The organism is Micromonospora gifhornensis (genome assembly GCF_016863515.1).
Taxonomy (GTDB): Bacteria; Actinomycetota; Actinomycetes; order Mycobacteriales; family Micromonosporaceae; genus Micromonospora; species Micromonospora gifhornensis.
This window is the reverse complement of the sequence record NZ_BOPA01000019.1, coordinates 1-230,686: the sequence shown is the minus strand read 5'-3', so window position 1 is coordinate 230,686 and position 230,686 is coordinate 1. Positions and strand designations below refer to the sequence as shown.

Here is a 230,686-nt window from a genome sequence, read left to right as displayed (position 1 = left end):
TGGCCCATCTCGGTGTCCTGGTCGATGTCGCCGTCTACGGCGACGACAAGCAGATCCGCCGGCTGTCGTACGCCGAGGAACCGGCCGAGGAATTCTCGTACCAGGTTCGGGTCGCGGCCGTACCAGAGGCGGTTTGACCGACGGCCGCGGTGGGGTACCGCAGCCGCCGATGAAGGGAGCGCCGATGTCGGAGCCACATGTCACGCTCGAACCCCGTGACCCGGTGCAGGAGAAGCTGCGCGGGCCACTGGAGGAGCAGCTGACCTCGGCGCTTCAGGCAGCCGCCGTCCGGGTCCGCAGCGACTACGCCGGCGAGCCGGTCGAGCAGGTGTGCCAACGACTCCTGGACGAGACCCGGTCCGGCCTGCACCCCGACATCGCCGCCGGTTTCGAACCCGACATGGACGAGTTCTGCCGGGTCGCGGTCGCCATCGTCCGAGGCGAAGCCCCCTGAGAAAGCGCGCCCGGCCACTGCCCGGCGGACGCCGCGCTCGACGTAACCTGCCGGCTCGGCCACGGTACGGGCCGGCGCGGGACGTTCTCGCCCCTCGTCACCGTGGACCTACAGCCCGACCGACACCCGAGGGCCGGCGCGGGTGCGTTGGGCTGCCCAGGTCAGGATTCCTTGGCGAAGGTGACATCTGCCGTGGCAACAGTACCGGCGGTGCGACCCGGCGCGAACTGGTGCGCCCAGCACAGGTTGGTGTGCGCGATGACCTGTTCCGGCGGCGGTGCACCCGGGCCGCGCCCACCGTCCGGTGATGATGTTCTCGGGTCAGGACCGGTCCCGCACGTCCCGGCCCTGACCCCTGGTTCGGCGTGGCAGCGGGCCAGGCCTGGCGCCGACCTGGCGTATCGACCAACCCAGCACGGTGGCTGGCCCGCCCGCACTCAGCTCCACGGTGCCCCACACCGAACCTTGACGCCGCGACACACCCCGGCGAGTCGCGGCGCCGAAGGCGAGGCTAGGCGGCGCCACGACAATGCGTGCTCCCCAGCCCGGATGATTACCAGCAACGCGAAAAAGTGGCAGGTTGCTGTAACACCCGATCACCCATTGGCGCTGATCAAGATCGGACCCCGGACGCGCGGCCGGGCGTGCAGCTCGACCACGGTGAACCGGTCGGTCAGAAGTGCTGCAGCAGCTCGGGGAAGGCACTGAGGTGCAGCACGCCCTCGTCCGCCGGGTCCAGTTCGTCGTGCTCCAACACCCAGGTGTTGGCGTTCGGAATGAACACGGCACCCCACCCGGCGGCACGAGCCGGCAGGACGTCCGACCGCGGCGAATTGCCGATCATCCAGGCCCGAGCCGGGTCGACCGCATGTTCCCGGACCAACCAGCGGTAGGTCTCGACGTTCTTCTCCGCCACGATGTGCGCGGCTTGAAAATGGTGCAACAGTCCGCAGGCGTCCAACTTACGCTGCTGCTCCTCGGGTTCTCCCTTGGTGAGCAGCAGCAACTCGTGCCGGCCGGCCAACTCGTCCAGCGCGGCGGCCACCCCCGGCATCAACTCGACCTGGTGGTTCACCAGCGCCATGGCCAACTCGTCGATGTCGCGCCGTTCCGCCTCGGTGGCCGGTCGCTGTCGTAGCCGCTCCAGGCAGTCCCGCAGACTCCGCAGAAAAACCTTGCTGCCGTACCCGTGAGCGACCGTGTTGGCCCGCTCGATGTCGTCGAGTACGGCCCGGAGCTGCACCCGGTCCAGCGTCGGATGGTCCAGCCAGGCCAGAAAGTCATCGATGACCCGCTCGAAGACGACGTTGTTCTCCCACAGCGTGTCATCGGCGTCGAACACAAGGACCCGACCCGGCTCGATCCCCACCCCGTCAGCAATCACGCCGCGACTCTAGAAGGCCCACCCCGCTCCCCACGACCCGATAACCACCCCACGACCCAACCCCACCGCCCGACGAGGCGCCGATGTCCCAACCCCAGCCCCCAGCGATCTTGCACTTCCTGCCTCCACAAAGCCACCCAAACGGGGCATACGTGCGACCAAAAGTGCAAGATCGCGGGGCAGGGTGTGCGGGCAGGGGCGGTGCGGGGGTTGGGTGGGAGTTAGGGAGGGGGGAAGAGGTGGTGGGTCAGGAGGGTTTCGCGGTGGTCCTGGGCTTCGGGGCGGAGGCGGCCGCCCCGGGTGAGCATGACCATGCCGTGCAGGAGGCTCCAACCGAGTTCGGACAGGGTGTCCTCGTCGCGGCCGGCGGCCAGGGGGGCCAGGGCTGCGCGCAGTTCGCCGAAGGTCGCCGTGACCGTCTCGGGGGTCTGTTCCGCGCCGAGGGTCAGGTCGGGGGTGTGGGCGAACATGGCGTCGTACACCTCGGGGTTGGCGTACGCGAAATCCAGGTAGGCCGCCACCACTGCCGGCCAGCCGTGGGTCGGGGTGTCGGCGGTCGTACGTGCGGCGGCCAGCGCGGCGGCCAGGTCGGCGAAGCCGCGTACCGCGACCGCAGCTACCACCGCGTCGCGATCGGCGAAGCGTTCGTAGAGTTCGCCGAGATCGACAGCGGCGCGTTCCGCCAGTCGGCGGGCTGTCACCGCCGCCCAGCCCTCGGCTTCGGCCAACTGCCAGGCGGTGGTGACGATCGCGTCGCCACCGCGTTTCACGTCTCCGTGCTCAGCTCCGGACACCCCGCCGAGCCTAGTGGCGGCCCCCTCCCCACAACTCTTCGCGACGGATTGGCGACTCTCCGCGATGACAGGTGAGTGATCGACTCCGTTACGCCGTAGTGGCGGGGTTGATCCCGCCGGGACACCGCCACTACGGCGTAACGGAGTCGATCACCACCGGAGCAGCCCACCCCAGGCCAGAGCTGGCGCAGGACCAGGCAGGCCGCGCAGGCGCAGGCCCGGACGGAGGCAAGCCCGGACAGACACAGGCCAGGGCCGTCGCAGGCCCGGGCAGGCGCAGGCCCGGACAGACGCAAGCCCGGACAGACGCAAGCCCGGACAGACGCAAGCCCGGACAGACGCAAGCCCGGACAGGCGCAAGCCCGGACAGGCGCAAGCCCGGACAGGCGCAGGCCCGGACAGGCGCAAGCCCCGACGAAGGCGGGCCCGGGCGGGCGCAGGCGCCGGGGCGGCCCCGGGGCTATCGGCGGAGGGTGAGGATGAGGTCGGCGACCAGGGCGGTCCAGCCGGTCTGGTGCCAGGCGCCGAGGCCCGCGCCGTTGTCGCCGTGGAAATATTCGGGGAAGGCGATCAGGTCCCGCCAGTCCGGGTGGGTCTGGAACAGTTGCGCCGCGCCGTAGATCGGCCGGCGGCCCCAGCCGTCGCGGGTGAACAGGGCGATCAGCCGGGCGGAGAGGTCGTCGGCGATCTCGTCGAGGGTCCGCTTCACGCCGGATCGGGTCGGGTACTCGACCTGGAGGTCGTCGCCGAAGAACGCCGCGTGGTCGCGCAACGCGCTGATCAGCAGGAAGTTCGTCGGCATCCAGATCGGGCCGCGCCAGTTGGAGTTGCCGCCGAACAGGCCGCTCGTCGACTCGGCCGGCTCGTAGCCGACGGAGAACTCCTGGCCGCCGAGGGTGACCGTGAACGGCTTGTCCAGGTGGGCGCGGGAGAGGGTACGCAGGCCGTACTCGGAGAGGAACTCGTCGGTGTCCAGCATCCGGGCGAGCAGCCGGACGATCTGTTCCGGGCCGCACATGGACAGTAGTCGCTGCTGGCGGCCGTCCGGGCCGATGCGGCGGGCACCGATCACCGAGGCGTACTCGGGGCGGTTGGTGAGGAACCAGCGCAGCCGCGCGCCCAGCTCGGGCAGGCGGTGCAGGGTGCGCGCGGGTAGTCGGGTCACCGCGGCCAGTGGCAGCAGCCCGACGACCGAGCGCACCTTCAGCGGGACCTTCGTGCCGTCGGCCAGCCGCAGCACGTCGTAGAAGAACGCGTCCTCGTCGTCCCACAAGCCCTGGTCGTACGCGGCGGCGGCGATGTACGCGAAGTGTTCGAAGAACTTCGTCGCGGTGTCCACCCAGGTGCGGTCGTGTTCGGCAAGCACGATGGCGATGTCGAGCAGGTTGAGCGCGTACATCGCCATCCAGCCGGTGCCGTCGGACTGCTCCAGCACCCCGGCCACCGGCAGTGCTGCCGACCGGTCGAACGGGCCGACGTTGTCCAGCCCGAGGAAGCCGCCTTCGAAGACGTTGTTGCCACCGGTGTCCTTGCGGTTGACCCACCAGGTGAAGTTCATCAGCAGCTTGTGCATCATCCGGGCCAGGAAGTCGTGGTCCCGGCTGCCGTCGATCTCGAAGACCTTCAACGCCGCCCAGGCGTGCACCGGCGGGTTGACGTCACCGAAGGCCCACTCGTACGCCGGGATCTGGCCGTTGGGGTGCAGGTACCACTCGCGCAGCAGGAGCAGCAGTTGCTCCTTGGCGAAGCCGGGGTCGACCCGGGCGATCGTCACGCAGTGGAAGGCCAGGTCCCAGGCGGCGTACCAGGGATATTCCCACGGGTCCGGCATGGAGATGACGTCGAAGCTGGTCATGTGCCACCAGGCGCTGTTGCGCCCGTGCCGGCGTCCGGCCGGCGGTGTCGAACCCGGGTCGCCTTCCAACCAGCGTTTGACGTCGAAGTGGTAGAACTGCTTGCCCCACATCAGCCCGGCGATGGCCTGCCGGGCGATCGACGCCTCGTCGGCGCTGGCCTGCTCCGGGATGATCCCGGCGAAGAAGCGGTTCGCCTCGGCGCGGCGGGCCCAGATGACGGCGTCGAACCCGTCGCCCAGGTCGGCCGGCGGCGGGTCGCCGTCGCCGGGCGGTGGGGCGGTACGGGTCAGCCGCAGCCGGATCTGCCGTTGTGCGCCGGCCGGCACGTCCAGGACGTAGTGCAGCGCCCCCTTGGTGCCGGTCAGTTCCGGGTTCACCGTGTCGGCTCCGGTGACCACGTGGTCGTTGATGCCGTCCTTCGGGTACGGGGTGCGGCTGGGCAGCCCCCAGAGCCGTTCGGCGTTGCTGTCGTTGTCGCACAGCAGCGGCGTCGGCTCACCGTCGCCTTCGAGCACGATCTGCCCGAGCACCCAGTGGTCGCCGATCAGCCGACTGCCCTGCCCGACGAGCCGGGGCACCCGGTCGTCGGTGCCGGGCAGCCCCCAGCCCCAGGTGTTGCGGAACCACAGGTGCGGCAGTACGTGCAGCCGGTCGGCCTGCTCGCCCCGGTTGGCCACGGTCACCACGATGCACAGATCCGTCGGGCTGGCCTTGGCGTAGTCGACGGTCACCGCCCAGTACCGGTCGTCGTCGAAGATGCCGGTGTCGACCAGCTCGTACTCGGTGTCGTCGCGGCCGCGCAGCCCGTTGACCGCGACGAGTTCGTCGTACGGGAAGGCGGCCTGCGGGTAGTGGTAGCGCCAGCGCATCCACGAGTGGGTGGGCGTGGAGTCCTCGTACCACCAGTATTCCTTGACGTCCTCGCCGTGGTTGCCGCCGTCGCCGCCGAGGCCGAACATCCGTTCCTTGATGATCGGATCGCGTCCGTTCCACAGCGCGAGGGCGAAGCAGAACGTCTGCCGGTCGTCACACACGCCCGCCATGCCGTCCTCGGACCAGCGGTAGGCTCGGGACCGCGCGTGGTCGTGGGGGAAGTAGTCCCAGGCTGTGCCGTGCTCGCTGTAGTCCTCCCGTACCGTGCCCCACGCCCGCTCGGACAGATAGGGGCCCCATGCGCGCCAGTCCTGCTCGCCGGCGTCGGCCTGGGCGAGCCGGAGGCGTTCGGCGTCCGGGGCGGAGGGCGAACCGTCAGTGATCACCTTTACATCTTCGATGCCGCTGGGGTACTTCACCACAGCGACCATTGTCGTCGTGCCGTGTTACACATCGCCGCCGGTGGAGGAAAGTTGATCGAGATTCGCTTCGGTTCGCAGGTCTGCGGGGAGCTGACCAGCGCTGCCAGCCGGGAGTGGCTGGTGCCCGACGGTCTCGGCGGGTACGCCATGGGCACCGTCGCCGGGCTGCGTACCCGCCGGTATCACGGGCTGCTGGTGGTTCCCGGAGAAACCCCGGCTTCCCGCAAGGTGGGACTGGCCAGTCTCGATCCGGCGGTGCTGCTGCCCTCGGGCGCCCGGGTGCGCCTCGGCGCGCACGAGTGGGCCTCCGGCGACGTCGACCCGCGTGGGTTCGAGTTGCTGGAACGGTTCGACCTGACCGACGGGCTGCCCCGCTGGCGGTGGCGGGTCGGTGACGTGGTGATCGAACGGGAGCTGGCCATGCTGCCGGGTCGCTCCTGCGTGGCGGTGGTGCACCGGCTGATCAGCGGCGGGCCCGTCGAGTTGGAGTTGGCCGCCGCCTGCACCTGGCGCGACGCGCACGGCGAGCGTCGGGCCGACGGTCCGCCGCTGCGGATGGATCCGGTCGACGGTGGCGCGGTGATCGAGGGGGCGTACCGGCTGTCCGGGCCGGGCTGGACGCCGCAGGGCCACTGGTGGCGCGGCGCCTACCACCGGGAGGAGGCGGCGCGCGGCCTGCATCCGGAGGAGGACCTGTGGTACGCGGGTCAGTTCCGCGACACGCTGCGCCAGCCGGGTGACACGGTGTCGGTGCTGGCCTGGGCCCACGATCCCGCCCCGGCACCTCCGCCGGCCACCGAGGTGGTGGCGGCGGCACGGCGGCGTAATCGGGAGGTGGTGGCGTCGGCCAAGCCCGCCGACGACGTCGAGGCCACCCTGGCGTTGGCCGCCGACGCGTTCGTCGTACGCACCAACGACGCCGCGGTGGACGTGGTCGCCGGCTACCCGTGGTTCGGCGCCTGGTCGCGGGACACGATGATCTCCTACGAGGGCCTGTTCCTGTGCACCGGTCGCGCGGATCTCGGCCGGGAGCTGCTGCGCTCGTACGCGGCGACGCTGTCGGAGGGGATGCTCGCCAACACCGCCGACACCGGTCGGGTCGAGTACAACACCGTCGACGGAACCCTGTGGTTCCTGCACGCGGTCAGCCGGCACGTGACAGTCACCGGCGACACCGACCTCGGTGACGAGCTGCTGCCGGCGTTGCGCGGCGTCGTCGACGCCCACCTGGCCGGCACCCGGTACGGCATCGCCGTCGACCCGGCCGACGGGCTGCTCACCTCGGGTACCCCGGGGGCCGCGCTGACCTGGATGGACGCCCGGGTGTACGGGGTGCCGGTCACCCCGCGTCACGGCAAGCCGGTCGAGGTCAACGCACTCTGGATCAACGGGGTGGCCGGGGTCGCCGAGCTGGCCGAGTTGGCCGGGCAGGACGCCGACGGGCTGCACCGGCTGCACGAGCAGGCGGTCAAGGCGTTCCGTCAGCGCTTTCCCGCCCCGGCGGGTTGGCTGCACGACGTGCTCGACGCGCCTGCGCCCGCGTACCCGTTGGGTGGTGCGGCCTTTCACGACGACGACCTGTTGCGGCCGAACCAGCTGTTGGCCTGGTCGTTGCCGAACGCGCCGCTTGCGCCGGACCCGCGGGCGGTCGGCCTGGTCGGTGCCGCGCTGCTCACTCCGCTCGGCCTGCGCAGCCTCTCCCCCGAGTGCCCCGGTTACCTCGGCGGGCACCGGGGTGGGCCAGCCGAGCGGGACGGCGCCTACCACCAGGGCACCGTCTGGCCATGGCTGATCGGCCCGTACGCCGACGCTGCCCGCCGGGCCGGGCTGCCGGTCGGCGAGCTGTTCGTCGGTCTGGAGGCGCATCTGAGCGAGTACGGTCTCGGCTCGGTGAGCGAGACCGCCGACGGCTCGGCCCCGCACACCGCCACCGGCTGCCCCTTCCAGGCCTGGTCGGTGGCGGAAATGCTGCGGGCCCGCCGGTGACACGCACCGACGGGCCCTCGCGCTACTGAGCGCGGCGTTGGTGGGACGCCCCCCGGGCGCCCCACCAACCGATCAGTTCAGACCCGCTGCCTCAGCGGCCTTGCGGCCACCGACGATCGGCAGGGTGATCCGGGTGCTGTCGAAGTGCACCGTGATCTCGGCGCGGGTCTGCTTGGCCCGGCTGCTGTAGCCGGAGTACGAGCCGAGCAGGACCACACCGATCTGGTGGCCGGCCTCGAAGACGTAGTCCTCGGGCTGCAGCGGAATGTCGACGGCGTTCTTCTTGCCGGGCACCAGCAGGGTCGAGGTGTACAGCGACTTGAGGTTGAGGCCGTCGATGACGCCCTTGGTGACCAGCTCCTGCGGGTTGCTCGCCACGTTCTTGACGACCTGCCGGTAGCAGGCCTCCTCGTTGTACCCACCGAAGGTGGCCGACTCGCCCCAGCAGTCCTCGGTGGTCAGCGTCCGGATGCCGTCACCGGAGGTGCTGAACCGCTCCCGGGTGCCGTAGTCGACGAGCAGACCGGCGAAGTTGGTGTCCTCACCGTTGACCGAGGCCTTGATCTTCACGATCGGGGTGCCGGAGATGTGCAGCGGCGCCTTCAGCGGCTCGGACAGGAACACCAGCCGGTTGTCCTTGTTGGCCGCCGGGTCCGACGGGTGCCGGATCGCGTTGGCCTGGCTCATCGTCGGGGTGTCGGTGAAGGTCGCCGTCTGCTTCTTGCCGCCGGGGGTCGACTTCACCGACAGGTCACCGGGGGCACCGTCGGTGCCGGGCCGCAGCCAGATCTCGGTCGGCTTCGAGCCGGGGATCGGCCAGTCGGCGTGGGTCTCCCAGACGTCCGGCAGCCGCTCGAGGTCGACCATCGGCTCGTGCATGATGCCGTTCTTGATGCCGTGGAGCCAGAAGTCGAACCAGCGGTGCAGGGTGTTCACCCACTCCGTGCGACGGAAGTCGAACGGGTCGATGTGCCCGGTGCCGGTCAGCCACAGCTTGCGCTGGACCTTGTGCTTGGCCAGCTCGTACCACCACTTGCTGAAGTGGTCGGCCCGCACGTTGTCGTCGTTGATGCCGTGCACCAGCAGGACGCTGGCCTTCACCTTCTTGGCGTCCGGCAGGTAGTCCCGCTCCGCCCAGTAGGCGTTGTAGTCGCCGGTGACGTCGTCGCCGTCCTGGCCGAGCTGGGTGCGCACCGGGGCGCAGTAGGCCCGGCGGCTCGGGTTGGTGACGGTGTTGGACAGGCTGCCCGAGTAGTTGTTGGCCCGGGTCACCAGGCCGTTGCTGCGCGAGTAGTCGTACCAGCTGGCGATGGCCGAGATCGGCACGATGGTGGTCAGGCCCTTGACGCCGCTGGCGGCAGCCGCGTTGGCCAGGGTGCCGTCGTACGACTTGCCGATCATGCCGGTCTTGCCGTTGTGCCACTTGGCGACGACCTCGTTGCCGTCGGCGTCGACACCCTTACGGCGACCGTTGAGCCAGTCGATGGCAACCGGCGCGCTGACGTTGTCCGGGCGACCACCGCTGGTCGGGCAGCCGGTGGAGTTGTTGGTGCCGATCATGTCGAGCAGCACGACCGCGTAGCCACGCGGCACGAAGTAGTTGTCGTAGAACAGCGGCCACCGGTCGAGCAGGCCGTCGCCGTCCAGGTCGACCTTGCACTCGCTGTCGTTGCCCCGGCACTGGGTCGAGTAGTAGGGGCTGGCGTCCATGATCACCGGCACCCGCAGACCGGCGTCGCTGGCCTTCGGGCGGATGATGTCCATCGCCACGACGTCGAGCGCGCCGTCGGCGTCGCTGTCGACGTCGGAGGTGACGAAGATCCGTTCACGGATCGCGTCGGCGTAGCCGAAGGCCGGCTGGGTGACGCCGTCCGCGATGACCAGTCCCGCAGGAGCCTTCGGGGGCCGCGCCGTCGCGGGGGTCACGGGCAGCATGGCCGCGGCCACCGTGACGGCCACCGCCGTGCCCCACCATCGCCTCGTGGTTCGCATCGTGTTTCTCCTTCCAGGCACCGGGTGCTGACCGCCGCACGCCGGTCCTGACGCACGGACCACGAGCCCCTCGGTGCTGTGTCCGAATAGAACCTACGAACCGGGCCGTGGCAGGTCATCAGACAGTTGTGGGAGGTGCGGGCCGCTCACTTCTACAGCTGTCGCAGAGCTGGTCGCAATGTCGCATCCCACCCGTTCCTGACGATGTGATCAGGAGTACCGACCGGCTTTACAGCCCCGCAACCGGGATGTCTCCGCTGGTTATCTGGCTGCCAGCAGGATGGGTCGTGGTCCGGCCGCGCCAGCGACGCACCGCCCGCCGGGGGGGCGGAACGAGGCTGCGCGCAGACAACTCAAAGGGGGCGCGTATGTCAACGAACGCCGACGTGATCGACATCAACCCCGTACGCCCGCAGCGGGTGCTGATGTTGTCCTGGGAGTATCCGCCGGTCCTCGTCGGCGGCCTCGGTCGGCACGTGCACGCCCTGTCGGTGGCGTTGGCCGCCGCCGGCCACGAGGTCACCGTCGTCACCCGCCACGCCGACGGGGCACCGCTGTCCGAACGCCGCGACGGCGTACGCATCCTGCGGGCCGCCGAGGATCCGGTCACCTTCCCGCTGGCCACCGGATCGCTGCTGGCCTGGACGATGGCGTTCAACCACACGCTGACCCGGGCCGCGCTGCACGCCACCGACACGGCCGAGTTCGACGTCATCCACGCCCATGACTGGCTTGTCGCGCACACCGCCATCACGCTTGCCGAGCACCTGCACCTGCCGCTGGTGACCACGATGCACGCCACCGAGGCCGGCCGGCACCAGGGTTGGCTGCCCGAGGAGATGAACCGCACCATCCACGGCGTCGAGCACTGGCTCAGCAACGCCTCCACCCGCCTGATCGCCTGCTCCGGCTACATGCGCGACCAGGTCACCACCCTGTTCGAGGTGCCGGAGGAGAAGGTGGCGGTGGTGCCCAACGGCGTCGACGACCGCGCCTGGCGGGCCCGCCCCCGCGCGGTCGCCTCGGCCCGCGCCCGCTTCGCCGGCGACGGCCCGTTGATCGGGTACGCCGGCCGGCTGGTCTACGAGAAGGGCGTGCAGCACCTGGTGGACGCCGTGCCACAGCTGCGGGACCGGCATCCGGGGCTGCGGGTGTTGATCGCCGGGGACGGGCCGTACCGGGGTGAGTTGGAGGAGCGGACCCGGCAACTCGGGCTCGGCGGGACCGTACGCTTCGCCGGTTTTCTCGACAACACCCAGCTGCCGGCGGTCCTCGGCGCCACCGACGCGACGGTCGTACCGAGTCTCTACGAGCCGTTCGGGATGGTGGCCCTGGAGGCGGCGGCGGCCGGCGCCCCCCTGGCCGTGGCCCGTACCGGCGGGCTGGCCGAGATCGTCGAGCCCGGCGTCACCGGGGTGACCTTCCCGCACAGCGACCCACCGGCGCTGGCCGGCGCGGTCGGCCAGCTCATCGGCGACGAGGTGTTCGCCCGCCGGGTCGCCCGGCAGGCCCGCAGCATGGTCGGCCGGCGGTACGGCTGGGCCACCATCGCCGCCCGCACCGCCCACGCCTACGCCGTCGCCCGCCGCGAACACGCTCCGGCGCAGGCCCGTCGTCCCGCCGTCGGCCTGCCGGCCCCCCGCCGACCGATCACCATCCCGCACGGCAACCTGCTCGTCGGCACCGCCGCCTGCTGACACCGTGCCCACCGACGCCTGCTGACTCCGTGCCCGCCGGCACCTGCTGACTCCGTGCCCGCCGCCGCCAGCAGCGGCTGGTGAGGCGGGTGCGGGGCACCAGTAGGCTCGCCTCGTGGAGTGGGAACGGCACAACGACGATGACCGGCTGCGCGTCTCCGACCGGGAGCGCGAGGAGGTCGTGGAACTGCTCGGCAAGGCCACCACCGAGGGCCGGCTCACCCTTGACGAATACACCGAGCGGGTCGGTGCGGCCCACGCCGCACAGACCCGGGGTGAGCTGGCCCGGCTCACCACGGATCTGCCGGGAGCGCCCGGCCGCTCCCCCGCCCGGTCGGGCGGACAACTCGCGCCGGCGTCGGAGAAGCTGCTGGCGGTCTTCGGCAGCGACGTACGCAAGGGCGCCTGGCCGGTGCCGGAACACATCGAGGCACGGGCCGTCTTCGGCGACTGCCGGATCGAGTTGCACGAGGCCCAGTTGCCCCGGCAGGTGACCACCGTCGACGCGAACGTGATCTTCGGCAGCATCACCATCGTGGTACCGGAGGGCACCGAGGTCCGGCTCACCGGCTCCGCGGTCTTCGGCGACAAGAAGTCCAAGATGAGCGGCCCGGTCACCCCCGGCGGTCCGGTCGTCGAGGTGCGCTGCCGCGTCGTCTTCGGTGACGTGACCGTCCGCCCGCCCCGCAAGCGCTGGTGGTGATCTGACGGCCCCGCCGCCGTTTCGCCGAAACGGCGGGGTTCGACGCGGTGGGAACCCGCCGTTTCGGCGAAACGGAGTTGATCATCGCGTCAACCGGCTGCGCCGGCCGGCGCGACGGCATCGCGGGACAGGTACTGCGCGGCCCACTGTTCGAAGGAGGTGAGCGGGATGCCGAGGTCCCGGGCGAACTCCGGCCGGGCAGGCTGCCCGGCCACCTCCACGAAGCGGTGCGAAACCGCGCCGAAGGCCGGCATACCGGCCGCCAACGCCTCCTCGTCGGTCATCCTCGGCGCGGTCAGCGGCACGCCGAGGGCGCGCGACATGATGTCGGCGATCTCGGCCATCGTCCGGTAGTCGCTTGCCAACTCCAGCTCGACCTGGTGGAAGCGCGCCGGTGCCGCGACAGCCGCCGCGGCCGCCCGACCGATGTCGTCGACCGCGACCAGGGACAACCGGGTCTCGGGCCGCAGCACGGTCACCAGCCCACCCTCGACGCCGCGGGGAAGCAGATAGGCCATCGAGGGCAGGAAGTTCTCCATGAACCACCCCGGCTTGATCAGCGTCCAGTGCGTGAAGCCGGCCGTGCGTACCCGATCCTGGATAGCGGTCTTGGCGTCGTAGTAGGGCCGCAGGCCCTCCCACCGACCTTCACCCCAGCCGGGGGCCTCGACGTGCTGCCCGGCACCGGAGACCGACGTGTGCACGAACTGTGGCACACCTGCGGCACGTGCCGCCTCGATCAGGTTGACGGCCTGGGTCACCTCGCCGTCGAAGTCCAGCGACTCCCCCTTCATCTGGGGCATCTGGACCGAGAAGACCGCGCGGGCACCCGTCGCGGCCGCCGTCAGGGAGTCACGGTCGTTGAGGTCACCGGTCCGCAGATCCGCGCCGAGCGCGGCGACGTCGCGCGCCCGGTCGGTCTCCGGGTCACGGACCAGCGCCCGGACGGGTACGCCCGCTGTGCGCAACGCGCGGACGGTCGCACCGCCCTGTCGCCCGGTGGCGCCGACGACCAGAACGGGTGCGGGTTCGTTGGACATGAGGCCCCTCTCACTAAACGGCGTGGCCCGCCGTTTCTACTTCGGTAAGATACGGCGGGCCCCGCCACTTAGCAACCTCCGAGGTGAGAGACCATGACCGCTGCGCAGCGCGCCGACGCGCGGCGCAACTACGCCCGCCTGCTCGCCGTCGCGGTGCAGGAGGTTGCCGCACACGGCGCTGACGCGTCCCTGGAGCAGATCGCCCGCGTCGCCGGCGTGGGCTCCGGCACCGTACGGCGGCACTTCCCGAGCCGCCACGCACTGCTGGCGGCGGTCTTCCGCGAGCGCGTCGAGGCCCTCGCGACGCACGCCGCAGACCGGACCGACCGCGCCGACCCACGCGCCGCGCTGCTGGAATGGCTCAAGGCCGTCATCGCCTCTGCCACCACCATCAGCGGGTTGGCCGAGGCACTGAATCGCGACCGGGTGGCCGGCCCCGACGACACCCACGTCTACTGCGCCTGTGCACAACTCACCGCCGCAGGCGAGCCACTGGTACGGCGCGCCTCCGCCGACGGTGCCCTCGCCCCGGGCGTGACGATCGACGACCTGCTCACGCTGATCACCGGCATCGCACTGGCCACCACCCACCACCCCGACCCCGCCGCCGCAGCCGCCCGCCTGCTCGACCTGGCCATCACCGGCATCAGCCCGGCGCGATGACGTCGCGCCGGCACACCGTCCGCTGATCGGTTCCGACTGCGACCGTTTCCCGACACTGTCCGGTGCCTGATCACCTGCCACGCTGGCCGACCTGCCGTGCGGGCTCACCCGCGTTGACGGCAAGCTTGCGGAGGTCGAGGTCGACGGTGACGGGTAGATGGTCGCTGGCGGCGCGGGTGGTGGGGTTGTCGACGACCGTGAACGACTTGACCGCCCGGAGAACCGGCTGGGTGGCGTGGATGGTGTCGACGCGCCGGGCGATGCCCCGAACGCCGTAGGGGCAGGTGGGCCAGTGCCCGGTGGTGGCCTTCCACGGGCTGCGGGTGGCGGCGGCGACGTCGTGGAGACCGCCGGCTTCCCAGGCCTGCGCGGGTCGACGGTCGGCGCGGTGCCGTTGGCTGGGATGGGTCGGTTCGTGGCACTGGTGGACGAGGTCGGGCCACCAGGGTCGGCCGGTGTAGGGGTCGGGGTCGTAGTCGGCGCCGTTGGCGCGGGCAGCACCGATCGAGTTGAAGTCGGAGCCGATCAGGGCCAGTTCGTGCGGGCGGGTGAGGGCGGCGAGGACCGCTTCGGCCTGGTCGATGCGGCGGTGCCGGCCGTAGGCGGGGGCGTGGTAGGAGGCGAACGTGATCGGCTGGCCGTCGATCTGGAAGGCGAGCCGGACCATGGAGCCGTAGCCGATGCCGCGCCACCCGCCGTCGTAGTGGACGGCGGGGCTGTAGGTCCGGAAGGTGTGCGGTAGCGGCGTGAGGCCGGGCCGCCAGAGCAGCGCCGTGTGCACGGTGTGGTCGCCGACCGCGACGGCGTGGATCGCGCGGGCGCTCCCGTTGGTGGCGACGGTGCTGGTCAGGCCGGTGCGCTCAGCCAACTCGGCGGCGAGGCGGGCGGCGCTGGCGGGTGGGCTCCTGAGTTCCTGGACGGCGATGACATCCGGTTCGAGGCTGCGGATGGTGTCGATGACCCGCCGCTGCCGGTTGGCCTCCCGGAGGTTGTCGGCGGTCAGGGTCAGGTCGAGCAGGTTGTAGGTGACGAAACGCATTCGGGTGACCTCGCGGATGTCAGTGGTCGGTATGCCGTGGAGTGCAGCCGACGAGCAGGACGTTGCCGTCGGCGTCGGTCACAGGGAACGCCGGTGAGGCCGGGTGCGCGGGAACGGGCTCCGGCCCACGCTGGTGGGGGCGCCGCGCCACATCCGCCAGATGACGGGCCCGTCCGTGGGAAGCACGATGGTGGGGCCGGCGTGGTAGCCGAGGCGGAGGTAGAGCCGCCGGTTGCGCATGTTGCTGGCTTCCAGGTACGCCGGCAGGCCGAGCTGGTCGAGTCGACGGTGCTGGTCGGCGAGGAGCGCGGCACCGATGCCCTGGTTCTGCCGGGTCGGGTCGACGGCCAGGTAGGCGAGGTAGTGGTGCGGGTCGTCGGGGTGGAAGGCGTCGAACATCTCTTCCAGCAGCACGAACTTCGGGGCGTACGGGCCTGCGATGTGTTCCAACGTGGCCAGCCGGCTGCGGGTGTCGACCGGGGCGGGTTCGAGGCGGGGGTACCAGATCGCGACGGCCGTCTGGTCGCCTGTGGTGTAGACCTGCCCGTGCTCCAGCCCGTGATACACGGCGTCCTTGAAGTACCTGTAGTAGACGGTCCGCCGGTCGGCCGGGTCGGGAATGAGCCAGTCGGCGAGCGGGCCTTCGTGGAACGCCTCGGCGAGGACGCCGATCAGCGGCCCGGCGTCGGCGGCGGTGGCGGGGCGGACGAGCAGATCGTGATTGCTGACGGTCACGGCAGCTCCCTGGTCAGGCGGGTTGGCGGACGGTGTCGGGGGCGAGCCGGGGGCCGGTGTCACGGTCCGCGCCCAGGCCGACTGCGGCGTACACGTCGGGGTTTGTGGTGCGCAGGACCAGCGCCCATGCGATGCCGAGCAGCGCGACGGCGGCGTACGCGGCGGGGAACGTCCAGCGCAGCGGCGAGTCCGGCGCGACGCCGAGCAGCGTGGCGAACTCCCGCAGCGTCACGGTGAGGATCCCGCCCAGCGCGACAGTGGCCAGGCCCGGTGCGATAAGTGAGCGCCATGGTCCTTCGGTGTGCGTGCTGCGGGCGAAGAAGCCGATCACGGCGGCGGAGGTGACCGTCATCAGGATCAGCACCCCGAGCCCACCGGTGACGGTGACCCAGAAGAACAGGTGCACGATCGGATCGGCCCCGGCCACGGCGTAGCCGACCAGCACGGCGAAGGCGAGCCCACTCTGGACGAGGGAACCGACCTTCGGGGCACCGGTACGCCGGCTGGTGCGACCGAACACGGCGGGCAGCACCCGTTCCCGGCCGAGCGCGAACAGGTACCGGGCCACGGTGTGGTGGAAGCTGAGCAGCGCGGCGAACAGCGACGTGATGAACAGGACCCGGGCGACGGTGACGATGCTGTCGGCCAGGTACGGCGACACCAGATTGAAGATCAGGTCGGTGCCGTCGGCGCGGGCCGCCGCCACGATGCGGTCCGGGCCGGTGGCCACCGACATCGCCCAGGCGGAGAGCCCGTACAGCAGGCCGGTGACGGCGACCGCGATGTAGGTGGCGCGGGCGATGGTGCGCCGTGGGTCTTTCGTCTCCTCGCTGAACACGACGGTGCCCTCGAAACCGACGAACCCGGTGATCGCGGTGACCAGCGCCGCGCCGATGCCGGCGGCGAAGACGTGCGAGGGGGCGAGGGTGTCGAAGCTGACCGTCCCGTCGGCCGGGTGGGTGACCATGATGGCGTCGAAGGTCAGGGCGACGACGCATTCGGCGACCAGGACGACGGCGAGGACCCGGCCGTTGAGGTCGATCCGGGCGACGCCGAGCACCGCGACGACCGCCCACACCGCGAGGGCGCAGCTCCACCAGGTCAGGCCGACGCCGTACCGGTCGTTGAGGAACTGGGCGGTGACCGCACCGGCCCCACCGTAGAGCCCGATCTGCATGGCGTTGTAGGCGAGCAGCGCGACCATGGCAGCGCCGACGCCGGCCGGGCGACCGAGCCCCCGGGTGACGTAGGTGTAGAAGGCGCCCGCGTTGACGATCCGGCGGGACATCGCCACGTAGCCGACCGCGAACAACGCGAGCACGGCCGCCACCAGCAGATAGGACACCGGGATGCCGGTGACTCCGGTGACGGCGTACCCGGTGGTCGCGCCGCCTGCGACAACGGTGAGTGGTGCGGCGGCGGCGATCACGAAGAACACCACCGACGGGATACCGAGCCGTCCGCGCGCGAGGACGGCGGAGACGGTGTCGGGTTTCGAGTGGGACATGGGTTCTCTCTCGACGAGAAGGGATGAATGCAGGACGGTCAGGTGGTGCGGTGGCTCAGTACGGCGCTGCCGACGACGGCACCGAGGTCGGCGAGCAGGTCCCGCAGCGGTGGCGGGGCCTGTTCGACCTGCTGGCGCAGGAACGCACGCACGGCGACGGGTGTGCCGTCGAGCAGGATCGGATCGAGCTGGGTGTGCATCGCCAGACCGGCGAGGGCAACGTCGAAGGCGTTGAGGCGTTGGTGGTTGCGCAGCTGAAAGGACAGTCGGGCCCACGACCAGGCGGCCGTGTTCATGTCCGCCGGCACGTAGACGGTGCGCTGTCGCCACAGCCGACCGACCTGCTGCTGGCGGAGCAGCCCGAGCTGCCACATCCGGGTGGCCACCTGGTGGTAGGCGGCGGTGGCGAAGTACGCCAACCAGGTACGGGTCTCGGTGTGACGCGGCTCCGCGACCAGGCGGTCGAGGACGAGGTGTTGCAGCCAGTCCTTCGGCGGGACAGTGTTGATCACCCGCAGGCGGCGGCCCTCGAAGGTGACCCGGCCCTCGCCGTACAGCTCGGCCAGCAGCGCGGCGGCGAGACCGTACGCTGTCGCCGACTCGAACAGCCGCGACCGGCCGGTCTGGTCGTCGTGCGCCAGGTAGAAGAACTCGTCGGCGAGACGTACGGTGCTCGGCATCGCGGCACTGCCGACGGCGCGCACCGGCCGGGCCGGCGTCGGGTGCTCGCGCAGGTGTGGGGCATGGTCGTCGCCGTGGGGTGTGCTGTTCACCGCGGCTGGCCTTCCTCGGTCGAATCGTCGATGGGAAACCCGAGCTGCCGAAGGAGCTTTCGGCCGCCGGGATGGCGACCGAGTTCCTCGATCGCCCAGGTGTGCTGCCCGCACCCGTCGCCCTGACAGTGGAAGCAGGTGCGCCCGTCGCGGTGCTGGAGCACGGTGTTGCGCGCGGACTCGAAGCGATCCACATCCCGGTCGCTCTCGTCGGTGCCGGTCACCTCGCCGGCCTTTGGTCATGCAGCGCGGTGACCTTGACCCGCACCTCCATGCAGGGCGGATGCCGGTCGACGTGCGGGTAGTCGCACTCCGGCCGGTGACCGAGCACCCACACCCACTCGTCCGCCCGATTCGGCAGGTCACGAACGCATGCGACGGTCACGGCCACGGCGGTGCCGGGGATCAGGTCGCGGCCGTACGACCAGTCACCCGGATCGAGCCGCAGCAGCGTCCCCGCCGCGACCTCAGGCACCGCCCGCCCCATGCTCCACCTCCTGCCGTCCGCTCTGGTCGGATTGCCTGCCCTGGTCGCCGCCCCCGCCGTTTCGGGGTTGATCAAGAGGTTTTGGCCTTCGGGGGTGCCCCTCGGCAACCAAAACCTCTTGATCACTCGGGCGGGTGGAAGCCGAGACGCGGCGGGTGGGGTGGAGGCCGAACGGGGGGAACGGGTGGTCGGCGTTGGCCGGTACGAACCACTTGATGCGCACTGCCATCACCCTTCTGCGAGAGATGCGCGGCCGGGCCTTCCCTGACACCGACCGCGCACCCCGACTGGGGGTGCGATACCGCCCGAGCGGGGCACGATCGCGGGCTCCGCACCCGGCTCGTGGCACCTGTGGGCGACACGGCGGGGCGGATTAGTCCTCAACGGACAGCAGTTGGCCGTCTACAAGCGAGGATTCGCTGTCGCCGGGAATGCCCGACAACCTGCTGAGAGTCATCGTCTGGCTGCAATAGGGCAGAATGCAATGCAGCACGTCGATTGAAATCATGAAAGGGGTTGCACATTAGCGCAGTCACAGGACGTTAGCCCTGGTCAGGGCAGCAATGCGTAGAACGTGATCAAGTGGCCCATCGTTTGTATGCTGCTGTTTGGCAAAGTGGTGATAGGAGGCTCCGTGTCCGACACGGACGGATCGGCCCTGTTGAGGCGGAGGATCGGCCGCAAGATGGCAGCCCTCCGCAAAGAGACAGGGATGAGTCAGGAGAGGGCCGCCATCCTTCTCCAGCGCAGCCCCGCAACCATCCACCGGATCGAAGCCGGCGACCCCCGCATCAAGTTCCGCGACATCGAGATCAAGGCGATGTGCGAGCTGTACGAGGCCAGCGCCGAAGACCGCGCCGAACTACTCGCCCTCGGTGGCGAAACCCGCACCAAGGGCGCGAGCGCCTGGTGGCACGACTACACCAACACCCGCCTGCCGAGCTGGTTCGGTCTGTTCGTCAGGCTGGAAAGCAGTGCCGAGTGCATCCAGAAGTACGAGCCGGAGGCCGTGCCCGGACTCCTCCAGACCCGCGAATACGCCAGGGAGGTCACGGGCGTACCGCACGGCCTGATTGATGCCGAGGAGGTGGAGCGGCAAGTGGACTTCCGGATGGAGCGTCAACGCCTGCTGGCGAGTCCTCGACCGCCGCACCTTTCGGTCGTGCTGAGTGAAGCGGTCATCCGACGAGCCGTCGGTGGCCCGCAGGTCATGGCCGCCCAACTCCAGCACCTGCTCGATGTCACCCGTTCGCCCAGCGTGCGGCTGCGGATCCTTCCGTTCGAGGCCGGCGTGCACGGCGGGATGACGTCCGCGTTCACCATCCTGGAGTTCCCGCCCATGCCGGGCACCTCGGAGCCGCTCGAACCCCCGCTGGTCTACGTCGACAGCCTCACCGGTGCGCTCTACCTCGACAAGGCAACCGAGGTCGCGGCGTACAAACTCGCGTGGGACGACGTGACCTCACGAGCACTCGACGAGGAGTCGTCGAGGACGTTGATAACCGCAACAATGGAGGCATTTACCCGTGGCTGACACGACGACTGTCCGGTGGCGCAAGAGCAGCCGCAGCGGCAACCAGGGCGACTGCGTCGAAGTCGCCGACGCGCTGCCCGGTGGCGGCGTGGGCGTCCGCGACAGCAAGGACCCCAACGGCCCCGTACTGACCTTCTCCCCCACCTCCTGGACCACCTTCACCACCAGCCTGCGCACCCCCACCCTCTAGACCCGCAACCCCACCCGTGCGCTGGTGGTGGCCGCTGGGTCAGCGGCCACCACCAGCTCTTCATCTCCGATTCGTTTCAGCACGGAGCCTCGTCGGTTCAGCGCTGGCGGACACCGGTCGCAGTGACCGATCTGCGACATATGAGCATGTTCGACCGGTTATGGCGACTTACTCAACGTGACCGGCGTGGTGCAAACGGGCCTCGTGGCTCGCTTGGTGTGTGATGAATGATGATGTTCTTGTGGCGCACCGGCTGCTGGAGACCGTGCACCGCTTGTTCGGACGGCATGCGCGGGCTCATGCTGGGCGTCCAACACCTGTCGTCGAGTGAGCCTCGTAAGGAGCTTTGTGAGCACCCTCGGTAGTTTCATCTGGTCGATCGCCGACCAACTTCGGGGCCCCTACCGCCCCAACCAATACGGCAACGTGATCCTCCCGCTCACAATCCTGCGACGCCTCGACTGCATCCTTGAGCCCGACCGGGATCTGGTGCGCGCGCTGGCGGCGAAGTACGACAACCCCAACCGGCTCAAGATCGAAGTCAAGAAGGCGACCGGTAGGCCGTTCTACAACACCTCGAACTACTCCTTCGCCAACCTGCTGGCCGACGCCGACGGGCTGGCGGACAACCTGGCCGACTACATCGACCGCTTCTCACCCGATGTCGACGTGTTCCAGTACTTCGACTTCCAAAAGGAAATCCTTGCTCTGGAAAAGGCGGAGCTACTGCGCGAGGTAATCACGTCGTTCAAGGCCATCGACCTGCATCCGGACGTCGTCTCCAACGCCGACATGGGCGATGCGTTCGAGTACATCATCCGCAAATTCAACGAGGCCGCGAACGAGACCTCCGGCGACCACTACACCCCGCGAGACGCGATCCGGCTGCTGGTCGACCTCCTCTTCGCCGAGAAGGACGCCGAGCTGACCGAGCCTGGCATCGTCCGCTCGCTGTACGACCCCACCGCGGGCACCGGCGGCATGCTCGCCCTGGCCGAGGAGCACCTACTTGCGCAGAACCCCGATGCGAAGCTGAGCCTGTACGGCCAGGAGTACAACCCGCAGTCGTACGCGATCTGCAAGTCCGACCTGCTGGCCAAGGGCCACGACGCGACCAACATCGCCTTCGGCAACACGCTGACCGACGATGCGTTCAAGGGCCGCCAGTTCGACTTCTGCATGTCCAACCCGCCCTACGGCGTGGACTGGAAGCAGTACGCCAAGGCGGTGACGAAAGAGCGCGACGAAGCGGGCCCCTACGGCCGGTTCGCCCCCGGTCTCCCGGCGACCTCGGACGGGCAGATGCTCTTCCTGCTCCACCTGGTTCACAAGATGCGGGCGCCGGAGGACGGCGGCGGCCGGACCGGCATCGTGATGAACGGCTCGCCGCTCTTCAACGGCGGCGCCGAGTCCGGCCCCTCCAACATCCGCAAATGGCTGCTGGAGAACGACCTGGTCGATGCCATCGTCGCCCTGCCGACCAACATGTTCTTCAACACCGGCATCGCCACCTACATCTGGATCCTCGACAACAGCAAGCATCCCGACCGCAAGGGCCTGGTCCAGCTCATCGACGGCACCTCGTTCTGGACCAAAATGCGCAAGAACCTCGGCGCCAAGGGCCGTGAGATCAGCGACGCCGACCGCGCCAAGGTCGTGAAGTTGTATGCCGACTTCACCGACGCCGACCCCGACTACTCCAAAGTTCTGCGCAACGACGAGTTCGGCTACTGGACCATCACCGTCGAGCGTCCCCTCCTCGACGAATCCGGCCAGCCGGTGCTCGACCGCAAGGGCAAGCCCAAGCCGGACACGAAGAAGCGCGACACCGAGAACGTCCCTTTCACCTACGGCGGCTCGACCGCCGGCGCGGCCGGCAAGTTCGAGGTCATCCAGGCATACTTCGACGCCGAGGTGAAGCCGCACGTCCCCGACGCCTGGATCGACTGGACAAAGGCCAAAACCGGCTACGAGGTTCCCTTCACCCGCCACTTCTACAAGTACGTCCCACCCCGCCCGCTCGCCGAGATCGACGCCGACTTGGAGAAGCAGGTCGCCAAGATTCTCGACCTGCTGCGGGAGGTTGAAGGATGAAGTCGTACGTCGAGACGGCCGACTCTGGACTTGCTTGGCTCGGGCGTGTGCCGGCGCATTGGCAGCGCTCGCCACTCGGCTCCCATTTCGAGGAACGAAGCGAAACGGTTAGTGACGCTGACTTCCCGGCCCTCTCCGTGACGAAGGACGGTGTCGTTCCCCAACTGGACAACGTCGCCAAGACGATTAACAACGACAACCGCAAGCTCGTACTCGCCGGAGACTTCGCGATCAACTCGCGGTCCGATCGCAAGGGGTCATCCGGTTTGTCGGACCGCGATGGCAGTGTTTCGGTCGTCTATACCGTTCTGAAGCCGCGCCCCTCGATCGATGGGCGGTTCGCCCATCATCTGCTCCGCAGCGCTGCGTTCCAGGAGGAGTTCTACCGCTGGGGAAGCGGCATCGTCGCCGACCTCTGGTCGACGCGCTACTCAGCGATGAAGCGGATTCAACTCGCACTCCCGTCTCTCGATGAGCAGTGCGCCATCGCCGACTACCTCGACCGCGAGACCGCCCGCATCGACACGCTCATCGAGGAGCAGCAGCGCCTGATCGAGATGCTCCGCGAGCGGCGTGAGGCAACGATCCGCTCGGCCCTGCTGTGCGGTCTCGATGATGTAGAGACCACGCCGTCTGGGGTGGAGCTGCTCGGTGCCGTGCCAAAGCACTGGCGAATGGTTCCTACCCGGTATCTGTGCACAATCACAACAGGGTCCGAAGACTCCGGGAACGCCACCGATGACGGCGAATACCCGTTCTACGTACGTGGCCGTGAGGTTCTGCGGATCGACCGCTACTCGTTTGAGGGAGAAGCGGTCATGACGCCTGGCGACGGTCAGGGCGGCACCGGCAAAGTCTTTCACTACTTCAATGGGAAGTTCGAAGCGCACCAGCGGGTCTACGTTTTCACAGACTTCACGGACGTCACGGGCTGGTACTTCTACTACTTCCTGTCGACGTTCCTCCGTCCCGTCGCACTCGCGGGTAGCAACACGGTCACCATGGAGTCTCTACGGCGTCCGCTGCTCGCTGACTTCAAGATCGCGGTGCCGCCGATCGATGAACAGCAGCGGATCACGGCTTACCTTGATGATCAGACTGCGAAGATTGACACGCTCATAGCCGAAGCTGAGCGGTTCATCGAACTCGCCCGTGAGCGTCGTGCTGCGCTGATCACGGCGGCGGTGACGGGGCAGATCGACGTACGGGAGATGGCGTGATGGCCGATCATAACGAGGCCGTCTTCGAGTCCGAGATCTGCGCGTACCTGGAGTCCCACGGGTGGCTCTACTCGGCGAACGACACTGGCTACGACCGGGAGCGAGCGCTCTTCCCCGAGGACCTGTTCGCTTGGCTAAAGGAGACCCAGCAGGCGGCGTACGAGAAGGCGTTGAAGGCGGCGGGGTCGCAGGCGAAGTTCCTCGACGTGCTGACCACGGCGCTCGACAAGCCTCTCGAGCATGGTGGCGGGACGCTGAACATCCTGCGCAACGGGGTGCAGTACATCGGTGGTGGCCGGTTGAAGATGGCACAGTTCCGGCCCGACACCAGCTTGAACGCGACCACCAACGAGCAGTACGCGGCGATGCGGGTGCGGGTGATGCGGCAAGTGCACTTCTCCACCGCCGACCGACGCAGCATCGACCTGGTTTTCTTCGTCAACGGGATCCCGGTGGCCACCGTCGAGCTGAAGACCGACTTCACCCAGTCTCTCGACGAGGCGATCAACCAGTACCGCAAGAACCGGAACCCGCTGACCAACGGGCGGCCGGAGCCGCTGTTGTCGTTCGGGCATCGGGCGCTGGTGCACTTCGCGGTCTCCAACGACCTTGCCGCGATGACCACCAAGTTGGAGGGCGAGAAGACGCACTTCCTGCCGTTCAACATGGGTCACGAGAGCGGCGCGGGAAATCCGCCAGGCGAGGGCGGTCGGTCGGCGACGGCGTACCTGTGGGAGCGGGTCTGGGAGAAGGACGCCTGGCTCACCATCATCGGCCGGCTAATGATCGTGGAGACCAAGGAAGAGTGGGATGTCGCCACCGGGACGTCGGTGCGGCGGACGAGCATGCTGTTCCCACGGTTCCACCAGTGGGAGGCCGTGACGAACATCGTGGCCGCAGTGCGCGAGGAGGGGGTGGGGCATCGCTACCTGATCGAGCACTCGGCAGGGTCGGGGAAGACGAACACCATCGCCTGGACCGCGCACCGGCTGGCGCGGCTGCACGTGAACGACGAGAAGGTCTTCGACTCGGTGATCGTGGTCGTGGACCGCAACGTCCTCGACGGGCAACTCCAAGACGCGATCCGGCAGATCGACGGGCCCGGGAAGATCGTGACCACGATCAGCCCGGCGGACGTTCGCAAAGCGGGAGCGAAGTCGAAATCCGGGCTGCTGGCGACCGCGTTGAAGAACGGGGAGCTGATCATCGCGGTGACGGTGCAAACCTTCCCGTTCGCCCTCCACGAGATCCAGGCCGACACGTCCCTGAAGGGACGGCGGTTCGCGGTGATCGCCGATGAGGCGCACTCCTCGCAGTCCGGGAAGGTCTCCTCCAAGCTGCGGGCTGTGCTGACCGCGGAGGAGATCAAGGAGATCGAGGAGGGCGGGGAGGTCGACGTCGAGGCGGTCCTGGCTGCGGAGATGACCGAGCGGGCCGAGTCGGAGAACATCTCCTACTTCGCGTTCACCGCCACGCCGAAGAACAAGACCCTGGAGCTGTTCGGCCGCAAGGGCCCCGACGGGAAGCCGGTCGAGTTCCACCTCTACTCGATGCGGCAGGCGATCGAGGAGGGCTACATCCTCGACGTGCTCAGGGGCTATCAGTCCTACGACACCGCGATGAAGATCGCCGGCCGGGCCGAGAGCGCCGACGGCGAGCTGGTGGAGGAGGCCGCCGCGCGTAAGGGGCTGATGCGGTGGGTGAAGCTGCACCCGACCAACATCAGCCAGAAAGTAGAAATCATCGTCGAGCACTTCCATATCAACGTCGCCGACCTGCTAGAAGGCAGGGCAAAGGCAATGGTCGTGACCGACTCGCGCAAGGCCGCAGTGAAGTACAAGAAGGCGATCGACGCCTACATCGCCAAGCGGGCCGCCAAGGACCCCTCGTACAACTACCGCACCCTGGTCGCCTTCTCCAACTCGGTGACCATGGCTGAGAACGAGGAGTGGGCTTCGGACTGGGGGCCGCAGCCGAGCAAAGACGAGGAGTTCACCGAAGCCAAGCTCAACCCCGGCGCCGGCGCGGACCTCGCCGCCGCCTTCAAGGGCACGACATACAAGATCATGCTGGTCGCCAACAAGTACCAGACAGGGTTCGACCAGCCGTTGCTCTCGGCCATGTACGTCGACAAGAAGCTCTCTGGGGTCACCGCCGTGCAGACGCTGTCTCGGCTCAACCGCACCCACCGCACTGCGGGCGGGGAGCAGAAGCAAAAAACATTCGTCATCGACTTCGTGAACAAGCCTGAGGACATCCGGACCGCATTCGAGCCCTACTTCACCAACGCCACCCTGGAGACCGAGACCGACCCGTACATCGTCGTTCACCTCTCCAACAAGCTCGACCAGATCGGGATCTACACGCCAGAGCAGGTACGCGAGGTCGCAGCACTGTGGGTCACCCACAAAGGCAACAACGCGCTCTCGGCCGCGATCAGCCCGGCCAAGAACGACTTCGCCCGCCGCTACGCGGCAGCGATCGAGGCCGACGACAAGGTCACCCTCAACACCCTGGACCTGTTCCGCAAGGACATCTCCACCTACGTCCGGCTCTACGACTTCATGAGCCAGATCGTCAACTACGGTGGCACCTACATGGAGATGCTGTCGATCTTCCTACGGCTCCTGGAGAAGGTCATCGCAGACTCCTCCTGGTCTGCGGAGGTCGACCTCTCCGACGTGGTCCTGGTCGGCGTCAAGCACACCAAGGCGACCGCGGTCGACATCTCACTGACCGGTGACGGCCAACTCAAGGGCATCGCCGCCGCCGGCACCGGCACCCGGAAGGAGCCGAAGTACGTCGCGCTACAGGTCGTCATCGACAAGATGAACGACCTCTTCGGCGCCGAGTCGTTCTCCTCCTCTCAGGTCCGTGAGTTCGTCCAAGGACTGGTAGAGCGCCTGCTCGCTTACCCGGACCTGGTCAACCAGGCCAAGGTCAACTCGAAGAAGCAGTTCATGGAATCGCAGGACTTCCAAGCGGCGGTCACCGACGCGGTCGTCGACAACCAGGAAGCCCACAACACCATGGCCGACTACTTCTTCAGCGATGGCCCTGGCATCAACGCCGTGATCATGGCGCTTGCAGACGCCTTCTACGAGACAGCGATCAATCAGCAGACCGACGTGTGAGCAGCCCGGTCCCGAAATGGGACCGGGGACGGTGCCCTAGCCTAGGGAGGTTCCGAACTGGGAGATGTAGATTAGGTGGGCAACGCGGACTGGCTGTGCCCACAAGTCGCATCGCCGGATCGCTATAACTGCTCATGAGTAGCTGCGCCCGGCCACCGCGCCGGGTGAGGGTCGTAACGAGTCGTTGTATGCGCGTAAGCCGTCGGCAACGCGTGCTGCGCCCGGCCACTCTGCCTGGTGAGGATCGCAACAAACTCCGGCCGCGCGAACAACGCAGCCTCACCACTAATAGGCAGCGGGCTAAGGGTCCATAGCACCCGACGAGACGGGAGAACGCTGAGGCGTGGCAGAACACCGACGATGTCGGAAAGCCGGAGAAGGAACCGGAGTACCTGGTGGAGGCCGCACGTCATCGACTGCTACTCCCCGACTCCCGGCAAGGCCGTGCGTGGGGTCTGGACGGAGGTGTCGGGAAAGGTGACCAGCCAGCAGACCCAACGTGTGGTGCTGAACCTGCAGGACTGGCGCGGCGACCTCAAAGTCGGCGAGACTGAGAAGGTAGGCAGCGCGTGGCTATCGAATACCGAGTGACGCTGGCGGGCAACATCCCGTTGGAACAGGTGGCCGAACTCGTCGCCCCGGAGGGCGTCGAGGAGTCGACCCAGCCGGGCGATCCCCGACTGCTTGGCGCAGACCTTACGCACACGTCCGGGTACAGCCTCAGCATCTATGCGGGCAGCAACGGCTACTTCGATGCCGAAGACGACGACGGTTCCCAGTGGGAATGGGAACCCGACTCCTACGTCAACATCGTCTTCCACATGCCCAAGGACGACTCTCTGCGCGCCACAACACCGAACATGGTCGCGGCCGTGGCCCGCATACTCGCCGGCCGCCCCGAGGACGCCGCGCTCGTACTGAACGGCAATTGGCTGCTGCTCACCCGAGTCGCCGGGACCCTACGCAAACACCGGCCAGCCTGGTGGGACAACCACCTCAGCACGATCAACACGATCTGACTCCCCCAGCCCGCCAGTGGCATGCGGTGCCGGTCAGCCGGTAAAGGAACGGTCGAGGTGGTAGTGGTGCCACCAGTCCGGGCGGTAGGTGTGGACAACGCCGTCGGTTCGGGTCAAGAGAAGGTAGTTGCCGTCCTGCACCAGCGCCGCGTCCTCATCGCGGCCTGCGAGGACCCTCGTGACCGCCGCCATCATGTTGGGGATTCCCTTCTCGACGATGTCGTCGGCCCGCATGGAGAACGTCACGGAAACGTACGACGTGGGTGCCCATTCCCAGCGGGCCTCGCCGTCCGCTTCGGCCTCCCAATAGCCGTCCGTTCCGGCGCGGACGGTGATGGCGTAGCCGCGTTGCTCGTACAAACGGGCGGAGAAAAGGGCCGGGTTCGACGCTGGACGTGGGACTTCGCGAGGGTCGGCAGCGGTGAGGGCAGCTACCTCTGCAACGGGCGGGTCGCCGGCCAGGACCAGGCGGAACTCCACGGCCATCAGGACGCCCTCTCAGTCTCGCGGACGATCTGACGGATCGTACCGTCGCGGGTGACCACCGCCAGTTCCTTCAGCCCGCCGATCGGCCACTTGTCGAACTGCCGCCGCAAAGCCGCCACGTCACCCTCCCAATCCTTCAAGTTGAGCACCACCCGCTGCGTCTGCTCATCGTCGACCTTCTCCCGGACCTGACTCCACACGTTGCGCACCGACGTCCGGGCCTGCGGCGAGTAGCAGTCGAAGACGTGCCCCTCGATGAGATAGTCGGGGTCCTTGTCCGGGTTACCGCGGTCACCGGTACGGTCACGGGCGTCGCCGACCTGCTGTGCGGTGGGATTCTGATGCACCCGGTAACCCTTGCCGGCAACGGTGTCGGCGCACTCGTTCTCCAACTCCAGAGCACGGCGGGTGCTGTCGTCCGTTTTGGCCCCGACTCGGGTCCGCGGACCAGTCGGCGTGCCATTCTCGATCCCGGTGGCTTTCCTACATCGGCGCAGGGCTGGCCGGTAAGGGAGGACCAGCCCCGATCGGTTTCCCGACGACCCCAATCCCCGCGCCTGCCCGACCGCCGCCTCCGCAGCCTGCTGCACTGCGCCACAACGCTGCACTACAAGCATCAAGACCTGCTTGACGCCGTCCAGAGACTGCAAAAGCGGACCCGGTTGTCCACCCCGCAGCACCGTACCGACGAGTTGCCGGGCCTGATCGACATGGCCGATCGTCGCGGCGGTGGCCTCACGCCAATAGGTCGTCCATTGTCAGTGGCTGGTCTGCCAGACCTGCGGCCTTGAGAGACAAGATCGCGGCGTGCACGTCCGTGGCGTAGAGGACGACGGCGAGTTCGTTGCGTCAAAGGTCGGCCCGAGCAGCGCACTCTTCCGCCAGATCCGGATGCCACCGGCCAAGACCACGAACCCCATGATCAAACCGACCAGTCGGCCAGTCCAGCCAGCCGCCAGCCGATCTGCGGTTACAGGTCACACCTTTTCGAGCACCATCCGACGGTTCAGATCAGCGTCACCGACATACCAGTAGAGGATCACGCTTCCGTCGACCGTCTGCGACAGCAGCCGCGAACCGTAGGGCACTCCGTATTCACTTTGATCTAGCGAATTAAACGCAAGGGACACGGTGGTGAGTCTTCCGGCCGGGTCTTCGAGCGGCGCCTTGAGCTTCCATGCTCCCGCACCAGACATAGTCGGAGCCGTCGTTCGCGGCGGACCGAAGAACAAGACTGGGATCCCCCCTGCCCGAAAAGTCCCGTCAGCATCGAAGGTAAACTCGCCGCCGCCAGCGTCGCGCCACGTGCCTAGCACGATGTCGCTGGTGAGATTCGGGCGAGTGTCCTCGAAGACCCTACTGAGCACGTAGATCACCAATCCCAAAGCCAGGACCAAGGCGCAAACAATGCCAATGACGACCGCCTTCACTCCCCGTCGCCCTCGCATGCCATGAGCATCGGGAGACCACGTCGCCTCTTTCGGGACAGGCGCATTGGGGATACGCGAATTCCCTACCATTCACTCCTCCTGAACCGGTAGTTTTGGATCTTCTTCCCGCTCGTTATATATGTCGAGCGCTTCCAGCAGAACCCTCACGGCGCCGATTCGCGTGTGCCGCCGTCAGCCGTCGGCGTGTGGGGTTTCGCTGTTCGCGTGTTCGGCGAGGAACACTTTCGCCGAGCGCGCGTCCCTACGGGACTGGACGGTCACGACGGCGATCACCCCGACGAAGAGCACCGCGATGAGGACGAAGCCTGGCGCCCACTGGCGAAACACCTGCCCGACCTGAAGCAGCGTCAAGCCATAGAGTGGCACCAGGAATTTCGGTTGATCGATCAGATCCTCCGCGACGAGGGGCAGCAACGGTCGGTCCTCGTCCCGGCGTACGGCGGTGCCGCGTACCTGTCGGATCAGGTGCCGGCGATGCGACCAGTTCCGCGCCCGCCGTCGCGTGCGGGCATGGCGCTCGTAGTAGCCGTTGCGCACCAGCCACCAGAGACAGCCTCCCATCCACGCCAGCCCAGGCAAGCACAGCAGGAGCCCGACGGAACCCGCCCAGTCTGGGCCGTCACCACGCCAGAATCGTGAGTCGTTGATCAGAACATTGGACTCGGCGAGCACGACGACCGGTAACACCGCAACGACCGTCCCGGCGACCGTCAGTGCTACCACCAGCAGGAGAAAGCGGCCCCATCCCCGCCGCACCCACCGATCCACCTGCTCTAACGCCCAGCCGTCCTTCATCGCCACGCCCCGTTTGCTCTCGATGCCTGCCACGCTCGTCGATACCCCGACGCTCACTCGGTGGCAGATTGAGTGTGGCCATGTCTAGCAGACGGGATCTCGCTGCGGGCCCTGCTGTCCAGAGCGCGAGGATGGGCGGGTGACAGGACCAGACGAAGAGACGCAGGGCGAGGTTGGCTGGTTCTGCGTACGCTGCGTCTTTCGCTCGGGTGGCGACCCTGCGAGTCGGATGTACGAGGAGCGGCTGACATTGTGGCGTGCCGAGGGATTCGACGAGGCGATTGCCTTGGCGGAGGGCGAGGCGCTCGGGTATGCGGCGGAGCAGCCCGGCATGGAGTTTGTGGGACTTGCTCAGGCATACCGGCTGTTTGATGAGCCGGGGCATGCAGCTGAGGTTTTCTCGTTGGTTCGGGTCAGCGAACTGGATCCGCCGGCCTACCTGACGAGGTTCTTCGACACCGGCGAGGAGAAGCAGGGCCACATCGATTCCGGTGCCTGACCGGCCGGCGTGCAACCCTGAGCAGCCGGAATACCGCGCGGTCTCCTCGGGTAGCGCCTGAGCGGCAGGCCGCGTCCCATGGCCGACACAGTGCCCTGGCGAGCCGGCTCTGACTGCCATAATCCCTGGTGGTCGGCTCGGTCACCGAACCACGCTCCGACGTTGTCCTATCTGGACATTACAGTGATGCCCCTGCGGCGGTGCGGCGAACTACAGTGACGTAGTTTTGGCGCTCAAGATCCCTGGGGAGGGCAACCGAAATGATGGGACCGTCGCACGCGCTGTCCGGCGCGGCGGTATGGCTGAGCGGGTCCTGGGCGCTGCAGCAGTTCTACGACTACGAGCAGTCTCCGTTGGCTCTCGCCGTGGGCACCGCCGTCTGTGCCGGTGGGGCGTTGCTGCCCGACCTCGACCTGTCCGGCAAGGTGACCCGCAACAAGGGCGGCGCGACGGTGGCCCGTACCTTCGGTGTCTTCTCGCTGTTCATCGCCGAGGTGGTGGAGAAGGTCTCGCTGGGCGTCTACTACGCCACCAAGCTCAGCCGCGACCCGAAGCGCAACAACGGTCACCGGACGCTGACCCACACCATTCCGTTCACCGTGCTTGTCGGCTGGGGCACCACCACGCTGTGCGCGAGGTTCGGCAAGTGGGCGGTCATCGGCATCCTGTTCTTCATGATCGGTCTGGCGCTGCGCGGGTTGTTCGACAAGTGGGCCGAGCGGGCGGGCTGGCTCATCGTCACCCTGATCTCGGCCGGTGCGGCCGTGGTCACCGCCGCCAACCTGCCGGGTGATCGGGGGTACCCGCTGATCGGGCTGGCGGTCGGGGTGGGTTCCTTCGTGCACATCATCGGCGACATGATCACCAGAGCCGGGGTGCCGATCCTCTGGCCGATTCCGATCAAACGCCGGATGTGGACGCCGATCAGCCTGCCGGACAAGATCGCTCTGCGGGCCGGCGGGCGGACCGAGATGGCCATCGTCCGCCCCGCGCTGACCGTCATCTCGATTCTGGCCTCCGTCGGGCTGTTCGCGCCCTCCCTGCTGGACAAGTTCAACATCGACGGCTGAGCAGGCCCGGACGCCCACCCGCGCGCTGGTCAAGGCCCTCGCCGAGCGCAGCCTTTCATTCGTGGTTGCCTATTGACGGGGACGCGATCCGTCACATACGTTCGTCGAACCGCTTCGACTAACCGCTTCGACGGCGTACGCACGGCGGCCGGCTCACCACGGGGAGGTGCCGCGATGGCGACCATGCAGGACGTGGCGCGCCTGGCCCAGGTGTCGGTCAGCACGGTGTCGTACGTGCTGACCGGTGCCCGCCCGATCTCCCAGGCCACCCGGGACAAGGTGCTGGCCGCCATGGCGGAGTTGGATTATCAGCCCAATGCCATGGCACGCGGGCTGGCCAGCCGACGCAGTCGGATCGTGGGCCTGCTGCTGCCGATGGACGAGCGCGGCCTGGGGGCCACCGAAACTGCCTTCGTCACCGGTGCGGCGGCCGGTGCCAGCGCGGCCGGCTACCACCTGGTGCTCGCGCCCATCGGTGTCGGCGACCGCGACGAGTTGCGTCGGCTGGCCAGCCAGCGCATGTTCGACGGTGCGCTGCTGATGGAGGTGCAACTGCGCGATCCACGGGTGGACGTGCTGCGTGAGCTGGACGTGCCGCTGGTGCTGATCGGCCGCACCGCCGACACCACCGACCTGTCGTACGTGGACATCGACTTCGATCGGACGGTGGCGGAGGCGGTCGGTCACCTGGTGGATCTCGGCCATCGGCGAATCGTCTACGTCAACCACTCCGCCGGCACCATCGCCGAGGGCTACGGCCCGGCGTTGCGTACCCGCGACGCGTTCACCGCCGCGATGGCCGCGCACGGCCTGGAGCCGCTGATGATCCCCGCCGAGGACAGTGCCGCCGGCGGGCGTACCGCCCTGGCCACCGCGCTGCGGCAGGCACCCGATCTGACCGCGATCCTCGCGATGAACGAGAGCGCCGTCTTCGGGCTGCTCGGCGAGCTGCACCGTCGGGGACTGCGGGTGCCGGACGACGTGTCCGTGATCTCGATGGTGACCTCGCCGCAGGTCGCCGAGCTGGCCACCCCGGCGCTGACCGCGATGAACTCGCCCGGTACGGCGCTGGGGCGCATCGCCATCGAGACGCTGCTGCGGCACGTCGACGGCGGGCACCGCGAGATCCACCAGCAACTGCTGCCCTGCGCGCTCCAGGTCCGCGGATCCAGCGGCCCACCGCGTACGGCAGGCACGGCGTACCCGGGCGCCGGTGGCCGCCAGCGGCCAGGCCCGGGCAGCAGGGCAGCTCGCCGGAGCGCTGCCACCGCACGGCGGCCCTGACGAAGGAACGGGCTCGACACACATCAGGCAGGAGCCGACAAGTGAAGTTCACCGACGGGTACTGGCAACTGCGTCCCGGCGTCACGGTGCTGCGACCCGGCGCGGTGGAATCGGTGGAGCCCGACGAACGCTCGTTCACCGTCTTCGCGCCCATCGGCCGGATCACCGGTCGGGGCGACACCCTCAACCGGCCGGTGGTCACCGTACGCTTCTTCTCCCCCGCGCCCGGGGTGGTCGGGGTGACCGTCGGTCACCACAGCGGTGGGCTGCCCAAGCAGCCCCGCTTCGTTCTCGCCGAGGACACGGATCATCCGGTGCAGGTCGAGGTGACCGGGCTCAGCGCGCGGTTGACCACCGGTGAGTTGACCGTCCGGGTGGCGCTGACCGGGCCGTGGCAGGTCGACTTCCTGCGCGGCGACCGGCTGGTCACCTCCTCCACCGAGCGCAGCATCGGCGTGGTCACCGACGCCGACGGTCAGAAGTACGTGCACGACCGGCTGGCGCTCGGCGTCGGCGAGACCGTCTACGGGCTGGGCGAGCGCTTCGGGGCGTACGTCAAGAACGGTCAGACGGTGGAAATTTGGAACGCCGACGGGGGTACGGCCAGCGAGCAGGCGTACAAGAATGTGCCGTTCTATCTCAGCAGCGCCGGCTACGGGGTGTTCGTGGACCACCCGGAGCACGTGTCGTTCGAGGTGGGTTCCGAGGTGGTGTCGCAGACCCAGTTCAGTGTGCCGGGGCAGTCGTTGACCTACCACGTGATCGACGGGCCCAGCCCCAAGGAGGTGCTGCGCCGCTACACCGCGCTGACCGGTCGCCCGGCCCGGGTGCCCGCCTGGTCGTACGGGCTGTGGCTGTCCACCTCGTTCACCACGTCGTACGACGAGAAGACCGTCACCGAGTTCATCGACGGGATGGCCGAGCGGGACCTGCCGCTGTCGGTGTTCCACTTCGACTGCTTCTGGATGCGGCAGTTCCACTGGGTCGACTTCATCTGGGACCCGGCGACCTTCCCGGACCCGGAGGGGATGCTGCGGCGGCTGCACGAGCGTGGCCTGAAGGTGTGCGTCTGGATCAACCCGTACATCGCCCAGCGGTCGTACCTGTTCGAGGAGGGACGGCAGGCCGGCTACCTGGTCCGCAATCCGGACGGTTCGGTCTGGCAGTGGGACAAGTGGCAGGCCGGGATGGCGTTGGTCGACTTCACCAACCCCGACGCCGCCCGGTGGTACGCCGACAAGCTCAAGGTGCTGCTCGACATGGGTGTCGACTGCTTCAAGACCGACTTCGGCGAACGCATCCCGACCGACGTGCTCTGGCACGACGGCGCCGACCCGCAGCGGATGCACAACTACTACTCCTACCTGTACAACAAGACCGTCTTCGAGTTGCTTGAGTCCGAACGCGGGACGGGTGAGGCGGTGGTGTTCGCCCGCTCGGCGACCGCCGGTGGGCAGCAGTTCCCGGTGCACTGGGGTGGCGACTGCGAGTCCACATTCGTGGCGATGGCCGAGTCGCTGCGCGGTGGGCTGTCCCTGGCCGCCTCCGGCTTCGGGTACTGGAGCCACGACATCGGCGGCTTCGAGGGCACCCCCGATCCTGCGGTGTTCAAACGGTGGATCGCCTTCGGGCTGCTCTCCTCCCACTCGCGGCTGCACGGCTCCGGCTCGTACCGGGTGCCGTGGGCGTACGACGACGAGGCGGTCGAGGTGCTGCGCCGCTTCACCCGGCTCAAGCTGGGCCTGATGCCGTACCTGGCGGCGGCGGCCGACGAGGCGCACCGCGAGGGAATACCGGTGATGCGGCCGATGATCCTGGAGTTCCCGGACGACCCGACCAGCGCCTACCTGGACCGGCAGTACATGCTCGGCCCGGACCTGCTCGTCGCGCCGGTGATGAGCGCCGACGGGCAGGTCACCTACTACGTACCGGCGGGCACCTGGACGAACCTGATGACCGGCGCGCAGGTCACCGGCCCGGGCTGGGTGAACGAGAAACACGGCTTCGACACCGTGCCGGTGCTGGCCCGGCCCGGCGCGGTCATCCCGTTCGGCTCGGTCACCGACCGACCCGACTACCCGTGGGCCGACGACGTGCAGCTGCGGCTGTACGCCCCGGCGCAGGGGCAACGCACCCGAGTCCGGATCCCGTCGCCCGACGGTGGGCCGGGCACCGAGTTCGAGGTGCGCTACCAGGACGGGACGGCCACCGCCGAGGTGGTGGCCGGGGCGTCGTCCGGATATGGCTGCAAGGTAACGGAGGTGGCGACATGAGCGAAGTGGTTTTCCCCCCGGGCTTCGTCTGGGGTACGGCCACGGCGGCGTACCAGATCGAGGGAGCGGCGAAGGAGGGTGGCCGGGGACCGTCGATCTGGGACACCTACAGCCACACACCGGGACGCACCCTCAACGGGGACACCGGCGACGTGGCGGCCGACCACTACCACCGGTGGGCCGACGACCTCGACCAGTTGGCCGCGCTCGGCGTCGGGGCGTACCGGTTCTCGATCGCCTGGCCACGGGTGCAGCCCGGTGGCTCCGGCCCGGTCAACCAGGCCGGGGTGGACTTCTACTCCCGGCTGGTGGATCGGCTGTTGGAGCTGGGCATCCGGCCGGTGGCCACGCTGTACCACTGGGACCTGCCGCAGGAGTTGGAGGACGCCGGGGGTTGGCCGGCGCGGGACACCGCGTCACGCTTCGCGGACTACGCCACCGCGATCGTCGGGGCGCTGGGCGACCGGGTGCACACCTGGACCACGTTCAACGAGCCGTGGTGCTCGGCGTACCTCGGGTACGCCTCCGGGGTGCACGCGCCGGGGCGCACCGAGCCGGCCGGGGCGCTTGCCGCCGTACACCATCTGAACCTGGCGCACGGACTGGCCGGGCGGGTGATCCGGGAGCTGGCGCCCGCCGCGCAGCTGTCGGTGACGTTGAACCTGCACGTGATCCGGCCGGCTTCGGACTCGGCCGCCGACGCCGACGCGGTACGCCGCATCGACGCGCTGGCCAACCGGGCGTTCCTCGGCCCGATGCTGGACGGGGCGTACCCGGCCGACCTGCTGGCCGACACCGCCGGTGTCACCGACTGGTCGTTCGTCCGCGACGGCGACGAGCGCACCGCAGCGGTGCCGTTGGACGTGCTGGGCGTCAACTACTACTCGACCACCCTGGTCCGCGCCTGGGACGGGGTGTCGACCAAGTCGGACTCCGACGGGCACGGCCGTTCGGCACACTCGGCCTGGGTCGGCTCGGAGCAGGTCGAGTTCCTGCCGCAGCCCGGCCCGCACACCGCGATGGGCTGGAACATCGAGCCGGCCGGGTTGACCGAGCTGCTGCTGCGGCTGCACCGCGAGTACCCCGACCTGCCGCTGATGATCACCGAGAACGGTGCCGCCTTCCCCGACGAGGTCTCCCCCGACGGCGCCGTCCACGACGACCGCCGGGTCGACTACCTACGCCGCCACATCGCCGCCACCCACGACGCGATGACGGCGGGTGCCGACGTGCGCGGCTACTTCGTCTGGTCCCTACTGGACAACTTCGAGTGGGCGTACGGCTACGACCGCCGCTTCGGGATCATCCACGTCGACTACGACACCCAGCAACGCACCTGGAAAGACTCCGCCCACTGGTACCGCACCCTAACCACCACCAACACCCTCCCCTAGCTCGCAGCGCCCGCACCCGCCCCCCTGAGCCCCGTCGATCTTGCACTTCCTGTCCCCGCAAAGGTGTTATTTCGCCCATCTCGGCGACCAAAAGTGCAAGATCGACGGGGCTCAGGGGGGCGGGTGCGGGGTCGGGTTAGGCGGGGACGCGTTGTTCGGGGACGGAGAGGCCGTAGAGGGCCATGAGTTCGGGGGTGTCGACGCGGCTGCCGTCGGCGACGGAGTCGCAGGCGATGTCGACGATCTGGTCCTTGTGGGCCAGCAGGTAGGGGCGGGCACCGACGTCGGCGCTGGCCAGGGTGGCGATGCCGGCCCAGTGGCGGCGACCGAACAGCATGGGGTAGCCGCGCAGGCCGTTGTAGGTGGCGCAGACCAGCACGTCGGGGAAGGGCAGCGCGGTCACCCGGCGCACCGCGGCGGCGGTCAGTCCGGGCATGTCGACCGGCACCACCACGACTGCCTCGATCCGGTCGTCGTCGAGCCCGGCCAGGCCGGCGCGGATCGAGGAACCCACCCCGGTACCCCACGCGCGGTTGACCACCACCGTGGCGCGGTCCAGGTCAGCGGTCTCGCGCACCTGGTCGGCCGCGGCACCGAGAACGACCACGATGGGGCCGCATCCCGCCTCGGTCAGCGTGTCGATCATCTGGTCGACCAGGGGTTTGCCGTCCTGGTGCAGCAGGGCTTCCGGGCCGCCGATGCGGCGACCACCCCCCGCGGCGATGATCATTCCTGCGATCCGGTTCAGAGCCGGGCTCCCTCCCACGTGGGGCGGCCTGCCCCTGGCCGTCCCCTTCCTACGCACACCGATTGCAACGACTGGTGCCAAAGGAGGGTGGCGGGGCAAATTACATAAATTGGGTATCATTCGCCAATCACTCCTCCGGCGACGTGCTCCTAGCGCAACGTCGCGACGGCTGTTCGCAATCTTGGCGATTCGCTCCGCGGGTCGACGGGGCTGGGAGACAGTGCGGGACAAGGGTTACCGCCCGCCGCCCACCCGATACCTGGAGGTTGACGTGAGTGACGTGTCGCCGCCCGAGCCGGCCCGCAACGTCGTCCTGGTGCACGGCGCGTACGCCGACGGATCGTCCTGGTCCGACGTGATCCCCATCCTGCAGCGGGCCGGGCTGAACGCCACCGCGGTGCAGAACCCGCTTACCTCGTTGGCCGACGACGTGGCCGCCACCCGACGCGCGCTCGACCGCCAGGACGGTCCGACCGTGCTGGCCGGTCACTCCTGGGCCGGCACCGTCATCACCGAGGCCGGTGACCACCCGAACGTCAGCGCACTGGTCTACGTGGCCGCCCGGGCACCGGACGTCGGCGAGGACTACGCCGCGCTCGCCGCCAAGTATCCGACCCCACCGGCCAACGCGGGACTCGTCCACCATGACGGCTTCGCCCAACTCAGCGAAGAGGCATTCCTCGCCGACTTCGCCGGTGGGGTGGACGAGGCCCGCGCCCGGGCCCTCTACGCGGTGCAGGGGCCGATCGCCGGTGACCTGTTCAAAGCCCGTACGACCACCGCCGCCTGGCGGGACAAACCCTGCTACTACTCGATCTCCACCCTCGACCGCACCACCGCACCCGAACTCGAACGGTTCCTGGCGCAACGGATGCACGCCACCACCATCGAAGTCGAGTCGTCGCACCTGGCGATGGTCACCCACCCCGAGGCGATAGCGGATCTGATCCTGAAAGCCGCGCAGGGCACGAATCAGAACGGCGGCGGATAGCGGCGGTGCCAGCGGGTCCGAGCCGCTACCCGGATGACGTGCCGCAGCCGGCGCTTCACGCCGCCGGTCGCCCGGTTCGTCAGCCGGGAGAGGACGTCGTCGGGTTGGTGCTCCGCCCGCTCGTCGAGGGTCTGCGCGTGGCCGAGCAGGTCGACGATCGTCTCGATGGCGACGTCGAGCAGGTGGTCGTCGTCGACGGCGTCCGGGGTGCCGGCGGGCGTCAGCTTCGCCGGCCGCAGTTCGTCCAGGTCGCCGACGATCCGGCAGGGGTAGTCGCGCAGTTCCTTGATCTGCGCGTCGGCCAGGTCCAGCACCCAGTCGGCCCGGTCCAGGCCGATGCCGAAGCGCTGCTGGTCGGCCCGCTGTTTGAGCACCGCGTCGACGAGGTGGCGGTGCACCACCCGGCGGTAGGGGGTGCGCAGCGGGTAGCGGTCGCCCAGCTTCCGGTTGACCCGGCGCAGCAGTTCGATCTCGGCGGCGCCCAGTGACGGGTTCGCGGCGGGCGCGGTCAGCTCGCACCGTCCATCGTCGATGCCGACGATGCCGGCGAAGCGCTGCCACAGCACCTCGGGCGGGGCGCCCGGTGCCGGCACGGTCACCAGATGTCGTCGTTGTGCGGGCACCAGGTCACCCCAGCGGCGCAGCATCCGTACCGCTGTGTGGTTCTCCCAGAAGACCTCGCACCGGCCCTCTTCGACCGCCCGCAGGAACTCCTCGAACCGCCATCCGCTGCGGGCCCGCACGCTCTGCTGCCAGAACGACGGGAAGGTACGCCACAGGTCACGTCCCACCACGATGACGTGGATCTCGCCCGGGCCGAGGCTCGCCACCGCCCGGGCCGCCTGCTCGCCGGTGGCCGCGCCCAACCCCTCGTTGCTGATGATCACGTCGCCGGGCCACTGCCGGGCCTTGTCGGCCAGCCGGTCCCAGGTCCAGTACACCTCGGGGTCCCGCCACGGCGCGGCCCGCAGGTCGGCCATCGCCTGGTCCTGTGCCACCGCGCTGCCCGGCAGCAGGATGCCCGTCTGTGCCAACCGGTCGCGGTTGCTCCAGAGCACGTTCTGCACGTAGGTGCTGCCGGTCTTCGGCGCACCGATGTGCAGGTACACGCGTCTGGCCATGCCGCCCTCCTTCACCATGTCGATCGCGGTGGTCAGGTTGGCAGCCGGACATGAACAACACGCAAAGCGCTGGTGCGTCGGGTCGCTCAGGCCGCGTCGCCGTAGCACTCGACGATCGACAGATCGAGCGGGAACCGCACCGGGGTGTCACCGAACAGCAGCGCGGTGGCCCGCTGACCGGCCCGCTGCACCGCCTCGGCGACCCGTTCGGCCTGCTCGGCCGGGCAGTGCACGATCACCTCGTCGTGTTGGAAGAAGACCAGCTCGGCTTCGGTGCCGGCCAGTTCGCCGCGGAGCACCGCCAGCAGCGTCGAGGCCCACTCGGCGGCGGTGGCCTGGATGACGAAGTTGCGGGTGAACCGGCCCCGCGACCGCGCCGCCCGGGCCCGGGGCGACTGCGGGTCACCGGCCGCGTCCGGATCCACCACCGCCTCGTCGGTGGCGAAACCCGCCGAGCCCGGCGGGCAGGTACGCCCCAGCCAGGAGCGCACCAACCCGCCCGCCTCACCGGTACGCGCCGCCGCCTCGACGTAACCGAACGCCGTCGGATAGTTGCGCCGCAGTACCGCCAGCGCCGGCACCGCCTCCCCGCCGGTCTGCCCGTACATCGCGCCGAGCAGGGCCAGCTTGGCCCGACCCCGGTCGCCGCCGAACGCGTCCCGGGCCAGGGCCTGGTAGAGGTCACCTGTCGCGCCGGCGGCGGCCAGCCGGGCGTCACCGGAGACCGCAGCGAGCACCCGGGGCTCCAGTTGGCCCGCGTCGGCCACCACGAACCGCCAACCCGGGTCGGCCATCGCCGCCCGGCGGATCACCTTCGGGATCTGCAACGCGCCCCCGCCGCGGGTGGCCCACCGACCGGACACCACCCCGCCGGGCACGTACTCCGGCTGGAAGCGGCCGTCGCGGACCCAGGCGTCCCGCCAGGCCCGGCCGTGCGCCGTCCAGATCCGGTACAGCTCCTTGTATTCCAGGACCAGCGGCACCGCCGGGTGGTCGACCTCGCGCAGCACCCAGGACCGGGTGTTGGGCAGGTCGATGCCGGCGCGGGCGAACGCCCGCAGCAGTTCGGCCGGGGAATCGGCGTGCACCTGGCGTACGCCGAACGCCTCGGCGATCCGCGCGGTGAGGTCCGCCAGTCGGCGTGGCGGGCCACCCACCGGGGAGGGTTCCCCCAGCAGTTCGGCCAGTACGGCGTCGTGCACGTCGGCCCGCCAGGGCAGCCCGGCCGCCCCCATCTCGGCGGCGATCAGCGCCCCGGCCGACTCGGCGGCCACCAGCAGGCGGAACCGGCCGGGATGCCCGGTGGCCGCGATGCGGTCGAGTTGGTCGGCGTACACCCGGGTCAACGCGGTGATGCCGGGGCCCGGCGGCCCGGGCACGGCGTCGAAGAGTGCGGCCTGCCCGGCCCCGGGTGGGGCGGGGGCACGCGGCGGCGGATCGGGTGGCACCGGCGCGCCGGTCAGCCGGGCCCAGGCCGCCGCCAGGGAACGCGGTTCGCCCCAGCGGCCGGCGTGGCCGAGCAGCAGGGACTCGGTCAGCTCGACGTCGTGGCAGCGCTCGACCCGGACCCCGGCGCGCAGCAGCGTGGGGTAGAGGGTCGTGCCGGAGGCCCAGACCCAGCGGGGCCGGTCCTGGGCCTCCCGCGCGGCGACGGCGGCGGCGAGGTCGGTGACGGGCTCGGGCGGGCCGGCGCACTGCCCGTCGGCGTGCAGCGGGCACAGCACGCCCGCACCGCCCTCCCCCGCCACCACCGCGACCAGCACACCCCCATCCTGCCCGTACCCACCGACACGCCGCCGCGCCTCGGTCCGTCCGGGCGGGGCTACGGGATCACCAGACGCAGGGCTGCGTGTGGACCTTCACGTTCGTCACGATCCCGGGCCAGTACGTGTCCTGCCCGTTGCCGGGGGTGAGGCAGATGGTGAAGGGGCCCCACGGCGAGTCATGCTGCCAGCGGAAGGTGATGTCGACGTTGCGGGAGGTGTTGTTGTAGAACAGGTATCCCGGCATCTCGCCGGACCAGTCGGTGTTGGTCGTCAGGGCCGGCGTCATCCATTCGTTCCATTCGGGCCAGAGGCAGAACACGCCCTGCGGGCAGTTCCCGGCCGGCCACATTCCGGCTGAGGTCTGGGCGGTTGCCGCCGAGGCGGGAGAGGCGGGGGCCGCCGAGGCGGGAGGGGCGGCGGCCAGCACGCCTGCGACAGCCGCGGCGACAGCGAGGGACTTGAGCATGGTCTTCAGCACGGTTCACCTACTTGTCATTGATGGGTGTCGGATTCACCGGCAGTTGCGCGTGTGGAAGACGACCTTCGTCACGGTCATCGGGACGTACAGGTCCGCGTCGCCGGGGGTGGCGCAGAAGGTGCCGGCGTAGGTCGTCCCCGGCAGGTACCAGTCGATGTCGACGTTGCGGGAGGTGTAGTTGTAGAAGTTGAACACCGTGACGCTGCCGGACCAGTCGGTGGTGGTCACCAGGGAGGGCGTCGCGGTGGGGCCCTCCGGCGGGTGGTCCCAGTTGGCCCAGCCGCAGAACGTGCCCGGCAGGCAGTTTCCGGGCAGATATCTTCCCCACCCCGACTCGGCGGCTGCCGCCGAGGCGGGAGGGGCCGCGGCCAGCACGCCTGCGACCGCTGCGGCGGCAGCGATGGACTTAGCGATGGACTTCACGAGGCTTCACCTACTTTCCACGAGACAAACATCGACCGACATCGAACTTACTCGTTAAGATATTGACGAGTCAAGAACCTCATGTCGGTTCGCTCACCCACGGCGGAAGGGCGAAGACGGGGCTGCGAAACCGTTTCGACGCAATGGCGGGGTCCGCGCGAGCGGGATACCACCACTACGCCGATACGGAGTTGATCAAGCAGATGGCCGGAGCCCGGACCCGGCGTTCACCTGCGCGTACGGTGGCAGGTTCGGGTGGATCGGGTGGCCGTCGCGGACGGCGGTGGCGGTCTCCACGATGGCGGCCAGGGCCGCCCGGAACAGCAGGGAGCCGGTGCTGATCCGCCGCACACCCAACTCGGCCAGGGCGGCGACGGTGTGCCGGTCCGGCAGGAACAGGATGTTGACCGGTACCTCGACGGCGGCCACCACGGCCGCGATGTCGGCGGGCTCGGACAGGCCGGGAACGAACACCCCGTCCGCACCGGCGTCGGCGTAGCACCGTACCCGGCTGATTGCCTCGGCCAGATCGCCGGGACGCTGCCAGTGCGTGTCGGTGCGGGCGTTGACGAACAGCTCCGGCACCTCCCGCTTCACCGAGCGGATCAGTGTCGCGTGCTCCGCCGCCGGACGCAGAGCGTCCTCGACGTTCACCCCCACCGCGCCGGCCTCGGCCACCGCGACCGCCGCGGCGACCGATCCGGTCTCGATGTCGGCGGTCAGCTGCACCGGCAGCGCCGCCAGGCGGCGGATGAGCGCCAGGCTCTCGGCCTCGGTCGCGCCGACGCCGTCGGGCAGGCCGTTGGTGGCCGCGACGCCGAGACTTGTGGTGCCGAGCGCGGGAAACCCGGCCTCGACCAGAAGGCGGGCCGACGCCACGTCCCACACGTTCGGCAGGACCAGCGGGTCACCGGCGCGATGCAACGCCGCGAAGCTGTTCATCGGTGTGCTCCGGCCACCAGCGCGAGAGCATGGGCCCGGCCGGGGCAACGCCGCGGACCCGCGCCGAAGGCCAGGTCGCCGGCCAAGCGTACGCGGACCACCTCACCGGCGTGGATGGTCACGCCCGCCACGGTGGTGGTGACCAGCGCCTGCCGCCTGGTTGCCGGCACCGGCGGATCATCGCGCAGCACGTCGTCGACGCGCCGGTGCCGGGTCCGGTCGATCAGGGCGGCCGTGGCCTCGCACGCCTGCACGAGCACACCGATGCGGGCTGCGGTCGGTTCGTCGAAGCTGCCGCCGAAGATCGCGACCAGCCGGTTCACCGCGGCGTCCGCCCGCGGCTCGTCGCCGGTGCCCGGCTGGTAGGCCTGCGCCACGTCGCGGACCAACTCCACCACGGGTTCAGTGACATTCAGGTGACGGGCCAGGGCCGTCACCGGGTGGACCGCACCGGCGTGGCGCAGCGAGTCCGGCGAGATCCGGTCCAGAATCGCCGTCGACAACGCGCGCCGCCGTTCGTGCTCGGTGCCATGGCTGAATCGGCCGACGGTGGCCCGCAGCCAGGCGACCCCGGCGCAGGCGGGCGGAACCGGTGGCACCACGAATGCCGGGTTGGTCAGCACGGCGAGGGCCGGCTCGCGGCCGTGGATCTCCTTCATGCGGCGAAGGCTACGACCGGAACCCTTCGATGAGCACCGAACTGTCGTACCCGACAATGGGCCGGTGACCACCGCCGCTGACCTCGCCGGGCTGGCGGCGCTGCTGGCTGACGAGACGCGTGCGGGGATCTGCCTCGCGTTGCTCGACGGCCGGTCGTGGACCGCAGGCGAACTCGCTGCCCACACCGGTGTCGCGCCTTCCACCGCCACCGCACACCTGCATCGTCTCGTCGCCGGCGGTCTGCTCGTCGAACGGCGGCAGGGCCGACACCGGTACGTGCAACTCGCCGACGCGTCGGTGGCGCAACTGTTGGAAGACCTGGCGACGCGTACCGAGCCGGGCCCCGCCCGTACCGGCAGCCTGCGGGCGGTTACCGCCAGCGCGGCGCTGCGCCGGGGCCGTACCTGCTACGACCACCTCGCGGGCCGGCTCGGGGTGGCGGTGACCGACGCGATGAGCGGGCGAGGGCTGCTGGAGCGCGGCAGCGGCTTCGCCCTCACCCCGGCCGGCCTGGCCTGGCTGGCCGACCTGGTCGGCTGGGACCCGGCGCAGCCACGGCCGGGCCGCCGACCGCTGGCGCGTGGCTGCCTGGACTGGACGGAACGCCGTGAGCACCTCGGCGGACTGGCCGGCGCGAAGCTGTGCGAGACGTTTCTCGACAACCGGTGGGTGGTGCGGATCGGCTCCGGCCGCGCCGTACGGCTCACCACTGCGGGGCACGCCGCGCTCCGCGACCACCTGGGCATCACCGTTACTTGCTCACCCCCGCGGTGAGGCCGGACTGCACCTGACGCTGGAAGACGATGTAGACGATCAGCACCGGCAGCATCGCCATGGTGACCCCGGCGAACAGCCCTGACCAGTCGGACTTGTAGCCCTGGTTGACCGAGAGTTCGATCAGGCCCTGGGAGATGACCTGGTTCTTCGGTTCGCCGGCCACCGACTGCATCAGCAGGGTCGGCAGGTACCACTGGTTCCACTGGCCGAGGACGTTGAAGATGCCGATGCTGATCAGGCCGGGCTTGGCCATCGGCAGCATCACGCTGAAGAACAGCCGGCTGTGCGACGCACCGTCGACCAGGGCCGCCTCGGCGATCGCGTCGGGCAGGGTCCGGAAGAACGAGTGCATGAAGAAGACGGTGAACGCCAGCGACCAGGCCACGTAGACCAGGATCAGCATCAGGTGGCTGTTCGGGCCGAGGAAGGGCAGCGTCACGCCCATGTTGTAGACGCCCTTGAACAGCGGCACCGCGGCCAGGTAGACCGGCAGGGTCAGCCCGGACAGGAACATGTAGTAGATCAACCGGTTGCCGGGGAAGTCGTAGCGGGCCAGCACGTAGGCGGCCATCGAGCCGAGCAGCATGGTGAGGAAGACGCTGCCGGTCAGCACCAGGATCGTGTTCAGGAAGAAGTCGCCGATGTGGCCCTCGGTCCAGGCCCGGGTGAAGTTGCCCCACTGCAGCGTCTCGGGGAACAGCGACAGCGGCTTGCGGATGACCTCCGAGTCGGTCTTGAGCGCCGACATCACCACCCACAGCAGCGGGTAGACCACCATGATCGCCCAGACGGCCAGGAAGAGATGCGAGAAGCCGTTGAAGATCTTCGCCCCGGCGCGGCTGCCGCCGACGGCGGAGCGTGGGCCCGGCGTACGGTCCGGCGGTGGGGCCTGGTCGGGCCCGGCCGGGGTGTGGGTCACCGTGCTCATCGTCGGTGTCTCCTCAGTACTCGATGCGCTCACGACGGGTGATCCGCAGCTGCAACGCGGCCAGCAGGATCGTGAAGATCGCCAGGGCCACCGCGATCGCGCAGGCGTAGCCGAACTGGCCCTTCTGGAAGGCGTTGAAGTTGATCACCGACGCGAAGATCTCACTTGCGTGGTTCGGGCCGCCCTGACTCGGGGTCATGATGTAGACGAGCGCGAACATGTCAAGCGCGATGAAGCCCAGGTAGACCCAGGCCACCGAGACGGTGTCCCGCAGCAGCGGCAGGGTGATCCGGAAGAAGGTGTGGAAGCGGCCCGCACCGTCGAGGATGGCCGCCTCGTAGATGTCCTTCGGGATGGACTGCATGGCCGCCGAGAACAGCACCATGTAGAAGCCGGCGCCGCTCCAGACCGCGATGACCAGCAGCCACCACAACACCGCCGGTACGCCGAGGAACGGCTCCGGGTCGTACACGAAGGTGATCGGGTCGTCCGCGTCGACCAGGCCGATCTTCATCAGTACGCCGTTGATCAGGCCCTGGCCGTCCGCGCGGTAGATCTGTTGCCACATCACCGCGATGACGACCAGGGACAGCACCTGCGGGAAGAAGAAGATCACCTTGTACAGGCCGGAGCCGAAGACGCCCCGGATGCCGGCCTTGTCCTCGCGTCCGCCCACGTTGAGCAGGAACGCGAGGAACAGGGCCAGCGCGATGGTGAACAGCGGCACGGTGACCAGGAAGAAGACGTTGTGCCAGAACGCCTTCCTGATCAGCTCGTCGGAGAACAGCCGGAGGTAGTTGTCCAGCCCGACGAACTGTTGCCGGTCGGAGTAGCCTCCCCAGTCGGTCAGCGAGTACCCGGCCGCCTGCAGGAAGGGCCACACCACGTAGAAGAGGTACAGCCCGACCGGCAGCGCCAGAAAGCCCGTGACGAAACGCGCAACACCGTGCCGCATTCCCGCTCACTTCCTCGTTCGGTCAGATCCGGATGTCACGCGTCGCGGGTCTGCTTCTTGATCGACGAGTCCTTGGCGACCTTGTCGGCGGCGGCCTGCATCTTGTCGACGAACTGCGCGGCGGTGACCCGGCCGGCCATCAGCTCCTGGGAGAGGTTCTGGCTCTCCTTGTCCAGGTCGGCGTAGAAGTCCCAGAACTTGGTCGAGATCAGGTCCTTCGGCGCGTTCTTCATCAGCTCGTTGGCCGAGGCCAGGGTCGGGTCGTCCACGTTGTCGCCGGAGCCGGCGGTGGAGGCGAGCGACTTGGTCAGCTCGGCGAACTTCGCCGACCCGGCCTTGGAGAGCACCGCCCGCAGGAACTCCTTGGCCGCCGCCTTGTTCGGTGCCTTGCTCGGCACCACGATGTTCTCGCCGGCACCGGCGTAGACGTCGTTGGGGGCCTTGTCGGTGGCGCCCAGACCCCAGTAGTCGGAGATCTTCATCTCGAAGCCGGGCGGGATGGTCGCCGCCATCTCGTTCTTCAGCCAGGTGCCGACCTGGATGAAGGCGGCCTTGCCGTCCAGCCACGCCTGCTGCGACTGGGTGTGGTCGAGCCGGCCGGGCAGCAGCAGCTTGTCCTTGACCAGCTTCTCCCACTGCTCCAGCGCGGGCAGCACACCCTCGGCCCGCCAGGCGTTCTCCTTCAGGTTGTCGATGTCGACCACCGCCTGCTTGCCGGCCGACTTCCAGATGGTGGCCATCAGCGCCCAGCGCGGGTAGTAGCCGTGCACGGCGTCGTAGACGTACGGTGCCATGCCCTTGGCCTTGATCTTCGGGGCGAGGGCGAAGAACTCGTCGAAGGTCTTCGGCGGCGTCCAGCCCTCCTTGCTGAACAGGGCGGCGTTGTACCAGTTGCCCCAGACGGTGTAGGCGAGGTTCACCACGTAGAACTTGCCCTGGAAGGTGCCGTCGGCGACGGTGCCCGGCAGCAGCGTGTCGGCGACGGTCCCCGGGCTGTCCCAGGCCGGGGCGGCGAGCAGGTCGTCCAGCGGCTCGATGGCACCCTCGTTGATCAGGGTGCTGACGTCCATCATGTCGGCGCCCGAGTTCATCACCACGTCGCTGGGCGTGGTCGCCATCTTCGGCTGCTCTTCGGTCTTGATCTTCTGGGTGGAGCTCATGTTGACAGTGACGCTCGGGTGCTTGGCGTTGAAGATCGCCTTGTCTTCCTGCGCCCACTGGTCACCGAGACCGCCGTTGAAGATGACCACCTTCACGGCGCTGTTCTCCTGCACGCCGAACGGGTTGTCGTTGCTCTTCTCCCCGGCGTTGTTGTCGGTGCTCGGGCTCGGCGTGCTGCCGGCGCAGGCGCTGAGCAGACCCGCGGCGGGGGTTACCAGGAGACCCGCGGCCGCCGCGCGGCGCAGCAGGGTCCGGCGGTCGAGATCGGGGTTAACGGACATCGTTCGTCTCTCCTTGGGGTGTCGGGTCAGGCGGTGCGCCGGAGACGCCCGGCGTACCGCGACTCGAGGGCGAGGTTGTGCGCGTCCCCACCGGGGACGTTGGCGGAGAGGTAGATAGGGGGCACCTCTCCGACCTGGTGGAACCGTCGTACGACCTCCGCGGTCAGCAGCTGCGCCAGCAGCGCCGAGGTGACCGAGGAGACCGCACAGACCGCGCCGCCGCCCTCGAGCGGCAGCAGTGCGTCGCCGTACGGCGCGCCGTTGTCCAGCACGACGTCGGCGAGTTCGACGAGCCGCCGGCCGGACGGGTGGCGCGGAGCGACCCGACCGGTGTGCTCGACCGAGGTGACCGCGATCAAGGGGTGACCGCGTCCGGTGGCCAGCAGGGCCAGTTCGACAACCGACCCGTTGATGCCGGACTGGGACGCCACCACGAACACGTCCTGCGGCTGCGGTGCGGCAATCTCGTACAGCTGGTGGGCGACGGCCGGATCGCGTTCCAGCTTCGGGTCGGTGAGCACGTCGCGCGGGGCGTCGCCGTGCAGGACCAGGTCGTGCAGGCTGAGCCGGTTGGCGGGGACCAGCCCGCCGGCCCGGGCCACCAGTTCGGCGGCGAACGCCTCGGAGTGGCCGGCGCCGAAAGCCTGGAGCACCCCGCCGGCCCGCAGGCTCTCGGCGATCAGGTCGGCGGCCCGGCCGAGCGGTTCGGCACCGGCGTCGACGATGTGGTCGAGCACCGGCCGGACGGCGTCGGCGTACCCCTGGGCACTGATCATGCGGTGACTCCCCTCGCGGCCTTGTGCCCGTCGACGGCCTGGGCGGTACGCCGGAAGGCCGCGTGGGCGCGGTCGTGGGTGCGTTGGGCGACCGCGATGTAGAGCAGGTCCAGCACCACCAGTTGCGGGTGCCGGGCCGACAGCGCGTCCGGGCGGAAGGTGGTGGCCTGGCTCGCGGTGAGCAGCACGATGTCGGCCAGCTCGGCCAGCGGGGAGCGGCGGAACCCGGTAAGCGCGATGGTTGTCGCCCCTCGGCTGCCGCCCTCGGCGAGCATCTCGATGGCCTCCCGCGTCTGGCCGCTGTGCGAGATGCCCAACGCGACGTCGCCCGGCCGCAGCAGCGCGGCGGCGGCGAGCCCGGAGTGCACGTCGTTCCACGCCCACGCGGCCACCCCGATGCGGTGCAGGCTGAACTGCATCTCCTCGCCCACCAGAGCGCTGCCGCTGGCACCGAAGATGTTGACCCGGCTGGCCCCGGCGATGGCGACCGCGGCCCGTTCCACCTCGCCGAGGTCGAGCAGGGCGGCGGTGTCGTGCATGGCTCGGGTGTCGGCGACGATGATCTGCTCCAGCACCCGCTCCAGCGGGTCGCTCGGCTGGATCTCGCGTCCGATGTCGACGCTCCAGCCCGCCGAGCGGGCCCGGCCGGTCTCGGCGGCGATGCCCAGCCGCAGGTCGGCGTAGCCCTCGAAGCCCATCGCCCGGCAGAACCGGGTGACAGTGGCCGGTGAGGTGCCGCTGCGTTCGGCCAGCTCGACGATGGTGGCGCGGGCCGCCGCCTCCGGGTCGCTGAGCACGTGTTCGGCGACCCGGCGCAGCGCGCCGGTCAGCTCGTCGGCCCCGGCCCGTACCCGGGCCAGCACCCCGTCGGAGGCGACGCCGACCCCTCGCCGGTCGACCCCGTCGGCATCGGCCACCGCGGTGCCCGCGGAGCTGTCCGCCTCGTGATCAACCATGGGACGCCTTTCCGAAAAGACTGTTAACTGTTAGTGGTAAAAGTTCTTACTAAAGCCACCTCCATGTCAAGACCATGGGCGAAGTTTTCAAACTGTTACCTGGGACATTCCGGCCCCGACAGTTGCGCCCAGCGCCCCGGCCAACGACCGTGACCAGCCTGAACGCACATCGATCAAGGAGGTGGGACAGTGTCCGGCAGCGTCGTGGTCGGTCTCGATGTCGGCGGTACGTCCACCCGCGCGCTCGCGGTGACTCTCGACGGTGACCGCCTCGGCACCGGCCGAGCCGGCGGCGGCAACCCCACCACCCACGGTGCCGCCCACGCCGCCGAGCAACTCCTGATCGCACTACGACAGGCCCTCACCGACGTCGACCCGACCCGCGTCCGGGCCGGCGTGATCGGGCTGGCCGGAGCCGGCCGACTGCGCGCCGATCCTGCTGCCCGGGCCGCCGTCGACCACGCCTGGGCCGCCGCCGGGCTGCGCTGTCCGTACGCGGTGCACGGCGACGCCCTGATCGCGTACGCCTCGGGCACTGCCGACCCCGACGGCACCATCCTCATCGCCGGCACCGGTGCCGTCGCCGCCCAGGTACGCGACCTGCAGCTGGACCGCGTCGCCGACGGGCACGGCTGGCTGCTCGGCGACGACGGCTCCGGCTTCTGGCTCGGTCGACAGGCGGTACGCCGACTGCTCGCCGCCCTCGACACCGACACCGACCCCGGCGACCTCGGCCGACGCGTACTCACCGAACTGACCGGCTCGGCCGAGGTGGCCCCCCACCCCCGGACCACCGTGGACACCCTCATCCAGACCGTCACCCGCCGCCCGCCTGTGGAACTGGCCCGCCTCGCCCCACTCGTCCTCGCCGCCGCCGACCCCACGTTGATCGGCGACGCCACCGCCACCGCGCCGATCGGCGACGCCACCGCCACCGCGTTGATCGCCGAGGCCGCCGACCTGCTGGTCGCCACCGTCCGGCAGATCCGTCCCCCCGACGACAGGCGGGCCCTGGTGCTCGGAGGTGGTCTGCTGACCGGCGACAACCCGCTGGCCGCCTCGGTGCACGCCCAGGCCCGCCGACAGTGGCCGCACGCACCGATCACCACGGCCGGCGACGGGGCCGCCGCAGCCGCCTGGCTCGCCGCCCGCACCCTGCCCGAGGCGACCGCCCCGACCACCCGTCACAGCGACACAAGATCACGCTCGATGTGGGATCGAGTGGTATCGGAGACGATGGCAAACCACTCGATCCAGGATTGAGCGTGACCTTGTCGGATGATCATGGCGGCTCGCATACGCTCGGTGCATGCGCCGGTTGGCCCGACTCGCCGCGCGGACGCCGGCCGACCGCGAGCGCTACCTCGATCTGCTCCGCGCCCTGGCGATCGTGCTTGTCGTTTTCGGTCACTGGATGATCGCCACCATCTACTACGGCCCGCACGGGCGGCCCGACGGGCACTCGGCTCTGCCGGCGATGCCCTGGGCCTATCCGCTGACCTGGTTGGTCCAGGTCATGCCGGTGTTCTTCCTGGTCGGCGGGTACGCCAACGCCGCCTCCCTCGCATCGCAGCGGGCCCGGGGCGGGGACGCCACCGGATGGCTGCTCGGACGCAGCGCCCGGTTGCTACGCCCGACCACCGCACTGGTGCTGGTGCTCGCCGGCAGCGCCCTGATCGCCCGGCTGGTCGGTGCCGAGCCGGGTCAGGTGCGTACGGTGATCTGGTTCGCCACCGTCCCGCTGTGGTTCCTCGCCGCCTACCTCGCGGTGGTACCGCTGACCCCGGTGATGTACGCGCTGCACCGCCGCTTCGGGTTGGCGGTGCCGGCGGCCCTGGCGCTGCTGGTCGCACTGGGTGACCTGGGCCGCGCACTCGGCCCGACCGAACTGGCGCTACCCAACTACCTGCTCGGCTGGCTGGCCATCCACCAGATCGGCTTCGCCTGGTACGACGCCCGCCGGGGCAACTGCCATCCGGCAGGGGGCTTCGCCTGGGTCCGGACCCGTTGCCTGCCGATGTCGCGGCGGGCAGCGTTGCTGATGATCGCGGGCGGGCTGGCCGTCGCGGTGCTGCTCACCGGACCGGGACCGTACCCGGTGAGCATGATCAATGTGCCGGGTGAGCGGCTGGACAACGCCGCCCCGCCCAGCGTGGTGCTGCTCTCCGTGACCACCGCCCAGCTCGGGCTGATCCTGCTGCTGCGGGAACGGGCCGAACGGTGGCTGCACCGCAGTCGCCCGTGGCAGGCGGTGATCGGCGTCAACTCGGTCGTGCTCACCGTCTTCCTCTGGCACCTCAGTGCGGTGATCCTGCTGGTGGGCGCGTTGGACAAGCTCGGGGTGCTGCCCACTCCGGCGGCCGGTACGGGAGCCTGGTTCGCCTGGCGGCTGCCCTGGCTGCTGATGCTGAGCGCGGTGCTGGCCGTGCTTGTCACGATCTTCGGCCCGATCGAAGCCCGCACCGGCCGCTCCACAGCGACCCGGCACCACCCCACCGACCACCCGACCACCGACCGGCAGCCCGAGCCACGCGAGAGCGGAGCCGGACGGTCGCGCCGGTGGGCGGTGGCCCGTGGCGCGACCGTCGTGGCCGGTTACGCCGCCGTCGTGTACGCGATGGCGGCCAACAGTGTCGCCGCGAAGACCGCGCCGGACCCGTTCGGCCTGCCAGTGGCCGCGCTGGTGGCGTACCTGGTCGGGGCGGGTGCCCTGCGGCTGCTCAGGTCTGGGTGGGGAAGCCGAGGTTGACCCCGCCGTGGCGGGGATCGAGCCAGCGGCTGGTGACCACCTTGCCCCGGGTGAAGAAGGCGACGCCGTCCGGGCCGTGCGCGTGCAGGTCACCGAAGAGCGACGACTTCCAGCCGCCGAACGAGTAGTACGCCATCGGCACCGGGATCGGCACGTTGACGCCGACCATGCCGACCTCCACCTCGTGCTGGTAGCGCCGGGCGGCACCACCGTCGTTGGTGAAGATCGCCGTTCCGTTGCCGTACGGGCTGGCGTTGACAAGTGCCACCGCTTCGTCGTACGAGGCGACCCGCAGCACCGACAGCACCGGCCCGAAGATCTCGTCGGTGTAGATCGACATGTCGGGGGTGACGTGGTCGAACAGGGTGGGGCCGAGCCAGAAGCCGTCCGGGTCGCCGTCGGGCGTCACGTCGCGGCCGTCGACCACCGGCACCGCACCGGCGGCCACCCCTGCCTCCACATAGGACCGCACCCGGTCGGCGTGCGCGGCGGTGACCAACGGCCCCATGTCGCAGCCGCGCCGACCGTCGCCGGTACGCAGTCCGGCTATGCGCTGCGCGATGCGCGCCACCAACTCGTCGGCGACCGGCTCCACCGCCACCAGCGCGGAGATCGCCATGCACCGCTCCCCCGCCGAACCGAACCCGGCGTTGACCGCCGCGTCGGCGGCCAGGTCCAGGTCGGCGTCGGGCAGCACCACCATGTGGTTCTTCGCCCCGCCGAGCGCCTGCACCCGCTTACCGGCCATGGTGGCGCGCTGGTAGACGTACCGGGCGACCGGGGTGGAGCCGACGAACGACACCGCCTTGACCGCCGGGTGTTCCAGCAGCGTGTCGACCGCCTCCTTGTCGCCGTTGACCACGTTCAGCACCCCGTCGGGCAGGCCGGCCTCGGCGAACCATTCGGCCAGCAGCAGGGCCGCGCTCGGGTCCTTCTCGCTCGGCTTGAGCACCACCGCGTTGCCCGCGGCCACCGCCACCGGCACGAACCACAGCGGCACCATCACCGGGAAGTTGAACGGGCTGATCACCGCGACCACCCCGAGCGGCTGGCGCAGACTGTACGAGTCGACCTCGGTGGAGACGTTCTCGCTGTAGCCGCCGCGCAACGCCGAGGGGATGCCGCAGGCGTACTCGATGACCTCCAGGCCGCGTTGCACCTCGCCGGCGGCGTCGGCGAGCACCTTGCCGTGCTCGGCGGTGATCACCTCGGCGAGCTGGTCGCGGCGGGCGTGGACCAGCTCCCGGAAGGCGAACAGCACCGCGGTCCGCCTGGCCAGCGAGGCGTCCCGCCAGCTGCGGGCCGCCCGCTCGGCGGCCTCCACCGCGACCGCGACGTCCGTGGCGGAGGCCAGCTCCACCTGAGCGGTACGCCGACCGGTCGCCGGATCGAAGACGTCCCCACGCCGCGCCGAACTGCCGCTGACCCGCTTACCGTCGACGAAGTGCCCGATCAGGTTCATGCTGGACCACCTTTCGTTCGCGACTGCGGGGCTCGCAGAACCGGCTCACTCCTCGCGCTCACGGAGTGACCGCCTCGGCGGCGCAGGAGCGGATCGCCTCGACCAGGATGGCCAGGCCCTCACGGGCCTCGTCCTCGGTCAGGGTCAGCGGCGGCCCCATCCGCAGCACGTTGCCGTAGAGGCCACCCTTGCCGACCAGCAGACCACCGGCCCGGCACGCCTCGAAGACGCCGGCGGCCAGTGCCGCGTCCGGTTCGGCGGTGCCCGGTCGGACGAACTCGACGCCGAGCATCAGGCCCTTGCCGCGTACCTCGGCGACGCAGTCGAGGCCGCCCACGGCGGCGCGCAGGCCGTCGACGAGGATCGCGCCGGTGCGGGCCGCGTTGGCCTGGAGGTCGTGGTCGAGCAGGTAGTCCAGGACGGCGTTGCCGGCGGCGGTGGAGATCGGGTTACCGCCGAAGGTGGAGAAGCTGATCGCCGGCACCGCCTCCATCACCTCGGCCCGACCGACCACACCGGCCAGGGCGAACCCGTTGCCGATGCCCTTGGCGAAGGTGAGCAGGTCCGGGGTGACGCCGTGCGCCTGGTAGCCCCAGAAGTGCTCACCGGTACGCCCCCAACCGGTCTGCACCTCGTCGGAGACGAGCAGGATGCCGTGTTCGTCGAGGACCTTCTTCCAGGCCGCGAAGAGACCGTCCGGGCCGTGCACGAAACCGCCGACGCCCTGGATCGGCTCGGCCAGCAGGCAGGCCACGTCCCCGCTGGTCTGGGTGGCCAGCACCTCCCGCAGGTCCTCCACCGCCGCGTCGATCCGGTCGGCCTCCGGCAGCCGGGACAGCAGACCGCGCAGCCGCTCACCGGAGTGCAGCCAGGCCACCTGGAGGGGGTTGAGCTGGCTGGCCGACCAGCCCCGGTTGCCGGTGATGCCCATCGTCGCGTACGACCGACCGTGGTAGCTGTTGCGGACCGCGAGGACCTGGTGGGAGCGACGGTAGTTGGTGGCCATCAGCAGCGCGGCCTCGTTGGCCTCGGTGCCGGAGTTGGTGAAGAAGACCCGCGCGTCCGGGATGCCGGAGAGTCGGGCGATCTTCTCGGCCAACTCGACCTGCTGACGGATCAGGTAGAGCGTCGAGGTGTGCACGATCCCGGTGGCCAGTTGCCGCTGCACCGCCTCCCGGATCTCGGCGATGTCGTACCCGATCATGTTGGTCAGCACCCCGCCGAAGAAGTCCAGGTAGGTGCGGCCCTGCGCGTCGGTGACCCGGCGGCCTTCGCCGGAGACCACCTCGATCGGATCGGCGTAGTAGAGCGGCATCCAGGACGGAAGCACGGCCCGGTGTCGAGCCAGCAGGTCGTCGGAGGTCATCGTCGCACCCTTCGGTTCGCGGTAACGGCACGGTTTCACCACCGTCGCTGCCCGGACAAGAGTCAACGTGTCGCGGATGGACCCACACTCCCTGACACAACGTCAACGCTTTCCGTGGCACTTCGACCACATCGCCGCGCTTCCGGTGGCCGTTCTGGGCACTACGCCGCGTTTTCCGTTGCCGACCCGGCCGGCATCTCGTTGCTGCGACGGGGGCACACCGCCGGCCGGTAGCATCCGATCCGTGTCTGAGTGTGCCGTTCCGTCGCCCGGCACCACCGACCCCACCTGCTCGTCGCTGGCACCGCCGAGCACCCCGACCGTGCCCCTGCCGCAGGCCGCCCGGCCCGCTCGGGCCGGCGGTGCGACCGAAGCCGGCGGTGCGGCCGGAGCCAGCAGGGCCGGCGGTGGCGTGCGCGTGGACGGCATCGCCGGCTGGGTCGACAGTGCCCCGCTGCGTGGGCTGGTGGCGCACTTCGGCGGGCGATGGCCGCGCGGCGATCTCGGTGCGGTGCTCGCCGGCCTCGACGACTTCTCGGCCCGGTGCTGGGACTTCCGTGGTGGCCGGGAACGCCCCGAGGCCCGGGAACCGGCCCTCGACCCGGCCACCGTCGAGGTGGTGCACCACTGCGCCGACGCGCTCGGCCTGGTCCGCGCCCGGCCACCGGCCCGCGCCCGGTACGCCCACCTGGTGGTGCTGGGCGGACTGGCGCACGCCTGCCTGCGCCGGGTCGCGTACGCCGGACATCTGCTGCGTACCGGTGTGGACGTCGCCGGTGAGGTGGCGGTGCTGGGCAGCTTCCGGCCGTTGTCCGAGGTGGAACGGCGTACCCTCGCCGAGGTCGGGGTGACCGGCTGCGACACGGAGGTCGACGCGCTGGACGCGGCGGTACGGCGTGCGTTCGCGGTGTCCGCGCCGGAGGCCGAGGACGGTCTGGATGCCGACCACCCGCACCACTCCTGGTCGTCGCGGACCTATCGGCCGGCCGGGCAGCCGCCGGTGCGGGTGCTGGCTGCCCCGTCGAGCGAGCCGGAACACCGTCGCGCGCACACCGCCGACACCCAACGGTTCTGGGCCGAGCACGCCCAACTGGCCCGCGCCGACGAGGTGCTGCTGGTCACCGCGCCGATCTACGTGCCGTTCCAGCACTGCGACGCGCTACGCACCCTCGCCCTGCCGTACGCCTGCGAGGTCGACACCGTCGGCGTCGACCCCACGCTGCCCGACCTGACCCGGCTGCCCGAGCCCACCCTCACCCCCGGCCGCTACCTGCAGGAGATCCGCTCGGCCATCCGCTCCCTGCGCGCCCTGCACGCCGCCCTGGTTGATCATTAGGTTCGCGGCAGCGGATCAGGACGTCCTCAAGAGGCCCGGTCACGGGGCGGTGGCGTGGATGGCCTCGGCGAAGACCTGGGAGCGGTGTTCGAAGTTGCGGAAGCGGCCGTAACTGGGGGCGGCCGGGGAGAGCAGGACGACACCGCCGGCCGGCGTGACCTGGCGGGCCAACTGGACGGCGGCGGTGAGGTCGTCGACCAGTTCGGTACGCACCTTCGGCAGGCCGGCCAGCGCTTCGATGATGCGCGGGCCGCTGTCCGGGATGCCGATGACGCTCAACTCCCGCTCCGCCAGGTGCTCGCGCAGCGGGGTGTAGTCGACACCTCGGTCGTTGCCGCCGACGATCACGGTCAACGGCCGTCCCTCGTACGCGTCGATGGCGTGGATTGCCGCGTACGGGCTGGTGGCCAGGGTGTCGTCGACGAAGGTCAGGCCGGACGGGTCGACGATCTCGGTCAGCCGGTGGGCCAGCCCCTGGAACTCCGCCACCGCCACCGCCAGGGTGTCCTTGCGCCCGACGACGTCCACGCCGAGCGCGTCGAGCACCGCCAGGGCGACGCAGAGGTTGCCCTCGTTGTGCCGGCCGACCAGCGGCAGCACCGCCCGGGGGAACAGCGGCCGGTCGACCAGGTGGAACCAGGGGGCGCCGTCCGGGCCGGCGGCCACGTTCACCGACTCCGCGGTGCCGGCGCGGATCGCCGCCCGGTCGCCCAGCTCGAACGCCAGCCGCGGGTCGGCGCCGTTGACCACCACCGTGCGCGGCCCGTACGCGATCAGGTTGAGCTTGTCGCGGTAGTACTCCCGTTCGCCGCCGTGCGCGTCGAGGTGCTCGGGGAACAACGCGGTCACCACCGCCACCCGGGGCGAGTCGGTCAGGTCGCTGCACTGGTAGCTGGACAGCTCCAGCACGTACAGGTCCGCCTCCGGCAGGTCCAGCGTCGGTACGCCGATGTTGCCGCCGAAGACGTTGGGCCGGTCCATCGCCGTCAACAGGTGGCTGATCAGGCTGGAGGTGGTGCTCTTGCCCTTGCTGCCGGTCACCCCGACGGTGCGCTCACCGTGGTCGGCCATCCACAACGCGGTGCCCTGGGTGATCGTGGCACCCCGGCGACGCAGCTCCACCAGCCACGGGTGGGTCTGCGGCACGCCCGGCGAGCGGACCACCACGTCGGCGGCGGCCAGCCGCTCGAAGCCCTCCTCGCCGGTGATCAGCGGGGCGGCCTCGGCCAGCGGCCCCTCCCACGGCAGGGTGAGGAAGTTCGCGCTGTCGTCCACGGCGACCAGGTCCGCCGGCCCGTGGGCGGCGATCGCGATCACCGCGGCCCGGCCCTCCCGGCCGGCCCCCCAGACGGCGACGGTACGTCCGCGCAGGTCAGACAGGCGCACAACTTCTCCTCGGGGCGACGACGGCAGGGCACGTACGCGGTCCGGCGGAGCCGGGCACGGCCGGACGAACCAGGGCCTAGTATGGCGTGTGCCCAACACCCAGCTGGCGCGGATGGACGCGTTCACCTTCCCGTCCTACTCGATCGACCTCTCCACCGGCGAGGCGCTGTTCGACTACGCGCTGACCGGCCCGGACGGCGAACAGCGGTTCACCGAAGTGATCACCCTGCCGGTGCCCGAGCAGTCACCGTCGGACGCGGCTGTGGCGGCTCTCGGCCGGGTCCTGGAGCTGCTGCACGTGGTGGCCGGGGTCAGCTACTACAAGGCCGCCGCGCCGGGGCAAATCGTGCTGCCGGCGCCGCTCGGCCCGGCCGCCGCCGAGTTCGTCACCGCCGTCTACGCCAAGGGCCTGGCCGAGTACGCCTACCGCAACCAGTTGCCGTACGTGCTGGAGTTGACGCCGCAGATCCCGCAGGGCCGGGTACGCCCCGCCGCCGAGTACGACAACTCCGACCGGCGGCCGCTGTCGGCGGTCGGTGGCGGCAAGGACTCGATCGTCAGCCTGGAGGCGTTGCGCCGCGCCGGCCTGGACCCGGTGCCCTTCTCGGTCAACCCGAACCATGTGATCAAGGCGGTGAACGCCGCCTCCGGGCTCACCGCGCTGGCGGCGCGGCGACGCCTCGACCCGGTGCTGTTCGAGCTGAACGCGGCCGGGGCCCGTAACGGGCACATCCCGGTCACTGCGATCAACTCGCTGATCGCGGTCGCCACCGCGGTGTTGCACGGGCTGGGTCCGGTGGTGATGTCCAACGAGCGCTCTGCCTCCGACCCGAACCTGATCTGGAACGGTCACGAGATCAACCACCAGTGGTCCAAGGGGGTGGAAGCCGAGGGGCTGCTGCGGGCCGCTCTGGCCGAGCACGCCGGGCTGACCGAGCCGTACTTCTCCCTGCTGCGCCCGTTGTCGGAGCTGCACATCGCGCGGCTCTTCGCCACCATCGACCGGTACGACGACGTGGTGACCAGCTGCAACGCCGCCTTCAAGCTGCGCGACGCGAGTGAACGCTGGTGCCGCGACTGCCCCAAGTGCCGGTTCGTCTTCCTGGCGCTGGCGCCGTTCATGTCCCGGGAGCGGATCACCCACATCTTCGGCGGTGACCTGCTCGCCGATGCCACCCAGATCCCCGGCTACCGGGAGCTGCTCGGCGTCGACGGGCACAAGCCGTTCGAGTGTGTCGGCGAGGTCGAGGAGTCGGTGGTGGCGCTGAGCCTGCTCGCCCAGCAGCCCGAGTGGCGGGACACTCCGGTGGTGACCGCCCTGGTCGCCGCCGTCCCCGACACCGCCTGGGCGACCGCCGCCACCTCCGACACCTTCACCCCAGGCGGCGGCCCCTCCTACGTGCCGCCCGCCTACGCCAAGGCCCTGAACGCGCTCACCGCGTGAGGTCAGGGGGCGCGGATGGCGTCCAGGGCGAGCAGGGCGACGTGCAGCGAGAGGCAGGCGTCGACCGAGTCCAGGTCGACGTCGAGGATCCGGCCGATGCGGGCCAGCCGTTCGTAGAAGGCGGGCCGGGACAGGTGCGCCGCCGCAGCCGCCGCCGACTTGTTGCGGCCCTGCTCCAGGTACGCGCGCAGGGTGCCGAGCAGCTGCTCGCGCGGATGCCGGGCGTCGTACGCCAGCAGGGCCCCCAGTTCGCGCTCGACGAACGTCTGCAGGCGCGGCTCGTCGCGTAGCAGGTGCAGCAGCCCGGCGAGCCCGACGTGCGGCAGCCGGAAGATCGGCAGGTCCCGTCGGTCCCGCCGGGCCGCTTCGGCGACCTGCCGGGCCTCGATCAGCGACCGTCCCGCCTCCCGCAGGCTGCCCACCCCCGAACCGGCGGCAATGATCAGGTTGCCGGGGCGGCGTGACGCCGGGTCGGGCGGGCGGCTGTCGGGGCGGGTGCGACGCAGCGCGGCCGCGAACGCTGTCAGGGCCCGCTCCTCCCCCGCCGCGTCGGCGAGCGCCAGCAGCACCCCGACCGCCTGGTCGTCGACCGCGCTGGTCAGGCCGGTGAGGTTCGCCTCGCGCAGCGCCTGGCCGACCGTCTCGGCCAGGTCCCGCAGGCGGGCCGCCCCGGGTTCCCCGCCGGCCAGGGCAGGATCACCACCCGGGTCAGCGGCCGGGCCGTTGTCCGCCGGGTCGTCGCCGCGATGCCGGACCACCACCCCGACCAGGTGTCGGCGGTCCAGCACCAGTCCCAGCGCCCGCGCCCGCAGGGCCACCTCGTCGACCGGCCGGGTGCGGTCCAGCAGCGCGGTGAGCAGGGTGCGGTGGATCTGCCGTTCCCACCCTTCGGCGTCACGGCGGATCAGCCGCCCCAGCGCCAGGGTCGACGCGGCCCGCTCCACCAGGATGGTCAGCCGGGTCGGCGGCACGGCGAGGCCACGCACCACGTCGTCCGCTCCGTCGGACTCGCCGTCGCCCGGCCCGCTCGGGTCGGTGCCGCCGGGACCGAGGTCTGCGCCGCCCGGACCGAGGTCGACGCCGCTCGGCCAGCGCAGCAGCAGCCGACCCCAGTCCTCGCCCCGGGCGCCGACCATGGTGACCAGCCAGCCGCTGTCCGGGTCGTACGCCGTACGCCCGGTGGGCCGGATCCGCCGCGAGTGCTGCTCCCACCCGTCGAGCAGCAGTTCGGCGTTCTCCCGCGCCGGATCGTAGGCGAGCACCTGGCGGGACAGGTTCTCCAGCACCACCGGGCAGCCGGACAGGTCGGCGGCCTGCCGGATCACCTCGTCCGGTTCGGCGCCCTCCACCGACAGTTCGGTGAACCGCTGGTGGATCTCCTCGGTCGCCCGCAACTCGGTGAGCTGGGCGTCCACGATCAGGGCGTGCACCGCCTCGGTGATCCGTACGAACGGGGTGGCCCGGCGCAGCTCCACAAGCGGCAGGCCGTGCCGCCCGGCGGCGGCGGCCATCACCTTCGGTACGCCGGTGAGGTAGCGGCGACCAAGTTCGACCACCAGTCCGGAGACGCCCACACCAGCCAGGTCGGCGATGAACGTCCGCAGCCGGGCGTCGTCGGCCGGCAGCCCGATGCCGGTGGTGAGCACCAGTTCGCCACCACCGAGCAGGGTGGCGATGTCGGGTACCTCGGCCACGTGCACCCACCGCACCGGCCGGTCCAACCCCACCTCTCCGGCGACCAGACGCGGAGCGCCACGACGGACCGGGTCAAGCGCCAGGACCTGACGGACGGTGGGGAACACCCGCGACACGTTACCGTCCGTGATTCCGTTGCCGGTAACCGCAGGTCAGCTCAGAGCGGATCGTCGCGGCCCAGTTCCCAGCAGGCCACGGCGGTGGCGGCGGCGACGTTGAGCGAGTCGACACCGCGACGCATCGGGATCACCACCCGCACGTCGCTGGCGGCCATCGCGGCCTGGGTCAGCCCGGCGCCTTCGGCACCGAGCAGCAGCGCGGCCCGGGCCCGCTGGGCGGGCGTCAGCTGTTGGATGGGTACCGCGTCGGGGGCCGGGGTCATCGCCAGCACGGTGAACCCGGCGTCGCGTACCTGCGCCAACGCCGTCGGCCAGGGATCGAGTTTCGCGTACGGCACGGCGAACACCTCACCCATGCTGACCCGTACGCTGCGCCGGTAGAGCGGGTCGGCGCAGGACGGCGAGAGCAGCACCGCATCCACCCCGAGCGCGGCGACCGCCCTGAAAATTGCGCCCAGATTGGTGTGGTTGTTGACGTCTTCGAGGATCACCACCCGGCGGGCGGTGGCCAGCACCTCGGCGGCGCTGGGCAGCGGCTTGCGGCGGAACGAGGCGAGCACCCCCCGATGCACGTGGAAGCCGGTGGCCTCCTGCAACACGTCGGGGGTGGCGGCGTACACCGGGGCGTCGCCGGTGTCCAGGTCGGCGAGCTGGTCGACCCGTTTGGCGTCGACCAGGTACGACCGGGCCGGGTAGCCGGCGCGCAGCGCCCGGCGCAGCACCAACTCCCCTTCGGCGATGAACAGCCCGTGCGGGGGCTCCCAGCGGGTGCGCAACTCCACGTCGGTGAGCGCGCGATAGTCGGCGATCCGCTCGTCGTCCGGCTCGGTGATCAGCTCCACAGGCACCCGGCAATTCTGCCGCCTTGCGTCTGGCTCCCCGGCCCGGCCCCGGACAGGTGCGTCGGCTCGGCCCCGGACAGGTGCGTCGGCTCGGCGCCGTCAGGTGGTGTAGTCGGCGTTGATCCGGATGTACCCCTCGGTCAGGTCGCAGCCGTAGACGACGAACGAGCCGGCGGCGATGCCGAGGTCGACCTCGATCACCACGTGGTCGCGGCGCAGGTGTTCCTCCAACAACCGCAGCACCTCGTCGGTCGCCGCCGTGGGATAGACCGCCAGCCCACCGAAACCGATGCGAACCCGATCCGGCCGGATGTCGTCGTCGTCCTCGCACTTGCCCACCGCCATCGCCACCCGACCCCAGTTCGGGTCCGCGCCATGAACGGCGGTCTTCACCAGCGGCGAGTTCACGATCGCCTTGCCGACCCGCTTGGCCTGGTCATCGTCGCGGGCCCCGGTCACCCGGACCTCGATCAGCTTGCTGGCCCCCTCACCGTCACGGGCCACCATCTGCACCAGTTCGAGGGCACAGGTACGCAGTGACTCGGCGAACTCGTCGACGTCCACCGGTCCGGCGAGCCCGTTGGCGAAGATGGCCGCAGTGTCACTTGTCGAGGTGTCGGTATCGATGCTCACCGCGTTGAAGGTCCGGTCGATCACGGCGCGGAAGACCCGATCGAGATCGTCGGATCCGATCTCGGCGTCGGTGCAGAAGAAGGTCAGCAGGGTGGCCATGTTCGGTTCGATCATGCCGACGCCCTTGGCGACACCGACGATGGTGGCCTCGCCGCACCGTGCCCGTACCACCTTCGGGTGGGTGTCGGTCGTCATGATCGCGTTAGCCACCCGGTCGAAGTCTGCGGGCGGGAAGGGCCAGCGCAGCTCGGCCAGGTGCTCGCGCAGCCGGGGCATCGGGTACTGCCGGCCGATCACGCCGGTCGAGGCGATCAGCAGCTCGTCCGCCTCCAGCCCGATGGCCGCCGCGACCGTAGCCTGGATCTCCCGGGCGTTCGCCATGCCCTCGTCGCCGGTGGCCACGTTGGCGTTGCGGGCGAGCACGACCACTCCACGCGCCGCCGACGTACGGGCCGATCGGCTGAGCAGCACGCTGGGCCCGGCGAACCGCGAGCGGGTGAAGACCGCCGCGCTGACCGCCGGCACGTCCGAGACGAGCGCGGTGAAGTCGTCGCCATCCTCGCGGAGACCGACGTTGCCGACCAGTGCACGAAAACCCCGAGGGGCGGCGACGTCCACCTGATGACTCTCCTCATCGACTTCAGCAGCAAGAGTATGCGCTCCTCAGCATAAACACGCATCCCCAGTTACCGGTCGCACGCCACCACACGGTCCGCACGGCCGCACGGCCGCACGGCCGCACGGGCCGCACGGGCCGCACGGGCGCACGGGCCGCACGGGCCGCACGGGCCGCACGGGCGCACGGGCCGCACGGGCGCACGGTCCGCACGGGCCCGCACCGCTGGACCAAGCCCGACAAGTTCGGCGATGTTGCGGTATCCACCCGGCCCGCACCCAGCAACTTCGGCGTTGTTGTAGGGGCACCCCCCGCCCAGCCCGGGTTGCGCGGCACACCAAGCCCAGCACGGGTTGCGCGCACGCCGAGCCACGGCACGGCGGCGGTCCCCGGCCGCGCTTGACGCGAGGCCGGGGACCGCCGATCAGGTGTGCGCGTGACTCAGGCGATGGTGCAGGTGGCGCCGTTGAGCGTGTACGACGACGGTCTCGCCGAGTTGCCGGTGTGGGTGGCCTGGAAGCCGATGCTCACCGAGGCACCCGGGGCGATGCTGCCGTTGTACGACACGTTGCGGGCGGTCACCTGCCCGGAGGTGGGCGAGTAGCTGGCGTTCCAGCCACCGGTGATGTTCTGCCCGCCGGGCAGGGTGAACACCAGCGACCAGCCGTTGATCGCGCTGCCACCGGTGTTGGTGATGGTGAGGTCCTGGGTCAGACCGTTGTTCCAGGCGTTGACGGCCACCGCCACGCGGCAGGCACCACCCGACGGCGGCGGGGTGGTGGGGTCCGTCGGCGGCGGGGTGGTGGGGTCCGTCGGCGGCGGGGTGGTCGGGTCCGTCGGCGGCGGGGTGCTGCTGCCGAACTGGGTGAAGAACCGCCAGGTCTCCGCCGGCAGCCAGGTCCGGGAACCACTGTCACCGGGTGCGCCGTCCTGAGGTGCGGCGATGTGGCCCTCGTCGAAGGCGGCCCACACCACCGGGTAGCCGGCCGCGCAGCCGGAGTAGGTGGTGGTGCGGTGGGTCAGGCTGCCCTGTCCCGGCTCCGGCGGGTTCTGCGGGGTGCACCCGTTGTTGTTGACGAACCGGTCGCGCAGCGACCGGCCACCGGAGATGCCGAGGACGTTGTCCCGGATGCCGTGCGCCCCGAAGTAGGCGATCCGACCGTTGCCGCCACTGCATCCGCTGATCAGGCCACCGGCGTACACCGCGACCGCCCGGAACACGTTGGGTCGGGCGCAGGCCAGTGCGTAGCTCATCCCGCCGCCCCAGCTGAAGCCGAGTGCGAAGCGCTGCGTGGTCTCCACGCAGAGGTTCGCCTCCACCTGCCGGAGCAGGTCGTCGACGAAGGTCACGTCCTCGCCGCCGGAGTTGGCCCAGCCGGCGTTGAGGCCCTGCGGTGCCACGAAGATGGTGGTGTTGTTGGCCAGTTGCCGCAGTCCGTAGTACGACCAGGTGTCCCGCTGCACCGTCTGCCCGGTGTCCACGTCGACGGCCGAGCCGCCGCGCCAGTGGAAGCCGAGCACCAGCCGGTACGGGTGGTTGTTGTTGTAGTTGGCCGGGATCCGCAGGATGTAGCTGCGGCTCTTGCCGTTGCTCTGGATCGTGTGCGTGCCGCTGTTGAGCCCCGGCGCGCGGCCGCAGCCCGCGGTCGCCGCCAGGGTGCCGACGTCGGTGGTCGACGCCGTCGCGGTGGGGCCGGTGGCCAGCGCCACTCCGCCCACGCTCAGCACGAGCAGCGCCGCGATCGCGGCGGGCCCGAAGATCGATCTGGGTCTCACCATCATGTTGCTCCGTCTCCGCGTCGCACCGGACGCGCGGAAGGTGCCGCTGCACCGTTGGTGGTGGTCGATGAGCTCGCCCTGCTCCGCGTACCCGTCCGACACGGACGTGCCCACTGCGGACCCCGGGGCGGCCGTGATTCATTCGGTGGCGCCCGGTCGGGATCCGCGTCGCCCGTCGGTCGGCGTCGCGGTTTCGCCCACTCGCCGGAATCCCGGACCGGCTCTGGGCGCGTCAAGCGTGTGCCCGGCTCCCGCTCGGACGGTATCGTGTGAGCGATAACATATCAAGGGTCATGGATGCCTTGCCGCGCTGAGGCACGACGATGCCGAGTCGGCGTCAGCTCGGCAGGGTGATGAACCGCGGCGGCACGTGGCGGGTCAGCCAGACGCCGTTGGCGGCCCGGTGGAGGACAAGGCCGGCGACGTGCATCCCGACGGCGTCGATACGCAGCACGACCGGCCTGCCGCGTCGGGCACCGACCCGCGCGGCGGTGTCCAGGTCGGACGACAGATGCACATGGGTACGCCCACCCGCCGTGAGCCCGTCGACGCGGATGCCGGGCAGGAATCGGGCCACCGTGCCGTGGTAGAGCACCGCCGGGGGCACCGCCGGCGCGAGTTGCAGGTCGACCGGGATGCTGTGGCCCTGGGCGGCTCGGATCCGGCCCTCGCGGACCTCGAACCGCTGCTTGTCGGTGCCGTCGACCAGCCGGTCGAGCACCGCGGGGGTGACCGGCCGCCCGTGCCGGGCCAACGCGGCGAGCAGCACGTCCACCGGCACCCAGCCCGCCTCGTCGAGGGTGACCCCGACCGCGTCCGGCCGATGCCGCAGCACGTACGACAGGATCTTGCTTGTCGAGGTGAGCCGGTCGGTCATCGGGGCGCACCGGCCCGGTCGGTCCCGCCGGCCGGGGACACCCCGGCCCGGCCGGTGTCGACGGGCGGGGACAGCCCGGCCCGGCCGGTGCCGCCGGGCGGCGGGAACTGGCTGAGGAAGTCGCGGACCAGATGGGCTCGCGGTTGCCGCCAGGTGGCCCAGTAGCGGACCTTCGGCAGGCCGTCGATCGGCACCGCGCGCAGACCGTCGGGCAGCCCGACGCAGCCGTTGACGACGGTGGCCCCGACGCCCAGTCCGGCCAGGTGCACCAGCAGGTCCCAGCCGTCGACCTCGGCGGCGGCCTGCCACCGTACGCCCGCGTCGAGCAGCGCCCGGTCCAGTGCCCGCCGGTGCGGCCGGTTGGCCGGGGGTACCACCAGGTCGAGGCCGTCGAGGTCGCGCAGCCGGACCTGCCGACGCTCGGCGAGCGGGTGCCGCTCGTCGAGCACGAGCACCTGCCGGTACGCGGCGATCTGGACCGCCTCGACCTGCCGCGTCGGCGGGTCGTGGGCGATGACCGCCAGGTCGGCCTGGCCTGCGTGCAGGGCTGCGAGCGCGGCATCGCGGTCAGCGGTGATCACGTGGACCCGGTAGCCCTGCCGTCCGATCTGCCGGATCGCCTCGCCGACCACCCAGCGCAGCGCGCCCCGACCGGCCGCGACGGTCAGCGTGGGAGTCGACTCGTGGTGCAGCTCCCGGAGGAACTCGTCGGCCCGCCGCCGCGAGTCCAGCGCGTACGCGGCGAGGCGTTCACCGGCGGCGGTCAGGGTCAGCCGCCGTCCGTCGCGCTGGTACAGGTCGACGTCGAGGGCCGCCGCCAGCTTACGGATCTTCACGTGCAGGGCGGGTTGGCTGATGTGCAGTGCCGCCGCGGCGGCGGTGAAGTTGCGGTGCTCGGCGAAGACCGCGAAACAGCGGAGCGCGTCGGCCTCCAGCAACTCCCGACCAGCCATAACCCAGGACTATAGATCACCGACAGAACAATAGTTCTGCGTACGCCCATCCGGCTCGATGCTTGGTGACGTGAACGAGGACATTCCCCGACTCGGCATCGACATCGGCCGAGTCATCATCGACGGCTCCGCCCACCCGAGCGGCGACGACACCGCCTTCTTCAGCGGCGACGAGGCGACCATGCTGGCAACCCCCGAGGTACCCGGTGCGGTGCAGACCATCGCCCGCCTGGTCCCCCGCTTCGACGGCCGGGTCTGGCTGGTCTCCAAGTGCGGCCCGCGCGTGCAGGCCCGCACTCTGCGCTGGCTGGCCGCCCACGACTTCCACCGGCGCAGCGGCGTCGACCCCGCACAGGTACGGTTCTGCCGGGCCCGCGCCGACAAGCGGCAACACTGCCTCGACCTGGCCCTCACCCACTTCGTCGACGACCATCCCGAGGTGCACGCCGCGATCCGGGGAGCCGTCGCCCACCAGTACTTCTTCGGCCCCCAGCGCCGCCCGGTCCCCGACTACGGTCGCCCCACACCCACCTGGGCCGACGTCGAACGCCTGGTCATCGACTCACTTCCGACCTCCGCCGGCGAGGCCGCCCCCAGGCGAGGAACCGGTCGAACAGCGTCTTCGGGTCCGGGCCGTCGTGCGGGTTGAGGTGGTAGAGGTCGCGCACGGCCACGGCTGCCCGCAGGCCCGGCAGCACCACATCGGACGCAGCGGTGTGTGTGGCGGGTCGGAGCCGACCGCGCCGGGACGTTGCGGGTACGGACCTCGGCCCGGCGTGGGCAACCGCGTACTGATCACCGGCGGTCCCCCTTCCCCCGCCACCTCAGGTGGCGTCGTCGGGCGGCGGGTGCGGGCGTGGCGGCGCGGCAGCGACGCGGTCGGGCAGCGAGCCCCGGCGACCGGCATGGTCGACCTCCCACAAAAGACAGTTTGGGTACGTTTCTTGTCGCGGTAGCAGCAAGAAACGCACCCACAGCGAGTGACAAGACCCGGGGCCGCCCCGACGCGGGGGAAGCGCGAGGGCGGCCCCGGTGCAGAACCCGCCCCGTCCCTGTCTGGATGGGAGCGGATCCGCTTACGTGACAGTCTGCTGACCGCAGCACTACGCTCGGAACACATCGAGCCTGACCACGGTGGCACTCCGTGGATCTTGGCAGCCACTCGGCAACCCTTGGCGATCTTGATGAGACTCCTGGAGGTGCGGTGGAAGGTGAGCAGAGCGTGGATCTGATCCGCGTCCAGTTACGCAAGCAGCGGGCCCTGGCCGGCATGAACCAGGAGGAGTTCGGCAAGCGCACCAACTACTCGGCCTCCACCGTCTCCGCCGTGGAGACCGGCACCCGCCCGATCGACCTGCCGTACGCCCGCCGCGCGGACGAGATCCTGGAAACCGGCGGCCTCTTCGAATCCCTCCTGCGCACCGCCCAGCAGGACGCTCAGCCCGCCTGGTTCATGCCCTGGCTGAAAGCCGAACGCGCCGCAAAGCAACTGCGATGCTTTCATCCAACGTTGATTCCCGGCCTGCTCCAGACCGAGAACTACGCCCGCGCGGTGCTCCGCTTCGATGACACCCGGCCGGAGCAGGAGATCGAGCAGCAGGTGGCGGCCCGGATGGAGCGCCAGGAAATCCTCAAGCGTGAACGTCCACCGCAGATCGTCGCGGTGACCGACGAGGCGGCCCTACGCCGCACCGACGCCATCATGGCCGAGCAACTCGCCCACCTGCTGCGGGTGGCCGAGTTGCCGCACGTTCACATCCACATCATCCCGTCCCGCGCGGGCCTGCACGTCGGCCTGTCAGGGCCAGTTCTGCTGGCCCGGCTCTCTGACGGCACCTGGGTCGGACACCTGGAAAGCCAGCTCGGCGGCGAGGCCGCCGACACTGAGGACCGCCTGTCTACACTGCTGGCCAGATGGGAATGCGTGCGCGGCGTCGCCCTCCCCGAAGACCTCTCGGTAGCCCTGATCAAGGAAGTTGAGAGCCAACATGGACCTCAGTAACGCCCGTTGGCGAAAGGCGACCCGCAGCGGCACCAGCGGCGGTGACTGTGTCGAGGTGGCCGACAACCTGGTGGGTGTGGTGGCGGTGCGCGACAGCAAGGACCCGGCCGGGCCGGTGCTCGCCTTCGAGCCGGCCGCCTGGCGGTCGTTCCTCGACCTGGCCAGACGGCACTGACCCTCGGCCGAGCACACCACCCGGCCACGTTCCGCCGACCCGGCCGGGCACGGATGCCTGGCCGGGGTGCTGTCGTCGTGGGCGGCGATGGGTGACGCGGGTCAGCTGGTCGGCGCGTACTGCATCACCGAGGCGCCTGAGGCCAACTCGAACCGGTTCACGAGCTTCAGGTCGACGTGCCTCGACAGCCCCTCGAACAGTCGCGGTCCGCGCCCCGCGATCCGGGGATGCACCACGAACTCGTACTCGTCGATCAAGCCCAGCTCGGCCAACGCCAGTGGAAGCTGCACGCCGGAGACGAACACACCGGTGCGCGACTCGCGCTTGATCTGCTCGACGGCCTTGCCCAGGTCGCCCTGCACCAGTTCGGCGTTCCAGTCGACCTGCTCCAGGGTGCTCGACACGACGTACTTCTTCGCCGCGTCGATCGTCCGGGCGAAGGGTTCCATCCAGTCGGGTCTCGACACCTCCGACGCGGACGGCCGCCACGCCTCCTCCATCATCTCGTACAACACCCGGCCGAAGAGGAGCGCATCGGCCCGGGCGAGGTTCCCGATGTGGTGCCGATGCAGGTCCTCGTCCGGTGTGACCGTGAGGTGATCGCAGCAGCCGTCCACTGTGATGTTTATGGAGTACCGCAGAGGTGCCATTCAGCCCGCCTCATCACGTGTGGTCACGGTCATGATCTCCGTCGGCCGGTGGCCCGGTCGCCGTCGTACCAGTGGGCTGGGCGAGCAGGCGGCGGCCCAGCAGGCGCAGCCCTCGGCGGATGCCGAGGATCTGCCCGAGCATCGCCCCGCTCAGCAGGCCCATGCTCGTTGCCGCCACCTGCGAGGCCGGCACCCACAGGCCGACGATGCGGGCCCGCAGGAAGCTGAACGCGAGATAGCAGGCCAGTACGACGATGCCGATCGCGTCGATCCTGCCGACCACCCGCTTCTCGAAGCCGTCCCACCGCAGGCGCGTCATCCGGCTCGCCGCGACGCCGACGAAGACTCCGGCAACGATCCCGACCAGCGCCCGAAGCCACGTCCAGCCGCCGGCGATCACCGCGTCGACGAGGGTGACGACAAGCGTCACCACGAACACCGCAGCGTAGATCCGGGCTCGCCAGACCACCTTCCGGTCGACGTACCGGTGGATCAGCTGCCGGCGCCGCGCGTGCTCCGGCAGCTCACCATCGGCCATACGGGGACTCTAGTGGCCGCCCCCGACATCGGACCTGACCGAACGCGCGTGGCGCTCGACGGTGGTCGCCGGGCTGGTGATGCGGCGACGCCGGAAGGGCACCAGCAGCGTCGGGTGGAACACCGCCCAGGCAGCGCCCCGGCAGACGATCTCCTTGTAGCGGGCCGCCAGCCGGCCCCGCAGGTGCGTCGCCTTGGCCCGGTCGTCGGCGGTCACCGTCTGGATGATGCCGTCGCGTCGGCCGAGGCTGATGCACTGGTTGAAGTAGCGGATCGGGATCCTGCGCACCGGTCGCCCGGTCAGTCGGGCGACGATGGCGTCGGCCGCCTGCCAGCCCGTCGGGATTCCGGTGGCGCAGGACATCCGCAACGGCTTGCCGCCCGGTCCCTCGGCGAGGGCGGCGTCGCCGACCGCGTACACGTCGGGGTGCGACACCGAGCGCATCGTGGCGTCCACGACGATCTGCCCGGTCGGTGCGACCTGCAAGCCCGTCGTTGCAGCGAGGGACGACACGGCGAAGCCGGCGGACCAGACGGTCACCTCGGCACCGATGACCTCGCCGGTGCCGGTGACGACGCCGGTCGTCTCGACGCGGCTGACGTCGGTGTGCTCGTGGACGATGATGTCGAGCCGGTCGCACACCTCCCGCAGGTACTGGCCGGCCCGCACGTCGAGCCAGTCGCCGAGGCCGCCACGGGTGGCGATCGCGACCACGAGGTCGGGTCGGGCCTCGGCGATCTCGGTGGCCGCTTCGAGGCCGGTGAGTCCTCCGCCGACGACCAGGACGCTGCCGCCCGCGCCGAGGTCGGTCAGGCGTTCGCGCAACCGCAACGCGGACCGGGCGCTGCCGACGTCGTACGCGTGCTCGGCGACGCCGGGGACACCGTGATCGGCGGAGGCGCTGCCGAGGGCGTACACGAGCGTGTCGTAGCCGATCTCGTCGGGCCCGTCGGCACCGGTCAGCGCGACGGTCCTGGCCTCGACGTCGATGCCGGTCACCCGCGCCAGTCGTACCTGCACGCCGGTGCCCGCGTAGACGTCGCGCAGCGCACGACGCTTGAGTTCCGACCCGGCGGCGAACTCGTGCAGGCGGACCCGCTCGACGAAATCGGCGGACGCGTCGACGACGGTGATCTCGGTCTGGTCGGGGTGCAGTCGCCGGGCGAGGCGACCGGCGACGGTCGCTCCGGCGTATCCGGCACCGAGGACGACGATGCGATGCGTCATGCTCCCACTCCCTGTCTGCGTGCGGTGCCGTCGACCGGAACGGGCCGGTCGGCGGCGTACGCTTCCTGAACCGGGCAGCGCCGCGATTGCTGACAGGATTCGGCTGTGGCCTGGGTCACCAGCCGTCGACGACGGGCTCGGAGCGCGCGGAGGCAGACCAGAGCCGGGTGACCCGGTCGAGCTTGTCGGGATTGGCCTGGGCGTGGATGTCCGACACGCCCTCGGCGGTCATCTCCAGCGTCAGCACCCCGACGACCCGGTCCCCGACGACGACGAGCACCGCGGGCACACCGTTGACGATCTCGGCGTACAGTGCCGCCGCCCCGCCGAGCACCTGCCGGCGCAGATCCGTGGCCCGGAAGACGCCGCGCAGGAACCTGGCCACGGCCAGCGCACCGACGATCGGCGTGCCCCGGGCGGGGATCTTGCCTCCACCGTCACCGGTGCTCATCACGTCATCGGTCAACAACTCGACAAGCCGTGCGGTCTCGCCGCTGCGGGCCGCGGCGAGGAACTCCGCCACGATGGTCCGGGCGGCGGCCTCGTCGACCTCGACCCGGGCCCGGCCGGCGGCGACGTGCTGCCGGGCCCGCCGATAGAGCTGCTGACAGTTCGACTCGGTGAGGTCGAGGATCTCGGCGATCTCCGCGTGCGGGTAGCCGAACGCCGTACGCAGGACGTACACGGCACGCTCGTTGGGCGAGAGCCGTTCCATCAGGGTCAGCACCGCCAGCGACACCGATTCGCGCTGCTCGACGGTGTCGACCGGGCCGAGCATCCGGTCCCCGGCCAGCAGTGGCTCCGGCAACCACATGCCCACGTAGCTCTCCCGCCGGGCCCGGGCCGAGGTGAGCTGGTTGAGGCACAGGTTGGTGAGCACCTTCGTCAGCCACGCCGCGGGCTGCTCGACCCCCGCCCGGTCGGCGGCCTGCCAGCGCAGGAACGTCTCCTGGACCATGTCCTCGGCATCGCCGGCCGAACCGAGCAGGCGATAGGCCACCGCCTCCAGTCGAGCCCTCGACTGCTCGAACAGGTCGAGGTCGTGCGCGCTGAGCGACATGGTTCGAGTGTCACCCACCCGGTCGAGGCACCGCCCGTCACCCCCTCGTCGGGCTGGCGTCGCCGGCGAGCAGGTGGATGCCGAGCGGGGTGAGCCGGTGCACCTTGGCGCCGCCGACACGCTCGCTGTCGACCAGGCCGGCGCCCCGCAGCGCGGCGGTGTGCTCGGAGGCCGACGACACGCTGATTCCGGCGAGCCGGCTCACCGTCGTGGTGGTGTGCCGGCCGGGTTCGCCGAGCTGCCGCAACACCGCCGCACGGGTCGCGCCGAGGAGCTGGGCGAGCGGATCGTGCCTGGTCGGAGGCGATTCGGGCGGAGGATCGACCGGGTACACCAGCAGCACCGGCTGGCCCGGTCGGACCAGCACGCGGGGACGCAGACCGGCCAGCGGGCCGGGGATGAGCAGGACGCCCTCGCCGGTGCCGGTCAGCTCCGCGCTCCACCAACTGTCGATCTCCAGGATCGGCGGGCGCCACCGGATCGACGGGTGCAGCTCGTTGAGCAGACCGTCCACTCCGGACCGGGCGTACGTGCGGGAGCGGTGCTCGACGTGGCCCCGGTGTGCGGCCGTCAGTTGTGACCAGGACGGGGCGAGCACCGCGTCGAAGTAGCGGTCCACCGCCCTGGTCAGCAGTTCCAGGATCTGCGGGTCGGCCGCCACGAAACGCCGCCGCCAGAGGCTGGGCGGCAGTTTGGCGTACGTCTCGGTGAGCTCGGCCGTGATCCGGCGGCGCGGAGTGGCCATGATCGACTCGATGCCGGCGGCCACCGATTCGATCCCGTGCAGCGGGGTCAGGAAGTCGGGCAGCAGGCCCCGCGCCGGCAGCAGGTGCCGCAGCGCGGCGGTACTCGCCGAGGCCGCCTGCGCGCGGGCCGCCAGGACCGGCATCCGCGCGGCCACCACGGGATCCCGCAGCGCCTGGCTGGCCAGGATCGCGGTGCCGACCGGGTGGGGACGGCTACCGAACCTGATCCGGGTCAGGTCCGCCGCACCGAGCCGCAAGGTGATCACTACTCAAGGGTGCCAGCTTTTCGGCGTACGCCGAAAGGGTTGTTGCGGCGACGGCCCAGCGGCGACCGTGGGGTGGACCAACGGCCGGGAGGGGGCGGCGTGCGTCGGATGCTCGGGTGGTGCGTGTCGGCTTTCCTGCCGGCGGGGGCCGCGGCGTGTGGTGGTGGCGGAGCAGCGCCGCCCACGACGTCGGGGGCGGCTCCCGCCGTGTCGCCTGGTCCGGGGCAACATGCGTTGACCCTGGACCATGGCGGGCTGAGTCGCAGCTACCGGCTGCACGCACCACCCGGATACGCCCCGGCGCGGCCGGTGCCGCTGGTGCCGACGACTGACGGCACGGCCGGGAATCGCCACAGCCCGAGGGTTTTGTCCGGATAGTAACGGGAATGCGCGTTCGCCCGTACTACCCGAGAGGCGACCCAGGTGAGCGCAGCGAACGTCGACAGTCTGGTGCCGGCCGACCCGTGGCCCCTGCCCCGCAACCCCACCGTGGCGGACCACATCGTGCAGCGACTCGCCTGCTGGGGCGTACGCCGGTACTTCGGCTACCCCGGTGACGGCATCAACGGCATGACCTCCGCCCTGCAACGCACCCACCAGCAGACGCAGTTCATCCAGGTACGGCACGAGGAGACCGCCGGCTTCGCCGCCTCCGCCCACGTCAAGTACGGCGGCGGGCCGCTCGGCGCCGTACTCGTCACAAGCGGGCCGGGGGCCATCCACGCGCTCAACGGCCTCTACGACGCCAAACTGGACCACCAGCCGGTGGTGGCGCTGGTCGGGCACACCGCACTCACCGCCGAGGGCGGCGGCTACTACCAGGAGGTGGACCTGCTCGCCCTCTACAAGGACGTCGCGGCGGCGTTCCTGGCCCAACTGGACCACCCCTCCCAGGTACGGCACCTGGTCGACCGGGCCTGCCGGACCGCGTTGGCCCGGCGTACCGTCACCGCGCTGGTCCTCCCCCTCGACGTGCAGGACGAGGACGCCGTGCCCGATCCGCCGCACGCGCACGGCTTCTACCACACCAGCAGCGTGCCCAGCAGCGGACCGACCGTGCCGCCGGAGGCCGACGTCCGGCACGCCGCCGAGGTGCTGCGCGGTGGCGAACGGGTGGCCATGCTTGTCGGCCAGGGCGCGATCGGCGCCGAGAACGAGGTGCGCGAGATCGCCCACCGGCTCGGCGCGGGGGTGGCCACCGCCCTGCTCGGGTTCACCGTCGTGGACCACCGGGAACCCTGGGTGACCGGTGCCATCGGACTGCTCGGCACCCGCCCCAGTTGGCAGCTGATGAGGGAGTGCGACCGGCTGCTGATCGTCGGCAGCAACATGCCGTACTCGGAGTTCTATCCACCACCCGGCCAGGCCCGGGCCGTGCAGATCGACCACGACGGCACCCAACTGGGCCTGCGGTACCCGACCGAGGTGAACCTCACCGGCGACGCCGCGCCCACCCTGCGGGCCCTGCTGAGCGAGTTGGGGCCCGGCCCCGGACCGACCCGCTGGCGGCAGACAATCGCCGGGGCCACCGCCGCCTGGCGGCAGGCACAGCGTCAACTCGCCGAACAGGACGCCGACCCGGTCAACCCGCAACGCCTCTTCGCCAGCCTCAGCGAACGACTGCCCGACAACGTGATGCTCGCCGTGGACTGCGGCACCACCACCGCCTGGTACGCCCGCCACGTCAAGGTCCGCCCCGGGATGCTGGCCAGCCTCTCCGGCACCCTGCTGTCCATGGGCGGCGGCATGCCGTACGCCCTGGCCGCCAAGCTCGCCCACCCGGACCGGCCGCTGATAGCCCTGATCGGTGACGGGGCGATGCAGATGAACGGGGTCAACGAGCTGATCACGGTGGCGAAGTACTGGCGCGATTGGGCCGACCCCCGCTTCGTGGTGCTGGTGCTCAACAACCGGGATCTGGCGTTCGTCAGCTGGGAACAGCGCTCCACCGAGGGCACCCCGATGTTCCCGGACAGCCAGCAGCTACCCGACATCGCGTACCACCGCTGGGCCGAGGTGCTCGGGCTCCGCGGCGACCTGGTCGACCACCCGGATCAGGTGAACGACGCCTGGGACCGAGCCCTCCAGGCGGACCGCCCCACCGTCATCAACGCCCTGGTCGACCCGGCCGAGCTGATGATGCCCCCGCACTTCACCGCCGACCAGGTCCGCAAGACCGCCGCCGCCATGCTGCGCGGCGACACCGACTGGGCCGGCATCGTCCGCCGCGGCCTCCCCACCATGGTCACCACCTACCGCCCCCGCCGAGCATGAAAGGAAGGGCACCTTATTAACGCCTCGTGTATAGGAAGGGCCCCTTCTTAACAGAGCACGCCCGTCGCCCCACCAGAGCATGCTCGTCGCCCCACCAGCGCACGCCCGTCGCCCCACCAGAGCATGCTCGTCGCCCCACAGAGCGCCCGGTGCTGCGGCCGTCAGCCCCGGTTCTGCAGCCAGCGGGGCAGGTCGGACTGACCTCGCTCGGTGGTCGGGCGTCGCTCGTCGAGCGGGCTGCGCTCGACCGGACGGCGGGGGTCGCCGACCAGAGCGCGGCTGGGGGCAGTGAAGGACTCGGCCGGTTCGCCGTCGACCGCCGTGGCGATGACCCGGGCGACGGCCTCGATCACCCGCGCCTGCACGGCGGAGCCGACCAGGTCGGTGGGGTCGTCCGGGTTGGCGGCGATGCCGGCGACCGCGACCTGCGGGGTGAAGCCGACGAAGGTCTCCGTGGCGGCCTGCTCGGAGCTGCCGGTCTTGCCGGCCACCGGGCGGCCGTCGAGGATGCGGTTCACCGCAGTGGCCGTACCGCCGTTGCACTGCCCGAACGCCGACTGCTGACCCACCGGGCAGCGTGCCGCGTCGGTGGCGGCCCGCGCCACGTCCGGGTCGAGCACCTGGCGGCAGGAGGGGTCACCGACCGGCAGCCGCTGCCCGTCCGGCGCGGTCACCGACACCACGGGCAACGGCGCGCAGTACGTGCCCTCGGCCGCCACGGTGGCGTACGCGTTGGCCAGGTCCAGCGGGGTGGTGGCGGACACGCCGAGGGTGAAGGCCCCCCAGTTGGCCGCGTTTTCCTCGGCAAAGCGCGCGTCGGCCTCGGCGCGGAAGGTGATGCCCAGCCGCTGGGCCATCTCGACCACCTTGTCCTGGCCGACCTGCTCGGCCAGCCAGACGAAGTACGTGTTGACCGAGCGGCCGAAGCCGTCCCACATCATCCGGTAGCCGTTCATCCACTGCGGGTTGGCGTTCGCCGGGCACCACTGGCCGTTGCAGCTGCTGTCGTCGGTGCCGGCGGCGTACCGGGTGGGCAGCCGGCTGGGCGCGTCGAAACCGGTCGACAGGGTACGGCCGGACTCCAGCGCGGCGAGCATGGTGAACAGCTTGAACGTCGAGCCGGCCTGGTATCCGGCGACGCTGCCCCCACCGGAGATCAGCGGGTTGACAGTGTTCGGGTAGTTGAGCTGCCCGTCCGGGTTGTCGTCGAGGCTGTAGTGCCGGTTGACCGCCATGGCGAGGACCCGACCGGTGCCCGGTTCGACCGCGGCGATCGGCACCGCACGCTTGTTGTCGTACCCGTAGATGCTTGTGGCCTGCTGCTGCGCGGTCTTCTGGACCTGCGGGTCGAGGGTGGTGACCACGCTGTAGCCGCCCCGGCGCAGCGCCTGCTCCCGCTCGGCGACGGTGTCGCCGAACGCGGGCTGCTCCATCCACCAGCGGCGCAGGTAGTCGCAGAAGAAACCCCACCCGTCGCGGGAGCTGACCGTGGCCGCGCAGCCGTTGGCCTGGTCGCTGGGGTCCAGCTTCACCTTCTCGGCCTTCGCGCTTCTCGCCTGCTCGGCGGTGATCGCCCCGGTCGCGACCATGGAATCCAGGACGTACGCCCGCCGGGTCAGCGCCGCGTCGGCGTCACCGTCGATCGGGCTGTACGCCTCCGGCGCCTGCACCAGGCCGGCGAGCAACGCCGCCTCGGCGAGGGTCAGGTCGGCCGGCGCCTTGGAGAAGTAGCGCTGGCTGGCGGCAGCGATGCCGTACGCCCCGGAACCGAAGTACGCGATGTTGAGGTAGCGGTTGAGGATCTCGTCCTTGCCGAGGCGCTGTTCCAGGGCGTTGGCGTACCGGATCTCCTGGATCTTGCGCCCGACGGTCTGCTCGGTGGCCGCGGCCCGTTCCTCGGCGGTGCGGTTCGGGTCGGTCTTGAGCACGTTGCGCACGTACTGCATGGTCAGCGTCGAACCACCCTGCTCGGTGCCGGAGGTGACGTTGCGGACCAGGGCCCGGAACATGCCGCGCAGGTCGACGCCACCGTGGTCGTAGAAGCGGCGGTCCTCGGCGGCCACGATCGCCTGGCGCATCACCGGCGCGATCTCGGCAAGCGTCACGTCGGTGCGGTTGACGTCGTAGAACGTGGTGATCAACGTCTTGCCGTCGTTGGCGTAGAGGTAGGAACGTTGCGGGGTGGCCGGGGTCCGCAGCGCGTCCGGCAGCGCGGCGTAGTTACCGAGTGCGGCCCGGGCGGCGAAGCCGAACACCAGGTTGACCGGCAGTACGGCGACCGCCAGCACGAGTCCGGCGAGCACGCCGGTCAGCAGCACGGTGAACAGCCGCGACAGCGGCGTAGGGGTGGCCATGGTCACCAGGATTGCCGCGAATGCCACCTTCCGACCACCCGGACGCGCTGGTTGTCAGCCAATTCACCGCTACTTGCCAGCAGCTTGTGCGCTGGTCAGCCTGGTTGCGGCCGGCAATACGGACACCACCGCACGACCCGGCACGCCGGGAACGCCGACCGACGCAGGGAACCCCGAGCGACGCAGGGAACGCCGAGCGACGCAGGGAACGCCAAGGACGGCGCGGCCGGAAGGGTGGTCCGGCCGCGCCCCACGGGCAAGCGGGGTGGATCAGGCCGCGCCGAGTGGGCCGGCGCCGCCGGGACCGAGCGGGCCGGGTGGTCCGGCCGTGGCCACGCTGGCGCTGGCCGCGTCGTTGAGGATCTCCCGGGGCATCAGCCGGCCGGAACGGTACGCGATGCCGATGCCGGCGATCAGTACGAAGATCGCGCCGAAGGTCTGCAGGGAGCCGATCAACGCACCGCCGAGGCCCAGCAGCGGACTGGCGATCATCAGCATGGTGCCGTCGCCGATGCTGAACATGCCCGAACGGGCCACCGCCCAGCCGGTGAGCAGCCAGCCCAGGCTGTAGCAGGTCGCGCCGACCAGCACCAGGGTCCGTGCGGTGGTGCCGAAGACGGGTGTCTGTTCGGCCAGCCCGGCGAACGGCAGCATCAACACCGTGCCGGCGATGCTGACCAGCAGCCCGGCCACGGCGGGATGGCGGCTGCGGGTGGCGGCGAGCAGGCCGGTCAGACCGAGCAGGGCCAGCAGGCCGAGCCAGACCGCAGCCACCCAGCCGATCAGGTAGAGCGCCCGACCGTCGGCCGGGTACGGGTCGTTGCCGACGCCACCGTCGCTGGCCATCGCGACCAGGCCGTAGAGGATCGCGTACGCCGGCAGCAGCCAGACCGCGGCGCGGGCCAGCCGGCGCAGTGACCACGCCCAACTGGCGTTGGTGGCGGGTCCGGGTGGAGCGGGTTCGTCGATGAAGGGCAGTACGCCGAAGCCGCCGCCGGTCCGCCGGGTGCCCAACGGGCCCTGAGGGTCGTGCTTGCCCGGCACCTCCGGCGCGGACCACAAACGGCGCAGCGGTTCCATGCCTCACCTCGCTCATCCACGGGCATCCCCTGGGGCGTAGGAAAAGCGCCCCGGTGCCTGACCAGACCGGCCCTAGGACCGATGGTGGCAAACACCGAAGCGCCTCATGAGGCTTTCTCGCATTACTGCCCGGCGGGCGCGCCCGTGAGGGTGGGCGCGCCCGCCGGCGGACGGATCAGCCGCGCTCGCGCTGGTCGGCCGGGTCGTTGAGCAGGCTCGTCGGCGAGACCGGCTCCGGCGCGGGCAGCCCCTGCGGGGCCTTGCCGCCGGTGGCCTGCGCCTCGGCCACCCGTACCTCGTTGTGGATCTCCTGGGCGGCAGCGGCGGCGGCCTGCGCCGCCTCGGCGGCCTCGCGCTCGACCGCGCTGGCGTCGTCGGAGGCCTTCGGGCTCGGCGCGTCGCCGACCATCTGGCTCAGCCCGCCGAGTGCGCCGCCCATGCCCTCCAGGGCCTTGGTCAGCTCGGCCGGCACGATCCACACCTTGTTGGCGGTGCCGTTGGCGATCTGCGGCAGGGCCTGGAGGTACTGGTAGGCGAGCACCTTCTGGCTCGGGTTGGCGGTGTGGATCGCGTCGAACACGGTCCGGATCGCCTTGGCCTGACCCTCGGCTTGGAGGATCCGGGCCTGGCGGTCACCGTCGGCGCGCAGCACCGCGGCCTGCTTCTCACCCTCGGCGGTGAGGATCTGCGACTGCTTGTGCCCCTCGGCGTTGAGGATCGCGGCACGGCGGTCCCGCTCGGCGCGCATCTGCTTCTCCATCGAGTCGCGGATGCTCGGCGGCGGCTCGATCGCCTTGATCTCTACCCGGGTCACCTTGATGCCCCACCGGCCGGTGGTCTCGTCCAGTACGCCGGACAGGTGCCGGTTGATCTCCTCGCGGCTGGTGAGCGCGCGCTCCAGGTCCAGCGAACCGATCACGTTACGCAGCGTGGTGACGGTGAGCTGCTCGATGGCCTGGAGGAAGTTGGAGATCTCGTAGGTGGCCCGGACCGAGTCGACCACCTTGAAGTAGAGGACGGTGTCGATCGACACGACCAGGTTGTCCGAGGTGATCACCGGCTGGGGCGGGAAGCTGACCACCTGCTCCCGCATGTCGACCTTGGTACGCACCGAGTCGATGAACGGCACGAGCAGGTTCAGACCCGGGTTCAGCGTGCGCTTGTAGCGACCCAGCCGCTCGACCACGTCCTGGCGCTGCTGCGGAACGATCCGCAGCGCCTTCGCCAGGGTGATCACCGAAATCAGCGCGATACCTATCAACAGGACGGGGAATACGAATTCCATCCGTTCACCTCTCCGCTTCGGGTAGCTCAGCGGGCGTCGCAACATCCCGCCAGACCAGGGCTACCGCTCCCTTGACCTGAATAACCTGCACCCGTTCGCCGGGGGCCAAAACCTGGGTGGCGTCGTAGGCTCGGGCGCTCCACACCTCGCCGTCGATCTTCACCATGCCCTTGTCGGAGTCGACCTGCTCCAACACCAGGGCGGTGGAGCCCTCGATCGCCTCGATGCCGAACGCGGTGTCGCCGCTCTCCATCGCCGACTGTTTGTGCCGCTGGATGACCGGCCGCGCGGCGAGCACGGTCAGCGCCGACACGGCGGCGAAGACCACCGCCTGCACCGCCACCGGAGCACCGAGCGCGGCGGCGCCGGCAGCGGCAAACGCACCGACCGCGAACATGATCAGAAACAGGGTCGCCGTGAAGATCTCAGCGACCGCCAGCACCACGCCCAGCACGATCCAGAACACGGCATCCATAACACGATCGTGACATGACAATGCACGTGTCATCGAATTGACATGATCGTAAGCTCCCGGTCACCACTATCCGAGGGAGAAAGATGTCTCTGCGTCCCGAAACCACCCGACAGGTCGACGCTCTGGTGGCCGACGCCCAGGTGGCCGGTCACGTTCCGTCGTTGATTCTCGGTGTGGTGCGCGACGGCACGCTGGCCCACGTGGCCACCGCCGGCAGCCATCCAGCACCCGACGCCGATCTCCAGTTCCGGATCGGTTCGATCACCAAGACGATGACCGCGGTGCTGATCATGCAGGAACGCGACGCCGGTCGGCTGGCCTTGGACGACCCGCTGCGGCGGCATCTGCCGGAGGCCGACGCGGCCGGGCCGGTCACCCTGCGGCAGATGCTCGGGCACATCAGCGGTCTCCAACGGGAGCCGGACGGGCCGTGGTGGGAACGCAGCGACGGCGTCGACCTGCCCACTCTGCTGGCCGGGTTCTCCGCCGCGAAGATCGCCCACCCGCCGCACCGCACGTTCCACTACTCCAACCTGGCGTACGCGTTGCTGGGCGGGGCGCTCGAACGGATCACGAAGACGCCGTGGGCACAGCTGTTGTCCGAGCGGATCCTCGACCCGCTGGGCATGGACCGCACCACGTACGCGCCCACCGCACCGTTCGCCCCCGGCTACGTGGTGCACCCGTGGCACGACACGCTGCGGGAGGAACCGCGTGCGGACACCGGGGCCATGGCGCCGGCCGGGCAGCTCTGGTCCACCGTCGCGGACCTGGCCCGCTGGGCGGCCTTCCTCGCCGAGCCCGATCCGGCCGTGCTCGCCCCGGAGACCGTCGACGAGATGTGCGTCCCGATGGCGATGATCGACCCTGATTCCTGGCGGGCCGGACCCGGACTGGGCCTGGCGCTGCACCGCGAGGGCGAGCGGGTGTATACCGGACACGGCGGCTCGATGCCCGGCTACCTCGCCGTGCTGGAGGTGCACCGGCCCAGTCGTACCGGGGTCGTCGGCTTCACCAACGCGTACTCCTTCCGCAGCGGCGGTCTCGGCACGCTCGGCCGGCAGCTGCTCACCCAGGTCCTGGACGCCGAACCGACGCCGGCCCGGCCGTGGCGCCCGGTCGACGCACCGCCCCCGGCCGACGTGGCCGCCCTCACCGGCCGCTGGTGGTGGATGGGCCTCCCGCTCGACGTCACCTGGGACGCCTCGACCGGCGACCTGCTCGGGACCATGCCGGGCGACCCGGTCAGTCGCTTCGTCCCGCAAGGCCCGGACCGGTGGCGGGCCGTCAGCGGCGAGGAGAACGGCGAGGTGCTGGCCGTGCTCCGCGACGACAACGGCACCCCGGTGGCGCTGGACATCGCCACCTTCGTCTTCACCCGCTCCCCCGACGACGCGCCGTAACCGGTCCCGACCCGACGACGTGACCGGTCCCGACCCGACGACGCGCCACGACCGGTTCCGACCCGGCGACCGGGGCCGGCACGGCACGGCACGCAGGTCGGGGCCGGCCGGTTGGGTCGGATGGCTCAGGGGGCGGTGGAGCGGACCACGACGGCGTCGGGGATCGGCGGGGCCGGTTCCGGTGGGCGGCGGGCCAGGCGGCGCACGGCCGTGTTGAGCACGGCGATCAACGGTACGGCCACCAGCGCGCCGACGATGCCGTCGAGCACCACACCGGCGGTCACCGCCAACACCACCGGCAGCGGGTGCAGGGCCACCGCCTTGCCCATGATCCAGGGTTGCAGGACGTTGCCCTCCAGCTGCTGCACCACGATCACCGCGCCGAGAATGGCCAGCGCGGTGACCCAGCCGCTGTCGACCAGGGCGACCAGCACTGCCACCGCGCCGGACAGGGTGGCACCGACGATCGGGATGAACGCGCCGAGAAACACCAACGCGGCCAGCGGGAAGGCGAACGGCACGTCGAACAGTACGAGCGCGATGCCGATGCCCAGCGCGTCGATGAAGGCCACCAGCACCGTGGCCCGGACGTACGCCACCAGGGTCAGCCAGGAGGCCCGACCGGCGTCGTCGGTCCGCCAGCGGGCGGCGACCGGGAGCATCCCGACCAGGAACCGCCAGATCCGGTCACCGTCGCGCAGGAAGAAGAACATGGCGAAGAGCACCAGCAGGGTGCCGGTGAACACCTCGACCACCGTGCCGGCGGTGTTGATCGCTCCGCTGGTCAGCGACTGACTGTTCTCGTTGATCCACCTCTGCCCGGCCTCGACGTACCCGTTGAGCTGACCGTCGGAGAGCCCGAGCGGGCCGTCGCGCAGCCAGTCCTGGATCTGCCCGATGCCGGCCGCGGCCCGCACGCTCAGATCCGGCAGACCGACGATGAACTGGTTGACCACAAGCGTCAGCGTGCCGACCACCGCGCCGAGCCCGCTGATCAGCACCACGGCGGTGGCCAGGGACCGGGGAACGCGCAGGCGCAGCAGCCAACCCACGGCCGGTGCCAACAACGCGGTGAGCAGCAGGGCGACCAGCAGCGGAACGATGACGATGCGAATGGCACCCATGAAGCGCAGCAGCGCCCAGCCGACGACCCCGATCACAATCAGGCGCCACGACCAGGCGGCGGCGATCCGGAGCGCCTTCGGCACGTCGGAGTCGTCGCGGCTGGTCGTCGAGCCGCCACCGTCGACGGGCGGTTCCGGTCGCCAGGGCAGCGGGTCGGGCCGGGCTTCCTCCGCCCGGATCGCGGCCCGTTCGCGCTGTCGCTCGCGGGCGGCGCGGACCGACTCACGTCCCGCCTGGAACGCCTGACGCACCCGCCGTCGCGGCTGCTCGAACCGACTCAACCGGCACCCCCGGGGAATGGTAGGGATCAGGCGGTACACCGTAGCGCTCTGCTGCCAGAACCGGGACACGCGTGCCCCGGGCGGCGTGCCGCAGTACGTCGACGACGACGGGCGGTCGACGGAGAAGCAGACCGCGAGCGGCCGGGATCAGACCGGCTCGGTCACGAAGTCGATCAATCGTTCCATGGCGTTGATCAGGGGGGTTTCCACCTCGGCGTAGGTGTTCACCCGGGACAGGATGTGCCGCCACATGTCGGCGGGCTCGGCGACGCCCAGCGCCGCGCAGACGCCTTCCTTCCACGGCCGCCCCGGCGGCACCACCGGCCACGCCCGGATGCCCAGGGCCGCCGGCTTCACCGCCTGCCACACGTCGACGTACGGGTGCCCGGTGACGAGCACGTGCGGCGAGGTCACCCGGGCCACGATCCGGCTCTCCTTCGAACCGGGCACCAGATGGTCGACCAGAACACCTAGCCGCCGGTGCGGGGCCGGCCCGAAGTCGCGTACCGCGGCGTCCAGGTCGTCGATACCCTCCAGCGGCTCCACCACCACGCCCTCGATGCGCAGGTCGTCGCCCCAGATCCGCTCGACCAGGGCGGCGTCGTGCACACCCTCCACCCAGATCCGGCTGGCCCGGGCGACGCGGGCACGGACCCCGTCCACCGCGATCGAACCGGAGGCGGTACGCCGACGCGCGGCCGGCACCGGTGCCCGGACGGGCCGGCGCAGGGTGACCGGCCGGCCGTCGAGCAGGAACGCGGCCGGACGCAGCGGGAAGTTGCGCCGCTTACCGTGCCGGTCCTCCAGCACGACCGCACCGGACTCGAAACCCACCACCGCGCCACAGAAGCCCGAATCGGCGTCCTCGACCACCAGGTCGGTCTCGGCGTCGACCTCCGGAATCACCGTTCGACGCCGCCAGTTCCCCGCCAACACGTCCTCGCCATACCGCCGCCCCATCCCACGCACGCTAGTCCCCTCACCCCCACCCCACACCTCGACCCGCCGCCCACCCCACCCCTCCCTCCCCTCCCCTCCCCGCCCCGCCCCGCCCCGAGGACCCACCCCCACCCCGAGGACCCACCCCAGGACGCACCCCGGTCCCCGCCGCGACCCGCCCGGGACCGTCGATCTTGCAGAAGTTGTCGCCGCGAAAGGCGCATAGCAGACGTAACGGCGACCAAAACTGCAAGATCGACGGCGTGGGAGGGCGGAGAGGGGGCAGGTGGGTGGGGGTGGGGCGCGGCAGCCGAGACAGGGGCGGGCGTGAGCACGTACTCTTTCGGCATGTCCACCCCCGCTGCGGGTGCGGCCATCCTCGCGCCGCGCCGGTCGAGCCGGTTCGTTGCCTGGGTGCGCGCATGGCGCGCCGGGCTGGTGCCCTTTGACGAGGTCGCCGACGAGGTCGCCGGCGACGAGGAGCACCACGTCGCCGACGCGCCCGGCACCTGGACGGACGTGCCGTTGCGGGAGGCCCTGCCCACCCTGGCCAAGCTCTCGCCGGACGAGATCCGGCTGGTGCTGCCGGCACCGGGCGACCCTCGTGGCCTGCCCGGCCCGGGTGACTTCGCCGGGGCCGCGCTGCTCGCCGGTGAGGCGGTCGTCGCCGGCGCGATGGGCCTGATCCCCGAGGTACGGGTGCACACCTCCGGCTCCGGGGACACCTTCGAGACGGTGCTCTGGCGGGTCTACCCGCTGCCGGCGAACGCCCCGGCCGCCTCGCTCACCCTGCCCGGCGCCGCCGAGGCGGAGGCGGAGCTGGCCGCCGCGCTGGCCGACACGACGGCGGCGCTGACCCGACTCGACGTCGCCCAGTGGCGTCCCGAGCTGGCCGGTGCTCTGGAGGCGTTGCGCCGCCCGGACGGCACCACCGACCTGCCGCCCGGATTCGACCCACGGGCCCGCCGGCTGTTCGCCCGGGCCGCCGTACTCGACCGGGTGCTCGCCCTGGCCGGGCACGCCGCACCCGGCGGCGCGGTCAACAACCACGAGGCCCAGCAGCGCGATGCCGCCCTGCGCCCGCTGACCACCGCCTGCCGCCAGGCGCTCGTCGCCGCCTGCAACGCCCCGCTACGCCCGTAGCGCGGGTGTCAGCGGTTCAGGAAGGGTCGATGGCCTGCGACGCGTCGGGCACAAGGTGAACGTGATCGAGCCGGGTTACACCCGCACCAACTTCCTGCGTACGTCGTCGCTGAGCCTGCCTGAGGCGACCGTGGCCGGCTACCAGGCGATCCGTGAGATGACCGAGGCGCACCTGGCCATGCCGGGCACCCAGCTCGGCGACCCGGTCAAGGCGGCCACCGCCATCATCACGGTCGCCGACACGGGCCAGGCACCCCTGCACCAACTGCTCGGCCCCGACTCGTACGGCATGGCCAGAAACCGCGTCGAGGCCCTGACCAGCGACATCGAGGCCGGCCGTGAGCTCGCCTTCAGCACCGACATCACGCAGAGCTGACCGCTGCGCGGTGGCCTGCCGGGTCCCATCCCGTGGGTCCGGTCGGCTGCTGCGCTCATCCCCTGCGCGACGGGCAACGGGTGGACAGCACGGCCGGTACGGTTCGGCGCATGTCGTATGTCACCTCCCGGGACGGGACGCGGATCGCCTACCAGCGCGACGGCGTCGGCCCGCCGCTGATTCTCATCGACGCGGCCGGGCACTACCGCGCCAACAGCCCGCTGGAAGAGCTGGCCGAGCTGCTGGCGTCCGACTTCACGATCTACCGGTACGACCGGCGCGGGCGGGGAGGCAGCGGCGACACGCCGCCGTACGCCCCGCAACGCGAGGTCGAGGATCTCGCCGCGCTGATCGCCGAGGCCGGCTCACCCACCTCGCTGTACGGGTACTCCTCCGGCTGTCTGCTCGCCCTGCACGCGGCCGACGCCGGTCTCGACGTTCGACGGTTGGCCCTGCTGGAGCCGCCGCTCAGCCTCGACGACGACTCCGCCGAGCAACGTGCGTTCACCGCGAAGCTGCGCGAGTTGACCGGCGAGGAGGCGGTGACGTTCTTCCTGACCAGCATCGGCGTACCGGATGATCTGCTGGCCGGGATGCGCGGCACCCCGCATTGGACGGCCATGGTCTCGGTCGCGCACACCCTGGCGTACGACAGCCTGCTCAGCGAAGCCACCGACGCGACGCTGCTGCGCCGGGTGACCACGCCGACGCTGGTCCTGCACAGCGCCGGCAGCACGGCCGACCTGAGCGCGATGGCCGCCACCACTGCCGCCCTGCTGCCCGCCGCCGAACAACGCAGCCTGCCCGGCGAGTGGCACGGCGTACCGGCGGCCACCGTGGCCCCGGTCGTCGCCGACTTCCTCCGCCGCGACCCGGCGCAGCACTGACGCCGGGCGCGACCTGACGCCCGTCGCGAACATGACGCCCGTCGCTACCTGATGCCCGTCGCGTCAGATCTCGTCGATCAGGTCGGCCACCGAGTTGACGATGCGCGACGGCCGGTACGGGTAGCGTTCCGCCTCCGTGCGGGTGCTGATGCCGGTCAGCACCAGGATGGTCTCCAACCCGGCCTCCAGCCCGCAGAGGATGTCGGTGTCCATCCGGTCGCCGATCATCGCGGTGCTCTCCGAGTGCGCGTCGATGGTGTTCAACGCCGAGCGCATCATCATCGGGTTGGGCTTGCCGACGAAGTACGGCTCCACCCCGGTCGCCTTCGAGATCATCGCCGCCACCGAGCCGGCGGCCGGCAGGGCCCCCTCGACCGACGGGCCGGTGGCGTCGGGGTTGGTGCAGATGAACCGCGCCCCGTCGTTGATCAGCCGAATCGCCTTGGTGATCGCCTCGAAGCTGTAGGTGCGGGTCTCCCCCAGCACCACGTAGTCGGGCGCGAAGTCGCTGAGCACGTAGCCGACCGCGTGCAGCGCCGTGGTCAGCCCGGCCTCCCCGATCACGTACGCGGTGCCGCCCGGCCGCTGATCGGCCAGGAACTGGGCCGTGGCCAGCGCGGAGGACCAGATCGCCTGCTCCGGCACGTCCAGACCCATCCGGGCGAGGCGGGCCCGGAGGTCACGCGGGGTGTAGATGGAGTTGTTGGTCAGCACCAGGAACGGCTTGCCGGAGGCCCGCATCCGCTTGATGAACTCCGGGGCGCCCGGCACCGGCTGGCCCTCGTGCACCAGCACACCGTCCATGTCGGTGAGCCAACTCTCGACGGGTTTACGGTCTTGCATGCTCGTCTCCGCAGGGGTGTCGGGGGGTGGTCGCCAGGGCCGGTCAGGACGGACGGCGGGGCGGGACGCAACAGACCGAGGGGCAGGTGTCCCACATCGGCAGCTCGCCGAGACGGCGACGCCTGTCGGCCCCGGCCGGGTCGATGCGTTCCTGCACCAACTCCCGCACCATTGTCACGAAGCGGGGGTCGGTGCCCGGGGTTTCCGCGCGGACGTACTCCAGGCCGAGCCGGGTGGCCGTGTCCCGCGCCTCGGTGTCGAGGTCCCAGATCACCTCGAGGTGGTCGGAGACGAAACCGATCGGGCTGACCACCACGGCGGTGACGCCCTTCGCGGCGAGGGCGGTCAGGTGATCGTTGATGTCCGGCTCCAGCCACGGCACGTGCGGCGGACCGGAGCGGCTCTGCCACACCAGGTCGTAGGGCAGGTCGGGGGCGGCGGCCGTGTGCACCAGCCGGGCCGTCTCGGTGAGCTGCGCGGTGTACCGGCCGCCGTGCGGGCCGGCACTGTCCGCCATCGACACGGGTACGGAGTGTGCGGTGAAGACCAGTCGGGTGTGGTCCCGGCGGGCCGGGTCGAGCCGGCTCAGCGCTGCCCGTACCGCGTCGATGTGCGGCTCGACGAAGCCGGGATGGTCCCAGAACTGGCGGATCTTCTCGATCACCGGCGCGTCCGGACCGACCGCGGCTCGGGCGGCGGTGATGTCCTCCTGGTACTGCCGGCACGAGGAGTACCCGCCGAAGGCGCTGGTGACGAAGGCCAACGCCCGCCGTACGCCGTCGTCGCGCATCTGCGCGAAGGTGTCGGCGAGCATCGGGTGCCAGTTCCGGTTGCCCCAGTACACCGGCAGGTCGAGACCGTGGGCGGCGAAGTCGGCGCGGACCGCGGCGAGCAGGTCCCGGCACTGCTGGTTGATCGGGGAGACACCGCCGAAGTGCTGGTAGTGCTCGGCGACCTCGGCCAGGCGTTGCGGCGGGATGCCCCGCCCCCGGGTCACGTTCTGCAGGAAGGGCAGCACGTCGTCGGGCCCTTCCGGGCCGCCGAAGGACACCAGCACCACCGCGTCGTACGCCATGGTCCCATTCTTGCCCCTGCCAGGCGGCGATCGGGCAACGCCCCCGGGTCCCGGCCGTTAAGAGGGGCCCCCTGCTCTACCGCAGGCGTTAACAGGGGGCCCTTCCTTGCACCTACGCGCCGATGGCGTGATAGCCGCCGTCGACGTGGACGATCTCGCCGGTGGTGGCGGGGAACCAGTCCGACAGCAGCGCCAGGCAGGCCCGGGCGGCCGGCTCCTGGTCGGCGAGGTTCCAGCCCAGCGGGGCCCGCTCGGACCAGGCGTCCTCGAACTGCTCGAAGCCGGGGATCGACTTGGCGGCCATCGTCCGCAGCGGCCCGGCGGCGACCAGGTTGCTGCGGATGCCCTGCTTGCCCAGGTGCAGGGCGAGGTAGCGGGAGGTGGACTCCAGGCCGGCCTTGGCCACACCCATCCAGTCGTACACCGGCCAGGCCTGGGTGGCGTCGAAGGTCAACCCGACCACCGCACCGCCCGGCGACATCAGCGGCAGCGCCGCGGTGGCCAGCGACTTGTAGGAGTACGTGGAGACGTGCAGTGCGGTGGCCACGTCCTCCCAGGAGGCGTCGAGGAACCCGCCGCCGAGGCAGCTCTGCGGGGCGAACCCGATCGAGTGCACCACCCCGTCGAGGCCGTCGACGTGCTCACGAACCTTGTCGGCGAGCCCGGCGAGGTGTTCGGAGTTGGTCACGTCCAGCTCGATCACGGGTGCCGTCTCGGGCAGCCGCCTGGCGATCCGCTCCACAAGCGAAAGCCGGCCGTACCCGGTCAGCAGGACCTGGGCGCCGTTCTCCTGGGCGAGCTTGGCCACCGAGAAGGCGATGGAGGCGTCGGTGATGACGCCGCTGACGAGCAGCCGCTTACCGGCCAGCAGTCCGGACATTATGCTCATTCCTCCGTACTCACGTTCAGTGGCCGGCTCGGCTCAGTGACCCATGCCCATGCCGCCGTCGACCGGGATGACCGCGCCGGAGATGTAACCGGCGCTGTCGCCGGCCAGCCAGGTGACGGCCGCGGCGACCTCCTCCGGGCTGGCCATCCGGCCCGCCGGGATGGAACTGAGGATCTCCGCCTTGCGCTCGGCGGAGAGGTCGGCGGTCATGTCGGTCTCGATGAAGCCGGGCGCGACGACGTTGGCGGTGATGTTGCGGGTGCCCAGCTCGCGGGTGATCGAGCGGGCAACTCCGACCAGGCCGGCCTTGCTGGCCGCGTAGTTGACCTGGCCGGGGCCGCCGGAGAGGCCGACCACCGAGGAGATGAAGATCATGCGGCCCCACCTGGCCCGCAGCATCTTCGACGACGCCCGCTTGGCGCAGCGGTACGCCCCGGTCAGGTTGGTGTCCAGCACCCGGGTGAACTGCTCCTCGGACATCCGCAGCAGCAGCGTGTCGTCGGTGATGCCGGCGTTGGCGACAAGCACCTCCACCGGGCCGAACTCCGCCTCCACGGCAGCGAAGGCCGCGTCGACCGACTCGCTGTCGGTGACGTCGCACCGCACGCCGAAGATCCCGTCGGGCGCTCCGCTGCCCCGGTGCGTGATCGCCACCCGGTCACCCTGCTTGGCAAAGGCCTGCGCGATGGCCAGCCCGATGCCGCGGTTGCCGCCGGTGACCAAGACAGTTCGAGACACGTACGTCCCCTCCAAAGATCGCTGCGGGTTGGAGACTAGGCGCTACCGCACAGTAATCGCTAACCCGACCCACGTCACCGCACGTACGGTGATCACTTCCACCTCGGACGACGGACGGCGTCGACGGCAGTTCATCCCGCCGTCGACCGGTCGCGGCCAGCCTTTCCGGTCTCCGCCACCGGCCGGAGGCGGGCAGTCGTATCCCGGGGTCCGGCGGTGGGTCGGCCGGATGCGCCCGCTTCGATCGCGGGTGTACGCTGACTCCCGCTTGCGGGTCGCACGGCGGCCCGTACCGCCCGGACCGACCCGACTTCAGGAGGTGATCGCTGTGCCAGATAGCGATCCTCCCAGTCGTGGCCGGGCCGACCGCCAGTCACGCTGAGTATCCCTCCGCCTGAGCTGGCCCGCTCCCCGCGCACCCCGCCACCGCCGTCCGGCCCACAAGCCGGTCGAGCCTGCGGGTGCCACCCGGAAGCCCCCCGGTCACGACTTCGTGTGTGTGCGTCCCCGATTCACTCCTCGCCGGTCCACCCGTGTCCCGGGCCGACGAACCGCTCACCCCGGAGCCTGTCATGAGCCGCTACGTCGCCCCGCTGGGTTTCACCCTCGCCGCCGTCTGGGTTGCCGTCCTGTTCGTCCTCGCCAGCGGCAACCACTGACCACCCACGCCCCTCAACAGCCCCGAGTCCCGCACCATCGCACCAACCCGCGCGCTGACGCCGCCGGGGCGGGGGTGCGGGGTCAGAGCATGCGGGAGGACCAGAGGAGGCTGGTGGCGCCGGCGCAGAGGGCGAGCAGCAGTGCGATGCCCGCGTACCACTGGGTGATCTCGCGGGCTTCGGTGCGGAAGCCGATCGAGCTGCCCATGTCCTGGTACACCTGCTTCAACTCACTCACCGAAGCGGCCTCGTAGAAGTAGCCCTCGGTCGTCTCGGCCAGCGCGGCCAGCGCCATCCGGTCCACCGGTACCCGTTGCAGTTGTCCGCCGATGGCAACGTGGCCGGCGTCGGTGCCGAACGCGATGGTGGAGACCGGCACGTTCGCCGCCTGCGCCGCGGCAGCGGCCTCCTCCACCGATCGGCCGGCCGTGCGGAAGCCGTCGGAGAGCAGCACGATCCGGGCCGGCGGGATGCCGGCCGCACCGTCGGCCGGGACCGACCGGATCGCCTCCAGGCAGGTGAAGACCGCTTCCCCGGTCGCCGTCGCCTCGGCCAGCACCAGGCCGTCGATCGCGTTGGTCACCGCCGGGCGGTCCTTGGTCGGCGGCACCAGCACGTTCGCCGACTTGGCGAAGGAGACCAGGCCCACGTTGTACGTCTCGGGCAGTTCCCGGACGAACTGTTTGGCCGCCTCCTGGGCCCCTTCCAGCCGGGTCGGCGACACGTCGTCGGCCTGCATCGACAGTGACACGTCGATGGCCAGCATGATGGTGGCGCGTTCGAGCGGTTCCCGGGTGTCCATCGCCGGGCGGGCCAGGGCGCCGGCCAGCACCAGCAGGGCGAGCAGGAACGCGGTCGCCGGCACGTGCCGCCGCCAGCCCAACCCCTTCGGGGCCACGGTACGCAGCAGGTCCACGTTGGTGAACCGCATCGCGTAGTCCCGGCGACGCAGCTGACGCCAGACGTAGAGCGCGGCCAGGGCGAGCACCGGCAGTACGGCCAGCAGCCACCACGGTTGGAGCAGTCGGATCATCGTGTCGTCCCCCGGGTACGCGCGTGCCGTTGCGCGGCGACGAAGCGCACCATGTCCAGCAGCCAGTCTCGGTCCGTACGCAGTCGTAGGTGTGCGGCACCGGCGGCCCGCATCGCGGCGGAGATCTCCGCCCGTTGGGCGGCTGCCGCAGCCGCGTACCGGTGCCGCAGGCTCGGGTCGGCGGTCTGTACCTCGTGCAGTTCCCCGGTCTCCGGGTCGACGACCGGAAGGACCCCTACATCGGGCAGCTCCAGTTCGCGCGGGTCGACCACCTCGATCGCCAGCACGTCGTGGCGTACCCGCAGTTTGCGCAGCGGGCGGGCCCACTGGGTGGGCGGGGCGAGGAAGTCGGAGATGACCACCGCGACGCCACGCCGTCGGGGCGGGCGGTTGAGCATGTCCACCAGGGCGCCGAGGTCGCTGCGGCCGGGCCGGCTCTCGGTGGCGGCGATGGCGCGCAGCATGCCCTGCGCCTCCTTGCGCCCGGAGCGGGCCGGCATCCGGACCAGTCGCCCCGGCCCGACCGGCACGGGTGGCGACCGGCGACCCCGGCGCGGCGCGGGCACCTCGTCGCCGCTGCCGACCACCGCGCCGATGCGGTTGCCGCCGCGTACGGTCAGGTGGGTGATGGCCGCCGCCGCGGCGATCACCACGTCCCGTTTGAGCCACCGGCCGGTGCCGAAGTCCAGGCTCGCCGACAGGTCCACCGCCAGCCAGGTCTCCAGTTCCCGGTCGGCCACCGTACGCCGCACGTGCGGCGTGGTGGTGCGGGCGGTGACCGGCCAGTCCATCCGGCGTACGTCGTCGCCGGGGCGGTACTCCCGCGACTCCCCCGCCTCGCTGCCCGGGCCGGGCAGCAGGCCGGCGTAGTCGCCCTGCAACAGGCCGTCGAGCTTGCGGGTGACAAGCAGTTGCAGTCGGGACAGCACCGCGCCGGAGCGGTTGTCCGTCGCGTCGGGTGCGCGTTGCCGGTGGCCGGCGGGAGGGGTGGTGGAGGTCACGGCCGCTGCCCGGGCCACCCCGAGGTCGGTGCCACCGCGGCCGGTGGTGTCGGGGTCGCCTGCTGCCGGGGCGCCACGGACGGCATCGGGATGGTCGACATCACCCGGTGCACCACGTGGTCGGCCGGCACGTCGTCGGCGAGCGCGTCGTAGCTGAGCACCAACCGGTGCCGCAGGATGTCCGGCGCGATGTCCTGCACGTCCTGCGGCAGGGCGTAGTCGCGGCCGCGCAGCAGGGCCAGCGCCCGGGTCGCCCGGACCAGCCCGAGCGAGGCCCGTGGGCTGGCACCGTACTGGATCAGTTGCGCCACGTCGGGCATGCCGTGCTCCGCGGGCGTACGCGTGGCCAGCACCAGCCGTACCGCGTAGTCGACGAGCGCGTTGTGTACGAACACCTGGTCGGCCTTGTTCTGCAGGGCGATCAGGTCGTCGGTGTCGAACACGGCGGTGGGCTCGGGTGGCGCCACGCCCATCCGGTAGACGATCTCCCGCTCCTCGGCGTCGGTCGGATAACCCACGACGATCTTCATGAGGAAGCGGTCCCGCTGCGCCTCCGGCAGCGGGTAGACCCCCTCCTGCTCGATCGGGTTCTGCGTCGCCATCACCAGGAACGGGTTCGGCACCCGGTGACTCTCCCCGCCGATGGAGACCTGCCGCTCGCTCATCACCTCCAGCAGCGCCGACTGCACCTTGGCCGGTGCCCGGTTGATCTCGTCGGCGAGCAGGAAGTTGACGAAGACCGGCCCCAACTCGACGTCGAACTTCTCGCTGGACTGTCGGTAGATCCGGGTACCCATGATGTCGGCCGGCACCAGGTCCGGGGTGAACTGCACCCGGGCGAACGAGCCACCGACGACCTTGGCCAGGGTTTCCACCGCCAGCGTCTTGGCCACCCCCGGCACGCCCTCCAGCAGACAGTGCCCCCGGGCGAGCAGGGCCACGAACATCCGCTCCACCATCCGGTCCTGCCCGACGATCACCCGTTTGATCTCGAACAGGGCCCGCTCCAGCAGGCCCGCGTCCTGCGCCGGGGTGGTCGGCGCGCCGGGCGTCTGCGGCAGGGTCCCGTTCGGCGTCGGGGCGTCGGGCGTGGTCGGCTGGGCCACCGGTCCTCCACAGCATGAATCGGTCGTCGCGGCGTGTGCGCTACCAAGCCTCGCATGCCCGGCTCGGTACGGACGGCGGGAGCGACCGATTTTCGCCACGCCATCCGTCGCCACGCCAATCGCCGATCACCAGTGGACAGATGACGCCCCGGCGTGTGTACCATTCATCCGTCGCCGGGCGGCTTCCCCCGTGGTCGCCCGGCGCTCAATTCTTCTCCTCGTCCGCCGCCCTAGACTGGCCGGGATGAGCGAGCCCGATCCCCCCACCACGGCCCTGGTCTGTTCGGCCCGTGGGTGTCACGCCCCGGCCGAGTGGTCACTTCGGTGGAACAATCCGCGCCTGCACCAGCCCGAGCGACGCAAGACCTGGCTCGCCTGCGACGCGCACCGTGGTCATCTCGGTGACTTCCTCACCGCGCGGGGCTTCCTGCGCGAGGTCGCCCCGCTGACCGAATCGCCTACGCTTCAAGAGTGGAACGAAAGGCCCGTCCCGTGAGCGCGAGGAGTGAGCTTGCGAGCCCCGCAGTCGCGAACGAAAGGCCCGTCCCGTGAGCGGTGAGCAGGTGGGTGGCCAGGTGCCGGCGTCGGCTGTCGGGCAGCCCGGCCCGCTTGAGCCGTGGCCGAACACCGTCCGGTGGCAGTCGATCTCGTCCGATCTGATCTGGGTGGAGTTGCTGCGGCTGTCCGGCGTGGTGGTCGTACTGTCGATCATGATCGGGGTCGCCTGGGGGTTCACCGGTGCCTGGCCCTTCGGCCTGGCACTCGGCGTGGTCCTGGTGTTCGCCGTCTGGCGGGCGGTGACAATCGTCCGGGCCGTGCGTGCCTGGGGCTACGCCGAACGGGAGAACGACCTGCTGGTGCGGCACGGGCTGCTGGTCCGCCGGCTCTCCATCGTGCCGTACTCGCGGATGCAGTTCGTCGATGTCAGCGCGGGTCCGCTGGAGCGGGCCTTCGACCTGGCCACCGTGCAGCTGCACACCGCCGCGGCGGCCAGCGACGCCCGGGTGCCGGGTCTTCGGCCCGCGGAGGCGTCCCGGTTGCGCGACCGGCTCACGGCGCTCGGCGAGGACCGGGCGGAAGGGCTGTGAGCGACCACACCGGCTGGGACTCGGAGCGCGCCACGCCATCACCCGGCACCACCCCGCCATCCGAATCGCCGACGGGTCTCCCCCCGGCCGGGCCACCGGTCGGACCACCACCGGCAGGAGCGCCAGGGGGCTGGCCACCGCCGGGGTGGCAATCGCCCGGCTGGCAACCACCCGCCGGGCCGCCGGTCGGGCCGCCGCCGGCGGGGTATCCGCTCGGGTATCTACCAGGTGCGGTGCCGCCGCAGTATCCACCCGACGGGTGGTCGGGGCAGCCGGGCGCGGCACAACAGGCCCGGCAGCGGCTGCATCCGTTGAGCCCGGTGCTGCACAGCGCGAGGTCGCTGGTGGTGGTCATCGCCGGGCTGTCCTGGTCGACGTTGTCCCGGGTCGGCTTCGGCTGGTTCGCGGCGATGGTGACCGTGATCGTCCTGGGCGCTGCGGTGCTGGCCGTGGTGAGTTGGTACAACACCGGCTATCAGGTGGTGGGCCGCGAGCTGCGGATCCACGAGGGGCTGCTCTGGCGGCGGACACGTGCGATCCCACTGGAGCGCCTCCAGGCCGTCGAGGTCGTCCGACCGCTGCTCGCCCAGCTCACCGGGCTGGCCGAGCTGCGGCTGGAGGTGGTCGGCGGAGGTAAGACCGAGGCGCCGTTGGCCTTCCTCAGCGTCACCGAGGCGTCCGCGTTGCGGCAACGCCTGCTGTCGCTGGCGGGCCGACCGTCTGCCGGGGCACCGGCTGCCGGGGTGCCGGGGGGCGCGCCACCGTACGCACCGACGGCCACGCCGGCCAGTGCCGAGCCGTCGACCGGCCGGCCACTGCACTCCGTACGCAACCAGGATCTGCTGGTCAGCCAGTTGCTGACCCCGCAGGCGTTCCTGCTGCCGTTCGGTGTGGTCTTCGTGGCCGCGCAGTTCCTGTCCGAGGGCACCTGGTCGTTCATCGCGGTGGCGAGCACGTTGACCGCGATGGCGGGCATCGTGTTGCAACCGGTACGCCGGGTCCTCGACGACTGGCAGTTCCAACTGGCTCGCGACGACGACCGCCTGCGCATCCGCAACGGCCTGTTGGAGACCAGGGTGCAGACCGTACCGCTGCACCGGGTGCAGACCATCGGGGTGACCTGGCCGCTGCTCTGGCGGTTCAAGGGCTGGTTGCGGCTGCGCCTGGAGGTGGCCGGCTACACCGCCGGCGAGCCGGACCAGCGCAGCCGGCCGGATCGTCTGCTGCCGGTCGGTGACCTGCCCACCGCCGAGGCGATCGTGGCCGAGGTGCTGCCGGGGGTCGACCTGTCGGCGCTGCCGCTGACGCCGCCGCCGGTACGGGCCCGCTGGCTCAACCCGCTCAGCCGTCAGGTGCTCGGCGCAGGCCTCACCGGGCAGGTCTTCGCGGTGCGTTCCGGCCTGCTCACCCGCCAGGTGACAGTCGTGCCGTACGCCCGGTTGCAGAGCGTCCGGGTGGTGCAGGGGCCGTTGCAGCGCCGGCTGCGCCTGGCCACGGTGCACGCCGACACGGCGGGCGGAGCCGGGGCCGCGGCGGTGGACCGGGATCTCGCCGAGGCGTGGGCGCTGGCGGCGGAGTTGTCCGCACGCGGTCACGCCGCCCGCCAACAGGAGTGATCATGCAGCGCCGGCCGGCAGCGGCGGGTCGCGGTTGTTCGGGCCCTGATCGAGCGTGATGGTGGCCGGCTGCACGCCCAGGTCGGGGCGAGCACCTACGCTGTGGCCATGCAGGAGCAGCTGGATCGTGTCCTGACGCCGGGCCTGGCGGCCCGGGTCGAGTTGACCGTCACCGACAACGACACCGCCCAGGCCGTCGGCTCCGGTGACGTGCCCGTGCTCGGCACCCCACGGGTGCTCGCGCTGGCCGAGGCGGCGACCGTGGCGGCGACCGCCCGTCACCTGCCCGCCGGGACGACCACCGTCGGCACCCGCGTCGAACTGGAGCACCTGGCCGCGACGCCGGTGGGCCGTACGGTGGCGGCGCAGGCCCGGCTGACGGCTGTCGACAAACGGCGGCTGACCTTCGAGGTGACAGTCGTGGAGGGCGAGCAGACGATCGCGCAGGGACGGGTGGAGCGGGTGGTGGTCGACCGGCACCGCTTCATCGAGCGGGCGGGCGGGTCGTCATGACCGGCGGTTTCGTCGAGGTCGCCGACCGGGTGCTGGTGCTGCGGGAGCCGTTGCTCGCGGTAAACGTCACGCTGGTGCTGGGCGACGGGGAGGCGCTGCTTGTCGACACCCTGTCCACCGTCGGGCAGGCGGTCGAGCTCTCCGCCGCCGTACGTGCGGTCACCGGTGATCCGTTGACCCTGGTCAACACCCATCACCACTTCGACCACTGCTTCGGCAACGCCACCCTCGCCGGCGACCCGCCGCGCCCGATCTGGGCGCACGAACTGGCCGCGGCGGCGTTGCGCGACGACCCGCAACGGCTCCGCCGCGAGGCGTACGCGGAACTGCGCGACGAGCACCCCGGGCTGGCCGACGAACTGGCCGAGGTCACCGTGCTGGCACCCACCCACACCGTCCACACCGAGGCCACCCTCGACATCGGGGGCCGGCAGGTGGTGTTGCGCCATCCCGGTCGGGGGCACACCGACGCCGATCTCGTGGTGCACGTACCCGACGCCGACGTGCTGGTCGCCGGTGATCTGGTCGAGCAGTCCGGGCCACCCGCATTCGAGGATTCCTACCCGTTGCAGTGGCCCGACGCGCTGGCCGAACTGCTGCGCTGGACGACCGACTCGACGGTGGTGGTGCCGGGGCACGGTACGCCGGTGGACGCCGACTTCGTCCGGGCACAGCACGCCCAGTTGGTCGAGTTGGCCTGGCTGATCCGGGCCGGGCACACCGGTTCGACGCCACCGGAACGGGTCGCCGCCGATGCACCGTTCCCGGCCCGCCCCGCGCTGCTGGCCGCCCGCCGCGGCTACGCCGAACTGGACGGCACCGCCTGACCTGACGCCGGGCGCGCGTGACCTGATGCGGGCCGCACCTGTGGTGCCGACCTGGTACAGGGCCCGCTTAGCCTGATGCGGGGCGCGCCTGGCCCGGTCAGGTGGGGAAGCGGTCGGCAACCTCGGCTCGGGTGGGCATGGCGACGGCGCCGCCGGCACGCTCGCAGACCAGCCCGGCGACACGCAGCGCGAAGGCGACCCGCTCGGTCCACCCCGTCGGGTCGGTCGGCTCACCGGCGACCAGCAGGTCGGCGACGAGGGCGGCCAGCACCGAGTCACCCGCTCCGGTGGCGTCGACGGCTGTCACGCGCGGCGCTGGCACCCGTACCGGATCGGCACCGGCGGCGGCGAGCACCGCGCCGGCGGCACCGAGGGTGACCACGACGGTGCCCGCCCCCAACTCCCGCAGGTAGGCGGCCACACCCTCGACCGGCTCGCCCGGATAGAGCGCCTCCGCGTCGGCGCTGCTCAGCTTGACCAGGTGTGCCCCGGCGGCGAACTCGGCGACCACCTCGCGCAGGGCGACCAGGGCCGCCGGGCCGGACAGCAGCCGTGGCCGGACGTTGGGGTCGAACACCCGCAGGCCGGTCGCCAGCGACCAGGCCCGCCGCGCGGCGGCCAGCGGCCCCGGCGACAACAGCACGATCGAGCCGCAGGAGAGCACGTCCGCGCCCTCGATCAGCGCGACGTCGAGATCGTCCGGCTTCAACAAGGCGTACGACGGCGGTTCGCCGTAGAAGCGGAAGTCCGGCTCGGCGCCGGTGAAGGTGGCCACGGCCAACGTGGTCGGTACGGCGGCGGTGACCGTACCGGCCAGGCCGACCCCGGTGGCGGTGAGGAAGGTGCGGATCCGCTCGGCCAGGGCGTCGTCGCCGAGCGAGCCGACGAACTGCGCCGCACCGCCGAGCCGGGCGATGCCCACCGCGACGTTCAGCGGGGCACCGCCGATGGCCTGCCGGTAGACCGGCACGCCGTCGCATTCCGTGTCGAGCAGGTCGACGAGGGCCTCGCCGAGCACCACCGCGTATCCCATCGAGCCGTTCCCTCCCGTCGGCAGTCGTACGGCTCAGGCTGGCACAGTGCGGGCGGGTCGGGCGCGCAAGCCGCGGTATTGGACGTGGGTGGAAATCGGACATCGAGAAATGACTATTGCGCCGTTGCGCCCGGCATGCTGGGATAGGTAGTGCCGGGTGACGCGGGGCTGCGCGTCACCGGCGCCGGGTTCATCGCACGCGAGGGCATTTACGCGTCGACCGAATGCTGACGGCACCCGCCTGTTGGGCCATCCGCCCTGGGCGCAGGTAGCCGCATCGATCGCATCCGCCACAGCAGCGGGTCAGACGTACCTCGTCACCCCGCGCGTTCCGGCGGGGCCACCAAACCGGTGTCCCCGCGAGTCAGGAGAACCTGTGCACCGTCCTCGTCTGGCCGCGATGTTCTTCGCGGCCGTCACCCTCGCTGCGAGCGCGGTCGTCGCCGTGACCGCCAGCCCCGACCCGGCCGCCGCGCACGGCGCGGCGATGACGCCGGGTGCCCGTACCTACCTCTGTTGGCGTGACGGGCTCTCCCCCACCGGCGAGATCCGTCCGCAGAACCCGGCCTGTGCGGCGGCTGTCGCGCAGAGCGGTACGAACTCCCTCTACAACTGGTTCAGCGTGCTGCGTTCGGACGCCGGCGGTCGCACCACCGGCTTCATTCCGGACGGGCAGCTGTGCAGCGGCGGCGCGACCGGTTTCCGCGGCTTCGACCTGGCCCGCAACGACTGGCCGTTGACCCACCTGACCGCCGGTCGCTCCATGGAGTTCCGGTACAGCAACTGGGCCCACCACCCGGGCACGTTCTACTTCTACGTGACCAAGGACAGCTGGAGCCCGACCCGGGCCCTTGCCTGGGACGACCTGGAGGCGCAGCCGTTCCTGACGGTGACCAACCCGCCGCAGCGCGGCGCGGTCGGCACCAACGACGGTCACTACTACTTCACCGGCACCCTGCCGGCGAACAAGAGTGGCCGGCACATCATCTACTCCCGCTGGGTCCGTTCGGACAGCCAGGAGAACTTCTTCGGCTGCTCCGACGTGGTCTTCGACGGCGGTAACGGTGAAGTGACCGGCATCGGCAACGGTGGCACGAACCCGCCGCCCACCACTCCGCCGCCGACCACGCCGCCGCCCACCACGCCGCCGCCGACCACCCCGCCGCCCACCACTCCGCCGCCGGCGGGTAACGGTGGCTGCTCGGCCACCTTCAAGGTGACCAACAGCTGGTCCGGTGGATTCCAGGGCGAGGTGGAGATCAAGAACACCGGCACCTCGCCGTTGAACGGCTGGGCTGCGAGCTGGACGTTGTCCAGTGGCCAGCAGATCAGCCAGGTCTGGAACGCGACGCACACCACGTCCGGATCGACCGTGACGGCCCGCAACGTGTCGTACAACGGCTCCCTGGGGGCCAACGGCACCACGAGCTTCGGCTTCCTTGCCAGTGGAAGCAGCTCGACTCCGACGGTCACCTGCAGCGCCAGCTGACCATCAAGCACCACGAAGGGGGCCCCGGTCGGGGCCCCCTTCCGCTTGTCCGCTTGCGCCTCAGCGCCGGTCTCGGCACACCGGCCGCCACTGACAAGGGCGCGGCCGGGGCGAGACACTCTCGCCCCGGCCGCGCCCCGGACCGGGTCACCCCGTCCGCGGTACCGCTCAGCGCAGCCGGTACGCGGTGGGGATGGTTTGCTTCACGGTATTGCCACCGCTGTCGGCCGCGCTGATCCGCAACCCGACCCCTTCGGCGGCCTGGCCCCGCTTCGGGTGCTTGACCGTCGCGGTGTAGGTGTTCTTCCCGGCGGCCTTCGTCGGCGCCGGCTGCCAGCTTCGGCCACCGTCGAAGCTGACCTCCACGCGCAGATCAGTCACCTTCGGCGGCGTGCTGAGGCCCTCCTGGTAGTAGCCGATGATCGTGACCTGGTGCACGCTCCCAGCCTTGACCGTGTTGTCCAGGTCAAGACCCAGGTCGTAGCGGAGGAAGATCAGCGGTTCCGGGCGGCACTCGCCCACGCCCCCGACGACGTCGCCCATGCAGGGTTGCAACTCCGAGACGTCCGCCTCGGTCGGCTTGCCCGAGGTGTACTCCCACACGGTCTTGACGCCGTTGGTCTCCGCCTCGAAGGTGTAGCGGGCCGATTCCGGCGGCAGATCATAGGCGACGATGTCACCAGCCGCCGCGCATCCCAGCGCGACGATCCCCGCGGCTACCAGGCCCGCGAGTGTTGCCTTTCGCCGCAACCACGGCGACGTCGTGTTCATTGCCTCGGCCTCCCTTTTCGATTCGGCCCTCATCGCTGGCCACCAGAGGTCCGGGACACCGGGTCGCCGGCCGCATCGCTGCCGATCACGGCGGAGACGGGCGCGAGCCGGCGTTCGAATTCGTTACCGGACTCATCGGAGAGCCTGAAGTCACACGCGGACGACTCGCAGTTGTTGATTCCGAAGTAGCCCTCGGCGAGCCCCGCGTTGTTGACGATGCCGATCATCGCCTGGCGGCTGCCGGTGCTGGTGGTCAGATACATGTTCGGGTAGAAGGTGTCAGCCTGCCGGCACCCTGCGCAGAGCGTTCCCGTGTCGAGGGTGAAGCCCGACCTGGTACGGACCTGCGGCACCGCACCGGGCAGGGTCGGACCGGTGTTCCAGTAGACCGTCTGCGCCACACCGGCCAGCAACTCCTGGTCTTCCTGCTGATTCGACGATGGCGTAGGCGTTTCGGTGTGGTCGACCCACGTGAAGGCGAACTTGTTGATGGCGTTCTTCTGCCGGGTGACGAACGTGGTGAGCATGTCTTGCGTGCTCGTGAGCGGCAGGCTGGCGGACACCGGGTCCGGGCCGGTTTCGGTCCACTGCCCCCACGTCAGGCTGGAGACCTCTCCCGGCCGGTTGGCGTGGAAACGGTGGTCGACCCGGTCAAGGTCGTTGTGTCGCACCTGGTACGGCAGCTTGTTGGGCACCCGACCCGAGTCGTGGAACGCGAGGGTGTAGACCTGCGGGTCAGGGCTGCCGCCGAGCTTGATTCGGACGGACGAGGCCTTCTTCGGCTTGGCCTCGAGCCGCGCGATCAGCTGGTTGGCCTCATCCGCCGGCACGGTCAGGATCGGCAGCGCGGCGTACGGTTCAATTGCCGGGCAGCTCTCCGGCCCGTCCGGGCAGCTGATGACGGGCTCGACGAACGTCAGTCTTTGCAGACCCGGCGGGCCGGCCACCAGCACGCCGACACCCCCCGCGGCAGCCACCGCCGCAACCCGTTCGCGCAGCGAGGTGACCTGACAGGTCGTCGCCGGGCAGATGTCGGTAGGTGTCAGCAGGACCAGCTTGCCCCTGGCGTCGATCTTCGCCAGGTCGTCCGGCAATCCCGTGCCGCCGTAGACGACAGTCTTCGTCCCGCTGTTCGGCAGCCGGGGAACCCGCAGCCGCAGCGGCTGGTAGAGAGTCTGCTCCCCCTCCGTCCACTGCAGGTCGTTGCGATACACGGAGCTGTCGGGGGTGCTGTAGCGGGCGGACAGGTCGAAGGAGCTGCCCACACCGGTGACCTTCATGGTGATCAGAGGTGTGGTCTGCACCAGGTAGGTGCTGTGGGTCAGGGTGCCGGTACGCACCTTGTCGGTGGGCAGGGCCCACCAGTTCGGGTCGTACGCGCCGTAGTTCGATGCGGTCTGCTGCGCCGTCATGCCCCAGTCACCGGTGGCGGACGTCCGTTGGATGACCTGGGCCGCGAAGTAGGTTTCCGTCGGCTTCGGGGTCTTCGCCCTGACCGGCTTCGCCTTGCGCAGGTCGAGAGTGACGCTGGTGGGCCTGCTCAGCTTCACCTCGGCGGCCATCGGGAGTGCGCTGTGCTGCTCGCCGCGCGCGTCCTGCCAGGTGACCGAGAGGGCGGCGGCGAAGGTGCCCTCGAACAGACGTGCGGTCATCCGGTTACCGCCGGGCACGCTCACCGCGTCGTCGTGCAGGTGCACCTTGTCATCCACGGGAACGATCAGTGCGTTGCCGTACCTGACGGAGGTGGCACCGGTCGGTGGGATGACGTCGATGGTCAGCTCGATGCGCTCCGGCTCGAGGAAGGCGCTGATCCGATTGGACGCCTGCACGACGCCGTCGGCATCCCGAGCTGTCAGCACACCGGTGTAGCTGCCGTACTGCCCACCGCGCTCCAGCACCCTGCCGTCCACGGTGGCGGTCACCTCCGTGGTCCCTTGCGCGGGCACGGTCACCTGGTCGGTGTCGAAGCTGAACAGCCCTGCGGGAGGGGACTGGCCGTTGGAGGCGACCGAGGCCGAGAGATTCAGCGTGATCGGCTGGTCGGTGTGGTTGGTGTAGGTGAGCGTCCTGACCACCGGTGAGTGGGGGTAGGTGTCCCGGCCGAAGTGCAGGTTTCCGGTGGTGGTGATGGTCGGGTCGACGGCTCGGGCCAGGTCGACCCGGCCGACACCCTGGGCGTACACGCCGTGCCCGAGGTCCACGGCGGTGGACATCAGGTGCCCCTTGATCTCTTGCCCGGTCAGCTCCGGGTACTTCTCCGCGATGATGGCCGCGGCTCCGGCAACGTGCGGGGCGGCCATCGAGGTGCCGCTGGCGCTGGTGTAGTGCTCGCCCGCCACGGTACCCATCGCCGTACCGGCGGCGCGCGCAGCGACGATGTCGACGCCGGGAGCGGCGATGTCCGGCTTCGCCGCGCCGTCTCCTAGTCGCGGTCCGCGGCTGGAGAAGTCGGCCATGGCGTCTTCCTTGTTCACGGCCGCCACGGTCAGCGCCTCGTCGGCGGCTCCCGGGGCTCCGACGGTGCTGTCGCCTGGCCCGGAGTTGCCCGCCGAGACGACGAAGAGGGTTCCCGTGTCGCGGCTCAGGTTGTTGAGCGCCTCGCTCAACGGGTCGGTGCCGTCGGTGGCCCCGCTGCCGAGGCTCATGTTCACGACCTTGGCGTCGGAGTGGGCAGCCCACTCCATACCGGCGATGACGGCATCGGTGGGGCAGGAGCCGCCGTCGTTGCAGACCTTGCCGACCATGAGTTTCGCCGCCGGCGCCACTCCCTTGCGCAGTCCGTCGGAGGCGGCACCGCTGCCGGCGACGGTAGCCGCCACGTGCGTCCCATGCCCATGCCCGTCCTTCGGGCCGCTCGCGTCACCAGTGAAGTCGACCTGCTCGACGATCTTGCCAGCCACATCCGGGTGGTTGGGGTCGATACCGCTGTCGAGTACCGCGACGGTCACACCCGATCCGTCGTAGCCGCGGTCCCACACGATCGGCGCGTTGATCTGCGCTACCGAGGTGTCAAGGTTGATGCGAGCCAGTTCGTTGAGCCATACCCTCTTGACTCCGGACAGTGCACCGGCCGTCCTGGCGGCGGCCATGCCGATGTCGTCCTTGCCGCGTACCTCCTGCCACCACCGGCCGTCACCGTGGATGTCCATCGACTGGGCATTGATGCTGGCCAGAGTGGACCCCGCTCGTGCACCGGCCACCTTCTGTGCGGCCCGCATCGGGAGGTTCTGGTGGTAGGTGATCAGCACCGGCACCCGGCCGACCGTGCCCTCCGCCACGTGCGCGGCCAGCTTGGCAAGGTCGAACAGACCCCAGTCCAGCAATCCCTGCTCGATCAGCGACAGGGCGTCGTTCGGTACGACGTAGACGCTGCCCTTCCTGGTGACGGTGTGGAAGGTGACAGTTTCGCCGTCGGGTCTGGGGGCGGCTTCGATCTCCCGTACGACCGGCTTCGCGTCCGCGCCGATACCGACATGCACCTTGTCACCGGTGATCAGTGTCAGCGGCAGGCTTGCGCCGGAGCCGGCAGCGACCCGCAGGGCGTCTTCGCCAATGGTCAGCGGCAAGCTCCGGGGCGTCGTGACATCCGGTCGCGGATCCTGCTGGGTTGGCGTGTTGGCGTTCGCCGGCGAGGTTGACACGACCATCCCGAAGATGGTCAGACCGACGGTCAGGGCGCCCAAGCGTCGCCCGATAGGCTTCATCGCCGGACTTGGCCTCATCTGTCGGCCTCCTGCCGAGGTACGGTTTGTGACTCGCCTTGGTGGTGGCTTGTGGAACGCAATGAATTCCTCCTGCTGACTGGTACCTGTTCCGCCGACGTATCGAAAAATGGTCGGGCAGCCGAATGAAGAAACCCCACTCCGACCCTCGACCTCCTCACTAGAGCGGCTCGTACTCGCCATCTACATCGAGTCCACTCGCATCGATATTTATCGGTGTGCTGGCCGAGTCGATCGGCGATCCTGCCAGCTCTGCCTGGCCCTTCGACCCGCTCGACGACTCCGGCGAGCTGTCTGATGACTCAGGCATAGACGGCTGTCCTGGCTCCATGAGGACAGTGTGGGATCACGTTGGCCGTAGATCGATTGGCCAAGTGCAGGATTTAAACCGTCCGCCCACCCACGGAATTACTTCGTGCCACCTGACGGCGGCTGAATTTTTTCGTCCTGCGCCGGTGGGAGTGTCTCTTGCTCGACGAGGCCAAGTTCCAGGATCTTGAGTGCGAGTCCCGTACGAGAGGCCACCTGCAACTTGCGCATGGCCGACTTGATCTGGCTGGAGACGGTCTGCGTGGACACCATCAGCTCGTCGGCGATCTGGCGGTTCGTCCACCCACCGACCAGCAGGCGGGCAACTTCGCGCTCGCGCGGCGACAGTTGGTTGCCGTAGCTCGGCCGGCCGCGGCCCCGCGTCATGCCGCCTCTCCACCCGTACTCCCGCAGAACCTGCACGATCCGGTCGGCGTCGATGCCGGCGCCCAGTTCCGTCAGGGCCCGTGCTGTCTCGGCGAGCATCGGCAGGGCGACGTCGGGTTGGCCGACGGTGAGCAGGCAGCGGGCGTGGCGCTCGCGGGTGAGCAGCGCATCGTACGGGCGAGGCAGCGCCTGCCAGGCTGCGACCGCTTCAGCGAACAGCGCGGCGGCCTGGGCGGCCTGCCCGCGGGCTTCGGTGAGGATCGCGCGGCACAGCGCCAGGGACGCCTGCGGTGCCGGGGCGGGCGCGTCGCCCAAGGCGCGCTGGAACGCGACGACCAGGTCCTCGGCCTGGTCGATCCGGCCGGCGGCAACCAGAGCCTCAACCCGCACTGGCGCGATCTCCGCGCTACGCGGCCAGATCCCGTTGCGGAGCGTCACCTCTCCAGGCTCCTCGGTCATGCGGAGCGCTTCCTCGACACACCCGTCGCGCAGTCGCAGTCGGGCCAGCGCTGCCGTGGACTCGATGCGTTGCTGATCGTCCCGGCCGGCAAGGAGCAGATGGCGTTCCGCCTGTTCCCGCTCTCCGGTGAGCGCACATAGCAGGCCCGCCACCAGGGCCGCCTCGCGCTGGTCCTTCAGCCACACGCCGTCGTGCGCGGCCATCAGTGCGGCGACCCGGTCCGCCAGGCCGGCCCAGGCGCCGGTGAACCAGTCCAGGTGTGCCTCGATCACCGCGACAGCGCCGAACAGCATCTCAAGCTGGTACCTGTCGGCAAGGTCTCTGGCCTTGGCCAGTCGCAGGCGGGCCTCGTCGTATCGCCCCCACCGAATCGCCATCTCGGCGATATTCGCGTGGCTCGCCGCGATCAGCCCACGTTGGCGGGGATCCGAGCTTTCCTCGGGAAGCTGCCGCACCTCGGCCCAGGCGGTCTCCTCACCGAGCATGAGCAGCGCGAACGTCCGCTCCTGGAGCAGGCGTAGTCGTTCGTACGGCGTGATCGACATCGTGGCCGCCGGTACCTCGCGTAGCTGACGCAGCTGCTCCTCGGTCAGCCGGGCGGTGCCGGGAGAAAGGGCAAGGAAGATCCGTGCTCGCGCGGCCTGCTCCGAGTCCGGCGCCAGATTGACCGTCGCCTGCTCGACCTCGAGTCGGGCCTCCTCCCAGTCGCCCGCCACCATGAGGACCCGGCCGAGCTGGAAACGTACCGCTGCTTCCTGCTGCGACGTCAGCGCTTCCTTGCGCAGCGCGGCCCGCAGGACACCGACGATGTCCGAATACGGGTCCGCGTCGGGCAACGGCTGGAACTGAATCTTCATCACGAGCCGCACCAGCGATTCGACCGGCAGGTCAACGGTGGTGACCAGCCGATGCAGCAGGAGTGCGGCCGTGGCCGCGTCACCGGACTGCGCAGCGAGGTCGGCTGCCTGTTCCGCGTATCGACACCATGCCTCGGTCTCGCCGGCCTGCCGGAAATGGTGGGCCAGCTGCGCTACCGGCGGCAGCACCGATCCTTCCAGTGCCCTGCCGGCGCGCAGATGCATGAGGTGGCGGTCCGGCACCGCGACGGCCTCATACACCGCGCGGCAGGCCAGGGAGTGGCGGTACGACACCTTCCCACGCCGGTCCTCGCGGAGCAGGCCACAGCCGAGCGCCTCCGCTGCGGCGACGCCGGCCCGCTCCGGCGGCAGACCGGCGACCGCGTTGAGGGTCACGTAATCGGCGGGGGCGGCGAGCACCGCGGCGGCACGCAGGATGGCGACGGTGTCGGGCCGCAGTCGTGCGACACGTTCGAGCACGGCGTCACGGATCGTCGGCGGCACCTCGATGTGGCTCAGCCGACGGCGCGCCCAGCCGCCGGCAAGGCGGATCAGGTCGGCACGTTCCCGCATGAGGCGTATGGATTCCTCCATCGCCATGGGTACGCCGTCGGTGCGTTGGTGCAGGAAGGCCGCGAACTCGGCGGAGACGTGCTCGTCGGCCAGCATCGAGGAGACGAAGGCTGCGGTGTCATCGATCGACAGCGGCTCGAGTTCCATCCTGGACAGGCGAGCGTCAGCGGGCAGCCGAGAGGACAGCCGCAGGAGCAACGAGTCCGACGGTAGCTCCTCGGGCCGGTAGGTCACGACTATGCTCGCCGGCTGAGGGCGACGCGAGACCAGGAACAGCAGGAACTCAAGGGTGGCGTCGTCGGCCCAGTGCACGTCCTCGATCGCCAGCACTGCTACGTCGAGGCGGCCGAGCAACTCGACGAAGGCGCGGAAGAGTCGGTGCCGCGCTGCCGTCGGATCCTCGATCGGCTCCGGTGCGGGCGGCAGGTCGGCAGCCCATTCGGGGAACAACGGCCGAAGCGCTCCGGCCAGGCCGCTCAGCCGCAGCCCGGCGACATTGCCCACGCCTTCGCGCACCGCGTCAACCACTGCGCCGAGGGTGTAGGGCTCACGCAGGGGTGGGCAGGACCCGACGAGGGCCCGGTGGCCCTGACCGGATGGAGATACCAGGTACTCCCGCAACAGCCGGGTCTTGCCGATGCCCGCCTCGCCCTCCAGCAGGACCACGGCGGGCGGTTGTCCGAGGGCGACGGACAGCGCCCGCATCTCGCGGCCCCGTCCCACGAAACGAGGGGTGGAGATCGTTGGCAGTTGCCGTCGATCGACATCAGTTCGGCTGTTCATGGCCGCCTCCTCCGGCAGATCACCGGTCGGCCGACTCTGGCCTGGAGGCTAGCCCATGATCAAACTTTAGCAAATATTACTCGTCAGTAACCGATCTATCTCTCGTTGAAACGGACCACTTGCTGATGACGGTAGGCCAATGTCCATACAAGACGGAATGGCCGGAATCCGTCATGCTCCATCCCCTTCGTTCCACCGGCCGCCCTCCGGTGCACGAAGATCCCCTCTGGCAGGTCAGCGGACCATCGAGCCGACCACCGGCTTGGTGAGCAGGGCGGACTGGTTGCGCTGGATGCCCGGGTCCAGGGTCTTCGCCACGAAGATCGCGTGCCAGATGCAGAAGATCAGCACGGTCCACACCTTGCGGGAGTGGTCGGCCTCCTCCCGCTTGTGCTCCTCCAGCAGCCGCAGCGCGTACGACAGGTCGAGCAGGTCACCGGCGCCCGAGGTGCTCAGCACGTGCCGGGCCCACTCGTACATCTCGCCGCGCAGCCAGACCCGGGTGGGGGTCGGGAAGCCGAGCTTCTTGCGGTTGACGATGGCCGGTGGCACCACGCCCTGCAACGCCTGACGCATGGCGTACTTGGTGGCGTCGGAGCGCGGCGGCAGCTTCAGATCCACCGGGATCTTCGCCGCGACCTCGAAGACCGCGCGGTCGAGGAACGGCACCCGCACCTCCAGCGAGTGCGCCATCGAGATCCGGTCGGCCTTGACCAGGATGTCGCCGCGCAGCCAGGTGTAGAGGTCGACGTACTGCATCTTGGTGACGTCGTCGAGTTCGGTGCACTCGGCGTAGATCGGCGCGGTGACGTCGGTGTAGCGCACCGAGGGGTCGTAGCGGCGCAGCAGGTGCTGCTTCTCCTCCTCGGTGAACATCCGCGCGTTGCCGTAGTAGCGCTCCTCGATCGGGGTGGTGCCGCGCTCCAGGAAGCTCTTGCCCTTGACACCCTGCGGGATCGCCTTGGAGACCGCCCGCAGACCCTTCTGCACCCCGCCGGGCAGGCCGTTGACGCTGCTCAGGGAGAGCGGTTCACGGTAGATGGTGTAGCCGCCGAAGAACTCGTCGGCACCCTCGCCGGAGAGCACCACCGTGACGTGCTCGGCGGCCTTCTTGGCGACGAAGTAGAGCGGGACCAGCGCGGGGTCGGCCACCGGGTCGTCCAGGTGCCAGACGATCTTCGGCAGCGCCTCGATCATGTCCTGCGGCCCGATCTTGGTCGGGATGGTGGTCACGTCGAGGTGCCGGGCCGATTCCTGCGCGACGTCGATCTCGGAGTAACCCGGCACGTCGTAACCGACGGTGAAGGTGAGGATGTTCGGGTTGAACTCCCGCGCCAGGGCCACCACCGCAGTGGAGTCGATCCCGCTGGACAGGAACGAGCCGACCGGCACGTCGGAGCGCATGTGCATGCGTACGCTCTCGCGCAGCGTCTCCCGGATCTCGTGGTAGAGCTTCTGCTCGTCGGCGACCGGGGCGGGTCGGAACACCGGGCGGTACCAGCGGCGTACGTCGATCCGACCGCCCGGGGTCCAGGTGAGGTACTCCCCCGACCCGATCCGGCTGATCTGCTTGTGCAGGGTGCCCGGCTCGGGGACGTACTGCAGGGTCAGGTAGTGGCTGAGGTTCGCCGTGTCGACCCCGGCGTCGCCGATGTGCGCGGAGTGCGCGAAGGGCAGCAGGGCCTTCTTCTCCGAGGCGAGGTAGAGCCCGTCGGCGGTCTCCAGGTAGTGCAGCGGCTTGATGCCGTAGTAGTCGCGGGCGCCGAACGCACGGCGGGCCTGCCGGTCCCAGATGACGAAGGCGAACATGCCCCGCAGCCGGGTGAGCACCTGCTCACCCCAGTAGTGGTAGCCGGCGACGATCACCTCGCCGTCACCGTTGGTGGCGAACCGGGCCCCGTGCTCGCGGATCAACTCCTCGCGCAGCTCGATGTAGTTGTAGATCTCGCCGTTGAAGGTCAGCAGGTAACGCCCGTCGGCGTAGGGCAGCGGCTCGTGGCTGAGCGCAACGTCGATGATCGCCAACCGCTTGTGCGCGAACACCCCGTCCGCGTACCGGCCGGTGGCGTCCCCGACCACCTCGACACCGGTCTCGTCCGGGCCGCGGTGGTGCAGGCATTCCAACGCTCCGGCGATGCTGTCGCGGTGAGCGGCGGCGTCGCCGCGTGCACTGAAAAAAGCCAGGAGTCCGCACATGTTTGCCATCTTTCCACGCGTACGAATCGGGCGTTGCGGCACGGGCTGGCTCGGCGGGCCGACCTCGCCGCGCGCCGTCCGGTGGGGTCACGCGGGCCGGCCGGGGTGATCACCCTGACCGGGACGAGCAGGATTCGCGGTACGGTCGGGGCCAGCAACTACATGAAGGGAGCGGGCATGACCGAGGAACGCACCGACGGCAAGCCGGCCGACGGCACCGAGTCACACGACCCGGACTTTCCCCCGGCGTTCCTGGCGTTCATGCGGCAGGGCTGGCGGGACACCACGCTGCCGGTCGGTCCCCGACCGGAGGTGCCGAACTACGCCAAGCGCCGGGCCGCCCTGTCGGCCGCCTTCCCGGGCGAGACGCTTGTGATCCCCACCGGCGGGGAGAAGATCCGGGCCAACGACACCGAGTACCGGTTCCGTCCGGGCAGCGACTTCGCGTACCTGACCGGTGACCAGGACCCGGACAGCGTGCTGGTGATGCGGCCCAACGGTTCGGGGCACGACGCCATCCTGTACATGCGGCCGCGCAGCTCGCGGGAGAACGACGAGTTCTTCCGCAGCCGGCACGGCGAGCTGTGGGTGGGGCGGCGGCACACGCTCACCGAGAAGTCGACCGAGCTGGGCCTGCCCACCGTCGACCTGACCGAGCTGGACGGGGCGCTGGCCGACCTGGCCCCGGCGCGTACCCGGGTGTTGCGTGGGTTCGATCCTCGGGTGGACGCTGCGGTACGCGCGTACGACGGGGCACGCGAGGAGGGCCAGCCGGCCCGGGACCGGGAGCTGGCCATCGCCATCTCCGAGCAGAAGCTCGTCAAGGACGAGTGGGAGATCGGCCAGCTGCAGGAGGCGATCGACGCCACCGTACGCGGCTTCGAGGACGTGGCCCGGGCGCTGCCGGCCGACCGCGGGGTCTCGGAGCGGCTGCTGGAGGGGATCTTCGCGCTGCGGGCCCGGCACGACGGCAACGACGTCGGCTACGGCTCGATCGTCGGTGCCGGCGAGCACGCCACGATCCTGCACTGGGTGCACAACCACGGTGTCACCCGGCCGGGCGAGCTGCTGCTGATGGACATGGGTGTGGAGGGCCGCAACCTCTACACCGCCGACGTGACCCGGGTGCTGCCGGTCAACGGCCGGTTCACCGCCCTTCAGCGGCAGGTCTACGACATCGTGTACGCCTCGCAGCAGGCCGGCATCGACGTCATCAAGCCGGGCGTGGCCTTCAAGGAGGTCCACCTGACCTGCATGCGGGTGCTCGCCGAAGGTCTGGCCGAGCTGGGGTTGCTGCCGGTGAGCGTGGACGAGGCGATGGACGAGAACTCCACCGTCTACCGCCGCTGGACGCTGCACGGCTTCGGGCACATGCTCGGCATCGACGTGCACGACTGCTCCAACGCCCGCAAGGAGGCCTACCGCGACGGCAGCCTCGGCGAGGGGTACGTGCTCACCGTCGAGCCGGGGCTGTACTTCCAGCCGGAGGACGACCTGGTCCCCGAGGAACTGCGCGGCATCGGCATCCGGATCGAGGACGACATCCTGGTCACCGCCTCCGGTGCGGTGAACCTGTCGGCGGGCCTGCCCCGCCGCTCCGACGAGGTGGAGACCTGGTTGGCCGAGCAGCGTGAGGCGGGGCCGCGACTGCCCGGCTGATCACCGACCGAACAAACCGGCGGGCTCCTCCCGGGTACGACGACAACGTCACCCGGTGAGGGGCCCGCCGTCGTTTCCTCCGCCGACCGCCGCCTGACCCCGGCCTGTCGCTGAGGGCGCAGATGCGCCGTACCGTCCGATCCGATGCCTTATGCGGGGCTTTTTCGGATACGTCCTCCTCATGAGGAACCTTCTCATACGGTGGGTCTCAGAGGCTAGAACCCTATTTGTGGTGTCTCGCGCCCATTTGGGCAGGGGGGTCACCCTGATAGCAGGAAAGGGCGGAAGGCTCTGATGTCCAATGACGTAACCACTTCCTACGGTGGGCCGCCTCCGGTCCCACCGGAACGACGACGACGCAAACTCTGGGTGGCCGCCGGTGTGGCCGGCCTGACCGGGGTGGTCGGCCTGGCCGCACTGGGTGGGGTCGCCTCCCGGGACCAGAAGTCCGGCGGTCAGGAACGCACCTCGGACACCCAACCGGCGGCCGCGCCTCGGCAGGACGGGGGCGCTCCGGCCGACAAGGGTGGCAAGGACGCCGGTGATCGTGGCGGCGAATGGAGCGGGGCGCGCGACGAGCGGGGCGGCAAGGAGTCGGCCCGGCAGGTGCCCTGCGACACCGACAAGCTCATCCAGGCCATCACGTACGCCAACGCCAATCACGGCGGCGCACTCGACCTGGCCCGCAACTGCACCTACGAGCTGACCCGCTCCGACGGCGGCAACGGCCTACCGGTGATCCGGCAGGCGATCGCGTTGCGCGGCCACGACACCACGATCGCCCGGGCGGCCAACGCGGATCCCTTCCGGATCCTCGCGGTGGCTCGCGACGGTCACCTCACCCTCAAGAACGTGACGATCAAGGGTGGACAGACCGTACCCGACCTGGTCGGCGGTCCACCGGCCACGCTGCCGGCCATGCCGCCAGCCCCAGCGCTCTCGCCGACCGGGCAGGAGACCACGAAGGCCCAGCCGAAGGCCGCCAAGCCGAAGGCCGCCAAGCCGAAGGCCGCGAAGCCGGAAACCACGGCGGCCAAGCCCACGAAGGCCGCGGCGGCCAAGCCCGCGAAGCCGGAGGCGAAGGCCGCCAAGCCGAAGGCGGCCAAGACCGTGGCAGAGGTGGCACCGCTGGTGCAGCCAGGCCCCGGTGACGGCGCCGGACTGCTCGTCGACCGTGGCGGGCAGGCCGACCTCGAGCACAGCCGGTTCATCCTGCACAACGCCGGTGGCAACGGTGGCGCGATCGCGAACTACGGAACCACCCGGCTCGCGGACAGCCTGGTCGAGGCGAGCAACTCGGCCGGCACCGGCGGTGGAGTGTTCAACGTCGGGGTGCTCCGGGTGGAGAACTCCAAGATCACCGCGAACGGCGCCAACAACGGTGGCGGCATCGGCAACGGCGCTCCTGCCATGACTGACGCGTTGTCGGGCGGCACGGTCTGGGTCTGGAAGTCCACAATCAACCGCAACCGCGCGCTGAGCTGGGGCGGCGGCCTGCTCGACTACGGGGGCACCAGCACGCTCTCGCAGAGCGAGGTCGTCGACAACCACGCCGGCAACGACGGCGGGGGCCTGGCCGCCTACTCCGAGAGCCAACTGGCGCTGGAGAAGGTCCTGGTGGCCCGCAACGCCGCCGACGACAGCTCCGGCGGCCTGGCGGTCGCCGCCGACAGCACCGCGGTGATCGAGCAGAGCACCATCAAGGAGAACGTCGCCGAGCAGTACGGTGGCGGGCTGTCCGTCTTCGGTGCCACGGTCGTGCTGCGCGACAGCGAGATCGTCGCCAACCGCGCGGTGGCGCTGAACTCCGTGGCCGGCGGCCTCTACAACGTCGACGGTCAGGTGCGGCTGGAGCGGTCGAAGGTGGCGTACAACTTCTCCAACCGGCCACCCGGCGGCATCTACACCAACAACGACGACGTGACGATCAGCCGGGACTCGGCCGTCACCGGCAACCGCCCGACCAACTGCGTGGGCAGCCCGGTCGTACCGGATCGCTGCTTCGGCTGAGCACGTCGAAAACCTGGACATGACATCCCAGAGCACGACCACATAACCAGGGGCTCCTCCGCGCTGCGGAGGAGCCCCGATCGTGCCCGCACGTTGGCGGCGTACGCCCGGCGCCGGCCCAACCCAGAGCGAGGGCGCGGACGTCCGGTAAGGCGTTCTTGTGGCCATCTCCGGCCTGCTCGGGTGCCGCGCGCCCGGTTGCGCCGCTCGCGGCGCTCCGCCCACCCCACACCGAATGTGGGGTTGTTTCGGATATGCGCCCGAGGCGAAGAACCTTCTCATACGGTGCTTGTGGGAGCTACAACCGATTTGTAGCAGGGGACGCGCGTCAGCGATGCGACGACCCTGTCTGGTACGACGAGAGGGCAGAGAGCTCCGATGTCCAACTTTCTAGCTAAGAACAACGCCGCCGAGTCGGGGGCGGCGCCCAAGCGGCGCCGCAAGCTCTGGCTCGTCAGCGGCGTCGCCGGGCTCACCGGCGTGGTCAGCATGGCCGCCGTCGGTGTTGCCACCGGCGCCGGCGCGGTCAGCTCCGAGGGTCTGCGCTGGTCCACCGCCCAGCAGGTCAGCAAGGACGGGGACCAGGGCGCCGAAGGGCGCGAGGGGCACAAGGACGGCAAGGACGGCGCCGAGGGCCGTGAGGGGCACAAGGGCAAGAAGGAAGACCGCGGTCACGACAAGGATCGCGGCAAGGAGGTGCCCTGCGACTCCGACAAGCTGATCCAGTCGATCGTCTTCGCCAACGAGAACCACGGCGGAGTGCTGAACCTGGCCAAGGGGTGCACCTACAAGCTGACCCGGTCCGACGAGTACGGCAACGGCCTGCCGGTAATCGAGGAGAACGTCGTGCTCAAGGGGCACGACACCAAGATCGTTCGGGACGCCACCGCCGACTACTTCCGGATCCTCAACGTCGGCCGGGGCGGGCACCTGACCGTGAAGGGCCTGACCATCAAGGGTGGCCAGACCCTGGCACTCGAGGCGAACGGCGACACCCCGGAAGCGGTGTGGTCGCGGTTCTCCAACTCGGTCGAGGCGACCAAGGCCGCCCAGGCCGGCAAGGACTACCTGCCGCTGCTCCAGGCCAAGCCCAAGGGCGCCGCGCTCAAGGCCGCGCAGTCCAAGGGTGAGGTGTCGGTGCTGGCTCAGCCGGAGCCGAACGACGGCGCCGGCGTCCTGGTCCAGCCCGGTGGCACGGCGCAGTTCGAGGAGACCCACATCGTGGCGAACCAGGCCGGTGGCGTCGGTGGCGGTCTGGCCAACTTCGGTAAGGCCAGCCTCTACCACACCACGGTCGCCGACAACACCGCCTTCTTCTACGGTGGCGGTATCTTCAACGCCGGCGTCCTGCAGGTCCGCGAGTCGCGGGTCGTCAACAACGACGCCATCATCGGCGGTGGAGGCATCTCCAACGGCGCGGCGTTCATCTTCCGTCGGGACATCGACGGTGGTACGACGCACATCGAGAAGACCGAGATCACCAGCAACGAGGTGCTCGGCTTCGGTGGTGGCTACCTCGACATCGAGGGCAACAGCACCATCAAGTACTCGAAGATCACCGACAACACGGCGGTACTTGCCGGTGGCGGTGTGACCGCCGCGGGTGAGGGCAGCATCGAGTTGCGGCACGTCGAGGTCGCCAACAACAGCACCGCTGGCGTGGGTGGCGGCATCGCCCTGGCGCTGGGCGCGATCGCCAACGTCGAGGAGAGCAAGGTCGTGTCCAACAAGGCCGGCTTCTTCGGCGGCGGCGTGTTCACCGTCTTCAGCGAGTCGACCTTCCGCAACAGCGAGATCAGCGGCAACCGGGCCGTTGGCCCGCTGGGCGTCGGCGGCGGCATCTTCAACATCTTCGCCAGGACCGACCTGGACAAGACGAAGGTCGCGCACAACTTCGCGACCTTCCGTCCGGGCGGCGTGTTCAACTTCCTCGGCGAGGTGAACGTCGACGACAAGTCGGCCATCACGGCCAACAAGCCGACCAACTGCGAGGGCACCTTCACTCCGGTCCCCCGCTGCTTCGGCTGATCGTCTCCACCGTGGCCAACACGGCCACACAGGTGACCGGCCCCCTCTCGCGCAAGCGGGAGGGGGCCGGTCCCTGTTCACGACCGGTTCGCGTCGTAGGAGCGGGGTCAGCGCTGGACGAAGACGGCCACGCTGCGCGCCGGCACGGTGAACGTGCCGGTCGACGCGGCGAAGCCGGCGGTCCGCAGCACCGGGTCGGCCGAGGACCGCAGCACCGGGTGCAACGCCACGTCCGCGCCCCGCAGCCCGGTGACCCGTTGGGTCGCCGTCTGAGGCGTGCTGTTGAAGACCACTGTCACCGACTTCCACTGCCCGCCGAGACCCCGCGCGTCCAGGGTCATGGTGAGCACCCCCGGCGTCTCGCCCGTACCGGACAGCGGGAAGCTGACCCGCCGCTGCACCTCCTGGGCCGTGGACAGCCCGAACACCGGGGATGAGTTACGGATCCGCAGCAGCTCGGCATAGCGGGCGTCGGTCAACTCGATCGCACCGCAGTCCGGCACCAGCTTCGGGTCGGCCAGCAGCGGCTTCGCGTACGGCCACTTGTCCCGGTTGTCCTCGGCGGGCGGCAGACCGGCGCCGAACCCGTTGCCCTGGGCGCAGTCCCAACGGATCTGGTTGAACCAATCACCCGAATTGTACGAGTTTCGATCGAGCGACTTCGACCGCAGCCGCTCGGTGCCGGTGGTGACGAACCCGGCCCCCTGGCCCAGCACCACAGTGCTCAACGCGAGCACCTGCATCCGGGCCCGGTCGGTGGCCGAGGTGGCCTGCGGCAGCTTGTACGCCAACGCGTCGTACAGGATCTCGTTGTCGTGCGCGTCGACGTAGGTGATCGCCTCGCCCGGGGCGTCGGTGTAGCCGGCGGGTGAGCCGTTGTAGTCGACCTGGTCGCCGGTGACCGTCCGGCCCGCCGAGTCGGTGAACCGGTAGCCGCGCAGGTTGCCGACCAACCCGACCTTGATCAGGTCGTGCTGGTGCAGCAGCCGGGCCCGCTGCTCGGCGGTGGTGCCGTTGACCGGGTCACCGTTGGGGTCGCTGAACAGCCCGGAGGCGAAGCCCTGCTGACGCGGGTTGTCGTCGAAGGGCCCACCGCCGCGCACCGCGTCGCGCAGCCGGTCGTTGAAGGTGCCGACGCCGGTGCCGGCCATGTTGGCCTGGGTGGCCTGCACGAACCTGGCATCGTCGGCGACCTCGCCGAAGTTCCAGCCCTCGCCGTAGAGCAGGATCTTCTTACCGTCCACCCCGTCGCGGGCCACTGTCAGCTTGTCCAGCGCGGCGCGTACGGCCAGGATGTTCGCCTTCGGGTGGTGACCCATCAGGTCGAACCGGAACCCGTCGACCTTGTACGCCGTGGCCCAGGTGACCATCGAGTCGACCACCAGCTTGCCCATCATCGCGTGCTCGGGGGCGGTGTTGGCGCAGCAGGTGGAGGTGGCCACCGTCCCGTCGTCGAGCAGCCGGTGGTAGTAGCCGGGCACGATCTGGTCGAGCACCGACTTGGGATCGGAGCCGGCGGCCGAGGTGTGGTTGTAGACCACGTCGAGCACCACCCGCAGACCGGCACCGTTGATCCCGGCGACCATCTGTCGGAACTCGGTGGTGCGGCGGGCACCGTTCGGGTCGACGGCGTACCCGCCCTCCGGGACGGTGTAGTGCAGCGGGTCGTACCCCCAGTTGTAGCCGTCGGTGTCGCGGACCGCGGCGATGCACTCCTGCTGGCGCTCCGAGTCCGGCGGCAGGGTGGCCAGGTCGCAGTCGGGCTGCCGCTGGTCGGCGCGCCGCTCCGGGATGGTGGCGAAGTCGAAGGCGGGCAGCAGGTGCAGGTGGTTGACGCCCGCGTCGCTGATCGCCCGCAGATGCGTCATCCCGGCGGTGGTCGGGTCGGTGAAGGCCAGGTAGGTGCCCCGCCGGTCGGCCGGCACGGTGCTGTCGGCGATGGAGAAGTCGCGTACCGACAGTTCGGAGATCTGCACCTTGGCGGCCGGTGGGGCGGCCGGTTTGCGCAGCTTCGCCCAGCCGGCCGGGGTCAGCTTCGGGTCGGCCAGGTCGACGATCTGGCTGTGCGTGGAGTCCGCCGCCAGCGCCACCGAGTACGGGTCGGTCACCGAGGCGGTCACCACCTGCTGCGTCGCCGGTTGCCAGGCCTGCACCCGGTACCGGTAGTACCGGCCGGTCCAGTCCCGGGCCCCGCGTACCGACCAGACTCCGGTGCGGTCGTCACGGCGCATCTCGACCAGGCGCGGTGTGGCGGTGGGCGAGTCGAACAGCTCCAGCGACACGTTGCGGGCCGTCGGAGCCCACACCGCCAGCGTCGGTACGCCACCGGTGAAGGTGGCGCCCAGTCGGGCGGCCGTCGCCGGGGCGTACACGTCATCGAGGACGCCCGGGATCTGCACGCCGGTGGCACCGAGCAGGGTGCCGTCGGCGGCCCGTTCGGTGACCAGCACCTGCCCACGCAACGCGGCCGGCACCTTCGACAGATCCTTCCGGTCCAGGCTGAAGGTCCGGTGGTCCCACAGGTGCGGGAAGGCCGCCCGCTGGGCCTCGGTGAGCCCGTTGCGCTGCGCGGTCAACGGCAGCGAGGTGTACGCCCCGACCAACTCGCCGTCGACCACCCGCAACCCGCCGGCTGGCGCGGTCACCAGGGCGTACGCCTTGCCATCGGTGGGACCGGTGCGCCAGGCCACGGTGGACCTGTCGATCCAGTGCGCCTTCTGCTTACCGATGTCGGTGTCCGTACCGGTGCCGGTGGCAGTGGTGGGCAGCAGCCGGCCCGGCGTGGCGGCCAGCAGCCACACCTCGCGTCCGGCGTCGGCGAAGTCGAGCCGCTGGTCCTGCGGCAGATCCTTCTCGTCGCCCCGGTGGATGATGTAGCTCAGCCCGGTCGCGCCCTCGGACAACGGCACCCGGAACTCCGCGCCGTACGAGTCGATCCGGGTCGGCGGCATCGGCCGCGCCCAGTCGGTGGGGTTGGCGGCGCCGTCCCACAGGTGCAGGCCCCACCCGTCGTAGTTGCCGTCGGGTCGCCGGTAGTGGATCACCGCGGTGCCGTCCTCGACCGGCGGCGCCGGCTCACCGGCCGCCTCCTCCCGGCTCGGGTACGTCGCCGGGTCGCCCTGCTTGACCCAGACCTCGCCGGACTGGGTCACGTCCACGGTCCGGTCGTTTTCGACGTCCTTGGTGCCGTCGGCGTCGACCACCAGGAAACCGACCGATTTCGCGCCCGGCTTGAGCTTCACCCAGGCGAACCGCCCGTACGCGTCGGTGCCGGCGAACGGCTGCCCCTCCGGCCAGTCCGTGGCGTACTCGGGGTCGATGTCGCCCCAGGTATAGAGGCCCCAGTCGGTGTAGTCGCCGTCGGGCCGCTGGTAGTGCACCACCAACCAGTCACGGGACGAGCCGGTCTGCTCCGGGGTGCCGACGGTGGTGGCCGCGCGGGTGGTGGCGGTGCGGCCACCACCGTCGCGGACCGCCGCGAGGTACTCGACCTTCGTGCCGGCGGCCAGCCCGGTCAGGTCGTGGTGCACGGTGTACGGCGCCCGGTGGGCGGTGCCGAGCAGCGTCCACCGGCCGTCGGCGACCCGGGCGGCCATCGTGACGGTGGCCAGCGGATCCCCGGTGACCTCCGCGGTGATCTCGGCCCGGGTGGCCGGCGCGTCGGGGGCGGTGGTGGTGGTGAGGCCCGGCTTGGCGGTGGGCAGCGCGACGGGCTTGCCGGCCCGGTGCACCACGGCGGACAGCGGCGGCACGGTCACGGTCAGCTTGCCGTCGCCGGCAGCGGTGGGCCGGCCGGTGGTGCCGTAGATGCCGGCGAAGGTGGCGCCGGCCGACCAGGTGTCCACGGTGACAGTCTGCGCGGTCGCCGCGTTGTTGACCGCCACCACGTACTCGGTGCGGTTGTCGGGGTCGAACCGGGAGAAGGCGAAGACGCCCGGCCCGTCGGCCGCGTGCCGGGTCACCTGCACCCCGTCGCGCAGCGCCGGATGTGCCTGGCGCAGCTTGCCCAGCCCGGCGATGGTGCGGTACAGCGGGTGGCTGCGGTCGAACTGGTCCTGGGCGTGGGTGCGGTCGGTGCCGAGCAGGTCGTCGTCGAGGTAGTCGGCGGTCCGCGAGGCGAACATCGGCTGTCGGGCGTCCTTGTCGCCGCCCGCGCCGGTGAAGCCCTGCTCGTCACCGGAGTAGACCACCGGCTGTCCCCGGGTGAGGAACATCAGCTCGTGGGCCAACTGGTCGCGGCGCAGGTGGGTGGCCGGGTCGGTGGGGCCGGTGGCGATGAAGGAGCCGATCCGACCCATGTCGTGGTTGCCCAGGAAGGTCGCCAGTCGACCGGCGTGGGTGTCCCGGGCGGCGTACAGGTCGTCGCGGGCGTACACGTCGGCCAGGGCCTTGGCGGAGCCGTCGTTGGCGGTGTAGCCGCGGGCCGCCTCCTGGAAGGCGAAGTCCAGGGTGGCGGGCAGAGCGCCTTCGCGTACGTAGCTGGAGGTGATCTCCTGGTCGGCGCTGTAGACCTCGCCGAACATGAAGAAGTCCTTCTTGCCGGCGCGGGCGGCGGCCTGCTCGATGCCCCGGCTGAACTGCGGCCAGAAGTCCATGTTGACGTGCTTGACGGTGTCCAGGCGGAACCCGTCCACACCGGTGTCCCGCACCCAGTCGGCGTAGATCTTCGTCATGCCCCGGACCACCTCGGGACGCTCGGTCCACAGGTCGTCCAGGCCGAAGAAGTCGCCGTACTCGCTGTTCTCCCCGACGAACGTCGAGTCACCCCGGTTGTGGTACATGGTCGGGTCGTTCAGCCAGCCCGGCACCTTGACCTTCGCGTCCGCCGGGCTCGCGAAGGTCGGGGTGTACGGGAAGGACCGGTTGTCGACCTGCGGGAAGGTACGGCTGCCGTCGGCGTAGTTGCGGTCCTCGAACGGCCGGCCCTGCGCGTCGCGGAACGGCGCGGTCGCCTTGTCCACGTAGCTGTACCGGTCCTCGGCGTAGGTGATCACGTCGGCGGTGTGATTGACGATCACGTCGAGGTAGACCTTGATGCCGCGCCGGTGCGCCGACTGCACCAGCTTCTTCAGGTCGGCGGCGCTGCCGAAGTGCGGGTCGACCTGGGTGAAGTCGGTGATCCAGTAGCCGTGGTAGCCGGCCGAGACGTCGTCGCCCTTGCCCTGCACGGGCCGGTTCTTGAACACCGGCGCCAGCCAGATCGCGGTCGTGCCGAGCCCCTGGATGTAGTCCAGTCGGTCGATCAGCCCTTTGAGGTCGCCGCCCTGGTAGAACCCCTTGTCGGTGGGGTCGTAGCCGGTGCGCAGCCGGTCGCCGCTCAGGCCGCCCCGGTCGTTGCGCGGGTCGCCGTTGGCGAACCGGTCGGGCAGTACGAAGTAGAACTGCTCGGCACGGGCCCGACTGCTGCCGGCGTCGAGCAGAGCCTTGGCGCTGGGCGGGGACTGCCAGGTCGCGGCCCCGGTGGGGCTCTGCGTGCCGGTGCTGTTCGCGGCCACGGCGGGGCTCTGGTGCACCACCACCGGCGCGCCGAGCAGGGTGAGGATGAGCAGGAAGACGGGGGCGAGCAGGGCGCTGCGCGGTTTCGGCGGGGGTTTCATCGACGGCCTTCCTCTGGTCGCTGATTGGCCCGCACGCTAGCCCTTGCCGAAACATTCTGCAATGCCTTGCAAATCAGCCGGCAACATTGCCGACAGTTTGCGCAAGCCTGAAAGCGGATGCGGAGCCGATGCGTCCTCAGAGGCCGGTGCAGGCCCGCCCGGAGACCGTGCAACTCGCCGGGCGCGGCGAGGCGAACTCGATGTGAAAGCGCAGGGCCACGGCCGATCCCGCCGGTAGATCCGGGCCACTGCGATAGGTGAGCGTGCCGCCGGCACCCCGGAACGTCCCCTGTGGCACCCCCTCCAACCAGGCCGTGACCACCCGTCCACCCGGGTACTCGATCCGGGCCACCCAGTCGCGGTCACGGCGAGAGGTGTTGCGGATCCACACCTCGGCGATGAAGCCGCCGGAGAAGGAGTCGGTCACCCGGTAGCGCGCCTCGAACGGGGACGGTGCGGCGGGAGCGCGGGTCGGCGCGCTACTGGTCGGCGCGCTACCGGTCGGCGTCGCCGGACGCGACGGCTGCGACGACCGTACGGCCGAGGCCGACGGCCTGGGTGAGTCCAGCGTCGTACCGGCTGGTCGGGGTGGGTTGGTGCGGCGCGGGGTGAGCCCGGGCACCACCTGCGACGGCAGCGCCGACGCCCCCCGTCCGGCCGATGTCGCACGCTCCGGCACCGGCACGGCACCCAACGGCGGGGCCGGGTCGAAGTCCGGACCGGGCCCCCGGTACGCGCCCACCGCGATGACGAGCAGAACCACCATCGCGCCCAGCCCGATCGACACCAGGATCCAGGGGGAGGACGCCACGGCGGCGGCACCACGGGGCGGCATCGGACGCGGAGCGCGACGCATACCGGACATGTCTCTCCTCAGCGGGCAGCCCGGCAAGGGTAACGATCATTAGTGATCTCGGAAAGTACCCGACCGCCTTCTCAGCGACCCGACAGGACGGTCAGGACAGCGCGCACACCGAGCCGTTGACCGTGCATTGTGCCGGGTATTCACCACCCCCGGTACGGCTGACCCGTAGCCGTACCGTCTGCTGTGCCTCGGCGGCAAGCTGACCGGTACCACTGAGCACGTACCAGCCGACGCCCTTGATGCCCACCGAGACGCCCGGGCCGCTGGAAGCGCGGACGCCGGTGACCTCGCTGGTGAAGCGCAGGTCCACCACCCAACCCACAGCCCCGGCGGTGTCATTGCTGATCACCAGCTCCGCCTGGAAGGAACCCGGGTCGCTGCTCATCACCCGGTACGTGGCTTCCACCCCGCCGAGGTCGAGGAACGTCGACGGTTTCACAGTCGGGGTGGCCGATGCGGACGGCTCGTCGGCCGCCCGTGCCGACGAGGCGTTCGGCGACGACGGAACGGACGGGCTCGACGTGGCGCTGCGGGTGGGTGCCGAGCGGGTCGGTGCTGTCGTCGGCGTAGCGGTCGGACCGGAGCCACGGGAAGGCGTGGTGGTGGGTGTGGACTCCGGCTCCGGCAGGACCAGCGGCGGGCCGGGAGACCAGGCCGTCGGCTGCTCCGGCTCGCGGAACGACAGCATCGCCACCACCAGCAGCAGGGCAAGCACCGCGACACCGACCAGGGTCGCCACCCACGGGGCCGAGGCGATCACGTTGGGTACGATCCGCCGGCCGGTCGGTTCGCCGCTGTCGTCGCCCACCGGACGCACTGCCATCCAGGCCCCCTCACGGTCACCGATGCGACAGCCTAGCCACGTGGAAAGCGGGGACGAAACCACCGGGGCGGCGGGACCAGACGCTCGGCGTACCGACCTGGTCATGCCCTTGCCGGCGGCCTCAGCCGGTCCGCATGACGGTGCAGATCACCGGCCCGTCATCGGTCGTCCGCAGCAGGTAGCGGTACCGCTCGCCCGGCACCTGCCGCCCCTGGCTGTCCAGGAACTCCCAGCGGACCGCCACCAGGGTGAGCAGAGCCGAGATGGGCTGAATCTGTTCGATGTCGGCATGCGCGGCGACCAGCTCCCGCTCGGTGTAATCCGGCGCGGCCCCCACGAAGGACAGTGCCACCGCCGCGGTCGAGGTGAACGAGAAGCTGTAGGTGTCGGCGACCACCAGCCCCGGCAGGGTGTAGCAGCCGGCGATCGCCGGCAGATCGCCAGAGGTCAGGGCCACACCGTACCGGTCGAAGAAGTCGGTCAGGGCATCGAGATCGGTGGAGGCAGTCACACCGCAGGAAGTTGCCGGTCAGCCGGCCGAGCAAACCTCAGCGGGCCGGCATCCGTACCTCGATCTCGCTGCCGAGCCGGGCACCGGCCTGCAGACCGAGGTCGTCGCCGCTCCAGAAACGACCCGGGTCGTACCAGTTCGGACGCCGGCCGGCGGGCAGCAACCCCATCGCCTCGTAGGTGACCGCGACGACCTCCGCGCAGTACGCGGTCTCCAGGGTCGACTCACCGGAGGGTGCGGGACGCTGCCGGGCGGCCCGCCTGGGCAGGCGCGGCGTGGGCAACTGCGGCGTGGGCACCCGCCCGCGCAGCCACCGCCACGCCAACTGGGCGGTGGACGGGAAGGGGGTGCCGTCCAGCCGGGCGATGGTCCGCAACACCGCCCGTTCCATCTCCGGGTCGGCCGGTGGCTCCAGCTGGCGCAGCCAGGCGCGCTGCCCGTACCGGTTGGCCCAGACACAGACCGCGTCGCGCAGGTCGTGCAGTTGCACGCCGCGCTGGTGGGTGCCGGTCCACATGTCCGGCAGCGACCGGCCGAGCTCCGCGTGCCACATCAGCGGCGGCATGTCGTCAAGCACGACCGCCATGCCGACGTGGTTGACCGGGCTGTTGGTGGTCCACTGGATGGCCCGGTCGGGCACGCTGCGTCCCCGGAACACCCACACATCGCCGGTACGGGTCAGTTCGACCGCCTCGTCCAGGCTGATACTCATGAGGGTCTACCCTAGGCGGATGCGGCGACGAGTGCGGTGGTGGAAGGTTCTCGGTCTCGCTGGCCTGGCCGGTGTGGCGGCGTCCGGTGTGGTCATCGCGCGAGCCGAGCGACGGCGACGCGCGTACTCCCCGGAGGAGATCCGGGATCGCCTGCGCAACCGGCACGCGGAGGCCAACTCCTTCTTTCCGGCCGGCGAGCAGGACTGACCACCGCCCGACCGGAGGCTCAGTCCACCTCGACGTGGTTGCGTTCCCAGCGACCGCCCTCGGGGAGGTTCTCCAGCCGCAGCGCTCCCTCGGCGTTGCCCGCCAGGTCGTTGTCCTCGACCCGGCAGGACACGCAGCTGCCCTGCGGTGTGATCCACATGCCGTAGCCCTGCGTCGGGTTCTCCCGGTTGTCCCAGATCCGGTTTCCGCGCACCGTCGCCGAGCGCAGTTCGCTGTTGATGGTGATGCCGGCGCGGACCGGCACCGAGCTGGGCAGTTCGTAGGCGGCGCCGGGCGGCGGCACGTCCTCGTTCCACGCGTTCTCGGCATCGGGACGCAGGTCGGCCAGGGACAGGTCGGTGTCGGTGTTGGCGACCACCACCGCGTAACGGGTGCCGACTCGCAGCACCTTGCCCCGGTGGCCGTCGACCGGCCAGTGCGCGGAGCGGTCCGTCATGGCACGGCGTGCGTAGTGCACCGACTCGCCCGAGCCCGTGGCGGCCAGGGCGCACTGCCGCCCGTTGTTACGGATCCGGTTGTCCACCACCACCGTGTCGATCGTCGGTCGGTCGATCCGGATTCCGTCCAGGCCGTTGTCCCAGAACTGGTTGCCGTCGATGACGATGTCCATGGCCGGGCCTTCGAAGCCATTGCCGAGGTCGTGCTGGTGATAGCCGTGACGCCCGTTGCCGCTGATCCGGTTGCCCTCGATGGTGTACGGCCCGGGGGTGTTGCCCACACTGATCCCGTCGCCGACGTTGCGGTCGATGACGCAACTGGTGAGGATGCCGCCCCGTCCGGCGATGCCGGCGGTGCCGTTGGCGGACACGTCGAAGCCGGCCTCCAGGTTGCCGGTCATGGTGCACGCCGACACGATCAGCCCGTCCGCACCCCAGTCGGAGATGCCGAACCGGTTGGCCTGGCTGTGGCAGGCGATGATGCGATACCCCCGCGGCGGCGTCCAGTACGGCTTCTGCAACTCCAGGAAGATGCCGTTGGTGCCGTTGCCGAGGGTGGTGCAGTTGGAGATGGTGCAGCGTTCCACGTCACCCCAACCGCCGATGCCGACGCCGATCCCCGCGCCGCCCATCTGCTCGCCGTTGTCCAGCCGGCCGCAGCCCACCGCGACCACCCCGTCGATCAGGCAGTCCTGGAGGAAGTCGCAACCCAGCCCGGTGGCCCCGGTGTGATGGATGTACAGATTGCGGAACACACCTCGCACCACGTACTGAAGCCCCAGTCCCTTCGCCAGATAGTCGTACTGGGTCATGGCCACGCCGGAGCCGTCGATCTCGAAGTCGGCGAAGGTGCAGTCGGCGATGTGCCGGTCGCGGTCCGCACCGTGCTGGACGGTCGTCCAGTACGCCAACGGTGTCGGTTCGGCGCGGTTACCCTCGTTGCTCAGCAGGAACCGGGTCGCGCCCGAACCCGCGCCGATCAGGGACACCCCACTGCGCCACACGGTGCCCGCGTCCCGGATCGAGTAGATTCCGGGCGGGCAGTAGATGACCCGGGCCCGCCCGTCGGCCGCGTACCCCTCGCCGAGGCGGTCCACCAGCGCCGCCAGCGCGGGCTGGTCGTTCGTCGTCCCGTCGCCCTGTAGTCCGTACTCCCGCGCATCACACCACAACGGCGCCCCGGCCACCGGTGCCGGATGCTGACGGATTGCCACGGATCGGCCCTGCTGCACCACGGGCCCTCCCCCGATCGTGTCGGCTACCTGCCGGCCCGGCTTTCCCGCTCCCGGTGTCCGAAAACGCCCCACCGCGACTTCCCCCGCCGCCCCGACACCCCACCCTGGCTTGGCGTGAGTCCGACGATCGTGACGGCTGACCGGTTCGTGCCCGGATGGGCGTGCGTCGGGTCACCGTGGCGGCGGAATGATGCCCCCAGCCCGGGCGTTGTACAGGGGGTAACCGCGACGCCCCCTCGGCGACGCCCCCGGGACCGGGCCGGAATGGCCGCCCCCCACCCGGCGTTACACATCTCCCGGACATCGCGAACGGCCCCCGGCCGGTGCCTGAGCCGGCCCGATCCACTTCGCACCATCTCCCCCCTTTCGCGCGGCACCCGCGACCCCCATCGCTGGCCGCGTGCACCCCCGATCGAAAGGCGGAACACCATCATGCGTACCACCATGCTGCGTAAGACCGCTCTGACCATCGCCGCTGCCGCCGCCACCGCCGGTGGCATCGCCGCCCCCGCCATCGCCGCCCAGACCACCCCCGGCGTCGCCGCTGCTCGCGACCACAAGACCGAACGACAGCTCGACGTGCGCTACGAAGCCCAGGACACCTTCTACTACTGCGGCCCCGCCGCCACCCGCAACGCCCTGTCCGTGCAGGGCAAGAACATCGACCAGCACGACATGGCCAAGCGCATGGGCACCACCGAGAACGGCACCGACTCCATCAACGACATCACCCCGGTGCTGAACAAGGAAACCGGTAAGGACGTCTACCGCTCGGTGGAGATCCCCGGTACCAAGGCCGACGACAAGCAGACCGACAAGCTGCGCGAGGACGTCAAGCGCACTGTCGATGACGGCCGTGCCGTGGTCGCCAACATCGCCGGCACCACCACCGACACCACCGGCACCACCCACAGCTTCGAAGGCGGGCACTACATCAGCGTCACCGGCTACCGCGACGCCGGCAAGCAGGTCAAGATCGCCGACTCCGCCAACCCCGCCACCGCCGAGTACTGGCTCACCACCGACAACCTCGCCGACTGGATCGCCACCCGCGGTTACACCGCCACCAGCTGACACCACCCACACACCCAAAGGGCCGGCCCCCACCAGGGGCCGGCCCTTCCCCGTCCCCACCCCCACCGTCCCCACCCCACCCCACCCCGCCAAGCTCTCCGCGATCTTGCACTTTCGGTCGCCGAAATGCCCCGAAAGGCACCCTTCGCCCCGACCAAAACTGCAAGATCGCCGCGGACGACACGGGGCGGCGAGGCAGGGCGGGCGGCGCAGGGCGGGCACAACCCCACCCCGCCAGGCGATCAAGAGGTTTGCGTCGTCGGGAGGGCGGGATGGGACGCAAACTTCTTGATCAACTCGGCGAGGGGGGTGGGGTGGGTGGGGGTGAGGAATTCGAGGCGGTTGCCGTGGGGGTCGGTGGTGTGGAACCGGCGTAGGCCGGGAAGGTCGTCGCTCCAGGTAACGGGGTGGCCGGCGGTGGCGAGGCGGGCGGCGAGGGCGTCCAGGTCACTTCGGAGCAGGGCGGGGTGGGCTTTGCGGGCGGGGCGGAAGTCGTCCTCGACGCCGAGGTGCAGTTCGGCGCCGTACCCGCTGAACCAGCAACCACCGCGAGCGGCGAGGGCCGGTGGTTTGGTCAGTTCGGTCAGGCCGAGCAGGTCGACGTAGAAGGCCCGGGACCGGTCCTCGGAGCCGCGAGGGCAGGCGAGCTGGACGTGATGGATCATGATGAGCACCTCCCGTCCACACGATGACACCGGGTTGCGCTCATAGCAAGACGGACGTACGGTTTTGTTGACAGGGAGAATCGGCGGTAAGTGTCCCCTAACCACGGCGGCGCCCCGGCCGGTGCGACAGACTGCTCAGGACTACTCACGGTCGCTGGTGTGAAGGAGTACGACGTGGCGAGCCTCGACACCTTCGGTGCGAAGACCCAGCTACGCGTCGGAGACGCGAGCTACGAGATTTTCAAGATCAGCCAGGTGGAGGGCCAGGAACGGCTCCCCTACAGCCTGAAGATCCTGCTGGAAAACCTGCTGCGGACCGAGGACGGCGCGAACATCACCGCCGAGCACATCCGCCAGCTGGGCGCGTGGGACCCGAACGCCGACCCGAACGTCGAGATCCAGTTCACCCCGGCGCGGGTGCTGATGCAGGACTTCACCGGCGTACCGTGCGTGGTCGACCTCGCCACCATGCGTGAGGCCGTTCGCGACCTCGGCGGCGACCCCACCAAGGTGAACCCCCTCGCTCCCGCCGAGCTGGTCATCGACCACTCGGTCATCGCCGACCTTTTCGGCCGCGAGGACGCCTTCGAGCGCAACGTCGAGCTGGAGTACGCCCGCAACAAGGAGCGCTACCAGTTCCTGCGCTGGGGCCAGACCGCGTTCAACGAGTTCAAGGTGGTCCCGCCCGGCACCGGCATCGTCCACCAGGTCAACATCGAATACCTGGCGCGTACGATCATGGAGCGCAACGGTCAGGCGTACCCGGACACCGTGGTCGGCACCGACTCGCACACCACGATGGTCAACGGCCTGGGCGTACTGGGCTGGGGCGTCGGCGGCATCGAGGCCGAGGCCGCGATGCTGGGCCAGCCGGTCAGCATGCTGATCCCCCGGGTGGTGGGCTTCAAGCTCTCCGGTGAGATGCCGGCCGGCACCACCGCCACCGACCTGGTGCTCACCATCACCGAGATGCTGCGCAAGCACGGGGTGGTCGGCAAGTTCGTCGAGTTCTACGGGCCGGGCGTGAGCGCGGTGCCGCTGGCCAACCGGGCCACCATCGGCAACATGTCCCCGGAGTACGGCTCCACCGTGGCGATCTTCCCGATCGACGCCGAGACCGTCCGCTATCTGGAGCTGACCGGCCGCGACCCGCAGCAGGTCGCGCTGGTCGAGGCGTACGCCAAGGAGCAGGGTCTCTGGCACGACCCGGCGGCCGAGCCGGAGTACTCCGAGCGCCTGGAGCTCGACCTGAGCACCATCGAGCCCTCCCTCGCCGGCCCGAAGCGCCCGCAGGACCGGGTGCCGCTGGGCAGCGCCAAGACGCTGTTCCGCGCCGCGCTGACCGACTACGTGGCCGCCGACGAGACCGGTGGGGACCCGGGCCGCGAACCCGGTGTGCCGCAGCAGGAGAAGCCGTTCGGCACCGCCGGCCCGGCCGACGAGGCCAGCGCCGAGTCCTTCCCGGCCAGCGACTCCCCCGCCAACGGCGTCAACGACCCGGCCGACGCCCCGCGTGACCTGGTGACCGCTGCGGTCGGCGCGGGCGGGCGGGCCAGCAACCCGATCCGGGTCACCGGTGAGGACGGCAACACCTACGAGCTGGACCACGGCGCGGTGGTGATCGCCGCCATCACCTCCTGCACCAACACCTCGAACCCGCAGGTCATGATCGGCGCGGCGCTGCTGGCCCGCAATGCGGTGGACAAGGGCCTCAACCGCAAGCCGTGGGTGAAGACCACCCTGGCGCCGGGCTCCAAGGTGGTCATGGACTACTACGAGCGGGCCGGCCTCACCCCGTACCTGGAGAAGCTCGGCTTCCACCTGGTCGGCTACGGCTGCACCACCTGCATCGGCAACTCCGGCCCGCTGCCGGAGGAGATCTCCGCCGCGGTGAACGAGGCCGACCTGGCGGTCGTCTCGGTGCTCTCCGGCAACCGGAACTTCGAGGGCCGGATCAACCCGGACGTCAAGATGAACTACCTGGCGTCCCCGCCGCTGGTGGTGGCGTACGCGCTGGCCGGCACGATGGACATCGACCTGGCCAACGAGCCGATCGGCGAGGACAGCGAGGGCAACCCGGTCTTCCTGCGCGACATCTGGCCGAGCACCGCCGAGATCCAGGACGTCATCGCCTCGGCGATCGGCGCCACCGGGTTCAGCGCCGCGTACGCCGACGTCTTCGCCGGTGACGAGCGCTGGCAGTCGCTGCCCACCCCGACCGGCGACACCTTCGCCTGGGACGGTGACTCCACCTACGTGCGCAAGCCCCCGTACTTCGAGGGCATGGCGCAGCAGCCGGCGGCGGTGACCGACATCGCCGGCGCCCGGGTGCTGGCCAAGCTGGGCGACTCGGTGACCACCGACCACATCTCCCCGGCCGGCTCCATCAAGGCCGACTCCCCGGCCGGTGAGTACCTCGCCGCGCACGGCGTGCCGCGCCACGAGTTCAACTCGTACGGCTCGCGTCGGGGCAACCACGAGGTGATGATCCGGGGCACCTTCGCCAACATCCGGCTGCGTAACCAGCTGGTGCCCGGGGTCGAGGGCGGCTACACCGTCAACCACCTGACCGGCGAGCAGACCTCCATCTACGACGCCTCGATGGCCTACCAGGCCGCCGACGTGCCGCTGGTCATCCTGGCCGGCAAGGAGTACGGCTCCGGCTCCTCGCGGGACTGGGCGGCCAAGGGCACCATGCTGCTCGGCGTGAAGGCGGTCATCGCCGAGTCGTATGAGCGGATCCACCGCTCCAACCTCATCGGCATGGGCGTGCTGCCGTTGCAGTTCCCGGCCGGCGAGAACGCCGACTCGCTCGGGCTGACCGGCACCGAGACGTTCACCGTCACCGGGGTGACCGCGCTCAACGACGGCTCGACCCCCCGTACGGTGAAGGTCACCACCGACACCGGCGTGGAGTTCGACGCGGTGGTGCGGATCGACACCCCCGGTGAGGCGGACTACTACCGCCACGGCGGCATCCTGCAGTACGTGCTGCGGCGGATGATCGCCAGCTGACGTCCGATAGTCCGAAGGGGCTCCCTCCCACGCAGGCGGGAAGGAGCCCCTTCGGTCGTTCAGGTGCAGGTCCACACCGCTCAGTCGGCGCTGCGACGCGCCTCGCGCAGCTTCATCGCGTGCTCCACAAGCGTGATGAGCACCTCCTTGGCCGACTCACGCTGCCGGGCGTCGCAGAGCAGCACCGGGACCTCGGGATCGAGGTTCAACGCGGCCTGCACCTCGTCGAGCCGGTAGTGCCGCGCCCCCTCGAAACAGTTCACCGCCACCAGGAACGGCGTGCCACGCCCCTCGAAGTAGTCGATGGAGGGAAAGCAGTCGGCGAGCCGGCGGGTGTCGGCCAGTACGACCGCGCCGATCGCGCCCAGCGCCAACTCGTCCCAGACGAACCAGAACCGGTCCTGCCCGGGGGTGCCGAACAGGTACAGCACCAGGTCCTCGCTGATGGTGATGCGACCGAAGTCCATCGCCACGGTCGTCGTGCGCTTGGCCTCGACGCCGGACAGGTCGTCGATGCCCACCCCCGATTCGGTCAGCACCTCCTCGGTCCGCAGCGGACGCGTCTCGCTGACCGCGCCGACAAGTGTGGTCTTACCCACCCCGAATCCACCCGCGACCAGAATCTTGATCGCCGTGGGCAACGCGACCGCGCCCGACGGCCGCTCAGAGTGCCCGTAGTCCATTGATAACCGCCTCGAAGATGCTGTTGTCGGGAACGCCGACGGTGCCGTGCGGCTCCCGGATCTGAACCAAGCTGCGCGCCACCAGGTCGCCGAGCAGCACCCGCACGGTGCCGACCGGCAGGTCGAGGTGGGCCGCGATCTCGGCGACGGACTGCATCCGCTGGCACAGACCGACGATCGCCAGGTGCTCCGGGCCCAACCCGATCTCCGGCGAGACGTCCGTCCGGGTCGCCTTCACCAGCGAGATCAGGTCGAACGTGCCGGTCACCGGGCGAGCCCGGCCGCCGGTGACCGCGTACGGGCGGACCACCGGACCGGCATGGTCATCCACCCACTGGTGGTCGGCGGGCTCTCCCTGCACCGTCATATGGGTTACTTCTCCCCGTTGGTCTGCTCAGCTGATCGTGTCGGCGACGCGACGAACTTGCCGACCCGGGTGACCAGCATGGCCATCTCGTACGCGATCAGTCCGACATCCGCGTCCTCGCTGGCCAGGACCGCGAGACAGGCGTTGCGACCGGCGGCTGTGACGAACAGGAACGAGGACTGCATCTCGATGATCGTCTGCTGCACCTGCCCGCCGCCGAACCGCTTTCCCGCGCCTCGGGCCAGGCTCTGGATGCCGGCCGCCATCGCCGCCAGGTGCTCGCCGTCGTCGCGGCTGAGCCCTTGCGACGAGGCCATCAGCAGACCGTCGGCGGACAGTGCGACCGCGTGCTCGGCCTGCTTGACCCGGCCGACCAGATCGTCCAGCAACCACGTCAGGTCAGCACTCGAAGCCGTCTTCTGCGCCACTTCGTCGTCCTCTTCTCCCCCGGCTCATCGCCGTGCTCATCTGGTCCTGACCGCGGGTCGGGCGGATCGCCGCACGACCTGCGCCCCGTTCAGGACTCCTGTTGGTCGGCGCCGTCAGACTCGTCCGCGTCGCCGGGCCGACCGCCACCACCGAGCAGCCGGGCCGCGTCGGTGCGGCCACGCCGGGTGCCCGTCTGGTAAGAACTCATTATTCGTCGAACCTGTTCGGGTTCGCGGATCACGTCTTCGTCCTCCTCCGCGGCCTCAGGCTCGGCCCGCAGAGCCGGCGTGATGCTGGCCTGCCGGATGCGGACCGGCAGACCGGACTCGGTACGAACCGACTCGACCGGGCCGGCCTCGCCGGGCTCGGTCGCCGCCGACGCACCGCCCGCCGGGGCCGGCGGCTCGGCCGGCTGGTCGTCACGGGTGTCGAGTGGACGCTGCGGCAGCCCGGACCCGGGTGGCCCGGCGACCGGCAGGCTGATCGGAATGGTCGGCCCGTCCAGTGCGGAGTGTCCGGGTCGACGCCGGGACCTGGTCGGCAGCCCACCTTCGCTGGTGTCGGTCGCGCTGAAGTGGACCTCCGCCGGGCCGTCGGCAGCACGTCGGTCCGCGCCCCGGTGCTCACTGTCGGCGTCGTGGTCGGGGCGGGGCGCGGGCGGCTGTGCCGGGGCGGCCAACGCCACTGGTGCGGCCGACCGCTGCACGGCGGTCCCCGGCATCGGCTCGGCGGACCGGGTCGACGTGTCGGCGTCCGGTCCGTCCAAGGCCTCCGGCTCGCTGCCGTCAACGATGATCAGGTTGCTCGGGATCAGCACCACGGCGGTCGTGCCGCCGTACGCGGACTCCTTGAGCCGGACGCGTACGCCGTGCCTGTCGGTCAACCGGCTCACCACGTAGAGGCCCAGTCGGGAGGCGTCGGCGAGGTTCAGTTCGGACTGGTCCACGATCCGGTGGTTGGCGGCGGCGAGGTCCTCCTCGGTCATGCCCAGACCGCGGTCCTCGATCTCGATGGCGAAACCGTTGGCGACCAACTGCCCGCGTACCTCGACGCTGGTGTGCGGCGGGGAGAAGGACAACCCGTTCTCGATCAGCTCGGCCAGCAGGTGGATGACGTCACCGACCGCCCGGCCGGCGAGCGACACCCCGCCGATGGGCAGCACGGTGACCCGGGTGTAGTCCTCGACCTCACCGACCGCGCCACGGATCACGTCGACCATCGGCACGCTGCGTCGCCAGGCGCGACCCGGCGTCGAGCCGGAGAGCACGATCAGGTTCTCGGCGTTACGCCGCATCCGGGTGGCGAGGTGGTCGACGCGGAACAGGTCCTCCAGTTCCTCCGCGTCGTGCTCCCGCCGCTCCATCGCGTCCAGCAGGGTGAGCTGGCGGTGCACCAGGGCCTGGGTACGCCGGGCCAGGCTGAGGAACACCTCGCGCACCGCCCGGCGAAGCTCGGCCTGTTCCACCGCCGTACGGATGGCGGTCTCCTGCACGACGTTGAAGGCCTTACCCACCTGGCCGATCTCGTCGTCACCGAACCGCAGCGGCGGCGCTTCCTTGGCCACGTCCACCTGCTCACCGCGACCGAGTCGTTCGACCACGCTCGGCAGGCGCTTGTCGGCGAGTTGGAACGCCGCGTCACGCAGCCGTTGCAGCTGTTGCACCAGGGCCCGCGCGGTGGTGATCGAGACGACCACCGAGGCGATGACGGCGAGCAGGCCGAGGCCGGCGGCGAGGACCAGTCGGACGACGACGCCGATCGCCACCGGAGTGGCCCGCTTGACGATCTCGTCACCGCCGGCGAGCACGACGTCGCCGATCTCGACGAGTGCGGCAGCGGAGGTCTCGTTCCACTTCTGGCTGTCGAACGGCAGGCGTGAGGTGCCGGTGGCGAGCATGACCTGGTTTTCCAAGTTGGCCAGCCGGGTGAAATTCACGCCTGCGATCATCTGCTCGTAACGGCGCTGATCGGTTTCCGGCAGCCGGACGACCGCCTGCTCCGCGAGGAACTGTCGGGCACCCACCACGCGGGTGAACTCCGCCCGCTCGGTCTGGGTGATCCGACCGGCGGCCAGGATTCCGGCGAGCATGGCGTCCTCCTGGGACACCAGTTCCCGGGCGCGGTTGAGCCGGATCAGCTGAGCGGTGTTCTCGGCTACCTCGTCGTCATCGAGATTGCCGAGTTCGTCGTAGACCTCGAAGATCGCTTCGATCAGCTCGGTGAAGGCCGTCATGGCCTCGCTCCGGCTGATATTTCGCTGATCGACGGCGGTACGGGTTTCCGAGAGCACGGACAGTCCCCGGTTCAACGCGTCGATTCGCTCGTGCAGATCTTTGCTGCCGAGCAGGCTCACCTGCCAGTGGTCCGTGGACTCGGCGAAGCTGGCGGCCAAATCGTCAGTTCGCTGCCGCAGTTCTTGCAGATCTGCGCGTTGTGACTCCTCCGGTCGCCCCAGGTAGACCACCGAGGTACGCCGTTCCAGCTGCAGTTGGAGCAACAGCGGCTCGGTGGGGTCGAACACCCGTACGTCGAGTGCCTGCACACCGACGAGGTTGACTCCCTCTCGGACGGTGACCCAGGCGGTGAAGCCCCAGAGTGCCACCAGCGAGGCCAATAGGGCCACGACCTTGGTACGCAGATTCGAACTGCGGGAACCCATTACACCGTCCCTGGCCCTGAGCTAATTGATCGGTCGGTCAGCAGCGCGTCACGCACATCGACCCCGGCGCACGCTAACAGCGTCACCGCGCCAACTCAAGCGCTGGTGATCATGCCCTGCTCCGCGCGGCTTCAGGTGTCGTCGTCGACAAAGCCTGGTTAATCGTCGGTGCCACGGCAAGGACCAGTTTTCGCGCCGCGATGACCGCTGCCCGGACAATGAGAATAGGCGCGTACAGATCCTTGTCGTGCCACAGAGGAGGGTAGTCGGATCGATCGGCGCGCAGGTGCTCGACTGCCCGGGACACCGCCGCGGTCACGGCCGGCCGGATCGGCCGGCCGCTGCCCAGCAGAATCTGCACCGCGTACGCGGTCTCCTCCGCCGTGCTGGACCATCGCCCCCAGCCACCGTCGTCGCGTTGGTCGGCCAGGATCCGCTCCACCGCACGGTCGATCGCCGCGTCGGCCACCGCCGGTGGTGCGTAACCGGCCAGCGCCGCCACCGCACAGCAGGTGGCGTAGTAGGGCGAGGCGTGCCAGCGGTCCGTCCACAGTCCGTCCGGTCCCTGCACGTCCCGCAGCCAGCCGGCCAACGACGCCACCCGGGCGGTGTACCGGTCGGCGCCGTGTCGGGAGTGCCAGCCCAGCGCCTCCAGCACGTGTGCGTTAGTGGTGACCGACTGCCCGTCCTCGCCGCGCCAGGTACAGAAGTGACTGCCCAGGTCGTAGTGGAGCAGGCTGGCCGGGTCCACCGGGCGGCCCAGCCGGGCGAGGGCGTACAGGACGGTCGAGGTGGTGTCGGCGTCGGCAGGCAGGCCCGGCCCGGTGGCCGCCCCGTCCGGCCCGAGCGCGGCGGCCAGCTCGGCCAGCAGTCGCGCCCCCGGGTCGACCGGCAGACCCACCCGGGCCAGCGTGGCGAGCGTCCAGGACCGTTCGAAGACCGTGATCGGTGTGCAGCACGGCACCGGACCACCCTGTCGGGCCACCACGGCGTCGAGGTACGTGCGGGCCGCCGGGTCGTCGGTGCGCCGATGGCCCAGCCACACGGCGGTCGCCGCGGGCGAGGCACCCACCGCGCCGTCGACCGGAGCGACGTCGTCGCGGGTGGCGGCGGCCGGGCCGAGCACCTCGTAGGCGTGCCAGAGCTTGCTGGGTACCGGCTGCCCGCTGGTCAGCAACGCGTTCACCGCGTCCACCCGACGCCGGTCGACCCGGGGCAGCACACCGGGTGCGCCAGCCAGCGTCGGCGCGCCGGCCAACTCGGCCAGGTGTGCGTCGACGCGCGCCACCAGGGTCGGGACGATCAGATCGGCGGCCGGAGTGTCCGGCATGGCCGCGTCGTCTCCGAGGCACCGGGCCAGTGCCGCCAGCCCTCGGATGGCCGCAGCGACGACCTCGATCCGATCCGGCCCGGCCGGATCGGGCGGATCAGCCCGGACGAGGCTGGCGAGCAGCGCCTGCACCGCACTCGCCGTCGGGACCAGGGCGTACCCGCCGGCGGGGCCCCAACTGCCGTCGGCGCCCTGTTCGGCGAGCAGGTACGCCAGCCGCCGCGCGTGTCCGTCGACCCACGGCGCGTCGGCGACCAGCCGACCCGTCTCGTACACCGAGGTGCTGACCTGCCCGTACGGCTGCTGTTCCAGCTGTGCCAGCAGGTCACCGACCGCATCGGTCAGCCCGGGCGCCACGACCGCGCCCAGGATGAGCGTCGGTGCCGTCACGGCACCCCCCAGAAGTCGGTGGAGCGGTAGAAACCGCTGCTGAAGCCGATCTGCCGGGCCAGGTAGTCCGCTTGCACCGGACAGGTCTCGCGCAGCCCGTCCAGCAACTGGCGGGCCTGCGCCACCAGCTCGGCGATGCGCTGCTCGACCTCGGTACGCGGCACGAGCATCAGGGCGTTCAGGTCTCCCCAGCGCAGGTCGCGCTCGTACGTGCCGAGGTCGTTGACGAGCCGCAGGATCCGCTGCACGCGGTCGCTCGCCGTGAGCATCGCGTCCAGATGCGTGAGGGTCGCCGGATCGGCCGTGTGGATCCAGTGCACGACGTTGACCACCGTGCAGGCCAAATTGTCGGCGTTGTCGAGGTATTCCTCGAAGCTGGGCAGCTGGTCGGGGACCTGCTTCCAGTCCCACTCCCGCGCCATGGCGGCGAGCACCTTGCGGGTCTCCTCCCGCCAGCGCTCCCGATGCTCGGCGAAGGCCGGCACGGTGGCCAGTTCGTCGCGCAGCTCGGCGAGGAAGCCGCCGAGGGCGTCCCCGGGCTCCGGCGTCGCGCCGTCGGCCACCGCGAGGCAGCGGGCGGTCAGCCGCTCGATCTCGTCGCGCGAGCGGGCCTCGTGGTCCACCAGCCAGTCGACGGCGAACCCCCACAGCACCGCCCGGTTGGTCAGCCGCAGCTGGGCCACGTCGCACCAGGGTGCGCCGAAGGCGATGGCCATGGCCACGTTGCCGAACAGGGTCGCGTCGAACGGCTTCGCGGGAAACAGCTCCGGGTAGGCGGCAGCGACCTTCGCCAGGTCCCGCTGGCCCTTAGCGGCCAGGGCGCAGATGCGTCCCTGTTCGGCGGCCACACTCATCTGGTCGCCGCCGGTGCTCCGCGGCGTCTCGGTCAACGGGGTCACGCCGCGACACCCGCCACGGGCCGCAGGGTGACCTCGACCCGGTCCCTGGGACGCAGCGCGGCGGCCACCTTGATCCCGGGTACGGTCGGGCGGCTCAGCCGCAACCGGTACCGGCTGAGCAGGGTGGCGACGATCAGGGTCGCCTCCAGGTAGAACAGGTGCATCCCGATGCACTGGTGTGGGCCGCCGCCGAACGGGAAGTGGGCGTACCTGGGACGACCACGTACCAGCTCCGGCCGGAACCGGTCCGGGTCGAAGACCTCGGGTCGGTCCCAGAACTGCGTCATCCGGTGGGTGATCAGCGGACTGACCACCAGGGTGGAGCCGGCCGGGATCCGGACTCCGCCGATGACGTCCTCCTGCACCGCCAGCCGGGGGAAGAGCCAGCCGATCGGATAGAGCCGCAGCAGTTCGTCGAGCACCTGCCGGGTGTAGCGCAGCTCGCGCAGGTGTTGCCCGCGTACCGGCTGGTCGCCGACGACCCGGTCGAGTTCCTCGTAGAGCCGGGTCGCGATGTTCGGGTTCTGCTCCAGGTGCGGCCAGAGCCAGGTGAGCACGCTGATCGTGGTCTCGGTGGTGGTGGCCACCATCGCCACGGTGTCGTTGCGCACTTGGCCCTCGTCGAGCTGGCCGCCGTCCTCGGTACGCCCCCGCCACAGGGTGGAGATGATGTCGTCGCTGCCCTCGCCGGCGGTGTCCCGCGCGGCCCGGATGGTCGGCAGCAGCAGGTCGTCGATGAGCTGCACGGCGCGGCGGAACGTGCGGTCACCGGGCATCGGCGCGGCCAACGGCGCCCAGGGCACCAGGATCCGCGGCATCACCGACCAGGCGATGGCGTCCTGCGCCTCCATGATCCGCATAGCGTCCGGCACCGAGATCTTGTCCGCGAAGAAGACCCGCATGATCGCCGAGCAGACCACCTGGGCCTGCACCTTGCCCATGTCCACCGGCTGGCCGGATCGCGCCGGTTCGGCCAGCTCGTCGATCGACTCCTCGATCGCCACGGCGAGGCGGTCGACCAGCCCGTCGATGCGCCGGGCGGTGAACAACGGCTGGAGGATCTGTCGACTGTTCGTCCAGTGTTCACCGTCGCTGAGGATGCCGTCGCCGAACAGCCGCTTGAGCGGCCGCCACTGGAGCCCGTCACCGGCCCGGACGTAGTTCTCGGCCTTTTCCCGCAGCACGCGCTGGAGGTGTTCGGGGTGGGTGATGAGGAAGGGCCGGAAGGAGCCGAGGTTGAGCTTCACGACGTCGCCGCCGGACCGCTCACCACACTCCACCAGGGCGCGGGCCGGGTCACGCAGCAGGCCTGGCAACACGTGCCGCAGCGGCACGGATCCGGCGCGTCGGGTTTGGACAGTCGTCACGTGGTGTGTTCCCACTCGCACAGACCCCCGGGGTGTGGGTTACTCTCTGAAATGCCACGGTTGCGATGAGCATGACATCGATATGGCATCCGTCACTAGTCGCGTGCCGAGAAATCTTCATGGTCGACATTCCCGCTGTCCACAACCGATTCGACCTCGCACGGCGGGCACCGGCCGGTCCGATCTGGTGCCGCCGGTCGCCCCGGCGATCGACCCGGCCCGCGTCCGCCCAGCTCAGCAGGGTGGTCGTGGCGCAGTCAGCACCGCCGGGGCGCCCACCGATGCGTGGGGGTTCCCGCTGGACCGGGTGATCTATTTCATGTCCGGCATGTAAGTCATCGGCACCGGCCGGCCCGCCGCGCCACGGCTGACCGCCGGAGAATCCAGGCGTGGCCGGTCTCGCTGTGCCACGCTCAGGAGATGGACGACAAGACCATCCTGAGCCGGATCTCCGAACTGGTCGACGAGGAGCACCGGTTGCGCGCCGACGCGCAGGCCACCGAGGCGGGCACCGACGACGAGGCACGCACCCGGCTCCGTGCGCTGGAGGAGTCCCTCGACCAGTGCTGGGACCTGCTCCGCCGCCGCCGTGCGGCGCGGCAGGCACACGGCGACCCGGAGGCGCAGGGCGCCCGACCGGTGTCGGAGGTCGAGCGGTACCTCCAGTAGCGATGGACCGGCTCCGGGTGGCTGTCGATCCCGCCACCCGGAGCCGGCCGTCAACGCAGGCCCGCCTCCCGGGCCAGCCGTCCGGTGAGCGCGGTCGGCTCGGTGAGGTCCGCCGGCAGGCCACGGGCCGCGAACCAGGTGCTGACCACCCGGACGTCACGGGCCAGGAAGTCGCGCCCCTGCGGGTTCGCCACCACATCCACCACCTGCGGCAGATCGATCAGCACCAGCCGCCCGGCGTGCACCAGCAGGTTGTACGGCGACAGGTCGCCGTGCGCGTACCCGGCCCGGGCCAGGACCATCAGCGCCTCGACCAGTTGCTCCCACAGCCCGCGTAGCTCGGCTCCGGCCGGCCGCAGTTCGGCCAGCCGAGGGGCGGCCTGGCCGGTGTCCGGGTCACCGAGGAACTCAAGCATCAGTTCGGTGCCCCGCAACTGCACCGGATACGGCACCGCCACCGTCCCGTACCGTTCGCCGAACTCCCAGAGCCGGGCCAACGCGGCGAACTCGGCCGCCGCCCACTGCCCGGCGATCATCTGGCGGCCGAAGGCCGTCCGACCGGTCATCGCGCGCATCTCCCGGGACCGGCGGACCCGGCGTCCCTCCAGATATCCGGCGTCGCGGTGGAAGAGGCGGTGCCGCGGGTCGCGGTAGCGCTTGGCCGCCAGCAGGCAGGAACTGTCGCTGTCGGGGACGGCCCGGCGGACCAGGTGGACGTCCGCCTCCTTGCCGGTCTTGAGCACCCCCAACTCGGTGTCCTTCGCGGCCAAGTCGGTGACCAGCCAGGCCGGATGGGGCTGCGGACCGTGCAGGGCGTCGTCCCAGGAGGACCAGACGGCACCGGTGTCCGGGTCGGGTTCGTCGGAGGGGTCGGCCGGTACCGGCCCGCGCGCCCGCCCGCGCTTCAGGAACTGTGGTTCGTCGTCATCGAAGCGGCGTCTGCCGCGGGTGTGGCGCTCCCGCGCCGAGAACTCGTGATCGCGCACGATGCTGGTATCCCTTGGTCGAGGTGACTGGAGGCAGGAAGTGACCTGCGAAGACGGCCATGACCGACCCCCTCTCCTCGACCGGGCGAGCGCCCGGGTGCACGATGCGCGGACCATGCTCGCTGCGCCCCTGGGGCAGCGTCAATCGCTTTTCCCGGACCGGCCGCCGCCTGGCCTCACGCGTCCATGACGGCGGCGACCGCGGCGATCACCGTGTCGACGGTGACGGTCGGCGCGAAGCGGGCGTCCGTCCAGCGCCGCCCCCGGTGCAGCCAGACGCTGGGCAGGCCGACGGCGGTCGCGCCACCGATGTCCGCCTCGGGACCGTCCCCGATCACCCAGGCACCACGCAGCGGCATCCGCACCCGCTGGGCGGCCAGGGCGAAGATCCGCGGGTTGGGCTTGCTGACCCCGGCCTCCTCCGAGATCACCCAGTCCGCCACGTACCGGTCCAGGCCGGTACGCCTGATCTTGGTGTCCTGCTGGCGTACCGCCCCGTTGCTCACCACCACAGGCGTCCAGCCCGCGCCGTCGGCGATCCGCAACGCGCAGGCGACCAACGGATCGAGTCGGGTGAACTCGACGACCCCGTCGTGCAGCTCCTCGACCAGGTCGATGGAGGGGATACGCAGCCGGTAACGGTCCCGGATGGCGTCCGCGACGTCCCAACGGTCGGTGAGCCCGTCGGCGTCGATGGACAGCAGCCAGTCGACGTCGGCCGGGGGTGCGCCGATGCCGTCGAGGAAACGCTCTGCCCAGGTGCGGAACGGCCCGGCCCGATCGAGCAGGGTGTTGTCCAGATCCAGCAGGAGCAGCGGCACTCGGGAACCCTACGGTAATCGGGTACCCGCCCGACAGGGCCGGACGTTACGCGCTGATGACGGACCGGGGCACGATTCGGGTTTCCTGTTCGACAGATGCACCAAGCCGTACGTACGGTTTGCATAACCCCTGGTGGGCTGGGACGATCAGGATGTGCCCAGAGTAAGTCAGGACCAGCTCGACGCCCGCCGACAGGAGATTCTCGCCGCCGCGCGGGCCTGTTTCGCCCGGCACGGCTACGAGGGCGCCACCGTACGCCGCCTCGAGGAGGCAACGCGGCTGTCCCGAGGCGCCATCTTCCACCACTTCCGCGACAAGGACTCGCTGTTCCTCGCCGTCGCCGAGGACGACGCGGCGACGATGGTGGAGACGGTCGCCCGTAACGGCCTGGTACAGGTGATGCGCGACCTGCTCGCCCGAGCGGTCTCCCCGGACACCACCGGCTGGCTGGGCAGCCAACTGGAGGTGTCCCGGCGGCTGCGTACCGACCCGGCTTTCGCCAAGCGCTGGGCCGAACGGTCCGCGGCCATCGCCGAGGCGACCCGCGAACGCCTGGCCCGCCAGCGCGAGGCCGGCGTACTCCGCGAGGACATCCCGATCGACGTGCTGGCCCGCTTCCTCGAACTCGCCTACGACGGGTTGGTGCTGCACCTGGCGATGGGACGACCGGCCGGCGACCTCGGTCCGGTGCTCGACCTGGTCGAGGAAGCGGTACGCCGCAGGTAACGACGAGGTAACCCCTCCTTGAGCACCATCGATCGCTGGCATCGTCGCCGCACAATGAAGCGCGTCCCCTCGCCTGACAGGAGCTGGCCATGATCGAGCTCGCGGCAGACTTCGATTTCGACACCTGGGGCGTTCCCAGTCGCACCTTTCTGATCATCTACCTGGTCGCCACCGTCGTGGTCGTCGTCGGCGTGCTGATCTTCCGCCGACGTACGCTGACCGGCCGCTCCGCGCCGCCCGCCGACCAGCTCGGCCCCCAGCAGGTCGCCTACCTCACCGGCGGGGAGGACCGGGCCGTCTGGTCCTCGGTCAGCAGCCTGCGCAGCCAGGGCGTGCTCGGCGTAGGCCCCGGTGGCGAGCTCACCGCCGACGGCCCGCTGCCAACCGGCGCCACTCCACTCGACCAGGCCGTGCACTACGCGGCCAGCCAGCGCTGCTCCGCCCGGCAGCTGCGGCGTACCGAATGGGTGACCCGAGCGCTCGACCAACTGCGCGACGGTCTGTCCCGCCACGACCTGCTGGTCACCCCGGAACGCCGCGCGGCGCTGCGGCTGGGCACCCTGCTGCTGGCCGTGATGGTGGCGCTCGGCGTCGCCCGGATCGTCGCCGGCATCGCCAACGACCGTCCGGTGTGGTATCTCGTGTTCATCGTCGGAGCGCTGGCGGTGCTGACCATGGTGCTGTTCGTCCGGGTGCCCCGCCGGACGAGGGCCGCCGACGCCGCGTTGCTGAACCTGCGGCACCGCAACCGCCACCTCGCGCCCGGCTCGAACCCGGCGTACGCCGTCTACGGTGCCGCGGGAACCGCCATGGCGGTCGCGCTCTACGGCACCGCCTCGCTCTGGGCGCTGGACCCGGCCTTCGCCCAGCAGGCCGACATCCAGCGTGAGACGGTGACGGGCGGCGCAGGCACGGTGACCGGCGACGGAGGCACCACCGCGGGCGCGGGCGGTTGTGGCAGCAGCGGCGGTGACAGTGGCGGCGGTGGTGGCTGCGGCGGCGGTGGGTGTGGCGGATGACCGGCCCGCACGGGGTGGGCATCGGCTGGCGACCCGAGATCGCCGGGTTCGTCGCCGAACTGCCCGGCCTGCGCTTCGTCGAGGTGATCGCCGAGTCGGTGCCCGCCGCAGGTCCGCCACCTGACGCGCTTGTCGAGTTGCGACAGCGTGGCGTGACCGTCGTACCGCACGGGGTGCGGCTCTCCCTCGGCGGGGCCGAGCCGGTCGAGCCGGCCCGGGTGGCCCACCTGGCGGCGGTCGCCGAACTGGTGGCCGCGCCGCTGGTCAGCGAGCACATCGCCTTCGTCCGGGCCGGCGGGTTGGAGGCGGGGCACCTGCTGCCGCTGCCGCGTACCCGTGAGGCGGTCGACGTGGTCTGCGCGAACGTCGCGCGGGCTCAGGCCGACCTGCCGGTGCCGATCGCGTTGGAGCCGATCGCGGCGCTGTTCGACTGGCCCGACGACGAACTCGACGAGGCGGCGTTCCTCAGCGAGATCCTGGCCCGCACCGACGCGCTGCTGCTGCTCGACATCGCCAACGTGCACGCCAACGCCGTCAACCGGGGCACCGACCCGCTCGCGCTGCTGGACCGGCTTCCCCTGGAACGGGTGGCGTACGTGCACGTGGCAGGCGGCGCCGAGCAGGGCGGCTTCTACCACGACACGCATACCGACCCGGTGCCCGCGCCGGTGCTGGACCTGCTCACCGAGCTGTGTGAGCGGCATCGCCCCCCGGCGGTGCTGCTGGAGCGCGACGGGCGCTACCCACCCGCCCCCGATCTCCGTGCCGAGTTGGATGCCGTGGCCGCCGCCACCGGCTTTCCGCTTGTGACATGAGCGCGTCTCCCGCCGACGGCACGGACCCCACCGGCGACCGCCCGGCCACCCCCGACATCCACCGCCCACCGTCCGGATCGCTTGCCGCACGGCAGGCGGAACTCGTCGCGGCGCTGGTGGCCGGCGGGCCGCCACCGCCGGGCTTCGCGCCGGCCCCGTTGGCCGCCGCCCGGGCCGCCCTGCTGCGCAAGCGGGCCGGTGAGGTGGCACGCCACTGGCCGCTGTTGGCCGCCGGGCTCGCCCCGCACTGGCCGGCGACCTTCATCGAGTGGGCGGCGGATCGACCCTCCGTCGGCGGGCTACGTGACGGCTGGGATCTCGCCCGCGCCTTGCACGCCCGGCACGCGCTGCCGGCGCTCGGCGCCGAGGAACTGGCCGTCCGCGAGGCGGCCTACCGCTACGACGGGGACGCGGCCCCGCGTCGGCGACGGCGACCCGCCGTCGGCCGGGCCGGCGGTGCCGTCGCCGTGCAACTCGCCGGTCGGGTACGCCTGCTTCGCACCGCCCGGTAGCAGCGCCGACACCGCCTCGGCAGCGCACCCGACGAACCCCCGGATGCTCGGCGCGGGCGCGCTGCGGCAGGATCGGCGGTATGGATCTGGGACTGACCGACCGGGTGTACGTGCTCACCGGCGCATCCCGTGGCCTCGGCTACGCCACCGCGCAATGTCTGGTGGCCGACGGTGCCCGGGTGGTGCTCTCGGCGCGACGCGCCGACGAGGTGGCCGCCGCCACCGCGGCCCTCGGCGGGCCGGACCGGGCCGTCGGCATCACCGCCGACCTTGCCGACCCGGCCACCCCCGGTCGGCTGGTGGAGGCGGCGCAGCAGCACTTCGGCCGGCTCGACGGGGCCCTGGTCTCGGTGGGCGGGCCGACGCCGGGCAGCGCCGCCTCGGTCGACGACGAGCAGTGGCGGCACGCCTTCGAGACGGTCTTCCTGGGCAGCGTACGGATGGTGCGGACGGTCGCCGCCGCGCTGCCCGACGGTGGCGCGATCGCGCTGGTGCTGTCCACCTCGGCCCGTGCGCCGGTGCCCGGCCTGGGCATCTCCAACGGCCTGCGGCCGGGGCTGGCCGGGGTGGCCAAGGACGTCGCCGACGAGTACGGCCCTCGCGGCGTACGGGTGGTCGGGCTGCTGCCGGGACGCATCATGACCGACCGCAACCGGGAACTCTTCGCCGCCAGCGGCGACCCGGAACAGGCCCAGGCCGAGGCGGAGGCGGGCATCCCGCTCCGGCGTATCGGCGAGCCGGCCGAGTTCGGTCGGGTCGCCGCGTTCGTGCTCTCCCCTGCCGCGAGCTACCTCACCGGGATCACCCTCCCGGTCGACGGCGGCGCGCTGCGCGGCCTGTGACCGTCGACCCGCCCGCCGGGCACCGGAAGGCACGGCGCGGCACCGATTCGGGTGCGGCGGTGACACCCCGCCCGCATCCGCGCCCCAGCCGCGAGGACCTGGCCGCGGCCGTCGACAAGACGTTGCCGGATGTCATCTGCGCCGGGCTGGACGTGTTGTTCGTGGGCATCAACCCGGGGCTGTGGTCGGCGGCCACCGGTTGGCACTTCGCCCGTCCGGGCAACCGGTTCTGGCCGGCGCTGCACCGCAGCGGCTTCACCCCGCGCCTGCTGCACCCCAGCGAGCAGGACGGCCTGCCCGAACTCGGGCTGGGCATCACCAACATCGTCGCCCGGGCCAGCGCCCGAGCCGACGAGCTGACCGCCGCCGAACTGGTGGCCGGTGCCCGGGAGCTGACCGGGAAGGTCGCCCGCTACCGGCCGCGCTGGGTGGCGGTGGTCGGGGTGACCGCGTACCGGGTGGGGTTCGCGCGGCCGAAGGCGACCTTCGGCCGGCAGCCTGAGCCGCTGGCCGGCGCCCAGCTCTGGGTGTTGCCCAATCCGAGCGGCCTGAACGCGCACTACACCCCGGAGACCCTCGCGGCGGCCTTCGCCGCCCTCCGCGAGGCCACCGGCAGACAGCCCGCCGGCGGTTAGCCCGCGGGTCAAGTGGCCCTGCGGGTCAGGTGGCCCGCGGGTCAGGTGGCCTGCGGGTCAGTTGGCGGCGGCGGGCGGCAGGGCCTCGTCGGCGACGTACTCGCGGGTGGGGATGACTACCGGTTCCGGGTGCGCGGCGTCGGCGTACGGGCTTGGCGAGTCCGCCACCGCGAACTGGGTGCGGTACAACTCGGCGTAGAGACCGCCGACGGCGACCAGTTCCTCGTGACGGCCCCGCTCGACGATCCGGCCCCCGTCGAGGACGAGGATCTGGTCCGCGTCCCGCACGGTGGAGAGCCGGTGCGCGATCACCAACGCGGTACGCCCGGTCAGCGCCACCGACAGGGCCCGCTGCACGGCCGCCTCGCTCTCCGAGTCCAGGTGTGCGGTGGCCTCGTCGAGGATGACGATCGACGGTGCCTTGAGCAGCAGCCGGGCGATGGCGATGCGCTGCTTCTCCCCGCCGGAGAAGCGGTAGCCGCGCTCGCCCACGGTCGTCTCCAGCCCGTCGGGCAGGGACCGGACCAGGTCGGCGACCTGCGCACCGGCCAGCGCGGCCCACAGTTCGTCGTCGGTGGCGTCGGGCTTGGCGTAACGCAGGTTCTCCGCGATGGTCTCGTGGAACAGGTGGGAGTCCTGGGTGACCACGCCGATCTCGTCGCGCAACGACGCGAGCGTGGCGTCCCGTACGTCCACCCCGCCGACCAGCACCTGCCCGTCGGTGACGTCGTAGATGCGCGAGATCAGCATGGACAGGGTGGACTTGCCGGCACCCGACGGGCCGACCAACGCCACCATCTGACCCGGCTCGACTGAGAACGACACGCCCTTGAGCACCGGCTCGTTGATCGTACGGTCCAGCGTGGCGACCTCTTCGAGGGAGGCCAGCGAGATCTCCGCGGCGCTCGGGTAGCGGAACCGCACGTCGCGGAACTCCACGGTGCCCGTGCCCTTGGGCACCGGTACCGCGCCGGGCCGCTCGGTGATCGCAGGCTTCAGGTCGAGGACCTCGAAGACGCGGTCGAAGGAGACAAGCGCGCTCATCACGTCCACCCGGACGTTGCTCAGCGCGGTGAGCGGACCGTAGAGCCGGGTGAGCAGCAGCGCCAGGGTGACCACGGTGCCGGCGCTGACGTCGCCGCGGACCGCCAGCCAACCGCCGAGACCGTAGGTGAGTGCCTGGGCCAGGGAGGCCACAAGCATCATCGCCACGAAGAAGGTCCGCGAGTACATCGCCGACTGGATGCCGATGTCGCGGACCCGCTCGGCGCGGCGGGCGAACCGGTCGGCCTCCGCGTCCGGGCGGCCGAAGAGCTTGACCAGCAACGCGCCCGCGACCCCGAACCGTTCGGTCATTGTCGCGTTCATCTTGGCGTCGAGGTTGTACGACTCTCGGGTGATCTCGGCCAGCCGCCGCCCGACCCGTCGGGCCGGGATGATGAACACCGGCAGCAGCACCAGCGACAACGCGGTGATCTGCCAGGACAGGGTGAACATCACCGCGGCGGTGAGCAGCAGCTGGATCACGTTGCTGACGACGCCGGACAGCGTGGAGGTGAAGGCCCGCTGGGCCCCCAGCACGTCGTTGTTGAGCCGGCTGACCAGCGCACCGGTCTGGGTGCGGGTGAAGAACTGCAACGGCATCCGCTGCACGTGGTCGTAGACCCGGGTGCGCAGGTCGAGGATGATGCCTTCGCCGATACGCGCCGAATACCACCGTTGCGCCAGCGAGAGCAGCGCGTCGGCGACGGCCAGCCCGGCGATGAACAACGCCAGCCGGGTCACCACCGACCCGCCGTCGGGACCGCCCTGGGTGATGGCGTCGATCACGTCGCCGGCGAGCAGCGGGGTGGCCACGCCGATCACCGCCGCGATGACCACCGTCAGCAGGAACACGACGATATCGCGCCGGTAGGGCTGGGCGAAGGCCACGATCCGCCGGGCCACGCCGCGCTGGAGCCGGTGGGTGGAGATCTCGTCACGGCTGCGCATCGACCGGAGCATGCCCCAACCGCCCATGCCGCCAGCGGCCATGTGGTTGGACACCGCCACCTCCGGGGTCGTCACGTCATTCGAGCCGGCACGTCACACTGCCGTCGGGTCGATTCTCCCGATGACTACGACAACCTCGTACGTAACCCGGACCTTCCCGATCGGTCCTTACTATTCTCCGCGCCCCGTGAGATCGCGCAGCCGCCGGGTCTGTGCCTCCCGCTCGGCCCGCTGCTGCTCGGCATGGCTGCGCCCGGCAGCACCGGCGAGCAGCGCCTTGATCTCCACGACCGCGTTGCGGTTGTTGGCGAGCAGACCCGCGGCGAGATCCCGCACCGCGTCGTCGAGCTCGGCGTTGGGCACGACGACTGTGGCCAGCCCGATGCGGTCCGCCTCGGCGGCGTCCATCCGCCGGCCGGTGGCACAGATCTCCAGCGCCCGGGCGTAGCCGACCAGTTCGACCAGGCGCTTGGTGCCGGCCAGGTCCGGCACCAGCCCGATCGTCGCCTCGGCCATGGACAGCTTGGCGTCGGTGGCCAGCACCCGCAGGTCACAGGCGAGCGCGAGTTGGAAGCCGGCACCGATCGCGTGGCCCTGCACGGCGGCGATGGAGATGATGTCCGGCCGGTGCAGCCAGGTGAACGCGGACTGGTAGACCGCGATCCGGTCGGCGCACTCCGACTCGGGGAGGGCGGCCAGCTCGGCGAAGGAATCCGGGCCGGAGGCACCCGCGATCGACAGGTCCAGTCCGGCCGAGAACGCGCGCCCCTCACCACGGAGGATCACGACGCGTACGTCGCCGGGCAGGGCCCGGGAAAACTCGCTCAGCGCGCGCCACATCGCCGGGGTCTGCGCGTTGAGCACGTCGGGCCGGCACAGGGTGACTGTGGCCACCGGCCCGTCGCAGTCCAGCCGGACCCCGGTCGCCTCGGTGGTCACCGGGCGGCCCGGGTCACGGCGATGGGCGCCGTCAACCGGCGCGTCATGCCTTCTTACGCCGTCGCGCGCCGCCGCGCTGCCGCAGCTGCACTCCGGACTCGGTGAGTACCCGGTGGATGAACCCGTAGGAACGGCCGGTTGAGGCCGCGAGGGCACGAATGCTCTCTCCCCCGGTGTACCGCTTGACCAGGTCCTTGGCGAGCGTCTGACGCTCGGCTCCGACGATCCGGCGACCCTTCTCAGTGCTGGTGGCTGTGCCCGTGGCTGCCATGCTGTGTCCTCACGTCCCAGACTGTGCGGTTCGGATACGGTCCCACCTATTAGACCGTCTCGAACGATCATGCGCCAGATATCAACTATTCGCCAACCGACACGCTATGCAATGTCAGCTTCCCGATAGGTAACCCACCCCACCCCACCGACCGCCCCCTTGATCAAGAGCTTTTCGTCTGATCCGAACGCGATTTCAAGCGCGAACTTCTTGATCAACAGGTGGGTGGGAATGGGTGGGTCAGGCGAGTTCGACGAGTTCGAGGAGGTCGTCGCTCCAGGCGTCCTCGTCACCGTCGGGCAGCAGGATGGCGCGGTCGGGCTTGAGGGCGAGCACGGCGCCGGGGTCGTGGGTGACCAGGACGATCGCGCCGGGATAGCGGGCGATGGCGTCGAGGACCTGCTCCCGACTGACCGGGTCCAGGTTGTTGGTCGGCTCGTCGAGCAGCAGCACATTCGCACCGGAACACACGAGCGTGGCCAGGGCCAGCCGGGTTTTCTCCCCACCGGAGAGCACCCCGGCGGGCTTGTCCACGTCCTCGCCGGAGAAGAGAAACGCACCGAGGATCTTGCGCAGTTCGGTGTCGGTCTGTTCGATCGCCGCGGCCCGCATGTTCTCCAGCACGGTCCGCTGCACGTCAAGCGTTTCGTGTTCCTGGGCGTAGTAGCCCAGTCGCAGCCCGTGCCCGGGGTGCACCCCGCCGGTGTCCGGCTCCAGCAGACCGCCGAGCATTCGCAGCAGCGTCGTCTTGCCGGCACCGTTGAGCCCGAGGATGGCCACCCGGGAACCCCGGTCCACCGCCACGTTGACGTCGGTGAAGATCTCCAACGAGCCGTACGACTTGGACAGGCCGGTCGCGGTCAGCGGGGTCTTGCCGCAGGGGGCCGGCGCGGGGAAACGCACCTTGGCCACCTTGTCGGAGACGCGTACCTCCTCCAGGCCGGACATCAGCCGCTCGGCCCGGCGGGCCATGTTCTGCGCGGCGACGGTCTTGGTGGCCTTGGCCCGCATCTTGTCCGCCTGGGCCATCAACGCGCCGGCCTTCTTCTCGGCGTTGGCCCGCTCCCGGCGGCGCCGCCGCTCGTCGGTCTCCCGCGCCTCCAGGTACGCCTTCCAGCCCAGGTTGTAGACGTCGACCACGGACCGGGTGGCGTCGAGGAACCAGACCTTGTTGACCACCGACTCCAGCAGGTCACCGTCGTGGGAGATGACCACCAGGCCGCCCTTGTGGTTGGCGAGGAAGCCGCGCAGCCAGGTGATCGAGTCGGCGTCGAGGTGGTTGGTGGGCTCGTCGAGCAGCAGAATGCCGCCGCCGTCGTCGCCCGCGTCCCGGAACAGGATCCGGGCCAGTTCGATGCGGCGGCGCTGACCGCCGGAGAGGGTGCCGATGGTCTGGGCCAGGGCCCGGTCGGGCAGCCCCAGGTTCGCGCAGATCCGCGCCGCCTCGGCCTCGGCGGCGTACCCACCGAGGGCGGCGAACTGGTCCTCCAGCGCGCCGTAGCGGCGGACCAGCTTCTCGTCGCCGCCGTCGGCGAGCTTCGCCTCCAGGTCCTTCATGCCGGCCATCAGGGCGTCCAGGCCGCGGGCGGAGAGCACCCGGTCGCGGCCGGTGACCTCCAGATCGCCGGTACGCGGATCCTGCGGCAGATAGCCGACGGGGCTGCGCCGGTCGACCTGACCGGCGTACGGCTGGCCCTCACCGGCCAGCACCTTGAGGGTGGTGGTCTTGCCGGCGCCGTTGCGGCCGACAAGGCCGATGCGGTCGCCGGGTTGCACCCGCAGCGTCGTGTCGGACAGCAGGATCCGGGCGCCGGCGCGCAGTTCCAGGCCGGTGGCAGTGATCATGTTTCGGGTACTCGCTCTCGGGATCCGGAGGGCTGACTCAGGGCACACGAAAGCGCCGGCGGATCGTGGGGACCCGTCGGCGCGGGGCGTTCAGCCTTCGCAGAGCAGCACGGCGACAAGTGTACTCGGCCCCGGTTGCGGGGCACCGGGGATTATCAACCAAGATCGTCGGGTACCGGATCGCCCACCGGAGCCTGTTTCCGGCACCGCGACCACCCTCAACTGATCACCGACTGATCGGGGTCACCATGGAGCTGAACGAGAACGCCCGCATCGACACCAGCCAGATCGACGACCGACGCGGCAGCGGCGGAGGCGGTGGGATGGGCATCCCCATCCCGATCGGTGGTGGGCGCGGCGGCATCGTCGGGATCGTCATCGCCGTACTGGTGGCCCTGGTCGGTGGTGGCCTCGGCCTGAACGCGATGACCGGCGAGGAGGGCGACAACGCCGCGCTGGAGCAGCGTTGCGAGGAGGCCCCGGACGCGCTGGAGCACCTGGACTGCCGCAACAACCTGTACGTCAACTCGATCCAGGCGTACTGGCGTACCGCCCTGCCGGAGGCGTTCGGCGAGCAGTACCGCCCGACCCGTACGGTCTTCTTCGATCGGGCCGTCAACACCGCCTGCGGCTCGGCCGACTCCGGCGTCGGCCCGTTCTACTGCCCGGCCGACTCACTTGTCTACATCGACCTGTCGTTCTACGAGGTGCTCTCCGAGCAGCTCGGTGCCAGCGGCGAGTTCGCCCAGCCGTACGTGCTGGCCCACGAGTACGGCCACCACGTGCAGAACCTGCTCGGCACCAACGAGCAGGTCCGCCGCGCCCAGCAGCGCGACCCGGGCGCGGCAAACGAACTGTCGGTACGGCTGGAGTTGCAGGCCGACTGCTACGCGGGCGCGTGGGCCAAGAACGCCACCGGCACCGCCGACGACCGCGGCCAGAAGATCTTCACCAGCATCACCGAGCGGGACATCGCCGAGGCCATCGACACCGCCGAGGCGATCGGCGACGACGCCATCTCCGAGCGGGCGAACCGGCCGGTGAACCCGGACGAGTTCACCCACGGCTCGTCGGCCGACCGTAAGCGCTGGTTCAACCGGGGCTACGAGAGCGGCGACCCGGCCACCTGCGACACCTTCAGCGGCGCGGTCTAGGAAGGGCCCCTTCCACTACCGGGCTCCGTTCGGGCTGGTGCGGGCAGGAGCGGGATTGTTACTCTACGTTGCCGGATGACCCCCAATGCAGCCAGACCCTCGTCGGTCCGCCAGGGAGCCGCCATGCCTTCGAACGAGCACCGGCCCACCGTCATCTCCCGCCGTTCCAGCAGATTCGCCGCCGCCCTTCTGGCCACGGCCGTCGCGGTCGCCACAGCGGTGCCCGCCTCCGCCGCGGCGGCCCGGCCGCCGTTCACCTACCAGGCTGTCGACCTCGGCTTCTACGCCCACCCCTCGCTCCTGGCTCTCAACGAGCGGGGACAGGTCGTCGGCACCGACGCCGGGAGCCGCATCAGCTTCATCTGGCACGCGGGGCAGGGGAAGCCGCTGCCCCTGCCCGCCGACGTCCAGCGGTTCTCGGTCCGGGACATCAACAACGCGGGCGTGGTGGCGGGCAGCGTTTCCGACATGTGGGGAGGCGATCAGGCCGCGCTCTGGCGTGACGGCCAGGTGACCCGGTTGGCGGCGCTCGGCAACGAGGAGAGCGTCGCCTACTCCATCAACGACTCGGGGGCGGTGGCCGGCTACAGCCGAGCACCGGACTGGCCCGACAGCACCTTCCTGATGCGGCGGGGCGAGACGATCCAGGTGCAGCGCAACAACATGTACCACGGCAGTCCGGCGTTGCTGAACAACCGGGGCGACCTCGCGGTCCAGTACGTGATCGAGAACTGGTACCAGATTTGTGACTGCTTCGGTGGCCGCTGGCGCAACGGCGTACTCACCCCGCTGGGCACCCTCGGTGGGCCGAGCTGGAATTCGCCCACGGACATCAACAACCGGGGTGAGATCGTCGGCTACTCGCACAACGCGGATCGGGCGTTGCGGGCCTACCTGTGGCGGGACGGGACGATCCGCGACCTCGGCACGCTGGGTGGCAGCGTCAGCGAGGCGACGGGGATCAACGACCTCGGCGAGATCGTCGGTCACGCCGACCTCGCCGACGGCGGGTCGCACCCCTTTATCTGGCGGCGTGGCCGGATGATCGACCTGACCACCCTCGGGCTGCGTCCCACCGACCGGGTCGTCGACATCAACAGCCGGGGGCAGATCGTCGGCGTACGCGACGGCCGGGCGATCCTCTTCGTCCGGTCCTGAGCATTGCTGAGCCGGCCGTCCGGTCGCCGGGTCGAAACACGACCTGACGCTCAGAGCGGTCAGACGGGGTCGCGGACGAGGATGCGGACTGCACGGGCGGCGGTAGCCGCGTCCTGGAGCACCGCGTATCGGGGCTCGGGTACGTCGAGCAGCCGCTCGGCGCGCAACGCGGCCAGCGGGGCCAGCCTGCGGTCAGCGAGGATCCCGTCCACCGTTCGTCGGTCACCGCCGACGACCAGCGCGGCCAGGCGGCCGGCCTCCGGCAGCAGCAGCCGCACCGCAAGGTCCGCCGCCTCGCCCAGGGCCGCCTTCGCCTGGTTGTCCCGGCGGCGGGCGAACCGCTGCTGCGACCAACCACCTGCGGCGGTACGCCCCTGCACGTACCGGGTGTCCACCTTGTGCACCGGCAGCCGCTCCCCCTCGGCGATGCCTACCGCCACCGCGCCCTTACGGGCCAGCAGCAGCCCGATCCGGCGGGACGCCACGGCCTGCTCGACGAAGGCATCCAGGTCGGGCGTCGCGGGTACGCCCGGCGGTCGGTGCAGCTCGGCGGTGGCACCGTCCGGGGCGGCCAGCAGCAGGCCGTACTCCTGGCCGGTGACGGTGGGCGGGCCGTGCCGGTCGGTGAAACCGGCGACCCAGCGTGCGATGCGGGCCGGGTCGACCTCGACCCACCGGCCGCCGCCGGCAGCGGGTCGACTGGTCATGCCCCGACCGTACGGCATCGCCCCACGCGTCCCACGACCACCGCGACGCTCGTCGGGCTACCGGGCTACCGGACTACCGGGCTACCGGGCTACCGGGCTACCGGGCTACCGGGCTGGTCGGTGGCTGCGGTCGGCTGCGCGGGTACGGCGGGATCCTGCTGCGCCTCACCCGACGGCGCAGCCTGCTCCGGCACGGCGGCCTCACCCGACGGCGCAGCCGGCTTCGACACCGCGGCCTCACCCGACGGTGCAGGCGCACCAGAGGGCGCAGGGCCACCAGATGTGGGCGACTTCTCCCCCGGGTTGGCCTGGGCAGCGACGGCCCGGCGGCGACGGATCCGCAGGTACACCGTGGCGCCGGCCACCAGCAGTGCCGCGAGGAGCAGCCACGGCATCGCCCAGATGCTCTTGTCGGTGCGCACCGACGACAGGACGCTGCCGTCGGCCATGGCGGGAGTCAGCTCCACCTCGGCGGTCAGCCGCACCGCGGGCGGCACACCGGTGGCCCGCTCGGTGATGGTGAAGACCGAGCCGGGAAGCAGTTCCGGCAGCGCAAGCCCTTCGCTCTGGGCCAGCTTCCAACCGAAGGGGCCCTTCACGGTCACCTTGCCGGTACCGCCCAGACGGACGTTGCCGGTGTTGCGCAACCGGTAGGTGACCACCATGTCGGTACGGCCGAAGGGATTGATCGGCGTCTCGTATTCGACGTCCATCGACTCGACCGTCAGAACGGGAGCGACATCGCCGGTGACCCGGAGGTAGACGCGGGCCGCGACCCGCCGGTCCATCTGGACCTGCTGCCCGTCGGCAGTGACACCTGTCTGCCGGACCGCGGCGATCACCCCGCCGATGTGGTCGCCCGGGGTGGCGTTGGTGGGCACGCTGATCTCGAACCGGATGTCCGCCCGCTTGCCCGGCTTGACGGTGACACTCTTCTTCTCGACACGGGTCCAGGAGCCGACGTCCGTGGGCTCCTGGTTCGCGGGCAGCAGCGAGAAGGCGCCGTCGACGGTGGTGAAGGCGTCCGTGGCGTACACCTGGAACGTCAGTGGCCGGTCGCTGAGGTTCGTCACCCCGACGTAGTCGAACAGGGTGCTGCCGGGGGCCACGTCGTAGATGAAGTGGTTACGTCCGGTCGGGCCCTTCGGCCCGGAGGGCTGCACCGAGAAGCGATCCACCTGCTGCCCGGCGTTGCTCCCGGTGGCGCCCGGCGCGGACGGGCTGGGGCTCGGGGTCGCCGGAGCGGCGGCGGCCGGCGGCGCGATGCTCAGTGCGAGCAGCGCCGCGCCGAGCGGTACGCCGATGCGGGTCGCGACCGCGACAAGGGACCGACGCGCCCGGGACGCCGTGGCGTCGGGCGCGGGTCGGAACCGGGACAGGAACGTTGCAGAGGGCATACCGGGGCTCCGGAAGATCGTGTGTTTCAGCGGGTCGGGACGGCGGGACGGGAGTTGTGCCCCCGTCCCGCCACCGGTGGGGCGGATTGCTCCGCCCCACCGGAATGACCCGACTACCCGAACCTAGGAGAGGGTCAGGGTCAGGGTCGCGATGTAGTCGCCCGCCCGTGCGGAGGACGGCACACCGAGGTTGAGCTCAGCGTCACAGGTGAACACGCCACCACTGACCCCGGCAGCCGAGGTGCAGAGGGCACGTGCCTCACCCAGACCGGCGCCGGGCTCGGCGACGGCACCCGGGGTGACGACACCCTGGACACCGATGAACCGCTCGGTCTGAGCCTCCGCCGACGGCACCCAGCCGAGGTTACCGGCAGCGATGCTGGCACCGTTGGTCGAGGTGAAGTCGGAGACCTGGCCGGTCAGGCTCCAGCCGGCGCTGGTGCCCCGCAGGTCCTCGACGGTGGCCTGGTTCAGCGCACCGGTGGTGATGTCACCGAGGTTGACCGCCGGCAGGGCGACGGTCGAGCCGGCGACGGACAGCGCCAGCGGACCCGGCTTGACGGTGGTGGTGATCTGCTGCTGCGCGTCCCCACCGTTGAGCAGGATGGTGAAGTCGGCCTCGTTGACGGCGAAGAAGACGTTCCCCACCGCCTCGATCTTGATGCGAGCCTTGTCCGTCGAGACGTTCGGCAGGCGCACCTCGGCGCTGCCGCTGTTCGCGGTGCTCTCCGCCAGCACGTACGGGAAGGTCTCCCCACCGTCGGCGGAAAGCGTGATCTTCACCTCGCTGACGTTCACCGGCGCCTGGTCGGTGCCGGCGACATCCCAGGTCACCGTCTGGGTCGAACCGCCGTCGAGGCCGGCGTCGGTGCCCTGCGAGGTGACCAGGAACGGCCCGGCCTGCGGAGCCAGGGCCACAGCGACGTTGGCGCTGCCCACGCCACCGCCACCCAGCCGCCCGTCGCGGGCGGTGAGCTTGAAGTTCATGGTCCGGTCATTGTTGAAACCGACCCAGTCCTGAGTGGGCAGGAACTCCGAGTAGCAGTCCACGATCTCGGCGGGAACGTTCGAGGCGCTCCCGCTGGTCGGCGGCGCCGGTGCGACCGGGCAGGCGCCCGTCTTGGCGTTGGTGTTGCCGGCCAGGATCTGCTTCATGTCCGGGAAGACCCGGGTCGAGTTGGTGGTGACCACGTTCTGACCCGGCGAGTGGTACTGCTGGGCGTCCTCCGGCGTCACGTTCGCCGCCTCGCCGAAGACCCGGAACAACGGACCGTTGGTCTTGGTGTTGTTCATCAGTGCGGTACCGGCGGAGCCACCCCGGTCGTTCTGCTCCCACAGGTAGGTCAGCGCGTCGCCGTCGGCGTCGGTGGCGCTACCGGTGAGCGCGAACGGGGTACGCACCGGGATGGTGACGCTGTCCGGCACGGTGACCACGGGAGCGTGGTTGGCCGTCTCCTGCACCAGGTGCCCACCGTTGTCGATGGCACCACCCTTGGACGTCTCGCCGACGAAGCCGGAGGCACCGAAGACGTTGGTCAGGGCGAGCTGCTCGACGTTGGTCTGGGCCAGCGCGCCGGTGAACGTCACCTGGAAGCCGGTGTCGTTCAGCGTCCCGCTGCCGCCGAAGGCGGCGACGTTCACCGTGGCGCCCGCCGGCCAGCCCGGGATCGCCTCGATCGCGGCCTTGATGCCGGCGGTGGTGTAGTTGACGCCACGCACGATCGGGGCCGAGTTCGCGCCACCGTAGCTGATCGTGAAGGAGTCACCATCGGTGTCGAAGTCGCGCAGCGAAACGGTCTGCACCTCGTTGATCGCCGGCCGCGTCGCGTTGACGAAGGTCGTGATCTCGGTGAAGGTGCGGTGCGACCAGTACGGGTCGGTGTGCGGCTGGAGGTTGTCCTGCCGGCAGATACCGGCGTACGCCATGATCGACGAACCGCTGCCCGGCTCGTACGAGTTGGCCGCGCTGCGGTTGCCGCCGGAGCAGTTGTGCTGGTTGCCGTTGAAGGTGTGGTTACCGGCGAACTGGTGACCGATCTCGTGTGCGACATAGTCGACCGCGAAATAGTCACCGACCGGGTTCGGCAGACCGGTGCAACCGCGCGCCTTGCCGTCACCACCGACAACGCCGAGGCCGGCGATACCGCCACCGGCGAGGCCGAGGGCGATGTGTCCGACGTCGTAGTTGCCGGCGCCGACGATCTGACCGAGGACGATCCGGTTGCGGTTCAGCAGACCGCTGCTGCACCCGGCAAGCTGGGCCGGGGTGTAGCAGGGTGCCGCGCCACACGGGCCGTTGGGCTCGGTGGCCAGCGCCGGGGTGTTCAGGTTCGTCTCGTCGGTGGCGTTGACCAGGACGAGCCGGATCGCGGTCTCGTCCTCGTAGATCTGGTTGACCCGGTTGATCAGCGTCACCTTCGCCGCGGTCACGTTCTCCGCGCCGAAGTAGTTGGCGTACGACGGGTCGGTGACCATCGCGAGCCGGTAGGTCCGCAGCGACACCAGCGGGCCGATGACCGGCTCATCCGCGTGGGCCCCGATCTCTTCCTTCAGAGCGTGGGCCGCCGTCTCGACGTCCTCGTGCTCGTGGAATTCACCGTGGGTGTCCTCCAGGTCCCTGGCGAAGTAGCTCGCGTACAGGCTCTGGTCGCGCTGGTAGACCGGGTCGATGTACCAGGTGCCCTCGGACGAGCGCACCGAGGCGTGGAAGCCGAGCGGGGTGAGGTCGGCCCGCACCGTCGCGGTCGGGTCGTCCACGCCCTTGCCCGCGTACGTGGTGATCTCGGGGTGAGCGGCGGCGAGGTCGGCTTCCATCACCGGCGACTCGACCAGCTCGAAGCGCTGGAACGTGCCGTCCGGGGCGGGCAGCGACACCAGCTGCCGCTGCTGACGGGCGGCGAGACGGTTCTCCACCGGCGCCTTGTCCAGCAGGCTCTCGATGCCGGCCCGGTCGAGCGTGAAGGTCTTCTGCTTCTTCGCCTTGATGGCGGCCTTCTTGCCCGACTTGGTCGGAGCGGGCTTGCCGTCCACCTTGCGCCAGAGGCTCTCGCTCGACGGAGCGGCGACGGCAGCGGTGGGCGCGGCCAGGACCGGCAGCATCGCTGCGGTCAACGCGGCGGCCAGGACGCCCGCCAGTCGACCACGACGCGGCGGGCCGCTGCTGCGCCCGCCACGCGCTTGTGGGGTGAGGATGATCCTCAAGGTTGCTCCCAGCTGTGAAGGGGAATGACCAAACGTGCCCTCTCCTTCGGTATTGGAGAGGGCAAGATGATCAGGATTTGCCAGCACCCTAAACACGAGATGAATTCAGGGCATCGGACGGAAGGGTGAGGTCCACCTGGCAGGACGTTGGCCGACAGGCGCTCGGCAGTCAGGAATGGACCGCAGCTCCACTGATTCGAGCCTCAGGCATTACCGAACGGATGATCAAGGCCGACTGCGGGACGACCATGATCCAACCGTTCGGCGCACGGGACCGACCGTCCCTCCAGCAGCCTTCTTTACCTGGCTGCCACACGATCAACATGCAACCGTCATATCTGTGGTGTCTGTCGCAGATGACGACCGTCACCACGGTCGTGACGACAGTCGCTTAGTGTCCATTCAGCAGCATGGCGACGGCGAGCGCGGCGATGACGGCGCTTGACGACAGCGCCGTCACCAGCCTGCCCCGCACCCCGGTGAGCACCCGCCCGACCATCGTGCCGCCTGCGGCGATCAGCAACTGCCAACTGGCCGAGGCGAGGAACACCCCCAGGGTGAACAGGGTCGCCAGGGCGAACCCCGATCCGCCGAACTCCACCCGACCGAGCACCAGCGCCGTGAAGTAGACGACTGTGGCCGGATTGAGCAGGGTCAGCGCGAGGATCCCGGCGAAGGCCCGGATCGGGGTGTCCAGGCCCCGTCTCGCAGCCCCGCCGACGTCCGCTGCCGGGTCGGCCGCGCCGCGCGGCCGCAGCGCCCGCCACGCCCCGTAACCGGCCAGGCCCAACAACACCGCCGCCGCGACCAGTCGCAGCGGCGTGGCGAACGGTGCCAGCCAGCCGGCGACCACGGCCCCGCCGAACGCCGCCACCCCGGCGTAGATCCCGTCGGCAGTGGCCACCCCGAGCGCAGCGGACGCACCGACCCGGAACGAGGTCCGCGCGGCGAGCCCGAGGATGAGTACGGCGATCGCGCCGACCGGAATGGCCACACCGTAGCCGGCGACCACACCGGCCAGGAATGCGCCGGTCACGACGGTCGACAAGGGATCGAGACGCCACGTGCCGAGTTCTGCTGTCGACCCGCGACGATGGTCACGGTGACAGGGAACGGCTCAATCGCAAGCGCCTCGCACACGCACACGATCTTGCACGAGGCGGCTGCCTCACGCCAGCGGTTAACATCCCGCGAATCAAGGGCTGACCTCGGCAAACCCACGCAAAGACGCCCGGAGCACCGGCCGTGGCCGGTGCTCCGGGCGTCTGGATGTCCGCGTCAGACGTTGAAGCCGAGGGAACGGAGCTGATCCCGACCCTCGTCGGTGATCTTGTCCGGACCCCACGGCGGCAGCCAGACCCAGTTGATCCGGATGTCGTTGACCAGGCCGCCACCCGGGCCGGTGGTCAGCGCCTGGCGGGCCTGGTCCTCGATCACGTCGGTGAGCGGGCAGGCCGCCGACGTCAGCGTCATGTCCAGGGTGGCCACGTTCTCGTCGTCGACATGCACCCCGTACACCAGGCCGAGGTCGACCACGTTGATGCCCAACTCCGGGTCGACGACGTCCTTCATCGCCTCCTCGACGTCGGCCACGGCGGCCTTGCCGCGCGCTGCCGTACCGTCGGCAGCGGGCGTCGCCGACGCATCGGTGGCCGGCGTCGCCGCGCTGTCGGTCGCCACGGCGCCCGCCTCCGGCGTGCTGGTTTCCTCGGTCATGCCTTCACCTCCGTCGGGCTCGCGCCCACACCGGCGCGTGCCGCGGCGTCCTTGAACGCCATCCACGGCAACAACGCGCACTTGACCCGGGCGGGATAACGGGCGACACCCTCGAACGCCACCCCGTCGCCGAGCACCTCCTCGTCCGGCGTGACCTGGCCACGGCCGGACATCAGCGCCACGAACGCCTCGTGCACCTGGAACGCCGCCACCGCCTCCCGGCCGGTCAACAGCTCGTGCAGCACGCTGGCCGACGCCTGGCTGATCGAGCAGCCCATGCCGTCGTACGACACGTCGTGCAGCACCTCACCGTCGGTGGCCACCCGGACGGTCACCTCGTCACCGCACGTGGGGTTGACGTGGTGCGCCTCGGCCACCCGGTCGGCCGGGTCGGCGGCGTCGCGCAGCCCTCGCCCCTGCGGGTGCTTGTAGTGATCCAGGATGATCTCCTGGTAGAGCGATTCAAGCTGCATCAGGCTGAGCTCCTGTCGACTCGCGGACTCCTGCGTCGCCGCTCACTCGAACACCTTCCGCACCTGCTCCAGGCCAGCCACCAGGGCGTCGATCTCCTCGGTGGTGGTGTAGAGGTAGAACGAGGCCCGGGTCATCGCCGGCACCCCGAAGCGGGTGCAGACCGGCCGGGCACAGTGGTGGCCCACCCGCACCTGCACACCCAGGGAGTCGAGCACCTGCCCGACGTCGTGCGGATGCACGTCGCCGAGGGCGAAGGAGATCGTGCCACCCCGGCCGACCGGCACGTCCGGGCCGAAGATCCGCAGGCCGGGCACGCTACCCAGAGCATCCAGGGCGTACGCGGTCAACTGCTTCTCGTGCCACTGGATCGCCCGCATGTCGAGCGCGGTGAGGTAGTCCACGGCCGCACCCAGCGCGACCGCCTCGGCGATCGGCGGGGTGCCCGCCTCGAACCGGGCCGGCGGCGCGGCGAACGTCGAGCCGGCCAGCGTCACCGTCTCGATCATCGAACCGCCACCGAGCACCGGCGGCATCGCGGCGAGCAGTTCCGACCGCCCCCACAACACCCCGATGCCGGTCGGGCCGCACATCTTGTGCCCGGTGAAGACGATGAAGTCGGCGTCCATGTCGACCACGTCGATCGGCATGTGCGGCACCGACTGCGAGCAGTCCCACAGCAGCAGCGCGCCCACCTCGCGGACCCGCTCGGTGATCCGCGCGGTGGCGTTGACCGTGCCGAGGATGTTTGACACGTGCACCAGCGAGACGATCTTCGTCCGCTCGGTGACCAGGTCCGTCAGCCCCGACTCGTCCAGCCGGCCCTGCTCGGTGACCGGGAACCAGCGCAGCGTCGCGCCGGTGCGCTCGGCCAGCAGCTGCCACGGCACGATGTTCGAGTGGTGCTCCATCTCGGAGATGACGATCTCGTCACCCGGGCCGAGCCGGAACCGAGGGTCGGCGTCGGCGCGCAGCGAGGCGTTGGAGAAGGCGTACGCCACGATGTTGATCGCCTCGGTGGAGTTCTTGGTGAACACCACCTCGTCGACGCTCGGCGCGTTGATGAACGACGCCACCTTCGCCCGAGCCGACTCGTACCCCTCGGTGGCCTCGGTGCCCAGCGTGTGGACCGACCGGGACACGTTGGCGTTGTGCTGCTCGTAGTGCTCGCGCAGCACGTCGAGCACCTGACGCGGCTTGTGCGAGGTGTTGGCGCTGTCGAGGTAGACCAGCGGATGGCCGTTGATCTCCCGACCGAGGATCGGGAAGTCGGCACGTACCGCCGCCACGTCGTAGCGCGGCTCGTCGTCGTACTGCGGCATCCCCGGCGGGATCGCGATGGTGGTCATCGTCGTGACCAGCCTTTCCTCTGGGATCAGGCCCGCGCCGAACCGGCCCCGGCCACGTACCGCTCGTAGCCCTCTTCCTCAAGCTTGTCGGCCAACTCCGGGCCACCCTGCTCGACGATCCGGCCGGCCACGAAGACGTGCACGAAGTCCGGCTTGATGTAGCGCAGGATCCGGGTGTAGTGGGTGATCAGCAGCAGGCCGGTGTCACCGGTGTCGCGCACCCGGTTCACGCCCTCGCTGACCACCCGCAGCGCGTCCACGTCGAGGCCGGAGTCGGTCTCGTCGAGGATGGCCACCTTCGGCTTGAGCAGCTCCAGCTGCACGATCTCGTGCCGCTTCTTCTCGCCGCCGGAGAAGCCCTCGTTGACGTTGCGCTGGGCGAACGCCGGGTCCATGTGCAGGCGCTCCATCGCGCCGCGCAGCTCGGCACCCCAGGTCCGCAGCTTCGGCGCCTCGCCGTCGATGGCGGTCTTGGCGGTACGCAGGAAGTTCGCCACCGACACACCGGGCACCTCGACCGGGTACTGCATGGCCAGGAAGAGGCCGGCGCGGGCCCGCTCGTCGACGGACATCTCCAGCACGTCGACGCCGTCGAGGGTCACCGAACCGCCGGTGATCTCGTACTTCGGGTGACCGGCGATCGAGTACGCCAGGGTCGACTTGCCGGAGCCGTTCGGGCCCATGATGGCGTGGGTCTCGCCGGAGCGGACGGTCAGGTCGACACCGGCCAGGATCGGCTTGAGCTCACCCTCGGGCAGCTTGACCGACACCTGCAGGTCACGGATCTCCAGGGTGCTCATTATCGGGTCACTCCATTGCTCGGCGTCAGACTGACGTAGATGTCGCCGTCGCGGACTTCGACGGGGTAGACAGGGACGGGTTCGGTCGCGGGCAGGCCGCTCGGCTCGCCGGTACGCAGGTCGAAGCGGGAGCCGTGCAGCCAGCACTCCAGCGTGCAGCCCTCCACCTCACCCTCGGAGAGCGCCACCGCGGCGTGCGAGCACTCGTCGTACACGGCGTAGAACTGGTCGTCCTCGCCGTGCACCAGCGCGATCTGGGTGCCCTCGACATCGGCGCTGATCGCGGTGCCCTTCGGCACGTCCTCGACCGCACAGATCCGGATCATCAGGCGCCCGCCTTGGACAGCCGCGCCTCGATGGTCTCCCCCAGCCGCTCTCGCAACTCCTCGACCGGGATCTTGTTCAGCAGCTCGGCGAAGAAGCCGCGCACCACCAGCCGGCGGGCCTCGGCCTCCGGGATGCCCCGGGCCATCAGGTAGAACAGCTGCTCGTCGTCGAAGCGGCCGGTGGCGCTGGCGTGACCGGCACCGGCGATCTCGCCGGTCTCGATCTCCAGGTTCGGTACGGAGTCCGCCCGCGCGCCGTCGCTGAGCAGCAGGTTCCGGTTGATCTCGTACGTGTCGGTGCCGGTCGCCTCGGCCCGGATCAGCACGTCACCGACCCAGACGGTGTGGGCGCTCTCGCCCTGCAACGCGCCCCGGTAGCCGACGTAGCTGCGGCAGTCCGGGACGGTGTGGTCGACCAGCTGGCGGTGCTCCAGGTGCTGGCCCGAGTCGGCGAAGTAGACGCCGTACAGCTCGGCCTCGCCACCCCGATCGGTGTACTCGACAGTGGTGTACTGCCGGACCAGGTCACCGCCGAGGCTCACCTGCACGTGCAGCACCCGCGCGTCGCGGCCCAGCTTCACCTTCAGGTGCTGGGCCTGCACCGCGTCGTCGGCCCAGTCGGCGACGGTGACCAGGGTCAGCTTCGCCCCGTCCCCGACGGTCACCTCGACGTTGTCCGCCAGCGTCGCCGAACCCACGTGCTCCAGCACCAGGATCGCCTCGGCGAACCGGCCCACCTCGACGACGGTGTGCCCGAAGGCCAGGCCCTCGCTGCCCTCACCGACCACCCGCAGCACGGCCGGGCCGCTGACCACGGCGTCCTGGGCCACCCGCACCAGCAGCGCCTGCTCGACGCCGCCGTAGGCCAGCGCGCTGACCCGGTCGAACGGGGTGAGCACCGTACCGACCCGCGGGTCGTCGCGGCCGATCCGCTCCACCAGTACGCCCTCGGGCAGGTCGGCGTACTCGTGCCGGACCGTGCCGGTGGCGATGCGATCGTCACCGACCAGCCCGCGCAGCCGCTTGAGCGGGGTGAATCGCCACTCCTCCTCCAGGCCGGTGAGGGCCGGGAAGTCGGCGACGTCGTACGAGCGCAGCGCCTGCGACTTGGTGGTCGGCGGCGCGGAAGCCTGGATAGTCATCTCGTCCTTGGTCTGTTCTTGCGACGACGGTCTGGTGCTGGGGTGGCGGGCCGGACGTGCCGGCCCGCCGGGCGGGGTCAGCCGACCGCGCCCTCCATCTGCAGCTCGATCAGGCGGTTGAGCTCCAGGGCGTACTCCATCGGCAGTTCCTTGGCGATCGGCTCGATGAAGCCACGCACGATCATCGCCATCGCCTCGTCCTCGCTCAGGCCCCGGCTCATCAGGTAGAAGAGCTGGTCCTCGCTGACCTTGGAGACGGTGGCCTCGTGCCCCATCGAGACGTCGTCCTCGCGGATGTCGACGTACGGGTAGGTGTCCGAGCGGGAGATGGTGTCCACCAGCAGGGCGTCGCACTTGACCGTGCTGGCGCTGCTGTGCGAACCCTCCAGCACCTGCACCAGACCCCGGTACGAGGTCCGGCCGCCACCCCGGGCGATCGACTTCGACACGATGGTGCTGCTGGTGTGCGGTGCCGCGTGCACCATCTTGGCGCCGGCGTCCTGGTGCTGCCCCTCGCCGGCCATGGCCACCGAGAGCACCTCGCCCTTGGCGTGCTCGCCGGTCATGTAGACCGCCGGGTACTTCATGGTCACCTTGGAGCCGATGTTGCCGTCGATCCACTCCATGGTCGCGCCCTCGTGGCACACCGCGCGCTTGGTGACCAGGTTGTAGACGTTGTTCGACCAGTTCTGGATGGTGGTGTAGCGGCAGCGGGCGTTCTTCTTGACGATGATCTCGACGACCGCGCTGTGCAGCGAGTCCGAGGAGTAGATGGGCGCGGTGCAGCCCTCGACGTAGTGCACGTACGCACCCTCGTCGACGATGATCAGCGTCCGCTCGAACTGGCCCATGTTCTCGGTGTTGATCCGGAAGTACGCCTGCAGCGGGATCTCCACGTGCACGCCCTTCGGCACGTAGATGAACGAGCCACCGGACCACACGGACGTGTTCAGCGCGGCGAACTTGTTGTCGCCGACCGGGATCACCGTGCCGAAGTACTCCTTGAAGATGTCCTCGTGCTCCTTGAGGGCGGTATCGGTGTCGAGGAAGACGACACCCTGCTCCTCCAGGTCCTCACGGATCTTGTGGTAGACCACCTCGGACTCGTACTGCGCCGCCACACCGGCGACCAGCCGCTGCTTCTCCGCCTCGGGGATGCCCAGCCTGTCGTAGGTGTTCTTGATGTCCTCGGGCAGGTCCTCCCAGCTGGTGGCCTGCTTCTCGGTGGACCGCACGAAGTACTTGATGTTGTCGAAGTCGATCCCGGTGAGGTCGGCGCCCCAGGCCGGCATCGGCTTGCGCTCGAACAGCCGCAGGCCCTTCAGCCGCAGGTCGAGCATCCAGGCCGGCTCGTTCTTCTTGGCCGAGATGTCCCGCACCACCGCCTCGTTGAGGCCACGCTGAGCCACAGCGCCGGCGACGTCCGGGTCGGCCCAGCCGTACTCGTAGTTACCGAGGGCGGCGAGCTGCTCCTCCTGGGTCAGGGGCTGGACGATCTGCTCGGTCATCTATCTGTCCTCACAGTGGTGACGGTCGTACCGGACTGGGCAGGCGGCGAACCGGGAATGTGCGTGGTGCACACCCCGTCACCGTGCGCGATGGTGGCCAAACGTTGCACGTGCGTGCCGACCAGGCGGGAGATCACCGTGGTCTCGGCCTCGCACAGCGCAGGGAACTCGGCGGCCACGTGCGCCACCGGGCAGTGGTGCTGACACAGCTGGCCGCCGGAAGCGATCGTGGACGCACTGGCAGCGTAACCCTCGGCGGTCAGCGCGGCGGCGAGAGCCTCCGCCCGCGCCATCGGGTCGTCCCCGGCGTCGGCCAGGGCCGCCTGACAGCGCGCCTCCAGGGCGGCCACCTGCTCGGCGGCGAACTCCTCCACCGCGCGAGGGCCACCGGTGCGGGCGATCCACCGCAGCGCGGCGGTGGCCATGTTGTCGTAATGGTGGGTGCCGCAGCGGCTACGCGCGGCATCGGTCAGCAGGAACACCTTGGCCGGACGGCCCCGCCCCCGGTGACCGCGTACCGTCTGCTCGCGGGCGACCACGTCACCATCGGCGAGCATCGCGTCGAGGTGCCGGCGGATCGCCGCCGGGCTGAGCCCCAGCGCGCCGCCCAGCTGAGCGGCGGTGGCGGCGCGGCGCTCCAGCAGCAGCTGGGTGACCCGGCTGCGGGTCGACGAGTCGGCGCTGGGAGTAGCATCCGCTACCGGCCTGGTGGAGGCGGGTGGCGTCGAGCTGCCGGCGGCCGAATCGGCTGCCGACGGGTGCTCGGGGAGCCCTGCCGCCTTTTTCACAACGCCCACGTTACGTAATTCGACCAGGCCCTGCAAACGGGGGTCCGGTGATCCGAGCCACCGAAAGGGCGGAGTCACCCGATCGGGGACAACTACGGTGCGTAGGATTCGCTCCGTGAAGCGACCTGCCCGGTTCCCGGTCTCCAGCACGCTGCTCCGCCGCCTCGCGTTCGCCAACATCGTGGCGAACGTGGTGATCGTCGTCACCGGCGGGGCGGTCCGGCTGACCGCCTCGGGCCTCGGCTGCCCCACCTGGCCCAGGTGCACCGATGATTCCTACACCACGACCGCCGAGATGGGCGTGCACGGGGTGATCGAATTCGGCAACCGGCTGCTCACCTTCGTCCTGGTGCTGATCGCCGGCGCCGCCCTGCTGGCCGTCCTGGCGCACCGCCCGCGTCGGCGGGGAGCGCTGCCCCTCGTGCTGGCCGTCGTGCTGGGCATCGTGGCGCAGGCCGTGATCGGCGGCATCACCGTACGCACCCAGCTGCACCCCTCGGTCGTGGGCATCCACTTCGTGGTCTCGATGCTGCTGCTGCTCGTCTCGTACGCCCTGTGGCGGCAGGTACGCGAACCCGACGGCCCCAAGGTCGCCCTGGTCCCCCCGGCGCTGCGGGCCCTGACCTGGATCACGGTGGTGGTCAGCGCGGCGGTGATCGTCGTCGGGGTGCTGGTCACCGGCAGCGGTCCGCACGCCGGAGATGCCGACGCGGTCCGCAACGGCCTGGACCCGCAGACCATCTCCCAGGTGCACGCCGACCTGGTCTTCCTGCTGATCGGCCTGACCGTCGGCCTGTGGCTGGCGCTGCGCGCCCTCGGTGCACCGGCCGGGGCGGTACGGGCCGTCCGCACCCTGCTGCTCGTCGAGCTGGCTCAGGGCGTGATCGGCTTCGTGCAGTACTTCACCAACCTGCCGGTGCTGCTGGTGGGCGCCCACATGCTCGGCTCCTGCCTGGTCTGGCTGGCCACCCTGTCGGTGCTCTGGTCGATCCGCGAACGCCGCCCGGCGCACCCCGACCCGACCGGCCCGGCCACGCCGCCCGGAAGCGTCACCCCCGCCCAGGAGCCGGTCACCGCCCACGCCTGACCCGCGCTCCCGCCCGCCCCTGAGCCGACGGAGTCGGCGGTAGGGGTCGGGCGGCGGCGCGGGTCAGGCGGGTGCGTGGGTCAGGTGTGTGTGGATGGCCTCGGCGAGGCGCTCCGGAGCGCCGTCGGCGTAGCCGAGGAACAGGGACGGCTCGGTCAGCTCCAACTCGACAAGCACCGGCGTGCCGTCCGGGCCGGGGATCAGGTCCACCCGGGCGTAGAGCAGGCGGTCCGTCCCGCCGGGCACCACGGCCAGGGTGCGCTCGGCCACCGCGAGCTGGTCTGCGGTGGCGGTACGCGGGCTGATCTCCTCGGGCTTGTACAGCCCTTCGGTGCCCAGGTCGGGACCGGACAGCATCGGCCCCTTGCGGATGGCGTGGCTGAACGCCAGCCCCTGCGGGCCGGCGAGGTAGAGCAGCGCGGTCTCCCCGGCGGTGTCCACCGCGCGCAGGTACGGCTGGATCATGGCGATCCGACCGGCGTCGCCGAGCCGGCGTACGTGCGCCACGGCGAGGTCCCGGTGCTCCGGGTCGGTCAGGTCGTAGCGGCCGGTGTCCTGGCTGCCGGCGCTGATCGACGGTTTGACGACGTACTCGCCGTCGTCGGCGGGCGGCTGCCACGACTCACCGGGCAGCACCCAGCCGGTGGGTACGGTCGGCACCCCGGCGGCACGCAGTTCGTCGAGGTAGCGCTTGTCGGTGTTCCAGCGCACCACGTCGGCCGGGTTGACCAGTCGGGGCACCCGGGCCGCCCAGGCGACGAAGTCGTCGCGGCGGGACATGTAGTCCCAGGGTGAGCGGAGCACGACCAGGTCGTAGTCGGCCCAGTCGACGGCCGGGTCGTCCCAGACGACCGGTTCGGCGGCGATGTCGCGGGCGGCCAGCGGTGCGATCACGAGGCGATCGTCCGCTTCGAGATCGGCGAATTCGGTACAGGTGACGAGAGCGACCCGGGGTTTCCCCCGGGCCGGCTGGTGGTGGTGGTCGGTCAATTTATGTCAACGGGCCATCGTGCGACGGGCCATCGAACGCCAAAGGTCGTTGCTCGGGCGCATCTGGTCCATCAGTTCCCGCTCCCAGGCGTTCTCCACGGCAACCCCGGCCTGCGCGCAGGCCTCCCGGGCGACGACCGTGTCCTCTGCGAACTGGTCTCCCCAGGCACCGTCCGAACCCACCAGGACGATCCGGGCACCTCGCTTGCCGACGTACTCGATGACCGCTTTCGCCCCGCCATGTCCGGCGGCGAACGACCTGATCCCCGCGACCAGCCCGTTGGGGGCCGAGCCGGAGGGGGTCTGTTCAGCCGTCAGCGTCGTATCGGAACCATCTGCCATAACGAGAAGCCTAAGCAAACAAGGTGCCGAAGGTAGGAGAACCGTAAGCTTTTTGTGATACCGATAACGCAAAGGTTTAGGGAAACGGGATACCTTTTCGCCCGTATTTATCCGGTCTAAATCGGCCATAACCACCGGTCAGATGGGGCCCAATCGGCCAGGAACACGCGGAACCCGTCGTGGCCTACCTACGGCGACAATTCAGACACCCACATCGACTGCTGCCACTTGATAAGAAGGAACCCTTCCTATACTGCGGCGTCGAAACGGGACCTACCGGGCGTCTCGGCGGAACGCGCTCAGAGGAGCGCGTCGAGGGCGGCGGCGGCGAAGACGATGGTCAGGTAGGTCGTGGACCAGTGGAACAGCCGCATCGGCTTGACCGCCTCGCCCCGCCGGGCCCGCCCGGCCAGCTTGTGCGCCTCGACGATGAAGATCGCGCCCACCACCAGCGTCGGAACGCCGTACACCGGGCTCAGGCCCAGCGCCCAGACGGCCAGCGAGGAGAGCACCGTCAGCCAGGCGAAGAACACGATCTCGGCGTTCACCCGCCGGACGGAGGCCACCACCGGCAGCATCGGAATGCCCGCGCGGGCGTAGTCGTCCTTGTACTTCATCGCCAGGGGGTAGAAGTGCGGCATCTGCCAGAAGAAGACCACCGCGAACAGCCCCCAGGCCACCGGCGACAGCGAACCGGTCACCGCCGCCCAGCCGATCAACACCGGCGCGGCCCCGCAGGCCCCGCCCCAGAAGGTGTTCGCCGTGGTGGTCCGCTTCAACCACAGCGTGTAGACCAGGTCGTAGTAGACGATCGCGGCCAGGGTCAGCCCGGCGGCGAGCAGGTTGGTGAAGGCCGCCATCAGCACGACCGAGACCACCGCCAGCACCAGACCGAAGATCAGGGCGTTACGCGGCGTCACGGTGTGCGCGGGCAGCGGCCGACGCTTGGTCCGCCGCATCACCTGGTCGATGTCGCGGTCGATGTAGCAGTTGAGGACACTGGCGGCACCGGCGGCGAGCGAGCCGCCGACGAGCACCACCGCGACCAGCCACAGCGACGGCAGCCCGCCGTGCGCGAGCATCATCGCCGGCACGGTGGTGACCAGCAGCAGCTCGACGATGCGCGGCTTGGTCAACGACACGTACGCGGCCACCACCGCCCGCACGTCGCGGGACCGGGCCGGCGAGTGCTCCGCCGAGCGCACCGGCGACTCCCCGGCAGGGTCACTGACCGGGCGCTCGGTGATCATGCTCACGGATTGCCACCTTCCGGCGTCGCCAGGGGAGATCGGGCGGTCGGACCCGTCGGATCCACACACAACCGCCCCACACACTACGCGTTGTCGTTTTGGCTGCCCGGGCGACCCGGCAACGGTGCGAACCGTCACACCGGAGGCTGATCGTCCCAGCTGAACCGGCCGGCCGGGGCGAACCGTACAGACCAGCATGCTGAGATCCTCGGGCGCACGTTCCGGGACGCTCGATAGGGTCACCAGTGAGGGTTCCGCCCATCTCGCCGAGGAGCACTAACCACCGTGGCTGCCAAACGACCCGAGCACCCCGCACTTGACTGGTCCGACCTCGACCGCCGTGCCGTGGACACCGTCCGCGTGCTGGCCATGGACGCCGTGGAGAAATCCGGCAACGGCCACCCCGGTACGGCGATGAGTCTCGCCCCCGCGGCATACCTGTTGTTCAACCGGGTCATGCGGCACAACCCGGCCGACCCGTCGTGGCCCGGTCGGGACCGCTTCGTGCTGTCCGCCGGCCACTCCAGCCTGACGCTGTACATCCAGCTCTTCCTGGCCGGCTACCCGCTCAGCCTGGACGACCTGAAGTCGCTGCGGCAGTGGGGCTCGCTCACCCCGGGCCACCCGGAGCACGGGCACACCCCGGGCGTGGAGACCACCACCGGCCCGCTCGGGCAGGGTCTGGGCAACGCCGTCGGCATGGCCATGGCGGCGCGCCGCGAGCGTGGTCTGTTCGACCCCGAGACCGAGCCGGGCGAGTCGGTGTTCGACCACCACATCTGGTGCATCGCCTCCGACGGTGACATCGAGGAGGGCATCAGCCACGAGGCCAGCGCCCTCGCCGGTCACCAGCAGCTGGGCAACCTCTGCGTGATCTACGACGACAACGAGATCTCGATCGAGGACGACACCCGCATCGCGATGAGCGAGGACGTGTCGGCCCGCTACGCGGCGTACGGCTGGCACGTGCAGACGGTCGACTGGCGACGTGGCGACGCCGACCAGGGCGACTACCACGAGAACGTCGAGGAGCTGTACGCGGCGCTGCTGGCCGCCAGGGCGGAGACCGGCCGTCCGTCGTTCATCGCGCTGCGCACCATCATCGGCTGGCCGGCACCGAACAAGCAGAACACCGGCAAGATCCACGGCTCGGCGCTCGGCGCCGACGAGGTGGCCGCCACCAAGGAGATCCTCGGCTTCGACCCGGCCGGTTCGTTCGAGGTCACCGAGGAGGTGCTCGCCCACGCCCGGGGTGCCCTGCGCCGCGGCGAGGCCGAGCAGCAGGAGTGGACCACCGCCTTCGGCGCCTGGTCCGAGGCCAACCCGCAGCGTCGCGCGCTCTACGACCGGCTGGCCGCGCGGGCCCTGCCGGAGGGCTGGACGGAGGCGCTGCCGGAGTTCCCGGCCGACGCCAAGGGCGTGGCTACCCGGGCCGCCTCGGGCAAGGTGCTGGGCGCCCTCGCCCCGGTGCTGCCCGAGCTGTGGGGTGGCTCCGCCGACCTGGCCGAGAGCAACAACACCACGATGAAGGGCGAGCCCTCCTTCGTGCCGAGCCAGTACGCCACCAAGGAGTTCCCCGGCCACGAGTACGGCCGCACGCTGCACTTCGGCATCCGTGAGCACGCCATGGGCGCGATCCTCAACGGCATCGCCCTGCACGGCGGCACCCGCCCGTACGGCGGCACCTTCCTGGTGTTCAGCGACTACATGCGGCCCTCGGTACGGCTGGCCGCGCTGATGAAGCTGCCGGTGACCTACGTCTGGACGCACGACTCGATCGGCCTCGGCGAGGACGGCCCGACCCACCAGCCGGTGGAGCACCTGACCGCGCTGCGCGCCATCCCCGGCCTGGACGTGGTCCGCCCGGCCGACGCCAACGAGACGGTCTGGGCGTGGCGGCAGGCGCTGGAGCACACCGACCGGCCGACCGCGCTGGCGTTGAGCCGCCAGCCGCTGCCGACCCTGGACCGCTCCCAGCTGGCCGGTGCGGACGGCGTCGCCAAGGGCGGCTACGTGCTGGCCGAGGCGTCCAACGGCAAGCCGCAGGTGATCATCATCGGCACCGGCTCCGAGGTGCAGCTCTGCCTGACCGCCCGGGAGCGGCTGGAGGCCGACGGCACCCCGACCCGGGTGGTGTCGATGCCCTGCCAGGAGTGGTTCTTCGAGCAGGACGAGGCGTACCGGGAGTCGGTGCTGCCGCGCGGGGTAAAGGCCCGGGTGAGCGTGGAGGCGGGCATCGCGATGTCCTGGCGCGGAATCGTCGGTGACTGCGGCGAGAGCGTCAGCCTGGAGCACTACGGCGCCAGCGCCCCGCACTCGGTGCTGTTCGAGCAGTTCGGCTTCACCCCTGACCGGATCGTCGCCGCCGCGCACGCGGCGCTGACCCGCGTCGGGGACATCACCGGTTTCACCACCGGCAACTGAGGGGAGCGTTGGCGCACATGACGACCGACAGGCTTGGTGAGCTGTCCGCCGCGAAGGTGGCGGTCTGGCTCGACGACCTTTCCCGGGTACGACTGTCCTCCGGTGGGCTGGACCAGCTGCGCCGGGACAAGCACGTGGTCGGGGTGACCACCAACCCGACGATCTTCGCCAAGGCGTTGAGCGACGCCGACACCTACGACGGGCAGCTGCGTGACCTGGCCGTGCGGGGTGTCGACGTCGAGGAGGCGGTCCGCATGCTCACCACGTACGACGTGCGGTGGGCCTGCGACGTGATGCGTCCGGCGTACGACGCCAGCGGCGGGGTCGACGGCCGGGTCTCCATCGAGGTGGACCCGCGGCTGGCCCACGAGGCGGAGCGCACCGTGGCCGAGGCCAAGGCGCTGTGGTGGCTGGTCGACCGGCCGAACCTGTTCATCAAGATCCCGGCGACCCAGGACGGCCTGCCGGCGATCACCGCCACGCTGGCCGAGGGGATCAGCGTCAACGTGACGCTGATCTTCGGGCTGGACCGCTACTCGCAGGTGATGGAGGCCTTCCTCGCCGGCATGGAGCAGGCCAGGGCCAACGGCCACGACCTGTCCAAGATCGCCTCGGTGGCCTCGTTCTTCGTCTCCCGCGTCGACAGCGAGGTGGACAAGCGGCTGGAGAAGATCGGCTCGGACGAGGCCAAGGGGCTGCGCGGCAAGGCCGCCGTGGCCAACGCCCGGCTGGCGTACGAGCGTTACAGCGAGGTCTTCGGCAGCGACCGCTGGCAGGCCCTCGCCGATGCCGGGGCGCACCCGCAGCGCCCGCTGTGGGCCTCCACCTCGACGAAGAACCCGGACTACCGGGACGTCATCTACGTCGAGGAGCTGATCGCCCCCGGAACGGTCAACACCATGCCGGAGGCGGTCATCCACGCCTACGCTGAGCACGGCGAGACCCGTCCCGACACCGTCACCGACGCGTACGACGACGCCCGGCAGGTCTTCGAGCGGCTCGCCGCGGTCGGCGTCGACATGGCCGACGTGATCGAGACGCTGGAACGTGAGGGCGTGGAGAAGTTCGAAGCCAGCTGGCAGGAGCTGCTCGACGGCGTACGCAAGTCGTTGGTCGCCGCTGCCCAGGGCACCGGTCACCCGGGTGGTGCCGCGCAGGCCGGAGGAGCTGCGTGACGGTTCGCCCCGGCGTCGCTCACGCCGCCGCCCGCGACGGGCGGCGGCGTGGGTGATCTGCTGGCCGCACCGGTCGAGGCCGCTGGCGGTCTCGCGGTGCACGGCGCGCGGGCGGTGGACGCCGGCGCACCGGCGTCCACCCGGCAGGCGTTCGTCGACGCCGACGTACCGCGCCGGCTGGTCGCCAGGGATCCGACGCTGTGGGGTCCGCACGCGGTCGGCCGGCTCGGCTGGCTGGACGCCCACCGGCGGGGCCGCGAGCTGCTCCCCCAGCTCGCCGAGCTGAGCGCGGAGCTGGCCGACCTGGATCACGTGGTGCTCGCCGGCCCGGGTGGCCCGTCGCTCGCGACGCAGGTCGTCGCCCGGACCACCGGTCGGGCGCTGACCGTGCTCGACACCACCGACCCTGGTCGGGTACGCGCCACGCTGGCCGACCGGCTGGTCCGCACCGTCGTCGTGCTGGCCGGCGCGTCCGGCAGCACGCTGGCGGCCGACTGTCTCCGGCGCGCCTACCGGCAGGCGTTCCTCGACTCGGGGATGGCCGAGTCGGAGGTGGGGCGGCACTTCGTCGTGGTCACCGATCCGGGCTCGCCGCTGGCGGCGGTCGCCGCCGAACTCGGCGCGATCACCGTGCCCGCCGACCCCGAGGTCGACGGGGGCTTCGCGGCGCTGACCGCGTACGCGTTAGTCCCCTGCGCGCTCGCCGGGGTCGCGGTGGCCGACCTGCTCGACCAGGCCGAGGAGTTCGCGGCCACACTGGACGGTGCCGACGCGAATCCGGGCCTGGCGCTCGGTGCGGCGCTGGCCACCGCCGCCACGACCGGACGGGACACGGTCGTCCTGGTCGACGACGGCACCGGCGTCGAAGGGCTGGGCGACTGGGTCGGGCAGTTGCTCGCCGAGTCCACCGGCAAGGACGGGCTCGGTCTCCTGCCGGTGGTGGTCGAGTCACCGGACAGCCCTCGCCTGACCGGCCCCGACCGACTCACCGTCAGCTACGGCGGCGCGCTCGCCGCGGGTGACCTGCCGGCCCTCGGCGTCACCCCCGACATCGCGGTGAACGGCCCGCTCGGCGCCCACTTCCTGGCCTGGCAGTACGCCACCGCCCTGGCCGCCGACGTGCTCGGCGTGGACCCGTTCGACCGGCCGGACGTGACCGCGGCCGACGAACACACCGCCGCCGTGCTGGCGCACCGCCCGCCGGCACCGACACCGTCGTCGGTCGAGAGCACGATCGAGGTGTACGCCCCGGCGGGCACACCGGCGGACCTGACCGGCGCGCTCCGGCACCTGCTGTCCGGGCTGGACGACGGCGGCTACCTGGCGGTCACGGCGTACCTCGACCAGCACGCCGACGCCGACGCGGCCCGGCTGCGTCCATTGCTGGCGCAGCTCACCGCCCGGCCGGTCACCTTCGACTGGGGGCCACGCCACCGGCACGCCGCCGGTCAGTACCACAACGGTGGCCCACGGTTGGGTAGCTTTCTTCAGATAACCGGTACGGTCGATGTTGATCTGCCGGTGCCCGGCGAGCCGTACTCCTTCGGTGAGTTGCAGGCGGCGCAGGCCGCCGGCGACCGGCAGGCCCTGGCCGGTCACGAGCGTCCGCTGTTACGGCTGCACCTGACCAACCGATCGGCGGGCCTGGCCCAACTGCTCGACGCGGTCGGATCGCTGCGGGCATGACGATGAACGATGTGGACGACCAGGATCGGGAAGGCACCGTGAGCGCGAGGAGTGAGCCGATCCTGCGAGCCCCGCAGTCGCGAACAGAGGAGACAGAGTGAACCCGCTGCGCGACCCGCAGGACCGGCGACTGCCCCGGATCCCGGAGCCCTGCGCTCTGGTGATCTTCGGGGTGACCGGCGACCTGGCCCAGAAGAAGCTGATCCCGGCGGTCTACGACCTGGCCAACCGGGGGCTGTTGCCGCCCGGGTTCGTGGTCGTCGGGTTCGCCCGGCGGGACTGGGCCGACGGTGACTTCGCGACGCTGGCCCGGGAGGCGGCCAAGGCACACTCGCGCACACCGTGGCGCGAGGAGGTCTGGTCACGGCTGGAACACAACATCAAGTTCGTCGGCGGCTCGTTCGACGACGACACCGCCTTCGACCGGCTCACCCAGTGCCTGAACGGCCTGCGTGACAGCCACGGCATCCACGGCAACGTGGCGTTCTACTTCTCCATTCCACCGGCCGCGTTCCCGGTGGTGCTCAAGCAGTTGGCCCGTACCGGGATGGCCGACAACGACAAGTGCGGCGGCTGGCGCCGGGTGGTGGTGGAGAAGCCGTTCGGGCACGACCTGCCGTCGGCGAAGGCCCTCAACGATCTGGTGGACGACGTGTTCACCCGACGCGACGTGTTCCGCATCGACCACTACCTGGGCAAGGAAACCGTCCAGAACATCCTCGCCCTGCGCTTCGCCAACAGCCTCTTCGAGCCGTTGTGGAACTCGCAGTACGTCGACTCGGTGCAGATCACCATGGCCGAGGACGTCGGCATCGGCTCCCGGGCCGGCTTCTACGACTCCGTCGGCACCGCCCGCGACGTGTTGCAGAACCACCTGCTGCAACTGCTCGCCCTGGTCGCCATGGAGGAGCCGACCAGCTTCGACGCCGACGAGATCCGGGCCGAGAAGCTCAAGGTGCTCAAGGCCATCACCCTGCCCAAGGACGTCAGCCAGGGCACCGTACGCGGGCAGTACCTGCCCGGCTGGGTCGGCGGCCAACGCGCCAAGGGCTACCTGGAAGAGGACGGCGTCCCGCCGACCTCGACCACCGAGACGTACGTGGCGGTGCGGCTGGGCATCCAGAACCGCCGCTGGGCCGAGGTGCCGTTCTACATCCGGGCCGGCAAGCGCCTGCCCCGGCGGGTGACCGAGGTCGCGGTGATGTTCAAGCGGGCACCGCACCTGCCGTTCACCCCCACCGACATGGAGATGCTCGGCAACAACCAGCTGGTCATCCGGGTCCAGCCGGACGAGGGCGTGGTGCTCAAGTTCGGGTCCAAGGTGCCCGGCACCACGATGGAGGTCCGCGACATCGCGATGGACTTCCAGTACGGCGAGGCGTTCACCGAGTCCAGCCCCGAGGCGTACGAGCGGCTCGTGCTGGACGTGCTGATCGGCGACCGGACGCTGTTCCCGGACGCCGCCGAGGTCGAGCAGAGCTGGGCCGTGGTGGACCCGCTGGAACACGCCTGGGAGGGCACCAAGCCCGAGCCCTACCGGGCCGGCGAGTGGGGTCCCCGCGCCGCCGACACGATGCTGGCCCGCGAAGGCCGGGCCTGGCGGCGGGCGTGACCGGGCACCACGAGCGAACCTGGAGGCTCCGTTGATCGGACTGTGGGACACCACCGGCAACGAGGTGGTCAAGGCACTCGCCGCCGAGCGGCGCAGCGCCGGTGGGGTGGCCAGCGGCATGGCGCTGACCCTGATCGTGGTGGTCGACGAGAAGCGGGTACGCGACGCGGAGGCGGCAGCCACCATCGCCGCCGCCGCGCACCCGTGCCGGCTGCTGGTGGTCGTACGCTCCGATCTGGAACGCGACCGCAGCCGGCTCGACGCGGAGATCGTCGTCGGCGGGCGGCTGGGCCCCTGCGAGGCGGTCGTCATGCGGATGTACGGCCGGCTGGCGTTGCACGCCGAGTCGGTGGTGATGCCGCTGCTGGTGCCGGACGTGCCGGTGGTGACCTGGTGGCACGGCGAGCCGCCGGCGGAGATCGCCACCGACTTCCTCGGTGTGGTCGCCGACCGGCGGATCACCGACTCGGCCCAGGCCGCCGACCCGATCGAGGCGCTGCGGCAACGTGCCCGCGACTACGCGCCCGGCGACACCGATCTCGCCTGGACCCGGATCACCCCGTGGCGGGCCGTGGTGGCGGGTGCCTTCGACACCACCGAGGCGCAGCTGGTCGACGCGGCGGTGGTCGCGCCGCCGAGCGACCCGACGGCTGCGCTGATGCGCGGCTGGTTGCGCAGCCGGTTGGGCATCAAGCCCCGCTGGGAGCGGACCAAGGAGTTCCCCCGGATGCGCGAGGTGCAGCTGCGCTGCGCCAACAGCGACGAGCTGACGCTGACCCGGGACGACAACGTGGCCATCTTCCGGCGTACCGGCCAGGAGGACCGCATCCTGCCGCTGGTCCGTCGGCCGCTCGGCGACGAGTTGGCCGAGGAGCTGCGCCGGCTCGGCCCCGACCAGGTGTACGCGGAGGCGCTGGGTGCCTTCGCCGGGCTGACCACCCTCGACCGTCGTCCCGGCCAGCGGGTGCACGTCTGGAAGGACCCGGCCACCGCCGAGCGGGCCGAGGCCGGTGTCACCGCGCACACGTCGACAAGCGCTCAACCCTGACCGATCCCACCCCGGGGTACGGCACGACACCGACCGCTGTGACGGTCGTGGAAGGACACCATGAGTGAGGCGAGTGTCGCCGTACACGCCGATGCCGATCTGCTGGCACAGGCGGTGGCGGCGCGGTTGGTGGTGAAGCTGCTCGACGCGCAGGCCGAGCGCGGGCAGGCGGCGGTGGTGCTCACCGGCGGTCGGATCGCCGCCGCCGTCTACCGGGCCGTTGGCGCCCTGCCGGCGAAGGACGCGGTGGACTGGTCCCGGGTCGACTTCTGGTGGGGTGACGAACGGTTCCTGCCCGCCGGTGACCCGGAGCGCAACGAGACCCAGGCCCGCGCGGCGCTGCTCGACGCGTTGCCGGTGGCGCCGGAGCGGATCCACCCGATGCCGCCCTCCGACGCCGGTCTCGACCCGGAGGAGGCCGCCGCGCAGTACGCGGCCGAACTGGCCCGGGCCGCCCGGCCCGGCACCGCCGCGCTCCCCCACTTCGACGTGCTGATGCTCGGCGTCGGCGAGGACGGGCACGTCGCCTCGGTCTTCCCCGAGCACCCGGTGCACTACGAGAGCCGCCCGGTCAGCGCGGTACGGGGCAGCCCGAAGCCGCCACCGGTGCGGATCACCCTCACCCTGCCGACGATCAACACGGCCGAGGAGGTGTGGCTGGTCGCCGGTGGCGCGGACAAGGCGCACGCGGTGGGCATGGCCCTGGCCGGCGCCGGCCCGGTGCAGATCCCCGCAGCCGGTGTGCAGGGCACCAGCCGCACCCTGTGGCTGCTGGACCGCGCCGCCGCAGCCACCGTCCCCGCCCGCTTCCGCAGCCTGCGGTGAAAGGAAGGGCCCCTTATTAACGCCTCGCGTAGTAAAGGGGCCCCCTCCTAACATCGCCTGGCGGAACGGTGACGCGCAGGCGGAGCGACGCTCAGGCGGGGCTCAGGCGGGGCTCAGCGGCCGCCACGCCGGTTGCGCAGGGCGGCGAGAGCCTCGGCGAGGATCGCCTCCCCCTCGGCGTCGGTACGCCGCTCCTTCACGTACGCCAGGTGGGTCTTGTAGGGCTCGGCGCGGACCCGGCCGGGCGGGTCCTGGGCGTCGGGGCCGGCCGGCAGCCCGCAGCGGGGGCAGTCCCACAGCTCCGGGGCCGCCGCGTCGGCGGCGATGCGGATGTCGGTGCGGTGCCCGTTGCGGCACCAGAAGCTGACCGACCGGCACGGCACCGGCCGGTGGCGTTCGGGGTGGCGTGGCGGCGCTGACCCGACTCGGGCGCCCCGGATGACGTTGCCGTTCGACACGGCGCTCGCTCCTGTCGTCGGAGGGGACCGCCGTCCAGTGGTGGACGGCGGGCGACGCGGTGCAGCGGGTGAAACGGACTGCGCGCGGCCCGTCGATGACGGACCGCGCGCAGATTGTACGACTGGCGGCGCCTGATCAGACGCCCACCTGCAACCGGAGCCAGAGGCCGAGCCCGACGATGCAGGCGAACCAGACGATGCCCACCAGCACGGTGTAGCGGTCGAGGTTCTTCTCAGCCACTGACGAGCCGGCCAGGCTGGAGCTGACGCCACCGCCGAACATGCTGGACATCCCACCACCCTTACCGCGGTGCAGCAGAATAAGCAGGACGAGCATGAAGCTCGTGATGACCAGCAACACGATCAACGTGTAGGCGAACCAGATCGGCATGGCGGGGGTCAGTCCTCTCGTTACGATCCTCGCCCGGGCAGTTCGGGCACGGCGGCACCGACCGGCGGACGGGCGGAGTCAAGGATAGCGAGCGATCAGCCGGTGATGTGCTCCGGGAACCGGCAGATCTTCGCGAACTCCTCGGCGTCGAGGCTGGCACCGCCCACCAGAGCGCCGTCCACATCCGGCTGCGCCATGATCGACGCCACGTTCGAGGACTTCACCGAGCCGCCGTAGAGGACCCGTACCTGGTCCGCGGTGGCCTGGTCGAAGGTCTCGGCGAGCCGGGTACGCAGCGCGCCGCACACCTCCTGGGCGTCCTCGGGGGTGGCGGTCTTGCCGGTGCCGATCGCCCAGACCGGCTCGTAGGCCACCACGACCTTGGTCACCTGCTCGGCGGAGAGCCCCTTGAGCGCCCCGTCGAGCTGCGCGGCGCAGTGCGCGACCTGCCCGCCCTGCTCCCGGACGTCGAGCCCCTCCCCCACGCAGAGGATCGGGGTGAGCCCGTTGGCCAGCGCGGCCTGCACCTTGGCACCCACCAGCGCGTCGTCCTCGCGGTGGTACTCCCGCCGCTCGGAGTGCCCGACCACCACGTACGTGCAGCCGAGCTTGGCCAGCATCGACCCGGCGACCTCGCCGGTGTAGGCGCCCGAGGCGTGCGCGGAGAGGTCCTGCGCCCCGTAGCCGATCAGCAGCTTGTCGCCCTCCACGACGGTCTGCACCGTCCGCAGGTCGGTGAACGGCGGCAGGACCACCGTCTCCACCTCGGTGAGCTGCTTCTCGGTGAGGCTGGCCGCCAGCTTCTGCACCAGCAGGTTGGCCTCGAGGTGGTTGAGGTTCATCTTCCAGTTGCCGGCCATCAGGGGCCGGCGGGGAGCGCTCGCCATCAGTTCTCCAGGGCCGCGATGCCGGGGAGGGTCTTGCCCTCCAGGTACTCCAGGGAGGCGCCGCCGCCGGTGGAGATGTGTCCGAAGGACTTCTCGTCCAGGCCCAGGGCCCGCACCGCGGCGGCCGAGTCACCGCCACCGACGACGCTGAACGCGTCGGACTCGGCGATCGCCTCGGCGACACCCCGGGTGCCGTTGGCGAACGCCGCCATCTCGAACACGCCCATCGGGCCGTTCCAGAAGATCGTCCGCGCGTTGGCCGTGCCGTCGGCCGACGAGCCGCGCAGCGCGGCGGCGAAGCCGGCCACCGTCTCCGGCCCGATGTCCAGGCCGACCCGGTGGCTGGGGATGCCGTTGGCCGGGACCACGTCGTGCGCGGCGTCCGGGGCGAAGGCGTCCGCGGCCACCACGTCGACCGGGAGCATGATCTTGCCCTCGGAGCGCTCCAGCAGATTGCGGCAGGTCTCGACCATGTCCTTCTCCAGCAGCGAGGTGCCCACCTCGTGGCCCTGCGCCTTGAGGAAGGTGAAGCACATGCCGCCGCCGATGAGCAGCCGGTCGACCGTGGGCAGCAGCGCCTCGATCACCGCGAGCTTGTCGGAGACCTTGGAACCACCGAGCACCACGACGTACGGCCGCTCCGGGTTGCCGGTGAGCGTGGAGAGCACCTCCACCTCGCGCAGCACCAGGCGACCGGCGACGTGCGGCAGCCGCGCCGGCACGTCGTAGACGCTTGCGTGCTTGCGGTGCACCGCACCGAAGGCGTCGTCGACGTACGCGTCACCGAACGCGGCGAGCTGGTCGGCGAACGCACCCCGCTCGGCGTCGTCCTTGCTGGTCTCCCCCTTGTTGAACCGGAGGTTCTCCAGCAGCGCGACCTCGCCGTCGGCAAGCGCCGACACGGTCGCCTGAGCGGACTCGCCGACCGTGTCGGTGGCGAAGTGCACCGGGGCGCCGAGCAGCTCACCCAGCCGCCCGGCAACCGGACTGAGGCTGAACTGCGGGTCCGGGCTGCCCTTCGGGCGGCCCAGGTGCGAGCAGACGACCACCTTGGCGCCGGCCTCGGTGAGCGCACCCAGGGTCGGCAGGACGGCCCGGATGCGGCCGTCGTCGGTGATGGCACCGGTCTGCTTGTCGAGCGGGACGTTCAGGTCGGCGCGCACCAGCACGCGCCGACCCGACACCCCCTCGGCGAGCAGATCGTCGAGGGTACGGATGCTCACGGAGCTAGCCTCCCGTTCGTGAGCTGCTCGCTCACAGCGACTGACCGACCAGCTTGACGAGGTCGACGAGGCGGTTGGAGTAGCCCCACTCGTTGTCGTACCAGCCGACGACCTTGACCTGGTTGCCGATGACCTTGGTCAGCGGCGCGTCGAAGATGCACGACGCCGGGTCGGTGACGATGTCGGCGGAGACGATCGGGTCCTCGTTGTAGGTGAGGATGCCCCGCAGCGGACCCTCGGCGGCGGCCTTGAGCGCGGCGTTGACCTCGTCCACCGTGGTCTCCCGACCGACGGTGACGGTGAGGTCGGTGGCCGAGCCGGTGGGGATCGGCACCCGCAGCGCGTACCCGTCGAGCTTGCCCTTGAGGTCCGGCAGCACCAGGCCGATGGCCTTGGCCGCACCGGTCGAGGTCGGCACGATGTTCACCGCGGCGGCGCGGGCCCGACGCAGGTCGGAGTGCGGCGCGTCCTGCAGGTTCTGGTCCTGGGTGTACGCGTGGATGGTGGTCATCAGACCACGCTCGATGCCGAACGTGTCGTGCAGCACCTTCGCCATCGGCGCGAGGCAGTTGGTGGTGCAGGAGGCGTTCGAGATGATGTTGTGCTTGGCCGGGTCGTACGAGCCCTCGTTGACGCCCATCACGACGGTGACGTCCTCGTTCTTGGCCGGCGCCGAGATGATGACCTTCTTGGCCCCGCCGTCGAGGTGCGCCTTGGCCTTGTTGGCGTCGGTGAAGAAGCCGGTGGACTCGATGACCACGTCGACGTTCAGGTCACCCCACGGCAGGGCGGCCGGGTCACGCTCGGCGTACGCCTTGATGGTCTTGCCACCGACGGTGATCTCGTCGGCGGTCGCCTTCACCTCGTGCGGGAGGCGGCCCAGGATGCTGTCGTACTTGACAAGGTGGGCCAGCGTGGCGTTGTCGGTGAGGTCGTTGACGGCAACGACCTCCACGTCAGCGCCGGACGCCAGCACTGCCCGGAAGAAGTTACGGCCGATTCGGCCGAAGCCGTTGATGCCAACCCGGATGGTCACAGGTCCCATCTCCTCGCGTTCTGGTCCGCCGGCGTGGAGACCCTCGGCCGGCGAAGTGATGTGCGCCGACCGTTGGAGCCGGCCGTTGACGATTCATCTCGGCCACCCCGCCGCGGTCCGAGGGACCTGACCGCCCGAGGCGGTGGGTACGGCGGGTGCGCCGGTTCCGGCCCCCTTGCCGTACGCAAGCGACCCTATCCGAGCGCGTCGAGCCGCGCTGCGTCGGGTGGTTGCCCACCCACGCCACACGGGACGTCACACCGCGCCGACAGGGCGCGCCGGCGAAACACCGGCCCGCCCACGCCGGACGACCCCACCGTCCTATCAGACCACGAGCATGTCGGGCGTGACGGCCGCTTCGGTATCCGGGATGCCCAGGTCGCGCGCCCGTTTGTCGGCCAGCGCCAGCAACCGGCGGATCCGGCCGGCGATGGCGTCCTTGGTCAGCGGCGGGTCGGCCAACGCGCCCAACTCCTCCAGCGACGCCTGCCGGTGCTCCAGCCGCAACCGACCCGCCGAGGTCAGGTGCTCCGGCGCGTCGTCGGCGAGAATCTCCAGCGCCCGGGTGACCCGGGCCGCCGCGGCCACCGCCGCCCGCGCCGAACGACGCAGGTTGGCGTCGTCGAAGTTGGCCAGCCGGTTGGCCGTGGCACGCACCTCCCGGCGGACCCGACGTTCCTCCCAGGCCAGCACGCTGGCGTGGGCGCCTATGCGGGTGAGCAGCGCGGCGATGGCGTCGCCGTCCTTGACCACCACCCGGTCCACCCCGCGCACCTCGCGGTTCTTGGCGGTGATGCCGATGCGGCGGGCCGCGCCGACCAGCGCCAAAGCCGACTCCGGCCCCGGGCAGGTGATCTCCAGGGCACTGGAGCGGCCCGGCTCGGTCAGCGAGCCGTGCGCCATGAACGCGCCCCGCCAGGCGGAGACCGCGCAGCAGACGTTGGCGGCGACCACGTGCGGGGGCAGTCCCCGCACCGGTCGACCCCGCACGTCCAGCAGACCGGTCTGCCGGGCCAGCGCCTCGCCGTCCTTGACCACCCGGACGATGAAGTGGCTGCCCTTGCGCAGCCCACCGGAGGCCAACACGTGAATCTCACTCGGGTAGCCGTAGACCTCGGCGATCTCCCGGCGCAGCCGGCGGGCCACCGCGCCGGTGTCCAGTTCCGCCTCCACCACCACCCGCCCGGAGACGATGTGCAGCCCACCGGCGAACCGCAGCAGCGCGGCCATCTCCGCCCGCCGGCAGCAGGGCTTGGGCACGTCGACCCGACTCAGCTCGTCCTTGACCGCAGCCGTCATCGCCATTGTGCGTCCCCTCACGGACCGGTTCCGGCGTGTCGCCGGAGATTACGTACGTGTCTAACGATCGGCGCCCAGTACGGGCACCAGCGCGGCGGCCAAGGCGGCCGGATCATGGCGGGGAGTGCCGTCGTCGACCGCTACCGGGGCGAGGACGAGTCGGGCTCCCAGCGATTCTGCCGCACGATCGACCGGGGCGGGATCACCGACCGCCTTGGAATCGGCGATCACGTAGTCGACCGTCAGCTCCGGCAGATACCACCGCAGCGCGGCGAGGTGGTCGGCGACGGACAGACCGAGCGTCTCCTGCTCGGCGGCGAGGTTGAGGGTGACCAGCCGACGAGCGGAACTGGCCAGGATCGCCGCGGCCAGCTGCGGTACCAGCAGGTGCGGCAGGACGCTTGTGTACCAGCTGCCCGGCCCGAATATCAACCAGTCGGCCGCACCGATCGCCGTGACCGCCTCCGGACAGGCCTCGGGGGCCTGCGGGGTGATCCGCAGCGACTCCACCCGACCGGTACTGACCGCGACCTGGTGCTGGCCGCGTACGGTGCGGACCTCGTCGGGTCGATCCGGGTCCGTGCCACGCACCTGCGCCTCGATGTCGACCGGCTCGCAGGACATCGGCAGCACCCGACCGACCGCACCCAGCATCGCCCCGGCGTGTTCCAGCGCGGCCACCGGATCGCCCAGCAACTCCATCAGGCCGGAGATCACCAGATTGCCCACCGCGTGTCCGGCGAGCGCGTCAGGTCCGCCACCGGCAGTGGTCACCGCGGCGAAGCGGTGCTGGAACAGCCCGGCGCTGCGTCGGGTGGCCGGGTGGTCACCGGCCAGCGCGACCAACGCCTGCCGCAGGTCGCCCGGGGGCAGCCCACCCCGCTCGGCGCGCAGCCGCCCACTGGAACCGCCGTCGTCACCGACGGTCACCACCGCGGTGATGTCCAGATCCAGTTCGGGTGCGCAACGGCGTAACGCCCGCAGCGCGGCGGACAGGCCGTGCCCGCCGCCGAAGCTCACCACCCGGATCGTCATTCCCGCCCCAGGTCCCGGTGCTGCGCGTTGGCGGCCAGGCCGGCACGCCGCAACCGGGCGGCCAACTCCTCGGCGATGGCCACGCTGCGGTGCTTGCCGCCGGTGCAACCCACCGCGACGGTCAGGTACCGCTTGCCCTCCCGCTCGAAGCCCGCGGTGGTGGCGCCCACGAGATCGGCGTACGCCGAGACGAAGGTGTCCGCACCCTCCTGCCCCAGCACGTACGCGCTGACCGCCTCCTCGCGGCCGGTGTGCTCCCGGAATTCCGGCACCCAGTACGGGTTGGGCAGGAAGCGGGCATCGAGCACGAAATCGGCATCCGGCGGCAGGCCGTACTTGAAGCCGAAGGAGATCACCGTGACCCGCAGCTTGCGGGCGTCCTCCCCACCGAACAGCTCCTCGATGCGCCGACGCAGCTGGTTGACGTTGAGGTGGCTGGTGTCGATGATCACGTCGGCCTGGTCGCGGGCCTCCTCCAGCAGGCCCCGCTCGACCGCGATGCCGTCGGCGAGCCGCCCGTCACCCTGCAACGGGTGGGAACGACGCACGCTCTCGAAACGGCGGATCAACACCTCGTCGTCGGCGTCGACGAAGACCACCCGAGGCGCGTACCCGCGCTCCTTGAGCTCCCGGATCGCCTCGGCCAGGTCCGTGGAAAAGGCCCGGGACCGCACGTCCAACACCATCGCCGTACGCCGGGCCGCCCCGCCCGCCTTCACCGCCAGCTCGGCCATGTCCAGCAGCAACGCCTGCGGCAGGTTGTCCACGACGTAGAAGCCGACGTTCTCCAGGGCTCGGGCGACGGTGCTGCGCCCACCACCGGACAGACCGGTGACCACGACAAGCGTGGTGTCCGTCTCCGCCGCCCCGGTGACGCCGACGTGATGACCGTTCGTGTGCGCCTCGCCCACCCATCAACCCCCAAGCTGTGGCGCTCCGGTCAGGCCGACCGGGCATGGTCAAAGCGACTCTAGTGCGGCCTGCCGGACCGTTGCCACCGACGCCCCGGGGCTCCCCCGCCAGCCCGATAACGCCGGTCAACCCGGCTGTCGACCACCTGCCCACCTGCCATGCCGACGGACTGCCCGCCGGTCTTGTCGGTTGGCTGCTCGGCCTTGTCGGCTGACTGACGGCGCGCGGCCGGCGACGGCGCTATTCTCCGGCCATGGGCAGACACGGAGCGCGACTGCGCTGGGTGGTGGCCCTCGTCTCGGTCACCGTCGCGGTACTGGCCACGATCGACCACGTGCGGCAACGCGAACGTGAGCACAACGCCGGCCCCGACGCGGTCACCGTCACCGTCGAGGCGATGCTGCCGCAGCCGGACCAGGTGGCCGACCTGGTCAGCGCGTACGGCTGGCGCAACGGCTCCGCCCCGGTCGGGGACCCCGACAACCAGTCCGTGCTGCTGCGGTTGCGGTGGTCCGGCCCGGGCCAGCCCGGCACCTATCAGGTGATCCTGCTGGACAACCGGCTCGACCCGCCCCGGGTGGTGCCCCCGAGCGGTGGCTGGGACGCCGCCGGCAGCACCGGGTTCAACTGGGCCGAATCGTACGAGACACTTGCCGCCCGGTACGACTTCCTCGCCGGTGCCGTCTCCCGTCCGGAGTCGAGCGACTCGCTGCGTACCCCGGACAACCTCGGCGCGGTCAGCACCCGCGCGGCCGCCGAGGGCGACCTGGTGGCCCTGTTCCGGATGGGCCCCGCCGCCACCCCCCTCACCGACCCCGCCGACCTGCTGGTCGCCGTCTGCTACGTCGACCCCACCGGCACCCCCCGCTGGGCCAAACCCGTCCCCGTGCCTTCCTGAGCCGGTCAGCAGCGGTGGAGAGCCTTGCGGCGATTCGCGACGACCAGTGCGCTACCGGCGGGCGGCAGCAGTCCGCTGCCGTGCCGACTCGTACAGCACGACGGTCGCGGCGGTCGCCGCGTTCAGTGAGCTGGCTGCCCCGGACATCGGGATCCGGACAACCTGGTCGCATGCCTCACGCCAGCCGGAGCTGAGACCGGTGGTCTCATTGCCGATCACGATCAGCGTTGGTTGCCGGAAGTCGTAATCGGCGACATCCAGCGCGCCCAGCTCATCGGTTCCCACGACGCTCATGCCGATGCCGCCCGCACGGACGTCGACGCCCCAGGACAGCACGGCCTGACGGGCGGGCACCCGAACCACTGGCAGAGCGAACAGCGAGCCGGTGCTCGCCCGGACTGCCTTCGGGTCGTACACGTCGGCGGCGTGGCCGGTGATGATGACGCCGGAGGCGCCGAAGGCGTCTGCGGACCGGACGAGGGTCCCGATGTTGCCGGGACTGGTCGGCCGATCGAACACGACCGTGAGCATGGTCGGTCCGGTCGGGATACGGCGCAGGTCATCCTCCGGCAGCGCGACCACGGCCAGCAACTCTGGCACGTCGTCCGCCTTACCTCCCAGCTCGTGCATCAGTTCACGGGAGACGGCGATCTTCTCGGCCCGGACCGTTTCCAGCAGGTCGCGTGCCCAGCCGGACAGCGCAACGCCTGTGTTGTACAGCAACTCTCGGATCTGCCAACCGTGTTCGACGGCCATGACAATCGGACGCACGCCCTGCACGAGGAATTCGCCGCGACGCTGCCGCTTGGTCCGATTGTGCAGGAGGGCCTCCCACTGCTGGAATCGCGCGTTGCGACCACTCACCCGCAGAACCACCCTTGTCCCCGCCTCCGTCGTACATCACCCATGCCACGCCTGGCACGCCTACCCGGCATTGTCGTCGGTACCTACCCCGTCCCGCTCGGGGGTGTCCTGTCCAAGACCCCGACGGATCGCGATCTCCACGGGTGAGTAGGCGCCGTCGGCCCGCTCCAATTCGTACGGCGCGGCCGGCATCAGCGGCGGCTGGGCCATGAAGCGCGGCCGTGTCCCGTGGTGCGGTTGCGCCGCGTGCACCAGGAACGGATGGCACAGAAAGACGTCGCCCGGGGACCCGGTGGCGAGGGCGAGTGGCCGGTGGCTGGATGCCGCCACCAGGTCGGGCGCAAGTTCCAGCCCGCTCGCCCCGTTCTCCCCGTACTTCTCCAGCACCCTCGGCACGTCGAGGTGTGAGCCGACCCGGAGCCGGGTCGGGGCGTCCTCCTCACCGACCTCGCTGAACAGAAACAGCATCAGCAGCGCCCGGCCACGGGAAAGCACATTCGTGAAGTACCAGCTCTCGCCCTCCGGCAGATAGCTGCCCTCGATGTGCCAGCCCGCGTCGTTCGGCTCCTCTTCGTGCGGGAAGCGCAGCGGGAACGTGCCCAGCGAGTAGCGCGGCTCCCAGCGTCCCGCGCCGACCAGCAGGTCGTACGCGTGATGGAGGAACGGGGAATTGGGTGCGGCGGCGAACGGCCCCTGCGCCATGCCCTCCACCCAGTGCACGGGCTGTCTCCACGTCGCTGGGTCGTCCGGGTCGCAGCCCGTCTCTCGCCACAGCAGCCGCGCGCAGTCCGCAGCCACCCGCGGCGCGACGGCACCTGCCAACTTGACGAAGCCGTCGCGAAGAAAGCGGGACACCAGTGTTGTGTCATCCATGGCCTCATCATGCGGCGACATCGATTCCGCTCACCCGACACTTTCCGCGCGGCTTCTGTCGGGTGTGTTGCCGCAGCGCTGCCGCACGATCGGATCGGAGGAACGACGATCAGCCGCGACCGGTACGCCGTCGATCACCCCAGCTCAGGTTCCGCCTACCTGTCGAAGGAAGCGAACACATGGACACTCGCATCGTCGACCATCCCGCGTTCCGGCTCGTGGGGCACGCTGCTCGCGTTCCGCTGATCCACCGAGGCATAAACCCGTACATCCAGCAGCACATCGCCGCGCTGCCGGCCGAGGAGCACCTGCGCTTGAAGGCACTCGGCAACGCTGAGCCGAGCGGCCTGCTCGCGGTCAGCGACGACCTCGACGCCGACTACGGCGAGGGCAGCGAGCTGACCTACCTGCATGGGGTCGCCGTGTCCCCCAGCACGCCAATCCCGGGCGGCCTCGACATCATCGAGGTCCCGGCCGGCACATGGGTGGTCATCCGTACGGCGGGGCCGCATCCGCAGACCCTTCAGAATGCCTGGGCCACGGCCGCAGCCGAATGGTTTCCCTTCAATCCGTGGCGGCTGCGGCGAGGCCCGGAGATCGTCGCGGTGCCCGATCCGGCGAACGATTTCAGCACCGCGACCTGCGATCTCTGGCTGCCCATCGAACCGGCGTAGCGGCCCGGCGAGCGGCTGCTCATAGAATCCTCGGATGGCCTCTCCCGCCGACGTGAGCACCAGTGACCTGAGCATCGCGGACGTGACCGACAGCGACGCGCCCGCCGGTGAGAAGGTGACGGCGGCGCTGGAGGTGCTGCGGCGAGTCTTCGGGTACGACGCCTTCCGGGGTTTCCAGCGCGAGGTCATCGACCACGTGGTCGACGGCGGGGACGCGCTGGTACTGATGCCGACCGGGGGCGGCAAGTCGCTGTGCTACCAGATCCCGGCGCTGGTCCGCGACGGCGTCGCGGTGGTTATCTCGCCGCTGATCGCGTTGATGCAGGACCAGGTGGACGCGTTGACCGCGGTCGGCGTGAAGGCCGGATTCCTCAACTCCACCCTCGATCTGGACACCCGTCGGCTGGTCGAGGCGGAGTTCGTGGCCGGGGAGATCGACCTGCTCTACCTGGCCCCGGAAGCGCTGGCCAGCCGGGCCACGCTGAGCCTGCTGGACCGGGGGCGGATCAGCCTGTTCGCCATCGACGAGGCGCACTGCGTGTCGCAGTGGGGGCACGACTTCCGCCCCGACTATCTCAACCTGTCGATGCTGCACGAGCGGTGGCCTGGGGTGCCGCGCATCGCGCTGACCGCCACCGCGACCAGCGCCACCCGGTCGGAGATCGCCACCCGGCTCAACCTGACCGAGGCCCGGCACTTCGTGGCCAGCTTCGACCGGCCCAACATCCAGTACCGGATCGTGCCGAAGCGGGAGCCGCGCAAGCAACTGCTGGCTCTGCTGCGCGACGAGCATCCGGGGGATGCCGGGATCGTCTACTGCCTGTCCCGCGCCTCGGTGGAGAAGACCGCCGAGTTCCTGGTCGCCAACGGCGTCGACGCGCTGCCGTACCACGCCGGTCTGGACGCGGCGACGCGCGCGGCCAACCAGCAGCGGTTCCTGCGGGCCGACGGGGTGGTGATGGTGGCGACCATCGCCTTCGGGATGGGCATCGACAAGCCGGACGTCCGCTTCGTCGCCCACCTCGACCTGCCCAAGTCGGTCGAGGGCTACTACCAGGAGACCGGGCGCGCGGGCCGCGACGGGCTACCGTCGACCGCCTGGCTGGCGTACGGACTGCAGGACGTCGTGCAGCAGCGCAAGATGATCGACACGTCCGAGGGCGACCTGGCGCACCGACGGAACCTCGCCGCCCACCTGGACGCGATGCTGGCGCTCTGCGAGACGGTCCGCTGCCGTCGGGTGCAGTTGCTGGAGTACTTCGGCGAGCCGGCCACCGGGAACTGCGGCAACTGCGACACCTGCCTGGAGCCGCCGGAGTCGTGGGACGGCACGGTGCCCGCGCAGAAGCTGCTCTCCACGGTGTTCCGGCTCGATCGGGAACGCAACCAGCGCTTCGGTGCCGGGCACTGCATCGACATCCTGCTGGGCCGCAGCAACGACAAGATCACTCAACATCGGCACGACTCGCTCACCGTGTTCGGCATCGGCGGTGAGCTCAGCGAGGCCGAGTGGCGTGGCGTGGTGCGGCAACTGCTGGCCGAGGGGCTGCTGGCCGTCGAGGGCGACTACGGCACCCTGGCGCTCACCGACGCCAGCGCCGAGGTGCTGGGCCGGCGGCGTACCGTGATGCTGCGCCGCGAGGCGGCCCGCCCGGCGCGTGCGGCGCGCACCGCCAAGCCGCGGGGTGCGGCCACCATGGTCGCCGAACTGACCCCCGAGGCGACCGGCACCTTCGAACGGCTGCGCGCCTGGCGGGGAGCGACCGCCAAGGACCAGGGCGTGCCCGCGTACGTCATCTTCCACGACGCGACGCTGCGCCAGATCGCCGCCGACGCCCCGTCCTCGCTGGCCGAGCTGTCCCGGATCAGCGGCGTCGGCGAGAACAAGCTCGCCAAGTACGGCGAGCAGATCCTCGAAGTGCTCTCCGGGGCCGACTGAGGGCAGTACCGAACACCGCTGTGTCACAGGCACGGCGGTCAGTCGGTGGACGGTTCCTTGTCGCCGTTGAGGGCGGACAGGATCGCCTGGGCGGTGCGGGGGCCGACGCCGGGAACCTCGGTGATCTCCTCGACGGTGGCCGCCGAGAGGCGCTTGAGCGAGCCGAAGTGCCGCAGCAGGGCCTTGCGGCGGACGTCGCCCAGCCCGGGGATGTCGTCCAGGGCGGAGGCGGTCATCCGCTTGGAGCGACGCTGCCGGTGGAAGGTGATGGCGAAGCGGTGCGCCTCGTCGCGTACCCGCTGCAGCAGGTAGAGCCCTTCCGAGGTGCGCGGCAGGATGACCGGGAAGTCGTCGTCGGGCAGCCACACCTCCTCCAGCCGCTTGGCCAGACCGCACAGCGCCACGTCGTCGATGCCCAATTCGGCGAGGGCCTGCGCGGCGGCGGCGACCTGCGGCGCACCGCCGTCGACCACCACCAACTGCGGCGGGTACGCGAACTTGCGCGGTCGCCCGGTGGTCGGGTCGACGCCGGGGCGGTCCGGATCCACGGCGGTCTCCTCGCCGATCTCGCCGGTCTCGGCGCGCACGTCGAGGTAGCGGGCGAAGCGGCGGCGCAGCACCTCGGACATCGCCGACAGGTCGTCGGTGGCGCCCCGGACGATGAAGCGGCGGTACTCGCTCTTGCGGGGCAGGCCGTCCTCGAAGACGACCATGCTGGCCACCACGTCGCTGCCCTGGATCTGGGAGACGTCGAAGCACTCGATGCGCAGCGGCGCGGTCCGCATGCCGAGCGCCTCGCTGATCTCGTCGAGGGCCTTGCTGCGGGTGGTCAGGTCGCCGGCCCGCTTGAGCTTGTGCCGGGCCAGGGCGTCCTTGGCGTTGCGCTCCACCGTCTCCAGCAGGGCACGCTTGTCGCCGCGCTGCGGCACCCGCAGGCTGACCCGGCTGCCCCGGTGGGTGGCCAGCCAGTCGGCCAGCGCCTCGGCGTCGGCGGGTAGCTCCGGCACCAGCAGTTCGCGCGGCACGTCGGCCTCGCCGCGCTCACCGCCGTAGACCTGGGTGCAGAAGTGGTGCACCAGGTCGCCGGTGGTGAGGTCCTCGGTCTTCTCCACCACCCAGCCGCGCTGGCCCCGCACCCGGCCGCCGCGGACGTGGAAGACCTGCACCGCGGCTTCCAGTGGGTCGTCGGCGAAGGCGACCACGTCGGCGTCGGTGCCGTCGCCGAGCACGACTGTCTGCTTCTCCATCGCCCGGCGCAGCGCGGCGACGTCGTCGCGCAGCCGTGCCGCCCGCTCGAACTCCAACTCGGCGCTGGCCTGGGCCATCTCGCGTTCCAGCCGGCGCACCATGCTGTCGGTGCGCCCGGCCATGAAGTCGCAGAACCCGTCGACGATCTCGCGGTGCTGCTCGGCGGTGACGCTGCCGACGCAGGGCGCGGAGCACTTGTCGATGTAGCCCAGCAGGCAGGGCCGACCGACCTGGCCGGCGCGCTTGAACACCCCGGCGGAGCAGGTCCGCGCCGGGAAGACCCGCAGCAGCAGGTCGAGCGTCTCGCGGATCGCCCAGGCATGGGAGTACGGCCCGAAGTAGCGCACCCCCTTGCGTTTGGCCCCGCGCATGACCTGCAACCGCGGATATTCCTCGTCGAGGGTGACCGCGAGGTAGGGGTACGACTTGTCGTCGCGGTAGCGGACGTTGAACCTCGGGTCGTACTGCTTGATCCAGGTGTATTCGAGCTGGAGCGCCTCGACCTCGGTGCCGACGGTGACCCAGTCGACCACCTCGGCGGTGGTGACCATCTGCCGGGTGCGGTCGTGCAGCCCCAGCAGGTCGGCGAAGTAGGAGTTGAGGCGGCTGCGGAGGTTCTTCGCCTTGCCGACGTAGATCACCCGGCCGGTGCCGTCGCGGAACCGGTAGACCCCTGGGGACTCCGGGATGGTGCCGGGGGCGGGACGGTAGGTCGACGGATCAGCCACGCTCCGAGCCTATCCGCCGCCCCCGACAGCCCGAATCGTCCCTGGTCGACGCCTTCCCGCCCGACTGCGTCGACAGCGCCGACCATCCGGATTGACGTCTTCCAATATCGACCGGCGCGGCCTACCATCCAGTAACCGAATGTTCTTCATGTAATGATCCCGCCCGATGGCCCCCCGTCCACAGAGGATCGCCATGTCTGCTCGTACCGCCACCCGCCGGCTGTTCGCCGGTGCGACCGGCGCCATCGCCGTCGCCGCCCTGCTGGTCGCCGTCCCGCCCAGCGCCACCGCCACCACCACCGCAGCCGCGCCCGCGAACAACACCCTCGCGGTGAACGTCGCCAGCGCCTTCGCCGGCAACGACTACTGCCTCGGCGAATGCTCGGAGATCCTGCCGCCCGGCCAGAACGGCAACGCCACCCTTGTCGAGATCCTCGGCAACCAGGCCTTCGGCACCCTGCCCCGACACTCCGCCGACCAACTCGACAAGTACGCCAACCTCGTCTACGGCTACGCCGGGCTGCGCGAGGAGCAGATCGGCAACTTCTTCCACGACGCCGCCTTCGGTGTCGCCCCCAACCAGGTCGAACGCGACTACTCCCCGCGCTCCGACGTACGCATCGTGCGGGACAAGGCCACCGGCGTACCGCACATCACCGGGAGCACCCGGGCCGGCACCATGTACGGCGCGGGCTACGCCGGCGCCGAGGACCGACTGTTCACCATGGACCTGCTGCGCCACGTCGGCCGGGGCACGCTGACCTCCTTCGCCGGCGGCGCCCCCGGCAACCGCGCCCTGGAACAGAGCGTCTGGCGCACCTCCCCCTACACCGAGGCCGACCTGGCCGCCCAGGTCGAGGCGCTGCGGCGCAAGGGCGGGGCGCGCGGCGAGCAGCTCTACGCCGACGTGCAGGAGTACATCGCCGGCATCAACGCGTACATCCGCACCTGCATGTCGGGTCGCAACTGCCCCGGCGAGTACGTGCTGACCGGTCACATGGATGCGATCACCAACGCCGGTGGACCCAAGCCGTTCACCATGACCGACCTGATCGCCATCGCCGGGGTGGTCGGCGGCCTGTTCGGCGGCGGTGGCGGCAACGAGATGCAGTCCGCGCTGGTCCGCATCGCCGCCCGCGCCAAGTACGGACCGGTCGAGGGCGACCGGGTGTGGAACGGCTTCCGGGGCCAGAACGACCCGGAGACCGTGCTGACCCTGCACGACGGGCAGAGCTTCCCGTACGGTGACGCCTCCCCCGACGCCCCCAGCGTGGTGCTGCCCGACGCGGGTTCCGCCCGGGTCGAGCCGGTCGTCACCGACCCCACCGGCTCCGCCACCACCGCCGGCACCAACAGCTCCTCGGAGCTGGCCGCCGCGCTGTCCGGGCTGACCATCACCCCGGCCAACCGGGGCATGTCCAACGCGGCGGTGATCTCCGCCGAGCACTCCGCGACCGGCCACCCGATCGCCGTGTTCGGACCGCAGACCGGCTACTTCTCCCCGCAACTGCTGATGGTCCAGGAGCTGCAGGGCCCCGGCATCAGCGCCCGGGGCGCCGCCTTCGCCGGACTCAACCTGTACGTGCTGCTCGGCCGGGGCCAGGACTACGCCTGGAGCGCCACCTCCGCCGTCCACGACATCACCGACACGTACGCGGTGCCGCTGTGCGTACCCGGTGGCGGCACGCCGAGCCTGGCCAGCAACCACTACCTGTTCCGCGGCCAGTGCCTGGCGATGGAGGAACTGTCGCACGTCAACAGGTGGAACCCGACAGTCGCCGACAGCACCCCGGCCGGGTCGTACAAGCTGGTCGCCTGGCGTACGAAGCTGGGCCTGGTGGCCTGGCGCGGCACCGTCGGCGGCGTCCCGCACGCCTTCACCCAACTGCGCTCCACCTACGGGCGGGAGGCCGACTCGGCGATCGGTTTCCAGATGTTCAACGACCCGACCCAGATGGGCACCGCCTCGGCGTTCCTGGAGTCGGCCCACAACGTCGAGTACGCCTTCAACTGGTTCTACGTCAACTCGACCCAGTCGGCGTACTTCAACTCCGGGCTGAACCCGGTGCGGGCCGCCGGCAGCAACCCGAACCTGCCGATGCGCGCCGATCGGGCCTACGAGTGGCAGGACTTCGACCCGGACACCCGCACCGCCCGGTACGCGCCACGGTCGGCCCACCCCCAGTCGATCGACCAGGACTACTACATCAGCTGGAACAACAAGCAGGCCAAGGACTTCGGGGCGGCCGACGGCAACTTCAGCTTCGGCGCCGTACACCGGGGTGACCTGCTGGACAAGCCGGTGAAGGCGGCCATCACGGCGGGCCGCAAGTTCGACCGGGCCTCGCTCACCGAGTTGGTGCAGCGGGCCGGGCTGACCGACCTGCGCGGCGCGGAGGTGCTCGACGAGCTGATCCGGGTGCTGGAGAGCCAGCCGGTCACCGACGCTGCCCTCACGGCCGAGATCAACCGGTTGAAGGCCTGGCGGCAGGCCGGGGCGCTGCGGGTGGAGACCGCCAAGGGCAGCAAGGTGTACCAGCACGCCGAGGCGATCCGTACCTTCGACGCCTGGTGGCCGCTGCTGGTGCGGGGGATGTTCCGGGACCCGCTCGGCCCCGACCTCTACCAGTCGCTGATCAACACCCTGCAGGTCAACGAGTCACCGTCGGGCCTGCAAGAGGGTGACGTGTCGAACCTGCCGTCCTCGGCCAACGGGGCACAGACCCACAAGGGATCGGCGTTCCAGTACGGCTGGTGGGGTTACGTCGACAAGGACCTGCGGGCGGTGCTCGGTGCCCCGGTCGCCGGTGGCCCCGGGCGTACCTTCTGCGGCAACGGCAACCTGGGCGCGTGCCGGCAGATCCTGCTGGACACCCTGCGCACGGCGGCGGCCACCCCGGCCACCACGACCTACCCGGGCGACGCCAGCTGCGCGGCCGGCGACCAGTGGTGCGCCGACGCGATCATCCAGTCGCCGCTGGGCGGCATCAAGCACGCCACCATCGCCTGGCAGAACCGGCCCACCTACCAGCAGGTGGTCTCGTTCCCGGCGCGCCGCGGCGACGACCTGACCAACCTGGCCGCCGGTCGGTCGGTGACCGCCTCCAGCAGCCAACTCGGCAACGGCGCCGCCCGGGCCGTCGACGGGAACCTCGGCACCCGCTGGGCGAGTTCCTGGTCGGACAACCAGTGGATCCGGGTGGACCTGGGCAGCGTCCGGCAGGTCGGCCGGGTGGTGCTGGCCTGGGAGGCGGCGTACGCCCGGTCGTACCGGGTCGAGGTCTCCAGCGACGGGAGCACCTGGCGGCCGGTGTGGTCGACCACGGCGGGCGACGGCGGCACCGACGTGGTGGCCTTCACCCCGCAGCAGGCCCGCTACGTCCGGATGACCGGCCTGACCCGCGGCACCTCCTACGGCTTCTCCCTGTGGGAGCTGTCCGTGTACGCCCACTGAACGCGATCGGCCGTGGCCCGGGGCTTCCCCTGGCCACGGCCGCTGCGGCTGGATCCGTACCGGTGGGTCGTCTCGTCGACGGCCCACCGGCCGGCGGGTCAGGCGAGCGCGATCTGGTCGCCGGAGACCTTGACGTCCTTGCGTCCCAGCGGCGCGGGGGACGGACCGGACTGCACCGAGCCGTCCTCGATCGAGAACCGGCTGTTGTGGCAGACACAGTTGATCGTGCCGCCCTCGATTGTCGTCACGTTGCACCCCTGGTGCGGGCACTTCGGGTCGAAGCCACGGAACTCGCCAGGCGACGGCTGGGTGATCACGATCCCCTGGGCGGACAGGATGGCGCCCCCGCCGACCGGAATGTCGCTGGTCCGGGCCAGGGACTGGCTGTCCTGGCGGCCGCCCCCGCCCGCGTCGCCGGTGTTCGTCACCTGCGGCCCCGGGCTGGTGTTCGCCGCGCCGTCGTCGTCCCCGCCGCCGCAGGCGGCCAACATCGCCGCCGCCCCGGCCGCACCCGCACCGGCCAGCAGCGCCCGCCGTGTCCGCACCGGCCGCACCCCCGCCACCTGGTCGTCAGTCATCCCCGCACCCTCCTCGGCTACCACCGTGCATGATCCTCGTCAGGTTTTCGCAACCCGGACCACTCTGCCTGGCGGTTCACCCGATCGACCACTCGCTTGCGCATACGCCATTGGCCGGAGGCCCGGTCAGCCGGCCGCGACGCTCTTGCGTCCGGCACGCGCCTTGGTCGAGGTCGTCTTGGTCGCGGTCGTCTTCGCCCCGGTCGTCTTCGCCCCGGTTGTCTTGGTCGCGGTCGTCTTGTTGCCGTTCGCCTTGGCCGCGCGGGCGGTGGCCGCCGCCGCACCCTTGGCCGTGCCGTCGAGCTTGAGCACGGTACGCAGGAACTGCCCGGTGTGGCTCTCGGCGACCTCGGCGACCTCCTCCGGGGTGCCGGTGGCGAGCACGGTGCCGCCCCGGTGCCCGCCCTCGGGACCCATGTCGATCAACCAGTCGGCGCTCTTGATCACGTCGAGGTTGTGCTCGATGGTGATCACCGTGTTGCCCTTGTCGACCAGGCCCTCCAGCACCATCAGCAGCTTGCGGATGTCCTCGAAGTGCAGGCCGGTGGTCGGCTCGTCGAGCACGTAGACCGTCCGCCCGGTGGAACGCTTCTGCAACTCGGAGGCGAGCTTGACCCGCTGCGCCTCACCACCGGAGAGCGTCGGCGCCGGCTGACCAAGGCGTACGTAGCCCAGACCCACGTCGACAAGGGTCTTGAGGTGCCGGTGGATGGCCGGGATGGCGGAGAAGAACTCCGCCGCCTCCTCGATCGGCATCTCCAGCACGTCGGAGACGGTCTTGCCCTTGTAGTGCACCTCCAGGGTCTCCCGGTTGTACCGGGCGCCCTTGCAGACCTCGCACGGCACGTACACGTCGGGCAGGAAGTTCATCTCGATCTTGATCGTGCCGTCGCCGGAGCACGCCTCGCAGCGGCCCCCCTTGACGTTGAACGAGAACCGACCGGGGCCGTACCCGCGCACCTTGGCCTCGGTGGTCTCGGCGAACAGCTTGCGGACGTGGTCCCAGACACCGGTGTAGGTGGCCGGATTGGATCGCGGCGTACGCCCGATCGGCGACTGGTCGACGCCGACGACCTTGTCCACGTGCTCCAGCCCGGAGACCCGGGTGTGTCGGCCGGGCACCAGCCGGGCACCGTTGATCTGGTTGGCCAGCACCGCGTACAGGATGTCGTTGACCAGTGTCGACTTGCCGGAGCCGCTGACCCCGGTGACCGCGATCAGCTGGCCCAGCGGGAAGCTCACCGTCAGGTTGCGCAGGTTGTGCTCGCGGGCGCCGTGCACCACCAGTTCCCGGCCCGGGGTCTGCGGCCGGCGGCCCTTCGGGGTCGGGATCTCCCGCCGACCCGACAGGTACGCCCCGGTGATCGACTCCGGGTTCGCCAGTAGCGCCGGCACCGAGCCGCTGTGCACGATCTGCCCACCGTGCTCCCCCGCGCCCGGCCCGATGTCGACGATCCAGTCGGCGGTGCGGATGGTGTCCTCGTCGTGCTCCACCACGATCAGCGTGTTGCCCAGCCCACGCAGCCGGACCAGGGTCTCAATCAGCCGGTGGTTGTCACGCTGGTGCAGACCGATGGAGGGCTCGTCCAGCACGTAGAGCACACCGACCAGCCCGGAACCGATCTGGGTGGCCAGCCGGATGCGCTGCGCCTCGCCACCGGACAGGGTGCCGGCCGGACGGTCCAGGGACAGGTAGTCCAGACCGACGTCGAGCAGGAAGCGCAGCCGGGCGTTGATCTCCTTGAGCACCCGCTCGGCGATCAACTTCTGCCGGTCGGTCAACTCGATGCCGGCCAGCAGGTCGGCGCACTCACCGACGGACAGGTTGCAGACCTCGGCGATGCTGCGCCCGGCCAGCGTGACGGCGAGCACCTCGGGCTTGAGCCGGGCACCGCCGCAGGCGGCACACGGCACGTCGCGCATGTAGCCCTCGTACTTCTCCCGCGACCACTCGCTCTCGGTGTCGGAGTGCCGGCGCTCGATCCACTGCACCACGCCCTCGAAGCCGGTGTAGTACGAGCGCTCCCGGCCGTACTTGTTGCGGTAGCGCACGTGCACCTGGTCGTCGGAGCCGTGCAGGATCGTCTTCTGCGCCCGCGACGGCAACGCCCGCCAGGGCGTGTCGATGTCGAAGTGCTGGGCCTCGCCGAGGGCCTCCAGCAGGCGCAGGAAGTATTCCAGGTTGTGGCCGGTGGCCCAGGGCTGGATCGCGCCGTCGCGCAGGGTGCGCTCCGGGTCGGGAATGAGCAGCTCCGGGTCGACCTCCTTCTTGGTGCCCAGGCCGGTGCACTCCGGGCAGGCGCCGTACGGCGCGTTGAAGGAGAAGACCCGCGGCTCCAGATCCTCGATCGCCAGCGGGTGGTCGTTGGGGCAGGCCAGGTGCTCGGAGTAGCGGCGCTCCCGCTCCGGGTCGCCCTCGGGCACGTCGACGAAGTCGAGCAGGACCAGGCCGCCGGAGAGCCCCAGCGCCGCCTCGACCGAGTCGGTGAGCCGCTGCTTGGCGCTGGGCTTCACGCTGAGCCGGTCGATCACCACCTCGATGGTGTGCTTCTCCTGCTTCTTGAGCTTCGGCGGGTCGGTGAGCTGGTGCACCACGCCGTCGACCCGGGCGCGGGCGTACCCCTTGGCCTGGAGTTCGGCGAACAGGTCGACGTACTCACCCTTGCGACCGCGTACCACCGGGGCGAGCACCATGAACTTGGTGCCCTCGGCCATCGCCAGGACCCGGTCGACGATCTGCTGCGGGCTCTGCTTGGAGATCCGCTCGCCGCAGACCGGGCAGTGCGGCTCACCCACCCGGGCGAACAGCAACCGCAGGTAGTCGTAGACCTCGGTGATGGTGCCGACGGTGGAGCGCGGGTTACGCGAGGTGGACTTCTGGTCGATCGACACCGCCGGGCTCAGGCCCTCGATGAAGTCGACGTCCGGTTTGTCCATCTGGCCGAGGAACTGTCGGGCGTACGACGACAGCGACTCGACGTACCGGCGCTGCCCCTCGGCGAAGATCGTGTCGAACGCCAGACTCGACTTGCCCGACCCGGACAGCCCGGTGAACACGATCAGCGCGTCCCGGGGTAGGTCGAGGCTGACGTCACGCAGGTTGTGCTCGCGTGCGCCACGGATGATCAGACGGTCGGCCACGGTCCGTGTACTCCCGGGTGAGGATGACGAGGAGAATCTGTCCGCTTCGGGATCAACCCAGCCTTTGGGATCAACCCAGCGGTTGTGCCAGCGCGGAGAGCGCGCCCCGGCAACTGTAGACCCGCCCTACGACAACTTCCCCCCGCCACACAACCCCACCCCACACTCCCTCCCCACCAACCACCCCTCCCCCCTCTCTCCCGCCCTCTCGCCCCGCCGACTCACCCCGTCGATCTTGCACTTTCGGTCGGGGCAAAGCTATACGAAAGCGACATTCAGGCGACCGCAAGTGCAAGATCGACGGGGCGAGGAGGCGGAGGGCGAGGGCGGGGGGACGAGGGCGGAAGGGCGGAGGGAGGAGCGAGGGCGAGAGGGTGAGGAGCGAGGGTGGGGGTGGGTCAGCGGGGGTGGCGGGGGTGGCGGGTGCGGGTGGGGCGGGTGGTGTGACGGTGGGTTTCGTGGGTGAGCTCACGGTGGAGGCGACGCCAGCTCTGCCAGCGGCGGGTGGACAGGTCACCGGAGGCCAGGGCGGCCTGCACGGCGCAGCCCGGCTCGGCCTCGTGCCCGCAGTCGCCGTAGCGGCAGTCGGTGGCGAGGTCGGCGATGTCGCCGAAGGCCCGGTCGAGGCCGGACTCGCCGTCGAGCAGGCCGACGGCCCGTACCCCCGGGGTGTCCAGCACCGCGCCGCCGCCGGGCAGCGGCACCAACGCCCGCCAGGTGGTGGTGTGTCGGCCCTTGCCGTCGACCCGACGGATCGACTGGGTCGGCATGACCACGGCCCCGACCAGCGCGTTGACCAGGCTCGACTTGCCGGCGCCGGAGGGCCCCAGCAGGCCGAGCGTCCGGCCCGGGGCCACCTCGGCGCGCAGCGGGTCCAGCCCGGTGCCCGTCTCGGCGCTGACCGGCAGCACCGGCACCCCGGGTGCGAGGGCCGCGAGTTGACGTGCCACCGCCGCCGGGTCGGCGGCCAGGTCGGTCTTGGTGAGTACGACAAGCGGCCGGGCGCCCGACTCGTGCACCAGGGAGAGCAGCCGCTCGATGCGGGCGGCGTTCGGCTCGGGGTGCACCGGCTCCACCACGGCGGCGGTGTCCAGGTTGGCGGCCAGCAGTTGACCGCTGGCGTCCTTGCCGGCGGTGCGCCGGATCAGCGCGGTACGCCGGGGCAGCACCGCCTCCACCGTGACCCGCGCGTCGGGCCAGGTGCCGAGCAGCACCCAGTCGCCCGCGCCGGGTAGCCGGGTGGCGTCGCCCACGGCCGCGGCCAGCACGGCGCCGCCGCAGGAGGCGCGGACCGGGCCGTCGGAGGTGAGTACGGTGCAGACGCCACGGTCGACCCGGGCGACCCGGCCCGGGCGGTGATCGGTGTGGATACGGCTCAGGTGCGCCGCCCGGTCGTTGTCCCAACCCAGGGCGGTCAGTGTGATGTCCAAGGCTCCTCGTTCAGGGTCGCTGCGGGTGATACAGGCGTGCGGTGACCGGCATGACCACCACCCCCTCCGCTCCGGCGCCGCGAACACCCCCACGGTAGGAGGCGTGGTGCCGGGCGGGAAGTGAATTCCCTGGCGACGCGGTCGGCGCGGCGGACTAGGGTCGAATCGTGACCACGGACCCTCTGCTGTTGACCGGTGACGTGGACGACGCCACGACCCGTCTGATCCGTACGGCGGCCCGGTTCGACGCCGCCGACCTGGCGCAGCCGTCGCTGCTGCCGGGGTGGACCCGCGGTCACGTCCTGGCCCACCTGTCCCGCAACGCCGACGCCCTGGTCAACGCGCTCACCTCGGCCCGAACCGGCGAGTTGATCCCGATGTACGCCAGCACCGAGTCCCGGACCGCCGACATCGCAGCCGGCGCACCCCGGCCGCCCGAGGAGCAGTTGGACGACCTGCGGCGCAGCGCCGACCGGTACGCCGAGGCGGTCGCGGCGATGCCGGCACCGGCGTGGGCCGCCACCGTGCAGACCCGGCGCGGTCCCCTGCCGGCGTCGCTGCTGGTCTGGCGTCGGCTACGGGAGGTGGAGATCCATCACGTCGACCTGGCCGCCGACTACCGGCCGCGGGACTGGTCGCCGGCCTTCGGTCACCGGCTGCTGCACGAGGTGGCCACCGACCTGGCCGCGCGCGACGACGCGCCGGCGCTGGTGCTGCGATTCGACGGTACGAGTCACGAACTAGTGATCGGCGACCGCGCGCAGGCGCCCGTCGTCTCCGGGCCGGCGGTCGAGATCGCGGCCTGGTTGACCGGCCGCAGCCCCGGTGCCACCCTGACCGTCACCCCCGACGGTCAACTGCCCCACCCACCTGAATGGATCTAGTCAGACATGACCTATGACGGAGAAGTCACCCCCGGCGGACCTGCCGCGGTACGCGAACTCGGCCGGCTGAGCATCACCAAGGTGTCGGTCGGGCCGATGGACAACAACGCGTACCTGCTGCGCTGCCACACCACCGGTGAGCAGGTGCTGATCGACGCCGCCAACGAGGCGCCCCGCCTGCTGGAGTTGGTCGGTGACGCCGGGCTGACCGCGGTGGTCACCACCCACCAGCACATGGACCACTGGGTGGGGTTGGAGGAGGTGGTCGCCAAGACCGGCGCCCGCGCGCTGGTGCACGCCGACGATGCGGCCGGGCTGCCGATCGAGGCGCAGACCCTCGCCGACGGCGACACCGTGCCGGTCGGCGACTGCGCCCTGGAGGTCATCCACATCAAGGGGCACACGCCGGGCTCGGTGGCGCTGCTCTACCGCGACCCCGACGGCATCCCGCACCTGTTCACCGGCGACAGCCTCTTCCCGGGCGGGGTGGGCAACACGGATCAGGATCCGGAGCGGTTCGCGGCGCTCATCGACGACGTGGAGCACAAGCTGTTCGACCGGCTGCCGGACGAGACGTGGTTCTACCCGGGTCACGGTCGGGACTCGACGCTCGGTGCGGAGCGCCCCCACCTCGGTGAGTGGCGGGCGCGCGGCTGGTGAACGCCGCATGGTCGGGGGTCAGTTGGTGACCGTACGCAGTCGACGGCGGGTGCCGAGCAGCACGATCGCGGCCAGCAGCAGACCTCCGACCATGGTGACCAGCAACGGGTTCATGCCCTTGGGCAGCAGGCCGGCCAGCGACCGTGACGCGGTGCCCACCGCCAGGTAGAGGCCCGCCCAGGCGCCCGCGCCGAGCGCCGCGAAACCGAGAAACCGGGGGTACGACATGCGCAGACCGCCCGCGGCCAGCGGCAGCAGCGCGTTGAACACCGGCAGGAACGGCGCGATCAGCACCAGCCGCCCGCCGTCGCGGCGCAGGATGCGTTCGGCCGCCGCCCAGCGGGGTTCCCCGACCCAGGCGCCGACGTGGCTGTACCGCAGCCGCTCACCCCAGCGCCGGCCGACGAGGAACGTCAGCGACCAGCCGACGAGGCAGCCGGTGACCACGGAGACGAAGGTCGCCAGGCCGGTGCTGGGCGTGCCGACGGCCACCGCGGCGAGCACCGCCACGTCACCGGGGACCAGGACGCCGAACAGCGGCACCGCGTCGAAGAGCATGACAACCCCGAGCACGGCCATCAGCAGAGCGACGGGTAACTCTCCGACCTGGGCCAGCTCGTCTGCCATGCCTCGTACGCTATGGCCTGACCGCCACGACGAACATCGGGTTTCCACCCGACGTTGACGGAGATCACCTCCGGGTGATCCCGGAGACGCGCAGGGCAGTCTTATGCGTCGCTCCTCCGACACCTGAGGCACTTCACCCGGCAAATCGGCCTTTCACCGGCTAATGTCGGGAAAGTATCGGGCGATCACCGGCGCGCAGTCGGGGGTCGCCTGCTGGAACAGGGAGAGAGAACGCATGGCAACCGGCACCGTGAAGTGGTTCAACTCGGAAAAGGGCTTCGGTTTCATCGAGCAGGACGGCGGCGGACCTGACGTGTTCGTCCATTACTCGGCGATCGCCAGCTCCGGATATCGGGAGCTGACCGAGGGCCAGAAGGTCGAGTTCGATGTGACCCAGGGACAGAAGGGTCCACAGGCGGACAACGTTCGCGCGCTGTAACCGGTGCCTGTGGCGGCGGCCGGTTCCGGCCGCCGCCACCCGTAACCTACGTCGCCCGGCCGCGGTCAGGCGGCCAGCCGTCGACCCAACTCCCGCACCACCTGCTCGGCGACGGTGGGCGGAATCGCCGCGGCGATCTCCTGCGGGGTGAGTCCGGCGAGGACCCCGGCGACGATCGCCTGCTCGTCGGTGAAGTCGCGCTTCATCAGCGCGTCCATCGCCGTCTGGAGCGCGGTCAGCTGCGCTCCGATGGTGCGCAGGGTCGGATGCCCCACCTGGAACTTCGGGTCGGTGTGGTCCTCCCCCATGGCCATCCGGGTGTACGTCTGACCGATCGGATTGCGTCCGTCCAGGACGGTCAGGTTGCGGTGCACGGTCTTGAGCCAGTTGTGCTCCTCGGGTGTCATGTCGTTCGCCTCCGGCTTCTGGGTGATGAGACCGATGCTGGTCAGGTACCGGCGGAACAGCGGCCTCTGGTCGCGGTTCGCCTTGATCGAGTCGCGGAAGAAACTGAAGTGGGTGTGCCACAGATGGGAGCGGTCGCCGGTGTTACGCCGACCGAGCCGGTCCCAGCGGCGCACCACCTTGCCGTCCGGCGAGTAGATGATCTCCCGGATGTCGCGGGTGTCGGCGGCGTTGGCGACGCACTGCGCCACACACCAGGTCGAGAAGCTCGCCAGGTTGTGTCGACGGCCGTCGACAGTGACCTGGAACATGCCCACGTCGAGCGCGGCGGCATCGAGGGTCAGGCCGTTGCGGTCCCGCGACGACTCGACCACCGAGTAGTCGTTTGTCACCACCCGGTCGGACCCACAGTGGTATCCGCCGCGGTGGTTGGCATCGCCGACGATGCCTACCTCGTTGGGTTCGAGATCCTCGTCGCGCGCCCGGTTGGGGTCGCGGTTGAGGTGGTCGAGCAGTAACCGGCGGACGGCCATCAGGTTGTCTGGTGCCCGCGTCATGGGGTCCCCCTTCGCGGTCTCGTCGGAGTCGGGCGCGACCGTGACACCGCGTGACGCGGTAGGGAAGCCTCACAGGCGAGCCCGACTGTCAGCTGCACGGCGCCGGGCGTGTCACCACGATAGCCCGCAAAACCGATGAATGCCCAGCTCAGAGCGGCTTTGTTTTAGCTTGGAACAAGCTGAGAGCCAGAGTGGACGACAGGTAGGACCACTGCGGACGGCCGCTCCGGGTCGTGCAGAATCTCTCGGAAGCCGCCACGAAGAGTGACCGCCGTGCCGAGTGGTTCACCGGTGCCGGGGTTGAGGACGTACCGGGGATGGGCACCGCCGGAGAGCTGTAGCCGTAGCCGGTGTCCGGCGGCGAACCGGTGGGCGACCGGCCACATCGGCACGGTGACCGTCACCGTGCCGGAGCCGTCGGTCGGGAAGCGCCGCGGATCGATCCGGACCAGCCCGTCGCAGATGTTCCAGGACCGGCCCCGGCGGTCCACATCGCACAATCGCACGAAGACGTCGAAGTGTTCGAGTTCGCTGCGTACGTGAATGTCCGCCTGCACCGGCCCGATCACCTCCAGCGGGCCGGTCAACGACTCGCTGGTCCAGGTCAGCACGTCGGGTCGCGCCTCGACGGGTCGGTTGTCCACCGGCCCGGACCGTTGGGCCACCAGCAGCGGGCCACCAAGCGAGGGCGTCGGGTCGGCCGGGTCGTACCAGAACCCGTCCGGCGGCGACGGCACCGGCGCGGCGGTGCGCAGCGCCGATTGCGGGTGCAGATACCACCGGGTGGCCTCGGCCGGCGGCGGCCAGTCCGGCAGGTCGCGCCAACCGCCCCCGACGCCACCCACATGTATCCGCACCGGCCCACCCGCCGGCTCCGGCTCCGGAGCCACCGCGCGACGGACACCAACGGCCGGGACGGCGACCTGGTCGGTGCCGGCAGCCGCAGTAGAGGGCCGGTCGCTGGCGGCAGGCGGAGTGGCGGCCTGGTCGGTGCCGGCAGCCGGCGTGGTGGGCCCGCCGGTGGCGGCGGCCGGCGTGGTGGGCTGGGCGGTGGCGGCGGTGGGCAGGTGGGTGCCGAGCCAGTCGAGTCCCTCGCGCAGTGCCGCGACGAACAGGCCGGGGCTGCCGTGGGTCCACGGGCCGATGATCAGACGCGGGCGGGCACCGAGGGCGCGCAGCGCGGCGTAGTCGCGCAGTTGGGCGGGGAGGAAGATGTCGTGCCAGCCGCTGACCATCGCCACCGGCGCCTGGACCAGGTGCAGCCGGTCGTCGAAGACGCGGCTGCGCCAGTAGTCCGCCTGCGGGGTGTGGTGGCGCAGCCACTCCTGGAAGAACGGCACGGTGACCCCGGTGGCGACCCGGTCGGCCTCGACCAGAGGCAGGTGGGACAGGGCGGCGGCCAGTCGCGGCTGTCCCCGCTTGAGTTCCCACTGCCGGGCCAGCCAGGGCACGGTCTGCGCCTCCAGCAACTCCACCCAGGTCAGCACGGTGTCCAGGGCGAACGACTCCCCGGCGTAGGTGGAGTCACGGGTGGTCGACGCGGTGGCCACGGCGACCATGGCCCGCAGGTCCTCGCCCGCGTCGGCGGCCAGCGCCCACTGCACGAAACCCTGGTAGCTCGCGCCGAACATGCCGAACGCGCCGCACCACCACCGCTGCCGGCGCAGCCAGTCGAGGGTGTCCAGCCCGTCCTCGCGTTCGTGCACGAACGGATCGAAGGTGCCGCCGGAGCCGTCGGTGCCGCGACACGCCTGGATGACCACGTGGAACCCCTGCTCGGCGGCGAGCCGGCAGAGCAGCCGCATCGGCCCACCCCGGCCGTACGGGGTACGGATCAGCACGGTGGGCGCGTCCGGCAGGTCGGGCGCGTAGTGGTCGGTACGCAGAATCACCCCGTCCCGGGCCCGCAGCGCGATGTCGCGGCGGACGGTGATCCTTCGGGTACGCGCCCGGGGCAGCCGCAACGCGGCCACGGCGAGCCGGGACGCCACCCGATCCAGCACGGGCCTCAACCCGCCCGGTGCCGCGGCGGCGGAGTGACCCGGCCGTCGCGGATCGCGTCGCGGTGCTCCCGCAGGGAGACGCCCATCGCCGTGATGAACCGGTACACGATCTCAAGTTCCTCGTCCTGGAACTCGTCCATCACACCGTCGGTACGCTCACCGAGCGGGCGGAAGAAGTCCCGGGCAACGGTGGCGCCCTGCTCCGCGTAGTGCAGCAGCACCTTGCGCCGGTCGGTGGTGTCCCGGTCGCGCCGCAGGTGCCCGGCCCGCTCCAACCGGTCGATAAGCGCGGTGACGGAGCCGGAGGAGAGGTCCAGATGTTCAGCGAGCCGGCCAGGAGTGATCGGCTCACCCGACAACTCGGCGTCCATCACCGCGATCAACGCCTGCAGGTCGGTGCCGTTGAGGCCGTGCTGGCCGGCGAAGGCGTGCCCGACGTGCTGCGCGTCCACGCAGTAGCGCCGCAGCTCGGCGGTGATCTCCGCGACCAACATCTCCCGACGGGTGTCACGCCGCCGGTACATCCCGTGCCCTGCCACGTTCCGCCGCTTCCTCCCAAGGTCCCCGGGTGCGCAGCATAGCCCAGGGTGTTATATCTCTCGACAGTCAAGATACTCGACAACGGAGACCTGTTGCGCGTCGTTTCTTGATAAGCAAGAATCTCGAAAATCAAACTATCGGCTCCCTCGGCGGGAGCCGGGCCGATCTCAACGACCGGAGCGCCGAGCATGTCTCTGTTCACCCGCGTCGCCCGCAGCCGCCGGACCGCCTGGCTCACCGTGGCCGCGGCCGTCCTCGTCGGCGTGGCCGTCTTCGGGCTACCCATTCCCAGCAACCCGGCACCGGTCTCCGCCACCGGCCTGTCCGAGCAGTGGCAGTCCACCCAGGTCGAGCGCCTGCAACGGGAGTTGCCCGCCAGCGGCGTCCAGCCGGCCGTCGTGGTGGTCAGCCGCGACGACGGCGCACCACTGAGCGAGGCGGACCGGGCGGCGATCACCGCCGACACCAGCAGCCTCAGTCGGCTCGCCGCCGGCGGTCAGGTCGCCCCGCCGCAGCTGTCCCCCGACAACACGGTGGCCCTTGTCGCCGTACCGCTGGACGCCACCGGAGGGCAGGAGGCCGTCGCCGAACGGGTGGCTGAGGTACGCGCCGAACTCGCCGACTTTCCCGGGGACCTGACCGTCCAGGTGACCGGCCCACCCGCCTTCACCGCCGACCTGACCAAGGTCTTCGAGGGCGCCGACGTCACCCTGCTCGCGTTCACCGCCGCCGTCGTCGCCGTACTGCTGCTGATCACCTACCGCAGTCCGGTGCTGTGGCTGGTTCCCCTGGTCATCGTGGCCGCCACCGAACAGATCACCCTGCGCGCGCTCGAAACGATCATCCCGGCGGTCGGCATCAACTTCGCCGGTGGCGCCGTCACCGGCATCGCCAGCGTTCTCGTCTTCGGTGCCGCCACCAACTACGCGCTGCTGCTGATCGCCCGCTACCGGGAAGAACTGCGCCGCGAGGAGGACCGCTTCGCGGCGATGCGGGCCGCCCTGCGCCGTACCGCCGAGCCGATCCTGGCCAGCGGCGGCACCGTCATGCTCGGCGTACTCACGCTGTTGTTGAGCCAGCAGGAGACGAACCGTGCGCTCGCCGTGGCCTGCGCCACCGGCATCCTGCTCGCCATGGCCTCGGCCCTGCTCGTGCTGCCCGCCGCGCTGGTGCTGCTCGGCCGCCGCCTGTTCTGGCCGTTCGTGCCGACCGTCGGCAGCGTCGGCCGGGAGGGCCGGATCTGGGGCCGCCTCGGTGCCGCCGTGATCCGTCGCCCGGTTCCCGTCGCGGTGCTCGCCACCCTGCTGCTCGCCGGGCTCGCCCTCGGTGGCCTCGGCATCCGCACCGGGCTGTCGGAGACCGAGCAGTTCCGGGTCAAGCCGGAGGCGGTGGCCGGGGCACAGACCCTCGCCGGCGCCTTCCCCGCCGGCACCACCCAGCCGCTCGCGGTGATGACCAACCCCGACGCCGTGCAGGCGGTCACCGCGGCCGCCGCCGAGGTGCCGGGAGTGGCCTCCGCCCGACCCGGTCCCGCCGGCGCCGACGTGGCCCAGGTCGACGTGGTGCTCGACGCCGAGCCGGGCACCGCCGCCGCCGACCGGACCCTGGAGCAACTCCGCGACACCGTCGGGGCCGTCGACAACTCGGCGCCGCCCGCCACCGCCGGGGTCGACCAACCGTCCGGAGCGGTCGTCGGTGGCACCGTCGCCGGCCGGTACGACTCCGCCGCCGCCGACGCCAAGGACCTGCGCCTCATCCTGCCGCTCATCCTGCTGCTCGTCGGCGCGGTACTGGTCCTGCTGCTACGCGGCCTGCTCGCCCCGGTGCTGCTGGTCACCACGGTCGTCGCCTCGTACTTCGCCAGCCTCGGCGGGGCCTGGCTGATCTTCGAACACGTCTTGAACTTCCCGGCGATGGACACCGGCGTGCCGCTGCTCGCCTTCGTCTTCCTCGTCGCGCTCGGGGTCGACTACAACATCTTCCTCGTCACCCGCGCCCGGGAGGACGCCCGCAGCACCGGCACCCGCAAGGGCATGCTCTCCGCCCTCCGCGTCACCGGCGGGGTGATCACCAGCGCCGGCATCCTGCTCGCGGCGGTCTTCGCCGTCCTCGGGGTGCTGCCGCTGATCACCCTGACCCAGATCGGCATCATCGTCTGCCTCGGCGTCCTGCTGGACACCCTGCTGGTGCGTACGGTCGTCGTCCCGGCCCTGGCGTTCATGCTCGGCGAGCGGTTCTGGTGGCCCGGTCGGATCACCCCCGAGCAGGCTCAGTAGCCCAGGCAGACGCACTCCGTCATCAGGGCTCGCACGTTGCGCACGTAGCTCGGGTTGGGGATGGCCAACGGCTGCCCCTCCCGAGCTACCGCGCCATGGCCGTAGTTGTAGGCGGCGATGACCGCGTTGAGCAGGCAGGAGTTCAGCTCGCTGGTGCACAGGTCGGTGTCGAGCCGGTAGTCGGCGTCGAAGTACATGTCGCCGATGTACTTGGTCAGCCAGGCCAGGTAGGTGCCACCCAGGTAGGCGTTGTCCCGGTAGTCCCACACGTCGTAGTTCTGGCCGAACCGCTGGTTCATCCAGGTCGCGGTGTCCGGCATCACCTGCATCAGGCCGATACCGCCGTCGCAGGCGACGATGTTGGACTGCCAGCCACTCTCCTGCCACGCCGTCGCCTTGATCAGGTCAACCGGGACCCGGATGTCCGGCGCCGACGTCGGCCAGTAGACCCGGCCGGCGGCTTCGGTCAGCGCGGCCTTGGCCTGCGCCCGACTCGCCTGGTCACCCTTGTAGCTGGGCTTGCAACTGCTCGGCGCGGGCTTGGGCGGCGCCGGCGGCACCTTCGTCTCCGTCGGCGGCTTCGGCACGGCGCGCGGCGCGGTGCTGGTGCGCTTGGGCTTCGGCGACGACTTCGGCGAGGCCGAGGCCTTGGGACTCGCGCTGGGGCTGCGGCTGACCTTCGGCGCGGCCCCCATCGCCTCCACCGCCTCAGGCGTCGGGCTCGGCTCGACCGACTCGCTCGACGGCTGCGCCTGCTCCTCGGGCAGGGCGACCGGGGCGGGCAACTCGACGGCCGGAGTGTCCACCGTGGCGCACGCACCCCCGGTGGCCAGCAGCAGGCCGGCGACCAGCGCCACGGTGAAACGCCCGACGTTGCGTCCCATGTCGATCCCCCTTCGGCAGCGACGAACGGCCGCACCCTAACAGCTAGCGATCGGCGAGGTGGTCCCCTCGCGGGCCGCGCCGGGGCGCGTTGCCGGCGGCCAGGGCACGGTCCCGGGTGGCCCAGGCGACCATGAACACGGCCGTCCACGCCGCACCCAGCAACACCGCGGCGACGGTGCCGCTGGCCGTACTCAGTCCCAGGTAGAGGCGGGCGCCACCGATGCCGACCACGCCGGCCACGGCGGTGGTCCACAGGGCCACCGCGACCGGCCACCGTGCCTCGCGGGACAACAGCCAGGCCAGCATGCACAGGCTGGCCGTCACCACCGCGCTCTGCGTGGAGAATTGCGCCACCCGGCCGTCGGCGGCCAGCTCGGTCACCAGCGCCAGCACCACAAGCGGCACGAACGCGCCGATCGTGCCGACCACACTGAGCAGGTCGGCCTGCCACGGCCGGTGCCGCCAGGCCTGCACCGCGGCCACCACGGCCACCAGCGCGATCAGCACCGAGCCACGCAGCACCGAGACGGCAAGCTGCGTCACCTCCACCGCGTCGGGCGTCCGGCGGGCCGCGAACCACCCGCCGATCACACCGTCGACCAGGGCCAGCCCGCTGTGCCGTACCGCCACCCGCATCGTCCCGGCGACCGCCAACGCGACCAGGAACAGCAGACCCACCCCGGCGGTCAGGTTGGCCAGCAACGCCCAGGTCGGCCCGAACCGCATGCTGAGCAGGAAGAACAGCAGCCCGTACCGGGCCGACAACCAGCGCACCGGCGGCAGCCGGGCGGCACGTTTCAGCAGCGCCCGCACCGGGTCGGGGTTGCGGCCCAGCCACCGGCCCGCCAACACCACCGCCACCAGCGCCGCCACCAGGGCCAGCACCGCCCCGGTCGCCTGGCCCAGCAGCCGGGACACCGTGTGGTACGACTCGCCCGCCAACCGGCCCGCCAGCACCGACGCGCCGACCCAGGTGATCACCCCGGCCAGGTTCCACGGCGCGAACCGCCGGTACGGCATGCCCGCCGCCCCGGCGAGCCGCGGCACCAACGTACGGGCGAAGGCCACCCACCGCGCGGTGAAGACGCCCCGGCCGCCCATCCGCGCCACCATCGCGTCGGCCCGCGCCCACCGGTGCGGCCCCACCCGCGCACCCCACCGACTGGCCCGCAGCCGAGGCCCGTACCGGCGACCGGCGCGAAACGCCACCGCGTCCCCCACCGTGGCCGCGACAATCATCACCAGCAGCGCCGGACCGAGCCGGAGGGTGCCGGTGTACGCGAGGAAACCGACGAGCAGCAGGGTGGCCTCGCCCGGAGCGACCAACCCGACGATCACCGCGGTCTCCGCCGCGACCACAAGCGCCGCCACCACGTAGATCAGCCAGGACGGCAGGTGTTGCACCGAACTCAGCAGTTCATGCACGCCGGCCCCCCGGGTCACCTCAGCAAGGCTGCCCCGTCAGTGTGACAGCACCGACATGTGGCGCAGCGCACTCGCCCATCGGCGACCCCGACGCGGCAACTCGTCGGCACAGGCGGGAGGATGGAACTCATGCAGCTTCGCACCGACCTCCGCAACGTCGCCATCATCGCTCACGTCGACCACGGCAAGACCACCCTGGTCGATGCCATGTTGCGGCAGGCCGGCGCCTACGGCGCCCGGGGCGAGGTGACCGAGCGGGTGATGGACTCGATGGACCTCGAACGAGAAAAAGGCATCACCATCCTGGCCAAGAACACCGGCGTGCGCTACCTGCCCGCCGACGGCTCCGACCCGGTCACCATCAACATCATCGACACCCCCGGTCACGCCGACTTCGGTGGCGAGGTGGAACGCGGGTTGACCATGGTCGACGGCGTGGTGCTGCTGGTCGACGCCAGCGAGGGCCCGCTGCCGCAGACCCGGTTCGTGCTCCGCAAGGCCCTCAAGGCCCGCATGCCGATCATCCTGGTGATCAACAAGGTGGACCGTCCGGACGCCCGGATCAAAGAGGTCGTCGACGAGGCGTACGAACTCTTCCTCGACCTGGACGCCGACGAGTCGCAGATCGACTTCCCGATCGTCTACGCCTGCGCCCGCGACGGCATCGCCTCGCTGACCCAGCCCGCCGACGGCTCCGTGCCGCAGGACAGCACCAGCCTGGAGCCGTTGTTCCGTACCCTGCTGGACACCATCCCGCCGCCCGCCTACGACGAGCAGGCGCCGCTGCAGGCCCACGTCACCAACCTCGACGCCTCCCCGTTCCTCGGCCGACTGGCGCTGTGCCGGGTCCGGCAGGGCACCATCGCCAAGGGCCAGACCGTGGTCTGGTGCCGCACCGACGGCAGCACCCAGCGGGTACGCATCTCCGAGCTGCTGATGACCGAGGGCCTGGAGCGCAAGCCCGCCAACTCGGCCGGGCCGGGCGACATCATCGCGGTCGCCGGCATCCCCGAGATCATGATCGGCGAGACGCTGGCCGACGCGGAGAACCCGCAGCCGCTGCCGCTGATCACCGTCGACGAGCCGGCGATCTCGATGACCATCGGCACCAACAACTCGCCGCTGGTCGGCCGGGTCAAGGGTGCCAAGGTCACCGCCCGGATGGTCAAGGACCGCCTGGACAAGGAACTCGTCGGCAACGTCTCGCTGCGGGTGCTGCCCACCGAGCGACCGGACGCCTGGGAGGTCCAGGGCCGAGGCGAACTGGCGCTGGCCATCCTGGTCGAGCAGATGCGCCGCGAGTCCTTCGAGCTGACCGTCGGCAAGCCCCAGGTGGTGACCCGGGAGATCGACGGCAAGACCTGTGAGCCGGTGGAGCGGCTGACCATCGACGCCCCGGACGAATACCTCGGCGCGATCACCCAGCTGCTGGCCACCCGCAAGGGCCGGATGGAGCAGCTGGTCAACCACGGCACCGGCTGGATCCGGATGGAGTGGCTGGTCCCGGCGCGCGGCCTGATCGGCTTCCGCACCGAGTTCCTCACCGAGACCCGGGGCACCGGCATCCTGCACCACGTCTTCGAGTCCTACGAGCCCTGGTTCGGCGAGCTGCGTACCCGTAACAACGGCTCGCTGGTCGCCGACCGGGCCGGCAGCGTCACCGCGTTCGCGATGACCAACCTCCAGGAACGCGGCCAGCTCTTCGTCGAGCCCGGCACCGAGGTGTACGAGGGCATGATCGTCGGGGAGAACTCCCGCTCCGACGACATGGACGTCAACATCACCAAGGAGAAGAAGCTCACCAACATGCGCTCGTCGACCGCTGACGAGACCGAGAAGCTGATCCCGCCGCGCAAGCTGTCGCTGGAGCAGGCCCTGGAGTTCTGCCGCGAGGACGAGTGCGTCGAGGTCACCCCGGCCGCCGTACGCATCCGCAAGGTGACCCTCGACCAGACCCAGCGGGCCCGCGCCACCGCCCGCCGCAAGCACGCCGGCTGACCCTCGCACGGATGTTAAGAAGGGGCCCCTTCACCTCACCAGACGGTAAGAAGGGGCCCTTCCTTTCCGTTACCCTCGGCGGGTGATCTTCGACGGGTTGGACGCGCGACTCGATGAGGTGCCCGGGACGATCTCGGTGTACGCGGGTCGGCTCGGCGCGCCGCCCACCTGGACCCGACACGCCGAGGTCACCCACTACGCGGCGAGCACGATGAAACTGGCAGTGTTCGCCGCGGTGCACCACACGGCGGAGACCGACGGCCCGGACCTGGACACCACGATCGAGGTGACGAACCTGTTCACCTCGGCCCGCGCGGGCGCCGCCCCCTTCTCCTGCGCCCCGGCGTACGACAACGACACCGAGGTCTGGGATCGACTCGGCCAGCGGGTGCCGCTGCGGTGGCTCGCCGAGCGGATGATCGTACGATCCAGCAATCTCGCCACGAACCTGCTCATCGAGCACGTCGGGCTGCCCGCCGTGGCGGAGATCTGGGCGCGCGTCGGTGCCCGGCACAGCGTCACCAGGCGGGGCATCGAGGACTTCGCCGCCCGGGAGGCCGGGATCAGCAACCTGGTCACCGCCGCCGACCTGGCCGCCCTGCTCGACGCCGTCGCCACCGGCGTCACCCGGCCCGGACCGATCGCCTCACCGGCCGGCTGCGCGGCGATGCTCGACGTGCTCTGCGGGCAGCAGATCCGGCAGGACATCGCCGAAGGGCTGCCGGCCGGCACCCGGCTGGCTCACAAGAACGGCTGGGTACGCGGCGTCCGGCACGGTGCCGCCGTGGTCTTCCCCGACGACACCGCCCCGTACCTGCTCGTCGTCTGCACCACCACGTCGCTCGACGACGATCAGCGCAGCCAGGACACCGATGCCGACGCCCGCGAACTGGTCGCCGACATCTCGGCGCAGGTCTGGCAGGCTCGCCACGACCTCACCACCGCCGACCTACGCTGAGCCCGCCGGCGGCCTCGCATCCTCACCACGGCCGACCCGCGCTGCGCCCGCCGGCGGCCTCGCGTCAGCGTCCTGCCCCGGTGAGATCGCGTCGCCGGTCCCGCGACGACTTCACCAGGCTGGCCACCGTCGCCACGGCCAGGATGCCCACGATCGCCAGCAGGGACAGCCAGATCGGGATGTGCGGCGCCCAACCCACTGGCTCGCCACCGTTGAGGAAGAACAACGAGTTCTCCGCCAGCGCCTCCAGGATGAGCTTGACCCCGATGAAACCGAGCACCACGGCCAGGCCGTAGCTCAGGTAGATCAGGCGGTTCAGCAGTCCGCCGAGCAGGAAGTACAGCTGCCGCAGCCCCATCAACGCGAAGACGTTTGCGGTGAAGACGAGGTACGGCTCGTGGGTGATGCCGAAGATCGCCGGAATCGAGTCCAGCGCGAAGAGCAGGTCGGTCGTCCCGATCGCGATCATGACGATGAGCATCGGGGTGAACATCCGGCGGCCGTGCTCCCGGGTGGTCAGCCGCGCTGCGTCGTAGCCTCGGGAGATCGGCAGCGCGCGCCGGCTCCACCGGATCAGCACGTTCTCCTGGAACTCGTCCTCGGCCGATTCGCCCTGCCGGGCCAGGTTGATCGCGGTGTAGATGAGGAACGCGCCGAAGATGTAGAAGACCCAGCTGAACTGTGAGATCAACGCCGCGCCCAGCGCGATGAAGCCACCGCGCATGATCAGCGCCAGCACGATGCCGACGAGCAGCACCTTCTGCTGGTACTGCCGGGGCACCGCGAAACGGGCCATGATGATCATGAAGACGAAGAGGTTGTCCACCGAGAGGCTGTACTCGGTCAGCCAGCCGGTGTAGAACTGCCCGGCCACGCTCCCCCCGGCGGTGAGCCAGAGCCCGACGCCGAAGAGCAGGGCCAGCCCCACGTAGAAGGCGACCCAGAGGCTCGACTCACGCACGCTCGGCTCATGCGGCCGACGCCCGATGATGAACAGATCCACCAGGAGCACCGCGGTCAGCGCGACGAGCGTGATCGCCCACACGACTCCGGACACGTTCAACAGTCTCATCCTCCTGGCAAGGCCCCAGCAACCGGCACACGCACGCCTCGCCGGAGACGGGGCCGAGCGCCGACCATTCTGGCGTACGACAGCCGTCGATCGTCCAGCGGTGCCGCCTCGGGGTTGCCCTGAGCCACCCACCCTCGGCATCCTAGGAGGCTAGGTGTCATTCGCCGTGCCCGACCGGGGTGTGAGAATCGCCGGCGGCCGCCCACCGCGGCGCGGCCCGCCATGGCAGGCTGCCGGCATGGTTCTTGAGGTCGCGCTGATCGACGTGGTACCCGGCCAGGAAGACGCCTTCGCCGCCGCGTACGCCGAGGGACATCCCGTGTTGGCCGGCACCCCCGGCTGCCGCTCGGTACGGATGACCCGGGGCGTCGAATCGCCCTCCCGCTTCGTGCTGCTCGTCGAATGGGACTCGGTCCAGGCGCACGAGGAGAACTTCCGGGCCAGCGACAGGTTCGTCAGGTGGCGGGAGTTGATCGGCCCGTACTTCGCCAGCCCGCCCCGGGTCGAGCACTTCATGGACGTGCCGGCCTGACCGCGCCGGGACACCGACGCCGAACTCCGGCGTCGGAGTTCTGTCGTACCCCTCGCCTATCCTGCGCCTCGCGTCGGCACCACTCCCGACGGGCTACGGGGGCGCCGGGCGAGGTGCCGACGCACCCAGCTCACCCGTCGAGCCAGCCGGCCAGCACCCGTGCCGTCTCCTGCTCCGGCAACGCCGCTTCCAGCAGTTGCTGCGTCATCCGCTCGTACCGGTCGACGTCGGTCGCGGTGGTCAACCGCACGTCCGTGGTCAGCGCCTCCAGCATCACCGTCCGAGGATCGGCCGGATCGGGGAAGGAGTAGGAGGAGAACGGAGTCAGCGGCAGCGGCCCGGCCCCGGCCCCGCTCGGCAACAGCCGGATCGTCACGTGCGGCAACTCGGTCAGGTCGAGCAGGTGCCGCAGTTGACCGCGCCAGACCTCGACGGGATCACCGGCCGACGCGCAGGCCACCTCGGTGATCAGCGCCGTGTAGCGCGGCGGCTCGACCCGACGCAGCACCGCGTGCCGGGCCGACCGGGCCCGCAGGTCGGCCTCCACATCCACCTGGGGATCGATGAGCTGACCGGCGGCGATGCGCAGGCGGGCGTACGCCGGGCTCTGAAGTAGACCCGGCACGACGCAGGGCTGGTATTCCACTATGCCCGCCGCGCCGGCTTCGAGCTCGGCGTAGGTGCGCTGCCGCTCCCCCATCTCGCCCAGCGCCTTCCACCAGCCGCGGCTGGTCGCGGCGTCGCGGGCGATGACGATCAACGCATCGCGTTGCGACGGCGGCACCTGGTAGATGTCGAGCAGATCCAGCACGTCGGCCAGATCGGGGCGGCTCTGCCCCAACTCGATGCGGGACAGCTTGGAAGTGGATGCCCAACCGAGCCGGTCACACACCTGTTCCAGTGTCAATGTCTCTCGTCGCCGCAGCTGTCGCAGCTCGGCTCCGAGCCGCGCTCGTCGAATGACCGGACTCGTTGGCAACGGCATTCCCGCCTCCCCACGCAGGGAGAGTACGCACGACGATCACCCAGCGCAATAGGATGCTCGCATTCCGCTATCCTCCCCGGCCGGATCAGCTTTCACCGAGAAGTGCGCCGTCGGCCCGGATCACCGCACGCCGGCCGCGTCCATCCCCCGCAGCTCCTTCTTCAGCTCCGAGACCTCGTCGCGGATCCGGGCGGCCAACTCGAACTGAAGCTCCCGCGCGGCGGCCAGCATCTGGTCGCTGAGGTCCTGGATGAGCTGCGCCAACTCCGCCCGCGCCATGCCTTCCCGAGCAGGCGTGCCGGCACCGGCCCGGACCCGACTGCGGGTCTCCTTCACCGGTGCCTTGCCCCGGGACAGTTGCCGCACCGCACCGCCCACCCGGGTCGCCTCGATGTCCTCCGCCTCGCGGTAGATGTCGTCGAGAATGTCGTGGATCTTTTTCCGCAGCGGCTCGGGTGAGATGCCGTGCGCCTCGTTGTGCGCGATCTGCTTGGCCCGACGCCGGTTCGTCTCGTCGATCGCGTCCGCCATCGACGGTGTGATCTTGTCGGCGTACATGTGGACCTGACCGGAGACGTTGCGGGCCGCCCGACCGATGGTCTGGATCAGCGACCGGCCGCTGCGCAGGAAGCCTTCCTTGTCCGCGTCGAGGATCGCCACCAGCGAGACCTCCGGCAGGTCGAGACCCTCCCGCAGCAGGTTGATGCCGACCAGCACGTCGTAGTCGCCCCGCCGCAGCTCCCGCAGCAGCTCCACCCGGCGCAACGTGTCGACCTCGGAGTGCAGGTAACGCACCCGGATGCCGTTCTCCAGCAGATAATCCGACAGATCCTCGGCCATCTTCTTGGTCAACGTGGTGACCAGGACCCGCTCGTCGCGCTCGGTCCGCAGTTTGATCTCGTGCATCAGGTCGTCGATCTGGCCCTTGGTGGGCTTGATCACGACCTCCGGATCCACCAGACCGGTCGGGCGGATCACCTGCTCGACGAACTCGCCCTGGGCGTGCTCCAGCTCCCACGGCCCCGGAGTCGCCGACAGGAACACCATCTGACCGACCCGCTCCAGGAACTCGTCGAACCGCAACGGCCGGTTGTCGGCGGCGCTGGGCAGCCGGAAACCGTGGTCGATGAGCATCCGCTTGCGGGAGGCGTCGCCTTCGTACATGCCGCCGATCTGCGGGATGGTCACGTGCGACTCGTCGATGACGGTGAGGAAGTCGTCGGGGAAGTAGTCGAGCAGGCAGTGCGGCGGACTGCCAGGCAACCGCCCGTCGATGTGCATCGAGTAGTTCTCGATGCCGGAGCAGAAACCGACCTGCCGCATCATCTCGATGTCGTACGTGGTGCGCATCCGCAACCGCTGCGCCTCCAGCAGCTTGCCCTGGCGCTCCAGCTCGGCCAGCCGCTCGGCCAGCTCGGTCTCGATGTCGCGGATCGCCCGCTCCATCCGCTGCGGCCCGGCCGCGTAGTGCGTCGCCGGGAAGATCAGCAGGTTCTCCACCTCGCGCACCACGTCACCGGTGAGCGGGTTGAGGTAGTAGAGCTTCTCCACCTCGTCACCGAAGAGCTCGATCCGGACGGCCAGTTCCTCGTACGCGGGAATGATCTCCAGCGTGTCGCCGCGGACCCGGAACGTGCCGCGCTGGAAGGCCATGTCGTTGCGGGTGTACTGGATGTCGACGAGCCGACGCAGCAACTGGTCGCGATCCAGCTCCTGGCCGACGGCGACCCGCACCGCCCGATCGAGATATTCCTCCGGCGTGCCGAGGCCGTAGATCGCCGACACGGTGGCCACCACCACCACGTCGCGGCGGGTCAGCAACGACATCGTCGCCGAGTGCCGCAGCCGCTCGACCTCCTCGTTGACCGAGGAATCCTTCTCGATGTAGGTGTCGGTCTGCGGAATGTACGCCTCGGGCTGGTAGTAGTCGTAGTAGGAGACGAAATATTCCACCGCGTTGTCCGGCAGCAGCTCGCTGAACTCCTTGGCAAGCTGCGCGCAGAGCGTCTTGTTGGGCGCCAGCACCAACGTGGGGCGCTGCATCCGCTCGATCAACCAGGCGGTGGTGGCGCTCTTGCCGGTGCCGGTCGCGCCGAGCAGCACCGTGTGCCGGTCGCCGCGACGCACCCGCCGCTCCAGCTCGTCGATCGCGGCCGGCTGGTCGCCGGCCGGCTGGAACTCGCTGATGACCTTGAAGCGACCGTCGAGCCGGGGAATGTCGAGCGCCATACCATCCACGGTACGCGGGGGGCCTGACACTCCGCGGCGAGTACGCACCGCACGTGACCGGCCTCAATATTCGCATTGTGTGGTTCTTCTCACCCGGCTACCCTTTCCCCGTAGGCCGCTCGCGGCGGCCGACCGGGCAGGTGGCGGGCCGCACAGGTCATGCCGCCGCCGGCGCTGTGGGGTCGCAGCACCCGGATTTGCGGCGTGCGCACCCGACGTGGTCGCGCGGACGACGCGCAGACCGGCCGCCGCGAGCGCCCCTATGTCGTCACCCGATCCCGGTCCGAGGCGTTCACCCTCCGTGGAGAACAGTTCGCGACCGACGTCCGGTGCCCGAAGCGACAATCGGCACCGCGCCGGCCCGCGCCGACATCGCGCCGGCATCGGGCCCCCCGCCGGCATCGGCCTCGACGGCTCGCCGACCGCCGGCCTGCCCGGACGGGCCGGCACCCGCCGGGCCGGGCTCTCCCACCGCCTACTCGGTGCAGCCACCGACCCCACCGGCGCGGACGCAGCCGACGACGACCTCGCCGGGGCCGACGAGGAGGCCGACGAGGCCCGGCAGAGGTCCGCCCGACGACGTCGGCTCACCCTGACCGGGCTCGCGCTCACCGCCGTGCTCTCCGCCGTCATGCTGGTGGTCACCCTTATCACCTGGCCCCCGGACGAGCCCGCGGCACGTGACATGACCTCGGCCGAACGGGACCGGTTGGCGGTCATGCGGGTGACCAACCAACGCGACCTGCGCGCCGGGTTGCACGTCACGATCGGCGCCGGCACGAACCGCACCGACCTGCTCGGCTGGGTCGACTGGTCCCGGCAACTGGTCTACGTCGACGTGGGCGGGCCCGGTGCCGGCGCGCTGCGTGGCCTGGCGCAGGCCAGCCCCGCCGTTCTGGTGTCCCGGCCCGACCCCACCGCGGTACCGGCACCCGCGATGCCACCGCTGATCCCTCCGGTCGACGGCTGGCGGATCCCTGCGGAGCAACGGCTCGCCCCGCTGCTGACCATGATCTTCGCGCTCAGCGCCGAACGTCCCGACCCGGCCGACGACCTGTCCGGCCGGTGGGTCGGTCGGGACCGACGAAACGGGGAGGACGTCGACATCCTGGAGGCCGCCCCGCCGGGCACCGCAGCAGCGGGCACCGACGCGGCCGCCGCCACCCGCTACTGGCTGGACACCGCCGGACGGCTGCACCGGCTGGAGACCACGGTCGCCGTGCTCGGGCGGGTCACCGTACACCTGAACCGCACCGATCGGCCGACTCTGCGGCCGGTCGACGCGCTGGGCGGCCGTCCCGGCCTGCCCCGCGCCCTCACCACCGCCGAACGCGACAGGTGGCAGCGCCTACCCGCCCGGTTACGGGCCGCCGGTGGTGCCGCCGTCACCGTGACCCTGCCCGCGTCGGCCGACGCCAATCTGCGCGGCACCGGCTGGTTGAGCTGGACCTCGGGCACCGCCTACCTCGGCGTCACCGACCTGGACAACCCCGATTCCCCCCGCACCCTGGTCCGCCGGGACGGCACCGGCGTCACCCGGATCGACGCGTCGGCGTCGGGCGACCCGGCGGGTCCGCCGCCGCTGCCACCACCGGCCACCGGATGGCGGGCCGGCGCGCACCGCACCGACGCGCTGGACCCACTCGTGGCGCGGGCGCTGCGCGCCGCCCGCAGCGGTGGTCCGACCGGCAGCCCGCACCGGGTACGCGGCGACAACCTCGCCGGCACCGTGGTCGACGTCATCGAGGTCGGCACCGGGGCCGGCCGGACCCGTTACTGGATCGACCGGTCCGGCCTGCTGCGCCGGTTGGAGCTGCCGAGCAGGGCCGGCGCCTGGGCCCAACTCGACCTGACACCCGGCCGGGTGCCCCCGTTGACCAGGCCGGCCAAGGCTCGTTGACCGCGTCCTGCGCGGGCTACGGACGCCATCCGGTGCTGGCCGCCCACTCCTCCGCCCGCAGGTGCTCCTCGTCGAACCACGGGTCCTTCGCCGTCGCGTACGTCCCGCTGTCCGGCGCCGAGGCCGCCAGTTCCCGTTTGAGCATCAGATAGGCGGCCCGCCGGTCCGGGTCGGCCCGCAGGTGGTCACGCATCAGCAGGGCGTACCGCCAACCGGGTGACCCGGTCACCCGCAGGTGCAGGTGGACCGGGCGGGCCGGATCGGCGCTGCCGTGCAGGCGCTTCTCCCACCGCCCGGTGCCCGCCCCTCGTGGGGTGTCCCACCAGTCGCCCGGCATCCGGGGGAAGCCGGCGTCGGCGAGCCGCTGCGCCAGCGGCCCGTCGGCCTCGGCCAGGGACGGCACGCCGAGCTGGATGTCGATGACGTCCTTGGCGGCCAGACCCGGCATCGCGGTGGAGCCGATGTGGTCGATCCGCAGGTCCGCCGGGGCGATCGCGTGCCGGATCCGGGCGGCCAGCCGGGCGTACTGCTGCGGCCAGGTCGGATCCGGTTCGGTAAGCGTCACCCGCTGCGCCCGCACCGCCCGCCGATGCCGCACGTTCTCCTCGAAGGGCACCAGGCGGTCGGACCAGAGCGCGTCGACCGCCGCGTGCAGCTGCGCCAGGCTGCCGTCGTTGCTGAGCAGCACGTCCGCCACCGCGGCCCGACCGGCGTCGTCGGCCTGACCGGCGATGCGCCGCTCGGCGTCCGCGCGGCTCATCCCCCGGTCGCGGGTCAACCGCTCCAACCGGGTCGCCAGCGCCGTCTGCACCACGACCACAAGGTGGTACGTGGGTGCCAGCCCCACCTCCGTCAGCAGCGGTACGTCGTTGACCACCACCGCGTCGGGTGCCGCGGCAGCGACCAGCTCGGCGGTACGCGCCCGCACCCGGCGGTGGACGATCGCCTCCAACCGGCGGCGGGCCGCCTCGTCGGTGAAGACCAGGTCGGCGAGCGCGGCCCGGTCGAGGGCGCCATCGGCGTCCAGTACCCGCGTGGAGAAGGCGGCCACCACCTCGGCCAGCCCGTCGGTGCCCGGGGCCACCACCTCCCGGGAGAGCTGGTCGGCGTCGACGAGCACCGCGCCGCGCTCGACCAACCGCCGCGCCACCGCGCTCTTGCCCGAACCGATCCCGCCGGTCAACCCCACCTTCAGCACGGCACTCAGTCAACCCGATCATCGCCGTACCGCCAAACAGGAGCCCGCCAAGTCCGTGCCCGGTGCGCCATACCGGCACCCACGACGGCGAGGGCCTGCGGTGGGCTCCGGTGCGCCGCATCCGTAACGGCGAGGGCCCCGCCTCGAACCCGGAGATCCGGGTCGAAGCGGGGCCCTGCGGTGTTGCTAGCGGGTCACTTACCGCCGGCGAGCTTCTCGCGCAGAGCGGCGAGCGCCTCGTCGGTGGCCAGCGTGCCAGCGGGCTCCTCGGCCTGGCGGCTGGGGGCCGCGCTGGTCGTGGTGGTGGTGCCGGTGGGCGCAGGCTGCGGGTTGGCAGCGGCCTCGGCCTCGGCGGCCCGAGAGGTCTGCACCTGCTTCTGGTGCGCCTCCCAGCGCTGCCGCGCCTCGGCGTACTGGTTCTCCCAGGTCTCGCGCTGCTTGTCGTACCCCTCGAGCCACTCGCCCGTCTCCGGGTCGAAGCCCTCCGGGTAGATGTAGTTGCCCTCGGTGTCGTAGGTCGCGGCCATGCCGTAGAGGGTCGGGTCGAAGTGCTCCTCGCCCTCGACGAAGCCCTCGTTGGCCTGCTTGAGCGACAGCGAGATCCGGCGGCGCTCCAGGTCGATGTCGATGACCTTGACCATGACCTCGGAGCCGACCTGGACGACCTGCTCCGGGATCTCCACGTGACGCTCGGCCAGCTCGGAGATGTGGACCAGGCCCTCGATGCCGTCGTCCACCCGGACGAACGCACCGAACGGCACCAGCTTGGTGACCTTACCCGGCACGATCTGCTGGATCGCGTGGGTGCGGGCGAACTGCCGCCACGGGTCCTCCTGGGTCGCCTTCAGCGACAGCGAGACCCGCTCGCGGTCCAGGTCGACGTCCAGGACCTCGACCTCGACCTCCTGGCCCACCTCGACGACCTCGGACGGGTGGTCGATGTGCTTCCAGGACAGCTCGGAGACGTGCACCAGGCCGTCCACGCCGCCCAGGTCGACGAACGCGCCGAAGTTGACGATCGAGGAGACGACGCCCTTGCGGACCTGCCCCTTCTGGAGCTTGTTGAGGAACTCGGTGCGCACCTCGGACTGCGTCTGCTCCAGCCACGCCCGGCGGGACAGAACCACGTTGTTGCGGTTCTTGTCCAGCTCGATGATCTTGGCTTCGAGCTCGCGGCCGACGTACGGCTGCAGGTCGCGCACCCGCCGCATCTCGACCAGCGAGGCCGGCAGGAAGCCACGCAGCCCGATGTCGAGGATGAGGCCACCCTTGACCACCTCGATGACCGAACCGCGGACGACGCCGTCCTCGTCCTTGATCTTTTCGATCGTGCCCCAGGCCCGCTCGTACTGCGCCCGCTTCTTGGAGAGGATCAGCCGCCCCTCCTTGTCCTCCTTCTGGAGGACCAGGGCCTCGATGTGGTCACCGACCGAGACGACCTCTGCCGGGTCCACATCGTGCTTGATCGACAACTCACGAGAGGGGATGACACCCTCGGTCTTGTAGCCGATGTCGAGCAGGACCTCGTCCCGGTCGACCTTGACGACGGTGCCTTCGACAATGTCGCCGTCGTTGAAGTACTTGATGGTCTCGTCGATCGCGGCGAGGAAAGCTTCCTCAGAGCCGATATCGTCGATGGTGACCTTGGTGGCGCTCGAGGGGGCCTCGATGCTGCTCGTCATGTGGGCGGTTGCTCCGGTCGGATGTGTGTCACAGCAGGCTGGTGTCGCGGTGACCTGTGCGCGCCAACGGATCCGCCGGCGGGCCCACCCAAAAATCGCTGAACGAGATCTTGATGTGACTCCGTCGACCGCGCACCTGCTCCCTGCCGAGGCACACGATCCGCGAGCGCATCCTCTACCCTACCCGCTGCATTACCACAGCGTGCAAGCCCTCCCGTCTCCTCATCACCGCACCACCCGCGAAAGCGGAGATTTCGACCAGAGGTGCCTTCTCCGCCCTTCCCGCTGGCTCCCACCAGCCACGCCCCCACGCCAGCGACGCGGTGTCCCCGTCCGGCGTGGGCCGGATCACCCGCCGGGCCCGGCCGCGTCCCCGTGCGCGATCGGCACGCACGGATCGGATCACCCGGTGGTCGGCCGCTGGGCCACGAAGATGGCGGTACCGGGAAACAGCCGCCCGCGCAGCGGGCTCCACTGGCCCCAGATCTGCTCGTGCCCGGGCGGCCACTCCGGCTCGATCACGTCACGCAGGACGAAACCGGCGGCGGTCAACTCCCGGATCCGATCGCCGAAGGTACGGTGCGCCTCGATGTAGGTGGGCACCCCCGTCGCATCCTGTTCGATGTACGGACGGCGGTCGAAGTAGGAGTGCACCGCCAGCAGACCCCCCTCGCCCGGGTCGTCCAGGAAGACCCAGCGCATCGGGTGGGTATGATCTTGCTAGTATTGATGCATGACGTTGCTGAGCAGCCAGGACCGGCGAGCCGCGATCTGTCTCCGCCTCTCCGACGACCCGCACAAGGGCACGAGCCGCGAGGGCGAGGGCATCGCCCGGCAGGGTGAGGACTGCGATGGCCACGCGGAGTACAACCGGTGGCCGGTAGCGCATCGGCTTGTTGACAACGACAAGTCCGCGATGCGTCGGCGGCCCGGCTTCGAGAAGCTGCTGAAGCTCATTGCCGCCGGTGAGATCAACGTGGTTATCGCGTGGTCGAGCGAGCGGCTGCTGAAGACGAAGACCGACGAATATCGGTTCTACGAGACGTGTCTTGCCGCACCTCAGCCGGTGATCGTCTCTTACGCTCGCGGGATGACCTTCGACCTCTCGACTCCGCAGGGGCGCAAATTCTTCGACAACGCGGCGAGTGACGCGCGGTACGAGACGGAGTTGAAGTCGGAGCGCCAGAAGCGGGCGAACCGCCAGCACGCCGAGAAGGGACGCCCGGCCCCCGGTCCCCGGCCGTTCGGCTACGAGCCTGACCGCGTGACGAAGCGCGAAGCGGAGGCCAAGGCGGCGGAGGCGGTCTATCGGGCAATTCTCGCCAAGGGCAAGCTCGCGGCGCAGGTTCGCATGTTGAACGATGCCGGGCTGCGAACCGGGCAGGGAAACCTGTGGCGGACGGAGACGCTGCGCAAGTGGCTCACCAGCCCACGTAACGCCGGTCTGCGCTCGCACCGGGGCGAGGTGGTCACCAAGGCAGCCTGGCCGGCCCTGGTGGACGAGGCGACATGGCGGGCGGTCAAGGCGATCTTGGAGAACCCATCTCGCAAGAGGACCGGTAAGTCCGCCAAGGGGATGAATACCGGGCTGGCCCGTTGTGGTGTCTGCGGTGAGACGGTCAACATGAGCGGCCAGTCGAAGACCGGGGCGAAGAACTACACGTGCCGCACGGGTAAGCATGTCAGCCGGGCGGTTGAGCCCGTGGACGAGCTGGTGAGTGATGTCGTGATCGCCATCATCGAGCGTGACGGGGCTGATCTGCTGGTCGACCACGATCGCCCGGACGTGGACGCGCTGCGTGAGGAGTTGGAGGCGAGCCGCGTTCTGCTCAAGCAACTCGGGATCGACTACGCCAAGAAACGCATTCCGAGGTCAACGATGCTCGCTGGCACCGAGGCAGCCGAGGCAGATATTGCCGAGATCGAGGCGAAAATGGCCGATGCGGGCCGCGTTGACGTCCTCGGCCCGGCTGTTGCCGCCCCGAACGTGCGGGAGTGGTGGTACTCCGACGAGGTGACCAACGACCAACGCCGCGAGATCATCGGCACGCTCATGGACGTCACCATCCTTCCCGCCGTTCGGGGGCGCAAGGGGTTCGACCCCGAGACGGTGAGAATCACGCCGAAGGATTCGGCGCGTCGGGCGAGCTGACGACCGCCGGCAGCATGACGAGTGATCGGCTTGTCATGCTGCCGGCCGATCCGATCGTCGGATAAGGAGGACGAGCGCCGAGCGTTGTTCCTCTGTCAACGGGGGCCACCCGTCAAGCAGCTTGCGTACGTACTCGGCGTTGTGGCGTCGAGTCCGTCCGCCCGTCTGGCCGCCTGGGAGAGCCCGAGGGTGGCGACTTGCGCGGGCGGGTGCGGTTTCACGGCCCATCGCGGTCACCGCCCGCACGTACGTCCTGAGCGGCATCGCGGGCGGCTTGGAGGTCGTCTGCGATGGCGTCGGCGAACATGGCTTGTCCGGCGGTGTGGCCGGTTCCGGCGTAGGTCCAGTGTTTGTCGGTGATGGCGTCGGGGGTGTCGTCGTGGGTGTCCTCCTGGTGCTGGTCGCGGCGGTGTTGTTCGCGGGCGGCGCGTAGCGCGGTGTAGGTGGTGGAGTAGGCGCGGCTTTTGCTGGCGATGTGGCCTCGGTAGCCGAGTTGGTGTGCCCACCGCCGCAGGTTCAGCGCCTTGTACTCGGGTCGCCTGCCGAGGGTCCAGCAGATGCGGATGAGGGTGCGGGCGTGCTCGGTGACGGGAAGCACCGAGATGCTGATGGCGTGGCGGATGGGCCGGTCCACGGTGATGCCGGCGACATCAGGCTTGGTGACGTACTTGGCGATGTAGGAGGCCACGGCCCGCTCGGTCAAGTCGTCGTCGCCGCCGCGACCGGGCAGGATGGGCCGGATGTCGAGCTGCGCCCCGAACCGCAAGATGGTGTCGAGGCCGGGCACGGCCAGGTGCACCCGGCGCGTCGCGGTGCGGATGGTCTGCACCAGCAGCGGCAGGGTTGCCCATGCCGGGGTTGGGGTGTCGGGGGTGGGGCCGTCGAAGCGCATGACGGCGTGGAAGTGCACCGAACCGCGCCGCTGGTACTCCGCGACCTTGGCGTAGGCGACGCGGACCGTGTTGCGGGCGGCGGTGCGGGAAATGCCGCGCGTGGTGGCGATGCCCTCGTAGAGGTTGCGGTGCAGCCGTTGCCACAGGTCGCGGGTGTGGGCGTTCCACAGCACCGCGGCCGGGTAGTCGTAGCACTCCGGGCACAGTGGGGAGCCGGTGAGCGCGTCGCCGCTCGGGTGCCGGTCGAGGCACCACAACGGCCGGCCGTGACCGCAGACGAGGCCCCGACGACCGCGTGACGGCCGGCAGGGCTCGTCGGTGGTGTGCCGGTGGACCGGGCCGAAGCTCGGCGCGGTGAACGTCACGAACACACGCGGATGCCTGCGCACAGTGTCGGGGACGCCCTTGCCGCCGGCGAGCCCCGACACAACAAGTTGGTACGTGTCGCCCTGGTGCAGCCGGGCGCACGGTTCGCAGCGGGACTGGCGGCGGTTGCCGCAGGCGATGGTGAGCCGCCCGTGCGGCTGCTCCGCCGACGTGAACGCGTGCACCAGGCGGCCGGTGGCGGCGTCCACGGTCATCGTGTGGCCGACCAGGTGCACGGGATGTTGGCAACCGCCGATGTGCCGGACACGCGCCAGCCAGGCCCGGAAGTCGGGGTGCGTGGCCGTGGACAGGATCTCGCGGTCGGTGAAGGTCAATCGTTGAAAGTCGCGACTTGAGTTATTTTCGCGCATGGGAATCCCCGTCCAGAAATCTCAGGTCTATTTCTTGCTTAACAAT

193 protein-coding genes and 4 pseudogenes (1 of these 197 cut by a window edge) are annotated in these 230,686 nt (G+C 70.5%); 74 read left to right on the top strand and 123 right to left on the bottom strand.

The features are described from left to right. Positions 1 to 137: the end of a RusA family crossover junction endodeoxyribonuclease gene (locus Vgi01_RS14585; RefSeq protein WP_102657505.1), read on the top strand. It extends 295 nt beyond the left edge of the window; the window shows 137 of its 432 coding nt (coding positions 296–432); the start codon falls outside the window, past its left edge; it ends in the stop codon at positions 135 to 137. 47 nt (positions 138 to 184) lie between these two features. Beyond that, positions 185 to 454, top strand: coding sequence for a hypothetical protein (locus Vgi01_RS14580; RefSeq protein ID WP_013734790.1), 270 nt, complete (start codon positions 185 to 187; stop codon positions 452 to 454). 673 nt (positions 455 to 1,127) lie between these two features. Here the strand turns inward: Vgi01_RS14580 and Vgi01_RS14575 are convergent. The 3 genes from Vgi01_RS14575 to Vgi01_RS14565 form a co-directional block, all read right to left on the bottom strand. Next, positions 1,128 to 1,823, bottom strand: coding sequence for an HAD family hydrolase (locus Vgi01_RS14575; protein ID WP_204291387.1), 696 nt, complete (start codon positions 1,821 to 1,823; stop codon positions 1,128 to 1,130). A gap of 236 nt (positions 1,824 to 2,059) precedes the next feature. Continuing rightward, the gene (locus Vgi01_RS14570; protein WP_239088970.1) at positions 2,060 to 2,632 is read right to left on the bottom strand and encodes a TetR/AcrR family transcriptional regulator; all 573 of its coding nucleotides are present in this window, start codon (positions 2,630 to 2,632) and stop codon (positions 2,060 to 2,062) included. Positions 2,633 to 3,092: 460 nt separating this feature from the next. Continuing rightward, positions 3,093 to 5,792 carry an MGH1-like glycoside hydrolase domain-containing protein gene (locus Vgi01_RS14565; RefSeq protein ID WP_204291359.1) on the bottom strand — a complete coding sequence of 900 codons (2,700 nt, stop codon included), beginning with the start codon at positions 5,790 to 5,792 and terminating at the stop codon, positions 3,093 to 3,095. Between the two features lie 42 nt (positions 5,793 to 5,834). Here Vgi01_RS14565 and Vgi01_RS14560 point away from each other — a divergent pair, with 42 nt between their 5' ends. Further along, positions 5,835 to 7,769 carry an amylo-alpha-1,6-glucosidase gene (locus Vgi01_RS14560; protein WP_204291358.1) on the top strand — a complete coding sequence of 645 codons (1,935 nt, stop codon included), beginning with the start codon at positions 5,835 to 5,837 and terminating at the stop codon, positions 7,767 to 7,769. A gap of 72 nt (positions 7,770 to 7,841) precedes the next feature. On the opposite strand, the gene Vgi01_RS14555 is transcribed toward Vgi01_RS14560, so the two are convergent. Continuing rightward, positions 7,842 to 9,761, bottom strand: a complete 1,920-nt coding sequence (locus Vgi01_RS14555; RefSeq protein WP_204291357.1) for a Xaa-Pro dipeptidyl-peptidase — start codon at positions 9,759 to 9,761, stop codon at positions 7,842 to 7,844. Positions 9,762 to 10,129: 368 nt separating this feature from the next. Here Vgi01_RS14555 and Vgi01_RS14550 point away from each other — a divergent pair, with 368 nt between their 5' ends. Together Vgi01_RS14550 and Vgi01_RS14545 are read left to right on the top strand one after the other, a co-directional pair. Beyond that, the gene (locus Vgi01_RS14550; RefSeq protein ID WP_204291356.1) at positions 10,130 to 11,458 is read left to right on the top strand and encodes a glycosyltransferase family 4 protein; all 1,329 of its coding nucleotides are present in this window, start codon (positions 10,130 to 10,132) and stop codon (positions 11,456 to 11,458) included. A gap of 115 nt (positions 11,459 to 11,573) precedes the next feature. Then, entirely contained in the window at positions 11,574 to 12,161 is a 588-nt protein-coding gene (locus Vgi01_RS14545; protein ID WP_204291355.1) for a DUF1707 SHOCT-like domain-containing protein, read from the top strand. Between the two features lie 89 nt (positions 12,162 to 12,250). Here Vgi01_RS14545 and Vgi01_RS14540 read toward each other — a convergent pair whose 3' ends face one another. Continuing rightward, complete coding sequence (locus Vgi01_RS14540) at positions 12,251 to 13,201, bottom strand: NmrA family NAD(P)-binding protein (RefSeq protein ID WP_204291354.1); 951 nt, start codon at positions 13,199 to 13,201, stop codon at positions 12,251 to 12,253. 93 nt (positions 13,202 to 13,294) lie between these two features. Here Vgi01_RS14540 and Vgi01_RS14535 point away from each other — a divergent pair, with 93 nt between their 5' ends. Further along, entirely contained in the window at positions 13,295 to 13,864 is a 570-nt protein-coding gene (locus Vgi01_RS14535; RefSeq protein WP_204291353.1) for a TetR/AcrR family transcriptional regulator, read from the top strand. A 70-nt stretch (positions 13,865 to 13,934) separates the two neighbouring features. Here the strand turns inward: Vgi01_RS14535 and Vgi01_RS14530 are convergent, their stop codons facing one another. The 6 genes from Vgi01_RS14530 to Vgi01_RS14505 all read right to left on the bottom strand — a co-directional run bounded on the left by Vgi01_RS14530 (position 13,935) and on the right by Vgi01_RS14505 (position 18,405). Next, on the bottom strand, positions 13,935 to 14,903 hold the full coding sequence (locus Vgi01_RS14530; protein WP_204291352.1) for an endonuclease/exonuclease/phosphatase family protein: 969 nt from the start codon (positions 14,901 to 14,903) through the stop codon (positions 13,935 to 13,937). A gap of 78 nt (positions 14,904 to 14,981) precedes the next feature. Beyond that, positions 14,982 to 15,638: a GNAT family N-acetyltransferase gene (locus Vgi01_RS14525; protein ID WP_204291351.1), complete on the bottom strand. Its 657-nt coding sequence runs from the start codon at positions 15,636 to 15,638 to the stop codon at positions 14,982 to 14,984. A 13-nt stretch (positions 15,639 to 15,651) separates the two neighbouring features. After that, positions 15,652 to 17,145 carry an APC family permease gene (locus tag Vgi01_RS14520; protein WP_204291350.1) on the bottom strand — a complete coding sequence of 498 codons (1,494 nt, stop codon included), beginning with the start codon at positions 17,143 to 17,145 and terminating at the stop codon, positions 15,652 to 15,654. A 38-nt stretch (positions 17,146 to 17,183) separates the two neighbouring features. Beyond that, positions 17,184 to 17,918 (bottom strand): GOLPH3/VPS74 family protein, encoded by a 735-nt coding sequence (locus Vgi01_RS14515; RefSeq protein ID WP_204291349.1) that lies wholly within the window; start codon positions 17,916 to 17,918, stop codon positions 17,184 to 17,186. Beyond that, positions 17,915 to 18,142, bottom strand: coding sequence for a hypothetical protein (locus Vgi01_RS14510; RefSeq protein ID WP_204291348.1), 228 nt, complete (start codon positions 18,140 to 18,142; stop codon positions 17,915 to 17,917). The genes Vgi01_RS14515 and Vgi01_RS14510 overlap by 4 nt, the downstream gene beginning before the upstream one ends. Next, a complete protein-coding gene (locus Vgi01_RS14505) occupies positions 18,139 to 18,405 on the bottom strand; it encodes a hypothetical protein (RefSeq protein ID WP_204291347.1) in 267 nt (88 codons plus the stop codon). Before Vgi01_RS14505 ends, Vgi01_RS14510 begins: the two co-directional genes overlap by 4 nt. Positions 18,406 to 19,039: 634 nt before the next feature. Here Vgi01_RS14505 and Vgi01_RS14500 point away from each other — a divergent pair. The 7 genes and pseudogenes from Vgi01_RS14500 (at position 19,040) to Vgi01_RS14470 (ending at position 27,596) form a co-directional block, all read left to right on the top strand. Beyond that, positions 19,040 to 19,939 (top strand): helix-turn-helix domain-containing protein, encoded by a 900-nt coding sequence (locus Vgi01_RS14500; protein WP_232510834.1) that lies wholly within the window; start codon positions 19,040 to 19,042, stop codon positions 19,937 to 19,939. After that, positions 19,932 to 20,129, top strand: coding sequence for a DUF397 domain-containing protein (locus Vgi01_RS14495; RefSeq protein WP_013734809.1), 198 nt, complete (start codon positions 19,932 to 19,934; stop codon positions 20,127 to 20,129). Before Vgi01_RS14500 ends, Vgi01_RS14495 begins: the two co-directional genes overlap by 8 nt. A 348-nt stretch (positions 20,130 to 20,477) precedes the next feature. Then, a complete protein-coding gene (locus Vgi01_RS14490) occupies positions 20,478 to 22,223 on the top strand; it encodes an HsdM family class I SAM-dependent methyltransferase (RefSeq protein WP_204291346.1) in 1,746 nt (581 codons plus the stop codon). Beyond that, on the top strand, positions 22,220 to 23,443 hold the full coding sequence (locus Vgi01_RS14485; protein WP_204291345.1) for a restriction endonuclease subunit S: 1,224 nt from the start codon (positions 22,220 to 22,222) through the stop codon (positions 23,441 to 23,443). The genes Vgi01_RS14490 and Vgi01_RS14485 overlap by 4 nt, the downstream gene beginning before the upstream one ends. After that, a complete protein-coding gene (locus tag Vgi01_RS14480) occupies positions 23,443 to 26,577 on the top strand; it encodes a type I restriction endonuclease subunit R (RefSeq protein ID WP_239088973.1) in 3,135 nt (1,044 codons plus the stop codon). The genes Vgi01_RS14485 and Vgi01_RS14480 overlap by 1 nt, the downstream gene beginning before the upstream one ends. Positions 26,578 to 26,865: 288 nt before the next feature. Continuing rightward, a pseudogene (locus Vgi01_RS14475) lies at positions 26,866 to 27,114 on the top strand (CdiA C-terminal domain-containing protein); the annotation flags it as partial. A gap of 32 nt (positions 27,115 to 27,146) precedes the next feature. Further along, positions 27,147 to 27,596, top strand: a complete 450-nt coding sequence (locus Vgi01_RS14470; RefSeq protein ID WP_204291343.1) for a SitI3 family protein — start codon at positions 27,147 to 27,149, stop codon at positions 27,594 to 27,596. 33 nt (positions 27,597 to 27,629) lie between these two features. On the opposite strand, the gene Vgi01_RS14465 is transcribed toward Vgi01_RS14470, so the two are convergent. The 5 genes and pseudogenes from Vgi01_RS14465 to Vgi01_RS14450 form a co-directional block, all read right to left on the bottom strand. Then, positions 27,630 to 28,082: a SitI3 family protein gene (locus tag Vgi01_RS14465; protein WP_204291342.1), complete on the bottom strand. Its 453-nt coding sequence runs from the start codon at positions 28,080 to 28,082 to the stop codon at positions 27,630 to 27,632. Next, positions 28,082 to 28,480, bottom strand: coding sequence for a CdiA C-terminal domain-containing protein (locus Vgi01_RS14460; protein WP_204291385.1), 399 nt, complete (start codon positions 28,478 to 28,480; stop codon positions 28,082 to 28,084). Before Vgi01_RS14460 ends, Vgi01_RS14465 begins: the two co-directional genes overlap by 1 nt. A gap of 132 nt (positions 28,481 to 28,612) precedes the next feature. Further along, a pseudogene (locus Vgi01_RS30660) lies at positions 28,613 to 28,822 on the bottom strand (DUF6244 family protein); the annotation flags it as partial. A 237-nt stretch (positions 28,823 to 29,059) separates the two neighbouring features. Beyond that, complete coding sequence (locus tag Vgi01_RS14455) at positions 29,060 to 29,512, bottom strand: hypothetical protein (RefSeq protein ID WP_204291341.1); 453 nt, start codon at positions 29,510 to 29,512, stop codon at positions 29,060 to 29,062. 192 nt (positions 29,513 to 29,704) lie between these two features. Then, a complete protein-coding gene (locus tag Vgi01_RS14450) occupies positions 29,705 to 30,385 on the bottom strand; it encodes a hypothetical protein (protein ID WP_204291340.1) in 681 nt (226 codons plus the stop codon). Positions 30,386 to 30,557: 172 nt separating this feature from the next. Here Vgi01_RS14450 and Vgi01_RS14445 point away from each other — a divergent pair, with 172 nt between their 5' ends. From Vgi01_RS14445 to Vgi01_RS14425, 5 genes are all read left to right on the top strand, one after another. Beyond that, the gene (locus Vgi01_RS14445) at positions 30,558 to 30,827 is read left to right on the top strand and encodes a hypothetical protein (RefSeq protein ID WP_204291339.1); all 270 of its coding nucleotides are present in this window, start codon (positions 30,558 to 30,560) and stop codon (positions 30,825 to 30,827) included. Positions 30,828 to 31,087: 260 nt separating this feature from the next. Next, on the top strand, positions 31,088 to 31,897 hold the full coding sequence (locus tag Vgi01_RS14440) for a metal-dependent hydrolase (RefSeq protein ID WP_013734822.1): 810 nt from the start codon (positions 31,088 to 31,090) through the stop codon (positions 31,895 to 31,897). Positions 31,898 to 32,071: 174 nt separating this feature from the next. Beyond that, positions 32,072 to 33,181 carry a LacI family DNA-binding transcriptional regulator gene (locus Vgi01_RS14435; protein WP_204291338.1) on the top strand — a complete coding sequence of 370 codons (1,110 nt, stop codon included), beginning with the start codon at positions 32,072 to 32,074 and terminating at the stop codon, positions 33,179 to 33,181. 41 nt (positions 33,182 to 33,222) lie between these two features. Next, positions 33,223 to 35,454 carry an alpha-xylosidase gene (yicI, locus tag Vgi01_RS14430; RefSeq protein WP_204291337.1) on the top strand — a complete coding sequence of 744 codons (2,232 nt, stop codon included), beginning with the start codon at positions 33,223 to 33,225 and terminating at the stop codon, positions 35,452 to 35,454. After that, positions 35,451 to 36,848, top strand: coding sequence for a GH1 family beta-glucosidase (locus Vgi01_RS14425; protein ID WP_204291336.1), 1,398 nt, complete (start codon positions 35,451 to 35,453; stop codon positions 36,846 to 36,848). The genes yicI and Vgi01_RS14425 overlap by 4 nt, the downstream gene beginning before the upstream one ends. A gap of 136 nt (positions 36,849 to 36,984) precedes the next feature. Here the strand turns inward: Vgi01_RS14425 and Vgi01_RS14420 are convergent, their stop codons facing one another. Next, positions 36,985 to 37,578 carry a nucleotidyltransferase family protein gene (locus Vgi01_RS14420; RefSeq protein WP_013734826.1) on the bottom strand — a complete coding sequence of 198 codons (594 nt, stop codon included), beginning with the start codon at positions 37,576 to 37,578 and terminating at the stop codon, positions 36,985 to 36,987. 289 nt (positions 37,579 to 37,867) lie between these two features. Here Vgi01_RS14420 and Vgi01_RS14415 point away from each other — a divergent pair, with 289 nt between their 5' ends. Beyond that, entirely contained in the window at positions 37,868 to 38,587 is a 720-nt protein-coding gene (locus Vgi01_RS14415) for an alpha/beta fold hydrolase (protein ID WP_204291335.1), read from the top strand. On the opposite strand, the gene Vgi01_RS14410 is transcribed toward Vgi01_RS14415, so the two are convergent. The 6 genes from Vgi01_RS14410 to Vgi01_RS14385 all read right to left on the bottom strand — a co-directional run bounded on the left by Vgi01_RS14410 (position 38,569) and on the right by Vgi01_RS14385 (position 43,976). After that, the gene (locus Vgi01_RS14410) at positions 38,569 to 39,708 is read right to left on the bottom strand and encodes a hypothetical protein (protein WP_204291334.1); all 1,140 of its coding nucleotides are present in this window, start codon (positions 39,706 to 39,708) and stop codon (positions 38,569 to 38,571) included. The two genes, Vgi01_RS14415 and Vgi01_RS14410, sit on opposite strands and share 19 nt — an antisense overlap. An 86-nt stretch (positions 39,709 to 39,794) precedes the next feature. Then, a complete protein-coding gene (locus Vgi01_RS14405) occupies positions 39,795 to 41,471 on the bottom strand; it encodes a bifunctional 3'-5' exonuclease/DNA polymerase (RefSeq protein WP_204291333.1) in 1,677 nt (558 codons plus the stop codon). A gap of 67 nt (positions 41,472 to 41,538) precedes the next feature. Continuing rightward, positions 41,539 to 41,952, bottom strand: a complete 414-nt coding sequence (locus Vgi01_RS14400) for a hypothetical protein (protein WP_239088969.1) — start codon at positions 41,950 to 41,952, stop codon at positions 41,539 to 41,541. 33 nt (positions 41,953 to 41,985) lie between these two features. Next, complete coding sequence (locus tag Vgi01_RS14395) at positions 41,986 to 42,375, bottom strand: hypothetical protein (RefSeq protein WP_239088967.1); 390 nt, start codon at positions 42,373 to 42,375, stop codon at positions 41,986 to 41,988. 195 nt (positions 42,376 to 42,570) lie between these two features. Beyond that, positions 42,571 to 43,317, bottom strand: a complete 747-nt coding sequence (locus Vgi01_RS14390; protein ID WP_204291332.1) for an isocitrate lyase/PEP mutase family protein — start codon at positions 43,315 to 43,317, stop codon at positions 42,571 to 42,573. Next, positions 43,314 to 43,976 carry a hypothetical protein gene (locus tag Vgi01_RS14385; protein ID WP_204291331.1) on the bottom strand — a complete coding sequence of 221 codons (663 nt, stop codon included), beginning with the start codon at positions 43,974 to 43,976 and terminating at the stop codon, positions 43,314 to 43,316. The genes Vgi01_RS14390 and Vgi01_RS14385 overlap by 4 nt, the downstream gene beginning before the upstream one ends. A gap of 64 nt (positions 43,977 to 44,040) precedes the next feature. Here Vgi01_RS14385 and Vgi01_RS14380 point away from each other — a divergent pair, with 64 nt between their 5' ends. After that, on the top strand, positions 44,041 to 44,751 hold the full coding sequence (locus tag Vgi01_RS14380) for an ArsR/SmtB family transcription factor (RefSeq protein WP_239088965.1): 711 nt from the start codon (positions 44,041 to 44,043) through the stop codon (positions 44,749 to 44,751). On the opposite strand, the gene Vgi01_RS14375 is transcribed toward Vgi01_RS14380, so the two are convergent. Genes Vgi01_RS14375 through Vgi01_RS14355 form a run of 5 tightly spaced genes read right to left on the bottom strand, consistent with a single transcriptional unit; the run spans position 44,729 to position 49,811 of the window. Next, positions 44,729 to 45,682, bottom strand: coding sequence for a carbohydrate ABC transporter permease (locus Vgi01_RS14375; protein ID WP_102657644.1), 954 nt, complete (start codon positions 45,680 to 45,682; stop codon positions 44,729 to 44,731). The genes Vgi01_RS14380 and Vgi01_RS14375 overlap by 23 nt on opposite strands. Before the next feature lie 13 nt (positions 45,683 to 45,695). After that, the gene (locus Vgi01_RS14370) at positions 45,696 to 46,637 is read right to left on the bottom strand and encodes a carbohydrate ABC transporter permease (protein WP_102657643.1); all 942 of its coding nucleotides are present in this window, start codon (positions 46,635 to 46,637) and stop codon (positions 45,696 to 45,698) included. A gap of 35 nt (positions 46,638 to 46,672) precedes the next feature. Continuing rightward, entirely contained in the window at positions 46,673 to 48,079 is a 1,407-nt protein-coding gene (gene ngcE / locus Vgi01_RS14365) for an N-acetylglucosamine/diacetylchitobiose ABC transporter substrate-binding protein (RefSeq protein WP_102657642.1), read from the bottom strand. Positions 48,080 to 48,105: 26 nt separating this feature from the next. Next, entirely contained in the window at positions 48,106 to 48,855 is a 750-nt protein-coding gene (locus tag Vgi01_RS14360) for a sugar isomerase domain-containing protein (RefSeq protein ID WP_204291329.1), read from the bottom strand. Beyond that, complete coding sequence (locus Vgi01_RS14355; protein ID WP_204291328.1) at positions 48,852 to 49,811, bottom strand: MurR/RpiR family transcriptional regulator; 960 nt, start codon at positions 49,809 to 49,811, stop codon at positions 48,852 to 48,854. Before Vgi01_RS14355 ends, Vgi01_RS14360 begins: the two co-directional genes overlap by 4 nt. A 189-nt stretch (positions 49,812 to 50,000) precedes the next feature. Between Vgi01_RS14355 and Vgi01_RS14350 the strand changes: the two genes are divergently transcribed. Together Vgi01_RS14350 and Vgi01_RS14345 are read left to right on the top strand one after the other, a co-directional pair. Then, complete coding sequence (locus Vgi01_RS14350; protein ID WP_239088964.1) at positions 50,001 to 51,074, top strand: N-acetylglucosamine kinase; 1,074 nt, start codon at positions 50,001 to 50,003, stop codon at positions 51,072 to 51,074. A 46-nt stretch (positions 51,075 to 51,120) separates the two neighbouring features. Further along, the gene (locus tag Vgi01_RS14345; protein ID WP_204291327.1) at positions 51,121 to 52,560 is read left to right on the top strand and encodes an acyltransferase family protein; all 1,440 of its coding nucleotides are present in this window, start codon (positions 51,121 to 51,123) and stop codon (positions 52,558 to 52,560) included. Here Vgi01_RS14345 and Vgi01_RS14340 read toward each other — a convergent pair. Continuing rightward, the gene (locus Vgi01_RS14340) at positions 52,532 to 54,022 is read right to left on the bottom strand and encodes a CoA-acylating methylmalonate-semialdehyde dehydrogenase (RefSeq protein WP_204291326.1); all 1,491 of its coding nucleotides are present in this window, start codon (positions 54,020 to 54,022) and stop codon (positions 52,532 to 52,534) included. The two genes, Vgi01_RS14345 and Vgi01_RS14340, sit on opposite strands and share 29 nt — an antisense overlap. Positions 54,023 to 54,080: 58 nt before the next feature. After that, on the bottom strand, positions 54,081 to 55,388 hold the full coding sequence (locus Vgi01_RS14335) for an aspartate aminotransferase family protein (protein WP_102657667.1): 1,308 nt from the start codon (positions 55,386 to 55,388) through the stop codon (positions 54,081 to 54,083). 244 nt (positions 55,389 to 55,632) lie between these two features. On the opposite strand from Vgi01_RS14335, the gene Vgi01_RS14330 reads away from it, so the two are divergent. Beyond that, entirely contained in the window at positions 55,633 to 56,724 is a 1,092-nt protein-coding gene (locus Vgi01_RS14330) for a hypothetical protein (RefSeq protein WP_239088963.1), read from the top strand. Between the two features lie 39 nt (positions 56,725 to 56,763). On the opposite strand, the gene murD is transcribed toward Vgi01_RS14330, so the two are convergent. Continuing rightward, positions 56,764 to 58,110, bottom strand: coding sequence for a UDP-N-acetylmuramoyl-L-alanine--D-glutamate ligase (gene murD, locus Vgi01_RS14325; protein WP_102657637.1), 1,347 nt, complete (start codon positions 58,108 to 58,110; stop codon positions 56,764 to 56,766). A gap of 88 nt (positions 58,111 to 58,198) precedes the next feature. Between murD and Vgi01_RS14320 the strand changes: the two genes are divergently transcribed. Then, a complete protein-coding gene (locus Vgi01_RS14320; protein ID WP_204291325.1) occupies positions 58,199 to 59,554 on the top strand; it encodes a MurL-like N-terminal domain-containing in 1,356 nt (451 codons plus the stop codon). 2 nt (positions 59,555 to 59,556) lie between these two features. Here Vgi01_RS14320 and Vgi01_RS14315 read toward each other — a convergent pair whose 3' ends face one another. The 6 genes from Vgi01_RS14315 to Vgi01_RS14290 form a co-directional block, all read right to left on the bottom strand. Next, the gene (locus Vgi01_RS14315) at positions 59,557 to 61,356 is read right to left on the bottom strand and encodes a PucR family transcriptional regulator (RefSeq protein ID WP_444543466.1); all 1,800 of its coding nucleotides are present in this window, start codon (positions 61,354 to 61,356) and stop codon (positions 59,557 to 59,559) included. A 50-nt stretch (positions 61,357 to 61,406) separates the two neighbouring features. Further along, positions 61,407 to 62,216, bottom strand: a complete 810-nt coding sequence (locus Vgi01_RS14310; protein WP_204291323.1) for a TrmH family RNA methyltransferase — start codon at positions 62,214 to 62,216, stop codon at positions 61,407 to 61,409. A 93-nt stretch (positions 62,217 to 62,309) separates the two neighbouring features. Beyond that, positions 62,310 to 63,461 carry a bifunctional glutamate N-acetyltransferase/amino-acid acetyltransferase ArgJ gene (gene argJ, locus Vgi01_RS14305; RefSeq protein WP_102657633.1) on the bottom strand — a complete coding sequence of 384 codons (1,152 nt, stop codon included), beginning with the start codon at positions 63,459 to 63,461 and terminating at the stop codon, positions 62,310 to 62,312. A 439-nt stretch (positions 63,462 to 63,900) separates the two neighbouring features. Then, entirely contained in the window at positions 63,901 to 65,238 is a 1,338-nt protein-coding gene (locus Vgi01_RS14300) for a CE1 family esterase (protein ID WP_239088962.1), read from the bottom strand. 337 nt (positions 65,239 to 65,575) lie between these two features. Next, positions 65,576 to 66,115, bottom strand: coding sequence for an RNA 2'-phosphotransferase (locus tag Vgi01_RS14295; protein ID WP_204291322.1), 540 nt, complete (start codon positions 66,113 to 66,115; stop codon positions 65,576 to 65,578). Continuing rightward, entirely contained in the window at positions 66,112 to 67,068 is a 957-nt protein-coding gene (locus Vgi01_RS14290) for a LysR family transcriptional regulator (protein WP_204291321.1), read from the bottom strand. Before Vgi01_RS14290 ends, Vgi01_RS14295 begins: the two co-directional genes overlap by 4 nt. A 70-nt stretch (positions 67,069 to 67,138) precedes the next feature. Here Vgi01_RS14290 and Vgi01_RS14285 point away from each other — a divergent pair, with 70 nt between their 5' ends. Next, on the top strand, positions 67,139 to 67,717 hold the full coding sequence (locus tag Vgi01_RS14285; protein ID WP_102657664.1) for a hypothetical protein: 579 nt from the start codon (positions 67,139 to 67,141) through the stop codon (positions 67,715 to 67,717). On the opposite strand, the pseudogene Vgi01_RS30655 reads toward Vgi01_RS14285, so the two are convergent. Then, positions 67,623 to 67,867: pseudogene (locus Vgi01_RS30655) on the bottom strand (hypothetical protein). The gene Vgi01_RS14285 and the pseudogene Vgi01_RS30655 sit on opposite strands and share 95 nt — an antisense overlap. Positions 67,868 to 68,272: 405 nt before the next feature. Between Vgi01_RS30655 and Vgi01_RS14280 the strand changes: the two are divergent. Both Vgi01_RS14280 and Vgi01_RS14275 read left to right on the top strand, forming a co-directional pair. Continuing rightward, on the top strand, positions 68,273 to 69,070 hold the full coding sequence (locus tag Vgi01_RS14280; protein ID WP_102657630.1) for a helix-turn-helix domain-containing protein: 798 nt from the start codon (positions 68,273 to 68,275) through the stop codon (positions 69,068 to 69,070). After that, positions 69,057 to 69,245, top strand: coding sequence for a DUF397 domain-containing protein (locus Vgi01_RS14275; protein ID WP_102657629.1), 189 nt, complete (start codon positions 69,057 to 69,059; stop codon positions 69,243 to 69,245). Before Vgi01_RS14280 ends, Vgi01_RS14275 begins: the two co-directional genes overlap by 14 nt. A 101-nt stretch (positions 69,246 to 69,346) precedes the next feature. Here the strand turns inward: Vgi01_RS14275 and Vgi01_RS14270 are convergent, their stop codons facing one another. From Vgi01_RS14270 to Vgi01_RS14250, 5 genes are all read right to left on the bottom strand, one after another. Further along, the gene (locus Vgi01_RS14270) at positions 69,347 to 69,895 is read right to left on the bottom strand and encodes a dihydrofolate reductase family protein (protein WP_102657628.1); all 549 of its coding nucleotides are present in this window, start codon (positions 69,893 to 69,895) and stop codon (positions 69,347 to 69,349) included. A 13-nt stretch (positions 69,896 to 69,908) separates the two neighbouring features. Continuing rightward, on the bottom strand, positions 69,909 to 70,433 hold the full coding sequence (locus tag Vgi01_RS14265) for a hypothetical protein (protein WP_204291320.1): 525 nt from the start codon (positions 70,431 to 70,433) through the stop codon (positions 69,909 to 69,911). Between the two features lie 9 nt (positions 70,434 to 70,442). After that, positions 70,443 to 71,660 carry an NAD(P)/FAD-dependent oxidoreductase gene (locus tag Vgi01_RS14260; RefSeq protein ID WP_204291319.1) on the bottom strand — a complete coding sequence of 406 codons (1,218 nt, stop codon included), beginning with the start codon at positions 71,658 to 71,660 and terminating at the stop codon, positions 70,443 to 70,445. A gap of 115 nt (positions 71,661 to 71,775) precedes the next feature. Then, a complete protein-coding gene (locus Vgi01_RS14255) occupies positions 71,776 to 72,720 on the bottom strand; it encodes an RNA polymerase sigma-70 factor (protein ID WP_102657625.1) in 945 nt (314 codons plus the stop codon). A 37-nt stretch (positions 72,721 to 72,757) separates the two neighbouring features. After that, complete coding sequence (locus Vgi01_RS14250) at positions 72,758 to 73,732, bottom strand: ArsR/SmtB family transcription factor (protein ID WP_204291318.1); 975 nt, start codon at positions 73,730 to 73,732, stop codon at positions 72,758 to 72,760. Positions 73,733 to 74,155: 423 nt separating this feature from the next. Here Vgi01_RS14250 and Vgi01_RS14245 point away from each other — a divergent pair, with 423 nt between their 5' ends. Next, positions 74,156 to 76,006 (top strand): thiamine pyrophosphate-requiring protein, encoded by a 1,851-nt coding sequence (locus tag Vgi01_RS14245; RefSeq protein ID WP_239088961.1) that lies wholly within the window; start codon positions 74,156 to 74,158, stop codon positions 76,004 to 76,006. Positions 76,007 to 76,167: 161 nt separating this feature from the next. Here Vgi01_RS14245 and Vgi01_RS14240 read toward each other — a convergent pair whose 3' ends face one another. From Vgi01_RS14240 to Vgi01_RS14225, 4 genes are all read right to left on the bottom strand, one after another. After that, entirely contained in the window at positions 76,168 to 78,360 is a 2,193-nt protein-coding gene (locus Vgi01_RS14240) for a transglycosylase domain-containing protein (RefSeq protein WP_239088972.1), read from the bottom strand. A 270-nt stretch (positions 78,361 to 78,630) separates the two neighbouring features. Next, entirely contained in the window at positions 78,631 to 79,440 is an 810-nt protein-coding gene (locus tag Vgi01_RS14235; protein ID WP_102657623.1) for a hypothetical protein, read from the bottom strand. Between the two features lie 175 nt (positions 79,441 to 79,615). Beyond that, positions 79,616 to 80,725, bottom strand: a complete 1,110-nt coding sequence (locus Vgi01_RS14230) for an SPFH domain-containing protein (protein ID WP_013734868.1) — start codon at positions 80,723 to 80,725, stop codon at positions 79,616 to 79,618. 4 nt (positions 80,726 to 80,729) lie between these two features. Next, positions 80,730 to 81,200, bottom strand: coding sequence for an NfeD family protein (locus Vgi01_RS14225; protein ID WP_102657622.1), 471 nt, complete (start codon positions 81,198 to 81,200; stop codon positions 80,730 to 80,732). Between the two features lie 83 nt (positions 81,201 to 81,283). Here Vgi01_RS14225 and Vgi01_RS14220 point away from each other — a divergent pair, with 83 nt between their 5' ends. Next, complete coding sequence (locus Vgi01_RS14220; RefSeq protein WP_204291316.1) at positions 81,284 to 82,603, top strand: serine hydrolase domain-containing protein; 1,320 nt, start codon at positions 81,284 to 81,286, stop codon at positions 82,601 to 82,603. Positions 82,604 to 82,728: 125 nt separating this feature from the next. Here Vgi01_RS14220 and Vgi01_RS14215 read toward each other — a convergent pair whose 3' ends face one another. Both Vgi01_RS14215 and Vgi01_RS14210 read right to left on the bottom strand, forming a co-directional pair. Next, the gene (locus Vgi01_RS14215) at positions 82,729 to 84,009 is read right to left on the bottom strand and encodes an AI-2E family transporter (RefSeq protein ID WP_204291315.1); all 1,281 of its coding nucleotides are present in this window, start codon (positions 84,007 to 84,009) and stop codon (positions 82,729 to 82,731) included. Between the two features lie 147 nt (positions 84,010 to 84,156). After that, positions 84,157 to 84,969, bottom strand: a complete 813-nt coding sequence (locus Vgi01_RS14210) for a DUF3097 domain-containing protein (RefSeq protein ID WP_204291314.1) — start codon at positions 84,967 to 84,969, stop codon at positions 84,157 to 84,159. Positions 84,970 to 85,296: 327 nt separating this feature from the next. Between Vgi01_RS14210 and Vgi01_RS14205 the strand changes: the two genes are divergently transcribed. The 3 genes from Vgi01_RS14205 to Vgi01_RS14195 all read left to right on the top strand — a co-directional run bounded on the left by Vgi01_RS14205 (position 85,297) and on the right by Vgi01_RS14195 (position 87,354). After that, positions 85,297 to 86,091, top strand: coding sequence for an Rv1486c family protein (locus Vgi01_RS14205; RefSeq protein ID WP_102657619.1), 795 nt, complete (start codon positions 85,297 to 85,299; stop codon positions 86,089 to 86,091). Positions 86,092 to 86,152: 61 nt separating this feature from the next. Beyond that, positions 86,153 to 86,467, top strand: a complete 315-nt coding sequence (locus Vgi01_RS14200) for a Rossmann-fold NAD(P)-binding domain-containing protein (protein WP_239088960.1) — start codon at positions 86,153 to 86,155, stop codon at positions 86,465 to 86,467. Between the two features lie 110 nt (positions 86,468 to 86,577). After that, on the top strand, positions 86,578 to 87,354 hold the full coding sequence (locus Vgi01_RS14195; RefSeq protein WP_204291313.1) for an alpha/beta fold hydrolase: 777 nt from the start codon (positions 86,578 to 86,580) through the stop codon (positions 87,352 to 87,354). A gap of 63 nt (positions 87,355 to 87,417) precedes the next feature. On the opposite strand, the gene Vgi01_RS14190 is transcribed toward Vgi01_RS14195, so the two are convergent. The 4 genes from Vgi01_RS14190 to fabG form a co-directional block, all read right to left on the bottom strand. Beyond that, positions 87,418 to 88,197: an HAD-IIA family hydrolase gene (locus tag Vgi01_RS14190; RefSeq protein WP_102657660.1), complete on the bottom strand. Its 780-nt coding sequence runs from the start codon at positions 88,195 to 88,197 to the stop codon at positions 87,418 to 87,420. Between the two features lie 43 nt (positions 88,198 to 88,240). Next, positions 88,241 to 89,272 carry a ferrochelatase gene (locus Vgi01_RS14185; protein ID WP_204291312.1) on the bottom strand — a complete coding sequence of 344 codons (1,032 nt, stop codon included), beginning with the start codon at positions 89,270 to 89,272 and terminating at the stop codon, positions 88,241 to 88,243. A 112-nt stretch (positions 89,273 to 89,384) separates the two neighbouring features. After that, on the bottom strand, positions 89,385 to 90,152 hold the full coding sequence (fabI, locus tag Vgi01_RS14180; protein WP_204291311.1) for an enoyl-ACP reductase FabI: 768 nt from the start codon (positions 90,150 to 90,152) through the stop codon (positions 89,385 to 89,387). 42 nt (positions 90,153 to 90,194) lie between these two features. Then, positions 90,195 to 90,899 carry a 3-oxoacyl-ACP reductase FabG gene (gene fabG, locus Vgi01_RS14175; RefSeq protein ID WP_102657616.1) on the bottom strand — a complete coding sequence of 235 codons (705 nt, stop codon included), beginning with the start codon at positions 90,897 to 90,899 and terminating at the stop codon, positions 90,195 to 90,197. Between the two features lie 533 nt (positions 90,900 to 91,432). On the opposite strand from fabG, the gene Vgi01_RS31150 reads away from it, so the two are divergent. Further along, the gene (locus tag Vgi01_RS31150) at positions 91,433 to 91,558 is read left to right on the top strand and encodes a hypothetical protein (protein ID WP_275409918.1); all 126 of its coding nucleotides are present in this window, start codon (positions 91,433 to 91,435) and stop codon (positions 91,556 to 91,558) included. 82 nt (positions 91,559 to 91,640) lie between these two features. On the opposite strand, the gene Vgi01_RS14170 is transcribed toward Vgi01_RS31150, so the two are convergent. The 3 genes from Vgi01_RS14170 to Vgi01_RS14160 are packed head-to-tail and all read right to left on the bottom strand — an operon-like array spanning position 91,641 to position 94,698. Next, entirely contained in the window at positions 91,641 to 92,591 is a 951-nt protein-coding gene (locus tag Vgi01_RS14170) for a VWA domain-containing protein (protein ID WP_102657615.1), read from the bottom strand. Continuing rightward, positions 92,588 to 93,610: a DUF58 domain-containing protein gene (locus Vgi01_RS14165; RefSeq protein WP_204291310.1), complete on the bottom strand. Its 1,023-nt coding sequence runs from the start codon at positions 93,608 to 93,610 to the stop codon at positions 92,588 to 92,590. Before Vgi01_RS14165 ends, Vgi01_RS14170 begins: the two co-directional genes overlap by 4 nt. Beyond that, on the bottom strand, positions 93,589 to 94,698 hold the full coding sequence (locus tag Vgi01_RS14160; protein WP_204291309.1) for an AAA family ATPase: 1,110 nt from the start codon (positions 94,696 to 94,698) through the stop codon (positions 93,589 to 93,591). Before Vgi01_RS14160 ends, Vgi01_RS14165 begins: the two co-directional genes overlap by 22 nt. 244 nt (positions 94,699 to 94,942) lie before the next feature. Here Vgi01_RS14160 and Vgi01_RS14155 point away from each other — a divergent pair, with 244 nt between their 5' ends. The 5 genes from Vgi01_RS14155 to Vgi01_RS14135 all read left to right on the top strand — a co-directional run bounded on the left by Vgi01_RS14155 (position 94,943) and on the right by Vgi01_RS14135 (position 98,742). Then, positions 94,943 to 95,194: a hypothetical protein gene (locus tag Vgi01_RS14155; protein ID WP_204291308.1), complete on the top strand. Its 252-nt coding sequence runs from the start codon at positions 94,943 to 94,945 to the stop codon at positions 95,192 to 95,194. Positions 95,195 to 95,246: 52 nt separating this feature from the next. Further along, a complete protein-coding gene (locus tag Vgi01_RS14150) occupies positions 95,247 to 95,786 on the top strand; it encodes a PH domain-containing protein (protein ID WP_199180165.1) in 540 nt (179 codons plus the stop codon). A 233-nt stretch (positions 95,787 to 96,019) separates the two neighbouring features. Further along, the gene (locus Vgi01_RS14145) at positions 96,020 to 97,402 is read left to right on the top strand and encodes a PH domain-containing protein (RefSeq protein ID WP_102657611.1); all 1,383 of its coding nucleotides are present in this window, start codon (positions 96,020 to 96,022) and stop codon (positions 97,400 to 97,402) included. Between the two features lie 108 nt (positions 97,403 to 97,510). Then, on the top strand, positions 97,511 to 97,915 hold the full coding sequence (locus Vgi01_RS14140; protein WP_204291307.1) for a thioesterase family protein: 405 nt from the start codon (positions 97,511 to 97,513) through the stop codon (positions 97,913 to 97,915). After that, positions 97,912 to 98,742 (top strand): MBL fold metallo-hydrolase, encoded by an 831-nt coding sequence (locus Vgi01_RS14135; RefSeq protein ID WP_204291306.1) that lies wholly within the window; start codon positions 97,912 to 97,914, stop codon positions 98,740 to 98,742. Before Vgi01_RS14140 ends, Vgi01_RS14135 begins: the two co-directional genes overlap by 4 nt. A gap of 97 nt (positions 98,743 to 98,839) precedes the next feature. Here the strand turns inward: Vgi01_RS14135 and Vgi01_RS14130 are convergent, their stop codons facing one another. Next, positions 98,840 to 99,775 (bottom strand): PfkB family carbohydrate kinase, encoded by a 936-nt coding sequence (locus tag Vgi01_RS14130; protein ID WP_204291305.1) that lies wholly within the window; start codon positions 99,773 to 99,775, stop codon positions 98,840 to 98,842. Positions 99,776 to 100,175: 400 nt separating this feature from the next. Between Vgi01_RS14130 and Vgi01_RS14125 the strand changes: the two genes are divergently transcribed. Further along, on the top strand, positions 100,176 to 101,264 hold the full coding sequence (locus tag Vgi01_RS14125) for a lytic polysaccharide monooxygenase auxiliary activity family 9 protein (protein ID WP_204291379.1): 1,089 nt from the start codon (positions 100,176 to 100,178) through the stop codon (positions 101,262 to 101,264). Between the two features lie 168 nt (positions 101,265 to 101,432). On the opposite strand, the gene Vgi01_RS14120 is transcribed toward Vgi01_RS14125, so the two are convergent. The 4 genes from Vgi01_RS14120 to asnB all read right to left on the bottom strand — a co-directional run bounded on the left by Vgi01_RS14120 (position 101,433) and on the right by asnB (position 111,322). Further along, on the bottom strand, positions 101,433 to 102,068 hold the full coding sequence (locus Vgi01_RS14120) for a hypothetical protein (RefSeq protein ID WP_204291304.1): 636 nt from the start codon (positions 102,066 to 102,068) through the stop codon (positions 101,433 to 101,435). After that, positions 102,065 to 105,601, bottom strand: a complete 3,537-nt coding sequence (locus Vgi01_RS14115; RefSeq protein WP_204291303.1) for a S8 family peptidase — start codon at positions 105,599 to 105,601, stop codon at positions 102,065 to 102,067. Before Vgi01_RS14115 ends, Vgi01_RS14120 begins: the two co-directional genes overlap by 4 nt. A gap of 564 nt (positions 105,602 to 106,165) precedes the next feature. After that, entirely contained in the window at positions 106,166 to 109,126 is a 2,961-nt protein-coding gene (locus Vgi01_RS14110; protein WP_204291302.1) for a helix-turn-helix transcriptional regulator, read from the bottom strand. A 234-nt stretch (positions 109,127 to 109,360) separates the two neighbouring features. Then, positions 109,361 to 111,322 (bottom strand): asparagine synthase (glutamine-hydrolyzing), encoded by a 1,962-nt coding sequence (gene asnB / locus Vgi01_RS14105; RefSeq protein ID WP_204291301.1) that lies wholly within the window; start codon positions 111,320 to 111,322, stop codon positions 109,361 to 109,363. Between the two features lie 177 nt (positions 111,323 to 111,499). On the opposite strand from asnB, the gene Vgi01_RS14100 reads away from it, so the two are divergent. The 3 genes from Vgi01_RS14100 (at position 111,500) to Vgi01_RS14090 (ending at position 117,019) form a co-directional block, all read left to right on the top strand. Next, positions 111,500 to 112,981 (top strand): aminopeptidase P family protein, encoded by a 1,482-nt coding sequence (locus tag Vgi01_RS14100; RefSeq protein ID WP_204291300.1) that lies wholly within the window; start codon positions 111,500 to 111,502, stop codon positions 112,979 to 112,981. 294 nt (positions 112,982 to 113,275) lie between these two features. After that, positions 113,276 to 114,991 carry a right-handed parallel beta-helix repeat-containing protein gene (locus Vgi01_RS14095; RefSeq protein ID WP_204291299.1) on the top strand — a complete coding sequence of 572 codons (1,716 nt, stop codon included), beginning with the start codon at positions 113,276 to 113,278 and terminating at the stop codon, positions 114,989 to 114,991. Positions 114,992 to 115,369: 378 nt separating this feature from the next. Then, positions 115,370 to 117,019 carry a right-handed parallel beta-helix repeat-containing protein gene (locus Vgi01_RS14090; RefSeq protein ID WP_204291298.1) on the top strand — a complete coding sequence of 550 codons (1,650 nt, stop codon included), beginning with the start codon at positions 115,370 to 115,372 and terminating at the stop codon, positions 117,017 to 117,019. A 107-nt stretch (positions 117,020 to 117,126) separates the two neighbouring features. On the opposite strand, the gene pulA is transcribed toward Vgi01_RS14090, so the two are convergent. The 5 genes from pulA to Vgi01_RS14065 form a co-directional block, all read right to left on the bottom strand. After that, a complete protein-coding gene (pulA, locus tag Vgi01_RS14085; protein WP_204291297.1) occupies positions 117,127 to 122,616 on the bottom strand; it encodes a pullulanase-type alpha-1,6-glucosidase in 5,490 nt (1,829 codons plus the stop codon). Positions 122,617 to 122,752: 136 nt separating this feature from the next. Next, entirely contained in the window at positions 122,753 to 123,481 is a 729-nt protein-coding gene (locus Vgi01_RS14080) for a cellulose binding domain-containing protein (protein ID WP_204291296.1), read from the bottom strand. 91 nt (positions 123,482 to 123,572) lie between these two features. After that, on the bottom strand, positions 123,573 to 124,304 hold the full coding sequence (locus tag Vgi01_RS14075; RefSeq protein ID WP_204291295.1) for a cellulose binding domain-containing protein: 732 nt from the start codon (positions 124,302 to 124,304) through the stop codon (positions 123,573 to 123,575). Positions 124,305 to 124,425: 121 nt separating this feature from the next. Continuing rightward, positions 124,426 to 124,815, bottom strand: a complete 390-nt coding sequence (locus Vgi01_RS14070) for a DUF6841 family protein (RefSeq protein ID WP_102657599.1) — start codon at positions 124,813 to 124,815, stop codon at positions 124,426 to 124,428. 37 nt (positions 124,816 to 124,852) lie between these two features. Then, positions 124,853 to 125,527: a hypothetical protein gene (locus Vgi01_RS14065; RefSeq protein WP_102657598.1), complete on the bottom strand. Its 675-nt coding sequence runs from the start codon at positions 125,525 to 125,527 to the stop codon at positions 124,853 to 124,855. A 19-nt stretch (positions 125,528 to 125,546) separates the two neighbouring features. Between Vgi01_RS14065 and Vgi01_RS14060 the strand changes: the two genes are divergently transcribed. Beyond that, positions 125,547 to 125,735 (top strand): hypothetical protein, encoded by a 189-nt coding sequence (locus Vgi01_RS14060; RefSeq protein ID WP_199180164.1) that lies wholly within the window; start codon positions 125,547 to 125,549, stop codon positions 125,733 to 125,735. 19 nt (positions 125,736 to 125,754) lie between these two features. Here Vgi01_RS14060 and Vgi01_RS14055 read toward each other — a convergent pair whose 3' ends face one another. Continuing rightward, positions 125,755 to 127,428, bottom strand: a complete 1,674-nt coding sequence (locus tag Vgi01_RS14055; RefSeq protein WP_102657596.1) for a right-handed parallel beta-helix repeat-containing protein — start codon at positions 127,426 to 127,428, stop codon at positions 125,755 to 125,757. Between the two features lie 432 nt (positions 127,429 to 127,860). On the opposite strand from Vgi01_RS14055, the gene Vgi01_RS14050 reads away from it, so the two are divergent. Beyond that, entirely contained in the window at positions 127,861 to 128,502 is a 642-nt protein-coding gene (locus Vgi01_RS14050) for a C39 family peptidase (RefSeq protein WP_204291294.1), read from the top strand. A gap of 242 nt (positions 128,503 to 128,744) precedes the next feature. Here Vgi01_RS14050 and Vgi01_RS14045 read toward each other — a convergent pair whose 3' ends face one another. Then, on the bottom strand, positions 128,745 to 129,167 hold the full coding sequence (locus tag Vgi01_RS14045) for a VOC family protein (RefSeq protein WP_239088959.1): 423 nt from the start codon (positions 129,165 to 129,167) through the stop codon (positions 128,745 to 128,747). Between the two features lie 159 nt (positions 129,168 to 129,326). On the opposite strand from Vgi01_RS14045, the gene Vgi01_RS14040 reads away from it, so the two are divergent. Continuing rightward, positions 129,327 to 132,182 (top strand): aconitate hydratase, encoded by a 2,856-nt coding sequence (locus tag Vgi01_RS14040; protein WP_102658491.1) that lies wholly within the window; start codon positions 129,327 to 129,329, stop codon positions 132,180 to 132,182. 80 nt (positions 132,183 to 132,262) lie between these two features. Here the strand turns inward: Vgi01_RS14040 and Vgi01_RS14035 are convergent, their stop codons facing one another. From Vgi01_RS14035 to Vgi01_RS14005, 7 genes are all read right to left on the bottom strand, one after another. Continuing rightward, on the bottom strand, positions 132,263 to 132,865 hold the full coding sequence (locus Vgi01_RS14035) for a GTP-binding protein (RefSeq protein ID WP_102658492.1): 603 nt from the start codon (positions 132,863 to 132,865) through the stop codon (positions 132,263 to 132,265). Then, the gene (locus Vgi01_RS14030) at positions 132,846 to 133,232 is read right to left on the bottom strand and encodes a DUF742 domain-containing protein (RefSeq protein WP_102658493.1); all 387 of its coding nucleotides are present in this window, start codon (positions 133,230 to 133,232) and stop codon (positions 132,846 to 132,848) included. Before Vgi01_RS14030 ends, Vgi01_RS14035 begins: the two co-directional genes overlap by 20 nt. 5 nt (positions 133,233 to 133,237) lie before the next feature. Next, the gene (locus tag Vgi01_RS14025; protein WP_013734909.1) at positions 133,238 to 133,660 is read right to left on the bottom strand and encodes a roadblock/LC7 domain-containing protein; all 423 of its coding nucleotides are present in this window, start codon (positions 133,658 to 133,660) and stop codon (positions 133,238 to 133,240) included. Between the two features lie 89 nt (positions 133,661 to 133,749). Then, positions 133,750 to 136,320, bottom strand: a complete 2,571-nt coding sequence (locus Vgi01_RS14020) for a sensor histidine kinase (protein ID WP_102658494.1) — start codon at positions 136,318 to 136,320, stop codon at positions 133,750 to 133,752. 109 nt (positions 136,321 to 136,429) lie between these two features. Beyond that, positions 136,430 to 138,040 (bottom strand): prenyltransferase/squalene oxidase repeat-containing protein, encoded by a 1,611-nt coding sequence (locus Vgi01_RS14015; protein ID WP_239088958.1) that lies wholly within the window; start codon positions 138,038 to 138,040, stop codon positions 136,430 to 136,432. Next, positions 138,037 to 138,930, bottom strand: coding sequence for a terpene synthase family protein (locus tag Vgi01_RS14010; protein WP_373306957.1), 894 nt, complete (start codon positions 138,928 to 138,930; stop codon positions 138,037 to 138,039). The genes Vgi01_RS14015 and Vgi01_RS14010 overlap by 4 nt, the downstream gene beginning before the upstream one ends. A 5-nt stretch (positions 138,931 to 138,935) precedes the next feature. After that, positions 138,936 to 140,273, bottom strand: coding sequence for a cytochrome P450 (locus Vgi01_RS14005; RefSeq protein ID WP_204291377.1), 1,338 nt, complete (start codon positions 140,271 to 140,273; stop codon positions 138,936 to 138,938). Positions 140,274 to 140,726: 453 nt separating this feature from the next. Here Vgi01_RS14005 and Vgi01_RS14000 point away from each other — a divergent pair, with 453 nt between their 5' ends. After that, positions 140,727 to 140,975 carry a DUF2630 family protein gene (locus tag Vgi01_RS14000; RefSeq protein WP_102658496.1) on the top strand — a complete coding sequence of 83 codons (249 nt, stop codon included), beginning with the start codon at positions 140,727 to 140,729 and terminating at the stop codon, positions 140,973 to 140,975. Between the two features lie 50 nt (positions 140,976 to 141,025). Here Vgi01_RS14000 and Vgi01_RS13995 read toward each other — a convergent pair whose 3' ends face one another. Together Vgi01_RS13995 and Vgi01_RS13990 are read right to left on the bottom strand one after the other, a co-directional pair. Then, the gene (locus Vgi01_RS13995) at positions 141,026 to 141,961 is read right to left on the bottom strand and encodes an RIO1 family regulatory kinase/ATPase domain-containing protein (protein WP_204291293.1); all 936 of its coding nucleotides are present in this window, start codon (positions 141,959 to 141,961) and stop codon (positions 141,026 to 141,028) included. A 176-nt stretch (positions 141,962 to 142,137) separates the two neighbouring features. Further along, the gene (locus tag Vgi01_RS13990; RefSeq protein WP_204291292.1) at positions 142,138 to 142,782 is read right to left on the bottom strand and encodes an HAD family hydrolase; all 645 of its coding nucleotides are present in this window, start codon (positions 142,780 to 142,782) and stop codon (positions 142,138 to 142,140) included. A 154-nt stretch (positions 142,783 to 142,936) separates the two neighbouring features. On the opposite strand from Vgi01_RS13990, the gene Vgi01_RS13985 reads away from it, so the two are divergent. From Vgi01_RS13985 to mug, 6 genes are all read left to right on the top strand, one after another. After that, positions 142,937 to 143,509, top strand: a complete 573-nt coding sequence (locus Vgi01_RS13985) for a TetR/AcrR family transcriptional regulator (RefSeq protein ID WP_102658540.1) — start codon at positions 142,937 to 142,939, stop codon at positions 143,507 to 143,509. 89 nt (positions 143,510 to 143,598) lie between these two features. After that, positions 143,599 to 144,528 (top strand): TIGR04222 domain-containing membrane protein, encoded by a 930-nt coding sequence (locus tag Vgi01_RS13980; protein WP_102658499.1) that lies wholly within the window; start codon positions 143,599 to 143,601, stop codon positions 144,526 to 144,528. Continuing rightward, the gene (locus Vgi01_RS13975) at positions 144,525 to 145,343 is read left to right on the top strand and encodes an MbnB/TglH/ChrH family RiPP precursor modification enzyme (RefSeq protein WP_102658541.1); all 819 of its coding nucleotides are present in this window, start codon (positions 144,525 to 144,527) and stop codon (positions 145,341 to 145,343) included. The genes Vgi01_RS13980 and Vgi01_RS13975 overlap by 4 nt, the downstream gene beginning before the upstream one ends. After that, positions 145,340 to 145,855, top strand: coding sequence for an SCO6045 C-terminal-like domain-containing protein (locus Vgi01_RS13970; RefSeq protein WP_239088957.1), 516 nt, complete (start codon positions 145,340 to 145,342; stop codon positions 145,853 to 145,855). Before Vgi01_RS13975 ends, Vgi01_RS13970 begins: the two co-directional genes overlap by 4 nt. An 80-nt stretch (positions 145,856 to 145,935) precedes the next feature. Then, positions 145,936 to 146,697 (top strand): SDR family oxidoreductase, encoded by a 762-nt coding sequence (locus tag Vgi01_RS13965; protein WP_204291291.1) that lies wholly within the window; start codon positions 145,936 to 145,938, stop codon positions 146,695 to 146,697. A 59-nt stretch (positions 146,698 to 146,756) separates the two neighbouring features. After that, entirely contained in the window at positions 146,757 to 147,332 is a 576-nt protein-coding gene (gene mug, locus Vgi01_RS13960; RefSeq protein ID WP_102658543.1) for a G/U mismatch-specific DNA glycosylase, read from the top strand. A gap of 57 nt (positions 147,333 to 147,389) precedes the next feature. Here the strand turns inward: mug and Vgi01_RS13955 are convergent, their stop codons facing one another. The 4 genes from Vgi01_RS13955 to Vgi01_RS13940 all read right to left on the bottom strand — a co-directional run bounded on the left by Vgi01_RS13955 (position 147,390) and on the right by Vgi01_RS13940 (position 152,379). Further along, on the bottom strand, positions 147,390 to 149,366 hold the full coding sequence (locus tag Vgi01_RS13955) for an ABC transporter ATP-binding protein (protein WP_204291375.1): 1,977 nt from the start codon (positions 149,364 to 149,366) through the stop codon (positions 147,390 to 147,392). Between the two features lie 129 nt (positions 149,367 to 149,495). After that, positions 149,496 to 150,263, bottom strand: coding sequence for an enoyl-CoA hydratase/isomerase family protein (locus tag Vgi01_RS13950; protein WP_204291289.1), 768 nt, complete (start codon positions 150,261 to 150,263; stop codon positions 149,496 to 149,498). 43 nt (positions 150,264 to 150,306) lie between these two features. Further along, positions 150,307 to 150,534, bottom strand: a complete 228-nt coding sequence (locus Vgi01_RS13945) for a helix-turn-helix domain-containing protein (RefSeq protein ID WP_007072022.1) — start codon at positions 150,532 to 150,534, stop codon at positions 150,307 to 150,309. Between the two features lie 240 nt (positions 150,535 to 150,774). Beyond that, positions 150,775 to 152,379, bottom strand: coding sequence for an ABC-F family ATP-binding cassette domain-containing protein (locus tag Vgi01_RS13940; RefSeq protein WP_102658502.1), 1,605 nt, complete (start codon positions 152,377 to 152,379; stop codon positions 150,775 to 150,777). A gap of 248 nt (positions 152,380 to 152,627) precedes the next feature. On the opposite strand from Vgi01_RS13940, the gene ypfJ reads away from it, so the two are divergent. Next, positions 152,628 to 153,533 (top strand): KPN_02809 family neutral zinc metallopeptidase, encoded by a 906-nt coding sequence (gene ypfJ / locus Vgi01_RS13935; protein ID WP_013734926.1) that lies wholly within the window; start codon positions 152,628 to 152,630, stop codon positions 153,531 to 153,533. Positions 153,534 to 153,656: 123 nt separating this feature from the next. Further along, entirely contained in the window at positions 153,657 to 154,691 is a 1,035-nt protein-coding gene (locus Vgi01_RS13930; protein WP_204291288.1) for a hypothetical protein, read from the top strand. A gap of 59 nt (positions 154,692 to 154,750) precedes the next feature. Here the strand turns inward: Vgi01_RS13930 and Vgi01_RS13925 are convergent, their stop codons facing one another. The 12 genes from Vgi01_RS13925 to Vgi01_RS13870 all read right to left on the bottom strand — a co-directional run bounded on the left by Vgi01_RS13925 (position 154,751) and on the right by Vgi01_RS13870 (position 168,096). Then, positions 154,751 to 155,398, bottom strand: coding sequence for an acVLRF1 family peptidyl-tRNA hydrolase (locus Vgi01_RS13925; RefSeq protein WP_204291287.1), 648 nt, complete (start codon positions 155,396 to 155,398; stop codon positions 154,751 to 154,753). A gap of 89 nt (positions 155,399 to 155,487) precedes the next feature. After that, on the bottom strand, positions 155,488 to 156,795 hold the full coding sequence (locus Vgi01_RS13920) for a WxL protein peptidoglycan domain-containing protein (protein WP_204291286.1): 1,308 nt from the start codon (positions 156,793 to 156,795) through the stop codon (positions 155,488 to 155,490). 123 nt (positions 156,796 to 156,918) lie between these two features. Next, a complete protein-coding gene (locus tag Vgi01_RS13915) occupies positions 156,919 to 159,996 on the bottom strand; it encodes a M12 family metallo-peptidase (protein ID WP_239088955.1) in 3,078 nt (1,025 codons plus the stop codon). Between the two features lie 391 nt (positions 159,997 to 160,387). After that, positions 160,388 to 161,044 (bottom strand): LysE/ArgO family amino acid transporter, encoded by a 657-nt coding sequence (locus tag Vgi01_RS13910; RefSeq protein ID WP_204291285.1) that lies wholly within the window; start codon positions 161,042 to 161,044, stop codon positions 160,388 to 160,390. Between the two features lie 230 nt (positions 161,045 to 161,274). Continuing rightward, the gene (locus tag Vgi01_RS13905) at positions 161,275 to 161,712 is read right to left on the bottom strand and encodes a metal-sulfur cluster assembly factor (protein ID WP_102658507.1); all 438 of its coding nucleotides are present in this window, start codon (positions 161,710 to 161,712) and stop codon (positions 161,275 to 161,277) included. Then, positions 161,709 to 162,185, bottom strand: a complete 477-nt coding sequence (gene sufU, locus Vgi01_RS13900) for a Fe-S cluster assembly sulfur transfer protein SufU (protein ID WP_102658508.1) — start codon at positions 162,183 to 162,185, stop codon at positions 161,709 to 161,711. The genes Vgi01_RS13905 and sufU overlap by 4 nt, the downstream gene beginning before the upstream one ends. Before the next feature lie 42 nt (positions 162,186 to 162,227). Further along, the gene (locus Vgi01_RS13895) at positions 162,228 to 163,532 is read right to left on the bottom strand and encodes a cysteine desulfurase (RefSeq protein WP_102658509.1); all 1,305 of its coding nucleotides are present in this window, start codon (positions 163,530 to 163,532) and stop codon (positions 162,228 to 162,230) included. Between the two features lie 26 nt (positions 163,533 to 163,558). Continuing rightward, positions 163,559 to 164,332, bottom strand: coding sequence for a Fe-S cluster assembly ATPase SufC (sufC, locus tag Vgi01_RS13890; RefSeq protein ID WP_013734934.1), 774 nt, complete (start codon positions 164,330 to 164,332; stop codon positions 163,559 to 163,561). Then, on the bottom strand, positions 164,332 to 164,658 hold the full coding sequence (locus Vgi01_RS13885; RefSeq protein ID WP_102658510.1) for a non-heme iron oxygenase ferredoxin subunit: 327 nt from the start codon (positions 164,656 to 164,658) through the stop codon (positions 164,332 to 164,334). Before Vgi01_RS13885 ends, sufC begins: the two co-directional genes overlap by 1 nt. Further along, on the bottom strand, positions 164,658 to 165,800 hold the full coding sequence (gene sufD / locus Vgi01_RS13880) for a Fe-S cluster assembly protein SufD (RefSeq protein WP_102658511.1): 1,143 nt from the start codon (positions 165,798 to 165,800) through the stop codon (positions 164,658 to 164,660). Before sufD ends, Vgi01_RS13885 begins: the two co-directional genes overlap by 1 nt. A 77-nt stretch (positions 165,801 to 165,877) precedes the next feature. Next, on the bottom strand, positions 165,878 to 167,308 hold the full coding sequence (gene sufB, locus Vgi01_RS13875; RefSeq protein WP_102658512.1) for a Fe-S cluster assembly protein SufB: 1,431 nt from the start codon (positions 167,306 to 167,308) through the stop codon (positions 165,878 to 165,880). Further along, positions 167,305 to 168,096 (bottom strand): helix-turn-helix transcriptional regulator, encoded by a 792-nt coding sequence (locus Vgi01_RS13870; RefSeq protein ID WP_102658513.1) that lies wholly within the window; start codon positions 168,094 to 168,096, stop codon positions 167,305 to 167,307. Before Vgi01_RS13870 ends, sufB begins: the two co-directional genes overlap by 4 nt. A gap of 97 nt (positions 168,097 to 168,193) precedes the next feature. On the opposite strand from Vgi01_RS13870, the gene Vgi01_RS13865 reads away from it, so the two are divergent. Then, the gene (locus Vgi01_RS13865) at positions 168,194 to 169,183 is read left to right on the top strand and encodes a COX15/CtaA family protein (RefSeq protein ID WP_233196845.1); all 990 of its coding nucleotides are present in this window, start codon (positions 168,194 to 168,196) and stop codon (positions 169,181 to 169,183) included. Between the two features lie 63 nt (positions 169,184 to 169,246). Here the strand turns inward: Vgi01_RS13865 and Vgi01_RS13860 are convergent, their stop codons facing one another. From Vgi01_RS13860 to Vgi01_RS13850, 3 genes are all read right to left on the bottom strand, one after another. Further along, positions 169,247 to 170,173: an ATP-grasp domain-containing protein gene (locus tag Vgi01_RS13860; RefSeq protein ID WP_102658515.1), complete on the bottom strand. Its 927-nt coding sequence runs from the start codon at positions 170,171 to 170,173 to the stop codon at positions 169,247 to 169,249. A 6-nt stretch (positions 170,174 to 170,179) separates the two neighbouring features. Next, positions 170,180 to 170,515, bottom strand: coding sequence for a hypothetical protein (locus tag Vgi01_RS13855; protein ID WP_013734941.1), 336 nt, complete (start codon positions 170,513 to 170,515; stop codon positions 170,180 to 170,182). 299 nt (positions 170,516 to 170,814) lie between these two features. Continuing rightward, positions 170,815 to 171,771 carry a heme o synthase gene (locus Vgi01_RS13850; protein ID WP_102658516.1) on the bottom strand — a complete coding sequence of 319 codons (957 nt, stop codon included), beginning with the start codon at positions 171,769 to 171,771 and terminating at the stop codon, positions 170,815 to 170,817. A gap of 279 nt (positions 171,772 to 172,050) precedes the next feature. Between Vgi01_RS13850 and tkt the strand changes: the two genes are divergently transcribed. The 6 genes from tkt to pgl all read left to right on the top strand — a co-directional run bounded on the left by tkt (position 172,051) and on the right by pgl (position 180,535). Further along, a complete protein-coding gene (gene tkt / locus Vgi01_RS13845) occupies positions 172,051 to 174,189 on the top strand; it encodes a transketolase (protein ID WP_204291284.1) in 2,139 nt (712 codons plus the stop codon). Positions 174,190 to 174,206: 17 nt separating this feature from the next. Continuing rightward, a complete protein-coding gene (tal, locus tag Vgi01_RS13840) occupies positions 174,207 to 175,364 on the top strand; it encodes a transaldolase (RefSeq protein WP_102658518.1) in 1,158 nt (385 codons plus the stop codon). Positions 175,365 to 175,412: 48 nt separating this feature from the next. Then, positions 175,413 to 177,050: a glucose-6-phosphate isomerase gene (locus Vgi01_RS13835; protein ID WP_204291283.1), complete on the top strand. Its 1,638-nt coding sequence runs from the start codon at positions 175,413 to 175,415 to the stop codon at positions 177,048 to 177,050. Positions 177,051 to 177,147: 97 nt separating this feature from the next. Continuing rightward, positions 177,148 to 178,662, top strand: a complete 1,515-nt coding sequence (zwf, locus tag Vgi01_RS13830) for a glucose-6-phosphate dehydrogenase (protein WP_102658520.1) — start codon at positions 177,148 to 177,150, stop codon at positions 178,660 to 178,662. 31 nt (positions 178,663 to 178,693) lie between these two features. Next, positions 178,694 to 179,710 (top strand): glucose-6-phosphate dehydrogenase assembly protein OpcA, encoded by a 1,017-nt coding sequence (locus tag Vgi01_RS13825; RefSeq protein WP_102658521.1) that lies wholly within the window; start codon positions 178,694 to 178,696, stop codon positions 179,708 to 179,710. A gap of 60 nt (positions 179,711 to 179,770) precedes the next feature. Beyond that, positions 179,771 to 180,535, top strand: a complete 765-nt coding sequence (gene pgl / locus Vgi01_RS13820) for a 6-phosphogluconolactonase (RefSeq protein ID WP_102658522.1) — start codon at positions 179,771 to 179,773, stop codon at positions 180,533 to 180,535. A 113-nt stretch (positions 180,536 to 180,648) separates the two neighbouring features. On the opposite strand, the gene Vgi01_RS13815 is transcribed toward pgl, so the two are convergent. The 8 genes from Vgi01_RS13815 to rapZ all read right to left on the bottom strand — a co-directional run bounded on the left by Vgi01_RS13815 (position 180,649) and on the right by rapZ (position 187,775). After that, positions 180,649 to 180,993: an RNA polymerase-binding protein RbpA gene (locus tag Vgi01_RS13815; RefSeq protein ID WP_102658523.1), complete on the bottom strand. Its 345-nt coding sequence runs from the start codon at positions 180,991 to 180,993 to the stop codon at positions 180,649 to 180,651. 136 nt (positions 180,994 to 181,129) lie between these two features. Next, positions 181,130 to 181,384 (bottom strand): preprotein translocase subunit SecG, encoded by a 255-nt coding sequence (secG, locus tag Vgi01_RS13810; protein WP_102658524.1) that lies wholly within the window; start codon positions 181,382 to 181,384, stop codon positions 181,130 to 181,132. 95 nt (positions 181,385 to 181,479) lie between these two features. After that, positions 181,480 to 182,271: a triose-phosphate isomerase gene (gene tpiA / locus Vgi01_RS13805; protein ID WP_204291282.1), complete on the bottom strand. Its 792-nt coding sequence runs from the start codon at positions 182,269 to 182,271 to the stop codon at positions 181,480 to 181,482. Then, positions 182,271 to 183,494: a phosphoglycerate kinase gene (locus Vgi01_RS13800; protein WP_204291281.1), complete on the bottom strand. Its 1,224-nt coding sequence runs from the start codon at positions 183,492 to 183,494 to the stop codon at positions 182,271 to 182,273. Before Vgi01_RS13800 ends, tpiA begins: the two co-directional genes overlap by 1 nt. Positions 183,495 to 183,525: 31 nt before the next feature. Continuing rightward, the gene (gap, locus tag Vgi01_RS13795; RefSeq protein WP_204291280.1) at positions 183,526 to 184,530 is read right to left on the bottom strand and encodes a type I glyceraldehyde-3-phosphate dehydrogenase; all 1,005 of its coding nucleotides are present in this window, start codon (positions 184,528 to 184,530) and stop codon (positions 183,526 to 183,528) included. A gap of 324 nt (positions 184,531 to 184,854) precedes the next feature. Then, entirely contained in the window at positions 184,855 to 185,835 is a 981-nt protein-coding gene (gene whiA, locus Vgi01_RS13790) for a DNA-binding protein WhiA (protein WP_013734954.1), read from the bottom strand. 54 nt (positions 185,836 to 185,889) lie between these two features. Further along, positions 185,890 to 186,864 carry a gluconeogenesis factor YvcK family protein gene (locus tag Vgi01_RS13785; RefSeq protein ID WP_204291279.1) on the bottom strand — a complete coding sequence of 325 codons (975 nt, stop codon included), beginning with the start codon at positions 186,862 to 186,864 and terminating at the stop codon, positions 185,890 to 185,892. Further along, entirely contained in the window at positions 186,861 to 187,775 is a 915-nt protein-coding gene (gene rapZ, locus Vgi01_RS13780) for an RNase adapter RapZ (RefSeq protein ID WP_204291278.1), read from the bottom strand. Before rapZ ends, Vgi01_RS13785 begins: the two co-directional genes overlap by 4 nt. A gap of 254 nt (positions 187,776 to 188,029) precedes the next feature. On the opposite strand from rapZ, the gene Vgi01_RS13775 reads away from it, so the two are divergent. Next, positions 188,030 to 188,674 (top strand): hypothetical protein, encoded by a 645-nt coding sequence (locus Vgi01_RS13775; RefSeq protein WP_102658530.1) that lies wholly within the window; start codon positions 188,030 to 188,032, stop codon positions 188,672 to 188,674. A 51-nt stretch (positions 188,675 to 188,725) separates the two neighbouring features. Here Vgi01_RS13775 and Vgi01_RS13770 read toward each other — a convergent pair whose 3' ends face one another. Both Vgi01_RS13770 and Vgi01_RS13765 read right to left on the bottom strand, forming a co-directional pair. Continuing rightward, entirely contained in the window at positions 188,726 to 189,544 is an 819-nt protein-coding gene (locus Vgi01_RS13770) for a TrmH family RNA methyltransferase (RefSeq protein ID WP_233196848.1), read from the bottom strand. A gap of 54 nt (positions 189,545 to 189,598) precedes the next feature. After that, complete coding sequence (locus tag Vgi01_RS13765) at positions 189,599 to 190,411, bottom strand: phytanoyl-CoA dioxygenase family protein (RefSeq protein WP_204291277.1); 813 nt, start codon at positions 190,409 to 190,411, stop codon at positions 189,599 to 189,601. A gap of 179 nt (positions 190,412 to 190,590) precedes the next feature. Here Vgi01_RS13765 and Vgi01_RS13760 point away from each other — a divergent pair, with 179 nt between their 5' ends. Both Vgi01_RS13760 and recQ read left to right on the top strand, forming a co-directional pair. Further along, positions 190,591 to 191,085 carry a GyrI-like domain-containing protein gene (locus Vgi01_RS13760; protein ID WP_204291276.1) on the top strand — a complete coding sequence of 165 codons (495 nt, stop codon included), beginning with the start codon at positions 190,591 to 190,593 and terminating at the stop codon, positions 191,083 to 191,085. A gap of 34 nt (positions 191,086 to 191,119) precedes the next feature. Further along, positions 191,120 to 193,024, top strand: coding sequence for a DNA helicase RecQ (gene recQ / locus Vgi01_RS13755; protein ID WP_239088953.1), 1,905 nt, complete (start codon positions 191,120 to 191,122; stop codon positions 193,022 to 193,024). A gap of 38 nt (positions 193,025 to 193,062) precedes the next feature. On the opposite strand, the gene uvrC is transcribed toward recQ, so the two are convergent. Then, a complete protein-coding gene (gene uvrC, locus Vgi01_RS13750) occupies positions 193,063 to 195,000 on the bottom strand; it encodes an excinuclease ABC subunit UvrC (RefSeq protein WP_204291275.1) in 1,938 nt (645 codons plus the stop codon). 193 nt (positions 195,001 to 195,193) lie between these two features. On the opposite strand from uvrC, the gene Vgi01_RS13745 reads away from it, so the two are divergent. Then, the gene (locus Vgi01_RS13745; RefSeq protein ID WP_204291274.1) at positions 195,194 to 198,454 is read left to right on the top strand and encodes a penicillin acylase family protein; all 3,261 of its coding nucleotides are present in this window, start codon (positions 195,194 to 195,196) and stop codon (positions 198,452 to 198,454) included. A gap of 98 nt (positions 198,455 to 198,552) precedes the next feature. On the opposite strand, the gene Vgi01_RS13740 is transcribed toward Vgi01_RS13745, so the two are convergent. The 3 genes from Vgi01_RS13740 to rsgA all read right to left on the bottom strand — a co-directional run bounded on the left by Vgi01_RS13740 (position 198,553) and on the right by rsgA (position 203,603). Then, positions 198,553 to 199,032 carry a Rieske (2Fe-2S) protein gene (locus tag Vgi01_RS13740; RefSeq protein WP_102658536.1) on the bottom strand — a complete coding sequence of 160 codons (480 nt, stop codon included), beginning with the start codon at positions 199,030 to 199,032 and terminating at the stop codon, positions 198,553 to 198,555. Between the two features lie 126 nt (positions 199,033 to 199,158). Then, positions 199,159 to 202,173: an excinuclease ABC subunit UvrA gene (uvrA, locus tag Vgi01_RS13735; RefSeq protein ID WP_204291273.1), complete on the bottom strand. Its 3,015-nt coding sequence runs from the start codon at positions 202,171 to 202,173 to the stop codon at positions 199,159 to 199,161. A gap of 398 nt (positions 202,174 to 202,571) precedes the next feature. Continuing rightward, positions 202,572 to 203,603 (bottom strand): ribosome small subunit-dependent GTPase A, encoded by a 1,032-nt coding sequence (gene rsgA / locus Vgi01_RS13730; protein WP_204291272.1) that lies wholly within the window; start codon positions 203,601 to 203,603, stop codon positions 202,572 to 202,574. Between the two features lie 167 nt (positions 203,604 to 203,770). Here rsgA and Vgi01_RS13725 point away from each other — a divergent pair, with 167 nt between their 5' ends. Both Vgi01_RS13725 and Vgi01_RS13720 read left to right on the top strand, forming a co-directional pair. Next, positions 203,771 to 204,487, top strand: a complete 717-nt coding sequence (locus Vgi01_RS13725; RefSeq protein WP_102660192.1) for a maleylpyruvate isomerase family mycothiol-dependent enzyme — start codon at positions 203,771 to 203,773, stop codon at positions 204,485 to 204,487. Positions 204,488 to 204,493: 6 nt separating this feature from the next. Further along, positions 204,494 to 205,147: an MBL fold metallo-hydrolase gene (locus Vgi01_RS13720; RefSeq protein ID WP_102660193.1), complete on the top strand. Its 654-nt coding sequence runs from the start codon at positions 204,494 to 204,496 to the stop codon at positions 205,145 to 205,147. Between the two features lie 18 nt (positions 205,148 to 205,165). Here Vgi01_RS13720 and Vgi01_RS13715 read toward each other — a convergent pair whose 3' ends face one another. Next, positions 205,166 to 205,774, bottom strand: a complete 609-nt coding sequence (locus tag Vgi01_RS13715; protein ID WP_102660194.1) for a DedA family protein — start codon at positions 205,772 to 205,774, stop codon at positions 205,166 to 205,168. A 235-nt stretch (positions 205,775 to 206,009) separates the two neighbouring features. Between Vgi01_RS13715 and Vgi01_RS13710 the strand changes: the two genes are divergently transcribed. Continuing rightward, positions 206,010 to 206,213: a cold-shock protein gene (locus Vgi01_RS13710; RefSeq protein WP_102660195.1), complete on the top strand. Its 204-nt coding sequence runs from the start codon at positions 206,010 to 206,012 to the stop codon at positions 206,211 to 206,213. Between the two features lie 65 nt (positions 206,214 to 206,278). Here the strand turns inward: Vgi01_RS13710 and Vgi01_RS13705 are convergent, their stop codons facing one another. The 3 genes from Vgi01_RS13705 to Vgi01_RS13695 form a co-directional block, all read right to left on the bottom strand. Beyond that, positions 206,279 to 207,175, bottom strand: a complete 897-nt coding sequence (locus Vgi01_RS13705; protein WP_102660196.1) for a hypothetical protein — start codon at positions 207,173 to 207,175, stop codon at positions 206,279 to 206,281. Between the two features lie 164 nt (positions 207,176 to 207,339). Continuing rightward, a complete protein-coding gene (locus tag Vgi01_RS13700; RefSeq protein ID WP_204291271.1) occupies positions 207,340 to 209,178 on the bottom strand; it encodes a CocE/NonD family hydrolase in 1,839 nt (612 codons plus the stop codon). Positions 209,179 to 209,183: 5 nt separating this feature from the next. Continuing rightward, the gene (locus Vgi01_RS13695; RefSeq protein ID WP_102660198.1) at positions 209,184 to 209,702 is read right to left on the bottom strand and encodes a MarR family winged helix-turn-helix transcriptional regulator; all 519 of its coding nucleotides are present in this window, start codon (positions 209,700 to 209,702) and stop codon (positions 209,184 to 209,186) included. A gap of 204 nt (positions 209,703 to 209,906) precedes the next feature. Between Vgi01_RS13695 and Vgi01_RS13690 the strand changes: the two genes are divergently transcribed. Continuing rightward, complete coding sequence (locus tag Vgi01_RS13690; protein ID WP_102660199.1) at positions 209,907 to 211,994, top strand: MMPL family transporter; 2,088 nt, start codon at positions 209,907 to 209,909, stop codon at positions 211,992 to 211,994. On the opposite strand, the gene Vgi01_RS13685 is transcribed toward Vgi01_RS13690, so the two are convergent. Together Vgi01_RS13685 and Vgi01_RS13680 are read right to left on the bottom strand one after the other, a co-directional pair. Continuing rightward, a complete protein-coding gene (locus Vgi01_RS13685; RefSeq protein WP_204291270.1) occupies positions 211,988 to 212,878 on the bottom strand; it encodes a lytic transglycosylase domain-containing protein in 891 nt (296 codons plus the stop codon). The genes Vgi01_RS13690 and Vgi01_RS13685 overlap by 7 nt on opposite strands. Positions 212,879 to 212,921: 43 nt before the next feature. Further along, positions 212,922 to 214,304: a DedA family protein gene (locus tag Vgi01_RS13680; protein ID WP_204291372.1), complete on the bottom strand. Its 1,383-nt coding sequence runs from the start codon at positions 214,302 to 214,304 to the stop codon at positions 212,922 to 212,924. Positions 214,305 to 214,433: 129 nt separating this feature from the next. Here Vgi01_RS13680 and typA point away from each other — a divergent pair, with 129 nt between their 5' ends. Together typA and Vgi01_RS13670 are read left to right on the top strand one after the other, a co-directional pair. Continuing rightward, entirely contained in the window at positions 214,434 to 216,302 is a 1,869-nt protein-coding gene (typA, locus tag Vgi01_RS13675; protein ID WP_102660211.1) for a translational GTPase TypA, read from the top strand. A gap of 82 nt (positions 216,303 to 216,384) precedes the next feature. Continuing rightward, positions 216,385 to 217,260, top strand: coding sequence for a serine hydrolase (locus Vgi01_RS13670; protein ID WP_204291269.1), 876 nt, complete (start codon positions 216,385 to 216,387; stop codon positions 217,258 to 217,260). A 64-nt stretch (positions 217,261 to 217,324) separates the two neighbouring features. Here Vgi01_RS13670 and Vgi01_RS13665 read toward each other — a convergent pair whose 3' ends face one another. Beyond that, complete coding sequence (locus tag Vgi01_RS13665) at positions 217,325 to 218,323, bottom strand: TerC family protein (RefSeq protein WP_204291268.1); 999 nt, start codon at positions 218,321 to 218,323, stop codon at positions 217,325 to 217,327. A 247-nt stretch (positions 218,324 to 218,570) separates the two neighbouring features. Between Vgi01_RS13665 and Vgi01_RS13660 the strand changes: the two genes are divergently transcribed. Next, positions 218,571 to 218,864, top strand: a complete 294-nt coding sequence (locus Vgi01_RS13660; protein ID WP_204291267.1) for an antibiotic biosynthesis monooxygenase family protein — start codon at positions 218,571 to 218,573, stop codon at positions 218,862 to 218,864. A gap of 130 nt (positions 218,865 to 218,994) precedes the next feature. Here the strand turns inward: Vgi01_RS13660 and Vgi01_RS13655 are convergent, their stop codons facing one another. Further along, positions 218,995 to 219,849 (bottom strand): helix-turn-helix domain-containing protein, encoded by an 855-nt coding sequence (locus Vgi01_RS13655; RefSeq protein WP_102660203.1) that lies wholly within the window; start codon positions 219,847 to 219,849, stop codon positions 218,995 to 218,997. Positions 219,850 to 219,969: 120 nt separating this feature from the next. Then, the gene (gene uvrB, locus Vgi01_RS13650; protein WP_204291266.1) at positions 219,970 to 222,078 is read right to left on the bottom strand and encodes an excinuclease ABC subunit UvrB; all 2,109 of its coding nucleotides are present in this window, start codon (positions 222,076 to 222,078) and stop codon (positions 219,970 to 219,972) included. Positions 222,079 to 222,379: 301 nt separating this feature from the next. Between uvrB and Vgi01_RS13645 the strand changes: the two genes are divergently transcribed. Continuing rightward, entirely contained in the window at positions 222,380 to 223,978 is a 1,599-nt protein-coding gene (locus Vgi01_RS13645) for a hypothetical protein (protein WP_239088952.1), read from the top strand. Positions 223,979 to 223,994: 16 nt separating this feature from the next. Here the strand turns inward: Vgi01_RS13645 and coaE are convergent, their stop codons facing one another. From coaE to Vgi01_RS13630, 3 genes and pseudogenes are all read right to left on the bottom strand, one after another. Further along, positions 223,995 to 225,176, bottom strand: coding sequence for a dephospho-CoA kinase (coaE, locus tag Vgi01_RS13640; RefSeq protein ID WP_204291265.1), 1,182 nt, complete (start codon positions 225,174 to 225,176; stop codon positions 223,995 to 223,997). A 194-nt stretch (positions 225,177 to 225,370) separates the two neighbouring features. Beyond that, entirely contained in the window at positions 225,371 to 226,858 is a 1,488-nt protein-coding gene (rpsA, locus tag Vgi01_RS13635) for a 30S ribosomal protein S1 (protein ID WP_102660206.1), read from the bottom strand. A 402-nt stretch (positions 226,859 to 227,260) separates the two neighbouring features. Beyond that, a pseudogene (locus Vgi01_RS13630) lies at positions 227,261 to 227,569 on the bottom strand (SAM-dependent methyltransferase); the annotation flags it as partial. A gap of 22 nt (positions 227,570 to 227,591) precedes the next feature. On the opposite strand from Vgi01_RS13630, the gene Vgi01_RS13625 reads away from it, so the two are divergent. After that, the gene (locus tag Vgi01_RS13625) at positions 227,592 to 229,010 is read left to right on the top strand and encodes a recombinase family protein (RefSeq protein ID WP_204291264.1); all 1,419 of its coding nucleotides are present in this window, start codon (positions 227,592 to 227,594) and stop codon (positions 229,008 to 229,010) included. Positions 229,011 to 229,227: 217 nt separating this feature from the next. Here the strand turns inward: Vgi01_RS13625 and Vgi01_RS13620 are convergent, their stop codons facing one another. Beyond that, the gene (locus Vgi01_RS13620) at positions 229,228 to 230,604 is read right to left on the bottom strand and encodes a replication initiator (protein ID WP_204291263.1); all 1,377 of its coding nucleotides are present in this window, start codon (positions 230,602 to 230,604) and stop codon (positions 229,228 to 229,230) included. Positions 230,605 to 230,686: the final 82 nt, after the last annotated feature.

Bases quoted from the DNA above. Each gene is read 5' to 3' on its own strand.
- Vgi01_RS13940 (WP_102658502.1), bottom strand. From the start codon at position 152,379: ATGATCACTGCCACCGGCCTGGAACTGCGCGCCGGCGCCCGGATCCTG.
- Vgi01_RS13710 (WP_102660195.1), top strand. From the start codon at position 206,010: ATGGCAACCGGCACCGTGAAGTGGTTCAACTCGGAAAAGGGCTTCGGT.
- Vgi01_RS14505 (WP_204291347.1), bottom strand. From the start codon at position 18,405: ATGGGGCGGGCGGTGCCTGAGGTCGCGGCGGGGACGCTGCTGCGGCTC.
- Vgi01_RS14130 (WP_204291305.1), bottom strand. From the start codon at position 99,775: ATGGGATACGCGGTGGTGCTCGGCGAGGCCCTCGTCGACCTGCTCGAC.
- Vgi01_RS14050 (WP_204291294.1), top strand. From the start codon at position 127,861: ATGCGTACCACCATGCTGCGTAAGACCGCTCTGACCATCGCCGCTGCC.
- Vgi01_RS13745 (WP_204291274.1), top strand. From the start codon at position 195,194: ATGTCTGCTCGTACCGCCACCCGCCGGCTGTTCGCCGGTGCGACCGGC.
- Vgi01_RS13715 (WP_102660194.1), bottom strand. From the start codon at position 205,774: ATGGCAGACGAGCTGGCCCAGGTCGGAGAGTTACCCGTCGCTCTGCTG.
- Vgi01_RS14240 (WP_239088972.1), bottom strand. From the start codon at position 78,360: ATGGCCACCCCTACGCCGCTGTCGCGGCTGTTCACCGTGCTGCTGACC.
- Vgi01_RS14080 (WP_204291296.1), bottom strand. From the start codon at position 123,481: ATGTCCGGTATGCGTCGCGCTCCGCGTCCGATGCCGCCCCGTGGTGCC.
- Vgi01_RS14260 (WP_204291319.1), bottom strand. From the start codon at position 71,660: ATGACGCATCGCATCGTCGTCCTCGGTGCCGGATACGCCGGAGCGACC.
- sufC (WP_013734934.1), bottom strand. From the start codon at position 164,332: ATGAGCACCCTGGAGATCCGTGACCTGCAGGTGTCGGTCAAGCTGCCC.
- Vgi01_RS13945 (WP_007072022.1), bottom strand. From the start codon at position 150,534: ATGGCAGCCACGGGCACAGCCACCAGCACTGAGAAGGGTCGCCGGATC.
- sufB (WP_102658512.1), bottom strand. From the start codon at position 167,308: ATGACCGAGCAGATCGTCCAGCCCCTGACCCAGGAGGAGCAGCTCGCC.
- Vgi01_RS13685 (WP_204291270.1), bottom strand. From the start codon at position 212,878: ATGGGACGCAACGTCGGGCGTTTCACCGTGGCGCTGGTCGCCGGCCTG.
- Vgi01_RS13760 (WP_204291276.1), top strand. From the start codon at position 190,591: ATGGACACTCGCATCGTCGACCATCCCGCGTTCCGGCTCGTGGGGCAC.
- Vgi01_RS14095 (WP_204291299.1), top strand. From the start codon at position 113,276: ATGTCCAATGACGTAACCACTTCCTACGGTGGGCCGCCTCCGGTCCCA.
- Vgi01_RS13975 (WP_102658541.1), top strand. From the start codon at position 144,525: ATGACCGGCCCGCACGGGGTGGGCATCGGCTGGCGACCCGAGATCGCC.
- Vgi01_RS13695 (WP_102660198.1), bottom strand. From the start codon at position 209,702: ATGTACCGGCGGCGTGACACCCGTCGGGAGATGTTGGTCGCGGAGATC.
- Vgi01_RS14265 (WP_204291320.1), bottom strand. From the start codon at position 70,433: ATGGCCGATGGTGAGCTGCCGGAGCACGCGCGGCGCCGGCAGCTGATC.
- Vgi01_RS13885 (WP_102658510.1), bottom strand. From the start codon at position 164,658: ATGATCCGGATCTGTGCGGTCGAGGACGTGCCGAAGGGCACCGCGATC.
- Vgi01_RS14225 (WP_102657622.1), bottom strand. From the start codon at position 81,200: ATGGATGCCGTGTTCTGGATCGTGCTGGGCGTGGTGCTGGCGGTCGCT.
- Vgi01_RS14090 (WP_204291298.1), top strand. From the start codon at position 115,370: ATGTCCAACTTTCTAGCTAAGAACAACGCCGCCGAGTCGGGGGCGGCG.
- fabI (WP_204291311.1), bottom strand. From the start codon at position 90,152: ATGTCCGGACTGCTGGCCGGTAAGCGGCTGCTCGTCAGCGGCGTCATC.
- Vgi01_RS14120 (WP_204291304.1), bottom strand. From the start codon at position 102,068: ATGAGGGCCGAATCGAAAAGGGAGGCCGAGGCAATGAACACGACGTCG.
- tal (WP_102658518.1), top strand. From the start codon at position 174,207: ATGACGACCGACAGGCTTGGTGAGCTGTCCGCCGCGAAGGTGGCGGTC.
- Vgi01_RS13765 (WP_204291277.1), bottom strand. From the start codon at position 190,411: ATGGATGACACAACACTGGTGTCCCGCTTTCTTCGCGACGGCTTCGTC.
- Vgi01_RS14220 (WP_204291316.1), top strand. From the start codon at position 81,284: ATGTCTCTGCGTCCCGAAACCACCCGACAGGTCGACGCTCTGGTGGCC.
- Vgi01_RS14155 (WP_204291308.1), top strand. From the start codon at position 94,943: ATGAGCGAGCCCGATCCCCCCACCACGGCCCTGGTCTGTTCGGCCCGT.
- Vgi01_RS13925 (WP_204291287.1), bottom strand. From the start codon at position 155,398: ATGACCAGTCGACCCGCTGCCGGCGGCGGCCGGTGGGTCGAGGTCGAC.
- Vgi01_RS14555 (WP_204291357.1), bottom strand. From the start codon at position 9,761: ATGCGAACCACGAGGCGATGGTGGGGCACGGCGGTGGCCGTCACGGTG.
- Vgi01_RS14550 (WP_204291356.1), top strand. From the start codon at position 10,130: ATGTCAACGAACGCCGACGTGATCGACATCAACCCCGTACGCCCGCAG.
- Vgi01_RS13785 (WP_204291279.1), bottom strand. From the start codon at position 186,864: ATGACGATCCGGGTGGTGAGCTTCGGCGGCGGGCACGGCCTGTCCGCC.
- whiA (WP_013734954.1), bottom strand. From the start codon at position 185,835: ATGGCGATGACGGCTGCGGTCAAGGACGAGCTGAGTCGGGTCGACGTG.
- Vgi01_RS13740 (WP_102658536.1), bottom strand. From the start codon at position 199,032: ATGACTGACGACCAGGTGGCGGGGGTGCGGCCGGTGCGGACACGGCGG.
- Vgi01_RS14125 (WP_204291379.1), top strand. From the start codon at position 100,176: ATGTTCTTCGCGGCCGTCACCCTCGCTGCGAGCGCGGTCGTCGCCGTG.
- Vgi01_RS13970 (WP_239088957.1), top strand. From the start codon at position 145,340: ATGAGCGCGTCTCCCGCCGACGGCACGGACCCCACCGGCGACCGCCCG.
- Vgi01_RS14565 (WP_204291359.1), bottom strand. From the start codon at position 5,792: ATGGTCGCTGTGGTGAAGTACCCCAGCGGCATCGAAGATGTAAAGGTG.
- Vgi01_RS14360 (WP_204291329.1), bottom strand. From the start codon at position 48,855: ATGATCAGTGCCCAGGGGTACGCCGACGCCGTCCGGCCGGTGCTCGAC.
- Vgi01_RS14210 (WP_204291314.1), bottom strand. From the start codon at position 84,969: ATGGGGCGGCGGTATGGCGAGGACGTGTTGGCGGGGAACTGGCGGCGT.
- recQ (WP_239088953.1), top strand. From the start codon at position 191,120: ATGGCCTCTCCCGCCGACGTGAGCACCAGTGACCTGAGCATCGCGGAC.
- Vgi01_RS14485 (WP_204291345.1), top strand. From the start codon at position 22,220: ATGAAGTCGTACGTCGAGACGGCCGACTCTGGACTTGCTTGGCTCGGG.
- Vgi01_RS14435 (WP_204291338.1), top strand. From the start codon at position 32,072: ATGGCGACCATGCAGGACGTGGCGCGCCTGGCCCAGGTGTCGGTCAGC.
- Vgi01_RS14355 (WP_204291328.1), bottom strand. From the start codon at position 49,811: ATGGTTGATCACGAGGCGGACAGCTCCGCGGGCACCGCGGTGGCCGAT.
- Vgi01_RS14060 (WP_199180164.1), top strand. From the start codon at position 125,547: ATGCGGCGACGAGTGCGGTGGTGGAAGGTTCTCGGTCTCGCTGGCCTG.
- Vgi01_RS14065 (WP_102657598.1), bottom strand. From the start codon at position 125,527: ATGAGTATCAGCCTGGACGAGGCGGTCGAACTGACCCGTACCGGCGAT.
- Vgi01_RS13690 (WP_102660199.1), top strand. From the start codon at position 209,907: ATGTCTCTGTTCACCCGCGTCGCCCGCAGCCGCCGGACCGCCTGGCTC.
- ypfJ (WP_013734926.1), top strand. From the start codon at position 152,628: ATGGAGCTGAACGAGAACGCCCGCATCGACACCAGCCAGATCGACGAC.
- Vgi01_RS14000 (WP_102658496.1), top strand. From the start codon at position 140,727: ATGGACGACAAGACCATCCTGAGCCGGATCTCCGAACTGGTCGACGAG.
- Vgi01_RS13625 (WP_204291264.1), top strand. From the start codon at position 227,592: ATGACGTTGCTGAGCAGCCAGGACCGGCGAGCCGCGATCTGTCTCCGC.
- Vgi01_RS14480 (WP_239088973.1), top strand. From the start codon at position 23,443: ATGGCCGATCATAACGAGGCCGTCTTCGAGTCCGAGATCTGCGCGTAC.
- asnB (WP_204291301.1), bottom strand. From the start codon at position 111,322: ATGTGCGGACTCCTGGCTTTTTTCAGTGCACGCGGCGACGCCGCCGCT.
- Vgi01_RS13660 (WP_204291267.1), top strand. From the start codon at position 218,571: ATGGTTCTTGAGGTCGCGCTGATCGACGTGGTACCCGGCCAGGAAGAC.
- Vgi01_RS13955 (WP_204291375.1), bottom strand. From the start codon at position 149,366: ATGGCCGCTGGCGGCATGGGCGGTTGGGGCATGCTCCGGTCGATGCGC.
- Vgi01_RS14100 (WP_204291300.1), top strand. From the start codon at position 111,500: ATGACCGAGGAACGCACCGACGGCAAGCCGGCCGACGGCACCGAGTCA.
- Vgi01_RS13720 (WP_102660193.1), top strand. From the start codon at position 204,494: ATGACCTATGACGGAGAAGTCACCCCCGGCGGACCTGCCGCGGTACGC.
- Vgi01_RS14340 (WP_204291326.1), bottom strand. From the start codon at position 54,022: ATGAACCTGATCGGGCACTTCGTCGACGGTAAGCGGGTCAGCGGCAGT.
- Vgi01_RS14135 (WP_204291306.1), top strand. From the start codon at position 97,912: ATGACCGGCGGTTTCGTCGAGGTCGCCGACCGGGTGCTGGTGCTGCGG.
- Vgi01_RS14540 (WP_204291354.1), bottom strand. From the start codon at position 13,201: ATGTCCAACGAACCCGCACCCGTTCTGGTCGTCGGCGCCACCGGGCGA.
- Vgi01_RS14300 (WP_239088962.1), bottom strand. From the start codon at position 65,238: ATGGTGAGACCCAGATCGATCTTCGGGCCCGCCGCGATCGCGGCGCTG.
- Vgi01_RS14270 (WP_102657628.1), bottom strand. From the start codon at position 69,895: ATGGCACCTCTGCGGTACTCCATAAACATCACAGTGGACGGCTGCTGC.
- Vgi01_RS14520 (WP_204291350.1), bottom strand. From the start codon at position 17,145: ATGTCCCACTCGAAACCCGACACCGTCTCCGCCGTCCTCGCGCGCGGA.
- typA (WP_102660211.1), top strand. From the start codon at position 214,434: ATGCAGCTTCGCACCGACCTCCGCAACGTCGCCATCATCGCTCACGTC.
- Vgi01_RS14035 (WP_102658492.1), bottom strand. From the start codon at position 132,865: ATGGACTACGGGCACTCTGAGCGGCCGTCGGGCGCGGTCGCGTTGCCC.
- Vgi01_RS14045 (WP_239088959.1), bottom strand. From the start codon at position 129,167: ATGATCCATCACGTCCAGCTCGCCTGCCCTCGCGGCTCCGAGGACCGG.
- Vgi01_RS14440 (WP_013734822.1), top strand. From the start codon at position 31,088: ATGATGGGACCGTCGCACGCGCTGTCCGGCGCGGCGGTATGGCTGAGC.
- pgl (WP_102658522.1), top strand. From the start codon at position 179,771: ATGAGTGAGGCGAGTGTCGCCGTACACGCCGATGCCGATCTGCTGGCA.
- Vgi01_RS14345 (WP_204291327.1), top strand. From the start codon at position 51,121: ATGCGCCGGTTGGCCCGACTCGCCGCGCGGACGCCGGCCGACCGCGAG.
- uvrB (WP_204291266.1), bottom strand. From the start codon at position 222,078: ATGGCGCTCGACATTCCCCGGCTCGACGGTCGCTTCAAGGTCATCAGC.
- Vgi01_RS13920 (WP_204291286.1), bottom strand. From the start codon at position 156,795: ATGCCCTCTGCAACGTTCCTGTCCCGGTTCCGACCCGCGCCCGACGCC.
- sufU (WP_102658508.1), bottom strand. From the start codon at position 162,185: ATGCAGCTTGAATCGCTCTACCAGGAGATCATCCTGGATCACTACAAG.
- Vgi01_RS14335 (WP_102657667.1), bottom strand. From the start codon at position 55,388: ATGACCTCCGACGACCTGCTGGCTCGACACCGGGCCGTGCTTCCGTCC.
- Vgi01_RS13655 (WP_102660203.1), bottom strand. From the start codon at position 219,849: ATGCCGTTGCCAACGAGTCCGGTCATTCGACGAGCGCGGCTCGGAGCC.
- Vgi01_RS13930 (WP_204291288.1), top strand. From the start codon at position 153,657: ATGCCTTCGAACGAGCACCGGCCCACCGTCATCTCCCGCCGTTCCAGC.
- rpsA (WP_102660206.1), bottom strand. From the start codon at position 226,858: ATGACGAGCAGCATCGAGGCCCCCTCGAGCGCCACCAAGGTCACCATC.
- Vgi01_RS14190 (WP_102657660.1), bottom strand. From the start codon at position 88,197: ATGCAAGACCGTAAACCCGTCGAGAGTTGGCTCACCGACATGGACGGT.
- Vgi01_RS14255 (WP_102657625.1), bottom strand. From the start codon at position 72,720: ATGTCGCTCAGCGCGCACGACCTCGACCTGTTCGAGCAGTCGAGGGCT.
- Vgi01_RS14295 (WP_204291322.1), bottom strand. From the start codon at position 66,115: ATGACCGACCGGCTCACCTCGACAAGCAAGATCCTGTCGTACGTGCTG.
- Vgi01_RS14110 (WP_204291302.1), bottom strand. From the start codon at position 109,126: ATGAACAGCCGAACTGATGTCGATCGACGGCAACTGCCAACGATCTCC.
- Vgi01_RS14075 (WP_204291295.1), bottom strand. From the start codon at position 124,304: ATGGCAGTGCGTCCGGTGGGCGACGACAGCGGCGAACCGACCGGCCGG.
- Vgi01_RS14195 (WP_204291313.1), top strand. From the start codon at position 86,578: ATGTCGTATGTCACCTCCCGGGACGGGACGCGGATCGCCTACCAGCGC.
- tpiA (WP_204291282.1), bottom strand. From the start codon at position 182,271: ATGGCGAGCGCTCCCCGCCGGCCCCTGATGGCCGGCAACTGGAAGATG.
- Vgi01_RS13905 (WP_102658507.1), bottom strand. From the start codon at position 161,712: ATGACCGAGGAAACCAGCACGCCGGAGGCGGGCGCCGTGGCGACCGAC.
- Vgi01_RS14375 (WP_102657644.1), bottom strand. From the start codon at position 45,682: ATGAGCACGGTGACCCACACCCCGGCCGGGCCCGACCAGGCCCCACCG.
- Vgi01_RS14465 (WP_204291342.1), bottom strand. From the start codon at position 28,082: ATGGCCGTGGAGTTCCGCCTGGTCCTGGCCGGCGACCCGCCCGTTGCA.
- Vgi01_RS14410 (WP_204291334.1), bottom strand. From the start codon at position 39,708: ATGGCCAGACGCGTGTACCTGCACATCGGTGCGCCGAAGACCGGCAGC.
- pulA (WP_204291297.1), bottom strand. From the start codon at position 122,616: ATGAAACCCCCGCCGAAACCGCGCAGCGCCCTGCTCGCCCCCGTCTTC.
- Vgi01_RS14230 (WP_013734868.1), bottom strand. From the start codon at position 80,725: ATGGAATTCGTATTCCCCGTCCTGTTGATAGGTATCGCGCTGATTTCG.
- sufD (WP_102658511.1), bottom strand. From the start codon at position 165,800: ATGACTATCCAGGCTTCCGCGCCGCCGACCACCAAGTCGCAGGCGCTG.
- Vgi01_RS14385 (WP_204291331.1), bottom strand. From the start codon at position 43,976: ATGAAGGAGATCCACGGCCGCGAGCCGGCCCTCGCCGTGCTGACCAAC.
- Vgi01_RS14290 (WP_204291321.1), bottom strand. From the start codon at position 67,068: ATGGCTGGTCGGGAGTTGCTGGAGGCCGACGCGCTCCGCTGTTTCGCG.
- Vgi01_RS14275 (WP_102657629.1), top strand. From the start codon at position 69,057: ATGGACCTCAGTAACGCCCGTTGGCGAAAGGCGACCCGCAGCGGCACC.
- Vgi01_RS14535 (WP_204291353.1), top strand. From the start codon at position 13,295: ATGACCGCTGCGCAGCGCGCCGACGCGCGGCGCAACTACGCCCGCCTG.
- Vgi01_RS14420 (WP_013734826.1), bottom strand. From the start codon at position 37,578: ATGATCATCGCCGCGGGGGGTGGTCGCCGCATCGGCGGCCCGGAAGCC.
- Vgi01_RS13775 (WP_102658530.1), top strand. From the start codon at position 188,030: ATGGGCAGACACGGAGCGCGACTGCGCTGGGTGGTGGCCCTCGTCTCG.
- Vgi01_RS14185 (WP_204291312.1), bottom strand. From the start codon at position 89,272: ATGGCGTACGACGCGGTGGTGCTGGTGTCCTTCGGCGGCCCGGAAGGG.
- Vgi01_RS13855 (WP_013734941.1), bottom strand. From the start codon at position 170,515: ATGGCAGATGGTTCCGATACGACGCTGACGGCTGAACAGACCCCCTCC.
- Vgi01_RS14205 (WP_102657619.1), top strand. From the start codon at position 85,297: ATGTCCACCCCCGCTGCGGGTGCGGCCATCCTCGCGCCGCGCCGGTCG.
- Vgi01_RS14020 (WP_102658494.1), bottom strand. From the start codon at position 136,320: ATGGGTTCCCGCAGTTCGAATCTGCGTACCAAGGTCGTGGCCCTATTG.
- ngcE (WP_102657642.1), bottom strand. From the start codon at position 48,079: ATGTCCGTTAACCCCGATCTCGACCGCCGGACCCTGCTGCGCCGCGCG.
- Vgi01_RS14425 (WP_204291336.1), top strand. From the start codon at position 35,451: ATGAGCGAAGTGGTTTTCCCCCCGGGCTTCGTCTGGGGTACGGCCACG.
- Vgi01_RS14530 (WP_204291352.1), bottom strand. From the start codon at position 14,903: ATGCGTTTCGTCACCTACAACCTGCTCGACCTGACCCTGACCGCCGAC.
- Vgi01_RS13965 (WP_204291291.1), top strand. From the start codon at position 145,936: ATGGATCTGGGACTGACCGACCGGGTGTACGTGCTCACCGGCGCATCC.
- Vgi01_RS14580 (WP_013734790.1), top strand. From the start codon at position 185: ATGTCGGAGCCACATGTCACGCTCGAACCCCGTGACCCGGTGCAGGAG.
- Vgi01_RS14140 (WP_204291307.1), top strand. From the start codon at position 97,511: ATGCAGGAGCAGCTGGATCGTGTCCTGACGCCGGGCCTGGCGGCCCGG.
- Vgi01_RS14030 (WP_102658493.1), bottom strand. From the start codon at position 133,232: ATGACGGTGCAGGGAGAGCCCGCCGACCACCAGTGGGTGGATGACCAT.
- Vgi01_RS13705 (WP_102660196.1), bottom strand. From the start codon at position 207,175: ATGACGCGGGCACCAGACAACCTGATGGCCGTCCGCCGGTTACTGCTC.
- Vgi01_RS14370 (WP_102657643.1), bottom strand. From the start codon at position 46,637: ATGCGGCACGGTGTTGCGCGTTTCGTCACGGGCTTTCTGGCGCTGCCG.
- Vgi01_RS14445 (WP_204291339.1), top strand. From the start codon at position 30,558: ATGTACGAGGAGCGGCTGACATTGTGGCGTGCCGAGGGATTCGACGAG.
- Vgi01_RS14170 (WP_102657615.1), bottom strand. From the start codon at position 92,591: ATGATCCGACTGCTCCAACCGTGGTGGCTGCTGGCCGTACTGCCGGTG.
- Vgi01_RS14235 (WP_102657623.1), bottom strand. From the start codon at position 79,440: ATGGAACCGCTGCGCCGTTTGTGGTCCGCGCCGGAGGTGCCGGGCAAG.
- secG (WP_102658524.1), bottom strand. From the start codon at position 181,384: ATGCCGATCTGGTTCGCCTACACGTTGATCGTGTTGCTGGTCATCACG.
- Vgi01_RS14390 (WP_204291332.1), bottom strand. From the start codon at position 43,317: ATGAACAGCTTCGCGGCGTTGCATCGCGCCGGTGACCCGCTGGTCCTG.
- Vgi01_RS13980 (WP_102658499.1), top strand. From the start codon at position 143,599: ATGATCGAGCTCGCGGCAGACTTCGATTTCGACACCTGGGGCGTTCCC.
- Vgi01_RS13895 (WP_102658509.1), bottom strand. From the start codon at position 163,532: ATGACCACCATCGCGATCCCGCCGGGGATGCCGCAGTACGACGACGAG.